At 63.7% G+C, this 224,971-nt stretch carries 204 protein-coding genes, 1 tRNA gene, 1 other RNA gene and 1 pseudogene (1 of these 207 cut by a window edge); 95 read left to right on the top strand and 112 right to left on the bottom strand.

The window, feature by feature from the left end:
• Positions 1-1,314 carry the 3' portion of a lysine--tRNA ligase gene (locus AB4Z43_RS20385; protein WP_038652069.1) on the top strand. It extends 333 nt beyond the left edge of the window, so the window shows 1,314 of its 1,647 coding nt (coding positions 334-1,647); the start codon falls outside the window, past its left edge; it ends in the stop codon at positions 1,312-1,314.
• Here the strand turns inward: AB4Z43_RS20385 and AB4Z43_RS20380 are convergent.
• The 8 genes from AB4Z43_RS20380 to AB4Z43_RS20345 all read right to left on the bottom strand — a co-directional run bounded on the left by AB4Z43_RS20380 (position 1,280) and on the right by AB4Z43_RS20345 (position 10,775).
• Complete coding sequence (locus AB4Z43_RS20380) at positions 1,280-2,140, bottom strand: thermonuclease family protein (protein ID WP_441938813.1); 861 nt, start codon at positions 2,138-2,140, stop codon at positions 1,280-1,282. The genes AB4Z43_RS20385 and AB4Z43_RS20380 overlap by 35 nt on opposite strands.
• Positions 2,141-2,149: 9 nt before the next feature.
• Positions 2,150-2,788 carry a S24 family peptidase gene (locus AB4Z43_RS20375; protein ID WP_019863126.1) on the bottom strand — a complete coding sequence of 213 codons (639 nt, stop codon included), beginning with the start codon at positions 2,786-2,788 and terminating at the stop codon, positions 2,150-2,152.
• Between the two features lie 137 nt (positions 2,789-2,925).
• A complete protein-coding gene (locus tag AB4Z43_RS20370) occupies positions 2,926-3,471 on the bottom strand; it encodes a thioesterase family protein (protein WP_038644439.1) in 546 nt (181 codons plus the stop codon).
• Between the two features lie 9 nt (positions 3,472-3,480).
• Positions 3,481-5,700, bottom strand: coding sequence for a 3-hydroxyacyl-CoA dehydrogenase NAD-binding domain-containing protein (locus AB4Z43_RS20365; RefSeq protein WP_019863124.1), 2,220 nt, complete (start codon positions 5,698-5,700; stop codon positions 3,481-3,483).
• Between the two features lie 13 nt (positions 5,701-5,713).
• Positions 5,714-6,922: an acetyl-CoA C-acetyltransferase gene (locus AB4Z43_RS20360; protein WP_019863123.1), complete on the bottom strand. Its 1,209-nt coding sequence runs from the start codon at positions 6,920-6,922 to the stop codon at positions 5,714-5,716.
• 33 nt (positions 6,923-6,955) lie between these two features.
• On the bottom strand, positions 6,956-8,125 hold the full coding sequence (locus tag AB4Z43_RS20355; protein ID WP_441938812.1) for an acyl-CoA dehydrogenase family protein: 1,170 nt from the start codon (positions 8,123-8,125) through the stop codon (positions 6,956-6,958).
• 103 nt (positions 8,126-8,228) lie between these two features.
• Positions 8,229-10,019, bottom strand: coding sequence for an acyl-CoA dehydrogenase (locus AB4Z43_RS20350; RefSeq protein WP_038644433.1), 1,791 nt, complete (start codon positions 10,017-10,019; stop codon positions 8,229-8,231).
• A 294-nt stretch (positions 10,020-10,313) separates the two neighbouring features.
• On the bottom strand, positions 10,314-10,775 hold the full coding sequence (locus AB4Z43_RS20345) for a MerR family transcriptional regulator (RefSeq protein ID WP_081296132.1): 462 nt from the start codon (positions 10,773-10,775) through the stop codon (positions 10,314-10,316).
• A 453-nt stretch (positions 10,776-11,228) separates the two neighbouring features.
• Between AB4Z43_RS20345 and AB4Z43_RS20340 the strand changes: the two genes are divergently transcribed.
• The 4 genes from AB4Z43_RS20340 (at position 11,229) to AB4Z43_RS20325 (ending at position 18,634) form a co-directional block, all read left to right on the top strand.
• Entirely contained in the window at positions 11,229-15,296 is a 4,068-nt protein-coding gene (locus tag AB4Z43_RS20340; protein WP_441938811.1) for a peptidoglycan-binding protein, read from the top strand.
• Between the two features lie 191 nt (positions 15,297-15,487).
• Positions 15,488-16,411: a sulfite exporter TauE/SafE family protein gene (locus AB4Z43_RS20335; RefSeq protein ID WP_019863118.1), complete on the top strand. Its 924-nt coding sequence runs from the start codon at positions 15,488-15,490 to the stop codon at positions 16,409-16,411.
• Positions 16,411-17,202 carry a TIGR02186 family protein gene (locus tag AB4Z43_RS20330; RefSeq protein ID WP_019863117.1) on the top strand — a complete coding sequence of 264 codons (792 nt, stop codon included), beginning with the start codon at positions 16,411-16,413 and terminating at the stop codon, positions 17,200-17,202. The genes AB4Z43_RS20335 and AB4Z43_RS20330 overlap by 1 nt, the downstream gene beginning before the upstream one ends.
• 175 nt (positions 17,203-17,377) lie before the next feature.
• Entirely contained in the window at positions 17,378-18,634 is a 1,257-nt protein-coding gene (locus AB4Z43_RS20325) for an Hsp70 family protein (protein ID WP_019863116.1), read from the top strand.
• Here AB4Z43_RS20325 and AB4Z43_RS20320 read toward each other — a convergent pair whose 3' ends face one another.
• Entirely contained in the window at positions 18,635-19,534 is a 900-nt protein-coding gene (locus AB4Z43_RS20320; RefSeq protein WP_069090953.1) for a LysR family transcriptional regulator, read from the bottom strand.
• A gap of 278 nt (positions 19,535-19,812) precedes the next feature.
• Here AB4Z43_RS20320 and AB4Z43_RS20315 point away from each other — a divergent pair, with 278 nt between their 5' ends.
• The 3 genes from AB4Z43_RS20315 to AB4Z43_RS20305 are packed head-to-tail and all read left to right on the top strand — an operon-like array spanning position 19,813 to position 24,412.
• Positions 19,813-22,743 carry a molybdopterin oxidoreductase family protein gene (locus AB4Z43_RS20315; RefSeq protein WP_069090952.1) on the top strand — a complete coding sequence of 977 codons (2,931 nt, stop codon included), beginning with the start codon at positions 19,813-19,815 and terminating at the stop codon, positions 22,741-22,743.
• Complete coding sequence (locus tag AB4Z43_RS20310) at positions 22,740-23,474, top strand: 4Fe-4S dicluster domain-containing protein (protein WP_441938810.1); 735 nt, start codon at positions 22,740-22,742, stop codon at positions 23,472-23,474. Before AB4Z43_RS20315 ends, AB4Z43_RS20310 begins: the two co-directional genes overlap by 4 nt.
• Positions 23,475-23,476: 2 nt before the next feature.
• Positions 23,477-24,412, top strand: coding sequence for a dimethyl sulfoxide reductase anchor subunit family protein (locus AB4Z43_RS20305; protein WP_441938809.1), 936 nt, complete (start codon positions 23,477-23,479; stop codon positions 24,410-24,412).
• Between the two features lie 5 nt (positions 24,413-24,417).
• Here AB4Z43_RS20305 and pdeM read toward each other — a convergent pair whose 3' ends face one another.
• The 5 genes from pdeM to AB4Z43_RS20280 form a co-directional block, all read right to left on the bottom strand.
• Complete coding sequence (gene pdeM, locus AB4Z43_RS20300; RefSeq protein ID WP_069090949.1) at positions 24,418-25,134, bottom strand: ligase-associated DNA damage response endonuclease PdeM; 717 nt, start codon at positions 25,132-25,134, stop codon at positions 24,418-24,420.
• The gene (locus AB4Z43_RS20295) at positions 25,131-27,665 is read right to left on the bottom strand and encodes a ligase-associated DNA damage response DEXH box helicase (protein WP_441938808.1); all 2,535 of its coding nucleotides are present in this window, start codon (positions 27,663-27,665) and stop codon (positions 25,131-25,133) included. The genes pdeM and AB4Z43_RS20295 overlap by 4 nt, the downstream gene beginning before the upstream one ends.
• 107 nt (positions 27,666-27,772) lie before the next feature.
• Positions 27,773-28,633, bottom strand: a complete 861-nt coding sequence (locus AB4Z43_RS20290) for a C40 family peptidase (protein ID WP_441938807.1) — start codon at positions 28,631-28,633, stop codon at positions 27,773-27,775.
• Between the two features lie 31 nt (positions 28,634-28,664).
• On the bottom strand, positions 28,665-29,015 hold the full coding sequence (locus AB4Z43_RS20285) for a MarR family winged helix-turn-helix transcriptional regulator (RefSeq protein WP_010913361.1): 351 nt from the start codon (positions 29,013-29,015) through the stop codon (positions 28,665-28,667).
• A gap of 72 nt (positions 29,016-29,087) precedes the next feature.
• The gene (locus AB4Z43_RS20280; protein WP_083246535.1) at positions 29,088-30,452 is read right to left on the bottom strand and encodes a leucyl aminopeptidase family protein; all 1,365 of its coding nucleotides are present in this window, start codon (positions 30,450-30,452) and stop codon (positions 29,088-29,090) included.
• Positions 30,453-30,583: 131 nt separating this feature from the next.
• Between AB4Z43_RS20280 and AB4Z43_RS20275 the strand changes: the two genes are divergently transcribed.
• The gene (locus tag AB4Z43_RS20275; protein WP_038644404.1) at positions 30,584-31,405 is read left to right on the top strand and encodes a tetratricopeptide repeat protein; all 822 of its coding nucleotides are present in this window, start codon (positions 30,584-30,586) and stop codon (positions 31,403-31,405) included.
• Between the two features lie 88 nt (positions 31,406-31,493).
• Here AB4Z43_RS20275 and AB4Z43_RS20270 read toward each other — a convergent pair whose 3' ends face one another.
• From AB4Z43_RS20270 to AB4Z43_RS20230, 9 genes are all read right to left on the bottom strand, one after another.
• The gene (locus AB4Z43_RS20270) at positions 31,494-32,513 is read right to left on the bottom strand and encodes a type II secretion system F family protein (RefSeq protein ID WP_019863105.1); all 1,020 of its coding nucleotides are present in this window, start codon (positions 32,511-32,513) and stop codon (positions 31,494-31,496) included.
• Positions 32,514-32,522: 9 nt separating this feature from the next.
• Entirely contained in the window at positions 32,523-33,536 is a 1,014-nt protein-coding gene (locus AB4Z43_RS20265; RefSeq protein ID WP_019863104.1) for a type II secretion system F family protein, read from the bottom strand.
• Between the two features lie 23 nt (positions 33,537-33,559).
• Positions 33,560-35,062 (bottom strand): CpaF family protein, encoded by a 1,503-nt coding sequence (locus AB4Z43_RS20260; RefSeq protein ID WP_441938806.1) that lies wholly within the window; start codon positions 35,060-35,062, stop codon positions 33,560-33,562.
• A 24-nt stretch (positions 35,063-35,086) separates the two neighbouring features.
• Entirely contained in the window at positions 35,087-36,370 is a 1,284-nt protein-coding gene (locus tag AB4Z43_RS20255) for an AAA family ATPase (RefSeq protein ID WP_441938828.1), read from the bottom strand.
• A gap of 58 nt (positions 36,371-36,428) precedes the next feature.
• The gene (locus tag AB4Z43_RS20250) at positions 36,429-37,166 is read right to left on the bottom strand and encodes a CpaD family pilus assembly protein (protein ID WP_027047729.1); all 738 of its coding nucleotides are present in this window, start codon (positions 37,164-37,166) and stop codon (positions 36,429-36,431) included.
• 14 nt (positions 37,167-37,180) lie between these two features.
• On the bottom strand, positions 37,181-38,707 hold the full coding sequence (locus AB4Z43_RS20245; RefSeq protein WP_027047728.1) for a type II and III secretion system protein family protein: 1,527 nt from the start codon (positions 38,705-38,707) through the stop codon (positions 37,181-37,183).
• A complete protein-coding gene (cpaB, locus tag AB4Z43_RS20240) occupies positions 38,704-39,519 on the bottom strand; it encodes a Flp pilus assembly protein CpaB (protein WP_010913352.1) in 816 nt (271 codons plus the stop codon). The genes AB4Z43_RS20245 and cpaB overlap by 4 nt, the downstream gene beginning before the upstream one ends.
• Before the next feature lie 215 nt (positions 39,520-39,734).
• A complete protein-coding gene (locus tag AB4Z43_RS20235; RefSeq protein ID WP_027047727.1) occupies positions 39,735-40,253 on the bottom strand; it encodes an A24 family peptidase in 519 nt (172 codons plus the stop codon).
• 177 nt (positions 40,254-40,430) lie between these two features.
• On the bottom strand, positions 40,431-40,607 hold the full coding sequence (locus tag AB4Z43_RS20230; RefSeq protein ID WP_019863098.1) for a Flp family type IVb pilin: 177 nt from the start codon (positions 40,605-40,607) through the stop codon (positions 40,431-40,433).
• Positions 40,608-40,963: 356 nt separating this feature from the next.
• Here AB4Z43_RS20230 and AB4Z43_RS20225 point away from each other — a divergent pair, with 356 nt between their 5' ends.
• From AB4Z43_RS20225 to AB4Z43_RS20215, 3 genes are all read left to right on the top strand, one after another.
• Positions 40,964-41,386, top strand: a complete 423-nt coding sequence (locus tag AB4Z43_RS20225; protein WP_019863097.1) for a pilus assembly protein N-terminal domain-containing protein — start codon at positions 40,964-40,966, stop codon at positions 41,384-41,386.
• Positions 41,387-41,525: 139 nt separating this feature from the next.
• The gene (locus AB4Z43_RS20220) at positions 41,526-42,116 is read left to right on the top strand and encodes a TadE/TadG family type IV pilus assembly protein (protein ID WP_019863096.1); all 591 of its coding nucleotides are present in this window, start codon (positions 41,526-41,528) and stop codon (positions 42,114-42,116) included.
• Between the two features lie 34 nt (positions 42,117-42,150).
• Positions 42,151-42,774: a TadE/TadG family type IV pilus assembly protein gene (locus AB4Z43_RS20215; RefSeq protein WP_038644392.1), complete on the top strand. Its 624-nt coding sequence runs from the start codon at positions 42,151-42,153 to the stop codon at positions 42,772-42,774.
• A gap of 6 nt (positions 42,775-42,780) precedes the next feature.
• Here the strand turns inward: AB4Z43_RS20215 and AB4Z43_RS20210 are convergent, their stop codons facing one another.
• Positions 42,781-43,704, bottom strand: coding sequence for a phosphate/phosphite/phosphonate ABC transporter substrate-binding protein (locus AB4Z43_RS20210; RefSeq protein ID WP_441938827.1), 924 nt, complete (start codon positions 43,702-43,704; stop codon positions 42,781-42,783).
• A 277-nt stretch (positions 43,705-43,981) separates the two neighbouring features.
• Between AB4Z43_RS20210 and AB4Z43_RS20205 the strand changes: the two genes are divergently transcribed.
• The 9 genes from AB4Z43_RS20205 to AB4Z43_RS20165 all read left to right on the top strand — a co-directional run bounded on the left by AB4Z43_RS20205 (position 43,982) and on the right by AB4Z43_RS20165 (position 53,657).
• Complete coding sequence (locus AB4Z43_RS20205) at positions 43,982-45,223, top strand: phosphopentomutase (RefSeq protein WP_064984634.1); 1,242 nt, start codon at positions 43,982-43,984, stop codon at positions 45,221-45,223.
• Positions 45,216-46,106: a bifunctional DNA-formamidopyrimidine glycosylase/DNA-(apurinic or apyrimidinic site) lyase gene (mutM, locus tag AB4Z43_RS20200; protein ID WP_019863092.1), complete on the top strand. Its 891-nt coding sequence runs from the start codon at positions 45,216-45,218 to the stop codon at positions 46,104-46,106. Before AB4Z43_RS20205 ends, mutM begins: the two co-directional genes overlap by 8 nt.
• A 31-nt stretch (positions 46,107-46,137) precedes the next feature.
• Positions 46,138-46,911, top strand: coding sequence for an enoyl-CoA hydratase (locus AB4Z43_RS20195; protein ID WP_019863091.1), 774 nt, complete (start codon positions 46,138-46,140; stop codon positions 46,909-46,911).
• Positions 46,912-47,092: 181 nt separating this feature from the next.
• Positions 47,093-47,359: a 30S ribosomal protein S20 gene (gene rpsT / locus AB4Z43_RS20190; protein ID WP_019863090.1), complete on the top strand. Its 267-nt coding sequence runs from the start codon at positions 47,093-47,095 to the stop codon at positions 47,357-47,359.
• Positions 47,360-48,215: 856 nt separating this feature from the next.
• Positions 48,216-49,760: a chromosomal replication initiator protein DnaA gene (gene dnaA, locus AB4Z43_RS20185; RefSeq protein WP_064984633.1), complete on the top strand. Its 1,545-nt coding sequence runs from the start codon at positions 48,216-48,218 to the stop codon at positions 49,758-49,760.
• Positions 49,761-50,064: 304 nt separating this feature from the next.
• Complete coding sequence (gene dnaN / locus AB4Z43_RS20180; protein WP_441938805.1) at positions 50,065-51,183, top strand: DNA polymerase III subunit beta; 1,119 nt, start codon at positions 50,065-50,067, stop codon at positions 51,181-51,183.
• A gap of 59 nt (positions 51,184-51,242) precedes the next feature.
• Complete coding sequence (gene recF / locus AB4Z43_RS20175; RefSeq protein ID WP_038652060.1) at positions 51,243-52,382, top strand: DNA replication/repair protein RecF; 1,140 nt, start codon at positions 51,243-51,245, stop codon at positions 52,380-52,382.
• A gap of 31 nt (positions 52,383-52,413) precedes the next feature.
• Entirely contained in the window at positions 52,414-53,166 is a 753-nt protein-coding gene (locus tag AB4Z43_RS20170; protein ID WP_019863087.1) for a molybdopterin-synthase adenylyltransferase MoeB, read from the top strand.
• Positions 53,167-53,180: 14 nt separating this feature from the next.
• Entirely contained in the window at positions 53,181-53,657 is a 477-nt protein-coding gene (locus tag AB4Z43_RS20165) for a GNAT family N-acetyltransferase (protein ID WP_441938804.1), read from the top strand.
• 51 nt (positions 53,658-53,708) lie between these two features.
• Here the strand turns inward: AB4Z43_RS20165 and AB4Z43_RS20160 are convergent, their stop codons facing one another.
• Positions 53,709-54,710 (bottom strand): 2-hydroxyacid dehydrogenase, encoded by a 1,002-nt coding sequence (locus AB4Z43_RS20160; RefSeq protein ID WP_019863085.1) that lies wholly within the window; start codon positions 54,708-54,710, stop codon positions 53,709-53,711.
• Positions 54,711-54,858: 148 nt separating this feature from the next.
• Here AB4Z43_RS20160 and AB4Z43_RS20155 point away from each other — a divergent pair, with 148 nt between their 5' ends.
• Positions 54,859-55,419, top strand: coding sequence for an SH3 domain-containing protein (locus tag AB4Z43_RS20155; RefSeq protein WP_441938803.1), 561 nt, complete (start codon positions 54,859-54,861; stop codon positions 55,417-55,419).
• On the opposite strand, the gene AB4Z43_RS20150 is transcribed toward AB4Z43_RS20155, so the two are convergent.
• Positions 55,409-55,858 (bottom strand): DUF4260 domain-containing protein, encoded by a 450-nt coding sequence (locus AB4Z43_RS20150; RefSeq protein ID WP_441938802.1) that lies wholly within the window; start codon positions 55,856-55,858, stop codon positions 55,409-55,411. The genes AB4Z43_RS20155 and AB4Z43_RS20150 overlap by 11 nt on opposite strands.
• Complete coding sequence (irrA, locus tag AB4Z43_RS20145; protein ID WP_010913333.1) at positions 55,855-56,286, bottom strand: iron response transcriptional regulator IrrA; 432 nt, start codon at positions 56,284-56,286, stop codon at positions 55,855-55,857. Before irrA ends, AB4Z43_RS20150 begins: the two co-directional genes overlap by 4 nt.
• Positions 56,287-56,528: 242 nt before the next feature.
• Here irrA and fabA point away from each other — a divergent pair, with 242 nt between their 5' ends.
• The 4 genes from fabA to AB4Z43_RS20125 all read left to right on the top strand — a co-directional run bounded on the left by fabA (position 56,529) and on the right by AB4Z43_RS20125 (position 60,857).
• Positions 56,529-57,044: a 3-hydroxyacyl-[acyl-carrier-protein] dehydratase FabA gene (gene fabA / locus AB4Z43_RS20140; protein WP_010913332.1), complete on the top strand. Its 516-nt coding sequence runs from the start codon at positions 56,529-56,531 to the stop codon at positions 57,042-57,044.
• 49 nt (positions 57,045-57,093) lie between these two features.
• Entirely contained in the window at positions 57,094-58,314 is a 1,221-nt protein-coding gene (fabB, locus tag AB4Z43_RS20135; RefSeq protein WP_010913331.1) for a beta-ketoacyl-ACP synthase I, read from the top strand.
• Between the two features lie 31 nt (positions 58,315-58,345).
• Positions 58,346-59,149 (top strand): enoyl-ACP reductase FabI, encoded by an 804-nt coding sequence (gene fabI / locus AB4Z43_RS20130; protein ID WP_019863081.1) that lies wholly within the window; start codon positions 58,346-58,348, stop codon positions 59,147-59,149.
• A 163-nt stretch (positions 59,150-59,312) separates the two neighbouring features.
• Positions 59,313-60,857, top strand: a complete 1,545-nt coding sequence (locus AB4Z43_RS20125; RefSeq protein WP_038652050.1) for a putative bifunctional diguanylate cyclase/phosphodiesterase — start codon at positions 59,313-59,315, stop codon at positions 60,855-60,857.
• Between the two features lie 5 nt (positions 60,858-60,862).
• On the opposite strand, the gene AB4Z43_RS20120 is transcribed toward AB4Z43_RS20125, so the two are convergent.
• From AB4Z43_RS20120 to rimP, 10 genes are all read right to left on the bottom strand, one after another.
• Complete coding sequence (locus tag AB4Z43_RS20120; protein ID WP_441938801.1) at positions 60,863-61,873, bottom strand: class I SAM-dependent methyltransferase; 1,011 nt, start codon at positions 61,871-61,873, stop codon at positions 60,863-60,865.
• A gap of 123 nt (positions 61,874-61,996) precedes the next feature.
• Positions 61,997-64,144, bottom strand: a complete 2,148-nt coding sequence (gene pnp / locus AB4Z43_RS20115; RefSeq protein ID WP_038652046.1) for a polyribonucleotide nucleotidyltransferase — start codon at positions 64,142-64,144, stop codon at positions 61,997-61,999.
• Positions 64,145-64,544: 400 nt separating this feature from the next.
• Positions 64,545-64,919 carry a 30S ribosomal protein S15 gene (gene rpsO / locus AB4Z43_RS20110; protein ID WP_269465810.1) on the bottom strand — a complete coding sequence of 125 codons (375 nt, stop codon included), beginning with the start codon at positions 64,917-64,919 and terminating at the stop codon, positions 64,545-64,547.
• A 78-nt stretch (positions 64,920-64,997) separates the two neighbouring features.
• Positions 64,998-66,092 carry a magnesium/cobalt transporter CorA gene (gene corA / locus AB4Z43_RS20105; protein ID WP_441938800.1) on the bottom strand — a complete coding sequence of 365 codons (1,095 nt, stop codon included), beginning with the start codon at positions 66,090-66,092 and terminating at the stop codon, positions 64,998-65,000.
• Positions 66,093-66,136: 44 nt separating this feature from the next.
• A complete protein-coding gene (gene truB / locus AB4Z43_RS20100) occupies positions 66,137-67,114 on the bottom strand; it encodes a tRNA pseudouridine(55) synthase TruB (RefSeq protein WP_441938799.1) in 978 nt (325 codons plus the stop codon).
• Positions 67,114-67,554, bottom strand: a complete 441-nt coding sequence (rbfA, locus tag AB4Z43_RS20095) for a 30S ribosome-binding factor RbfA (protein WP_441938798.1) — start codon at positions 67,552-67,554, stop codon at positions 67,114-67,116. The genes truB and rbfA overlap by 1 nt, the downstream gene beginning before the upstream one ends.
• Positions 67,555-67,728: 174 nt before the next feature.
• Positions 67,729-70,311 (bottom strand): translation initiation factor IF-2, encoded by a 2,583-nt coding sequence (gene infB, locus AB4Z43_RS20090; protein WP_064984621.1) that lies wholly within the window; start codon positions 70,309-70,311, stop codon positions 67,729-67,731.
• Positions 70,308-70,958 (bottom strand): RNA-binding protein, encoded by a 651-nt coding sequence (locus tag AB4Z43_RS20085; RefSeq protein ID WP_441938797.1) that lies wholly within the window; start codon positions 70,956-70,958, stop codon positions 70,308-70,310. The genes infB and AB4Z43_RS20085 overlap by 4 nt, the downstream gene beginning before the upstream one ends.
• 38 nt (positions 70,959-70,996) lie before the next feature.
• The gene (gene nusA / locus AB4Z43_RS20080; RefSeq protein WP_019863071.1) at positions 70,997-72,592 is read right to left on the bottom strand and encodes a transcription termination factor NusA; all 1,596 of its coding nucleotides are present in this window, start codon (positions 72,590-72,592) and stop codon (positions 70,997-70,999) included.
• A gap of 49 nt (positions 72,593-72,641) precedes the next feature.
• A complete protein-coding gene (gene rimP, locus AB4Z43_RS20075; protein WP_064984619.1) occupies positions 72,642-73,289 on the bottom strand; it encodes a ribosome maturation factor RimP in 648 nt (215 codons plus the stop codon).
• Between the two features lie 286 nt (positions 73,290-73,575).
• On the opposite strand from rimP, the gene AB4Z43_RS20070 reads away from it, so the two are divergent.
• Positions 73,576-73,740, top strand: a complete 165-nt coding sequence (locus tag AB4Z43_RS20070; protein WP_019863068.1) for a hypothetical protein — start codon at positions 73,576-73,578, stop codon at positions 73,738-73,740.
• 23 nt (positions 73,741-73,763) lie between these two features.
• Here AB4Z43_RS20070 and trmB read toward each other — a convergent pair whose 3' ends face one another.
• The 18 genes from trmB to AB4Z43_RS19980 form a co-directional block, all read right to left on the bottom strand.
• Complete coding sequence (trmB, locus tag AB4Z43_RS20065) at positions 73,764-74,465, bottom strand: tRNA (guanine(46)-N(7))-methyltransferase TrmB (RefSeq protein ID WP_441938796.1); 702 nt, start codon at positions 74,463-74,465, stop codon at positions 73,764-73,766.
• Positions 74,466-74,491: 26 nt separating this feature from the next.
• Entirely contained in the window at positions 74,492-75,757 is a 1,266-nt protein-coding gene (gene metK, locus AB4Z43_RS20060; RefSeq protein WP_441938795.1) for a methionine adenosyltransferase, read from the bottom strand.
• A gap of 168 nt (positions 75,758-75,925) precedes the next feature.
• The gene (locus tag AB4Z43_RS20055; protein WP_027047724.1) at positions 75,926-76,345 is read right to left on the bottom strand and encodes a helix-turn-helix domain-containing protein; all 420 of its coding nucleotides are present in this window, start codon (positions 76,343-76,345) and stop codon (positions 75,926-75,928) included.
• Positions 76,346-76,483: 138 nt separating this feature from the next.
• The gene (gene lnt / locus AB4Z43_RS20050) at positions 76,484-78,076 is read right to left on the bottom strand and encodes an apolipoprotein N-acyltransferase (protein WP_441938794.1); all 1,593 of its coding nucleotides are present in this window, start codon (positions 78,074-78,076) and stop codon (positions 76,484-76,486) included.
• 99 nt (positions 78,077-78,175) lie between these two features.
• Positions 78,176-78,646, bottom strand: coding sequence for a VOC family protein (locus AB4Z43_RS20045; protein WP_441938793.1), 471 nt, complete (start codon positions 78,644-78,646; stop codon positions 78,176-78,178).
• Between the two features lie 13 nt (positions 78,647-78,659).
• Entirely contained in the window at positions 78,660-79,754 is a 1,095-nt protein-coding gene (locus tag AB4Z43_RS20040; RefSeq protein WP_441938792.1) for a hemolysin family protein, read from the bottom strand.
• A gap of 27 nt (positions 79,755-79,781) precedes the next feature.
• Entirely contained in the window at positions 79,782-80,282 is a 501-nt protein-coding gene (gene ybeY / locus AB4Z43_RS20035) for an rRNA maturation RNase YbeY (RefSeq protein ID WP_019863064.1), read from the bottom strand.
• A gap of 19 nt (positions 80,283-80,301) precedes the next feature.
• Positions 80,302-81,294: a PhoH family protein gene (locus tag AB4Z43_RS20030; RefSeq protein ID WP_019863063.1), complete on the bottom strand. Its 993-nt coding sequence runs from the start codon at positions 81,292-81,294 to the stop codon at positions 80,302-80,304.
• Between the two features lie 83 nt (positions 81,295-81,377).
• Positions 81,378-82,787 carry a tRNA (N6-isopentenyl adenosine(37)-C2)-methylthiotransferase MiaB gene (miaB, locus tag AB4Z43_RS20025; RefSeq protein WP_441938791.1) on the bottom strand — a complete coding sequence of 470 codons (1,410 nt, stop codon included), beginning with the start codon at positions 82,785-82,787 and terminating at the stop codon, positions 81,378-81,380.
• A gap of 75 nt (positions 82,788-82,862) precedes the next feature.
• Positions 82,863-83,663, bottom strand: coding sequence for a lysophospholipid acyltransferase family protein (locus AB4Z43_RS20020; protein ID WP_038652022.1), 801 nt, complete (start codon positions 83,661-83,663; stop codon positions 82,863-82,865).
• A 130-nt stretch (positions 83,664-83,793) separates the two neighbouring features.
• A complete protein-coding gene (gene rimI, locus AB4Z43_RS20015; RefSeq protein WP_019863060.1) occupies positions 83,794-84,288 on the bottom strand; it encodes a ribosomal protein S18-alanine N-acetyltransferase in 495 nt (164 codons plus the stop codon).
• Positions 84,288-84,965, bottom strand: coding sequence for a tRNA (adenosine(37)-N6)-threonylcarbamoyltransferase complex dimerization subunit type 1 TsaB (gene tsaB / locus AB4Z43_RS20010; protein WP_038652020.1), 678 nt, complete (start codon positions 84,963-84,965; stop codon positions 84,288-84,290). Before tsaB ends, rimI begins: the two co-directional genes overlap by 1 nt.
• A gap of 94 nt (positions 84,966-85,059) precedes the next feature.
• Positions 85,060-86,163 (bottom strand): DUF1513 domain-containing protein, encoded by a 1,104-nt coding sequence (locus AB4Z43_RS20005; RefSeq protein WP_038652018.1) that lies wholly within the window; start codon positions 86,161-86,163, stop codon positions 85,060-85,062.
• Positions 86,164-86,165: 2 nt separating this feature from the next.
• A complete protein-coding gene (locus AB4Z43_RS20000) occupies positions 86,166-87,245 on the bottom strand; it encodes an imelysin family protein (protein WP_240564597.1) in 1,080 nt (359 codons plus the stop codon).
• Entirely contained in the window at positions 87,245-88,846 is a 1,602-nt protein-coding gene (locus AB4Z43_RS19995) for a di-heme oxidoreductase family protein (protein ID WP_441938790.1), read from the bottom strand. Before AB4Z43_RS19995 ends, AB4Z43_RS20000 begins: the two co-directional genes overlap by 1 nt.
• Positions 88,847-88,858: 12 nt before the next feature.
• A complete protein-coding gene (gene bfr, locus AB4Z43_RS19990; protein WP_019863056.1) occupies positions 88,859-89,344 on the bottom strand; it encodes a bacterioferritin in 486 nt (161 codons plus the stop codon).
• A complete protein-coding gene (locus AB4Z43_RS19985) occupies positions 89,310-89,621 on the bottom strand; it encodes a (2Fe-2S)-binding protein (protein ID WP_038652007.1) in 312 nt (103 codons plus the stop codon). The genes bfr and AB4Z43_RS19985 overlap by 35 nt, the downstream gene beginning before the upstream one ends.
• Positions 89,622-89,733: 112 nt before the next feature.
• Positions 89,734-91,023, bottom strand: a complete 1,290-nt coding sequence (locus AB4Z43_RS19980) for an imelysin family protein (protein ID WP_202360923.1) — start codon at positions 91,021-91,023, stop codon at positions 89,734-89,736.
• A 434-nt stretch (positions 91,024-91,457) separates the two neighbouring features.
• Here AB4Z43_RS19980 and AB4Z43_RS19975 point away from each other — a divergent pair, with 434 nt between their 5' ends.
• Positions 91,458-92,711 (top strand): NAD(P)/FAD-dependent oxidoreductase, encoded by a 1,254-nt coding sequence (locus AB4Z43_RS19975; RefSeq protein WP_441938789.1) that lies wholly within the window; start codon positions 91,458-91,460, stop codon positions 92,709-92,711.
• A 111-nt stretch (positions 92,712-92,822) separates the two neighbouring features.
• On the opposite strand, the gene AB4Z43_RS19970 is transcribed toward AB4Z43_RS19975, so the two are convergent.
• Positions 92,823-94,100, bottom strand: a complete 1,278-nt coding sequence (locus AB4Z43_RS19970; RefSeq protein WP_027047720.1) for a 4-aminobutyrate--2-oxoglutarate transaminase — start codon at positions 94,098-94,100, stop codon at positions 92,823-92,825.
• A gap of 226 nt (positions 94,101-94,326) precedes the next feature.
• Here AB4Z43_RS19970 and AB4Z43_RS19965 point away from each other — a divergent pair, with 226 nt between their 5' ends.
• The 3 genes from AB4Z43_RS19965 to AB4Z43_RS19955 are packed head-to-tail and all read left to right on the top strand — an operon-like array spanning position 94,327 to position 99,628.
• Positions 94,327-95,466 (top strand): efflux RND transporter periplasmic adaptor subunit, encoded by a 1,140-nt coding sequence (locus AB4Z43_RS19965; RefSeq protein WP_064984603.1) that lies wholly within the window; start codon positions 94,327-94,329, stop codon positions 95,464-95,466.
• Positions 95,463-96,533, top strand: a complete 1,071-nt coding sequence (locus AB4Z43_RS19960) for an efflux RND transporter periplasmic adaptor subunit (protein ID WP_441938788.1) — start codon at positions 95,463-95,465, stop codon at positions 96,531-96,533. Before AB4Z43_RS19965 ends, AB4Z43_RS19960 begins: the two co-directional genes overlap by 4 nt.
• Complete coding sequence (locus AB4Z43_RS19955; RefSeq protein ID WP_441938787.1) at positions 96,533-99,628, top strand: efflux RND transporter permease subunit; 3,096 nt, start codon at positions 96,533-96,535, stop codon at positions 99,626-99,628. The genes AB4Z43_RS19960 and AB4Z43_RS19955 overlap by 1 nt, the downstream gene beginning before the upstream one ends.
• 39 nt (positions 99,629-99,667) lie before the next feature.
• Here the strand turns inward: AB4Z43_RS19955 and AB4Z43_RS19950 are convergent, their stop codons facing one another.
• The 12 genes from AB4Z43_RS19950 to ffs all read right to left on the bottom strand — a co-directional run bounded on the left by AB4Z43_RS19950 (position 99,668) and on the right by ffs (position 111,307).
• A complete protein-coding gene (locus tag AB4Z43_RS19950; protein ID WP_027047718.1) occupies positions 99,668-100,414 on the bottom strand; it encodes an ABC transporter ATP-binding protein in 747 nt (248 codons plus the stop codon).
• Complete coding sequence (locus AB4Z43_RS19945) at positions 100,411-101,247, bottom strand: ABC transporter ATP-binding protein (protein ID WP_064984599.1); 837 nt, start codon at positions 101,245-101,247, stop codon at positions 100,411-100,413. The genes AB4Z43_RS19950 and AB4Z43_RS19945 overlap by 4 nt, the downstream gene beginning before the upstream one ends.
• Positions 101,244-102,164: a nickel transporter permease gene (gene nikC / locus AB4Z43_RS19940; protein WP_019863045.1), complete on the bottom strand. Its 921-nt coding sequence runs from the start codon at positions 102,162-102,164 to the stop codon at positions 101,244-101,246. Before nikC ends, AB4Z43_RS19945 begins: the two co-directional genes overlap by 4 nt.
• Positions 102,161-103,222: an ABC transporter permease gene (locus tag AB4Z43_RS19935; RefSeq protein ID WP_019863044.1), complete on the bottom strand. Its 1,062-nt coding sequence runs from the start codon at positions 103,220-103,222 to the stop codon at positions 102,161-102,163. The genes nikC and AB4Z43_RS19935 overlap by 4 nt, the downstream gene beginning before the upstream one ends.
• An 18-nt stretch (positions 103,223-103,240) precedes the next feature.
• A complete protein-coding gene (locus tag AB4Z43_RS19930) occupies positions 103,241-104,884 on the bottom strand; it encodes an ABC transporter substrate-binding protein (RefSeq protein WP_441938786.1) in 1,644 nt (547 codons plus the stop codon).
• 260 nt (positions 104,885-105,144) lie between these two features.
• The gene (locus tag AB4Z43_RS19925; protein WP_019863043.1) at positions 105,145-106,437 is read right to left on the bottom strand and encodes a lytic murein transglycosylase; all 1,293 of its coding nucleotides are present in this window, start codon (positions 106,435-106,437) and stop codon (positions 105,145-105,147) included.
• A 26-nt stretch (positions 106,438-106,463) separates the two neighbouring features.
• Complete coding sequence (gene recR, locus AB4Z43_RS19920; RefSeq protein ID WP_019863042.1) at positions 106,464-107,069, bottom strand: recombination mediator RecR; 606 nt, start codon at positions 107,067-107,069, stop codon at positions 106,464-106,466.
• Between the two features lie 167 nt (positions 107,070-107,236).
• Positions 107,237-108,229 carry a cell wall hydrolase gene (locus AB4Z43_RS19915; RefSeq protein WP_064984597.1) on the bottom strand — a complete coding sequence of 331 codons (993 nt, stop codon included), beginning with the start codon at positions 108,227-108,229 and terminating at the stop codon, positions 107,237-107,239.
• A gap of 229 nt (positions 108,230-108,458) precedes the next feature.
• Positions 108,459-108,866 carry a hypothetical protein gene (locus AB4Z43_RS19910; RefSeq protein ID WP_027047715.1) on the bottom strand — a complete coding sequence of 136 codons (408 nt, stop codon included), beginning with the start codon at positions 108,864-108,866 and terminating at the stop codon, positions 108,459-108,461.
• A gap of 76 nt (positions 108,867-108,942) precedes the next feature.
• Positions 108,943-109,266: a YbaB/EbfC family nucleoid-associated protein gene (locus tag AB4Z43_RS19905; RefSeq protein WP_019863040.1), complete on the bottom strand. Its 324-nt coding sequence runs from the start codon at positions 109,264-109,266 to the stop codon at positions 108,943-108,945.
• Between the two features lie 23 nt (positions 109,267-109,289).
• A complete protein-coding gene (locus tag AB4Z43_RS19900) occupies positions 109,290-111,107 on the bottom strand; it encodes a DNA polymerase III subunit gamma/tau (RefSeq protein WP_038651993.1) in 1,818 nt (605 codons plus the stop codon).
• A gap of 103 nt (positions 111,108-111,210) precedes the next feature.
• Positions 111,211-111,307: signal recognition particle sRNA small type (gene ffs / locus AB4Z43_RS19895), an RNA gene on the bottom strand.
• A 144-nt stretch (positions 111,308-111,451) separates the two neighbouring features.
• On the opposite strand from ffs, the gene AB4Z43_RS19890 reads away from it, so the two are divergent.
• The 3 genes from AB4Z43_RS19890 to AB4Z43_RS19880 all read left to right on the top strand — a co-directional run bounded on the left by AB4Z43_RS19890 (position 111,452) and on the right by AB4Z43_RS19880 (position 113,216).
• The gene (locus AB4Z43_RS19890; protein ID WP_019863038.1) at positions 111,452-111,871 is read left to right on the top strand and encodes an HIT domain-containing protein; all 420 of its coding nucleotides are present in this window, start codon (positions 111,452-111,454) and stop codon (positions 111,869-111,871) included.
• A 70-nt stretch (positions 111,872-111,941) separates the two neighbouring features.
• Entirely contained in the window at positions 111,942-112,889 is a 948-nt protein-coding gene (nudC, locus tag AB4Z43_RS19885) for an NAD(+) diphosphatase (protein WP_441938785.1), read from the top strand.
• Between the two features lie 21 nt (positions 112,890-112,910).
• Positions 112,911-113,216: a Dabb family protein gene (locus tag AB4Z43_RS19880; RefSeq protein ID WP_019863036.1), complete on the top strand. Its 306-nt coding sequence runs from the start codon at positions 112,911-112,913 to the stop codon at positions 113,214-113,216.
• Positions 113,217-113,290: 74 nt separating this feature from the next.
• Here AB4Z43_RS19880 and AB4Z43_RS19875 read toward each other — a convergent pair whose 3' ends face one another.
• The gene (locus AB4Z43_RS19875) at positions 113,291-114,154 is read right to left on the bottom strand and encodes a prephenate dehydratase (RefSeq protein ID WP_441938784.1); all 864 of its coding nucleotides are present in this window, start codon (positions 114,152-114,154) and stop codon (positions 113,291-113,293) included.
• Positions 114,155-114,191: 37 nt separating this feature from the next.
• A complete protein-coding gene (locus AB4Z43_RS19870) occupies positions 114,192-114,920 on the bottom strand; it encodes a 3-deoxy-manno-octulosonate cytidylyltransferase (RefSeq protein WP_441938783.1) in 729 nt (242 codons plus the stop codon).
• 193 nt (positions 114,921-115,113) lie between these two features.
• Here AB4Z43_RS19870 and AB4Z43_RS19865 point away from each other — a divergent pair, with 193 nt between their 5' ends.
• The 7 genes from AB4Z43_RS19865 (at position 115,114) to AB4Z43_RS19835 (ending at position 124,573) form a co-directional block, all read left to right on the top strand.
• Entirely contained in the window at positions 115,114-115,788 is a 675-nt protein-coding gene (locus AB4Z43_RS19865) for a c-type cytochrome (RefSeq protein ID WP_019863032.1), read from the top strand.
• Positions 115,789-115,958: 170 nt separating this feature from the next.
• On the top strand, positions 115,959-117,836 hold the full coding sequence (locus AB4Z43_RS19860; protein ID WP_069090924.1) for an extracellular solute-binding protein: 1,878 nt from the start codon (positions 115,959-115,961) through the stop codon (positions 117,834-117,836).
• Positions 117,836-119,704 carry an extracellular solute-binding protein gene (locus AB4Z43_RS19855; protein ID WP_441938782.1) on the top strand — a complete coding sequence of 623 codons (1,869 nt, stop codon included), beginning with the start codon at positions 117,836-117,838 and terminating at the stop codon, positions 119,702-119,704. The genes AB4Z43_RS19860 and AB4Z43_RS19855 overlap by 1 nt, the downstream gene beginning before the upstream one ends.
• A 30-nt stretch (positions 119,705-119,734) precedes the next feature.
• Positions 119,735-120,829: a microcin C ABC transporter permease YejB gene (locus AB4Z43_RS19850; RefSeq protein ID WP_240564595.1), complete on the top strand. Its 1,095-nt coding sequence runs from the start codon at positions 119,735-119,737 to the stop codon at positions 120,827-120,829.
• The gene (locus AB4Z43_RS19845) at positions 120,829-121,974 is read left to right on the top strand and encodes an ABC transporter permease (RefSeq protein ID WP_038651982.1); all 1,146 of its coding nucleotides are present in this window, start codon (positions 120,829-120,831) and stop codon (positions 121,972-121,974) included. Before AB4Z43_RS19850 ends, AB4Z43_RS19845 begins: the two co-directional genes overlap by 1 nt.
• Complete coding sequence (locus AB4Z43_RS19840; RefSeq protein WP_441938781.1) at positions 121,971-123,602, top strand: ABC transporter ATP-binding protein; 1,632 nt, start codon at positions 121,971-121,973, stop codon at positions 123,600-123,602. The genes AB4Z43_RS19845 and AB4Z43_RS19840 overlap by 4 nt, the downstream gene beginning before the upstream one ends.
• 29 nt (positions 123,603-123,631) lie before the next feature.
• Entirely contained in the window at positions 123,632-124,573 is a 942-nt protein-coding gene (locus AB4Z43_RS19835; RefSeq protein ID WP_441938780.1) for a 2-hydroxyacid dehydrogenase, read from the top strand.
• A gap of 8 nt (positions 124,574-124,581) precedes the next feature.
• Here the strand turns inward: AB4Z43_RS19835 and AB4Z43_RS19830 are convergent, their stop codons facing one another.
• The 3 genes from AB4Z43_RS19830 to AB4Z43_RS19820 form a co-directional block, all read right to left on the bottom strand.
• A complete protein-coding gene (locus AB4Z43_RS19830; RefSeq protein ID WP_038651980.1) occupies positions 124,582-125,109 on the bottom strand; it encodes an ATPase AAA in 528 nt (175 codons plus the stop codon).
• A gap of 68 nt (positions 125,110-125,177) precedes the next feature.
• Positions 125,178-125,540: a hypothetical protein gene (locus AB4Z43_RS19825; RefSeq protein WP_064984586.1), complete on the bottom strand. Its 363-nt coding sequence runs from the start codon at positions 125,538-125,540 to the stop codon at positions 125,178-125,180.
• A 108-nt stretch (positions 125,541-125,648) separates the two neighbouring features.
• A complete protein-coding gene (locus AB4Z43_RS19820) occupies positions 125,649-126,566 on the bottom strand; it encodes a methyltransferase domain-containing protein (protein ID WP_441938779.1) in 918 nt (305 codons plus the stop codon).
• A gap of 150 nt (positions 126,567-126,716) precedes the next feature.
• On the opposite strand from AB4Z43_RS19820, the gene AB4Z43_RS19815 reads away from it, so the two are divergent.
• Both AB4Z43_RS19815 and AB4Z43_RS19810 read left to right on the top strand, forming a co-directional pair.
• Positions 126,717-127,724: a ligase-associated DNA damage response exonuclease gene (locus AB4Z43_RS19815; RefSeq protein ID WP_441938778.1), complete on the top strand. Its 1,008-nt coding sequence runs from the start codon at positions 126,717-126,719 to the stop codon at positions 127,722-127,724.
• Positions 127,725-127,728: 4 nt separating this feature from the next.
• Entirely contained in the window at positions 127,729-129,330 is a 1,602-nt protein-coding gene (locus AB4Z43_RS19810; protein ID WP_441938777.1) for a cisplatin damage response ATP-dependent DNA ligase, read from the top strand.
• A 3-nt stretch (positions 129,331-129,333) separates the two neighbouring features.
• Here the strand turns inward: AB4Z43_RS19810 and AB4Z43_RS19805 are convergent, their stop codons facing one another.
• Complete coding sequence (locus AB4Z43_RS19805; protein WP_064984580.1) at positions 129,334-130,479, bottom strand: hypothetical protein; 1,146 nt, start codon at positions 130,477-130,479, stop codon at positions 129,334-129,336.
• A gap of 289 nt (positions 130,480-130,768) precedes the next feature.
• Here AB4Z43_RS19805 and AB4Z43_RS19800 point away from each other — a divergent pair.
• The 9 genes from AB4Z43_RS19800 (at position 130,769) to AB4Z43_RS19760 (ending at position 136,700) form a co-directional block, all read left to right on the top strand.
• A tRNA-Thr gene (locus tag AB4Z43_RS19800) sits at positions 130,769-130,844 on the top strand.
• A gap of 137 nt (positions 130,845-130,981) precedes the next feature.
• The gene (locus AB4Z43_RS19795; protein WP_038651973.1) at positions 130,982-131,170 is read left to right on the top strand and encodes a YodC family protein; all 189 of its coding nucleotides are present in this window, start codon (positions 130,982-130,984) and stop codon (positions 131,168-131,170) included.
• A 216-nt stretch (positions 131,171-131,386) separates the two neighbouring features.
• Complete coding sequence (locus AB4Z43_RS19790) at positions 131,387-131,824, top strand: EF-hand domain-containing protein (protein ID WP_441938776.1); 438 nt, start codon at positions 131,387-131,389, stop codon at positions 131,822-131,824.
• Positions 131,825-131,869: 45 nt separating this feature from the next.
• Complete coding sequence (locus tag AB4Z43_RS19785) at positions 131,870-132,406, top strand: RNA polymerase sigma factor (protein WP_083246532.1); 537 nt, start codon at positions 131,870-131,872, stop codon at positions 132,404-132,406.
• A 119-nt stretch (positions 132,407-132,525) separates the two neighbouring features.
• On the top strand, positions 132,526-132,972 hold the full coding sequence (locus tag AB4Z43_RS19780; RefSeq protein ID WP_038651971.1) for a hypothetical protein: 447 nt from the start codon (positions 132,526-132,528) through the stop codon (positions 132,970-132,972).
• Positions 132,969-133,424, top strand: coding sequence for a periplasmic heavy metal sensor (locus AB4Z43_RS19775; RefSeq protein WP_010913241.1), 456 nt, complete (start codon positions 132,969-132,971; stop codon positions 133,422-133,424). The genes AB4Z43_RS19780 and AB4Z43_RS19775 overlap by 4 nt, the downstream gene beginning before the upstream one ends.
• 110 nt (positions 133,425-133,534) lie before the next feature.
• Positions 133,535-133,810, top strand: coding sequence for a GCG_CRPN prefix-to-repeats domain-containing protein (locus AB4Z43_RS19770; protein WP_032921488.1), 276 nt, complete (start codon positions 133,535-133,537; stop codon positions 133,808-133,810).
• Positions 133,811-133,925: 115 nt separating this feature from the next.
• A complete protein-coding gene (locus AB4Z43_RS19765) occupies positions 133,926-135,401 on the top strand; it encodes a DUF1800 domain-containing protein (RefSeq protein WP_069090916.1) in 1,476 nt (491 codons plus the stop codon).
• A gap of 39 nt (positions 135,402-135,440) precedes the next feature.
• Positions 135,441-136,700, top strand: a complete 1,260-nt coding sequence (locus AB4Z43_RS19760) for a DUF1501 domain-containing protein (RefSeq protein ID WP_441938775.1) — start codon at positions 135,441-135,443, stop codon at positions 136,698-136,700.
• Between the two features lie 86 nt (positions 136,701-136,786).
• Here AB4Z43_RS19760 and AB4Z43_RS19755 read toward each other — a convergent pair whose 3' ends face one another.
• The 7 genes from AB4Z43_RS19755 to AB4Z43_RS19725 form a co-directional block, all read right to left on the bottom strand.
• Positions 136,787-137,029 (bottom strand): GCG_CRPN prefix-to-repeats domain-containing protein, encoded by a 243-nt coding sequence (locus AB4Z43_RS19755; RefSeq protein WP_084791738.1) that lies wholly within the window; start codon positions 137,027-137,029, stop codon positions 136,787-136,789.
• Positions 137,030-137,187: 158 nt separating this feature from the next.
• Positions 137,188-140,595: an acyl-[ACP]--phospholipid O-acyltransferase gene (locus AB4Z43_RS19750; protein WP_441938774.1), complete on the bottom strand. Its 3,408-nt coding sequence runs from the start codon at positions 140,593-140,595 to the stop codon at positions 137,188-137,190.
• Positions 140,596-140,863: 268 nt separating this feature from the next.
• Positions 140,864-142,447 carry an indolepyruvate oxidoreductase subunit beta family protein gene (locus AB4Z43_RS19745; protein WP_441938773.1) on the bottom strand — a complete coding sequence of 528 codons (1,584 nt, stop codon included), beginning with the start codon at positions 142,445-142,447 and terminating at the stop codon, positions 140,864-140,866.
• Positions 142,440-144,593, bottom strand: coding sequence for a thiamine pyrophosphate-dependent enzyme (locus AB4Z43_RS19740; RefSeq protein ID WP_441938772.1), 2,154 nt, complete (start codon positions 144,591-144,593; stop codon positions 142,440-142,442). Before AB4Z43_RS19740 ends, AB4Z43_RS19745 begins: the two co-directional genes overlap by 8 nt.
• A 44-nt stretch (positions 144,594-144,637) precedes the next feature.
• Positions 144,638-145,120: a MarR family winged helix-turn-helix transcriptional regulator gene (locus AB4Z43_RS19735; protein ID WP_441938771.1), complete on the bottom strand. Its 483-nt coding sequence runs from the start codon at positions 145,118-145,120 to the stop codon at positions 144,638-144,640.
• Entirely contained in the window at positions 145,120-146,691 is a 1,572-nt protein-coding gene (locus tag AB4Z43_RS19730) for a phytoene desaturase family protein (protein WP_441938770.1), read from the bottom strand. The genes AB4Z43_RS19735 and AB4Z43_RS19730 overlap by 1 nt, the downstream gene beginning before the upstream one ends.
• Positions 146,692-146,747: 56 nt before the next feature.
• Positions 146,748-147,539 carry a cyclase family protein gene (locus AB4Z43_RS19725; protein WP_010913233.1) on the bottom strand — a complete coding sequence of 264 codons (792 nt, stop codon included), beginning with the start codon at positions 147,537-147,539 and terminating at the stop codon, positions 146,748-146,750.
• Between the two features lie 119 nt (positions 147,540-147,658).
• On the opposite strand from AB4Z43_RS19725, the gene AB4Z43_RS19720 reads away from it, so the two are divergent.
• The 13 genes from AB4Z43_RS19720 (at position 147,659) to AB4Z43_RS19660 (ending at position 161,507) form a co-directional block, all read left to right on the top strand.
• Positions 147,659-149,233, top strand: a complete 1,575-nt coding sequence (locus tag AB4Z43_RS19720) for a phytoene desaturase family protein (protein WP_441938769.1) — start codon at positions 147,659-147,661, stop codon at positions 149,231-149,233.
• A gap of 111 nt (positions 149,234-149,344) precedes the next feature.
• Positions 149,345-150,874, top strand: coding sequence for an ABC transporter substrate-binding protein (locus tag AB4Z43_RS19715; RefSeq protein WP_019863002.1), 1,530 nt, complete (start codon positions 149,345-149,347; stop codon positions 150,872-150,874).
• Positions 150,875-150,965: 91 nt separating this feature from the next.
• Positions 150,966-151,973 (top strand): ABC transporter permease, encoded by a 1,008-nt coding sequence (locus AB4Z43_RS19710; RefSeq protein ID WP_019863001.1) that lies wholly within the window; start codon positions 150,966-150,968, stop codon positions 151,971-151,973.
• Positions 151,939-152,808, top strand: a complete 870-nt coding sequence (locus AB4Z43_RS19705; RefSeq protein WP_171903239.1) for an ABC transporter permease — start codon at positions 151,939-151,941, stop codon at positions 152,806-152,808. The genes AB4Z43_RS19710 and AB4Z43_RS19705 overlap by 35 nt, the downstream gene beginning before the upstream one ends.
• The gene (locus AB4Z43_RS19700; RefSeq protein WP_202360945.1) at positions 152,805-153,683 is read left to right on the top strand and encodes an ABC transporter ATP-binding protein; all 879 of its coding nucleotides are present in this window, start codon (positions 152,805-152,807) and stop codon (positions 153,681-153,683) included. Before AB4Z43_RS19705 ends, AB4Z43_RS19700 begins: the two co-directional genes overlap by 4 nt.
• Positions 153,676-154,512 carry an ATP-binding cassette domain-containing protein gene (locus tag AB4Z43_RS19695; RefSeq protein ID WP_202360946.1) on the top strand — a complete coding sequence of 279 codons (837 nt, stop codon included), beginning with the start codon at positions 153,676-153,678 and terminating at the stop codon, positions 154,510-154,512. Before AB4Z43_RS19700 ends, AB4Z43_RS19695 begins: the two co-directional genes overlap by 8 nt.
• Before the next feature lie 77 nt (positions 154,513-154,589).
• The gene (locus AB4Z43_RS19690) at positions 154,590-155,189 is read left to right on the top strand and encodes a VOC family protein (RefSeq protein ID WP_027047708.1); all 600 of its coding nucleotides are present in this window, start codon (positions 154,590-154,592) and stop codon (positions 155,187-155,189) included.
• Between the two features lie 143 nt (positions 155,190-155,332).
• On the top strand, positions 155,333-157,627 hold the full coding sequence (locus AB4Z43_RS19685; protein ID WP_202360947.1) for a bifunctional salicylyl-CoA 5-hydroxylase/oxidoreductase: 2,295 nt from the start codon (positions 155,333-155,335) through the stop codon (positions 157,625-157,627).
• Positions 157,624-158,397, top strand: coding sequence for an SDR family NAD(P)-dependent oxidoreductase (locus tag AB4Z43_RS19680; RefSeq protein WP_441938768.1), 774 nt, complete (start codon positions 157,624-157,626; stop codon positions 158,395-158,397). Before AB4Z43_RS19685 ends, AB4Z43_RS19680 begins: the two co-directional genes overlap by 4 nt.
• Positions 158,391-158,861 carry a MarR family winged helix-turn-helix transcriptional regulator gene (locus AB4Z43_RS19675; protein ID WP_010913223.1) on the top strand — a complete coding sequence of 157 codons (471 nt, stop codon included), beginning with the start codon at positions 158,391-158,393 and terminating at the stop codon, positions 158,859-158,861. The genes AB4Z43_RS19680 and AB4Z43_RS19675 overlap by 7 nt, the downstream gene beginning before the upstream one ends.
• A complete protein-coding gene (locus AB4Z43_RS19670; protein WP_441938767.1) occupies positions 158,858-159,670 on the top strand; it encodes an enoyl-CoA hydratase family protein in 813 nt (270 codons plus the stop codon). The genes AB4Z43_RS19675 and AB4Z43_RS19670 overlap by 4 nt, the downstream gene beginning before the upstream one ends.
• A gap of 210 nt (positions 159,671-159,880) precedes the next feature.
• The gene (locus AB4Z43_RS19665) at positions 159,881-161,029 is read left to right on the top strand and encodes an acyl-CoA dehydrogenase family protein (RefSeq protein ID WP_441938766.1); all 1,149 of its coding nucleotides are present in this window, start codon (positions 159,881-159,883) and stop codon (positions 161,027-161,029) included.
• A gap of 64 nt (positions 161,030-161,093) precedes the next feature.
• Positions 161,094-161,507 carry a RidA family protein gene (locus tag AB4Z43_RS19660; RefSeq protein ID WP_019862992.1) on the top strand — a complete coding sequence of 138 codons (414 nt, stop codon included), beginning with the start codon at positions 161,094-161,096 and terminating at the stop codon, positions 161,505-161,507.
• Here AB4Z43_RS19660 and AB4Z43_RS19655 read toward each other — a convergent pair.
• Positions 161,504-162,598, bottom strand: coding sequence for an LLM class flavin-dependent oxidoreductase (locus AB4Z43_RS19655; RefSeq protein ID WP_064984550.1), 1,095 nt, complete (start codon positions 162,596-162,598; stop codon positions 161,504-161,506). The genes AB4Z43_RS19660 and AB4Z43_RS19655 overlap by 4 nt on opposite strands.
• 123 nt (positions 162,599-162,721) lie before the next feature.
• On the opposite strand from AB4Z43_RS19655, the gene AB4Z43_RS19650 reads away from it, so the two are divergent.
• The 4 genes from AB4Z43_RS19650 (at position 162,722) to AB4Z43_RS19635 (ending at position 166,840) form a co-directional block, all read left to right on the top strand.
• Positions 162,722-163,483: an HpcH/HpaI aldolase family protein gene (locus tag AB4Z43_RS19650; RefSeq protein ID WP_080644013.1), complete on the top strand. Its 762-nt coding sequence runs from the start codon at positions 162,722-162,724 to the stop codon at positions 163,481-163,483.
• A gap of 395 nt (positions 163,484-163,878) precedes the next feature.
• Positions 163,879-164,676 (top strand): ABC transporter substrate-binding protein, encoded by a 798-nt coding sequence (locus tag AB4Z43_RS19645; protein WP_019862988.1) that lies wholly within the window; start codon positions 163,879-163,881, stop codon positions 164,674-164,676.
• 150 nt (positions 164,677-164,826) lie between these two features.
• Complete coding sequence (locus AB4Z43_RS19640; RefSeq protein WP_019862987.1) at positions 164,827-165,501, top strand: amino acid ABC transporter permease; 675 nt, start codon at positions 164,827-164,829, stop codon at positions 165,499-165,501.
• Positions 165,502-165,550: 49 nt separating this feature from the next.
• A complete protein-coding gene (locus tag AB4Z43_RS19635) occupies positions 165,551-166,840 on the top strand; it encodes a cysteine desulfurase-like protein (RefSeq protein ID WP_019862986.1) in 1,290 nt (429 codons plus the stop codon).
• A 36-nt stretch (positions 166,841-166,876) separates the two neighbouring features.
• On the opposite strand, the gene AB4Z43_RS19630 is transcribed toward AB4Z43_RS19635, so the two are convergent.
• The 6 genes from AB4Z43_RS19630 to AB4Z43_RS19605 form a co-directional block, all read right to left on the bottom strand.
• On the bottom strand, positions 166,877-167,710 hold the full coding sequence (locus AB4Z43_RS19630; RefSeq protein WP_019862985.1) for a dipeptide ABC transporter ATP-binding protein: 834 nt from the start codon (positions 167,708-167,710) through the stop codon (positions 166,877-166,879).
• A complete protein-coding gene (locus AB4Z43_RS19625) occupies positions 167,707-168,558 on the bottom strand; it encodes an ABC transporter ATP-binding protein (RefSeq protein WP_019862984.1) in 852 nt (283 codons plus the stop codon). Before AB4Z43_RS19625 ends, AB4Z43_RS19630 begins: the two co-directional genes overlap by 4 nt.
• A complete protein-coding gene (locus tag AB4Z43_RS19620) occupies positions 168,558-169,469 on the bottom strand; it encodes an ABC transporter permease subunit (RefSeq protein ID WP_019862982.1) in 912 nt (303 codons plus the stop codon). The genes AB4Z43_RS19625 and AB4Z43_RS19620 overlap by 1 nt, the downstream gene beginning before the upstream one ends.
• A complete protein-coding gene (locus AB4Z43_RS19615; RefSeq protein ID WP_038651941.1) occupies positions 169,469-170,476 on the bottom strand; it encodes an ABC transporter permease subunit in 1,008 nt (335 codons plus the stop codon). Before AB4Z43_RS19615 ends, AB4Z43_RS19620 begins: the two co-directional genes overlap by 1 nt.
• 45 nt (positions 170,477-170,521) lie before the next feature.
• Positions 170,522-172,120, bottom strand: coding sequence for an ABC transporter substrate-binding protein (locus AB4Z43_RS19610; RefSeq protein ID WP_038651939.1), 1,599 nt, complete (start codon positions 172,118-172,120; stop codon positions 170,522-170,524).
• A 538-nt stretch (positions 172,121-172,658) separates the two neighbouring features.
• A complete protein-coding gene (locus AB4Z43_RS19605) occupies positions 172,659-172,928 on the bottom strand; it encodes a hypothetical protein (RefSeq protein WP_441938765.1) in 270 nt (89 codons plus the stop codon).
• On the opposite strand from AB4Z43_RS19605, the gene AB4Z43_RS19600 reads away from it, so the two are divergent.
• Positions 172,912-174,615 carry a long-chain fatty acid--CoA ligase gene (locus AB4Z43_RS19600; protein ID WP_441938764.1) on the top strand — a complete coding sequence of 568 codons (1,704 nt, stop codon included), beginning with the start codon at positions 172,912-172,914 and terminating at the stop codon, positions 174,613-174,615. The genes AB4Z43_RS19605 and AB4Z43_RS19600 overlap by 17 nt on opposite strands.
• Positions 174,616-174,631: 16 nt before the next feature.
• A complete protein-coding gene (locus AB4Z43_RS19595; RefSeq protein ID WP_441938763.1) occupies positions 174,632-175,453 on the top strand; it encodes a class I SAM-dependent methyltransferase in 822 nt (273 codons plus the stop codon).
• Here the strand turns inward: AB4Z43_RS19595 and AB4Z43_RS19590 are convergent.
• Together AB4Z43_RS19590 and pgi are read right to left on the bottom strand one after the other, a co-directional pair.
• Entirely contained in the window at positions 175,437-176,159 is a 723-nt protein-coding gene (locus AB4Z43_RS19590; protein ID WP_027047706.1) for an HAD family hydrolase, read from the bottom strand. The two genes, AB4Z43_RS19595 and AB4Z43_RS19590, sit on opposite strands and share 17 nt — an antisense overlap.
• A gap of 5 nt (positions 176,160-176,164) precedes the next feature.
• Positions 176,165-177,808: a glucose-6-phosphate isomerase gene (gene pgi / locus AB4Z43_RS19585; protein WP_038651932.1), complete on the bottom strand. Its 1,644-nt coding sequence runs from the start codon at positions 177,806-177,808 to the stop codon at positions 176,165-176,167.
• Positions 177,809-178,111: 303 nt separating this feature from the next.
• Here pgi and pdxR point away from each other — a divergent pair, with 303 nt between their 5' ends.
• Both pdxR and AB4Z43_RS19575 read left to right on the top strand, forming a co-directional pair.
• Positions 178,112-179,605, top strand: coding sequence for a MocR-like pyridoxine biosynthesis transcription factor PdxR (pdxR, locus tag AB4Z43_RS19580; RefSeq protein WP_010913204.1), 1,494 nt, complete (start codon positions 178,112-178,114; stop codon positions 179,603-179,605).
• Positions 179,606-179,798: 193 nt separating this feature from the next.
• Entirely contained in the window at positions 179,799-181,388 is a 1,590-nt protein-coding gene (locus AB4Z43_RS19575; RefSeq protein WP_441938762.1) for a trimethylamine methyltransferase family protein, read from the top strand.
• Between the two features lie 42 nt (positions 181,389-181,430).
• Here AB4Z43_RS19575 and AB4Z43_RS19570 read toward each other — a convergent pair whose 3' ends face one another.
• The 4 genes from AB4Z43_RS19570 to AB4Z43_RS19555 form a co-directional block, all read right to left on the bottom strand.
• The gene (locus AB4Z43_RS19570) at positions 181,431-181,829 is read right to left on the bottom strand and encodes a hypothetical protein (RefSeq protein ID WP_027047704.1); all 399 of its coding nucleotides are present in this window, start codon (positions 181,827-181,829) and stop codon (positions 181,431-181,433) included.
• Positions 181,830-181,893: 64 nt separating this feature from the next.
• Positions 181,894-183,285, bottom strand: coding sequence for a chromate efflux transporter (gene chrA / locus AB4Z43_RS19565; protein WP_019862972.1), 1,392 nt, complete (start codon positions 183,283-183,285; stop codon positions 181,894-181,896).
• Positions 183,282-184,100, bottom strand: coding sequence for a chromate resistance protein ChrB domain-containing protein (locus AB4Z43_RS19560; protein ID WP_027047703.1), 819 nt, complete (start codon positions 184,098-184,100; stop codon positions 183,282-183,284). Before AB4Z43_RS19560 ends, chrA begins: the two co-directional genes overlap by 4 nt.
• A gap of 269 nt (positions 184,101-184,369) precedes the next feature.
• On the bottom strand, positions 184,370-186,175 hold the full coding sequence (locus tag AB4Z43_RS19555) for an IlvD/Edd family dehydratase (RefSeq protein ID WP_019862970.1): 1,806 nt from the start codon (positions 186,173-186,175) through the stop codon (positions 184,370-184,372).
• A 149-nt stretch (positions 186,176-186,324) separates the two neighbouring features.
• On the opposite strand from AB4Z43_RS19555, the gene AB4Z43_RS19550 reads away from it, so the two are divergent.
• Positions 186,325-186,774 (top strand): SRPBCC family protein, encoded by a 450-nt coding sequence (locus tag AB4Z43_RS19550; RefSeq protein ID WP_019862969.1) that lies wholly within the window; start codon positions 186,325-186,327, stop codon positions 186,772-186,774.
• A 16-nt stretch (positions 186,775-186,790) separates the two neighbouring features.
• On the opposite strand, the gene AB4Z43_RS19545 is transcribed toward AB4Z43_RS19550, so the two are convergent.
• Complete coding sequence (locus AB4Z43_RS19545; protein ID WP_441938761.1) at positions 186,791-187,960, bottom strand: Mrp/NBP35 family ATP-binding protein; 1,170 nt, start codon at positions 187,958-187,960, stop codon at positions 186,791-186,793.
• A gap of 207 nt (positions 187,961-188,167) precedes the next feature.
• On the opposite strand from AB4Z43_RS19545, the gene AB4Z43_RS19540 reads away from it, so the two are divergent.
• Positions 188,168-188,545: a VOC family protein gene (locus AB4Z43_RS19540; protein WP_441938760.1), complete on the top strand. Its 378-nt coding sequence runs from the start codon at positions 188,168-188,170 to the stop codon at positions 188,543-188,545.
• 16 nt (positions 188,546-188,561) lie between these two features.
• On the opposite strand, the gene AB4Z43_RS19535 is transcribed toward AB4Z43_RS19540, so the two are convergent.
• Together AB4Z43_RS19535 and AB4Z43_RS19530 are read right to left on the bottom strand one after the other, a co-directional pair.
• Positions 188,562-189,566 carry an inorganic phosphate transporter gene (locus AB4Z43_RS19535; RefSeq protein ID WP_038651914.1) on the bottom strand — a complete coding sequence of 335 codons (1,005 nt, stop codon included), beginning with the start codon at positions 189,564-189,566 and terminating at the stop codon, positions 188,562-188,564.
• A gap of 3 nt (positions 189,567-189,569) precedes the next feature.
• Positions 189,570-190,211, bottom strand: a complete 642-nt coding sequence (locus tag AB4Z43_RS19530) for a DUF47 domain-containing protein (RefSeq protein WP_027047702.1) — start codon at positions 190,209-190,211, stop codon at positions 189,570-189,572.
• A 169-nt stretch (positions 190,212-190,380) separates the two neighbouring features.
• Between AB4Z43_RS19530 and AB4Z43_RS19525 the strand changes: the two genes are divergently transcribed.
• From AB4Z43_RS19525 to AB4Z43_RS19475, 11 genes are all read left to right on the top strand, one after another.
• Complete coding sequence (locus tag AB4Z43_RS19525; RefSeq protein WP_038653788.1) at positions 190,381-191,280, top strand: LysR family transcriptional regulator; 900 nt, start codon at positions 190,381-190,383, stop codon at positions 191,278-191,280.
• A 135-nt stretch (positions 191,281-191,415) separates the two neighbouring features.
• Positions 191,416-191,895 carry a formate dehydrogenase subunit gamma gene (locus AB4Z43_RS19520; protein WP_019862961.1) on the top strand — a complete coding sequence of 160 codons (480 nt, stop codon included), beginning with the start codon at positions 191,416-191,418 and terminating at the stop codon, positions 191,893-191,895.
• Positions 191,892-193,448: a formate dehydrogenase beta subunit gene (locus AB4Z43_RS19515; RefSeq protein WP_441938759.1), complete on the top strand. Its 1,557-nt coding sequence runs from the start codon at positions 191,892-191,894 to the stop codon at positions 193,446-193,448. Before AB4Z43_RS19520 ends, AB4Z43_RS19515 begins: the two co-directional genes overlap by 4 nt.
• 10 nt (positions 193,449-193,458) lie before the next feature.
• Entirely contained in the window at positions 193,459-196,374 is a 2,916-nt protein-coding gene (gene fdhF, locus AB4Z43_RS19510; RefSeq protein ID WP_019862959.1) for a formate dehydrogenase subunit alpha, read from the top strand.
• Positions 196,375-196,405: 31 nt separating this feature from the next.
• Positions 196,406-196,630 carry a hypothetical protein gene (locus tag AB4Z43_RS19505; protein WP_019862958.1) on the top strand — a complete coding sequence of 75 codons (225 nt, stop codon included), beginning with the start codon at positions 196,406-196,408 and terminating at the stop codon, positions 196,628-196,630.
• Positions 196,630-197,457 carry a formate dehydrogenase accessory sulfurtransferase FdhD gene (gene fdhD, locus AB4Z43_RS19500; RefSeq protein ID WP_064984532.1) on the top strand — a complete coding sequence of 276 codons (828 nt, stop codon included), beginning with the start codon at positions 196,630-196,632 and terminating at the stop codon, positions 197,455-197,457. Before AB4Z43_RS19505 ends, fdhD begins: the two co-directional genes overlap by 1 nt.
• Entirely contained in the window at positions 197,447-197,755 is a 309-nt protein-coding gene (locus tag AB4Z43_RS19495; protein WP_019862956.1) for a formate dehydrogenase subunit delta, read from the top strand. The genes fdhD and AB4Z43_RS19495 overlap by 11 nt, the downstream gene beginning before the upstream one ends.
• A gap of 115 nt (positions 197,756-197,870) precedes the next feature.
• Positions 197,871-199,424 carry an alpha/beta fold hydrolase gene (locus AB4Z43_RS19490; protein WP_027047700.1) on the top strand — a complete coding sequence of 518 codons (1,554 nt, stop codon included), beginning with the start codon at positions 197,871-197,873 and terminating at the stop codon, positions 199,422-199,424.
• Between the two features lie 108 nt (positions 199,425-199,532).
• Positions 199,533-200,012 (top strand): carboxymuconolactone decarboxylase family protein, encoded by a 480-nt coding sequence (locus AB4Z43_RS19485; RefSeq protein WP_019862954.1) that lies wholly within the window; start codon positions 199,533-199,535, stop codon positions 200,010-200,012.
• 84 nt (positions 200,013-200,096) lie between these two features.
• On the top strand, positions 200,097-200,459 hold the full coding sequence (locus tag AB4Z43_RS19480) for a nuclear transport factor 2 family protein (protein WP_027047699.1): 363 nt from the start codon (positions 200,097-200,099) through the stop codon (positions 200,457-200,459).
• A 37-nt stretch (positions 200,460-200,496) separates the two neighbouring features.
• A complete protein-coding gene (locus AB4Z43_RS19475) occupies positions 200,497-200,811 on the top strand; it encodes a hypothetical protein (RefSeq protein WP_010913185.1) in 315 nt (104 codons plus the stop codon).
• Between the two features lie 61 nt (positions 200,812-200,872).
• Here the strand turns inward: AB4Z43_RS19475 and AB4Z43_RS19470 are convergent, their stop codons facing one another.
• The 6 genes from AB4Z43_RS19470 to AB4Z43_RS19445 all read right to left on the bottom strand — a co-directional run bounded on the left by AB4Z43_RS19470 (position 200,873) and on the right by AB4Z43_RS19445 (position 207,548).
• Positions 200,873-202,300 carry a gamma-aminobutyraldehyde dehydrogenase gene (locus AB4Z43_RS19470; protein ID WP_019862951.1) on the bottom strand — a complete coding sequence of 476 codons (1,428 nt, stop codon included), beginning with the start codon at positions 202,298-202,300 and terminating at the stop codon, positions 200,873-200,875.
• Positions 202,301-202,326: 26 nt separating this feature from the next.
• Positions 202,327-203,142: an ABC transporter permease gene (locus tag AB4Z43_RS19465; protein ID WP_019862950.1), complete on the bottom strand. Its 816-nt coding sequence runs from the start codon at positions 203,140-203,142 to the stop codon at positions 202,327-202,329.
• Positions 203,132-204,082, bottom strand: coding sequence for an ABC transporter permease (locus AB4Z43_RS19460; protein ID WP_441938826.1), 951 nt, complete (start codon positions 204,080-204,082; stop codon positions 203,132-203,134). The genes AB4Z43_RS19465 and AB4Z43_RS19460 overlap by 11 nt, the downstream gene beginning before the upstream one ends.
• A 14-nt stretch (positions 204,083-204,096) precedes the next feature.
• Positions 204,097-205,095, bottom strand: coding sequence for an ABC transporter ATP-binding protein (locus AB4Z43_RS19455; protein WP_441938758.1), 999 nt, complete (start codon positions 205,093-205,095; stop codon positions 204,097-204,099).
• Positions 205,096-205,288: 193 nt separating this feature from the next.
• Positions 205,289-206,443, bottom strand: coding sequence for an ABC transporter substrate-binding protein (locus tag AB4Z43_RS19450; RefSeq protein WP_027047698.1), 1,155 nt, complete (start codon positions 206,441-206,443; stop codon positions 205,289-205,291).
• 214 nt (positions 206,444-206,657) lie between these two features.
• Positions 206,658-207,548, bottom strand: a complete 891-nt coding sequence (locus AB4Z43_RS19445) for a class I SAM-dependent methyltransferase (protein ID WP_441938757.1) — start codon at positions 207,546-207,548, stop codon at positions 206,658-206,660.
• Positions 207,549-207,579: 31 nt separating this feature from the next.
• Here AB4Z43_RS19445 and AB4Z43_RS19440 point away from each other — a divergent pair, with 31 nt between their 5' ends.
• On the top strand, positions 207,580-208,062 hold the full coding sequence (locus tag AB4Z43_RS19440) for a helix-turn-helix domain-containing protein (protein ID WP_441938756.1): 483 nt from the start codon (positions 207,580-207,582) through the stop codon (positions 208,060-208,062).
• A gap of 6 nt (positions 208,063-208,068) precedes the next feature.
• On the opposite strand, the gene AB4Z43_RS19435 is transcribed toward AB4Z43_RS19440, so the two are convergent.
• Together AB4Z43_RS19435 and AB4Z43_RS19430 are read right to left on the bottom strand one after the other, a co-directional pair.
• Entirely contained in the window at positions 208,069-208,974 is a 906-nt protein-coding gene (locus AB4Z43_RS19435; RefSeq protein WP_441938755.1) for a LysR family transcriptional regulator, read from the bottom strand.
• Positions 208,975-209,044: 70 nt separating this feature from the next.
• Positions 209,045-209,302, bottom strand: a complete 258-nt coding sequence (locus tag AB4Z43_RS19430; protein ID WP_441938754.1) for a hypothetical protein — start codon at positions 209,300-209,302, stop codon at positions 209,045-209,047.
• A 68-nt stretch (positions 209,303-209,370) separates the two neighbouring features.
• Here AB4Z43_RS19430 and AB4Z43_RS19425 point away from each other — a divergent pair, with 68 nt between their 5' ends.
• Positions 209,371-209,943, top strand: coding sequence for a hypothetical protein (locus AB4Z43_RS19425; protein WP_441938753.1), 573 nt, complete (start codon positions 209,371-209,373; stop codon positions 209,941-209,943).
• Here AB4Z43_RS19425 and AB4Z43_RS19420 read toward each other — a convergent pair.
• Positions 209,940-210,716, bottom strand: a complete 777-nt coding sequence (locus tag AB4Z43_RS19420; RefSeq protein ID WP_019862936.1) for a DeoR/GlpR family DNA-binding transcription regulator — start codon at positions 210,714-210,716, stop codon at positions 209,940-209,942. The genes AB4Z43_RS19425 and AB4Z43_RS19420 overlap by 4 nt on opposite strands.
• A 425-nt stretch (positions 210,717-211,141) precedes the next feature.
• Here AB4Z43_RS19420 and AB4Z43_RS19415 point away from each other — a divergent pair, with 425 nt between their 5' ends.
• Both AB4Z43_RS19415 and AB4Z43_RS19410 read left to right on the top strand, forming a co-directional pair.
• On the top strand, positions 211,142-212,029 hold the full coding sequence (locus AB4Z43_RS19415; RefSeq protein ID WP_019862935.1) for a phosphotransferase family protein: 888 nt from the start codon (positions 211,142-211,144) through the stop codon (positions 212,027-212,029).
• Positions 212,026-214,479 (top strand): GcvT family protein, encoded by a 2,454-nt coding sequence (locus tag AB4Z43_RS19410; protein WP_069090887.1) that lies wholly within the window; start codon positions 212,026-212,028, stop codon positions 214,477-214,479. Before AB4Z43_RS19415 ends, AB4Z43_RS19410 begins: the two co-directional genes overlap by 4 nt.
• On the opposite strand, the gene AB4Z43_RS19405 is transcribed toward AB4Z43_RS19410, so the two are convergent.
• Entirely contained in the window at positions 214,476-215,108 is a 633-nt protein-coding gene (locus AB4Z43_RS19405; protein ID WP_019862933.1) for a class I SAM-dependent DNA methyltransferase, read from the bottom strand. The genes AB4Z43_RS19410 and AB4Z43_RS19405 overlap by 4 nt on opposite strands.
• 103 nt (positions 215,109-215,211) lie before the next feature.
• Between AB4Z43_RS19405 and AB4Z43_RS19400 the strand changes: the two genes are divergently transcribed.
• On the top strand, positions 215,212-216,114 hold the full coding sequence (locus AB4Z43_RS19400) for a phosphotransferase family protein (protein ID WP_019862932.1): 903 nt from the start codon (positions 215,212-215,214) through the stop codon (positions 216,112-216,114).
• Positions 216,115-216,142: 28 nt separating this feature from the next.
• On the opposite strand, the gene AB4Z43_RS19395 is transcribed toward AB4Z43_RS19400, so the two are convergent.
• From AB4Z43_RS19395 to AB4Z43_RS19385, 3 genes are all read right to left on the bottom strand, one after another.
• The gene (locus tag AB4Z43_RS19395) at positions 216,143-216,616 is read right to left on the bottom strand and encodes a DUF805 domain-containing protein (protein ID WP_441938825.1); all 474 of its coding nucleotides are present in this window, start codon (positions 216,614-216,616) and stop codon (positions 216,143-216,145) included.
• A 267-nt stretch (positions 216,617-216,883) separates the two neighbouring features.
• The gene (locus AB4Z43_RS19390) at positions 216,884-217,807 is read right to left on the bottom strand and encodes a DMT family transporter (protein WP_441938752.1); all 924 of its coding nucleotides are present in this window, start codon (positions 217,805-217,807) and stop codon (positions 216,884-216,886) included.
• A 107-nt stretch (positions 217,808-217,914) separates the two neighbouring features.
• Complete coding sequence (locus tag AB4Z43_RS19385) at positions 217,915-219,195, bottom strand: amidohydrolase family protein (RefSeq protein ID WP_441938751.1); 1,281 nt, start codon at positions 219,193-219,195, stop codon at positions 217,915-217,917.
• A gap of 152 nt (positions 219,196-219,347) precedes the next feature.
• Here AB4Z43_RS19385 and AB4Z43_RS19380 point away from each other — a divergent pair, with 152 nt between their 5' ends.
• The gene (locus AB4Z43_RS19380) at positions 219,348-221,102 is read left to right on the top strand and encodes an ABC transporter ATP-binding protein (protein WP_038651860.1); all 1,755 of its coding nucleotides are present in this window, start codon (positions 219,348-219,350) and stop codon (positions 221,100-221,102) included.
• Between the two features lie 165 nt (positions 221,103-221,267).
• Here AB4Z43_RS19380 and ilvD read toward each other — a convergent pair whose 3' ends face one another.
• Positions 221,268-223,112 (bottom strand): dihydroxy-acid dehydratase, encoded by a 1,845-nt coding sequence (gene ilvD / locus AB4Z43_RS19375; protein ID WP_069090883.1) that lies wholly within the window; start codon positions 223,110-223,112, stop codon positions 221,268-221,270.
• A 195-nt stretch (positions 223,113-223,307) separates the two neighbouring features.
• Between ilvD and AB4Z43_RS19370 the strand changes: the two genes are divergently transcribed.
• The 3 genes from AB4Z43_RS19370 to AB4Z43_RS19360 all read left to right on the top strand — a co-directional run bounded on the left by AB4Z43_RS19370 (position 223,308) and on the right by AB4Z43_RS19360 (position 224,770).
• Positions 223,308-223,652 (top strand): ArsR/SmtB family transcription factor, encoded by a 345-nt coding sequence (locus tag AB4Z43_RS19370; protein ID WP_184877243.1) that lies wholly within the window; start codon positions 223,308-223,310, stop codon positions 223,650-223,652.
• 73 nt (positions 223,653-223,725) lie between these two features.
• A complete protein-coding gene (locus tag AB4Z43_RS19365; protein WP_441938750.1) occupies positions 223,726-224,253 on the top strand; it encodes an SRPBCC family protein in 528 nt (175 codons plus the stop codon).
• 46 nt (positions 224,254-224,299) lie between these two features.
• On the top strand, positions 224,300-224,770 hold the full coding sequence (locus tag AB4Z43_RS19360) for a VOC family protein (protein WP_441938749.1): 471 nt from the start codon (positions 224,300-224,302) through the stop codon (positions 224,768-224,770).
• An 85-nt stretch (positions 224,771-224,855) separates the two neighbouring features.
• Here the strand turns inward: AB4Z43_RS19360 and AB4Z43_RS19355 are convergent.
• Positions 224,856-224,971, bottom strand: a pseudogene (locus AB4Z43_RS19355) (IS110 family transposase); the annotation flags it as partial.

The following is a 224,971-nucleotide window of genomic DNA, read 5'->3' as shown; positions in this document are numbered from 1 at the left end:
CATCTGCACAAGCCGCTGTCTTCGGTCCCCAATCCGTTCGGCGGCGACTATGCGAGCTTCGCCGACCACAACAATGCGATGCTCTGCCGCTTCCTCGACACGTTCGGCTTCGACTACGAATTCGCCAGCGCGACGCAGTACTACAAGTCAGGCCGTTTCGACGCGATGCTGCTGCGCGCCGCCGAACGCTACGACAAGATCATGGCGGTGATGCTGCCGACGCTCGGGCCGGAGCGGCAGGCGACCTACAGCCCGTTCCTGCCGATTTCCCCAAAGAGCGGCCGCGTGCTTTACGTGCCGATGAAGCATGTCGACGCCAAGGCCGGCACCATCACCTTCGACGACGAAGGCACCGAGACCACGCTTTCGATCACCGGCGGCCGGGTGAAGCTGCAGTGGAAGCCGGATTTCGGCATGCGCTGGGCAGCGCTTGGCGTCGATTTCGAGATGTTCGGCAAGGACCACCAGACCAACGCGGTGGTCTATGACCGCATCTGCAACATTCTGGGCGGGCGCGCGCCGGAGCATTTCGTCTACGAGCTGTTTCTCGACGAAAACGGCCAGAAGATCTCGAAGTCGAAGGGCAACGGCCTGACGATCGACGAGTGGCTGACCTATGCGCCGACCGAAAGTCTCGGGCTCTACATGTACCAGCGGCCGCGGCAGGCCAAGAAGCTCTATTTCGACGTCATTCCGAGGGCGGTGGACGAGTATTACACCTTCCTGGGCGCCTACCCCAGGCAGGACTGGAAGGAGCGGCTGGGCAATCCTGTCTGGCACATGCATGACGGCAACCCGCCAGCAATCGACATGCCGGTGCCGTTCTCGCTGCTGCTCAACCTGGTCAGCGCCTCCAATGCGCAGAACAAGGACGTGCTGTGGGGCTTCATCTCGCGCCATACGCAGGGCGTGACGCCAAAGACGCATCCCGAGCTCGACCAATTGGTCGGCCACGCGATCCGCTATTTCGACGATTTCGTGCGGCCGACGAAGACCTTCCGTGCGGCCGACGAGGTTGAGCGCGAGGCGCTTGAGGCCCTGGACGGGGCACTTGGTGCATTGCCGGCGGATGCCGGCGGCGAAGCGATCCAGAACGCTTCGCTCAACGTGGCGCGCAAGATCGAGCGCTATCAGGATCATTCCAAGCAGAGCCCGGAGGGTGGCCCGGGCGTTTCGGGCGCCTTTTTCCAGATGATCTATCAGGTGCTTATCGGCCAGGAACGCGGCCCGCGCTTCGGCTCGTTCGCCGCGCTCTACGGCGTCGCCGAGACCCGCGCGCTCATTCAGCAGGCGCTGGCTGGTCAGCTGGCTTGAGGGCGCCGTCGACCTCTTCCAGGATCGAACCCGGCGCCTGAGGCGCCGGGGCTGGCGCGGGCGGCACCGCCGAGACGCCGGCCAGGTTCGGCGCCGATCCGAAAATGCCCTTCTTTGCGCTTTGCGCCTTTTCACCGGCCTCGACATAGGGTCCGCCCTTGGCGGCACGCGCCCAGCCATTGTCGACCAGCCATTGGCCGACGTCCTGCTTGCCGATCCGGCATTCCGCCGCGATGCGGTCGCGTCCGCCTTCGGGCGGCACCGTGCAGACCACGGCGCGGCCGCGCAGGAAGGAGCGGAACGCCGTGCGCGCACGGATACCGCACGGCCATGACTTGCCGTCGGTGGTGCAGGTCTCGTCCTGCCCGACGACATCGATGCCGGAGATCGCGACCGAATAGCCTTTCGCCTCGATCAGGCCGGCGGCGGTCGCGACCGGCTGGAACAGCTTCGTGCCATTCCAGTCATCGGGCATCTTCGGCTTGGGCGGCATGGCCAGCGCCAGCTTGCTCAGAGGCTCGCGCGGCTCGACCCGCTCGAGTTCCCCGGTGGGCAGTTCCGGCGGCGCGACGACATCCGGATCGATCGCCCGCGAACGCGCCGCCGGCTTTGGCGGCGGCGGAGCGGCGGGCGCGGGAATGGCTGAGGTGGCTGGTTCGTCAGACCCGGCATCGGTGCCGGCCTGAGAGATCGTGTCCACGCCGGGATCGATCTGATCCACCGCGCCGGTGCTTTGGCTTCCTTTCAGCGTGCGGCCGCCGGCGACAACCAGGGCCGCCATCACCGGGACCATCAGAACCGCCAGAATGAGATGAGGAAACCGCACCAGCCCGACCTACTGGCTTGCCCAGACAATCCGCGCCACCCATTCGACCTCGCGCATGGGAATGTCGCGGTCGGGATGATCGGGATTGAGTGAGACCAGCGCGATCGACTTGACGGTCTGGCGCTCGAGTACCTTGGCCATCACCTCGCCCGATGTGGTCTTGACGACGACGCGATCGCCCTTGCGGGTGATAGCGCCCGGCTCGACGATGAGGACGTCGCCATTGCGATAGAGCGGCAGCATGGAATCGCCCTGCACCTGCAGCGCATAGGAGCTCTCGGTCGATTGCGCCGGCAGTTCGACCAGATCCCAGCCCTGCCCGGCCGGAAAGCCGGCATCGTCGAAGAAGCCGCCGGCGCCGGCCTGGGCAAAGCCGAGCAGCGGCACGGAACGCCTGTGGGCGGGCGCGGCGGCCATGCGGCCTTCGATCAGCCCGGTGAATTCGTCGAGCGAGGCACCCGTCGCCTCGATGATCTTGGCCAGTGATTCGGTCGAGGGCCAGCGCGGCCGGCCATCCGAGGACAGACGTTTCGACTTGTTGAAGGCGGTCGAATCGAGGCCCGCGCGCCTTGCCAGACCTGACGCCGAAAGCGAATAGCGCTCGGCAAGAGCATCGATGGCGGCCCAAACGCGGTCGTGCGAGAGCATGTCGTGCTCTCCTTCCAGACAGGAAAAAATGCCTCTCCTGTCTAACTCGCAACCGCCGGCATGTCCACCGCGCAGGCGACGGATCACGAACAAAACTGTGCCGCAACGACAGTGCCGCACACTCTCCGGACGCGGCTTCAGGCGGGTCCTTTGGCCTGGCGGCGCAGGGCTTGGTGAGATTCGATGAACAGCCGCTCCGCCTCGGTCGGCGGACGCGGGTTCACCGAGCGACCAAGCGCGGCGACGACCTCGTCGATATCGAGAAAGCGGCGCGCCTTGCGATCGTAGACGCCTGCGGTCGTCAGGATCAAGGCAGCCGTCTCGCCATTGTCGAAGACGAAACGGTGCTTGCCGATGACTTGGCTGCCTTCCCAGGTTTCGATGGAAGACACCACTTCGAAGCGGCGCCACAGCCTGATCTCGCGTGCGTAGACCGCCTGCAGCCCGCCCATCATAGGCGCCCAGCCATTCTTGCGCGCCAGCGTGATCAGGCCGGCACGGACGAACAGGTCGATCCGGCCGAGATCGGCCAGCATCATGTAGCGCGCATTGTTGAGGTGGACGTTGAAATCGATGTCGGTCGGCAGGCAGCGAAAGGCCAGGCGGCTTTCACCGCCCATCATATAGGGGCCACGGCTTCGCGCCGTGGCCAGCATGCGCGCCATGCGCGCCCAGACATACATGACCTGCCGTCAGGCGGCCTGTTTCACGTCGCCCTTGGCGTAGGGATCGAAGCGCTGGTAGAAGGTTTCGCCCTTTTCGGCCATGTCGAGTAGCAGCTTGGGCGCCTTGAACTCGGCGCCGTATTTCTTCTGCAATCCCTTGGCGATCTTGACGAATTCCTTGGCGCCGATGCCGTCGATATAGGACAGCGCGCCGCCTGTGTAGGGCGCGAAGCCGAAGGCCAGGATCGAGCCGACATCGGCCTCGCGCGGATCGGTGACGATGCCTTCCTCCATCACCCGCGCCGCTTCCAGCGCGATGGTGACCAGCAGCCGCTGCTGCAACTCCTCGTAATCGACCTTCTCGGGCGAAAGCTGCGGATAGAGGTCCTTCAGTCCCGGCCACAGCTTCTTCTTGGCGGGTTTGGCGGGATAGTCATAAAAACCCTTGCCGTTCTTGCGGCCGAAGCGGCCATGGTCGTCGACCATGGTGTTGATCAGCGCCATCTGCTTGGGATCGACGGCCTTGTCGCCGAGATCCCTGATGGTCTGCTTCATGATCTTCTGGGCGAGGTCGATCGCCGTCTCGTCGGTCAGCGCCAGGGGACCGACCGGCATGCCGGCGGCCTTCGCCGCATTCTCGATCATCGGCGCGGGCACGCCCTCGATCAGCATCTTGTAGGCTTCCGACATGTAGCGCAGCACGCAGCGGTTGACGTAGAAGCCGCGCGTGTCGTTGACGACGATCGGCGTCTTCTTGATGGCGCGGACGAAATCGATCGCGGTCGCCAGCGCCTTGTCGCCGGTCTTCTTGCCCAAAATGATCTCGACCAGCATCATCTTGTCGACCGGCGAGAAGAAGTGGATGCCGACGAAATTCTTCGGCCGGGCCGAATTCTTCGCCAGCGACGTGATCGGAATGGTCGAGGTGTTCGATGCGAAGATCGCGGACGACTTCAGCGCGGCTTCCGCCTGTTCGGTGGCTGCCTTCTTGACGGCCGAATCCTCGAACACCGCCTCGACCACCAAGTCGCAGCCGGCAAGATCGGCATAGTCGGCTGTCGGCGTGATGAGCGACAGGAGCTTGTCCTTCTCCTCCGGCTTGGCGCGGCCCTTCTTGACCTGATCCGAGACCAGGCTGTCTGAATGCGCCTTGCCCTTTTCGGCCGACTCCATGTCGCGGTCGAGCAGCACCACCGGGATGCCGGCCTTGGCCGTGACATAGGCGATACCGGCGCCCATGAAGCCGGCGCCGAGAATGCCGATCTTCTTGAATTTGGTTTCCGGCACGCCGGCCGGGCGGCGGGCGCCCTTGTTCAGTTCCTGCAGCGAGACAAACAGCGAGCGGATCATCGCCGCCGCTTCCCTGGTCTGCATGATCTCGGTGAAATAGCGCTGTTCGATCCTGAGCGCGGTGTCGAACGGCACCAGCAGGCCCTCATAGACGCATTTCAGGATAGCGGCGGCGGCCGGATAATTGCCATAGGTCTCGCGACGCAGGATGGCGATAGCCGGCGGCCAGAGATTGAAGCCGGCCGGCGAATAGATCTGACCGCCAGGCAGCTTGAAACCCTTCTCGTCCCAAGGCTGGACGGCTTTCAGTCCGTTCCTGATCATGGCCTTTGCCGTCTCGACCAGCTTGGCCGGCTCGGCGATCTCATGGATCAGGCCCATGGCCTTCGCCTTCTGCGGCGACAGATTCTGGCCGGAGGTCAGCATCTGCAGCGCCTGCTGCTGATCGGTCAGCCGCGGCACGCGCTGGGTGCCGCCGGCGCCGGGGAAGATGCCGACCTTGACTTCCGGCAAGGCCATCTTGACCTTGTCTGAATCAGCGGCGACGCGACCGTGGCAGGCCAGCGACAATTCGAAGGCGCCACCCATGCAGGTGCCGTTGATCGCCGATACCCAGGGTTTGCCTGATGTTTCGAGCTTGCGCCACAGGCCGCCCATACGGCCGGCATTGTCGAACAGCAGCTTTGCCGCCTTCTGCGGGTCCTTGGTCTTTTCCCTGGCGAACACGGCAAGCATCTTCTGCAGCATGGTGAGATCAGCGCCGCCGGAGAAGCTGTCCTTGCCCGAGGTGATCACCGCACCCTTGATGCCGGCGTCGGCCACCACCTGGTCGATGATCTTGTCGAGTTCGCCCATCACCTCCTCGGTGAACACGTTCATCGAGCGATCCGGCATGTTCCAGGTGACGAGCGCAATGCCGTCGGCGTCGGTGTCGAGGGTGAAATTGATGTAGCTCATTGTTCTCTCCCCGTCAGACGCGTTCGATGATCGTAGCGGTGCCCATGCCGGCGCCGATGCACAGCGTGACCAGCGCGGTGTTCAGATCGCGGCGCTCGAGTTCGTCCAGCACCGTGCCGAAGATCATCGCGCCGGTGGCGCCGAGCGGATGGCCCATGGCGATGGCGCCGCCATTGACGTTGATCTTGTCGTGCGGGATGTCGAAGGCCTGCATGTAGCGCAGCACGACCGAGGCGAAGGCCTCGTTGAGCTCGAACAGGTCGATGTCCGACAGCTTCATCTTGGCGCGCTTCAGGAGCTTCTCGGTAACGTCGACCGGGCCGGTGAGCATCAGCACCGGCTCGGAGCCGATATTGGCGAAGGTGCGGATGCGGGCGCGGGGCTTGAGACCCATCGCCTTGCCGGCCTTCTTCGAGCCGAGCAGGACGGCTGCCGCGCCATCGACGATGCCGGACGAATTGCCGGCGTGATGGACGTGGTTGACCTCTTCCACCTCGGGGTGCTTCTGCACCGCGACCGCGTCGAAGCCGCCCATTTCGCCGGGCATGACGAAGGATGGGTTGAGCGATGCCAGCGACTGCATGTCGGTCGAAGGCCGCATGTGCTCGTCATGGTCGAGTATGGTCAGGCCGTTCTGATCCCTGATCGGAATGACCGAATTCTTGAAGCGGCCATCGGCCCAGGATTTGGCGGCGCGCTTCTGGCTCTCGACCGCATAGGCGTCGACGTCGTCGCGTGAGAAACCGTATTTGGTGGCGATCAGGTCGGCCGAAATGCCTTGCGGCACGAACCAGCCAGGCAGGCCGACCGAAGGGTCCATGAACCAGGCACCGCCGGAGGCACCCATGCCGACGCGCGACATTGATTCGACGCCACCGGCGATGACGATCTCGTCGGCGCCCTGCGCGATCTTGGCGGCGCCGAAATTGATGGCGTCGAGACCCGAGGCGCAGAAGCGCGAGATCTGCATTCCGGGCGCCTTGGTGTCGTAGCCGGCCTCGAAGGCGGCGGCGCGTGGAATGACCGAACCCGCTTCGCCGACCGGATCGACGCAGCCGAAGATGATGTCGTCGACTGTGCCGGTGTCCAGCCCGTTGCGGTCGCGCAGCGCTTCCAGCGTCTTTGCGGCAAGCCGCACCGCCGGCACTTCATGCAGCGATCCATCCTTCTTGCCCTTGCCGCGCGGCGTGCGCACGGCGTCATAGACGTAAGCCTCAGCCATTTTCGTGCTCCTTGGGTTTGCCGGTCGCCGCTCTCAGAGCGAGCGGCCGATCAGCAATTTCATGATCTCGTTGGTGCCGCCGTAGATGCGCTGGACGCGAGCGTCGCGGAACATGCGGGCGATCGGGTATTCATTCATGTAGCCATAGCCGCCATGCAGTTGAAGGCATTCGTCGACGACTTTTCCCTGCAGGTCGGAGAGCCAGTATTTCGCCATCGAGGCCGTCACCGGGTCGAGGCCGCCATTGATGTGGCGCGTGACGCAGTCATTGTAGAAGACGCGGCCGATGGTCGCCTCGGTCTTAAGCTCGGCCAATTTGAACTGGGTGTTCTGGAAGTCGATGATCGCCTTGCCGAAGGCCTTGCGTTCCTTGACGTACTCGATGGTCAGCGCCAGCGCGCGCTCGATCATGGCGATGGCGCCGGTGCCGATCTGCAGCCGCTCCTGCGGCAATTGCTGCATCAGCTGGATGAAGCCCTGCCCTTCCTCGTGGCCGAGCAAATTGGAGGTCGGGACGCGCACGTCGTTGAAGAACAGTTCCGACGTATCGTTGGCCTTCAGGCCAATCTTGTCGAGGTTGCGGCCGCGCTCAAAACCTTCGACCTCGTCGGTCTCGACGATAATCAGCGAGGTGCCCTTGGCGCCCTTTTCCGGATCGGTCTTGGTGACGACGATGATGAAGTTGGCCAGTTGGCCGTTGGTGATGAAGGTCTTGGACCCATTGATCCTGTACTGGTTGCCGTCCTTCTCGGCCCGCGTCTTGACGCCTTGCAGGTCGGAACCGGCGCCCGGTTCGGTCATGGCGATGGCGCCGATGAGCTCGCCGGTGGCGAGCTTCGGCAGCCACTTCTTCTTCTGCTCTTGCGAACCGTAGTGAAGGATGTAAGGCGCGACGATCGAATTGTGCAGGCCGATGCCAAAACCGTCGACACCGACATGGCCGATGGCCTCGATGATGGCGCTCTCATGCGCGAAGGTGCCGCCGGAGCCGCCATATTCCTCCGGCATCGAGGCGCAGAGCAGCCCGGCGGCGCCGGCCTTCAGCCAGCTTTCGCGGTCGACCATCTCGTTCTTCTCGAACTCGTCGTAGCGCGGCGCGATCTCCTCCGACATGAAGCGGGTTGCCATGTCGTAGAGCATGCCGACCTCGTCCGCCGCCCAGGCGGGCTTGGGAAGGCCAAGTATTTCGGCGGGGCTGGTCATTTGGATATGGTACTCCTCCCAGAGCGCATCGTCAGCGTTAAGGCCGGCGCACGTCACGCTGGCCTCAACCGACCCTCCCCCCGAGGGAGGAGGGCAACTATCTTTAGAACGCTTCCGCGGGCAGGGCCATCAGCGTGTCCGCACCACTCGAAATACGGGCGAGATGGGCCGACGTCTCCGGCATGATCCGCTCCATGAAGAAGCGCGCCGTCACCACCTTGTTGTCGTAGAAGGACTGGGTGCCGTTGGCGCCGGTCTTGCCCTGAGCCGCCTTGGCCATCTGCGCCCACATGTAGCCCAGTGCGACAAGGCCGAAGAGATGCATGTAGTCGGTCGAGGCCGCGCCGGCATTGTCGGGCTTGGCCATGCCGTTCTGCACCAGCCACATAGTCGCCGCCTGCAGATCATTGAGGCCCTTCTTCAACCCCTTGGTGAAGGGCGCCATCTTCTCGTCGGCGCGGTTTTCCTCGCAGAATTCGCCGACCTCCTTGAAGAAGGCCTGGATGGCGCGGCCGCCATTCAGGCCGAGCTTGCGGCCGACGAGGTCGAGCGCCTGGATGCCGTTGGCGCCCTCATAGATCATGGCGATGCGGGCATCGCGCACGAACTGGCTCATGCCGTGCTCTTCGATATAGCCGTGACCGCCGAATACCTGCTGGGCCATGACGGCGTGGTCAAAACCCTTGTCGGTGAGCACGCCCTTGACCACCGGCGTCATCAGGCCGGTGTAGTCGTCGGCCGCTTGGCGGTCCTTGTCGTCTGCGGAGCGATGCGCGATGTCGGACTTGATCGCCGTCCACAGCGCCAGCGCGCGACCGGCCTCGTTGAAGGCCTTCATGGTCATCAAAGAGCGACGGATGTCGGGATGGACGATGATCGGGTCGGCCTTCTTGTCCGGCGCCTTGGCGCCCGACAGCGAACGGCCCTGCAAGCGGTCCTTGGCGTAGGCGACGGCGTTCTGGTAGGCGATCTCCGACAGCGAAAGCCCTTGCAGGCCGACGCCGAGGCGGGCCTCGTTCATCATCGTGAACATCGCCTTGAGGCCGCCATTCTCCTCACCGAGCAGCGTGCCTTCGGCCTCGTCATAGTTCATGACGCAGGTCGAATTGCCGTGGATGCCCATCTTCTCCTCGATCGAGCCACAGGAGAGCGTGTTGCGTTCGCCCGGATTGCCCGAAGCATCGAGCTTGAGCTTCGGCACGATGAACAGCGAAATGCCCTTGACGCCTTCCGGCGCGCCCTCGATGCGGGCCAGCACGAGATGGACGATGTTGTCCGACATGTCGTGTTCGCCGGCCGAGATGAAAATCTTCTGGCCCGAGATCTTGTAGGTGCCGTCGCCGTTCGGCACCGCCTTGGTGCGCAGCAGGCCGAGATCGGTGCCGCAATGCGGTTCGGTCAGGTTCATGGTGCCGGTCCAGGAGCCCTCGACCATCTTCGGCAGCCATTTGGCCTTCTGCTCGTCGGTGCCGTGGGTGATGATCGCCGCGATGGCGCCCTGGGTCAGGCCCGGATACATCATCAGCGACATGTTGGCCGAGACCATATATTCAGCGACGGCGGTGTGCACGGCATAGGGCAGGCCCTGGCCGCCGAACTCGACCGGCGCCGCCAGCCCCATCCAGCCGCCTTCGCGATACTGGTCGAAGGCCTCCTTGAAGCCTTTGGGCGTGGTCACCGAGCCGTCGTCGTGACGCACACAGCCTTCCATGTCGCCGACACGGTTGAGCGGATGCATGATGTTTTCGGCGAGCTTGGCGCCTTCAGCCAGAATCGCTTCCAGCACGTCCGGCGTCGCGTCGGCAAATCCGGGAAGGTTCGAATAGCGCTGATAGCCCAGCACATCATTGAGTACGAACAGCGTATCCTGGACCGGAGCCCTGTATGTCGGCATGCTTTTTCTCCACCCTGCGGACCTGGTCCGAAAGCCCCCGAATTCATGTCAGGGCAGCATGCGGACCCGTGTTGAAGCCGGGATAGCAAAAATTGACGTTTGCGTAAACGTCAATTTTTTCGATGCGACAAGATTTCCCGCCCAGCCCAGCTTGGTTAAGCTGGCGGCGCGACGCCATGCAGGCCAGCGCCGAGGGAACCAGTTGGGCAGACGCAGGCAACGAAAAAGCCGCGCGGCAGAGCCACGCGGCTTTGATGGTCGAGACTCCGACGGGGTCGGAACCGGTAGATTGCTTTAGCTCGCGACGCTCGCCTGCGGCGCCGTGCGCTCGGCCAACATTTGGCGCACCGCCGACATCGAGCCGGAGAGCTCGTTGATGGCGTCGTCGATCAGCGCCCGCTGCTTCTGCAGGCGGGCGAGCTGCTTCTCCGACTTGTCCAGCGCCAGCCGCAGCTGCTTGGTGTTGGAACCGGTCGGATCATAGAGATCCATCATCTGCTTGACGTCGCGCAGCGAGAACCCGACCTTGCGGCCGAGCAGGATCAGCTTCAGCCGGGCCTTGTCGCGGCGCGTGTAGAGACGGGTGGAGCCGTCGCGCTGCGGGTTGAGCAGGCCCTTGTCTTCGTAGAAACGCAGCGTGCGCAGCGTCACGCCGTATTTCTTGGCCATTTCGCCGATGCGGGCGAGGTCCTCGCCGGCTTCGACAGATACATTATTGGTATTGGCCGCGGTCTCGCCGGCCGAGATAAGCTTCATGGTCACTGGCTTTCCCCGTCTGGTGGCGTCGCGGTCCTGGACCATGCGTCGCCTGACTGGAAGCGGGGGCGTGCTTCCGGCCGTGGTTTCGACAAACAAAATCGCAAACAGCACACTCAAATGCGCCTTTTACGTTTACGTCAATTCTATACCGATAGCCGCCTCATGACGCAAGGGGCGTTCTGTGAAGGTGCTTTATGCCGCACCGTGGAAGCGAGAGCGAACTTCCTTCCAACTTCTTAAGCTTGGTTAACGCGTTGTTTACCACGTTGGGGGAAATGTGGGCGCGTCGGCTACCCGTGTTTATCCTGTATCGAATTTTTCACGGTTTTTCGGAGCGCGGGTGAAACCCCGGGAAGCTTGTCTTCCACCGTGGAAGCGCGGTCGCCTTCGTTCCGGCAGGGACTTGGGGAGCTGGTCGAAAGCCGGCCAATCTGAAAGACGGACGCACCGATGAACAGCAAGCGGTCCTATCTCGATACACTCAACGCCGGCAGGCAGCGCAAGCCGCAGACCACGCTCGAGCAACTGAACCGCTCGCTGGAGACGCTGGAACAGCGGCTGGGTCAGACCCGCGAGGAGGTGACGGCCCGGCCCGCTCCGCACCAATACGGCACCGACCCGCGCTATCCAGCCACCGAGCCGCGCTATCCTGCGGTCGACCCGCGTTATCCCGCCGCCCAGCCAACCGCTCAGCAGCGCTGGTATGAGGATCCGCGGCCAGCGGCGCGCCCGCAGACCCCGGCACCGGCCCCCAGCTTCGACCAGAACTACCAGGCCATCGCCCGTGACATCGACCGCGTGCGCGGCCAGGAAGACAGCGTCGCCATGGTCGGCAAGATCGCCGGTGAGTTGCGCGGCATGCGAGAGGAACTGCGCCACCAGATGACGGCGGGTCTGCAACGCGAATTCGATGCGCTGCGCAAGGATATCGACCGCGCCTTCCAGGCCAGCGCCAGGCCCGGCATTGCTGGCAAAGGCAGCGCCGAACTCGGCGTCGAATTCGAACGGCTTTCCGGCGCCATCAAGTCGCTGTCGGAGAAGAGCGACGACAGAAGCGTCAACATGCTGCGCCTGGAGCTCGAGCAGGTGAAGGCTGCGCTCGACACGCTGGCGCGCGAGGAGAGCGTGCAGAAGGTCGACCGCCGCTGGGACGATTTCGACCGCCGCTGGACGGCTTTCGAGGACCGTGTCGACGCCGATCAGCGCAAACGTTCCGACGATCCCGCCCTTGCGGCGCTGACCGACCGGCTGGAGCAGATCAGCAACGCCGTCAACAATCTGCCGGAATCGCTGTCGCTGCGCTCGCTCGAGGAAAAGGTGCGCACGCTGGCCGGCGCCGTCGAACACTTCGCGGGCCAGCAGGACAATCGCGGCAGCGACACGCTTGCCATGATCGACGAGCGGCTGGACGAGATTTCCCGCGCCATCGTTGCCTCGACCGTTGCGGCACAGGCCAATTCGGTCGATCACGAAGCCTTCGATCGTATCGAGAAGCGCATCGACTCGCTCGCCCGTCAGATCGAGGAAGTGGCGCAGGATCGCCCCGGCAACGCGGTCATGGATCGCCTGAGCACGCTGTCGAGCCGCGTTGACGAACTCGCCGGCCGCGCCAATTTGCCCGAGCAGGCGATGGAGCGGCTGGCCAAGCAGATCACCCTCATTGCCGACAAGATCGACCAGGCGCCGGCCATGCCCGACGCCGACTACATCTTCCACGGGCTCGAGCAGCGCTTCGATGTTCTGTCCGGCATGATGGAACGCCGCCAGGGCGATGCCATCGAACAGGGCAACATGCTGTTTCGCGATCTCGAGCGCCGTCTCGACGAGGTCGCCGACCGGCTCGACCAGCGCATCGCACCACAGATCGACAGCGCCGGCATCATGGAAGCCATCGACGCCCGCTTCACCGCACTCGCCACGCGCATGGAGACACGTGCCGCCGATCCCGCCGGCGAAGCGGCGATCCGTGGACTGGAAAGCCGGCTCGAGGACATTTCCAGCCGGCTCGACGCATCTGCGGCCCAGGTGGCCGGCATCGATCCGGCGCTGATCCGCAGCCTGGAGGCGCAAGTCGCCGGCCTGTCCGCGCATCTGTCCAGGCCCAGCACGCCGCTGCCGGAATTCGAGGACATCAGCCCGCGCCTCGACGAAATCGAAAAGGCGCTGGCCGGGACCCGCGATTCCATCCTCGGCGCGGCACGGGACGCGGCCGAGAACGCGGTGCGTTCGCTGGCCGGGTCGGACGCCAACGCGTCGGCGGTTTCCGGACTCGCCCAGGATCTGAAGACGCTGGAAACGCTGACGCGGCGCTCCGACGAGCGCAATTCGCGAACGTTCGAGGCCATCCACGACACGCTGCTCAAGATCGTCGACCGGCTGGGTTCGCTGGAAACCGACGAGCCGTCCGAAGCGGTGAGCGAGCTTCTGGCCACGCGCCAGGACGAGGCGGCCGGCAAACGCCGCACACGGACCACCAAGATGGCTGTCGAAGCGCCGTCGATGGATATCGACGAGCCGATGCCGCTGACCGGCGACATGGCCGATCTCGATGGCCGCGCCGCCGCCATAATGCGCAACGAGGGTGCGCGTGGCGACATGGGTGCGCGTGGCGACCTGGGCACGCGCACGCCGGCGGAAGCAGCAGCAGCCGCCGCCATGGCCGCACTCGGTTCCGATACCATCGCCGAAAAGGACCAGCCGGCAGGCCGCAAATCGATGTTCGGCGGGCTGGCCCGCGCCTTCAAGGGCAAGAAGGCGGCGGCGGACGTCCCGCCGCTGGCCGGTTCGCCGCCGAGCAGCGATATTCCGACTGTCGATCTTGACGAGCCGCTCGACCCGAAAGTGGCCAACCGCCCGCTGGAACCAGGCTCCGGCGCGCCCGACCTCAATGCCATCATGAAGCGGGTTCGCGACGAACGTGGCCAGCCGGCAAAGCTTGGCGAAAGCGACGCCGCGAAATCGGATTTCATCGCGGCCGCGCGGCGCGCGGCGCAGGCCGCCGCCGCCGAGGCCGACGCCCTGAAGCGACAGTCGACGGTGAAAGGCCCGGTGAAAGCGCTCAGGATCGGCGACCTGCTCAAGGCCCGACGCAAGCCGATCCTGATGGCGGCGGCGGCGATCATGCTGGCGCTTGCCGGCCTGCAGCTCGGCAAGGCGTTCCTCTCGGATCCGGTTCAGGTGGCAAACAACGACGCCGCACCGATCGTTGCCGCGCAGCCAGCGCAGACGGCATCCGTCGACACGGCGAGCCAGCCGAAGGCGCAAGCCCAGCCGGCGGCGACGGACAACGCGCCGGCCCGTGCCGTCAGGCAGGCCGAACAATCCGCGCCCATGACCAAGGACGACATGGTGGCGCAGACCGCCATGGCGATGCCGTCGGACACGGACGCAATGGCGAATACGGCGCCGGTCGCAGAGCCCGCCGCGCCTGCTGCTTCCACCGCCTCTTCCGGCCCCACGGCTTCGGCCGCCCCAGCACCAGTTGCGCCTATTGCCACGACCCCGATGGATACGACGGCTTCAGAGCCGGCAGCTGCTACCGGCGGTGCGCAAGCGACGGATACCGATACCCAGCCGGTCGCAGCCCCAACGGCGGCCAACGACGCCATCGCCAAGGACACGACCGGCGCCGTCGCGCCGGCAGGTGCAGCAGTCGCGAACAAGTACGACATTCCGGCCGATGCCGGCCCGGCCGCGCTACGCGATGCCGCCGCGGGTGGCGACGCCAAGGCGCTGTTCGAGATCGGCTCGCGCTACGCGGAATCGCGCGGCGTCAAGGAAGACATGGCCGCGGCCGCCAAATGGTACGAGAAATCGGCGGAACTCGGTTTCGCGCCGGCCGAATACCGCATCGGCAATTTCTATGAGAAGGGCATCGGCGTCGCCCGCGACATCAAGAAGTCGAAGACCTGGTACCAGATGGCCGCCGAGCAGGGCAATGCCAGCGCCATGCACAATCTGGCCGTGCTGTTCGCCATGGCCGCCGATGGCGTGACCGACAATGAATCGGCCGCGCACTGGTTCCAGGAGGCCGCCGATCTCGGCGTCAAGGACAGCCAGTTCAATCTCGGCATCCTCGCCGCCAAGGGCGTCGGCATGAAGCAGAACTTGGAGGAATCCTACAAATGGTTCGCTCTCGTCGCCAAGACCGGCGACAAGGACGCGGCCGCCAAGCGCGACGAGATCGCCAATGCGCTGCGGCCCGAGCAGCTCGAGCGGGCGCGCGCCGCGACCGAATTGTGGAAGGCCAAGCCGCTCAATGCGGCGACCAATTCGGCCGACATTCCCGAATCCTGGCAGGAAGGCACGCCGCAGACGACCGCCGGCATCGACATGAAGAAGGCGGTCAAGAACATCCAGCTCATCCTCAACAAGAACGGCTATGATGCCGGCGGCGCCGACGGCGTCATGGGCGAGAAGACCAAGAACGCGATCATCGCCTTCCAGACCGACAACAAGCTGCCGGCGACCGGCGCCGTCGATGAAAAACTGGTCCGGGCGCTGCTGGCGCGCAAATAACAGCGAAGCGTCGTTTCCACGACGCTCTTGCCACACATTTGCCTGTTAACTGATTGAGATATTTTTTGTTTCGGCGCGGCGACGGGGTTTGACCCCGCCGCCGCGTCGGTGCAAGGAAAAATTGGCTTTTCGGTGCGAGACTGCCCGGAACGGCTGCATTCGCCGACAGGCAAACTGATCGAGACTGACGGGTGGGCATCTATCTCCCGATTGCGGAAATTTCCGTCAACGTCTTCGTGCTGCTGGCCATGGGCGCTGCGGTGGGCTTCCTGTCGGGCATGTTCGGCGTCGGCGGCGGGTTCCTCATCACGCCGCTCCTGATCTTCTACAACATCCCCCCGGCGATCGCGGTCGCCACCGGCGCCAACCAGGTCATCGCCTCTTCCGTCTCCGGCGTGCTTTCGCACATGAAGCGGGGCACGCTCGACTTCAAGCTCGGCGGCGTGCTCCTGGCCGGCGGCATCATCGGCTCCACCGCCGGTATCTACGTGTTCGCCTTCCTGCGCCGGCTCGGCCAGCTCGACCTGTTCATCTCGCTGCTTTATGTCGTGCTGCTCGGCACGGTCGGTGGGCTGATGCTGGTCGAAAGCATCAATGCGCTGCGCGCCACACGCAGTGGTGCGGCGCCGGTGCTGAAGAAATCCGGCCAGCACAACTGGATCCACCGGCTGCCGCTGAAGATGCGCTTCAGGGCGTCGAAACTGTTCGTCAGCGTCATCCCGGTGCTCGGCCTTGGCGCCGGCATCGGCTTCCTGTCGTCGATCATGGGTGTCGGCGGCGGCTTTATCATGGTGCCGGCGCTGATCTATCTGCTGAAAGTGCCGACCAATGTCGTTATCGGCACCTCGCTGTTCCAGATCATCTTCACGTCCGCCTACACCACGCTGGTCCACGCCACCACGAACCAGACGGTCGATGTCGTGCTGGCCTTCCTGTTGATGGCGGGCGGCGTCGCCGGCGCGCAATATGGCGCCAAGGCCGGCCAGAGGCTGCGCGGCGAGCAGCTCAGGGCGCTGCTGGCCTTGCTGGTGCTGGCTGTGGCGATCCGGCTCGCCATCGATCTCTTCGTCACCCCGCCCAATCTCTATTCGCTGTCCGCCGCGGGCCTCAACTGATGGAAGGCCCGAAAACATTCGCAGCCGCCATCCTCCTGTCACTGTTTGCCGCCGGCGCACCGGCGAAGGCACAGACGCCGCTGACGGAAGGCATCCAGATCGGTCTCTCCACCGACAATGTCTCGATCACCGCCGGTTTTTCCGGCGCCGACCTGACCATCTTCGGCTCGCTGGAAAATCCCGATCCGCTGGTCGCCCGCCAGGGTCGCTACGACGTCATCGTCGTACTCGAAGGGCCACCCAAGCCGGTCGTGGTGCGCCGCAAGGACCGGGTGCTCGGCGTCTGGGTCAATCTGGACTCCGAAACCTTCGAGAACGTGCCGGTCTCCTATTCGGTGGCGACGACGCGGCCGCTGCAGGACATCACAGAACCGAACAGCTACAAGCAGCTGTCGCTCGGCGCCTCCAATCTCTACATGCAGCCCGCCGACGCCGGCGACAGCCCGGCGACGATCGAGGAATTCACCGCGGCGTTGCGCGAGCGCAAGGGAGCGGCAGGCCTCTACAGCGAGAATGTCGGCGGCGTGCAGTTCCTGTCGCAGAACCTGTTCCGCGCCACCGTCAGGCTGGCACCGAATGTTCCGGTCGGCACCCACAAAGCCCGCGCGTTCCTGTTCAAGAGCGGCCTGTTCATCAAGGAGAGCTCTGCCCAGCTCGAAATCCGCAAGTCCGGCTTCGAGCAGTCTATCTTCCGGGTCGCCCATGACTACTCCTTCCTCTATGGCGTCTTCGCCATATCGCTGGCCATGCTGACGGGCTGGCTCGGCAGGCTGATCTTCCGCAAGGACTGAGACGTCCAAAAGGGGGTTTCCCTTTCCCGCGCCATGCTATAGACCGCACCTCCCCGCCCAACGGGCAAGCACGCACAATTCAATTCGGCAGAGCGGTCCGGTCGCCCGGAACCACAGCGCACGCTTCTCCCGCGAGCGCCGATCCGCTGTCTGCCGCCAATGACAGGAGGCTGCTTTGCGACCAGCATTCGCCGGTATCGATTTCGGCACTTCGAACTCCACGGTCGGCGTGGTCCGCAACGGGCAACCGCACCTCGTCGCGCTTGAAGGCGGCCAGGTCACGCTGCCCAGCGCGGTGTTCTTCAATTTCGAGGATGGCCGCATCTGTTTTGGCCGCCAGGCCATCGCCAACTACACCGACAGCGTGGAAGGCCGGCTGATGCGCTCGCTGAAGAGCGTGCTGGGCAGCTCGCTGGCGCATGAGAAGACGCGCATCAAGGCGCGCTCGATCGGCTTCATGGAGATCATCGGCCTGTTCCTCGGCCATCTGAGGAAGAAGCTTGAAGAAGATGGCGGCGATCTGGTCGAGACCGTGGTGCTCGGCCGTCCGGTACAATTCGTCGATGACGACCCACAGGCCGACGCGAACGCCCAGAGCGACCTGGAAAAGGCCGCGCATGCGCAAGGCTTCAAGCACATCGCCTTCCAGTTCGAGCCGATCGCCGCCGCACTCGATTACGAGCAGAGGGTGACGCGCGAAGAGCTGGCGCTGATCATCGACATGGGCGGCGGCACGTCTGACTTTTCAGTCGTGCGCGTCTCGCCGGAGCGTGCCCGATTGCCGGACCGCAAGGACGATATCCTGGCCAGCCGGGGTGTCCATATCGGCGGTACGGATTTCGACCGGCTGCTCAGCATTGCCCATGTCATGCCGCAGCTCGGCTATTTGACCCCGACCAAGGACGGCAAGCGCAATCTGCCGGCCAGCTACTTCATCGATCTGGCGACATGGCAGCGCATCAACCTGGTCTACACCGCCAAGGCGATGACGCATCTGCGCCAGATCCGCTACGAGGCCGCGCGCGCCGACCTGGTCGACCGCTTCATCCACATCGTCGAGCACCGCTATGGGCACGCTTTGGCGGCATTGGTCGAAAAGGCCAAGATAGAGTTGACCGACCTGTCATCGGCCGAAGTCGCGGTGAGGCTATCCGACGTGGAGTTCGCCGCCGAAATCACGCGTGATGGACTGGACGCCACCATCGCCCGGGACATCGAGCGGGTCACCGCGACGGTGGCTGAGACCATGCGCGATGCTGCGGTCAAGCCGTCCGACATCACCGCGGTGTTCCTGACCGGCGGCTCGACCGCGATTCCGCTGGCAAGACGGGAAATCCTGTCGCTGGTGCCGCAGGCTTCGGTCATCGACGGCGACATGTTCGGCTCGGTCGGGCTTGGCCTGGCTTTGGATGCCCAGCGCAAGTTCGGCTGACTAAAGGTCGCTCCCCTTAGTGTCTGCGCCGAGATGCGCCTTCAGCGCCATTTGGGCCAGGCTTGCCTGGCGGTCGCGGTGGGTGATCATGGCGAAGTCGCGTTTCGGCAGTTCGAGCGGCACGGACCGCAGGCTGCCTTCGGCAACGGCGCGTCCGACGACGAGCTCCGAAATGATGGTGGCGCCGGCACCCGCCTCGACCGCCTGGCGAACCGCCTCGTTGCTTGGCAGCACCAGGAACACCTGCAAATCGGCTAGCGAAATTCCCTCGCGCCTCGCCAGATCCTCCAGCACCTCGCGCGTGCCCGACCCACCCTCGCGGATGATCCAGCGCAGGCCCTTGATGTCGGGACGGCCCGGCGCGGTTTCGACGATTTCGGGATGTGACGCGGCAACCACCAGCATCAACCGGTCGGTGTCGACCTTGGCGCGGCGCAATATGTCGGATTCGGTGCGCCCCTCGACCAGGCCGAGATCGGCTGTTCCATCCAGCACGCTGGCCTCGACCTGTCTCGTGTTGCCGATGCTGACGCTCAGCCGCACCGCGGGGTAGGCCTCGTGGAAGGAGGCCAGCCTTCGCGGCAGCCAGTAGCTGGCGATGGTCAGGCTGGCGGCGATAGAGAGGCTGCCGGCGACCGTCTGCGAGACATGTTCCAGCACATTGCGGGCGGCGGCGGCCCGCTCCAGCACGGCCTTGGCTTCCGGCAGGAACCGGTGGCCGGTCTGGGCAAGCTCTATGTTGCGGCCGACGCGGTTGAACAGATGGACGCCGTGCTGCTCTTCAAGCGCGCGGATGGCAGCCGACGCCGCCGACTGGGAGATACCCAAAAGCTCCGCCGCCTTGGTCATGTGGCCGCGCTCGGCGACGGCGACGAAAATGCGCAACTGATCCAGGGTCATGTCAGCATTAAGAACCAATATCGATCGAATTTACAAGAACAACTGATTAGACGGATCGATAGCTTCATTCTACATTTTCACGCGAAGTTAGAAAAAATTCGCCAGCGGATGGCAGAGACTAAAATGATCGGGCGGTTCAAGTCCCTTCTCGCACATTGGACCCGCGGCATCCGCAGACGGCTGACCGGCGATCGCTACCATCCGGAAGAGCATTACATGCGCGGCCCCGGGCCGAAGACTCGAGCCAAATCCGCCGGCCGCGCGGGCACATCCGGATCATGAGGCATTCACCGCCGCGCGGCGCGAATTCGGCACCATCGCAACGCCCGCTTGCCGACACGCGCGCGCCCGATGAAGGCGACGGCGTCGACACCTCGCCTGGCATTTCCGACAGCGTTGCCAAGACCACCTGCTACATGTGCGCCTGCCGCTGCGGCATCGACGTCCATATCAAGGACGGCAAGGTCCGCTACATCAACGGCAACAAGGACCATCCGGTCAATCGCGGCGTGATCTGCGGCAAGGGCAGTTCCGGCATCATGCAGCATTACAGCCCGGCCCGGCTGAAGAAGCCGCTGCTGCGTTCCGGGCCGCGCGGCTCGGGCGTGTTCCGCGAGATCGAGTGGGAAGAAGCGTTCTCGATCGCGACGGAGCGTCTCTCGGCAGTTCGTCGTACCGATCCGAAAAAACTCGCTTTCTTCACCGGCCGCGACCAGTCGCAATCCTTGACCGGTTGGTGGGCGAGTCAGTTCGGCACACCGAATTTCGCCGCCCATGGCGGCTTCTGCTCGGTCAACATGGCGGCCGGCGGGCTCTATTCGATCGGCGGCTCGTTCTGGGAGTTCGGCGAGCCTGACTGGGATAACACACGATATTTCATGCTGTTCGGCGTCGCCGAAGACCATGATTCCAACCCGATCAAGATCGGGCTGGGCAAGCTCAAGGCGCGCGGCGCCAAGGTGGTGTCGATTAATCCGTGCCGCACCGGCTACAATGCGATTGCCGACGACTGGATCGGCATCCGGCCCGGAACGGACGGCCTGTTCGTCTTCGCCCTCATCCACGAATTGCTGAAGGCCGGCCGCGTCGATCTCGACTATCTGCTCCGCTACACCAACGCCCATGTCCTCGTCGTGCAGGAGCCTGGCGCCTCCGACGACGGGCTGTTCGTCCGCGACGCCGACGGCAATCCGCTGGCCTGGGACAGGGTGGCGAAGACCGCCGTCAAGGCAACCGACACGGAAGCGAAGCCGGCGCTGACCGGCAGCTTCGAAGTCGGCGGCCGCCGCTGTACGCCGGTGTTCCAGTTGATCGCCGACCGCTATCTCGATGACAGCTACGCGCCGGATGCGGTCGCCGAGCGCTGCGGCATTGCCGCCGATAGGATCCGCCGGATCGCCGCCGAACTCGCCCATGTCGCCTTCGAACAGGCAATCGAACTGCCGGTGGCTTGGACCGACTGGGCCGGGCGCCGGCACGAGACGATCAAGGGCCGACCGGTTTCGATGCATGCCATGCGCGGTATATCAGCCCATTCGAACGGTTTTCACTCTTGCCGCGCCATCCATCTGCTGCAGGTGCTGCTCGGCACAGTGGATGTTCCCGGCGGCTTCCGCTTCAAGCCGCCCTACCCCAGATCGGCGCCGCCGGGCCCGAAACCCGCGGGCAAGACGGTCAAGCCGATGACGCCGCTGGACGGCATGCCGCTTGGCTTCGTCTGCGGACCGGACGACCTGCTGGTCGACGAAGACGGCACGCCGACCCGCATCGACAAGGCCTATTCCTGGGACGCGCCGCTGGCTGCGCACGGGCTGATGCACACCGTCATCCGCAATGCCTGGGCGGGCGATCCCTACAAGATCGACACGCTGATGATGTACATGTCGAACATGGCCTGGAATTCCTCGATGAACACCGTCGAGACGATTGCCATGCTGACCGACCATGACGAGGCGGGCAACTACAAGATCCCCTTCATCATCTATTCCGACGCCTATTATTCCGAGACGGTGCCGTTCGCCGACCTCGTGCTGCCGGATACGACCTATCTCGAGCGGCATGACTGCATCAGCCTGCTCGACCGGCCGATCAGCCATGCCGACGGGCCGGGCGATGCCATCCGCCATCCCGTCGTCGAGCCGGACCGCGACGTCAGGCCGTTCCAGTCGGTGCTGATCGAACTGGGCGCCCGGCTGCGCCTGCCCGGTTTCGTCGACGAGGACGGATCGGCGAAGTATGCCGACTATGCCGACTATATCGTCAGTCATGAACGCACACCGGGCATCGGCCCGCTGGCCGGCTGGCGCGGCAAGGATGGAACGTCGATCGGCAAGGGCGAGGCCAATCCGGACCAGTTGCAGCGCTACATCGACAATGGGGGCTTCTGGCATCACGACTTCGCTCAGGACCAGCGCTACTACAAGATGGCCAACCGCTCCTATCTCGATTTCGCGGTGCAGATGGGTTTCATCCCGAAGGCGGAGCCGATCATCTTCCAGCTCTATTCCGAGCCGTTGCAGCGGTTTCGGCTCGCCGCACGCGGCCATGGCCGTGTTCAGCCGCCGGAGGCCGAGCGCCAGCGCATCGAGACCTACATGGATCCGCTGCCGTTCTGGTACATGCCGTTCGAGGAAGCGGTGGTCGACCTCGAAAAATACCCACTGCACGCGCTGACGCAGCGGCCGATGCACATGTATCATTCCTGGGGCTCGCAGAATGCGTGGCTGCGGCAGATCACCAGCCAGAACCGGCTGTTCGTGCACCACCGCACTGGTGCCGGTCTAGGCCTCGTCGACGACGACTGGGTGTGGATAGAAAGCATCAACGGCAGAGTGAAGGGGCAAATCAAGCTGGTCGACGGGGTGAACGAAAGCACGGTCTGGACCTGGAACGCGATCGGCAAAAGGCGCGGCAGCTGGGGACTGAAAGATGATGCCGCCGAGAGCAATCGCGGCTTCCTGCTCAACCATATCATCGGCGACCAGACCTCGGCCGACGCACAGGGCAAACGCTATTCGAACTCCGATCCTGTCACCGGCCAGGCCGCGTGGTTCGATCTGCGCGTGCGCATCGTCAAATGCGCTGATGAGGAAGCCGGCTTCACCGAGCCGCAATTCGAGCGTTTCAGCCAACCGCCGCATTTCGAGCCGTCGCTCGACAGATTGAGCTTCGGCGCCGAATTCCGCCGGGCAAGAGAGGCCGCCGAATGACCTGCCTTCCCGCCCAAACCGACAAGAAACTTGGTCTCGTCATCGACCTCGACACGTGCGTCGGCTGCCAGGCTTGCGTCACCGCCTGCAAGGAATGGAACACCGGCGGCCACATGGCGCCGTTGACCGACATCGACCCCTATGGCGGCCATGTCGACGGCGTCTGGTTCAACCGCGTGCACAGCTATGAGCACACGACAGAGATGGGCGGGCGCACGGTCAACTTCCCGCGCTCCTGCCTGCATTGCGAGACGCCGGCCTGCGTCACCGTCTGCCCGACCGGCGCCTCTTACAAGCGAGCCTCGGACGGCATCGTGCTGATCGACGAGGACAAGTGCATAGGCTGCAAATTGTGCAGCTGGGCCTGCCCCTATGGCGCGCGCGAATTCGACACCGATGTCGGCGTGATGAAGAAATGCACGCTCTGCATCGACCGCATCTACAACGACAATCTGGCTGAAGAAGACCGCGTGCCGGCCTGTGTGGCCGCTTGCCCGACGAGCGCCCGGCATTTCGGTGATCTCGGCGATCCTCACTCCGCCGTCTCGCAACTGGTGGCGGAGCGCGGCGGCGTCGACCTGATGCCGGAACTGGGCTATCACCCGACCAACAAATATCTGCCGCCGCGCGCCCATACAAAGCGCGCCGCATCGGTGCCGGCGAAGGCGCTGGAGCCGGTGCGGGCCGAAGGCGGCTTCCTCGGCTGGGTCGACCGCATGCTTTCGAACTGACCATGCATCCAGCCTTTTCCGTCGTCTTCTTCACCACCGCCACGGGCGCCGGCTACGGCCTGCTGGCAGTGCTTGGCGTGCTGGGCGGGTTGCAGATCGTCCCCGCCCAATTTTGGCTCGGCCTCGTCGGCCTGGGGCTGGCGCTCGGCCTGATAGCGGCGGGACTGCTGTCGTCGACCGGCCATCTCGGCAGGCCGGAACGCGCCTGGCGGGCGTTCTCGCAATGGCGCAGCTCCTGGCTGTCGCGCGAAGGCGTGGCCTCGGTCATCACCTTCATCCCGGCGGGACTGTTCGGGGTCGGCTGGGCGTTCCTAGGCCGCACTGGCGGCTGGGTGGCCATTGCCGGATTGCTGGCTGCCATCGATTCGGTCATCACCGTCTGCACAACAGGGATGATCTACGCGTCGCTGAAACCGATCGCCCAATGGCACAGCCGCTATACTTTGCCGGCCTACCTGATCTTCGCCGCCATGACCGGCAGCGTTCTGTTGAACGCGCTGCTGCAGGGCTTCGGCATCGGTTCCACGGGCGTGCTGGTATTGTCGCTGCTTGCCACTCTTGCCGGCTGGGGCTGGAAGCTCGCGACCTGGCGGCACAATGACCGTCTCGAGATCCCGACCACCGCCAACACCGCGACCGGTTTGGCTGGCGGCACGGTGCGCTCGCTGGAATGGCCGCATACCGAGGAAAACTACCTGCTCAAGGAAATGGGTTTTCGCATCGCACGCAAGCACAGTGCGAAGCTGCGCATGCTCGCACAGGCATTGGCCTTCGCCCTGCCCGTCCTGCTGATCGCCGCCACCTTCGCCTTGCCCTGGCCCTATGCGGCGGTGCCGTCGGTGCTCGCCGCGATCGTCCAGTTCGCCGGCATGCTGGTCGAGCGCTGGCTGTTCTTCGCCGAGGCAAAGCACACCGTCACTCTGTATTACGGCAGATAGGCTGCTCAGCCCGGCCGCAGCATCGAGCGGGAGATGGCGAAGATGCGGTCGGCGCCAAGCATATAGGCCATCAGCGATTCCAGCCGGAACAGCCCGGCATAAGCGCGATCGAGCACGTTAAGCGAGCCGGTATAGGCGCCGAAGGCCGGCATGATCATGCGGCCGCCATCGCCGGCAAAGCAGCGCCGACGCACCGAACGGCCGCGCTGGACGATGCGCGCGCAGGGATGCAGATGGCCCGCGATCTCGCCCTCGACGCGCACTTTCGACGGCTCATGCCGGAACAGCAGCGAGCCTATGGCCAGTTCCCGGACCGTTTCACCGGGCAGATCGGCCGGCGCTTCCGGATCATGGTTGCCGGCGACCCAGAACCAGTCGCGGCCTGCCATCAGCGCTTCCAGCCGCTCGCGAAAACTCGCATGCATGCGCTCGGCGCCGCCGCCATCGTGAAAGGAATCGCCCAGGCTGATGACGATCGACGGCTGGTAGTCGGATATGACGGCCTGCAGTCTGAGCAAGGTCGCTCCGGTGTCATAGGGCGGGATCAGCGCGCCGCGCCTTGCCAGCGACGAGCCTTTTTCCAGATGCAGGTCGGAGACCGTCATCAGCCTGAGCTCGGGAAAATAGAGCACGCCGCGCGGATCGCAGACCGCACGCTCGCCGGCGATGCCTATCATGTCGGCCTCGGCAATCAGCGACGTGCGCGCCAGCGAAAAATTCATCCCTCACTCATTTCCGGCCCCATGGCCTCTTCGACCAAAGTCGCCGCATCCATCAGCAGTGTTTCATCGGCTTCGCCGTTCACCGGCATCTTGCCGATCTCGAGCATGATCGGCACGGCTAGTGGCGAAATCTGCTCGAGATTCTTATGCATGATTCTACCCTGGACGCGCGAGAGCATGTCGGCAAGTCTGCTGACATCGAGCAGACCGGCCGCCGCATCGGAGCGTGTCGCCTGCAGCAGGATATGGTCCGGCTCATGGCTGCGCAGCACATCGTAGATCAGGTCGGTCGACACGGTGACCTGACGGCCGCTCTTCTCCTGGCCCGGATGGCGTTTCTCGATCAGTCCCGAAATCAGCGCGCAATTGCGGAAGGTGCGCTTGAGAAGCCAGCTGTCGGCCAGCCAGGCTTCGAGGTCGTCGCCCAGCATGTCCTCGTCGAACAATGCGCCGAGAGACGGTTTCCTGGCTTTGAACATCGCGCCCATATCGCCCAGCGACCATATGGCAAGGGCGTAATCGGTGGCGACAAAGCCAAGCGGCCTGGCGCCTGCCCTGTCGAGGCGCCGGGTAAGCAACATGCCGAGCGTCTGGTGGGCCAGCCTGCCCTCAAAGGGATAAGCGACCAGATAGTAGCGGTTGCCGCGTGGAAAGGTCTCGATCAGCAGGTCATCGCGTTTGGGCAGAACCGATTTGTCGGCCTGGAATCGCAGCCAGTCGGCCACCTGCTCCGGCAGCTTCTTCCAGCGCTGCGGATCGTCCAGCATCATGCGGACCTGCTCGGCAAGGTAGGTCGAAAGCGGGAACTTGCCGCCGCCATAGTAGGGCACCTTGGCGTCGCTGCCGGGCGCGTTCGACACGAAGCATTCATTCTCGCGAATGCCTTCGAAGCGCAGCACCTTGCCGGCGAACATGAAGGTGTCGCCATGCGTCAGCGTTTCGAGGAAGGCCTCCTCGATCTTGCCGAGAACGGCCCCGCCGCGTGTAGCCGAGCCTTTGCTGCCTGCTTTGACGTAACGCACGTTGAGCGCCGGCACTTCGATGATGGTGCCGACATTCAGCCGATATTGCTGAGCCACGCGCGGGTTGGAGACGCGCCACAACCCGTCCTTGTTCAGGCGGATACGAGCATAGCGCTCGTAATTCTTCAGCGCATAGCCGCCGGTGGCGACAAAATCGATGACGCGGTCGAAGGTAATCCTATCGAGGCTGGTGTAGGGTGCCGCCGCTCGCACTTCCTCGTAAAGATCGTCGGCACGGAACGGTGCGCCGCAGGCGCAGCCGAGTACGTGTTGCGCCAGCACATCGAGGCCGCCATCGACCAGCGGCGGCGTGTCCTGCGCGCCAAGATAGTTGGCATCGAGGGCAGCCCGGCATTCGAGCACCTCGAAACGGTTGGCAGGGATCAAGATCGCCTTGGACGGTTCGTCCATCCGGTGGTTGGCACGGCCGATGCGCTGCGCCAGCCGGCTCGCCCCCTTCGGCGCGCCGACATGCACGACCAGATCGACATCGCCCCAGTCGATGCCGAGATCGAGCGTCGATGTCGCGACAATGGCACGCAGCGCGTTCTCGCCCATCGCCTTCTCGACACGCCGCCGCTGGCCGACATCGAGAGAGCCGTGATGAAGCGCGATCGGCAAGGTGTCCTCGTTGACCCGCCACAATTCCTGGAAAAGCAGTTCCGCCTGGCTGCGGGTGTTGACGAACAGCAGGGTCGTCTTGTGGCGCTTGATCTCGCGGTAGATCTCCGGCGTGGCATAGCGCGCCGAATGCCCCGCCCACGGTACACGCTCTTCGGAATCGAGAATGGAGATTTCGGGTTTAGCTCCCCCTGTGACCACAATCAGTTCGGACATGTCTCCTAGTGGATTCTGGCTGACCAGCCAGCGCCGCAACTCGTCCGGCTCGGCCACCGTCGCCGACAGGCCGATGGTCTGCAGGCCGGGCACGTAGTTGCGCAGCCGCGCCAGGCCGAGCGCCAAGAGATGGCCGCGTTTCGAGGTTACAAGCGAATGCAACTCGTCGAGCACGACATAGCGCAGATCCTCGAAGAAGCGTCGGGCGTCGCCTGCAGCAATCAGAAGCGCAAGTTGCTCGGGCGTGGTCAGCAATATATCCGGCGGCACCAGCTTCTGGCGCTGGCGCTTGTGGGAAGGCGTGTCGCCGGTGCGCGTCTCGATACTGATCGGCAGACCGATCTCCTCGACCGGCTTGCCGAGATTGCGCTCGATGTCGACGGCCAGCGCCTTGAGCGGCGAGATGTAGAGCGTGTGGATGCCGCGCTGTCCCTGCCCCGGCTTTCGCCTCGGCCTGACCGCCAGTTCCGTCAGCGAAGGCAGGAAGCCGGCCAGCGTCTTGCCGGCTCCGGTCGGCGCGATCAGCAGCACCGATTGGCCGCTTTGAGCCTTCGCCAGCAATTCGACCTGATGTGCGCGCGGCGACCAGCCTTTCTCGCCGAACCATCGGAGGAATGGCTCGGGCAGGGCAATGGCGGCATTCTGCTCGGCAAGGCGCGGCTCAACTGTCACGCGCCAGAGGTAGCGCGGCTACGGGCGATCGCCAAGGAAAATCGGAACAAAAGGGGATCGTGAAAGCTCTTCCCTTCTCCCCCTGTGGAGAAGGACAGGCGCTTGTGCTACGGCCTGCGAAACCCGGTCGGGCCGCCATAGAGGTAGCCGATGCGGGCGATGGCGTCCTTCAACCCTTCGCGCGAGACCAGCATGGTGTGCCCGTTGGCGTGGATCATGGTCTCAGCGTCGGTCATGGCAGCGACATGGCCTTTCCAGAAGACGAGATCGCCCCTGCGCAACCCGGCATAGTCCGGACCCGGCTCGAGCGGCTCGCCGATGCTTGCCGCCTGCATGTCGGAATCGCGCAGCACGTTTTTGCCCGCCATGCGCATCGCCAGCTGCACCAGGCCGGAACAATCGATGCCGAAGCCGGATGTGCCGCCCCACAGATAGGGTGTGCCAAGAAACGTCTCGGCAACCGCGACATAGTCGGCGGCAATTTCGCCGATTGGCCTGAGGTGACCCGCGATGATCGCTTCGCCCGATGGCAGGACAGCATAATGTGTGCCGCGCGTCTCGGCGGCGCCCGTCACCGTCACCGTCGACCCCATCGACAGCTGTCCCGCGATCGGAAAGCGCAGATCCGGACCGGGATAGAGAAAGGTGCGGGGCACCGAGACGATATGGGTGGGCGCATGGTCGCGCCCGCCCAGCATGGTGTTGGCGACATAGCCGACATAGCCGTCGCGTTCGGCCTGGATCCAGGCCCAGCCTTCGGCATCCTCGAAAACCAGCACATCGTCGCCGAACAGAGCTTGCGTGTTGACGCCGGCATCCGCACGCGGCGCCTTGCGGATGTCTGCCACCGAGGCCGAAATCCGCGCCGGCCGGCCGGCGACAAAACGGTCGGCAGAAACCTCGCCTTTCAGCCTTGCGTCGGCAAGGTCGGAACGGAAGGCGTGGAGACGGGCATCGTGAGCAGTCAAAATCGGTAACCCTGCTGTATGGGCAAAACGGTCAGATGGGCAGTTCGTGAGCCCTGGCGATGATACCATCGCCGAAGCGCTCGACAAAGAGCGCGCCCTCGACCGTGCGCTTGATCAGCACGTTGCGCTTGTCGAGTTCGTCGCGATGGCGCGACACCAGCTTCAGCGCGCCCATGGTGTCGAGCGCGCGCGTGATCACCGGCTTGGTGACATTGAGGCGGGCGGCCAGCCCGCGCACCGTGTGCGGCGGCGGATCGAGATAGATGGTGAACAGGATCGCCGTCTGGCGCATGGTCAGGTCGGGCGCATCGTCGCGCACCTGCGACAGCATGACTTGCTGCCACAGTCGCAAGGCCTGGCTCGGGCGCATCGCAATCGACATCGCGCCAGCATGACGGCAAATTGTTTCGGTTCCGTTTCAGTTTCAGCGATTTGCCGGCTCTGCTTCCCGCCTTCAGCCAAAGCGTGTCGAGATGATCCGCTCCAAGGCGCGAATGCCTTGTGCCTCGCCGCCGGCAGGCCCATGCGCACGGTCGGCGGGGTTCCAGGCAAAGATGTCGAAATGCGCCCAGCTCGCCGTCTTCTCGACAAAGCGCTTGAGGAACAGTGCCGCCGTGATCGAACCGGCGAAACCGTCCGTGGTGACATTGTTGATGTCGGCGATCTTCGACGACAGTTTCGCATCGTAGGGCCGCCACAGCGGCAAGCGCCACAGCGGATCCTCGACCGCCAGCGATGCCTCGGCGAGGTCCGAGGCCAGCGCCTCGTCGCCGGTATAGAAAGGCGGCAGATCGGGGCCAAGCGCGACACGGGCCGCTCCGGTCAGCGTCGCCATGTCGACCAGCAGCTGCGGTTCCTCGTCATCGGCCAGCGCCAGCGCGTCGCCGAGCACGAGCCTGCCTTCGGCGTCGGTATTGCCGATCTCGACAGTGATGCCCTTGCGGCTCGCCAGCACGTCGCCGGGTCGAAAAGCGTTGCCGGCGATCGAGTTCTCGACCGCGGGTATCAGCACGCGCAGCCGCACGTTCAACCCGGCGGCCATGATCATCGAGGCCAGGCCAAGCACATTGGCGGCGCCGCCCATGTCCTTCTTCATCAAGAGCATGCCGGATGACGGCTTGATGTCGAGACCGCCTGTGTCGAAGCAGACGCCCTTGCCGACCAGCGTAACCTTCGGCGCGCCCGGTTGCCCCCAGATCATGTCGATCAGACGCGGCGCGCCGGTCGAAGCACGGCCGACGGCGTGGATCATCGGGAAGTTCTGAGTCAGCAGCTCGTCGCCCTTGATGACGGAGACTTCGGCCTTGTGAGCCGCGGCCAGGGTGCGCACCGCCTTCTCCAGATCATCCGGTCCCATGTCGCTGGTCGGTGTGTTGACCAGATCGCGGGCCAGGAAGACGCCATCGGCGATGCGGCGAACGCGCGCCGCGTCGACGCCGGCCGGCACGTCGAAACGCAGCGCCTTGCCCGGCTTCTTGCCGTAACGGGTAAAGACATAGCCGCCGAGCGCCAGCGCGATTGCCGCGAGTTCCGGCTCGGCAGGAATGGAGGCGAAATGCCAATCCCCTTCCGGCAGGGTTTTCGACAGTGCACCGAGCGCGAGTGCGCCTTCCCCGTCGCCTGTGCCGAACAGGGCGCCGGCAAGTGCGCCGTTTTCGCCGGGCACGGCGAGCGTCCTGCCTGCCTCGCCGGAAAAGCCGTTGGCCTTGGCCCAGGCGACAGCAAATGGCGCAAGGCCCGCGGCCTCCAGGCCGTCACGGGCCACCAGATGCACCGGCAGCGCACCTTGCAATTTCGTCTCGACGAGTTCGACAGGCATTCGATGTTCTCTCCTGCCGACCCTTCGCGAGTCGGCGTTTCTTAACTCTCCGTTAGGGTTAACAGAATATTTCTGCGGGAGGGAAGATGGCCACGCTATGGCCGCGCGCATGAATGGAGGCTTAGGTGTCGATGCCGACCAACCGCACAGTGAATGCCAGAGGAAAACGGCTCGCCACCACCGCCCTCATGCTGGCGCTCGCCGCGGGCGTCGCCGGATGCGGAACCAGCAGGATGACTACCGGCTCGATCGAACGTACCAGCGGCAAGCCGCTGGAGAGCATGTCGGCGGGAGAAGTGCACAATGCCACGGCCGCTCTCGGCCAATCCTACTCAAAGAATCCCAACGACAAGCGAATCGCAACCAACTTCGCGGCCGCGCTGCAGATGGACGGCGATGCCGACCAGTCGCTGGCCGTGATGCGCAAACTGGCGATCGCCTATCCCAAGGACCGCGACGTGCTCGCCGCCTATGGCAAGGCGCTGGCCGCCAATGGCCAGCTCGAGGCAGCGCTCGACGCCGTGCGCCGCGCACAGACGCCGGAATATCCCGACTGGAAGCTGGTGTCGGCGGAAGCGGCCATCCTTGACCAGCTCGGCCAGAAGGACGATGCACGCCAGCTCTACCGCAAGGCGCTCGAACTCAAGCCGAACGACCCCTCGGTTCTCTCCAATCTGGGCATGTCCTATGTGCTGGAAGGGGATCTGCGCACCGCGGAAACCTATATGCGTTCGGCCGCCCAGCAGCCCAACGCCGACAGCCGCGTGCGCCAGAACCTGGCGCTGGTCGTCGGCCTGCAGGGCCGCTTCGACGAAGCCGAGAAGATCGCCTCGCAGGAGCTCTCGCCCGAGCAGGCACAGGCCAATGTCGCCTATCTCAGGCAGATGCTTGCGCAACAGAATGCCTGGGGACAGCTCAAGGATCAGGACAAGGCGAAGCCTGCAACCAACTGAGGGCGACGATCTGCAAAGGTCCCAATTGAACGAAGAAGCCGCGCTGAGCTCAGCGCGGCTTCTTCGTTTATCTCCGCGTGCCCCGCGGCTACTTGGCCGATGATGACGGATGATCGGTGCCGAAGATGCCGCGCTGGCTGACCTGGATGCCGGCAGGGCCCAGGATGATGGCGAAAAGCACAGGCAGGAAGAACAGGATCATCGGCACGGTGAGCTTGGGCGGCAGGGCTGCGGCCTTCTTTTCGGCGGCGTTCATGCGCTGGTCCCGGCTTTCGGCGGCAAGCACGCGCAATGCGTGCGCCACCGGCGTGCCGTAGCGTTCGGCCTGGACGAGCGCCTGCGACACCGATTTGACCGATTCCAGACCGGTACGGTTCGCAAGATTCTCATAGGCCTGCTTGCGTTCCTGCAGATAGGAGAGCTCGGCGTTGGTCAGGATGAATTCTTCCGCCAGAGCCACCGACTGCGCGCCGATCTCGTCGGCGACTTTGCGGAGCGCGGCTTCCACCGACATGCCCGACTCCACGCAGATCAGCATCAGGTCCAACGCATCCGGCCACGCCATCTGGATCGACTGCTTGCGCTTGGTGGCGCGGTTGTTGACATAGACGACCGGCGCGTAGAAGCCGCCATAGGCGACCAGGATGCATACGAACAGCCGGATGACCAGGGGTTTGTCGGGCAATCCTCCGAGCACGAATATGTAGACCAGCCCCAGCGCGAAGCCGACAAAAGGCAGAACGAGGCGAAAGAAGAGGAAACGCGTCAGCGGGTTCTGTCCGCGAAAGCCGGCGACCTTGAGCTTCTGCAAGGTGCTCTCGTCGGCCAGCGCGCGCCGCAGGTCGAGCCGATCGACGATGTTGCGCATGCCGACCGACTGTTGCTCGCGCAGGCCCTTGCGGCGGCGATCGGCCTCGCTCGCAAGCCGCGCGCGCTGCTTGGCGCGAAGCTCGTCGCGCTCCAGCGCGACCGACTTCATGCGCGACTTGAGCTGGTTTCCGCCGAATGCCGGCAGCAATGTAAAGACCGTCGCGAACACGGCGATGGCGACCAGCAGCGCGATCAGCAGGCTGGGGTCCGTCAGTGATTTGATGACTTGTTCGGTCATGCCGCGGCCCTAGACTTCAAAGTTCATCATCTTGCGCATGACCAGGATGCCGATCGACATCCAGACAGCGGCACAACCCAGTATCAGATTGCCAACGCTGGTGTTGAACAGCGGCATCAGATAGTCGGGGCTGGAAAGATAGACGAGAAAAGCAACGATGAAGGGCAGCGCGCCGATGATGGCAGCGGACGCCTTCGCCTCCATGGACAGCGCCTGCACCTTGGCTTTCATCTTCTTGCGATCACGAAGCACGCGTGAAAGGTTGCCCAGCGCCTCGGACAGATTGCCGCCGGCCTGCGACTGGATCTGGATGACGATGCCGAAGAAACTCGCCTCTGTGCACGGCATGGTTTCGGGCATACGCAAGGTCGCATCGGGGATCGAAATGCCCATCTGCTGCGAATCAACGATGCGGCGAAACTCCGCCTTCACCGGCTCGGGGGATTCGTTGGCGATGAGGCGCACGGCATCGTTCAGCGGCAGGCCGGACTTGACCGCGCGCACGATGATGTCGAGTGCGTTTGGAAATTCGTTGAGGAATGCCTTGACCCGGCGCGCGCGGCGAAACGATACGAACCAGCGCGGCAGGCCGAGCGCGCCGGCCAACAGCACGCCGGGCAAGACAAGCATCGGCGCGCCGGCCACGAATGCGACCACCGTCAGCGCGAGACCGCATATGGCGGAATAAATGTAGAAACGCTCGATTGGGACCTTCATCCCGGCCTGCCGGAGTTGCGCCTTCAGCGGCGGCTTCTTGATGGCGCTGTCCTTGGTCTTCTGCTTCTCGTCGAGTTCCTTCAGCGAATCCTGCACGGATTTCCGACGCTTGGCCGCATCCGTCGCGCGGTCGCGGGAGGCCTTGACAACCGACCGGTCCGTCTCCGCGGCCTTGATCGTCTCCAGCCGCTTGCCAGCCTGCTTCTCATTGCTGATCTGGTTGAACAGGAATGCATAGGCGACCGCGCCGGCGCTGAAGCCGGCGAGCACGACAAACGCCAATACGGTGCCGTCAATTCCAAACATCGACCAGAACCCTCAACGCCGCGTCAGTCAGCGCGTTTCTCCATTGCCTCGAGCGCAACGGCGAGGCGCTGCTCCTCGCCGTAGTAGCGAGCCCTGTCCCAGAAATGCGGGCGGCCGATGCCGGTCGAGACATGCTCGCCCAGCAGCCTGCCGTTGGCGTCCTCGCCCTTGATGTTGTAGAGGACGATGTCCTGCGTGATGATGACGTCGCCTTCCATCCCGATCACCTCGGTGATGTGAGTGATGCGGCGCGATCCGTCGCGCAGACGCGCCGCCTGGATGATCACGTCGATGGAGCCGACGACGATTTCACGCACGGTTTTCTGCGGCAGCGAATAACCGCCCATGGCGATCATGGATTCGATACGATTCAGGCATTCGCGCGGGCTGTTCGAGTGGATCGTTCCCATCGAGCCGTCATGGCCGGTGTTCATCGCCTGCAGAAGATCGAACACTTCGGGTCCGCGCACCTCGCCAACGATGATGCGCTCGGGCCGCATACGCAGGCAGTTCTTGACCAGGTCGCGCATCGTTACCTCGCCTTCACCTTCGAGGTTGGGCGGGCGGGTTTCCAGACGTACGACATGCGGCTGCTGCAGTTGCAGTTCGGCCGAGTCCTCGCAGGTGATGACGCGCTCGTCGCGGTCGATGTAGTTGGTGAGGCAGTTGAGCAGAGTCGTCTTGCCGGAGCCGGTGCCGCCCGAGATGACGATGTTGCAGCGAACACGACCGATGATCTTGAGGACTTCGGCGCCCTGCGGCGAGATGGCACCGAACTTGACCAGCTGATCGAGCGTCAGCTTGTCCTTCTTGAATTTGCGGATGGTGAGTGCGGTGCCGTCGATGGCGAGCGGCGGAGCGATGACGTTGACGCGAGAGCCGTCGGGAAGGCGGGCGTCGCAGATCGGGCTGGATTCATCGACGCGGCGACCGACCTGACTGACAATGCGCTGGCAGATGTTGAGAAGCTGCTGGTTGTCACGAAAGCGAATGCCGGTCTGCTCGACCTTGCCATTGACTTCGATGTAGACGTTCTTGGAGCCGTTGACCATGATGTCGGCGATGTCGTCGCGGGCGAGCAATGGCTCGAGCGGCCCGTAACCAAGCACGTCGTTACAGATGTCCTCGAGCAATTCCTCCTGCTCGGCGATCGACATTGCGAAATTCTTGATCGCGATGATGTCGTTGACGATGTCGCGGATTTCCTCGCGCGCTGTCTCCGGGTCGAGCTTGGCCAGCTGCGACAGGTCGATCGTGTCGATGAGCGCCGAGAAAACCTGGCTCTTGGTGTCGTAATAGGTTTCGCTCTTTTCGCGCTGGGGCCGCTTCGCCTCCGGCGCGATCGGCGGCGCCTCGACGGCGCGGCGAGCCGGCGGCGCCACAGGCGCGCTTGGCTGCAGCGGTGCCGCGGGCCGGGCAAGAACCGCCGTATCCGTCGAACCCGCGGGCGGCGGCGCGGCCGGTGCCGGCTGGCGGAATTCCGGCGTGAACCGGTTGCCGTCGTCGTTGCCTCTTTTACCGAACATGATCGACTACCGGTTCCAAAAACGTCACTTCCTGTTGCGCGAGAGCTTGCCGAGCAGACTGCCCAGGCCAGCCTTCTTTTTCGTGCGGATTTCGCTTCGCCCGGTCAGCACGTGCGCAATCTCGTTGATGATCGCGACAACCGGGTTCTTGGCGTCCATCTCGCCGAGCATCCGCCCGTTGTTGGCGGCATTGCCGAACAGCAATGGATCGAAGCCGATGACCGACATCGGCGTCAGGCCGAGCGGCTCGGCGAAATCGGACGGCGAAATTTCCGGCCGCTTGGGAACGCCGGCCTGGTTGATGATCAGCTTCGGCGGCGGGTCGTTGGGGCGAAGCCGCTTGAGCATGTCGACCATGTTCTTGGTGTTGCGCAGATTGGCCAGTTCCGGGGTCGCCGTGATGACGATCTCGTCGGCCTTGACCAGCGTGTTCTTGGCCCAGCCCGTCCAGACATGGGGGACGTCCAGGACCAGAAGCGGCACGCTGCGCTGCGCGGTATCGACAAGCTGCGCAAAGGCATCGGGATCGAAGTCGTAGACGCGTTCCAGCGTCGAGGGCGCGGCGAGCAACGACAAATGCTCGGCGCACTGCGTCAGCAGCCGGTCGAGATAGACTTCGTCGACGCGTTCGGGTGAGAACACCGCTTCGGCAATGCCCTGGGCCGGATCCTGGTCGAAATTGATGTTGGCCGTGCCGAAGGCGAGATCGAGGTCGGCGACGACGACCTCGGATTTGAACAGGGAGGACATTGCCCAGGCGACATTGTGGGCGATGGTCGAAGAGCCCACACCGCCCTTGGCGCCGACAAAGGCGATCGAACGGCCGATCGGTTCAGCCTCCGGATCGACGAAAATCGACGACACGACACTGACGATGTCGGCCATCGAAACGGGCGCGATGACATATTCGGAGATGCCGGAGCGGATGAGTTCGCGATAGAGACCGACATCATTGTAATGGCCGATCACCACCACTTTCGAGGATGGATCGCAGTATTCAGAGAGCTGGGCGAGTTGCTCCAGCAATTGCTTGGGTTCGCTGCGTGACTCCAGCAGGATCAGGTTAGGGGTCGGCGCCGACTGGTAGAACTCGATCGCCGTGGGAATGCCGCCCATATGGACCTTGAGATGGGCCTTGGTCATACGGCGGTCCTCGCCGGCGCGCTCGACCGGATTGGCAACGCCCTCGGTCTCGCAGAATGCCTGGATCGAGATGCGCGGAACCGGCCGCAACGCCTGCATCGCGGCGATGTCCTGCGGCGATGTATCACCGCCGTCCACGGTGGCGTCATAGGCAAGATTGCTCATGGTCATGCTCTTTTCCGTGGCCTTTTTCTTTCCGTGGCGTCTCTTTCCCGAAGGTGGCTTAGTAGGTCACTTCTGAATTGCCCAGGAATTCACCCGAAATGCCCCTGGCGCGGTAGACATCGATCACCGCGCCGCGATTTTCCGCGTCGATGGTGCTCTGTTTGCGCGGCCCGAGCAGATCACCCGGGTTGGCCATCTGGGCAGCGAGATTGTTCTGATAGGAGCAGCCGAAGTCGGCATAATGCTTGTTTTCCGACGTCTCGAGCAGATCATCGGGCCAGCGCCCGCATTTGTCGGTCTGCGCCCTCACTGCGATATAGGAGACGCGAACCGGAGCCGATGCCTCACTCGATCCGGCCTGGTAGGAGGTGACGACGATGCGGTTGCGTTTGATACCGCTGGCGACCGCGAGCCTGGCGAAATCACGGCCGGCCGCCGTCGCGGCAACCTCGTTGGCCGATCCGCTCGGAATCTGGATGGTCAATGACGGAGCGGCACTCTTGTCATAGCCGTCAAGGAAACCCAGCAGCGTGTCGCGCTGCGAACCGGTCATGCCGCGGTCGCCGGCGCCGACAGGCAGGTCGATCTTCTGGTTCTTCTCCGCGATGACGATCGGATGGTTGGTGCGATAGTCGTCCGGAATGGCGCCGACGGTGATGCTGTCGCGCTGGGCGCACCCGGCCAGCAGGGCGGTCATCGCTGCCGCCAGAACCGGCAGCACCCGCAGGCCGGTCCGCGAATGGCTGGCGCGCATCGTCGTGGCGATGGTCCTTGTCTTCAACGCTGACTGAGACATGTCGGCTTCCCCATTCACTTGTAGATGTAGCCGACAACGCCGTGGTAACGGCCGTTGGGCTTATCGGTCTGCATGGTGCCGTAGACGCGATTGACCTTGCCAAGGAAGTTGGCGGCGCCGTCGCTGGCAGGGTTGAAATTGTCGTCCGGCTTGGCGAGATCGTTGCGTGCCACCGGCTTCGCCAGATAGGGCGTGATGAAAATCACCAGCTCGCTTTCGTTGCGCACGAAGTCCCGGCTGCGGAACAGGGTGCCAAGGACCGGGATCTTGGCGAGACCTGGCAGTCCGGAGACCGCTTGTCGCACGTCGTCTCGGACCAGACCCGCAATCATCATGGAGCCGCCGGAAGGCAACTCGACCGTTGTGTCTGCCAGGCGCTTGCGGATCGACAACAATGTGGTTCCAGGCAAGTTGCCCGCGCCTTCGACGGTGGTGGCGCCTTCCGTCGTTGGCTCCGACACCGAGGTCCTGACCTTGAGGCTGATCCGGCCGGCCGACAGCACGACTGGCTGGAACTCGAGGCCAATGCCGTATTCGATCTGCTGGTTGGTGTACGTAATCTGACCTGTCTGGTTCTGCTGTGAAACGTTCTGTGAGCGCTGGGTAATGATGTTGAACTCACCGCCGACCTTGAATGTCGCCTTCTCACCCGAGACCGCCGTCAGCGTCGGTTCAGCCAGGGTTTTCATGACTCCCGACTGTTCCATCGCATTTATGTAGGCCTGAAAGGGCGAGCCTGGGTTGCCGAGGCCAAAGCCTGAGTACTGCGATAGCGGTTTGCCCAAGCCGTAATTCTGCGAGCCCAGCGCATTCCAGCTGATACCGTTGCTGTTGCCGCTGGCGATCATGTTGACGCCGAGCTGCTTCATCACGGAGCGGCTGACTTCAGCGACGGTCACCTTGAGCGTGACCTGGTCGTCGCCGATGATCTGCAGAAGATTGACGATCTTCGAGACGCGTCGTTCCTGGTCGGGGTTGTTGATGTCGACGCCGCCCTGGGCCGAGCCGCCGGCCGCGGTCTGCGAATACTGTCCGGTCGTTGCTTCACCGCCGGAGACGAAGATCGTCGCCAGGTCGACCGCCCGCTTCGCGTCCAACGGTGTATCGACCATTCCGGTCAAGACGACGTTGTCGTTCAGCAGTTCCACCTTGACGTCCGAGGTCGGAAGGAAACGCTTGATATAGTCCTCCAGGCCGGCGACGTCGCGTTCGACTGCCAGGTCCAGGCTGGCGATCTGTTCGCCGTTCGGACCGAAGACGAAAATGTTGGTCTCGCCGACCGATTTGCCGAACAGATAGATACGCCTTGCGGTGCGGGTCACCGCATCGGCAACGGTCGGGTTGGCGACGAGAATGTCGTAGGCATCGCTCGGCAGGTCGATGACCACCGATTTGTTGAGGCCGAGCTTGACGCGCTGCGTGGCTGTCGTGGCCGATACCTGCGTGCTCTTCGCCTCGACGACGCCCTGCACATTCGTTCCGACGAGCAGCAGGCCCAATGCCGCGGCTGCGATTGCCGGCAGTTTACCGCTTAGCCTCATTTCCTTGCCCCTACTTCGGAGACTTCGCCCGACTTGATCAGTCTCACCGTTCCCTTGCGGCCATTGCCGGAAACGAGATAGTCGGCCTCGCCCACATTCTTTTCCTGGGTGTCCGCGACCGCGCGCAAGGCCAGCGTCAGGCGATCCGCCATCTGCTGGGCGACGGTGATGATCTCCGCCTGCTTGGGCGTCAGCTCCAGCGTGGCGGTCTGGCCCACCCTGGTCTTCTTGCCCTCCTCGTCTTCCTGGATCGTCTGGTCGATTGCCAGGACGCGGATGTTCTTGAGGATGGTTTCGGTGTTGAAGCCGGTGCTGCCGCTGTTGGCATCCGCCCTGCGGGTCATGATGACGTCGACGAAATCGTTGGGAAGGATGAAGCCGCCGGCCGAAGTGTCGGCCGAGATGGTCGTAGCGACCGCCCGCATCCCGGAGGGCAGGATGGACGACATGAAGCTCTGCCCCTCGCCGATCAGCTTGGAACGCCGCACCGGCTCACCGGCATACATCGGCACACGGGCGATCGATCCCTTCAATTTCTCCAGGGCGTCGGGAGCATTGGCCTTGGTGATGAAATTCGCGTTGACGCCGTCGGCCGGCCAGGATTGCCAGGAAATGTTGTTCTGAAGCGCGTTGCCCATCGCGACATCGCCCGAGAGCACAAGCACGTCCTGCAGGGGCACGGCGGGAGCTTGGGGGCCGGAATCGACCACGATCTGTGGCGGCGGCGCTGCGACCATGTTCTTCGCGACATAGCCAGCGCCACCCGCCGCGGCCACCGCCACGCTCAGAATAATAAGTCGGGATGCTGGCATCTGTCCGAACCTCGCCCTTGGCAAACCACGTAGCCAAGCCGGACTTTGCAGCGGCAATCGTCAAAACAAGGTTAATGTAATGCTTACGATCGTGATTAATTTAAGGTTTACATAAATTAGCTGGATCGTGCCGCCACGGATTCAAGGGGCCTGGCCAAGGCTCATTTCAAAGCCGGCCTGGCAATGCGGTCGGGGAAATGGAAAACAGATCGCGTTTAGCTTGCAAGCCTGGCCAGCGCCCACACCATCAAAGGCGAATCCGGATAGGTCAGCAGCCCGCCAAGGCCGAGCGCGATCCCGTAGGGAATCCCGACCGACTCTTCCGCGAAATGGCGCAGGAAGGGATTGCGGCCCGTCATAACCGCCAGCGGCGACTTCCGGTACAGCAGGATGGCGATCGTCAGCAGGCCGCCGATGAGTGTCGAGACCACAAGGTATTGGACGAGCTGGATGTTCAACCCCATCCACACGGCCGTTGCGGCCAGCAGCTTGGCGTCGCCGCCTCCCATGCCACCCATCGCGAACAGGCCGAACGTCACGGCAAGGACCAAGGCGCCGGCGGCGAAATGCCAGCCATAGGCTGCCCATTCCATACCCGTCAGCGGCGCGACCAGCGCGAACACGACGACAAGCAGCACCGACACGCGATTGGCAATTGTCATCGACAGCATGTCGGAGATCGCTGCAAACAGCATGCAGAACGGAAAGACGACGAAGATCAGGGCTTCAAGCATCGGCGCCATGCCTATTGTTCACGGGCTCAATCTAGAATGGATCGATTAACGATTGATGAGGTCTGGATGAACACGCGGCTCTGTCGGCCGCGACTTCGACAAGCAACAATAAACAGGGGCCGCCCATATGGGCGGCCCCTGTCAGAAAGACAATCTGAACGTTCAGCAATAAGCGGATTAGCTGCCGCTGGAGTTCAGGGTGTTGCCGATGTTGGAGAACTTGGCATTGATTGCATTGCCGAGGGCGCCGGCGCCGGTGATGATGGCGAGCGCGATGAGGGCGGCGATCAGACCATATTCGATAGCGGTCGCGCCGGATTCGTCCTTCACGAAACGTGCAAAAAGGTTAGACATTCGAGAGCTCCTACTCCACGTGTTACAGCACTTCCGTCAACTTCTGTGATGGTTGATCGGATGCTGCCAATCTAGGGAGAAGCTCTTTCGATCGGCTTAATAAACAGCCTTACCGATTCCTTTCCTGGCTCGAACGGAGCGCGTGGTTAACCCGACGCTAAGCGCTGGCTAATGTACTGTTTCCCAAGCCAATGCCGCAAAAGGCAAGGGCTTTGGCAAAGCTTGCGACCGGCGCGGATCCGGCCATGTGAACAGCCACGCCGATCGTCACATCCGGCGTCGGCAAGCGGACTTAACCGTTGGTTCACCAATCTCGTTCATGTTCCGTTGAACAGTTTGCTTGCGGGAGCGCATCGATGGCCGTGCAGAGATCCTCAATCCTGATTGCCGTGCTTCTTGCCGCCACGAGCTTGATCACGCCAGCCATGGCCGCCGCCGATATCGAAGTGACGATGAATCAGGCCAAGATCGTGAAGTTGTCGCGTCCCGCCGACACGATCGTCGTCGGCAACCCGGCCATCGCCGATGCCTCCGTCCAGGACGCCTCCACGATCGTGCTCACCGGCAAGGGTTTCGGTGTCACCAATCTCGTCGTTCTCGACCAGGAGGGCAGCCCGATCGTCGACGCGCAGGTTACCGTCGTGCGGCAGGCGGCCTCGTCGGTTCGCATTTACCGGCGTGCCGAGGTCCAGACCATGTCGTGCACGCCCTATTGCGAAAGCTCCTACAAGAGCGAGGCTGAAAAATCCTCCGAGGCCGAGATGAGCGCAAGCAAGTAGGCTGCGCGCCCCACCAGCCTGTCCAGGTTACCGGCCGGTTAAGGCGCCCGCGCCGACTTTAACGATCATTCAAACCGGGCCTCAATTGGTTTGCGCTAATACACCTGTCGGAACCGTCCAGGGGTGGCAGGAACAGGACATGGGCAACGAATTCAGCTCGACAGATCAGCACAAGGCGGAGCGCGCCGGGTTTCTGACGCGCTTCGTTCGCAATCGCCGTGGCAGCACGGCCATCGAATTCTCGATACTTGCATTGCCGTTCGCCCTCCTCGTATTCGCCATCCTTGAAAGCTGCATCTCGTTCGCCGGCCAGGAAGTGATGGCCAACATCACCGACGATGTCGCGCGTCAGTTGCGCACGGGCCAGCTGCGGCCGGCCGATGTCGCCGGGAGCAAATTGACGACCCTGATCTGCGGCAGGCTGCAGATCATCGTCTCCACGGATTGCCCGCAACAGCTGCTGGTGGACCTTCGCGAGTATCCGACCTTCGCGGACGCGGCCACCGCGACCTTCAAGATTCAGAACGGCGATGTCGTGCTGATGCAAGGCACGAACTCACAGACTTTCGCAAACACGCCTGGCCTGGCGGAATCGAAGAACATGCTGCGGGTCTTCTATAAATGGCCTGTCATGACCGATCTGATGGCCAAGTCGATGGCCAATCTGAGTGGTGGCAGGACGCTGCATTTTGCGTCGGTGACCTGGCAGAACGAGCCGTTCGACAATTGAGTTCGGAACTACCAACAAGAAAAAGGCAAATGCCATGATGCGTGCGGGGGCACATCTGAAAATTGCGGAGTCCTGGAGCAGGGCGATCGGATTCTGGTCTAACCGCAAGGGCATCGCGGCGGTCGAGTTCGCTCTTATCGTTCCGATTCTGCTGGTCATGTATTTCATGACCATGGAGGCTTCGCAGGCCATCGAGACCAGCAAGAAGGTCAGCCGCATCGGCAGCATGGTTGCCGATCTCGTCACGCAGCAGCCGACCATCGTCAAGGCGGATCTCGACGCCATCATGAAAATCGGCACCTCGACCATTCAGCCCTACAACCGCTCGACCCCGAACATCACCATCACGGCAATACAGGTCACCACCGATACACCGCCCAAGGTCCTGGTCGTGTGGTCGCGCAAGGTTGACACTGGCGTCTATAGTGCCGCGGCCGCCGCGGGCACGGCCACAACGGTTCCGGCAACGCTCAAGGTGGCCGGCACCTTTCTCATCCGCGTGGACAGCAATCTGAGCTATACGCCGATCATAGGCTGGACGACGGACACCCAACAAAAGCTTGGGCTGACCAAATCCCTCACCACCACGATCCCGATGGGCGAGACCTACTATCTGCGTCCGCGCAGAAGCCTGACCATCCCCTGCGGCGATTGCTGAAGCCTTTTACTGCCGGCCACCATCGGCCGACACCAGGCGCACGATGGCCTCGGCCGTCGCATAATCCTTTCGGGCCACGGTCAGAAAGCCGCCGGAGTGCTTCGATTCCAGGAGATCGTAGACATCCGGCGTCGTCGATTTGAGGTTGGTGAGAAACACGGTCAGCCGGCGCCTGGCTTCCGGGTCGAGATCGCTGCGCACGGCATGGGGACCGTATCTCAGCAGGCTCGACATCCACACGACCTGGAGGGCCGATGGCGAAAGGCCGGCCGCTTCGAGCCTGGCCTGCGTGCCACCGGATAGCAGCGGCTGGCCGTCGGCCGCGGCCCTCACCCAGCCGAACGTGGCGTCGGCCCGGCCGTCGACAAGCATGGTTTCCGCCGCGGACGCCGTATCGGTATGGATGAGAAACGGGGCATCGTCCGCAATCTCAGCGTGTTCGGCGGCCAGCTCTGTCAGCGGCAAAAGCGAGCCCCCGACACTGTCCGGCGGCGGCATGGCGATCCGGTGCGTCTCCATCGCCGCCAGGCCGGACAGCTTGCCGTCCCGGGTCAACAGCACGGAGCGGATGCCGGCCGCACCATCGGAATCGACCGGAGCCACAAGCGGTTCGACACATCCGCAACGCTGCAGCGCCGTCGCGTAGGCCGTCGTCGAATAGATGGCATACTCGATCCGGGCGTTGGCCTGCGCCTCGATCAGTGCCGCGTAATCGCGCGCAACGACGAACTCCACCTTCATGCCAAGGGCGTTGGTAAAGGATTGCGTCAGCAGCGCCAGTCCCGGAACGGTGTTGCCGGCGCCGGGCTCGGCGACGATGCCAATGCGGAATGTGCCGATATCGTCGCGCCAGTCGGCCCGCGCCGGACCACAGCAGAGCGCGCCGTGCATAACCACAAGGGCAGCACATGTCTTCAGCGCGGCGTTCATGACAAGACCGTCCTGCATTTCCTTCGATCCATGCCCAAGCCCGTGCGTCGTGACGCTTTACATGTCGGATTGGGCCTGCCGTCGTTGCCCCAAACCTGCGCGCACTTATGGGCGACATGCTCTCTTGGTTTGTCCATGTCGTTGACCCAAAACCGCTGCGCACTTTCGGGCGACATGGACAGGACTATCGCGCCAAGCCGTTGCCGTTTGGTTTCCGAATTGCCAATGCCGCCTTGGAACCCTATGTCTGGGCGTCCAAACTGGCAACAATGACCCGATGGCGCGCGCTTTCCTCTTCGTCCTGGACTCTTTCGGCATCGGCGGTGCGGCCGACGCCGAACGCTATGGCGACGCCGGCGCCAACACGCTTGCGCATATCGCCGAAGCTTGCGCCGAAGGGCGCGCGGATCGCGAGCGGCTTCGGCAAGGGCCGCTGTTCGTCCCGCATATGGCGTCGCTCGGGCTTGGCAAGGCAGCGGAGACGGCGACAGGGTTGGGTTTTGCCCATTTCGGGACGGATCTGGTCGCCAACGCCTTCCATGGCGCGGCACAGGAAGTTTCGAGCGGCAAGGACACGCCCTCCGGCCACTGGGAGATCGCCGGGCTGCCGGTGCGTTTCGACTGGGGTTACTTTCCGGATACGGTTCCCGCCTTTCCGGCAGATCTGACCGCGGCGATGATCCGCGAGGGCGAGGTGCCAGGCATTCTCGGCAACTGCCATGCGCCGGGCACCGAGATCATCGAACGGTTCGGCGAGGAACACATCCGTACCGGCAAGCCGATCTGCTACACCTCCGTCGACTCGGTCCTGCAGATCGCCGCGCATGAAGTTCATTTCGGGTTGGATCGGCTTTATGAATTCTGTCAGGTGGTGCGCCGGCTGGTTGATCCGCTCAGAATCGGACGCGTGATCGCACGGCCGTTCGTCGGCGAGACCGCCGCCACCTTCCAGCGGACCTACAACCGCCATGACTATGCCGTGCCACCGCCGGAGCCGACCTTGCTTGACCGGCTGACGGCGCGGGGAAGCCGCGTCATCGCCGTCGGCAAGATCGGCGACATCTTCGCCCATCGCGGGATTTCGGAAGTGCGCAAGGCTGCCGGCAACATGGCCATGTTCGACAAGGCGCTCGGTGCGATGGACGATGCCGGCGACGGCGATCTCGTTTTCGCCAATTTCGTCGATTTCGACACCGAATTCGGCCATCGCCGCGACGTCGCCGGCTATGCCGCCGCGCTCGAGGCCTTCGACCGACGGCTGCCGGAAGCATTCGCCAAGCTGCGGCAGGGCGACCTGCTCATCCTGACGGCCGACCACGGCAATGATCCGACCTGGCGAGGGACCGATCACACGCGTGAACGCATCCCGGTGATCGGCATGGGACCGGGTCTGGCAGGTGGCGACATCGGACTGAGAACGACCTTCGCCGATATCGGCGAAACCGTCGCCGAACACCTCGGGCTGGCGCCTGGCCGCCACGGCACTTCTTTCCATGCGATGATTGGCGGCCATGCCTGAATTGCCCGAAGTCGAAACGGTCCGGCGTGGCCTGCAGCCGGTCCTGGAAGGTGCCCGTCTGACCAGGGTCGAGGCGCGTCGGCCAGACCTGCGGTTTCCCTTTCCCGAACGGTTTTCGGAAAGGCTGACCGGCAGGACCATCACTGCACTCGGCCGCCGGGCCAAATATCTGACCATGCATGTGCAGGACGGCCCGGTGCTGATCTGCCATCTCGGCATGTCGGGCTCCTTTCGCATCGAGACCGGCGACGACGGCGAGACACCCGGCGTGTTCCACCACGAGCGCTCGAAAAGCACGGCACACGACCATGTCGTGTTCGATGTGGTCGGTGCCGACGGCGCCCGGTCACGCGTGATCTTCAACGACCCGCGCCGCTTCGGTTTCATGCTGTTTGCGGAAGGATCGCCGGAGACGCACCCGATGCTGGCCGGACTGGGCGTCGAGCCAACGGGCAATACGCTGGACGGCGCGCTGCTCGCCTCGTTGCTGCAAGGCCGCGGATCGCCGCTGAAGGCAGCACTTCTTGACCAGAAGCTGATCGCGGGACTAGGCAATATTTATGTCTCGGAGGCGCTTTGGCGCGCCGGCCTGTCGCCCTTGCGCGAGGCGGGCACCATCGCCAAGCCGGGCAAGAAGGCCAGACAACAAAGCGAACGCCTGGCCGAGGCGATCCGCTCTGTCATATCGGACGCCATCGCCGCCGGCGGGTCTTCGCTGCGCGACTACATGCACACCGATGGATCGCTGGGCTATTTCCAGCATTCCTTCGCCGTCTACGACCGTGAGGGCGAGCCCTGCCCGAAGCCCGGCTGCGGCGGCCATATCGAGCGCGTCGTGCAGAGCGGACGCTCGACCTTCTATTGCCGGACGTGTCAGAGCTAGTTAGACCGGGGTCGAGCGAGGAGAAGCAGCCATGGCCTATGAAACGATCATCACCGAGACGCGCGGCAAGGTCGGACTGGTCACTCTGAACCGGCCAAAGGCGCTCAATGCGCTGAACCTTCAGCTACTCGCCGAACTGGTCGCAGCCGTGAAAGACTTCGATGCCGACGCCGGCATCGGCGCCGTGGTCATTACAGGTTCCGACAAGGCCTTTGCCGCCGGCGCCGACATCAAGGAAATGCAGGCAATCTCCTTTGCAGATGCGTATCTGCAGGACCTGTTCGTCGGCTGGGAAGAGCTGACGCGGGTGCGGAAACCCGTTATCGCCGCGGTGGCCGGCTACGCGCTCGGCGGCGGATGCGAGTTGGCAATGATGTGCGACTTCATCATTGCCGCCGACACGGCCAAATTCGGCCAGCCCGAAATCACCCTCGGCGTCATTCCCGGCATGGGCGGGTCGCAACGCCTGACCCGGTTTGTCGGCAAGTCGAAGGCGATGGACATGTGCCTGACCGGACGGATGATGGATGCGGCGGAAGCCGAGCGCTCAGGCCTGGTGTCGCGGGTCGTGCCCGCCGCCGAGCTTGTCGAGGAGGTGGTCAAGGCGGCGGCCAAGATCGCCGACTTCTCGCTTCCGTCGGTGATGATGGCGAAGGAAGCCGTCAACCGTTCCTATGAGACGACGCTGGCCGAGGGATTGCGGTTCGAACGTCGTCTGTTCCACTCGCTTTTCGCGCTCGAAGACCAGAAGGAAGGCATGGCGGCCTTCGCCGAAAAGCGGAAGCCGAATTTCGCCAACCGGTAGAGCCGTGCCCGCCCGCGATCGAAACCCTGTGGCGTCGGCCAAAAAGAACGCCAGGCAGCGTTGACGCGCCGGAAAAGCTGAACTATAAGCCGCACCAACCGAGGCGGCCCTGTGGCTGCCCGTTTGTTTTTTGCGCCCTGCGGCATGCCGCGTGCGCCGACCAGATCAGAAGAGAGGCATCATGGCCAACACATCCTCGGCCAAAAAGGCAACGCGCAAGATCGCCCGCCGCGCAGCGATCAACAAGAACCGCCGCTCGCGCGTGCGCACCTATGTCCGCCAGGTCGAGGAGGCGCTCGCCTCCGGTGACAAGACTGCCGCGCAGGCCGCCTTCAAGGCCGCCGAGCCGGAATTGATGCGTGCCGCAACCAAAGGCGTCATCCACAAGAACACAGCGTCCCGCAAGGTCTCGCGTCTGGCTGCACGACTCAAGGTGCTGTCGGCCTAACATCGCCTATACAGACTAGCTTGTCTAAAACCCGGCCGATTGTGCCGGGTTTTTTTCGTTTGCCGGCAAGTACTTAAAAAGAATGCTCGGAGACGTCGCCCAAGGCGGATTCCAAGCTTCGAAATGCTTTGCCGGCACATACATGCCCGCTGATGGTTGATATGCTTAAAAAGTGCCGCTCTAGAAATTCTCGATTATCATAAATAAGCAATATTTTTCAGATAGTTACTCACGGTCATCCACAGCCTGTCCACAGCACCCCAAAGGGACGGGAGGACAACTGCCTGTCAAGCGAATTATTTCAGAATATTTCGTATCGCCCCGGCTTTTTCATATTCGCCGGAAAAGGGTTTGAATCACAATGGCTTTGTCAAAATACGCAGCTGCGGTATGGCGCCCGAAGGCGCCGGAGGTAACCAGATTCCTTAAAAATCCGTTAGACGTGGCCTTGCCCTATCCACAGCGATTTCGGTAATGTCCATCCATCGAAGGGGACGGGCCTCTGGCCCTTAACCCAGCCTGACGCGGCCAGCTTAAATTGGCGGGATTTGCGACGCGGATCAAGTCCGCGGACGGCTTTGGTTTGCTCTTTTCGATACGGTAGGGGACTGGCGTAACGAGACATGGCAGGTTGACAGCGCGCCGGCGTTTTTCGCCGGACGATGTTGTATTGCCCGGACATACCCAACGCGGACTGGCTTCCATGGGCCGGCACCGGTTCCCTTCGATACTGGGCGACGTTCATTGCCGGCGGCGGCAACGGGCATCGTAGCGAAGACACAGTCGCTGGAAACAAGGATGCAGGAGGCGCATCCCCGGCGAAAAAACAGGTACTAGAAAGACAAGGAACTCGATCATGCAGAGCGGCATCGAAAGGGAGCTTACGGGCGACCTCCCATTTCCTGGAACTTTGATCGGAGCAAACGAGATGGCGGTCTCCAGCGACGCGGAACAGAAGTTCGACCGGGTCAAGGCCCAGTTGAAGGCGCGTCTGGGAGCTGAAGTCTATTCGAGCTGGTTCGGCCGCATGAAGGTCGCGGAAGCGTCCAAGGGCATTGTCCGCATCTCGGTCCCCACCGCGTTCCTGCGCTCGTGGATCAATGGCCATTATCTCGACCTGATCTCCGACCTGTGGAAGCAGGAGGATGCCGATCTCCTCAAGATCGAGATCGTGGTGCGCACGGCCACCCGTCAGGGGCGCAGCCATGTCGAACCGGAATTGGCGCCGGCGCGCAAGATGACACGACAGACGCAGACGGCGCTGGCCGCCGGCACCGTAAGCCCCGGCAGGGTGGAACGCCCCCCCGTGCCGCGCCCGGGTGCGGCGGTCGAGAGCGAGTTCCGCCACAATGTGCTGGGGTCGCCGCTTGATCCGCGCTACACGTTCGGCTCCTTCATCGAGGGGCCGTCGAACCGGGTGGCCTTCGCCGCCGCCAAGGCCGTGGCGGAATCGCAGTCGAGCGCCGTGCGCTTCAATCCGCTATTCCTGCATGCGACCGTCGGGCTCGGCAAGACCCACCTGCTGCAGGCCATCGCGGCGGAATCGCTGAAGCAGAACCCGAAGTCCCGCGTCGTCTATCTCACCGCGGAATATTTCATGTGGCGCTTCGCCACGGCGATCCGCGACAACAACGCGCTGACGCTCAAGGAGCAGCTGCGCGACATCGACCTCCTGATCATCGACGACATGCAGTTCCTGCAGGGCAAGTCGATCCAGCATGAATTCTGCCATTTGATCAACATGCTGCTCGACAGCGCCAAGCAGGTCGTTGTCGCTGCCGACCGGCCGCCGTCGGAGCTGGAATCGCTGGAGCCGCGCGTCCGCTCGCGCCTCAATGGCGGCGTCGCGCTTGAAATGTCGGCGCCCGATTTCGCCATGCGCCTCGGCATGCTCAAACTGCGCCTGGCCACGGCCAGGATCGACGACGCATCGCTCGACATTTCCGAAGAGATCCTCAATCACGTCGCCCGCACCGTGACCGGCAGCGGACGCGAACTGGAGGGCGCGTTCAATCAACTGCTGTTCCGGCAGTCGTTCGAGCCGCAGATCACCATCGACCGCATCGATGAGATCCTCGGGCACATCTATCGCACCGGCGAGCCGAAGCGGGTTCGCATCGAGGATATCCAGCGCATCGTGGCGCGCCACTACAATGTGTCGAAGACCGAATTGCTGTCCAATAGGCGCACGCGCACCATCGTCAAGCCGCGGCAGGTCGCGATGTACCTGTCGAAGGTGATGACACCGCGTTCCCTGCCCGAGATCGGACGGCGCTTCGGCGGCCGCGACCACACCACGGTGCTGCACGCCGTGCGCAAGATCGAGGACCTTTCCGGCAACGACAACACGCTGGCACAGGAACTCGAGCTGTTGCGACGGCTGATCAACGACCAGGCCTGACCGTTCCGGACAGGCAAGCCGGAACTGCGCTGGAATTCAACAGCTTACCTGCCCGGCGGTGAGCCCGGAATGGGCTCGCGGCATCGGCTGGCGACGATCCGGATTCCGGATTCAGCACACCGACTGACGGTCTTCGCGGTGTTTATCCCCAGAAAGCCCGCGCAGCCGGCCCGAACCGGTGTCGCGGGCTTGCGTTTGCTGGCTTTTTCCTGTCAGTTTACGCAGATTCTGAGCCTGTTCAGACCTTTCGCGGGGCGCCGCCAGCCGGAGACCCGCTCATCCTTTCAAGCGAGCCTGTTTCGTCATGCGTGTTATCCTGGAACGGTCAAATCTCCTGAAGTCGCTCAACCACGTCCACCGTGTGGTCGAACGGCGCAACACGATACCGATCCTGTCCAATGTGCTGCTCAGCGCCGAAGGCGCCAGCCTGGAAATGAAGGCCACCGACCTCGACCTGGAGGTGACGGAAGCAACCCCAGCCAAGGTGGAGCGTGGCGGGGCGACGACGGTTCCCGCGCATCTGCTCTACGACATCGTGCGCAAGCTCTCGGACGGCGCCGAGGTGATGCTGAAGACGGACGAGGACGGCAACGCCATGACGGTGACGTCGGGCCGCTCGAGCTTCCGCCTGCAGTGCCTGCCGCAATCCGATTTCCCCGAACTTTCGGCCGGATCCTTCTCGCATATCTTCCGGCTCGACTCGGTTGGCCTGAAGGGGCTGATCGAGAAGACGCAGTTCGCCATTTCCACCGAGGAGACGCGCTATTATCTCAACGGCATCTACCTGCACACGCATGAAGTCGGCGGCAAGCTGAAGCTGCGCTCGGTGGCGACCGACGGCCACCGCCTGGCGCGCGCCGAAATCGACGCGCCGGCGGGTTCCGAAGGCATGCCGGGCATCATCATTCCGCGCAAGACGGTGAGCGAGCTGCAGAAACTGGTCGACGATCCGGATGTCGCCGTGACCACCGAACTGTCCGATACCAAGATCCGCTTCACCATCGGCAGCGTGGTCCTGACCTCGAAGCTGATCGACGGCACCTTCCCCGATTATCAGCGGGTCATTCCGACGGGCAACGACAAGAAGCTGATCCTCGACCGCCAGAGCTTTGCCGCCGCGGTCGATCGCGTCTCGACCATTTCCTCCGAACGCGGCCGCGCGGTGAAGCTTTCGATCAGCGAAGGCCAGGTGACGCTTGCGGTCAACAACCCGGATTCCGGCAGCGCCACCGAGGAACTGGCGGCCGATTACTCGTCCGACCCGATCGAGATCGGCTTCAACGCCAAATATCTGCTCGATGTCGCCGCGCAGTTGACCGGCACGGAAGCCAAATTCATGCTGGCCGATGCCGGTTCGCCGACCCTGATCCACGACATGGCCGACGAGACCGCGCTTTACGTGCTGATGCCGATGCGGGTGTAGCCTGCGGGTCATCGATCCGACTCAGCAATGGTTGCGGCACTTCTATAGGCGGATAGCGGTTGCCGGCACAGACGCATATAAGTAAGCTTACACTTACTAATTTCCGCAACTATGCGGCGCTGGCGATCGATCTCGCCCCGGGCGCCGTTGTGTTTTCCGGCGACAATGGTGCCGGCAAAACCAACCTGCTCGAAGCGATTTCCTTTCTGACGCCCGGGCGTGGCCTGCGCCGTGCCCCTTACGCCGATGTCGCGCGCGAAGGCGGCGACGGCGGCTTTGCGCTGCATGCCCGGCTCGACGGGCCCGACGGCCAGGTCGAGATCGGCACGGGCATTTCGGTTGGCGAAGGCGAGGGTGGCAGGCGGGTTCGCATCAACGGCGCGACCGCCCGATCGGCCGAAGACATGCTGGAATGGCTGCGCGTGGTGTGGCTGACGCCGGCCATGGATGCGCTGTTCACCGGCCCGGCCGCGGATCGCCGGCGCTTTCTCGACCGGCTGGTGCTGGCGATCGATCCCGGCCACGGCCAGCGTGCGCTCGACTACGAAAAGGCGATGCGGAGCCGTAATCGCCTACTTACGGACGGATCTCGGGATGATCGCTGGTTCGAGGCGATCGAGACGCAGATGGCCGAAACGGGCGTCGCTATTGCGGCGGCGCGCGCCGAACTGGTGCGCTTGCTCGCCGCCATGATCGACAGGCTGCCCGACACAGGGCCTTTCCCTCAGGCCGACATCAGCCTTTCAGGCGATCTGGAAGCCGAGGTTTCCAGCGCACCGGCGGTCGATGTCGAGGAGCGGTTCCGCCGGGCGCTCGCCGGCGGACGTGATCGCGATCGTGCCGCGGGACGAACGCTGGAAGGCCCGCACCGTTCCGATCTTCTGGTGCGGCACCGGCCCAAGGCGATGCCGGCCGAGCTCTGTTCGACCGGCGAGCAGAAGGCCTTGCTGGTCGGCATCGTGCTCTCGCACGCACGGCTAACCGGCGAGATGTCCGGTATGACGCCGATTCTGCTGCTGGATGAGATCGCAGCACACCTCGACGGCGGGCGGCGGGCGGCACTGTTCTCGATCCTCGAGGAGTTGAACTGCCAGGCCTTCATGACGGGAACCGATGCCGCGCTGTTTTCCAGCCTCAAGGGGCGCGCACAGTTCCTGACGGTCGACCATGGCACGGTTGGGCCAACCGAAGACGCCTGACAAGGTTTTTCGGCCGCTGTATTGTCCTGACATGACCACCACGCTCACCGCCGACGAGATCGAACGCTATGCCCGCCACATCGTGCTGCCGGAGGTCGGCGGTGCGGGCCAACAGAAGCTCAAGCAGGCGCGCGTATTGGTGATAGGCGCCGGCGGGCTGGGCGCGCCGGTGCTCGAATACCTTGCGGCGGCCGGCGTCGGCACGCTCGGCATTGTCGACGACGACACCGTGTCGCTCTCCAATTTGCAGCGTCAGGTCATCCACGACACCGATACGGTCGGCAAGCTGAAAACCGACAGCGCCAGGGCGGCAATCGCCCGCATCAATCCCAACACCGCGGTCGAGACGCACACGTTCCGGCTGAGCGCGGACAACGCCCCTGCCCTCGTTGCCCGATATGACATAGTGGTCGACGGTTCCGACAATTTCGAGACCCGTTATACGGTGGCCGACGCCTGTGCGAGCGCGCGTAAACCCCTGGTGCATGCCGCCGTTGGCCGCTTCGACGGCTCGGTGACGGTGCTGAAGCCTTTCGGGGTCGGCAAGGATGGCAAGCCTAACCCGGGCTATCGCGATCTCTTTCCCGAAGCGCCACCGCCCGGCCTGGTGCCCTCCTGCGCCGAGGCCGGGGTGCTTGGTGCGCTGACCGGCGTCGTCGGCACGCTGCAGGCGATGGAGGCCATCAAGCTGATCACCGGCATTGGCGAGCCGCTGGTCGGCCGGCTGCTGCTCTACGATGCGCTCGCCGCGCGCTTTGAGACGATCCGCTACGGCAGACGCTGATCTTGGAGCGGACCATGCCCCTGACAATCGACCGCATTCCGGCCGATTTCGGCCGCTGGGACGAGGTGCTTGCCTTGATCATGCATGCCTTCGCCTTCATGGACGGCGTCATCGACCCGCCGTCCTCGGCTCACCTGCTCACCGTCGATACACTGCGCGACAATGCCTTGCGCGAGACCGGTTTCGTGGCTCTCGATGACGACAGGATCGTCGGCTGCGTCTTTGCTCAGGAAAGGGCTGACGATCTTTATGTCGGCAAGCTCGCCGTCGCCCCGGACTGCCAGAGGCGAGGCATCGGCCGGCGGCTGATGCAGGCGGTCGAACGTCTCGCGCTCGACGGCGGCAAGGCGGCGCTGGAACTGCAGACGCGCATCGAACTCACCGCCAATCACGCCGCCTTTGCCCGCCTCGGCTTTCACGAGACCGGGCGGACGGCGCATGAGGGCTACGCCAGGCCGACCTCTATCACCATGCGCAAGGCTCTTTCGTAAGCCTTGGCTTCCATTTGAAGAACGAACCAGGAGCGCGCCGCCGCGATACCGTCAGGTTCTGAGCGGCAGCACGCGGTCCGGCGGGCGGTGACCGTCAACGAAGGCGCGGATGTTGATGATGACCTTCTCGCCCATGTCGATGCGGCCCTCGAGCGTCGCCGAACCCATATGCGGCAAAAGCACGACCTTGTGCCGGGCGGCGAGCTTGAGCAGCTTGGCATTGAGCGCCGGCTCGTGCTCGTAGACGTCGAGGCCGGCGCCGGCGATCTTGCCGTCCTGAATCAGCTTGACCAGCGCTTCCTCGTCGATGATGTCGCCACGCGCGGTGTTGACGACATAGGCCGTGGGCTGCAGCAGCGCCAGGCGCCGTGCCGACAAAAGATGGAAGGTCGCGGGCGTCGACGGACAATTGACGGAGATGATGTCCATGCGGGCCAGCATCTGGTCAAGGCTCTCCCAATAGGTCGCCTCCAGCCCGTCCTCGACCGCCGGCAAAACGCGATGGCGGTTGTGATAGTGGATGGAAAGGCCGAAAGCCTTGGCCCGGCGCGCGACGGCCGTGCCGATGCGGCCCATGCCGACAATGCCCAGCCGCTTGCCCCAGATGCGCCGGCCAAGCATCCAGGTCGGCGACCAGCCGGCCCATTTCTTGTCGCCGGTGAGCACATTGGCGCCCTCCGCGAGCCGGCGCGGCACCGCCAGCATCAGCGCCATTGTCATGTCGGCGGTATCTTCGGTCAGCACATTGGGCGTGTTGGTGACGGTGATGCCCCTCTTGGCGGCCGCAGCCACGTCGATCTTGTCGACGCCGTTGCCGAAATTGGCAATCAGCTTGAGGTTGTCGCCGGCCTGGGCGATCAGCGCCGCGTCAATCTGGTCGGTCACCGTCGGCACCAGCACGTCGGCTTCCTTGACCGCGGCGACCAGCTCCGGCTGCGTCATCGGCCTGTCCTCGACATTCAGCCTGGCGTCGAACAGCTCGCGCATGCGGGTCTCGACCGGGTCGGGCAGCTTTCGCGTGATGACCACGAGAGGCTTCTTTTTGCCTACCATTGTTTCCCTCGTTGAGACCTCTTTAACCAAGACCGGCGAAACTGAAAGCCGGTCGCGGTAGCCGATTTACCCATGTAACAAGCGGTGCCGCCGAAGACAAAGAAAAAGGGGCGCCAAGGCCACCAGGCCGGCGCCGAAAGGAACGAAAGTGTCTGGTTTCGCGTCGCTTCGCCTGGCCCTCAGCGCAGCATTTCTCGGCGCTCTCTTCTATCCCCCGCTTGCCGCGGCGCAGAGCGCGGCCGCGCCCGCCCAGAGCGCCGTCACGCTCGGGCCGAGCGGCTTGCCGCTGCCGCGATTCGTCAGCCTGAAGTCCGGCCGCGTCAATTCGCGCGTCGGCCCCGGCGCCAACTACTCGGTCGACTGGATGTATATGAAGGCCGGCCTGCCGATGGAGGTCGTCCAGGAATTCGACACGTGGCGCCGCGTGCGCGATGCGGATGGCTCGGAGGGCTGGATCAATCAGTCGCTGCTGTCAGGCCGGCGCACGGCGATCATCGCGCCCTGGCAGCGCGGCAAAGGCGCCCAGATCAACCTTATGAAAAGCCCCGACAAGGATGCCCGTGTGGTGGCGATCGTCGAGCCGGGCGTCATGGGCACGATTAAGTCCTGCGACGGCCAGTGGTGCGAAATGACGCTCGACGGCCACACCGGCTGGCTCGCCCAGGCGGCGGTCTGGGGCGCCTATCCCGGCGAGCGGGTCAAGGACTGAGGCCGTCCCGCTTGCGCCCGATGGGGCCAAGGTGGGTGTCCTGAAAACCGGTTAACAGTTTCAGGCCGTAGCCCAGTGCACGGTCGATGGCGATGTGGGCGATCCAGATCAGTGCGACCGCGCTCGCGACCGCATGACCGGACAGGGACCCGACGAGCAGCAGCAGCACCGGTACGATGAGGATGTGCAAGGCGTTGTAGGCGATGGCGCCGATGCGCGGCCCGCCGAGATAGCCGAACATTGACAGGTCCGGCGCCAGGATGAGCAATCCGAAGAGCCACCAGGAAACGCCTGACCAAGCGTAGAAGACGATCGCAACGGCCGCCACGACAGCCCATTCGAGCCGGATTATCAGCTCGAGGGGTCTCATCCCGGACAGATTATTCTGGCCGGACAGATCATTCCCGGCCGGGCCGATCGTTCTGGCCTCACCGGTCATTCCTGGCGCTTGGGGCGCAGCCTCACCACGATGTCGACATTGGCGATTTCCATGCCCTCGGGCGGATCCGGCAGGTTGGTGACCGTCACCGGACCATTGGCGATGTCGAAAATCCGGTTTTCGCCTTCGATGTAGAAATGATGGTGGTCGGAGGTGTTGGTGTCGAAATAGGTCTTGGCGCCCTCGACGGCGAGGATGCGCAGCAGACCCGCCTGGGTGAACTGGTGGAGCGCGTTGTAGACCGTGGCCAGCGACACCGGCACGCCGGCGGCCAGCGCCTCCTCGTGCAGTTCCTCGGCCGAGAGATGGCGATCGCCCTTGGCGAAAAGCAGGTCGGCCAGCGCAATGCGCTGCCGCGTCGGCCTCAGGCCGGCTTCACGTACCCGCTTGTCCACAGCGACATTTTCCTTCCGGCAGCCCCGGTCCATCTGGTCTTCCAAGCCAACAGTCCCGCTTCAAGACACGCCCAGAATGGCAAAAAAATGAATGTCTGCCGAAACCGGACCCCTGTTGACATATATTCTGTCGTCCGAATGCGATCAATAGCGCGCATTGACCCGAGCAGACTGGCGGGTTAAGCGCAAACGCCGGTTTCCGGCCTGAAACAGATTGTGTTAGGACACCAACGACAAGGGCGCGCTACCGCCCGGACGATATGGGGACGAGATTGATGGCGGGTAAATCCAGCTACGACTACGAAGAATTGCTGGCCTGCGCCCGCGGCGAGCTGTTCGGAGAGGGCAATGCCCAGCTGCCCTACCCGCCGATGCTGATGTTCGATCGTATCACCGAGATCAGCGAGACCGGCGGTGCCTTCGACAAGGGCTTCATCCGTGCGGAGTTCGACATCAAACCGGACCTGTGGTTCTTCGCCTGCCATTTCATCGGCAATCCGATCATGCCAGGATGCCTCGGCCTGGACGCCTTGTGGCAGTTGACCGGCTTCTATCTTGGCTGGCTCGGCGAACCCGGCAAGGGAATGGCGCTGTCGACCGGTGAGGTCAAGTTCAAGGGCATGGTCACGCCATCGGTCAAGAAGGTCGAGTATGGCGTGGATTTCAAGCGTGTCATGCGCGGCCGGTTGGTGCTGGGCATCGCCGATGGCTGGATGAAGGCGGATGGCGAGCCCATATATGCGGCGACGGACCTGAAGGTCGGTCTGTCCAAGCAGTCGGCGGTCGCTTGACCGCACCCTTGGCCGACCCACTGGCCAGCATCCCTGGAAGGAGTTGCGAATGAGACGTGTCGTAGTCACAGGCCTCGGCATCGTGTCGTCGATCGGCAACAATGCCAACGAGGTGCAGACCTCGCTGCATGACGCCAGATCCGGCATCAGCTTTTCCGATTCCTTTGCCGAGCACGGCTTCCGCTGCCAGGTCTGGGGCGCACCGACACTCGACCCCTCGGCCATGATCGATCGCCGCGCGATGCGCTTCCTGAGCCAAGGTGCTGCCTGGAACCACGTCGCCATGGACCAGGCGATCGCCGATGCGGGCCTCGGCGAAAGCGACATCACCAATGAGCGCACCGGCATCGTCATGGGCTCGGGCGGCCCCTCCACCCGCACCATCGTCGAGGCGGCCGAAACCACGCTGAAGAACGGCAGCCCCAAGCGCATCGGCCCCTTCGCGGTGCCCAAGGCGATGTCGTCGACCGCGTCGGCAACGCTGGCCACCTGGTTCAAAATCCACGGCGTCAACTATTCGATCTCGTCGGCCTGCTCGACCTCGGCGCATTGCATCGGCAATGGCTACGAGCTGATCCAATGGGGCAAGCAGGACATGGTCTTTGCCGGCGGCCACGAGGATCTCGACTGGACGATGTCGGACCTGTTCGACGCCATGGGCGCCATGTCGTCCAAGTTCAACGACAGGGCCTCGGCCGCGTCCCGCGCCTATGACGTCAATCGCGACGGCTTCGTCATCGCCGGCGGCGCCGGCGTGCTGGTGCTTGAGGAGCTTGAGCATGCCAAGGCGCGCGGCGCCAAGATCTACGCCGAGATCGTCGGCTACGGCGCGACCTCGGACGGCTACGACATGGTGGCCCCCTCCGGCGAAGGCGCGGTCCGCTGCATGCGCCAGGCGCTGGCGACGGTCTCCACGCCCGTCGACTACATCAACACCCACGGCACCTCGACGCCGGTGGGAGATTCCAAGGAAATGGGCGCCATCCGCGAAGTCTTCGGCGAAAAGATGCCGTTCATCACCTCGACAAAGTCGCTGACCGGCCATTCGCTGGGCGCGGCCGGCGTTCAGGAGTCCATCTATTCGATCCTGATGATGCAAGGCGGCTTCATCGGCGAAAGCGCCCATATCGAAACCCTCGACCCCGAATTCGAGGGCATGCCGATCGTGCGCAAGCGCATCGACAACGCCAAGATCGACACCGTCCTGTCAAATTCCTTCGGTTTCGGTGGCACCAACGCAACGCTCGTTTTCCAGCGCTATTCCGCATAAGGCCAGCGGTTTTCTAAGGGGATTGCCTGCCATGGACGGATTGATGAAGGGCAAGCGCGGGCTTGTCATGGGTGTTGCCAACGATCATTCGATCGCCTGGGGCATCGCCAAGAAATTGTCCGAACATGGGGCGGAGCTCGCCTTCACCTACCAGGGCGAGGCCTTCGGCCGCCGGGTCAAGCCGCTCGCCGACAAGCTCGGCGCCTCACTGGTCGTTCCCTGCGATGTCGAGGACAGCGCTTCGGTCGCCGCCACGTTCGAAACGCTCGGCAAGGAATGGGGCGGACTGGACTTCGTCGTCCACGCCATCGGCTTTTCCGACAAGAATGAGTTGAAGGGGCTCTACGCCGACACCAGCCGGGACAATTTCGTCCGCACCATGGTGATTTCCTGCTACTCCTTCACCGAAGTGGCCCGCAACGCGGCGGCACTGATGACCGAAGGCGGCTCGATGATCACGCTGACCTATGCCGGTTCGGTCCGCGTCATGCCGAACTACAATGTCATGGGCGTCGCCAAGGCCGGCCTCGAGGCCAGCGTGCGCTACCTTGCCAACGACTACGGTCCGCGTGGCATCCGGGTGAACGGCATCTCGGCGGGCCCGGTGCGCACGCTCGCCGGCGCCGGCATTTCGGACGCCCGTCACATGTTCTCCTACCAGCAGCGCAACTCGCCGTTGCGCCGCACGGTGACCATAGACGAGGTCGGCGGCTCCGCGCTTTATTTGCTGTCCGACCTCGCATCGGGCGTCACCGGCGAAATCCACTATGTCGATTCCGGCTATCACATCGTCTCGATGCCGACGCTCGACGAGTTGAAGCAGACGGATGGCTAACTGGCCGTTAAGAATCAAGGCGCCAAGCTATGGGCAACCGTTTTGGAAAAATGGCTCTTTTCCAGTAAAGAAAATAATCTTCTCCAGTAAAATTGGATACATTCGCGGAAACTCATTTTAAGTAGATTTCCGCTATAGAGTCCCGCAATCTGGGGACCTTTGAATGACTGCCGTCAGCAACCCGAAGCGAACACCGGTGTTCCGACTGCTCACGATAGCGAGTTCGGGCATTGGCAGTTTTGTCCTCGGCATCTGGGGCTTGAAGCACGGCCTCGGCGACGGGTTTGCCGGCATATCGATGGACATGATGGTCGCGATCATGGCTGCGCTCTGCGCGCTGGCGGCGTCGGTGGCGGCCATGTCGTTCTTCGCCGGCGTCGATGAATCGGCCGATTTCGTCTTCAACGAAACCCATTTCGACAAGCTGACCGGACTGCTGGCGCGCCCGGCGATGGTCGGCAAGATCGCCGAGGCGGCATGCGCGACAAGCCGGACCGGAGAACCGGTGTTCCTGATCGACATCGACATCGACCGGTTCAAGCAGATCAACGACGCGATCGGCTATACGCAGGGCGACGAGTTGATCCGCGCCTTCACCAAGCGGCTGCAGGCCTGCGTGCCCGCACGCGCCCTGGTCGGGCGTATCGGCGCCGGCGAGTTCGCGGTGCTGCTTGCGGATCATCAGATCCAGGGAACGATGGAAAGCATGGTCGAAAGGCTCATCGACGAAATGATGGAGCCCTATGAGCTGAGCACCCATCAGCAGTCGGTGAGCCTGTCGGTGGGTATCGTGGCCATGCCCAAGGATGGCGTCGATCCGGTCCTTATCCTGCGCCGCTCCAACCTGGCGCTGCAGAATGCGCGCGCCGGCGGGGTCGGCAACTGGTCGGTGTTCGACAGCGAGATGGGGCGTGTCGCCGATCATCGTCAATGGGTCGAATCCGAACTGCACACCGCTTTCGAGCGCGGAGACTTCGACCTCCACTATCAGCCGCAGCTCGACCTGCCGACCGGCCGCATCATCGGCTACGAGGCGCTGATCCGCTGGAACCATCCCGAACGTGGCATGATCCCGCCCATGGAGTTCATCCAAATCGCCGAGGAAACCGGGATGATCAACCCGATCGGCGAATGGGTTCTGCGCAAGGCCTGCAGCGACGCCCGCCATCTGCCGGACGACTGTTTCGTCGCCGTGAACATCTCGCCGGTTCAGTTCATGACCAAGGACTTCGTCGGCATCGTGCGTGACACCATGCGGGCCACCGGCATCAAGCCGTCGCGGCTTGAGCTGGAAGTCACCGAGACGGCGATGATGCAGGACCGCGACCGCGCGGCCGCCATCCTGAAAGAGCTTGCCGAAATGGGCATCTCGGTTGCCGTCGACGATTTCGGCACCGGCTATTCCAACCTCAGCTACCTCATCGACTTCTCATTCGGCAAGCTAAAGATCGACCGTTCCTTCGTCAGCCGCATCGATACCGATTCCAGCTCCGGCGCTGTCGTCTCGACCATCGTCGGGCTTTCGCGCGCGCTCGGCGTCAGCATCATCGCCGAAGGCGTCGAGACCGAGAGCCAGGCGACGCTGTTGCGGGCCGCCGGCTGCGAGGTGGTGCAGGGTTACCTGTTCGGCCGTCCGGCGCCACTCAAGTTCAGGCTTGGCGACGAGCACGCCACCGACGAGGTCCGGCGCGTCGCCAACCTGCATTAAGCAAGTCAGCGCCGGGCGGAAAACACCTTGAACATGCCATCGCGGGCAAGCTCCGCGTGACTGGCAAAGGCAGCCGACAGCACGGGCTCGTAGGGAAGCTGGCGGTTGGCGACCATGAACAGCCTGCCACCGGGCTTCAACGCCTTGGCCGCCGCGCGGATCATGCCGGCACCGATCTCCGGCTCGGCCGCACGGCTGCGGTGGAAGGGCGGGTTCATGGCGATGACGTCATACCGGCGCTCGACAGGCTCGGCGAGCAGATCGGTCCAGAAGAAGCCCTGCGCCACTGTGTTGGCGAGGTTGCCCTTGGCCACCTCCAGCGCATCGAAATCGGCCTCATAGAGATCGAGGCCCGACAGGCCTGACGAGCGGGCAGCCATCTCAGCCGCGACATACCCCCAGCCGGCGCAGAAATCGGCCGCATTGCCGCGCAGGTCACCGGGCAAATTGTCGACCAGCAGTTTCGAACCCGCATCGACGCGATCGAAAGAGAACATACCGGGTGCGGTGTGGAACCGCTCCTCGATCAGCAAAGCGGGATTGGCGGCGCGAAGCGTGGCTGCGGCCTGCATATCCACCGGGCGGCGCAGCCAGAAGGCGATGCCGTGATATTTCGGCATATGGCCGTGGAGCGGCACGAGCTCGTCGACGCGCTTGCGCAGGCTGGCAATGCCGTCGTCCTTGCCGCCGGCGACGACGACAAGTCCGCCTGGCACCACGCGCTCGAGGGCATCGGCGACACGCAATTCGTTCTGGCCGCGGTGACGGCCCGCGAGCACCAGCGCGGCATCAAACCCGTCCCCCTCGGTTTGCGGCGTGACGGCAAAGCCGGCCGGCTGCAATGCACGGAAATACGGCCGGAAGCCCTGCACGAGATGCAGCGTGGCCTCGAAACCTGACGGCACGCGCAGGCCGGGCTCGGCGCCGAGGAAGAGGATGCGTTCGCCCTTTCGCGGCAAGGAGAGAGCCTCGGCCTCGAACGGATGGAAAAGCGTCTTCAGAGCTTCAGCGGCCATAGAAGTGCTCCCAGAGTCTTGCGCAATTCCCAAGGGAAAGCGCCTCATACTTTCCTGAAACTGCTCCAAACGAAAACGGGCGCGACATAAGCCGCGCCCGCTTCGATTTTTCTGTCAGAGCGCTCAGGCGGCGTCTTCTTCGCCTTCGGCCTTCTTGTCGCGCACGATTTCCTTGCCTGTGGCCTGGTCGACGACCTTCATGGACAGGCGGACCTTGCCGCGTTCGTCGAAGCCCATCAGCTTGACCCAGACCTTGTCGCCTTCCTTGACGACGTCCGAGGTCTTGGCGACCCGCTCATTGGCGAGCTGCGAGATGTGGACGAGGCCGTCACGCGGACCGAAGAAGTTGACGAAGGCGCCGAAGTCGGCGGTCTTGACGACCGTGCCTTCGTAGATCTCGCCGACTTCCGGCTCGGCGACGATGGTGTGGATCCACTTCTTCGCCGCCTCGATCTCCTTGGCGTTCGAGGAAGCGATCTTCACCGTGCCGTCGTCCTCGATGTTGATCTTAGCGCCGGTCTTCTCGACGATCTCGCGGATGACCTTGCCGCCCGAACCGATGACGTCGCGGATCTTGTCGGTCGGGATATGCATGACCTCGATGCGCGGCGCGAACTCGCCGAGTTCGGGGCGGGCGCCGGTCAGGGCATGCGCCATTTCGCCGAGGATATGCTGGCGGCCGTCCTTGGCCTGATCCAGCGCGATCTTCATGATCTCCTCGGTGATGCCCTCGATCTTGATGTCCATCTGCAGCGAGGTGATGCCGTTGGCGGTGCCGGCGACCTTGAAGTCCATATCGCCGAGGTGATCCTCGTCGCCCAGGATGTCGGAGAGCACGGCGAAGCGCTCACCTTCCTTGATCAGGCCCATGGCGATACCGGCAACGGGCTTGGCCAGCGGCACGCCGGCATCCATCAGCGCCAGCGAGGTGCCGCAGACGGTGGCCATCGAGGACGAGCCGTTGGACTCGGTGATCTCCGAGACGACGCGCAGCGTGTAGGGGAACTGGTCAGCGCTCGGCAGCATCGGACGGATGGCGCGCCAGGCGAGCTTGCCGTGGCCAATTTCGCGGCGGCCCGGCGAACCCATGCGGCCGGTCTCACCGACGGAATAGGGAGGGAAGTTGTAGTGAAGGAGGAACTTCTCCTTGTACATGCCGGTCAGCGAATCGACATACTGCTCGTCTTCGCCGGTGCCGAGCGTGGCAACGACCAGCGCCTGGGTCTCGCCGCGCGTGAACAGGGCCGAACCATGGGTGCGCGGCAGGACGCCGACTTCCGAAACGATCTTGCGGACCGTCTTCAAGTCGCGGCCGTCGATGCGCGAGCCGGTGTCGAGGATGTTCCAGCGCACGACCTTGGCCTGGAGTTCCTTGAACACCGAGCCGATCTGCTCGGAGGTGTACTTGGCCTCTTCGCCTTCGGCCGGAGCAAAGGCTGCCTTGACCTTCGCCTTGACAGCGTCGACGGCGGCATAGCGCTGCTGCTTGTCGGTGATCTTGTAGGCATTGCTGAGCTCGTCGCCGACGATCTTCAGCATCTCGCCTTCAAGCGCGGAATAGTCCGGCGCGGTGAAGTCGCGCGGCTCCTTGGCGGCGACTTCGGCCAGCTTGATGATGGCGTCGATGACCGGCTGGAAGCCCTTGTGGCCGAACATGACAGCGCCGAGCATCAGCTCTTCGCCAAGTTCCTTGGCTTCCGACTCAACCATCAGCACGGCGTCGGCGGTGCCGGCGACGACGAGGTCGAGCTTGGATTCCTGCATTTCGTCGATGTGCGGGTTCAGGACGTATTCGCCGTTGATGTAGCCGACGCGCGCGCCGCCGACCGGGCCCATGAAGGGAACGCCCGACAGGGTCAGGGCGGCCGAGGTGGCGACGATCGACAGGATGTCCGGATCATTTTCGAGATCGTGCTGGACGACGGTGACGACGATCTGCGTGTCGTTCTTGTAGCCGTCGGCGAAGAGCGGACGGATCGGGCGGTCGATGAGGCGCGAAACCAGCGTTTCCTTTTCGCTCGGACGGCCTTCCCGCTTGAAATAGCCGCCCGGGATCTTGCCGGCGGCATAGGTCTTTTCCTGGTAGTTGACGGTCAGCGGAAAGAAATCGAGGCCGGGCTTGGGCTCCTTCATCGAAACGACGGTGGCCAGAACCTTGGTCTCGCCGTAGGTGGCGAGCACGGCGCCGTCAGCCTGACGGGCGATCTTGCCGGTTTCGAGGATGAGCGGGCGACCGCCCCATTCGATTTCCACTTTGTGCTGATTGAACATGTCTTGTCCTTTGTATGAGGAAGGGCCGCGCCGTTTCAGCGTGCGCCGGTGCCCTTTCCCCTGGCTTCCTTTCTCGGGCAGCCACGGGCAAGACAACGGGAGGCTCGGGTCTGTCGGCACGGTGGCCATACGAGCGTCCTGCAATCCTGCCCCATGACCGTCCATGGGTGGCTCCGAGTGGCCCTCTGCGCGCTCGAAGCCGGATATGGCCAATCGATCGACCGGCCCGCGCACGACCCCGGTTTACGGAACACGTCATGCGCAATTCAGCTTTTCGGAGCGTCCGTCCGGCATCCCGATGGGGTGCGCGGCGCTCCAGTCCTGCATTCGAGATCGGATTGGCCCCGGTGCTCGAATGCGCGACCGGCGGACTCCTTGAGGGAGCCCGCCGGTCAATTCGTCAACGGCGCAGACCGAGCTTCTCGATCAGTGTCTGATAGCGCGCGTCGTCCTTGCGCTTGAGGTAATCAAGCAGGCTGCGACGCTGGGACACGAGAGCGAGCAGACCACGGCGGGAATGGTTATCCTTCTTGTGGTCCTTGAAATGGTCGGTCAGGTTCTTGATGCGCTCGGAAAGGATGGCCACCTGGACTTCCGGAGACCCGGTATCGCCCTTGGCGGTCGCGAATTCACCCATCAATTCCTTTTTGCGCTCGGCAGTAATCGACATCGTGTTTTTCCTTATCTGTTTGAGGAAACGGGTCGCCCTCAGCCGGGATGTCGTCCAGCAGGGGCCGGTGCAGGCAAAGCGTCGTGGCGCTATGCTGCGGCGCATATAGTGCAATTCCCGGCAAAACACCAGCCCAATTCACCAAGCCGGCTTTTCAGCTCAAAATGGCAAGTTTTGTCGGCTTTAAAGCCATTTCTTCCATTTGAAGAAGGCAATCAGGCCGACCGCGACAAGCAGCATGAAGATGAGTGCCGCCGGATAACCATAGTAAGACCGCAGCTCCGGCATGTTCCATGGCGAGGTATCGGGACTGAAATTCATGCCCCAGACGCCGACCAGGAAGGTGAGCGGCATAAAGATGACCGAGACGATGGTGAGATAGCTGATGACGTCGTTGGTGCGCGCCTGGCTCAGCGACAGGTGCATCTCGATCAGCCCGGTCAGCATGTCGCGCTGGGTCTCGACCAGTTCGATCAGCCTGAGTGAGTGGTCGAGCGTGTCATTGAGGAAGACCTTGGTCTCGGCTCTGACATAGGGCACGTCGTTGCGGATCAGCGTCGCCAGCGCATCGCGCATCGGCCACAGCACGCCCTTCAGCACATTGGCGTCGCGCCGCAATTCGTGCAGCTGCCGCATCTGATGCTTGTGCGTGGAATGCAGCATCTCATCCTCGATGCCGTCGACCAGGTCGCCGGCCGCCTCGATCGGCGGGAAATAGCTGTCGACGATGGCGTCGATCAGCGCGTAGGCCAGATAGTCGGCGCCGCGTGTGCGCAAGCGGTTGGGCGCCGAACTCTCGATGCGCTTGCGCACCGGGTCGAACGGATCGCCCTCACGCTCTTGGAAAGTGACGACGAAGTTCTCGCCGACGAAGAGGGCGATCTGTTCGTAGCGATGGGCTGTGACATCGTCGATCATGCGCACGACGACGAAGGCATGATCCTCGAAGAAATCGACCTTGGGCCGCTGGCCGGTGTTGACGACATCCTCCAGCGCCAGCGGATGCAGGCTGAAGATGCGGCCGATCTCCTCGATCAGCGGGATGTTGGCGAGGCCGGTGCAGTCGAGCCAGATCACCGGCCATTTGTGGCAATTGGCCTCGACATCGTCGATGCTGGCATTGTCGATAGTCTTGAACTTCTGCGGCGAGATCAGGGTCAGCCGCAATTCGGAGCGTCGCGCCGCCGGATCGGCGATCAGCGTGCCCGGCGAAGCGCCGACGGGCGGCCGCCGCGTCTTCACCGGCGCCCGCTTCTTCACCGCATCGGCCTTTGCCATCTGCCCCTCGATCGTAGAATCGACGTGAAGTTAGACGAGAGCCGTCACCCGGCAAAGACCCGCTTGGGCTTGAACATGCCTTGTTCGATCGCGCCGATGGCCACCAGCTTGCCGCGAGCCGTCGCACAGGCTTCCTCGGCCTCGACAGGCGCATCGCGGCCGCGAATGATGACCGGATTGCCGAGGCGGATCTTGGTCGCCGCATCGTCGCTGATGGCGATCTGCGGCAGGCAGTCGAGAGCCGCTGACGTGTCGACCAGAAGCGCGTCGATCGCGCCGAAGTCTACCGGCACGTCAATCGCATCGGCGTCGTCGGCAGGCTCCGGCTTGTCCTCGCCTTGCGCACCGAAACGGGCCGCTTCCAGTTCGGCGATGGTGACGAAATCCTCGGATGTGAACGGCTCGACCTCGACTCGGCGCAAATCGCTGATATGGCCGAAGCAGCCAAGGTCGCGGCCCATGTCACGGGCCAGTGAGCGCACATAGGTGCCCTTGCCGCATTCGACCTCGAAAACGGTGTGGTCCGCGTGGTGTTCGATGACGTCGAGGCGGCCGATCTCGATCTCGCGCGCGGGGATGTCGACAGTCTCGCCTTCGCGGGCGAGGTCGTAGGCGCGTTCGCCTGCGATCTTGATGGCCGAGAATTGCGGCGGCGTCTGCATGATGACGCCGGTGTATTTCGGCAGCAGCGCCTTGACCTCTACTTCCGCCGGACGGAGGTCTGAACTCTTCGTCACCGGCCCTTCAAGATCATCGGTCGAGCGCTCCTGCCCCCAGGCGACGGTGAAGCGGTAAATCTTGGCGCCGTCCTGCACGTAGGGAACGGTCTTGGTGGCCTCACCGAGCGCGATCGGCAGCATGCCGGAAGCCAGCGGATCGAGCGTGCCGGCATGGCCGGCCTTTTCCGCCTGGAACAGCCATTTGATCTTCGACACGGCCTCGGTCGAGCCCATGCCTACCGGCTTGTCCAGCACCACCCAGCCGGAGACCGGCCGGCCCTTCTTCTTGCCGCGGCGCCCCATTATTCGCTGTCCCTGTCGTCTTTGGCCCTGTCGTCTTTGGCCTTGTCGTCGTCCGCATCGAGATCGCGTGCCACTTCAGGCGACTTCAGCAGATCATTGATCCTGGCGAAATTGTCGAAGGAAGTGTCGAGCTTAAAGCGGAACTCCGGCATGAACTTCATCTGCCGCAGAGCGCCGGAGACACGGCCACGGACGAATTTCGCATGCTTGTTCAACGCCTCGACAACAGCGTCGGTGTCCTTGGCGCCAAGCGGCGAAACGAAGGCGGTGGCAACCCTCAGGTCGGGCGACATGCGCACTTCCGAGACCGACACAACGGTATTTTCGATCAGCGGATCGATGATCTCGCCGCGCTGCAACGTTTCGGAGAGCGCGTGGCGCACCTGTTCGGCAACGCGCAGCATACGCTGGGACGGGCTGGATGTGGTTGGACGGGGCATTTTTTCTCAATCCTGAAAGCGTGAGGCACGGGATGGGACCGTGCCGCATGTCTCACATGTCAACGCATCAGCCCGAAATCGAATTCGGTTTCGAAAAGCACGATGCGCAATTTCACAATAAACTCCGGGCGGCGGTCTTTCGACCACCGCCCGGCATGGACAAGTCACGCGAACTCAGAGCGTCCGGGTCACCATCTCGACGCGGAAGCACTCGATGACGTCGCCGACGCGCATGTCCTCGTAGTTCTGGAAGGCCATGCCGCACTCCTGGCCGCCGGGGACTTCCGAAACCTCGTCCTTGAAGCGCTTGAGCGTCTTCAGCGTGCCTTCGTGGATGACAACGTTGTCGCGGATCAGGCGCACGCCCGCGCCTCGCTCGACCTTGCCTTCGGTGACACGGCAGCCGGCGATCTTGCCGACCTTGGTGATGTCGAAGATCTCGAGGATCTCGGCATTGCCGATGAAGGTCTCGCGACGCTCCGGCGACAGCAGGCCCGACAAAGCCGCCTTCACATCATCCACGAGGTTGTAGATGATCGAGTAGTAGCGGATTTCGATGCCCGCGGCGGCTGCCGCGGCACGTGCCTGTACGTTGGCACGGACGTTGAAGCCGATGATTGCCGCACCAGACGTTTCCGCCAGCGAGACGTCGCTTTCGGTGATGGCGCCGGCTCCGGCATGGACGATGCGCGCACGCACCTCGTCGGTGCCGAGCTTGTCCAACGCGGCGTTGATCGCCTCGATCGAGCCCTGCACGTCGCCCTTGATGACCAACGGGAATTCCTTCAACCCGCTCGTCTGCAACTGCGACATCATCTGTTCGAGCGAGCCGCGCTGGCCGGCATGCTTGGCCACCGCCTTCTCACGCGCCAGGCGCTGGCGATACTCGGTGATCTCGCGGGCGCGGGCCTCATTGTTGACCACGGCGAAGCGGTCGCCGGCCAACGGAGTACCCTGAAGGCCGAGCACCTCGACCGGCATCGCCGGCGGCGCCTCCTTGATCTGCTCGCCGCGATCGTTGACCAAAGCGCGTACGCGGCCCCATTCGTTGCCGGCGACGAGGATGTCGCCCGGCATCAAGGTGCCGGTCTGCACCAGCACGGTGGCGACGGGGCCACGGCCCTTGTCGAGCTGCGCTTCGATGACGACACCCTCGGCGGTACGGTCCGGATTGGCCTTCAGGTCGAGGATTTCGGCTTGCAGCAGGATCGCCTCGAGCAGCTTGTCGAGATTGGTGCCCTTGGTCGCCGACACTTCGACGTCAAGCACTTCACCGCCCATCGATTCGACGAAGACCTCATGGCGCAGCAGTTCGGAGCGCACCTTCTGCGGATCGGCGTCATGCTTGTCGATCTTGTTGATGGCCACGATGATCGGAACGCCGGCCGCCTTGGCGTGACTGATCGATTCGATCGTCTGCGGCATGACGCTGTCGTCGGCCGCCACCACCAGGATAGCGATGTCGGTGGCCTGGGCGCCGCGAGCACGCATCGCCGTGAAGGCGGCGTGGCCGGGCGTATCGATGAAGGTGATCTTCTGACCGTTCTTCTCGACCTGATAGGCCCCGATATGCTGGGTGATGCCGCCGGCCTCGCCGGAGACGACATTGGCGTTGCGGATGGCATCGAGCAGCGAGGTCTTGCCGTGGTCGACGTGGCCCATGATGGTCACGACCGGCGGACGCGACACCAGATCCTCGGCGTTGTCGGCGATGTTGAACAGGCCTTCCTCGATGTCGGATTCGGCAACGCGGCGGACCGTGTGGCCGAATTCGGTGGCGACCAACTCGGCCGTGTCGGCGTCGATGACGTCGCCCGGCTTCAGGATCTGGCCCTGCTTCATGAAGAACTTGACCACATCGACCGCACGTTCGGACATGCGCTGCGCCAGTTCCTGGATGGTGATGGTCTCGGGCAGGATCACTTCGCGCATGACTTTCTCGCGCGGCTCATTGTGCATCGCGCGCTTGAACTTCTCCTGGCGGCGACGCATCGACGACAGCGAACGGGCCCGCGCATCCTCATCGGAAAGCGCGGAATTCAGAGTCAGCTTGCCACGGCGACGGTCTTCCTCGCCCTTGGTCGGCTTGGCCGGACGCGCCACTTCGGGCGTGACCAGGCGACGCACCGGGGCGCCGGCGCCAGCCCGCTTCGGCTTGACCTCTTCCTCTTCGTCGGCCGTTGCCAGCTCCGCGGCCAGCGGCGCGCGGCGGCGGGCCTCTTCTTCTGCGCGGCGGCGCGATTCGGCCTCGGCCTGCAGCCGTGCCTCTTCCTCGGCCTGGCGGCGCGCGGATTCCTCGCGCTCGCGCTTGCGGCGCTCTTCGTCCTCGGCCCGGCGCTTGGCTTCCTCGGCGGCGCGCTGACGGTCTTCGACCTCGCGGACCTTGGACCCTTCCAGCGCTCTGCGGCGGGCTTCCATTTCGCTGCGCGACAGTTCGTTCAGCACCATGCCGCTGCGCTCGACCGGAGCCGGCGGGGGAGCCGGAGGCGCAGCCTTCGGCGCTTCCTGCACGACAGGGGCCGCGGCGACGGGCGGCTTCGGCGTGAAGACGGGCACAGGGGCAGCGGCAACCGGCTCCGGCTTGTCGCCGGGCAGGGAGAATTTGCGCTTCTTGGTCTCGACCACGACCGACTTGGTACGGCCATGCGAGAAGTTCTGGCGCACGGTGCCCTGTTCCATGCCGGGGCGCTTCAGCGTCAAGGTCTTCTTAGGTGTAACACTCAACGTCTTGTCGTCGCCCGATTTCGTATCGCTCATTCCATATCCTCTGCGGCCTCATCTTCGTCAGCAACGGCCGCAAGCATTGCCAGATCGTCCGGGGTACCGCCCCGATACCGGTCGAGCGCAACCATGCGCTTCTGGACCGCCTTACCCGCGTCTCCCGCGAGAACGGCAGCATGTATCACATTTGTACCCCCCAATGCCAAGCTCAACTCGGCCTCGGAGAAAAGTTTGTAGGCAAGTATGGAAGGGCCGCCAATATGGACGGTCGCCCGCCGCGCCTGGCTGATCTTGCGTACGCCATCGTCCGATGCTTCGGTCGCGTGGAGCACGAAAAGCGCCAGCCCGCCGCGCACGGCACTCTCAACCTTGGTGGCGCCAAGAGAAATCGCGCCTGCCTTGCGGGCGAGACCCAGCATGCCCAGAGCGGATCTGGAAAGCAGCCCATCGACCATGCCGCCAAGATCCGGCGGCACAACCACCTGTGCCTTGAAGGCGCGGGCAAAAAGGTTCTTGGCCGCCGCCTTCTCGATATGTAGGCGGTCGGCGCTCACCCAGCAACCGCGGCCGGGCAGATTTCTCTTGAGATCGGGAACGACGGCCGAATCCGGGCCGACGACGAACCGGATCAGTTCATCCGGTTCGGCCTGCCTGCGGGTAACGATGCAGGTGCGATCGTTCATCTCGTCCAAGGGCGGGTTGTGTGCGATGCGGTTTCACCTCACGCACCAACGGCTTCGTCAGCCGATGCTTCTTCGGCCACAAGCTCGTCTTCGGAAATCCAGCCGGCCTTGAGACGGGCATTGAGCACCATCTGTTCGGCATCGGCGCGCGAAACACCGTGATTGGCCAGCACGCCCGGATAGACCTTGGTCTCGCCGTCCTTGCGTTCCTTCCAACCGGTCAGGTCGTCGGCGGCATAGCCGGCGAAATCCTCGATCGTCTTCACGCCATCCTCGCCGAGCGTCACCATCATGGCGGTGGTGATGCCGGGAATTTCGCGCAGTTCGTCCTTGACGCCCAGCGCCTTGCGCTTCTCGTCATGCTCGGCCTCGATCTTTTCGAGGTACTCGCGGGCACGGGTCTGGATTTCGGAAGCGGTGTCGTCGTCGAAGCCGTCGATCGAGGCGATTTCGCCGGCGTCGACATAGGCGACTTCCTCGACGCTGGTGAAGCCTTCGGAGGCCAGCACCTGGCCGACCATCTCGTCGACATCGAGGGCTTCCATGAACAGCGCCGAGCGCTCGACGAATTCCTTCTGGCGGCGCTCGGATTCCTCGGCTTCCGTCAGGATGTCGATATCCCAGCCGGTGAGTTGCGAGGCGAGACGCACGTTCTGGCCGCGACGGCCGATGGCCAGCGACAGCTGATCGTCGGGAACCACCACCTCGATGCGCTCGGCGTCCTCGTCGAGCACGACCTTGGCGACTTCCGCCGGCTGCAGCGCATTGACGATGAAGGAGGCGGCCGAGGGCGACCACGGAATGATGTCGATCTTCTCGCCCTGCAATTCGCCGACGACGGCCTGGACGCGGCTGCCGCGCATACCGACGCAGGCGCCGACCGGATCGATCGAACTGTCACGCGAGATGACGGCGATCTTGGCGCGCGAGCCCGGGTCGCGGGCGACCGACTTGATCTCGATGATGCCGTCATAGATTTCCGGCACTTCCATGGTGAACAGCTTGGCCATGAACTGCGGATGCGTACGCGACAGGAAGATCTGCGGGCCGCGCTGCTCGCGGCGCACGTCGTAGACATAGGCGCGGACGCGGTCGCCATATTTGTAGTTTTCGCGCGGAATCAGCTCATCGCGGCGGATGATCGCCTCGCCACGGCCGAGATCGACGATGACATTGCCATATTCGACACGCTTGACGGTGCCGTTGACGATCTCGCCGATGCGGTCCTTGTATTCGTCATACTGGCGGTCGCGCTCGGCCTCGCGCACTTTCTGGACGATGACCTGCTTGGCCGACTGCGCGGCGATGCGGCCGAAATCCATTGGCGGCAGCTGTTCGGCGATGAAGTCGCCGAGCTGCGCGTCGGGATTGCGCTCGCGAGCCGAGGAAATGGCGATCTGGGTGGCGTAGTCGTCGACCTTTTCGACCACTTCCATCAGCCGCTGCAGCTTCATCTCGCCGGTGTTCGGGTTGATGTCGGCGCGGATGTTGGTCTCCTGGCCGTAACGCGAACGCGCCGCCTTCTGGATCGCATCGGCCATGGCGGCGATGACGATCGACTTGTCGATCGACTTTTCACGCGCGACCGCATCGGCAATCTGCAGCAGTTCAAGTCTGTTGGCGCTTACTACCATGTTTTTTCTCCCGAGCCTGTTTGCCGGACCTTTGGGGCCGGCAGCTCAATCAACTTTCCTGTTCGTGTTCTTCCGTGGCGTCCGTCTCAGCACCCTCGGGCACGTCGTCATCCGGTTCGCCGCGGCGTTTCTTGGCTTCCTTGCGCGCCCTGTTGTCCTTCGACAACGCATCGCGAATGAGGTCGTCGGTCAGGATCAGCCGGGTTTCGGCAATGGCGTCGTAAGGCACGCGCACTGTCGGTTCCTCGCCATAGGCCGCCTTGTCGCGCTCGATCAGCACGTCGTTCTCACCGGCCTCGGCGATCTTGCCCTTGAATCGCTTGCGATCCGCGACGATGACCGATGTTTCCATCTTCACCAGATGACCGGTCCAGGTCACGAAATCCGATTTGCGCACCAACGGCCGGTCGATGCCGGGCGAAGAGACTTCGAGATGATAGGCCTTTTCGATCGGATCATCGACATCGAGCGCCGGTGACACCGCGCGGCTGACCTCTTCGCAATCCTCGACGGTCATGGTGCCGTCCTCGCGTTCGGCCATGATCTGCAGCGTCAGCCCGTTCTGGCCGGACAGATGCACCCGCACGAGGCGAAAGCCGATGCCGCGCAGCACCGGCTGGACGATCAGCGCAATGCGCGCATCGATGCCGCTTTCGCGGATGATGCGGTCGTCACCTTCGCTTGCCGTTGCAGTCATCAAGTACCTGTCGTTTCGAACCTATCGGCAGGTAATAAAAAAGAGCGGGACCGGGTGGACCCACTCTTCGTCATACCGACCAAGAATTTGACGCTGATATAAACGAACATGGCCGGTGTTTCAAGCCCGCCGTGCCGAACCGGCAAAAGGGTCGACAGCGTCAGCATTGCTCCAGGCGCATGGCCACCATGCGCCAATCCCCCTGTGACATCCGGAGGGGCGCTCTTATTTATTAGCCACGACACGAACAGAAGCGGCGCGCGGTGGCGCACGAAAGGACAAGATCATGAGCAATCGCAGACTATTTTCCGCCCTGGGCGACCTCTTCACCGCATTTGGCGGCGCGGTTGCCGCGTCGCGCGCCGTGGAAGCCGGCCGCAAGCCGCGCGCCGACGACTTGCGCAAGCTCGGCATGGATCCGGCCATCTTCAACAGAATCGGCCGTTTCTGAAAATCTGGCGAGGGGGCGCGCGCCTATTTCCTGACAAAGGTCAGATAGGCAGGCCGCCGGCCTTCGCGAACGGCCTTCGCCTCGTAACGCGTGCCAGGCCAGCCCTCATAGGGACGATGCCAGTCGGCGGCTTCGGCCGCCTGCCATGCGAAGGCGCCATGCGCCCGGCAATGCAGCAAGGTCCAGTTTACATAGGTATCGATATCGGACGCGAAGCGGAATTTTGAGCCCGGTTTCAAGACGCACGCGAAACGCTCGAGATTGACCGGACTGACGAAACGCCGCTTCCAGTGCTTCTTCTTCGGCCATGGATCGGGATAGAGAAGATCGATGCCGTCGAGCGAGGCCGGCGGCAGCCAGTCGAGCAGCCGGGTGGCGTCATCGTCATGGACCCGCAAATTGGCCAGCGGCCTTGCCCGCACCGCCATCATCATCTTGGCCATGCCGTTGACGAAGGGCTCGATGCCGATGAAGCCCGTTGTCGGCGCCTCGATGGCGCGGTGCAGAAGATGCTCGCCGCCGCCAAAGCCGATCTCGAGCCGGACGGCCGAAACTTCAGTTTCAAACAGAGTGCGCAGATCCGACGGCGCATCAGCCGTCAGATCGAGCCGATAGGCATCAAGCCCGCTTTCCAGGGCCGCCGCCTGCTGCGGACGAACGGGCTTGCCGCGCCGACGACCGAAAAAGGCTTCGGTCGTACGGCTTGGCCTGTCTTGCGGGCTCATCTGGCGGTGCTGGGTCTGTCGCAGCTTCAGGCCGCGACAGCATCCTTGAGCGCCTTGGCGAGATCGGTCTTTTCCCAGGAAAAAGATCCGTCGCGGCCGGCCTTGCGGCCGAAATGGCCGTAGGACGACGTCTTGGCATAGATCGGCTTGTTAAGGTCGAGGTGACGGCGGATGCCCGACGGCGACAGGTCCATCACGGTGCGCAGCGCGTCCTCGAGCTTTGCCTCGTCGACCTTGCCGGTGCCGTGCAGGTCGACATAGACCGACAGAGGCTGGGCGACGCCGATGGCGTAGGAAAGCTGGATGGTGCAACGGTCGGCAAGCTTCGCCGCCACGACATTCTTGGCCAGATAGCGCGCCGCATAGGCTGCCGACCGGTCGACCTTGGTGGTGTCCTTGCCCGAGAAGGCGCCGCCGCCATGTGGTGCCGCGCCGCCATAAGTGTCGACGATGATCTTGCGGCCGGTGAGGCCGGCGTCACCGTCCGGGCCGCCGATGACGAACTTGCCGGTCGGGTTGATGTACCACATGCAATCGTCGGCGATCTTGAGATCACCAAGCGCCTCGCGGATGTAGGGTTCGACGACCTTGCGGACCTTCTTGGAGTCCCATGTCGCGTCGAGATGCTGGGTCGACAGCACGATCTGGGTTGCCTCGGCGGCCTTGCCGTCGACGTAGCGGACGGTGACCTGACTCTTGGCGTCCGGGCCGAGCTTGCCGGCATCGCCGTTGTTTTGGTGGCGGGCGGCGGCCAGCAGTTCGAGGATCTTATGGCTGTAGTAGATCGGCGCCGGCATCAGGTCCGGCGTCTCGCGGCAGGCATAGCCGAACATGATGCCCTGATCGCCCGCACCTTCCTCGCCCTGGCGGTCGGCGGCGTTGTCGACGCCCTGGCCGATGTCTGGCGACTGGCCATGCAGGAGAACCTCGATCTTGGCCGTCTTCCAGTGGAAGCCGGCCTGCTCGTAGCCGATCTCGCGGATCGCCTTGCGGGCGACTGATTTGAATTTTGCCGGATTCACCACCGGGTGGCCCGCGGCGTCCTTGAGGATGTTGCCAGCCTTGTCCTTTTTCAGCAGCGTTTCGGGGACGCGCACTTCGCCGGCGATGACGACGCGGTTGGTGGTGGCGAGCGTCTCGCAGGCGACACGGACCTTCCATGGGTCCATGCCGGTCTTCTTGGCCTCACGGTAGACCAGATCGACAATCTCGTCGGAGATCCGGTCGCAGACTTTGTCGGGATGGCCCTCGGCAACGGATTCCGAGGTAAAGAAGTAGTTCTGCCGCGTCACGGGTGTCCCCTCTTGAAAAACGATCGGCAGGCTGCCGATTTTGGCGCGCCACGTGTTAGCGGGGCAAAGCGCCGCTCGTCAAGCGTTGCCGCCATTCTGGCACGACTGTCGATGTCGATATCTTGTGCCACCGGCGGCGAATGCCGCCGGTTCGAGGCGTATCGAGGGTCAGTCGAGATCGTCGGCGGCGAGCGACTTCACCAGGTCGATGATCCTGCGGCGCACCTTGACGTCGGCGATCTTGACGAAGGCCCGGTTGAGCTGAAGGCCTTCGGGACTGCCGCAGAATTCGACGGCGAAAGCCATCGACGCATCCTCGGAAAAGCCGCGGCCGGCCACCGCTTCCTGGCCCGGCGCATCCTCGAAGAAGAAGGCGACGGGCACGCCGAGTATCGAGGCTATCGCCTGTAGCCGGCTGGCGCCGACGCGGTTGGTGCCCTTTTCATATTTCTGGATCTGTTGAAATGTGATGCCGAGATTCTCGCCCAGCTTTTCCTGGCTCATTCCGAGCATGTTGCGGCGAAGCCGGATGCGGCTTCCAACGTGAATGTCTATGGGATTGGGTTTCTTCTTGTTTTCTTCTGTCATTTTTTCCTCGCCGAATTTTTTCGGCTTTGTGATTTTTTCCCGCCCAAAAAAAGCCGGGGGCGACTGCCCCAACAGACCGATCCACCGACTTCGAGAAATTTTCAGGCGATACAGTATGAGTTTCTAATGTGTCGACTGTCAATTCACCCGTAGCCTTTGCCTTACGCTCAATAGCGCTCCTCCGAGCGCAAACAGCAACATGATCAGGATTCCGTTAATGCGCCGCTGGCCCGAGGAAATGACCGTCTGTCCGGCAATCGGCACCTTCACATCGATGGCTCCGCGCGCGTCGATGGCCAGTGCATCGACGATGCGTCCGTGTGGGTCGACGACGGCCGAGATGCCGTTGTTGGCAGCACGCAGCAAGGGCAATCCGTTCTCCACCGCGCGAATCTGGGCCTGCCTGAAATGCTGATACGGTCCCGGTGTGTCCCCGAACCAGGCATCATTGGTAACGTTCACAATAAGCTGCGCTGACGTAGCGTCAACTGCCACCAGATCGGGAAAGATCACCTCGTAACAGATAAAAGGCAGGGCACGGATGCCGCCCGGCAGTGTGATGGTGTGGCGCTCGTTGCCGGCGGTGAACGTCACCGGTCCGGCGACAAGCTGCGCGATGCCGAAACGGTTGAGCAGGTCGGCAAAAGGCAGGTACTCGCCGAACGGCACCAGATGGACCTTGTCGACGGCATCGACGATCTCGCCTCTGTCGTTGATCGCCACCACGGAATTGTAATAGCGGCTGTCGGTGCTGGCCGCCGAGCCGCCTTCCTCGCGAACGACGCCGGCGATCAGCATCTGGCCATCGGCCAGCATGTCGCCCAGCGCCGTCAACGCGTCGGGGCGCTCGGTGAAGAGGAACGGAACCGAGGTTTCCGGCCAAAGAATGAGTTGCGGCTTGCCGTGACCAGGGTCCGGCGCCTTGGCGGAAAGGCCGAGCAAGGTGGCGAAGATGCGGTCGCGCACCGAGGCGTCCCATTTTTCACTGAGGTCGACGGAAGGCTGAACGATGCGGACATCGAGACTGCGCTCCGCCGGTTTTTCAGGAGCGGTAAGCCTGATGTAGCCGAAACCGACATGGGCTGACGCAAGCAGGATGAACAGTGCCGCACCCAGGCGCAGATGCCGGCGCGCCGCCAGCAGCGCCGGTAATGAAAAGAGGAACACGGCAAGCACGTTCATGCCGATCATGCCGGTCACCGACACGCTCTGCATGAGGAGAGGCACCGGCATTGCCGCGTAGCCTATGGCATTCCAGGGAAAACCGGTGAACAGGAAGCCGCGCAGCCACTCCGTCAGCCCGAAGCCGAAGGCAAGGGCGGCGATGCGGCCGATATCGCTGCTCCACAGAAGCCGGGCGACCATCGTCGCGAAGCCGTAGAAAAAGGCGAGTGCAAAGGGAATGCCGACCACGGCGAAGGGAAGCGCCCAGGCAAACTCATCGGCCTCGACCAGCAGCGCCGAGCCGATCCACCAGAGACCGGCGAGGAAATAGCCGAAGCCGAACCACCAGCCGACGGCGAAGGCCGGCCGCAAGCGTCTGAAAAGGCTGCCTGAAGCTTCGCCGGTCGCGCCGTCGAGCAGCCAGACCAGCAGCGGAAACGAGATGAAGCAGGCGGCGAAGAAATCGTAGGGCGCCTGGCCGAGCACAGCCAGCGCCCCGGCAAGAAAGGCCACGAGCGCACGCCGCCAACCCCAAAGCAGAATTATCCGGCCGGCCAGGCGCTCCATGCATACTTCCGAGTCGCGCGAATCAGGACGCAAGATTTATCAGGCCGCGGCCCGCGCTCCAAACGCCGGCTGATCAGCCGCAATGACCCAGCCACAGCTCTACCGGTGCCAGCCGTCGATGCTGAGACCGCTCAGCCGCTCGGCCTCTTCGCGGGAAACGCAACGGATGGGCTGGGTGAAGGTCCAGACATGGCCCTCGGGATCGCGAGCCCGATACTGGCGTTCGCCGTAGAATTGGTCCATCGGCTCCTGGATTATGTCGGCGCCGGCTGCCCGCGCCTGCTCGCAACGCGCATCCAGGCCATCCTTCAGCCTGACATAGACCGACTGCGTGTTCTTGCCCGAGACCGAAGCCGGGCTCGCGACATAATCGCTCCATTCGGAATCGACGATGATAGTGCAGTCGCCGAACCGCATCTCGGCGTGGACGAGGTTTCCATCGGCATCGCTCACCACCATTCTGCGCTCGAAGCCGAAAGCCGCTTCGAGCCACGCCAGCGCGGCACGCGGATCCCTGTAGAAGACACCGGAACCCAGACTTGAATGCTTGAACGGGTCGTCAACCGTCATCGGCAGCGGAAACTCAGGCCTGTTCGGTGCGGGCCGTGGCGCGGCGACGGCGCTCGCCCTTCTGGCTTTGCACGATTCGCACGCGCTTGACGCGGCGCGGATCGGCATCGAGGACATGGAACTCGAAGCCCGGAATGGCCTGCACCACCTCGCCGCGCGCCGGCACGCGGCCAAGCGTGTTGAAGATCATGCCGCCGATCGTGTCGACGTACTCGCCATGTTCGCCGGCGGCAAAATCCTCGCCGATCATCTTGGCGACCTCGTCGATCTCGGCCTTGCCGTCGACGATGAAGACGCCGTCGCCGGCCTGGGTTATCATCGGCTCGTCGTCGTCATGCTCGTCCTCGATGTCGCCGACGACCATTTCGACAATGTCCTCGAGCGAGACAAGGCCATCCGTGCCGCCATACTCGTCGATGACCAGCGCCATCTGCGTGCGCGTCGCCTGCATGCGGCCCATCAGGTCGGAAGCAAGCATCGAGGGCGGCACGAACAGGACCTGGCGGATTAGATTGAGCTCGCCGATGGTGCGCGCGAGGTCGACCTGGGCGAGATCGAGCTGCGTGGCGACGGGCGTCTTCCTGGTCGTGCGCCCCTTCTTGACGCGCGCGAGCTTGGTGATGTGGGCCAGCACGTCGCGGATATGGACCATGCCACGTGGATCGTCGAGCGTCTCGGAATAGACCGGCATGCGGGAATGGCCGGATTGTTCAAAGGTGCCCAGGAGATCGCCGAGCGTCGTGGTGATCTCGACCGCCTCGATATCGGCGCGCGGCACCATGACATCCTCGACGCGCACTTCGCGCAGCCGCAGGATGTTGTTGAGCATGGCGCGCTCGCCAGGCGAGAAGGATTCGGCATCGCTCGCCGTCTCGGCCAGAGCGTCAGCGATTTCCTCGCGCAGGCTGGTGCCGTTGCGCTGCCGAAACAGGCCCAAAACACGATCGAACAGGGAGGGTCCGGCAGGCGAAGGCTCGCTGGCTGCGCCGCCGGTGTTGGCAACACCAGTGGTAACGGTACTCGGACTTGATCCCTCTTCCGACGTATCGGAAGCCTTGGGCGCACTGCCGGCGTCGGGGCGGGCGGCAGTCTCTGGTTTGTCGTTCATCGTCGTCCGGTCAATTGTCAGATGTAGTTACGCGTAGGGATCGGGAATGGCAAGCCTTGCGAGCGCTGCGCGTTCGATGGCCTCCATCTCCTCGGCCTCGGCGTCGGTCTCGTGATCATGGCCCAGCAAATGCAGCAGGCCGTGGATCACAAGATGGGTGATATGGTTCTGCACTGGCTTGTCTTCCAGTGCCGCCTCGCGAGAAACCGTCTCGGCGGCGAGCACGATATCGCCCAGCATCGGCGGCAGTGGGCCGCCTTGCACAAACGGAAAAGCCGGGAAAGACAAGACGTTGGTAGGTTTGTCCTTACCCCGCCATTCGGCATTGAGCATACGTATATGGGCGTCGTCGGAAAAAACGACGCTGAGTTCGGAACGGCCCATCACACCGGTCTCGGTGAAAGCAGCACCAACCGCCCGATCGACTAGCCGTGTCAGGCTTGCCTCATCGGGCCAATCACCCGCTTCGACCGATATATCGATGTCGACGGGAGGCTCCCCGTCGCCGGATGAATTGTCCTCAGGCATGAAGCCGCATCGTCAAAAATCAATTCTCGGCGCCGAGGCCGCGCGCCAGCTTGGCGTCGCGGTCATAGGCCCTGACGATTTCCGCCACCAGCGGATGGCGAACGACGTCGACATCGTTGAAACGCACAGTGACCGCGCCGGCCACGCCATCGAGGACACGCAAGGCTTCGACCAGGCCCGATTTGGTGCTCGGGGGAAGGTCGATCTGCGTCGGATCGCCGGTGACGATCATGCGCGAATTCTCGCCGAGACGGGTCAGGAACATCTTCATCTGCATCGGCGTGGTGTTCTGCGCCTCGTCGAGGATGACCGCGGCATGCGCCAACGTACGGCCGCGCATGAAGGCGAGCGGCGCGATTTCAATGACTTCGGCGGCAATAGCGCGCTCGACCTTGTCGGCCGGCATCATGTCGTAGAGCGCATCGTAGAGCGGCCGCAGATAGGGATCGACCTTTTCCTTCATGTCGCCGGGCAGGAAGCCCAGCCGTTCGCCGGCTTCGACGGCCGGCCGCGACAGGATGATGCGCTCGACCATGCCGCGCTCGAGCAGCATCGCCGCGTGCGCCACCGCCAGATAGGTCTTGCCGGTGCCCGCCGGACCGATGCCGAACACGAGTTCCGACCGTTCCAGCGCCCGCATATAGGCGTCCTGGTTCAGCGAACGGGCATAGATGGTCTTCTTGCGGGTGGCGATCTGGGCCGCGGAGACCTTGCCCTTGCGCTCCAGCGTCGGCAGCGTCAGCTGATCGTCGGCGGCGACCGCCATGCGCACGGCGCCGTCAACGTCGGACTGGCCGATATCGACGCCCTTCTGCAGAATGCCGTAGAGATTGTCCAAGGCACGGCGCGCCTGTTCGGCGGCCGAAGCCGACCCCTTGATGGTCAGCTGGTTGCCGCGCGAGCGGATGTCGACGCCGAGCTTCTGCTCGAGCCGGGCGAGGTTCTCGTCGAACTGACCGTAAAGGGCGCTGGCAAGCTTGTTGTTGTCGAAAGTCAGAACGATGTGCGCCATGTCAGAAGCCCCAGATGCCGGTACCGGGGGCAGGTTCTTCAGCTCTGCTGCGCTCAACCGTCTCTCCTCATCTGCCGAGACCATCAGGCCAATTCGGCGAACAGGCTATTGTAGCCCGTCTTCGTGATTCGCACCTGGATAATGTCACCGATTTCGCCGGCCTTTTCATCAACAATAACCGGCTGCAGCCAAGGTGAGCGGCCGACCTTTTGGCCGGCCTGCCGGCCGGGCTTCTCGATCAGCGTGTCGATGGTGCTGCCGACCAGGCTCGAACCGAAGTCCTGCTGCTGCTTCAACAGCAATGCCTGCAGCCGCTGCAGTCTCTCGTCCTTGACCGTTTCCGGGACATGATCGGCCATTTCGGCGCCCGGCGTGCCGGGACGCGGCGAATATTTGAACGAAAAGGCCGAGGCGTATTTCACCTGGCGCACCAATTCCATGGTCGCCTCGAAATCGGCCTCTGTCTCGCCGGGGAAGCCGACGATGAAATCGCTGGACAAAGCGATATCGGGTCGGGCAGCGCGGATGCGGTCGAGCAGCGCCAGATAATCCCTGGCCGTATGCCTGCGGTTCATCGCCTTCAAGATGCGGTCGGAGCCCGATTGCACCGGCAGATGCAGATAGGGCATCAGCGACGGCAGGTCGCGGTGGGCTGATATCAGTTCGTCATCCATGTCGCGCGGGTGGCTGGTGGTGTAGCGCAGCCGCGCCAGGCCGGAAATTTCGGCCAGCCGGAACAGCAGGCGGCCAAGGCCCCATTCCTCGCCGTTCTCGCCCTGGCCGTGCCAGGCATTGACGTTCTGGCCAAGCAGCGTCACCTCGCGCACGCCGGCCTCGGCCAGGCGCTCGGCCTCGGCGACGATCTGCGCCACCGGCCGCGACACTTCCGAGCCCCTTGTATAAGGCACGACGCAGAAGGTGCAGAACTTGTCGCAGCCTTCCTGCACGGTGAGGAAGGCGGTTACTCCGCGCTTGATGACCTCGGCGCGCTTCGGTTGCGGCAGATGGTCGAACTTGTCTTCGATGGCGTAGTCGGTCTCGACGATCTTCTCGCCGCCGCGCACCCGCGCCAGCACGTCGGGCAGACGGTGATAGGTCTGCGGTCCGATGACCAGGTCGACGGCCGGCGAGCGCCGGATGATCTCGGCACCCTCGGCCTGCGCCACGCAGCCGGCGACGCCGATTAGCAGTTCGCGGCCGGCAAGGGCGCGCTGCGCCTTCATGTCACGGATGCGGCCGAGCTCGGAATAGACCTTTTCGGCCGCCTTCTCCCTGATATGGCAGGTGTTGAGCAGCACCAGATCGGCCTCGTCGATGGCATCGGTCGCGGTGTAGCCGTCGGCGGCCAGCGCATCACCCATGCGCTGTGAATCATAGACGTTCATCTGGCAGCCATAGGTCTTGATGAAGACCTTTTTCGCTGCCGTGGCGCGCTTTGCCGACTGTCCGGCCACCGTGCCAATGTCGTCGCTTTCAATCGTGTTCAAGTCCATCCGGCGGCTTCTAACGCCTTTCCGTGACAAAAAACAGACGATTCTCGGTGTGCATGCGCAGGCGCAGGGTCCGGGCTAGCGGCTCGGGCGCGGATCGGCGAGTGCCGCCTGCATCATCTCGCGCACCTGGCTTTCCATCAGCCTGGCCGTTTCCTTGCGATTCGAGCCCTTGGCAAAGGCGACCGGCTGGCCGAAATGCACTTCGACGTCGAGCGCGCCCTCCGCCATCAGCACCTTGAGATGCGGCATCAGGTCCTCGTCGCCGATCCAGGCCGAGATCGGCCGGTGGCGACGGCCGAGCGGCACGCCGTGCAGGCGCGTATAGGCGATCGCCACGGGCTGGATGAACACCTGCTCGGCCGCGCCCTCCGAAAGCGCCATCGAGGCGGCGCCGAAGAGCGTGCTCTTGAACGGCAGGACGGCATTGCCGTCACCGGTCGATCCCTCCGCGAACAGCACCATGGCATCGCCCTTGGCCATGCGATTGGCGATCTCGCTTGCCTGGTCGCCGGAAGAACGCTTGCGTTCGCGCTCGATGAAGACAGTGCGCTGCAGTTTCGACAGCATGCCGATCAGCGGCCAACCTTCCATATCGGCCCTGGCGATGAACTTCACATCGGCAAAGGACCCAAGCACCATGATGTCGGTCCAGGAGATGTGGTTGGAGGCAACCAGCAAGGGGCGCTTGTCGGATAGCGTTCCCTTGACATGGACGCGCATGCCGAGCGCCCTGAGGATCAGCCTGTGCCAGATCTTGAGAATGACGGTTTCCGGCCACCAGCCGGTCTTCATCGACAGGATCTGCAAAGGCACCAGGACCAGCGAACCGGCGACGACAAGGCCCAGGGCCAGGAAAATCCTGATTTTTCCGATCATACTGTCCTGGCCCTGCCATTACAGCGCCGCGCGTCCTCTTGGACGCGCAAAGGACGCTGTAACACCCTAATTGTGGCGCATGATCCTTTCCGAAAATCGGAACCGATTGTCGGGGTCATGCGGCGTCTCGCTAGCGAAGATCGCGGCGCATGACAAGCGCGCCGGTCGGTCCGCGATCGGGCGACTTGTAGTAGTCCGGGCGCTTGCCGACTTCGCGGAAGCCCAAGCGACGGTAGAGGGCGATCGCGGCGACATTGGTCTCGTCGACCTCGAGGAACAGCGCTTCGGCGCGCTGGGCGTGCAGTTCGCGCAGCACCGCATCCATCAGCTGCCAGCCCAGTCCCTGGCGGCGGTGCGAGCGCGCCACCGCGACCGTCAGGATCTCGCCCTCGCCAGCGGCCAGACGGGCCAGCACGAAGCCGACAGGCGGCTTGCCGCCCTGTCCGGTCTCGCGTGCGGCGTAACCGAACACGGTGTCCTGTTCGAGCAGGGCGGCGAACTCGCCATCGGTCCAGGGACGGACAAAATCCTCACGATGCAGCACCGAGACCGCGGGGCTGTCGGTGATCCTGAGCGGCTCGAGCGCATAGTCCCGGCGGCGTGGTTGGAGAAAGGGTATGCGCATTAATTTTGTTGCCTCGAAAGAATAAATCCGGCTTGCGGCTTTGCATCCGCGCCGCGCAGGTAAAGTGGTTTCGGCCTTTCGCCCTCGCCCTTGGCGGCGGCCAGACGGGCGTAGGTGAGAATATCAGCGGTCGCCGTCTGTGGCCCGATATCGAAACCACGGCCGTCCAAGCCCGCGACCTGTGCCGCTGCGGTACCTGCCAGCACAGCAGAGTTGTCCATCGCCAAGGCAGTGGCTTCAGGCAGCGTGGTCACTGCTGGACCGTAAGTCAAAACTAACGCTTTGTCATACAACGCTGCGTGGATCTCCTCGCGGCCGGCATCGAGCGCCGCCAGCACCACGCGGCCGGGAAACGCAGTTGCGGCTTCGGCGGCGAGCGCTTCGAGCGTCGTCACGCCGATCGCCGGAATCTTTAATGCCAGTGCCAAGCCACGCGCGGTCGACACGCCGACGCGCAGACCGGTGAAGGAGCCGGGGCCGACGGAAACGGCAATGGCGCCAAGGCCGGGATAGTCGGTTGCGGCGGCGTTCAGCGCCTCGGCGATGACGGCCATCAGGTGCTCGGCATGGCCCTTGCCGAGATCGAGCACCGCGCGGCCAAGCTCCCGCCCGGCCGCCGCGTCGTAGACGCAGGCGGCGCAGAGGCTGGCGGCACAGTCGATGGCAAGCACTTTCATGAAACGACCGGTTCCGAGAAACACTTCCCTGTGCCCGCCAGGGCGCGCCACCGCAAGCATAATTTGTTAAGCGGCTTCGGTTCCGCCGGCGCTGTCAGACCGGTTCGATGCGCAGCATGTGGTTGTCCCAGACATAGCCCGGCTCTGACCGTGTCGCGCCGCTGCCCTCGATAATCTCGCCGGCGCCCGTGGTGGCCATGAAGCCCGATCCGTCCGGCGCCAGGCCGCAGACCTCGACCAGCGCGCTGGACGATACGATCCGGCCGCTGGCCGCATCGATCACGACAAGCGAATTGCCTTCCGGCGACGAGACGGCAATGGTGCCGGCAGCCGAATTTGCGGCAACCGAGCCGATATAGTTGCGGAAGCCGGACAGCACGTCCCGCGGCATGTCGAGAAGCCGCAACTCCTTGCCGCGCACGGCGCGGCCGACCAGCAGCGGACGATCCGTACCCGGCCCCCGGTACTGGCAGCCAAACCAGACGGTGCCAGATGGGTCGGTGTCCATGTGGCGGATCGACAGCTGGTGCAGGGAAGCCGGCAATTCATGCTTTTCGATCAGGTCACCGGTGAGGCGGTCGATGAGCACATAGGACGGCTTCATGGTGGCGATGTTGAGCTCGGCACGGCCATAATCGGGATGGGTCTCGATGCCGCCATTGGCGACCGCGATCGTCCGGCCGTCGCCGATGAGCAGGAGTTCGTGCGGGCCTACGCCATAGGTCGGGAATTCGCCGATGCGAGTGAATTTCGCCCGCGCATCGTAGACGCCGACGACGCCGGCCGCATTGTCGAAATCGTTCTCGGTAGCATAGAGCAGCGCGCCGTCGGGCGAGAACACGCCATGGCCGAAGAAATGCCGGCCGGCGATGCTGGCGATGGTCTGCGGCGCGTCACGGCCCGAATGATCGAAAACGACGGCGAAGGTGCCGGGCTGGCGGGCGAAGACCACCGAACGCTTCGATACGGGATCAAAGGTGACGTCATGGCCGCGATCGGGCAGGTCGATCGCATGCAGCACCTTGCCGGCCTCGGACAGCACGGCGGCACCAAAACTGCCGTCGCGCTTGACGAAAGCGGTGGCGAAAACGGCGTCGGCGGCAAGCGTCTTCGCCCAGGCCGACGGCGCCATCGCGGCAATGAAGCCGACACCCCCGGCCTTGAGGAAATCCCGTCGATCGATAAGCGGCGTACGCATGCTCAGTCCCCATCCAGCGAGGAAAACCCGGCCGTCAGGCCGAATTCTGCGGTCAGCCGGGTCCCGATCAGGGTCGACAGGCTGGAGGTGATCAGCGCGAAATGCTCGAGTTTTTCGCGCAGCGCCGGATCGGCGAGCGTCTTGTCGATCGGACCCTGAATGGATTTTGCGGTGGCGACGCCGTTGACCAGCTGGATATGGACGGACTCCGCCAGCCAGCGTGCATCGGGCGGCAGAGCATCGCCAAGTTTCGAGGCCTGGAACAGCGCGTCGACGCCGGCGAGATTCCCGGCCAGCGCATTGGCGGTGTTTTGCGACCGCCAGTAGATCGCCTGTTTCGGTTTGTCGGCATCCGGCTTGCCGCCAAGGAACCCCTTCAGGCGGACATCCCTCATCATTTCCAGCTCGTTGATGAAAACACCGACCAGTTCGGTGACCGCTTCGTTGCCGTCGCGGTAGAGCGCGTTCTGCGGTCCCGGATTGGCCCAAAGCGCCGCAAAGCCGTCCGGCTTGTTCCAGGCCGCGCTGACGTCACCGGCCATGGTTTCGATATTGCCGGCAACCGCCGCGCCATAGGCGCAGCGATAGGGATCGTCCTTGCCCGCCAGCGCGTCGGCACCGTCGCCGAAAAGCACGAATTCCAGCGCGCCCAGCCCCTGCATGGCGACGCTCTTGCCGGCCAGTTGTTTCGGATCGGTGGCGGTCGGATCCTTGTCCGCCAGCGCCGCCTGCACCTGTTTGAGGCCAATGCTCTTGCGATCCGGCCAGTAGAGCGTGCGCTCCAGCCGGTTGTTCTCCTTGATCGGTCCGAAACCGATGATTTCGGCCGACGACCAGGCATAGACCGTGGCGGAAAATTCGGCCCGCACCGCATCGAGTTCCCCCTGCGAGGGCGCTTCGCAGAGCCTGTGCATCGCTTGCGTCAACGCTTCGGCATGCTGGTGCAAGCCGGCATAGGCCGGACGGACAAAGCCGTCGATCGCCCGCTGGATGATGTCGGAGGCTTTCACCGCCGCCGAGGCGGGGAAAACACCGAGCAGAGCCAGCGGAAGGACGAGAACCAGTGCAGAGCGCTTCAACATCACAGTGACTCCAGGAATTTGACCAGCACATCGCGCTCGGCCGCGTTGGCGGTGGCAAAGCGGTCGCGCACCTTCTGCGCCTCGCCACCATGCCACAGGATCGCCTCGGTCAGGCTGCGCGCGCGGCCATCATGCAGAAAGAAGGAATTGCCGTTGACGGTTTCGGTGAGGCCGATGCCCCACAGCGGCGGGGTGCGCCATTCGCTGCCCGTCGCATCGCCCACCGCCTGGCCGTCGGCCAGGTCAGGCCCCATGTCGTGCAGCAGGAAGTCGGAATAAGGCCAGATCAACTGGAAGGCCTGCGCCTTTTTGGGCGCGTCGCGGCGGGTGACGAATTTCGGCGTGTGGCAGGAAACGCAGCCGATCTCGTAAAAGAGCTTCTTGCCGGCGAGCACATCAGGCGCAGCGAGGTCGCGGCGTGCCGGCACGGCCAGGTTCTGCGAATAGAAGGTGACGAGATCCATCACCGGCGGCGGCGCCTCGACCGGACCGAGGCGGGCCTGCACGCCATTCGGCATGGCCAGGCATTTTGCCTCAGCGGCGGTGCAATCGCCCCAGTGCTTTGGTTCTTCCGGCGTCGAGATGCCGATGTCGCCGGCGAAGGCGTCCGCCGCCTGCTGGCGGATCGTCGCGGTCTGTGCTTTCCAGCCGAAACGGCCAAGCGTCAGGTTGCCACTCAGCCCGTCACGCACAATGTTCGGCTTGCCGGAGATGCCGTCATTATCGCGGTCTTCCGGATCGGCGTGAACAAGAATATCGGCCGGTGCGATCTGCTCGATCAGGCCAAGGCCGATCATCGGCGGCGTCAGACGCGGCGACAGCGTGGTGCGCGGATCAAGCGGCCCATAGGCGAGATCGGTGACGGAATAGCTGGGCTTGCGCAGGGAAACCGCCGTGCCGTCCGCCAGCGTCACCTGCCGTTCCTGATAATCGACGCGCATCCGGCCTTCGCCGCGCAAGCCGGGCACAGCCAGCTCCTGCAATTGCGTTCCATAGACCGGGTCGGGGAAATTGGTCAGCTCGCGGTCGGCAAGGGCTGCCTTTTCCTCGGCGTTGCTGGCATCGCGCGCCAGCCGCAGGAACATCGAGGTGGTGCCGGTATCGCCTTGCGGCGGGCGACCGCGGCCGTCCTTCAGATGGCAGTTCTGGCAGGCGCGTTCGTTGAACAGCGGACCCAGCCCGTCCGACGCCTGCGTCGAAGATGGCGACGACACCCAGTTCTTGCGGAAGAGGGCGTTGCCGAGCTTGAAAGCGCCCTCTTCCTCGAAGGTGATGTTGGCTGAGGATTGGGAGAAGGAATCGCGGCTGACGTCCTTCCGTGATGTGCCGGCGCCACCTTGCATCAGTTCGAACGGCTCGGGCTTGGAGAAATCCGTGGTCGGCCTGGTGACGGCGGCGACGCGCGCCTGATCCTTGGCATTGAGGTCGCTGCGCGTGGTGGCGAGCCCGGCCGGCTGAAGCTCGCCGGCAAGCGCGGACGATGTCAGCGCCAACACGAGAATGGCGCAGCGTCGACGAGCCAGTCCGGCTGGTCTGTTCAGGCGGAACGGCGAGCCGTCGGCCCGCCGCAAGCGGCGCGGGAATTCTAGCAGGCGCCGCATTCCCGCATGCCTTTACTCCGCCTCGTTGGCCGAGTCGGCGTTGAGCTGGCCATATTTCTCCTCGCCGATCGAGGCGAGCAGGTCGAGCTGCGTCTCGAGGAAATCGATGTGACCTTCCTCGTCAGCCAGCAGATCCTCAAACAGTTTCATCGTCACGTAGTCGCCCACCTCATGGCAGATTTCGCGCGAACGCTTGTAGGCCGTGCGCGCGTCATATTCGCCGGCAAGGTCGGATTCGAGCACTTCCTTGACGTTCTGCCCGATGCGCAGCGGCGCCACGGACTGCAGGTTCGGATGGCCTTCAAGGAAGATGATCCGGGCGATGAGCCTGTCGGCGTGGTGCATCTCCTCAATCGATTCCGCCCGCTCCTTCTTGGCCAGCTTCGTGTACCCCCAATCCTCCAGCAGACGGAAATGCACCCAATATTGATTGACAGCTCCAAGCTCCAGGAAAAGAGCCTCGTTAAGCCGCTCGATGATCAGACTTTCGCCTTTCATGGGTTCTGCTCCCGTATTGGACGCGCAGGCCTCTGACGCGATCCAGGTGTGAAACGACATCGACGCCGCTCGCCTCGGAGCGGGCGTGGTAACTTTCGGTAACCCGAATGATCGTTTCGACCACATTTGGGAAACAGCCGCAACAGCGGCCACGCTTTTGCATCGCGTGATAGACCTTGGCCGGCACGATGAGTTGCCAGGGGTCCAGGTCCAGCAGCCCGATGATCGTCTGTTCGATCTCCTTCTCGGTGATGATGTTGCAATGGCAGATCAGCATTTACAGTGCTCGGATGGCTGACGGCGCCTCCCGCGCCGTGTGGCTTGTTCAGGTCCCGGAGCCCATTCCGAAGCCGATTATCAGCTTCCGGCCAGGCTCCAGGTTTCGGCGCTTACTTGAACACCTTGTCGGGTGCGTCGAGGCTGTCGGATCCTTCGAAGGCGATGGCGTTGAGGTTTAGCGAGCCGACCGCACGTTCGATCGATTTGGTCTGGTCGATCAGCGCGTCGATCGCCGCCTGCACGGTGGCGTTGCCCGCCGCGTTACCCTCGGCGATCTGTTGGTCATAGGCCTCGCCGGCCTCGGCCCGCGCCTTGATCGCCTCCATCTTGGCGACGGTGACGTCGAGCTTGTCGGACAGTTCCTTGTCGATCGCCGGATCGGCCGCCTTGACCATGTCATGCACCGAAGGTCCGGAAACGACAGTGCCGTCGAGGCGCGTGTAGCTGGCCAGGTAGGCGGCGCGGATACCGATCGCATCATAGAGGTGCGAATTGTAGGTGTTGTCGGAGAAGCAGTCTTGCTCCTCCTCCGGATCATGCAGCATCAAGCCGAGTTTCATGCGTTCACCGGCCAGTTCGCCGTAGGACAGCGAGCCCATGCCGGTGAAGATGACCGAGATCGCCGTGTTCGGCTCGCCATCGACCAGGTTCTTGCGTGCGGCCCCGTCTGCCTTCCAGTCGTTAACCATCTTCTGCAGGTCCGAAACCAGAAGGGTGGTGACGGACTTCAGATATTCGGCACGGCGGTCACAATTGCCGCCGGTGCAGTTCTTGAGGTCGTAGTCGGTGTAAGGGCGCTCGCCGGCGCCCGGGCCGGTGCCGTGCAGGTCCTGGCCCCAGAGCAGGAATTCGATGGCGTGATAGCCGGTGGCGACATTGGCCTCGACGCCGCCGGCTTGCTGCAACGTGCCGGAGAGGAATTCCGGCGAAAGCTTCGAGGCATCGACCTTCTTGCCGTTGATCTCGATTTCCTTGTTGGCGATCACATTGGCGGTATAGAGCGAATTCGTGTCCGATTCCGTGCCGTAGCTCTTGGCGACATAGTCGATCAGGCCTTCGTCCAGCGGCCAGGAATTCACCTCACCTTCCCAATCGTCGACGATCTTGTTGCCGAAGCGGTAGACCTCGGTCTGCTGGTAGGGCACGCGCGATGCCTTCCAGGCGTCGCGGGCGGCATTGAGCGTTTCCACCGAGGGGTTGGCCAGCAGCGCATCGACGGCCTTGTCGAGAGCCTGCGCCGTGGTCAGTGAATCCTCATATTTGGCAAGCGCGATATCGGAATAAGTCTTGATGACCGCTTTCGCGTCGGTTTCCGCCTTGGCAGGCAGCACGAACACCGCCGCCGTCAGCAGCGCCGTGGCACCAATCGCCGCCAGCCTGCCGCCATACCGTGCTGTCATTATCACTCTCCAGTTTCTCGGAAATTCCGTAAGCGGCGCGCGCGGCGACCGGCGCGGGGCCACGTCGTTGCCAAAAGCGCCAAGACTTGCCGCGCCATTGCGCGGTTCGGGGAAAAAAGACACCAAAACGCCTCCAATCGAACGGGTTCAAGGCCCAGACATCAAAGGGATGCGCCAATACGCAGGCTCCCATAAAGCTTCGGCGCCGATGGAAGTCAACGAAAATCTACGGGAAAAGCCAATTGAAACAATAGTTTAGAATTATTCTAAACTACAGAAGTCAACTTTACACCTCGGCTGCGCCGGCTTCGCTGTCGAACTGTACGATTGACAGCCGCCGTTCCGGGTGCGACCCGCAAACGCTCTCTTGCGGCGGCGCCAGACAATTGCCACCTGCCGAGAGATCCTAGGATCGAAACAGGATTTGGGACGCGATGAAGAACGGCGTGGTCATTGTCGGTGCGGGTCATGCGGGCGTGCAAGCGGCCGCCAGTTTGCGCGAGGACGGCTATGACGGGCCGGTGATCCTCATCAGTGACGAGAACGAACTGCCCTACCATAAGCCACCGCTGTCGAAGACCTTCATCAAGGATGCCGACGCCAAACCGCAACCGCTTCGGGGTGAGGCCTTCTATACCGGCAACGCCATCGACTACCGGCCGGGCGTGCGGATCGAACGCATCGATGCCGGCGGCCGCAGCCTGGAGATATCAGGCGGCGGCGTGCTTGCCTTCGACCATCTGATCCTGGCGACCGGGTCGCGCCCGCGCCTCCTGCCGCTGCCTGGCTCGGATCTGTCCGGCGTCCTGTCGCTGCGTTCGCTGGCCGATGCCCGGCGGATCCGCGACTTGAGCGCACGGAGCGAAGATGTCGTCATCCTCGGTGGCGGCTTTATCGGGCTGGAGATCGCCGCGACGCTGCGTGCGGCCGGCCGCACGGTGACGGTGGTGGAAGCGGTCGACCGGCTGCTCGGCCGCGCCGTGGCGCCGGTGGTGGCAAGCCATGTCCGCCAAAGGCTGGAAGCGGCCGGCGTGCGCATCCTCACCGGCACCTCGATTTCAAGGCTCGAAGGCGAAAACGGTCATGTCGTCGCCGCCATGACCTCGTCGGGTGAAAAATTGCCGGCGCGCATGGTTATCGTCGGCATCGGCGCCGTGGCCAATGTCGAACTGGCGCAGGACGCCGGCCTTGCCATCGCCAACGGCATCCGTGTCGATCACCAGATGCGCAGTTCGGTGCCGGAAATCCTCGCCATCGGCGACGTTGCCTCCTACCGACACTGGTTCACCGGCGGCGATGTGCGGCTGGAATCGGTGCAGAACGCCACCGACCAGGCCCGCCTCGCGGCGCGCACGATCACCGGTCACGCGGATGCCTATTCGGCGGTGCCATGGTTCTGGTCCGATATTGGCGACATGAAGCTGCAGATGGTCGGGCTGACCGCCGGCGGCGACAGCCATGTCGTGCTGGGCGACCTGCCCGACAACAAGTTCTCGATCTACCACTATGCCGGCGACCGGTTGCTCGGCATCGAGTCCGTCAACCGCCCCGGCGACCACATGCTTGGCCGCAAGATGCTGGGCGCCGGCTTCTCGCCGACGCCGGAGACGGTGGCAATGGGTCCCGAGGGGTTGAAGGCGGCTCTGGCTGCCTTTCAGCAGGATGAGCCGGCAAGAGCTGCGGGATAGCCGCCTTGCCCTCCCTCTTGTGGGGAGGGTCGCTGCGAAGCAGCGGGGTGGGCGCCAAGCCCCCCACACGGACCTCAGTCCGACCTCCCCACGAGGGGGAGGTAAAGCGGTTCAGGCGGCGCAGACTTCGCGGATCGAGCTTTCCAGAATGTCGAGCGCCTCGTTCATGACCTCGTCCTGGATGGTGATTGGCGCAAGGAAGCGGATGACGTTGCCGTAGACGCCGCAGGTCAGCAGGATCAGGCCCTTGTCGAGCGCTTTCAGCCGGATGGCGTTGGCGATCTCGGCCGACGGCAGGCCCTTCTTGACGTCGTTGAACTCGACCGCGTTCATGAAGCCGAGGCCCCTGATATCGACGATCTCGGGCACGTCGTCGCGGATCGACTGCAGGCGCTGCTTCAGCCGCGCGCCCAGGGTGTTGGCGCGGTCGCAAAGCTTTTCGTCCTCGATCACGTCGAGAACCGCGTGTGCCGCGGCAACCCCGATCGGGCTGCCGCCATAGGTGCCGCCGAGGCCGCCGGGGCCGGGCGCATCCATGATTTCGGCGCGGCCGGTGACGGCCGACAGCGGGAAGCCGCCGGCCAGGCTCTTGGCCATGGTGGTGATGTCGGCCGCGACTTCATGGTGATCCATCGCGAACATCTTGCCGGTGCGGGCAAAGCCGGTCTGCACCTCGTCGGCGATCAAAAGCATGCCGTGCTGGTCGCAGAGCTTGCGCAGCGCGGTCAAGAATTCGCGCGGCGCCTCGTAGAAGCCGCCCTCGCCCTGAACCGGCTCGACAATGATGGCGGCGACGCGGGCCGGATCGACATCGGCCTTGAACAACCGGTCGAGTGCGGCCAGCGAATCGGCAACCGACACACCATGCAGCGGCACCGGGAACGGCGCGTGATAGACGTCGCCCGGCATGGCGCCGAAGCCGACCTTGTAGGGCACGACCTTGCCGGTCAGCGCCATGCCCATGAAGGTGCGGCCATGGAAGCCGCCGGCGAAGGCGATGACGGCCGGGCGTCCGGTGGCATTGCGGGCGATCTTGATGGCGTTCTCGACCGCCTCGGCGCCGGTGGTGACGAAGATCGTCTTCTTCTCGAACTTGCCGGGCAGCATGGCATTCAGCCGTTCGGCCAGCCTGACGTAGCTCTCATAGGGCACGACCTGGTGGCAGGTGTGGGTGAAACGGTCGAGCTGCGCCTTGACCGCTTCGATCACCCTGGGGTGGCGGTGGCCGGTGTTGACGACGGCGATGCCCGAGGAAAAGTCGATGTAGCGACGGCCTTCGACATCCCAGATTTCCGAATTTTCGGCCCGGTCGGCATAGATTTGCGTGGTCATGCCGACGCCGCGCGAGATCGACTGGTTTTTGCGTTCGGAAATGGCTGAATTCTTCATGATATCCCTCATCGGGCCGGCGCCCGTCCTCGTTGATCAGATGTCTTCTGACCTTATTTCATGTTTTCCTCAAGTCGGCACCACCGGCGGGCGATTGGGCCTGCGACGAGAAGATCCGGGCCTTAACCAGTCGGGCGATACCCGTACGAGGCCGGTTTCCTTTTTCCGGGGATCGATTATCCTCCTGACATCCGCGAGGATCAGCAACCCGCGGCTTGGGGAGCCCATGAGCAGGAACGCGACATCGTTCGTCTCGCCGCCATCCGTCAGAACCTCCAGTCTTTTGTCATTTCCAATCGCCTCGGCAATGTGCGTCTGCGCAGCCGCATTGCTTCTGGCCGGCTGCCAGAAGCAGGAAGCGGCGGACAAGAAACTGCCGATCATGGTGCGCACCGAAACAGTGGCGATGGCCGACTATGCGCCGAGAACCTCGCTGACCGGGGTCATCGCGGCGCGCACGCTGAACAATCTGTCGTTCCGCGTCGGCGGCCGCATTGCCGAGCGGCTTGTTGATGTCGGCCAGCATGTCGACCAGGGCGCGGTGCTTGCCCGCATCGATCCGCAGGAGCAGCAATCCGATCTGCGCTCCGCACAGGCCGATCTTGACGCAGCACAAGCGCAGCTGACCCAGTCCGCCGCCGCCTTCGAGCGGCAGAAGACGCTGCTTGCCCAGGGCTTCACCACAAGGCGCGACTATGATGCCGCCGACCAGGCGCTGAAGGTGGCGCAAGGCAGCGTCGATGCCGCGCAGAGCGCATTCGCCAACGCCCAGCAGAACCTGTCCTTCACCGAGCTCAAGGCGGGTGCCGCCGGTGTGATCACCGCCCGCCAGGTCGAAACCGGCCAGGTGGTGCAGGCGGCACAAACCGTCTTCACGGTCGCCGAGGACGGTGACCGCGATGCGGTGTTCAACGTGCAAGAGACGCTGGTCGCCAAGACGCCGGCCTCGCCGGCGGTGACGATCACATTGTTGTCCGACCCGCAGGTCCGGGCGACAGGCAAGGTGCGCGAGATCTCGCCGGCGGTCGACCAGGCTTCCGGTTCGATCCGGGTCAAGGTCGGCATTGCCGACACGCCCGCCGGCATGCCGCTCGGGGCGGCCGTCATCGGGTCGGTCAGCGCCAAGCCGGCGAAGGCGATCCTGCTGCCCTGGCAGGCGCTGACATCCAGCGCGGGCAAACCGGCGGTCTGGATCGTCGACCCCTCGACCAAGGCGGTGGCGCCGACGCCGGTCGAGGTGCTGGCTTTCGATTCGGGCACGGTCGTCATCGCCAGCGGACTGAACGAGGGCCAAAGCGTCGTGACCGCGGGCGGGCAGTTGCTCAGTCCCGGCCAGACGGTCGAGATATCGGGGGCGGGCCAATGAACCGGTCCATCATGCTTGGCCTGTTCGCGCTTGGCGCGCTCGCCGCCTGCTCGAAATCGGAGGAAAAGCCACCGGAGGTCATCCGGCCGGTGCTGTCGATGGTGGTCGAGCCGCGCACGACGCAGACCTTCGGCTTTGCCGGCTCGGTCGAGCCGCAGATCAGCGCCGACCTTGCCTTCCGCCTGCTTGGCCGGGTCGTCTCGCGCGACGTCAAGGTCGGCGACATCGTCAGCAAGGGCACGACGATCGCCGCGCTCGATCCGACCGCGCTGGAGCTGGCGGTGCAAGCAGCCAAGGCCGAGCTCTCCAATGCCGAGGCACAGTTCGCCAATGCTGCCGCCAGCGAGGAGCGCCAGCGCCAGCTGCTTGCCGCGGCCAACGCCTCGCAGGCCGTCTTCGATGCCGCGCAGCAGGCACGCAAGGCCGCGGAGGCCAATGTCGAGCGGGCCAAGGCTTCGCTGGCCAAATCGCAGGAGCAGCTCGGCTACGCCAGGTTGTTCTCGGATTTCGACGGCGTCGTCACCGCCGTCGGCGCCGAGGTCGGACAGACCGTCTCGGCCGGCCAGACGGTCGTCACCGTGGCGCGCTCGGATCTGCGCGAAGCCGTGGTAGATATCCCCGATCAGTTGACCGGCGATCTCACCACCGGCACGCCGTTCCAGGTGATCCTGCAATCGCTGCCGACGATCGAGACCCAGGCCAAGCTGCGCGAGATCGCGCCGCAGGCCGAAGGCTCGACCCGCACCCGGCGCGTCAAGCTGACACTCACCGATCCGCCACAGGCCTTTCGGCTCGGCTCGACGGTGACGGCGACCCGCGTGACCAAGGTGGCGCCGACGATCGAACTGCCCATCTCGGCGCTGCTGGAAAAGAACGGCGCCGACAAGGTGTGGATCGTCGACCCGCAGACATCGAGCGTGAGCACGCGCGACATCAAGGTCGCGTCGAAGAATGGCGGCGCCTTCAAAGTGGCTGAAGGGCTCAACGCCGGCATGCGCGTCGTCACCGCCGGCGTCCACAGCCTGAGCGAAGGCCAGAAGGTCAAAGTGCTGGAGGGCGGCGTCTGATGAAGGGCTTCAATCTCTCCGACTGGGCGCTCAGCCACCGCTCCATGGTGTGGTATTTCATGCTGGTCTTCGTCGTGGCCGGCATCTTCTCCTACCTCAATCTCGGTCGTGAGGAAGACCCCAACTTCACCATCAAGACGATGATCATCCAGGCCAACTGGCCGGGCGCATCGGTCAAGGAGACCGTGCAGCAGGTAACCGATCGCATCGAGAAGAAGCTCGAGGAACTCGACAGCCTCGACTATACCAAGTCCGTCACCACCGCCGGCCAGACCGTCATCTTCGTCAACCTGAAGGACACCACCAAGGCGCGCGATGTCGTGCCGAACTGGCTTCAGGTGCGCAACATGGTCAACGACATCAAGGCGCAGTTTCCGCAAGGCGTGCAGGGACCGTTCTTCAACGACCGCTTCGGCGATGTCTACGGCAACATCTACGCCTTCACTTCTGACGGGCTGACGCCGCGCCAATTGCGCGACTATGTCGAGGATGTCCGCACCAAGATCCTGACCGTGCCCAATGCCGGCAAGGTCGATCTCGTCGGCGCGCAGGACGAAGCGATCTATCTCGAATTCTCGACCCGCCAGATCGCCGCCCTCGGCCTCAACCAGCAGGCGATCGTGGCAAGCCTGCAGGCGCAGAACGCGATCACGCCGTCCGGCGTCATCCAGTCCGGACCGGAGCGCATCAGCGTACGCGTCGGCGGCCAGTTCACCTCCGAGGACAGCCTTCGCGCCATCAACCTACGCGTCAACGACCGCTTCTTCCGGCTGAGCGACGTGGCGACGATCACGCGCGGCTATGCCGATCCGCCAACGGCGCTTTTCCGCTTCAACGGCCAGGACGCGATCGGGCTCGCCATCGGCATGAAGCCCAATGCCAATCTGCTGCAGTTCGGCGAGGCGCTGCACGAGGAGATGAACAAGGTGCTGGCCGACCTGCCGGTCGGTGTCGGCGTGCACCTGGTCGCCGACCAGCCGGTCATCGTCGAGGAGGCCGTCTCGGGCTTCACCCGCGCCCTGTTCGAGGCGGTGGCCATCGTGCTTGCGGTGTCGTTCATCAGCCTCGGCATGCGCGCCGGCTTCGTCGTGGCGCTGTCGATCCCGCTGGTGCTGGCCATCACCTTCACGGTCATGGCCTATCTCGGCATTTCGCTGCAGCGCATTTCACTCGGCGCGCTGATCATCGCGCTCGGCCTTTTGGTCGACGACGCCATGATCGCCGTCGAGATGATGGTGGCGCGGCTGGAGGTCGGCGACAATCTGCGCAAGGCAGCGACCTATGTCTACACATCGACCGCCTTCCCGATGCTGACCGGCACGCTGGTGACGGTCGCCGGCTTCATCCCGATCGGGCTCAATTCGAGTGCAGCCGGCGAATACACTTTCACGCTGTTCGTCGTCATCGCCGTGTCGCTGCTGGTGTCGTGGATCGTGGCGGTGCTGTTCGCGCCGCTGCTCGGCGTCACTATCCTGCCGGCGACGATGACGACGAAACACCACGACCAGCCGGGACGCTTCACCTCGCTGTTCCGGCGCGTGCTAGTCGGCTCGGTGCGCCACCACTGGCTGACCATCATCGCCACAGTGCTGTTGTTTGCCGCCTCGATCGCCGGCTTCGGTCTCGTCCAGCAGCAATTCTTCCCGCCCTCCGACCGGCCCGAGCTGATCGTCGACTGGAACCTGCCGCAGAATTCCTCTATCGCCGAGACGCGCGACCAGATGGAGCGCTTCGAGCAGCGGGCGCTGGTCGGCAATCCCGACATCGACCATTTCTCGTCCTATATCGGCCAGGGCGCGGTGCGCTTCGTGCTGGCCTACGACGTGCAGCCGGCCAACCCCTATTTCGGCCAGACCGTGATCGTCACCAAGAGCATCGAGTCCCGCAACCGGGTCAAGCCGGCGCTGGAAAAGCTGCTGCGCGAGGAATTTGTCGGCACCGACGCCTTCGTCAAGCTGCTCGAGCTCGGCCCGCCTGTCGGCCGTCCGGTGCAATACCGCGTCGGCGGTCCCGACATCCAGGCGGTGCGCGAGCTGGCGCAACAATTCGCCGGTGTGATCTCGGCCAATTCGAAACTGGCGGCCCCCACCTTCGACTGGAACGAGCCGCAACGCGTGCTGAGGGTCGACGTGCTGCAGGACAAGGCGCGCCAGCTCGGCATCACCTCTTCCGATATCGCCAGCGCGCTCAACAGCACGGTCGGCGGCGCCACCATCACGCAGGTGCGCGACGCCACCTATCTCATCAATGTCGTGGCGCGCTCACGCGATGCCGAACGCGGCTCGATCGGGACGCTGCAGAACATGCAGTTGCCGACCAGCACCGGCGAGGCGATCCCGCTCGCGGCGGTGGCCAATTTCCGCTACGAGCTCGAGCAGCCAACGGTTTGGCGGCGCGACCGCATTCCGACGATCACCGTGCGCGCCGGACTGGTCGGCGACGTGCTGCCTGCCACCGTGGTCAACGAGCTGAAGCCATCGGTCGATGCCTTCATCGCCAAGCTGCCGCCGGGCTATTCGGTCGAGACCGCCGGCTCGGTCGAGGAAAGCGCCAAGAGCCAGGGGCCGATCGCGGCCGTGGTGCCGCTGATGCTTTTCGTCATGGCCACGATCCTGATGATCCAGTTGCAGAGCTTCCAGCGCCTGTTCCTGGTGGTGGCGGTGGCGCCGCTCGGGCTGATCGGCGTGGTCGCGGCCCTGGTGCCGAGCGGCGCGCCGCTCGGCTTCGTCGCCATCCTGGGCGTGCTGGCGCTGATTGGCATCCTGATCCGCAACTCGGTCATCCTGATCGTGCAGATCGAGGACCTCGTCGCCGAAGGGAAGGACCGCTGGGCGGCCGTCATCGAGGCGACGGAACACCGGATGCGGCCGATCGCGCTGACCGCGGCCGCCGCCAGCCTGGCGCTGATCCCAATCGCGCGCGAAGTGTTCTGGGGACCGATGGCCTACGCGATGATGGGCGGCATCATCGCGGGTACGGCGATCACGCTGCTGTTCCTGCCGGCGCTTTATGTGACGTGGTTCCGGATCAAGGAGCCGAAGCAATCGAGCCAAGCTGGACACAGCGGAGCCTTGCCTGAGGGCGGAGCCGCCTGACGCTCGCGTGGCGCCAAGGAAGTCGATTTAAAAGCTTGGCTACGCCCTCACAAACCCCTCGCTGGCCCTGAGCAGATTGCGCGTATAATCCTCTGTCACGCGGTGCGCGACAAGTTGGGCCGCCGTGAGATTCTCGACCGCCTCGCCGCTTTGCATCACCATCAGCCGCTCGCACATATGGGTGATGATGGCGAGGTCGTGGCTGACCATCAGGAAGGTCAGCTTGCGCCGTCGGCGGACCTCTTCCAAAAGGTTGAGCACTTCCGCCTGCACCGAGGCATCCAGCGCCGAGGTCGGCTCGTCGAGCAGCAGGATCGAGGGTTCGAGGATGAGCGCACGTGCGATCGCCACGCGCTGGCGCTGGCCGCCCGACAACTGATGCGCGTAGCGGAAGCGAAAGCCGTTGCCGAGGCCGACCTCGTCGAGCGCGCGTTCGATGCGCTTCTCGCCATCGGCAAAGCCGTGGATGGCAAGCGGTTCCTGCAGCAGGCGGTCGACGGTCTGGCGCGGGTGCAGCGAGCCATAGGGATCCTGGAAGACCATCTGCACTTCGCGATAAAAGGCCTTGTCGCGGCGCGTGCCGAGCGTCTTGCCGTTGACGGTGATGCTGCCCGATGCGACCGGCGCGAGGCCGGCGATCGCCCTGAGCAGCGTCGACTTGCCGGAACCACTCTCGCCGACCAGGCCGAAGGATTCGCCTGACCTGACTTCGAGGCTGACGCCTTTCAGCGCGCGAAACCGGTCGAAGATCACTTCCAGCCCGTCGACGGTGATCGCAGCTGTCATGCCGCCCACTCCGGCTTGCGGTCGAGCACCGGCAGCGGGTGGCGCTCGAAGCCGATCCTGGGCATGCAGTTGAGCAGGCCGCGTGTGTAGGGATGCTGGGCCTGGCCGAGTTCGGAGGCCTTTAGCTGCTCGACCACCTTGCCGGCATACATGACGATGACGCGGTCGCAGAAGGACGAGACCAGGCGCAGATCGTGCGAAATGAAGATCAGCCCCATGCCGCGATCGCTGACCAATTTATCGAGGATGCCGAGCACGTCGAGTTGCACGGTGACGTCGAGCGCCGAGGTCGGCTCGTCGGCAATCATCATTTCCGGCCCGGCGATCAGCATCATGGCGATCATGGCGCGCTGGCCCATGCCGCCTGAGACCTCATGCGGATGCAGGTCGAAGACGCGTTTGGGATCGCGGATCTGGACCGCTTCCAGCATGGCCAGCGCGCGCTCGCGCGCTTCGGCCTTGCTGACTTTTTCGTGGGTGCGCAGCGTCTCGACGATCTGGCGGCCGATGCTCATCACCGGGTCGAGCGAGTATTTCGGATCCTGGAGGATCATGGCGATGCGGTTGCCCCGCAATGCCCGGCGCTGGCGCGGCGAGATGCCGAGCAGGTCAATGCCGTCGAAGGCCAGTTTCCTGGCCGATATCCTGGCCTGCGGCGGCGTCAGGCCCATGATGGCGCGGCCGGTCTGCGATTTTCCCGAGCCGCTTTCGCCGACAATGCCGAGCCGCTCGCGGCCGAGCGTGAAGGACACACCGCGCACGGCCTGGACCAGGCCGGTTCGGGTCGGAAAATCGACCCGAAGGTCGTCGACTTCAAGCAGTGTGCCGCTCATTGGTCACCGCTCCGGGGATCGAGGGCATCGCGCAGGCCGTCGCCGAGCAGGTTGAAGCCGAGGCTGACGATGAGAATGGCGAAGCCCGGCGCGCCGGCCACCCACCATTGATCGAGGATGAAGCGGCGGCCCGACGCGATCATCGTGCCCCACTCAGGCAGCGGCGGCTGCGCGCCGAGGCCGAGGAAGCCGAGGCCAGCGGCGGTGAGGATGATGCCGGCCATGTCGAGCGTCACCCGGACGATCAGCGAGGAGATGCAGAGCGGCATGATGTGGCGCAGCACGATGCGGAAGGGCGACGCGCCCATCAGCTGCACAGCCTTGATGTAATCGGAATTGCGCACCGTCAGCGTTTCCGCGCGAGCAATTCGAGCGTAAGGAGGCCATGAGGTGATGGCTATCGCCAGCACCGCGTTTTCGATGCCGGGGCCGAGGGCAGCGACAAAGGCCAGCGCCAGAACCAGCTTGGGGAAGGCGAGGAAGATGTCGGTGATGCGCATCAGGATGGCATCGGTCCAGCCGCCGGCGTAACCGGCGACGGTGCCCACCAGCAGGCCGATGGGGGCGGCGATGATGGCGACCAGGATGACGACATAGAGCGTCCAGCGCGAACCGTAGAGGATGCGCGAAAGGATATCGCGGCCGAGGTCGTCCGTGCCGAACCAGTGCTCGGCGCTGGGCGCCAGCAGCCGGGAATTCTTGAGATCACCGAAGGTCGGCGAATAGGGCGCCAGCACGCCGGCAAGGGCTGCGATGACCAGCAAGGCGATGATGATCAGCAGGCCGACAAAAGCCAGCCGGTTGGCCGAGAAACGCCGCCACGCGACATAGGCGCGTCCGAGCCTAGCCTGCATGCGCGAGGCCGGCCGCTCGCTGAGCAGCCAGTCGCGACGGCTCTGGATGGTGTCTGCGCTCATCCTGTCTTCGTCCTCGGGTCCAGCACGCGGTAGAGAAGATCCGACAGAAGGTTGATGGCGATGAACACCGAACCGATGACGATGGTGCCGCCAAGGACGGCATTCATATCGGCGTTCTGCAGCGAGTTGGTAATGTAGAGGCCGATGCCCGGCCAGGAGAAGACAGTCTCGGTCAGCACCGAGCCTTCGAGCAACCCAGCATAGGAGAGCGCGATCACCGTCACCATCGGCACCGCGGCATTGCGTAGCGCGTGGCCCCAGATGATGCGGGTTTCCGACAGGCCCTTGGCGCGGGCGGCGACGATGTATTCCTGCGCAAGTTCGTTGAGCATGAACGAGCGCGTCATGCGGCTGATATAGGCGAGCGAGAAATAGCCGAGCAGCGAGGCCGGCAAGATGATGTGGCGGAAGGCATCCCAGAAGACATCCCACTGACCCTGCATCGCCGAATCGAGAAGGTAGAAACCGGTGATCGGCGTGAAGGTGTATTCGTAGACGACATCGAGCCGAGCCGGAAAAGCCACCCATTGCAATTTGGCGTAGAACAGGACGAGGCCAAGCAGGCCGAGCCAGAAGATCGGCACGGAATAGCCGATCAGGCCAATGACGCGCACGATCTGATCGATGATGCTGCCGCGCCTGACCGCGGCCAGCACGCCGAGCGGCACGCCGAACAGCGCACCGATCAGTGTCCCCAGCGTCGCCAGTTCCGTCGTTGCTGGAAGGGCGCGGCGAATGTCAGTCATGACCGGGTTGGTGGTCAGCACCGATGTGCCGAAATCACCGTTCAGGGCATTTTTCACATAGATGTAGAACTGTTCGATCAGCGGCAGGTCGAGGCCCATCTCGCGGCGCGTGCGCTCCACGACATTGAGAGGCGCCCGATCGCCGAGCACCGCCAGCACCGGATCGATCGGGATGACACGGCCGATGAAGAAGGTCACCGCGAGAAGACCAAGATAGGTCGTGACCGCGATGACCAGGAAACGGCCGATCGCCGAGGCAATGGCGACCGCGCGGGCACTGCCGCGCCCGCTCTCGTTTTCAATCGCGCTCATGCGGCGCGTCCGTCGGCTTTATTCTTTCGAGACCGGGCCGACGAAGTTGCTGTCGAAGCTCGGACCAAGCGCGAAGCCCTTGAGGTTCTTGCGCAGCCCGGCCACTTCCAATTGCTGATGGATGATGACGAAGGGGCTGGTGTCGAGGATCTTCTGCTGCAAATCCTTGTACATATCAGCCCGCTTGCCTGCATCCTTCTCCAGCAGTGCCGCTTCGGTTTCCTTGGTCAGGTCCGAAATGTCCCAGGAATTGCGCCAGGCGAGCGTGTGCGACTTGCCGGCATCCGAATTGTCGGGGTTGGAGGCGAAGGTCTGGGCGTTGGAGTTCGGATCGAAATAATCCTGGCCCCAATTGCCGATATAGATGTCATGGTTGCGGGCGCGGTACTTGGTCAGCGTCTGCTTGCCGTCACCTGGAATGATCTCCAGCTTGATGCCGGCCTGGCCGAGCGTCTGCTGGATCGATTCGGCCATTCCGGTCGTCGGCTGGCCGGTGCGTACGTCCATGGTGACGCTGAAGCCGTCGGCCAGGCCGGCCTTGGCCAGCAATTCCTTGGCTTTGGCAACGTCGAGCTTGAAGGGATTGGTGTCGATGGCCCCGAGATCGCCCTTGGGCAGGAATGACTGGTGGATTTCGCCGATACCCTTGAGGATGGTCGAGCTCAGCGCATCGTAGTCGACCAGGTATTTGAAGGCCTGGCGAACCTCGGGCTTGGCGAGGTTCGGGTTCTTCTGGTTCAGGCTGATGTAATAGACCGTGCCCTTCGGCGCGCTGGTGGTGGTGAGATCGGCGTTCTTGGCGATGGCKTCGAGGTCGTTCGGCTCGAGGTTGCGGGCAACGTCGATGTCGCCGGCTTCGAGCGCCAGGCGCTGGGCCGAGCTTTCCTTCATGTTGCGGTAGATGACGCGGGCGAGCTTGGCCTTTTCACCGTGATAATTGTCGTTGCGCTCCATGACGACGGCTTCGTTGGCGCGCCATTCGCGCAGCTTGTAGGCGCCGGAGCCGGCATAGCCGGTCTTCAGCCAGGCATTGCCGAAGTCATTGTCCCATTTGTAGTCGGCGCTCGGCGTCACCGCGGCGACATGCTCCTTGACCAGCTTGGCGTCGACAACGGAAGCGACCGTGGCCGACAGGCAGTTCAGCACGAAGCTCGGCGCATAGGCCTTGTCGACGGTGAACTGGAAGGTGGTGTCGTCGATTGCCTTGGCCTTTTCGGTGACGTTGTCGCCGCTGATGCCGAACTGGTCGATGATGAAGGCCGGGCTCTTGTCCAGCTTGACGGCGCGCTCGAACGAATAGGCGACGTCGGCCGCGGTGATCGGATTGCCCGAGGCGAATTTGAGGCCTGGCTTGAGCTTGAACGTATAGGTCAGGCCATCGTCGGAGACGGTCCAGCTCTCTGCGAGATCTGGCTTGACCTTGGAGGTGTCGCTGAGGTCGAGACGGACCAGCAGGTCATAGGTGTTGCCGGTGACTTCGGCGGTCGACAGTTCGAACGCTTCGCCCGGATCCATGGAGATGATGTCGTCGATGGCGAAGCCCTCGACCAGCGTGTCGGCGGGTGTGACGGCGAAGGCGGGTGCTGCGCCAATAAGCAGCGCGGACACCGCCGCGCCCGCTAGCAAGGCACGCGAGCGAAGAGCAAACTTTTCCATCATCATGGTGATTGTTCCCTGTTTTGTTGGTTGTTGACCTGAGTTCCCGGCTCAGGATTGTAGAATTCTTGTCGGGGCCAAAGGACGGCCTCTAACCCCTTACCGTCGTGGTTTTTGTCCAATTGGTCAACAGCATATCCGGCCACTTTGTGACGGGCAACGAGCATTTGCAGAACGGCCTATTGAAGGCGAATGGCGGATGGCGCGTCGACGCATACGCCGACCGATCGAGGCAGCCGAACGAGAAAGATCTGCCAATTTTTGAGTTATTTCAGCGCGGTGACCAGGCCCGCATCGGGAAAGCAGGTCGCGGCCTGGCCATTCTTGGCCTGCCACTTGCCGATCGAACGGCGGGTCTTGAAGCCCGGCAGGCCGTCGGCGCTGCCGACATCATAGCCCTTGGCCTCCAGCGCCCGCTGCAGGGCGGCGATGTCGGAGCGATGGAGATCGCCGACCGGACCCCAGCTGCCGGAAAAATTCTGGTCGCCATGCGCAATGCGGTCGGCGCCGTGGCCGATGAACAGCGCATAGAGGTCGCTGGTGTTGTATTCCTTCAGCACATAGAAATTGGGGGTGGCGATGAAAGCCGGCCCGCTGCGGCCGGCCGGCATGAGCAGGAAGCCCTGCGCCTTCAACTCGCTCGCCGCAAACGGCTTGCCGCCGACTCGCTTGATGCCCATACCAGCCCACTCAGAGATCTTCTTGCCCTGATCGGGACCTTCCAGCGAGCAGGAGACGCTCTCGGGTACGGTCACCTCGAAACCCCAGCCGCGTCCCCTCACCCAGCCATAATGGACGAGATAATTGGCGATCGAGGCGAGCACGTCGGGCGTCGAATTCCAGATGTCGACACGTCCATCGCCGTCGAAATCCACGGCATGCTTGAGAAAGGAGGTCGGCATGAATTGCGGCTGGCCAAGCGCACCGGCCCAGGACGATTTCATCGCGCCGACCGGGGCCAGTCCGCGTTGGACGATTTCCAGCGCGGCCAAAAGCTCGGTGCGGAAGAAATCCTGCTTCGTCGACATGAATGCCTTGGTGCCGAGAACCTCGAAGGCGTCGTAAGGCATCTTTGCCGCGCCGAAGCCGGTCTCACGGCCCCAGATCGCCAGGAGGATCTCGCCGGGCACGCCATAGCGCTTTTCAATCGCGGCAAGCGTCCTGGCGTTGGCGGCTTCGCGCGCGCGGCCGCCTGACGTCACCGCACGAACCGTCTTCTCGGCGAAATAGGCGCCGGGCGAGCCGAACTCGGCCTGATGCTGCTTCTGCGGCGTCTTCGGCTTCTCGCCGGGCATGACAAGGTCGGGTAGCTTCAGATTGGGCTTTATGCCATCGAAGGCGGCATCGAATGTCTGCTTGGAAATGCCTTTGGCCTTGGCCTCGGGCCAGAGGTCGTTCTGCAGCCAGGCGCGGAATTGGTCGTCGATCTTGGCGGCCGAGGCGGGGGCAGAAAAGACGAGGAAGGCAAGCGCAGCCAGGAAAAATGCCAGACAGAGCTGGCGAAGTCCGCGTTCAGTATCGGTGCTTGGCACCAGCCTCGAAGGGCGCGCAACAATCATGATCCGCACCCTTCCCGCTAATTGCGTCAAAACGCCGTCCGTGAGCGCAGCGCGGCGGCGAGCGTGCCCTCGTCGAGATAGTCGAGTTCACCGCCGACCGGTACGCCATGCGCCAGCCTCGTCACCTTGATGTCGAAGCCGGACAGCTGGTCGGTGAGGTAGTGCGCGGTGGTCTGGCCCTCGACCGTTGCGTTGACGGCGAGGATGATCTCCTTGACCTCGCCGCCGGCGACGCGGTCGATCAACGAGCGGATGTTGAGCTGGTCGGGGCCGATGCCGTCGAGCGGCGACAGCGTGCCGCCGAGCACATGGTAGCGCACGTTCATGGCGGCTGCCCGCTCCAACGCCCAGAGATCCGAGACGTCCTCGACGACGATGAGGGTGGCGGCGTCGCGGCGCGGATCAGTGCAGATCATGCAAGGGTCCGATGTGTCGACATTGCCGCAAGTTGAACAGATGCGCACCTTGTCGGCCGCCTCGCCCATGGCGGCGGCGAGCGGCGACAGCAGCTGTTCCTTCTTCTTGATCAGATGCAGGGCAGCGCGCCTGGCCGAACGGGGCCCGAGCCCCGGCACCTTGGCCAGGAGCTGGATCAGGCGTTCGATCTCGGGACCGGCGATTCGCTTGGACATTGCTCTGATCTAGAGCAATTTCAGGAAAAGTGCGAAGCGGTTTTCCCGGGAAAAGCGCAAAGCGCTTTCCCATGGGAATTGCGTCAAAACAAATATTGGAGCGCTTTGGAACATCCCGCGTTCGCGCATGGTCGCCATGCTGCCACGCGAAGCCGTGGCGGTACGAATCAGTTGACCTCGAGCGGTCGAGACTGGCTGACGATCATCGCACCGATGGCGTCGGTGTTCTCAGGCGTCGACTGGAATCCCATCGCCGCCTCTTGCGGCGCACCCTGAACCGAGGAAATGACGCGGGTGTTCAAGGTTCCGCCGAAACGGGCGGCATCCGGTTCTTCCATCGGCTCCTGCATCGCGACCATTGTCGGCTTCACGGCCACGCGCGCCGACTTCGCCGCGGGCGCCGCAGCCGCGGTCATAAAGGTCTCTTGAGCCGGGGCGGTCTTGGTCTTGAGCTGGCGAGCCGGTTCCGCGGCGGCGGTCATGAAGACCTGCTGCGCCGGAGCGGTCCGGGACGTTTTGGCGGGGCGCGCCGGCTCGGCCGAGGCAACCATCGTCACCGGCGCGGCCGGTTTCACGATCTCGGACCCGGCCGAGGCAACCGCCACCATTGGTTCATCCGGCAGCGGCTGCCAGTTGCGGCCGCGCTTCTCGTAGAAAGCATTGCCGCCGGCAACCATGGTGTAGTGCATGTTCTTGTAGGGGAAGCGCAGACCCGCCGTGTGGAAATACATCGTGTTCTTCAGCTTGGCCTTGCGCTCGCCCTTGAGCACTGCATCGGCCGCTTCCTCGACATCGGGCATGGCGCGCGAATTCATCGGCCTGGTCATGACGCCCGGCGCGAATTGCCCCGGCTCGCCGACCACCTGGCAGATGGTGCTGCCGTGGTTGCCGGAGCGCAACCGGTTCATGACCACGGTGCCGACAGCGATCATGCCATCGCGGCTCGAGCGGTTGGATTCGAAGAACATCGCCCTTTCCAGGCACTCCCTGTCCTTCGGCGAGTGGCTGGAGGCGCGCGACGTCAGGAAGCTCGGCGTGATGGCATCTGTCAGGCCTGCAACAGACATGCCGTGCGAAGTGGTCTGGCTGCAGGCAGCCAAAAACAGGGGAGACGTGATGACGCCGAGCAACAGCGGCGTCTTCCATCGCGTAACGATCAACAGGTTACCCTCTCACTTCGATGCCCGCCCCCAGGCTGCGGCAAGAATGAGACACTTTCGGGCAAAATGATGGCCAAAACGTTATTAACAACGTACTGTTGCCGAAAAGGCACAATTTTGAGCCTTTCCAGATAGATCGAGCCGTCATTTCACGAAAGCGATGACCGCTCTCTCTTGGTTTCGCCGCAATTGCCGAGGGCAAACTGCGTCCCGTTTGTCCGGGGAATCGCTACCGCCCGGCCGCAATCGCAGCCGGCTGACCAGGCTCGAGCTCCTCGAATTTCTCTGAAAACAGGCCGCGCCTGAGAAACAGCGCCCGCGCGTCCCTGGCCGCCGGCGCGATCTTGCCCGGCCAGTCGCTGTCGATGAATTCGGCTTTGGTGAAATCGGGATTTGTTTCGGAGGCCGCCTCGAGGAATTCGGCGATCTCCAGCACGACAGCGCGCTCGTCCTTCGAAAGCGCCGACGTGCCGGCCTCGATCGACGGCCGGTGCACGAAATCCTCGAACAGGTAGAAGTAGCCCTTGATGCCGACAATATCGACGCCGGCATCGCAATCGGCCAGAATTTCCAGAATCTCGTAGATCCTGTTGCGGATACGTTGCTCGATCAGTCTTTCGGACGGCTCTTCGGTCATGGGCGCATCGCCGCTGAGTTAAACTTTCATGCATGCCGTTGCCCCAAAACCGCTGCACGGTCTTGGGCGAGACGCATCAGAACGGCAGTTTCATTCCCGGCGGGATCGGCAGGCCAGCAGTCAGCGCCTTGGTCTTTTCCTGCATGATCTGCTCGACCTTGGCCTTGGCGTCGTTGTGGGCGGCCAGAATCAGATCCTCGAGGATCTCGACCTCGTCCTCCTTGAACAAAGACGGGTCGATCTTCAGCGACTTCATCTCGAACTTACCACTCAAGGTGACGCTGACCAGGCCACCGCCGGCCTGGCCGACGGATTCGACCGTAGCGATCTCATCCTGCATGGCCTGGAACTTGGCCTGCATTTCCTTCGCCTTACCCATCAGGCCGAGAAGATCTTTCATGGTCCGATCCTTGTCTTGGTTTATCAGGTCTCGTCATCATCCGCCGGCGGCTCGACCGGCACTTCGGCTTCGGTCGCGTCTGCCTCCGGCGCGTCGGGAATGCGCACGTCGATGATCTTGGCGCCGGGAAAGCGCGCCAGGATGGCGGCGACAGTCGGATCGCTCTTGGCATCGAGGAAGGCATTTTCGCGCTTGGTCGATTCCATTTCGGCTAGTGTCTGGCCGCCCTCTTCCTTCGACAGCGACACCAGCCAGTTGCGGCCGGTCCAGGCGCGCAGTTTCGTCGTCAGGTCGTTGAGCAGCAGCTTGGGCGCATCGTCGGTCAGGCTGACGTCGATGCGGCCAGGCTCGAAGCGGACGGGACGGATGCAACGCTTGACCAGCACCTTGAAGGCTATGTCCCGCTGCGCGTCGGCAAGCGCAACGATGTCGGCCAGCGACCTGACCGGCACCTGCTGTGGCTCGGAAACCGGCGCGGGCGGTGCGACGAAGGCGGCCGGCGCCGGCGAGGCCTCGACCAGCCGCATGGTCTGCGCGCCACCGGAACCGGATGGCATGCGCGCCTGCGCCACCGCGCTGGCCGCGCCGCCATTGCCAGGACCGGCAGGGGCGCCATTCGGGCGCGGTGCGCCATTCTGAGCTGTTGCTGCCCCGTCCAGTGATCGCAACGCCTCGTCCAGAGTCGGCAGGTCGGCGGCGTGCGCCAGCCGGATCAACACCATTTCGGCGGCACTGACCGGCCGGTTGGAGGACTGCACCTCGGGAATGCCCTTGAGCAACATCTGCCAGGTCCGCGACAGCACGCGGACCGACAGCGCCCTGGCGAAATCAGCGCCGCGCTGGCGCTCGTCCTGCGACAGCGATGCATCGTCCATGGCGGTCGGCACGAAACGCAACCGGGTGACGAGATGGTTGAATTCGGCAAGATCGGTCAGCACGGCAGCCGGATCGGCGCCGGTGTCGTATTGCGTGCGGAATTCGGCGAGTGCCGCCGCCACGTCGCCCTTCATCACATGTTCGAACAAGTCGACGATGCGGGCGCGGTCGGCCAGGCCCAGCATGGCCCGCACCGCTTCGGCGCTGACGGCGCCGGCTCCGTGCGCGATCGCCTGGTCGAGGATGGAGAGCGAATCGCGAGCCGAGCCTTCGGCCGCGCGCGCGATCATCGCCAGCGCGTCGTCGTCGACCGAAATGCCTTCCTTGTCGGCGATCGAGGAGAGATGCGCGACCAGCGCGCCGGCGTCGATGCGCCTGAGGTCAAAGCGCTGGCAGCGCGACAGGACGGTGATCGGAACCTTGCGGATTTCGGTGGTGGCGAAAATGAATTTGACGTGCGGCGGCGGCTCTTCCAGCGTTTTCAGCAGGCCGTTGAAGGCCTGCGTCGACAGCATGTGCACTTCGTCGATGATGTAGACCTTGTAGCGGGCCGCGACCGGCGCATAGCGCACGCGCTCGATGATGTCCCTGATGTCGTCGATGCCGGTGTGCGAGGCGGCGTCCATCTCGATGACGTCGACATGGCGGCCTTCCATGATCGCCTGGCAATGCTCGCCGAGCACGGCGAGGTCGACGGAAGGCTGGTCGACGGTCGCGGTCTTGTAGTTCAGCGCCCGTGCCAGGATACGCGCCGTGGTGGTCTTGCCGACACCGCGCACGCCGGTCAGCATCCAGGCCTGGGCTATGCGGCCCGTGGCAAAGGCGTTGGTGAGGGTGCGAACCATCGGTTCTTGGCCGACCAGCTCGGAAAAATTCGAAGGACGGTATTTGCGCGCCAGCACGCGGTAGGCGGCGGCCTTTCCATTCTCCGGGCTTTTTGGCCCCGAATTTCCGGCTTCGCTCATTCGCCCGTTAAGCTCCAAAAGGCCGCGCCCCAAGGCGCCGTTCCTGCGCATAGTCTCGCCCGCGCTGCAATGCGTCGTCAATGTCGCGAGGAGGGCCGATGAGGTGGGAGGCTGGAACAATGACCCGTTCCGGGCTCGTTAGGGCTGCTTCCTTCCGGACCTGACCCGGTTGGCGAGTGGATCGTCCACCACCAACCTCCCGCTGTCCATATCGGCAATTGCGCGACGAAATGCAAGTGCGCAGGCAAATCGGCGCGATCACACAAGAGATTTGCTTGCAGCCCCGATGCAGCCGCTCTAGCGTTCATGGTTTGAAGAAACCAAGAAAAGCAAGGGAAACGCCGATGTTGCCGGGCCTGAAGGCCGGATTCACGCTGGATGCCCGGCTGGAGGCGGACAGCGAGCAGTTGATGTGGCTTGGGCTGTGCGAATTGCGGGTGATGAACGATCGCCGCTGGCCATGGCTGGTCTTGGTGCCGCAGCGGCCGGGCGCGGAAGAAATCCACGACATGACGCCGCTCGACCAGGCGATGCTGACCTTCGAGACCAATATGGTGGCGCAGGCGCTGAAGAAAGTCAGCGGCTGCACCAAGATCAACACCGGCGCGCTCGGCAATATAGTGCGCCAACTGCATATCCATATCGTCGCTCGGTCAGAAGGCGATCCCGGCTGGCCCGGCCCGGTGTGGGGGTATGGCCTGCGCGAGCCCTATCAGCGTTCCGACCTGCGCCGGTTTGCCGAAACCATAAGGGCGGCGCTATAAGCCTTCCCCAGTGTTTATTCCAAGACACGTTCATTCCCAGACATGTCCATCCCAAAGCATCAGAGACCGCATGAGCTTCCGCCTGTTTGACGCGCCTTTGCGCGAGCCGAGCCAGTTCGTCGGCTTTGCCGGCAATACGATCGACCGGCAATCCGAGAATCGAGCCGACGATTCGGTCGACAAGGCGCTGGCGGATCCAACGACGCGGCTTTTGCTGATGAATGGCGGCCGGCTCCACCTGAAGCTTGGTAATAGCGGCAGTCTCGATCCCTGGTTCGACGCCGCAGGGAGCGAACCCTTCAAGCCGTCCTTCGCCGGGGCTGTGCTGCTCGGCTTTTCCGAACAGGGGCCGGTGCTGGCGATGCCTGTCGCAATCGAGGCCGAACAGCTGCCCGGGACCGTCAAGGCGATCGACTATCGGTCGGTCTACATGCAAGGGCTGATCGACGAAGCGGCGGCGGGGGCGATGGCGCAAGGGGCGGCCCTGCTCGCCTGGCATGCCAGCCATCGTTTCTGCAGCAAATGTGGCACGCAATCGCAAATGCGGGCCGGCGGCTACAAACGCCATTGCCCGAATTGCGGCACCGAGCATTTTCCGCGCACCGACCCGGTGGCGATCATGCTGACGGCGACGCGGGAAAAATGCCTGCTCGGGCGCGGCCGGCATTTCGCGCCGGGCATGTATTCGGCGCTTGCCGGCTTCATCGAACCGGGCGAGACGATCGAGGCCGCGGTGCGCCGCGAAACGCTGGAGGAAGCCGGCATCCGGCTCGGCCGCGTCGTCTACCATGCCAGCCAGCCCTGGCCGTTTCCCTATTCGCTGATGATCGGCTGCTTCGGCGAGCCGCTCAACGAGGACATCCAGGCCGACCTCAACGAGTTGGAAGACTGCCGCTGGTTCGGCCGCGACGAGGTGCGTCTGATGCTGGCCCGGGAGCATGCCGACAATCTGGTCACGCCGCCGAAAGGGGCGATCGCGCATCACCTCATCCGCGCCTGGGTCGACAGCGAATACTGAAAGTCATTGCAGGAGAGACAAATGATCCGTCACACCGTCGTCTTCACGTTGAAGCACCCACCGCACTCGCTCGAGGAAAAGCGGTTCCTCGTCGACGCCAAGAAAATCCTGACGGCGATCCGGGGCGTCACGCATTTCGAGCAATTGCGGCAGATCAGCCCCAAGAACGACTATCGATTCGGCTTCTCGATGGAGTTCGCCGACCAGGCAGCCTACACCAGATACAACGACCATCCCGACCATGTCGCCTTCGTGCGCGACCGCTGGGTGCCTGAGGTCGAGAAATTTCTCGAGATCGACTATGTGCCGCTGGGCGCTGTGATTTAGATGATCTTGTAAAGTGGGAACCGGTTTTCTCGGACAAACGGTTTCCGTTTGTCCAGCGATCACGCTCAAGGCAATCAGTCAGCCACTTTCCACTGTTCACGCGACTCGCTGGCCGGGTAGACGCCCAGGATCCGCACTTCGCGGGAGAAGAAGCGAAGCTCGTCCAGCGCCAGCTTGACCAGCGGATCGTCGGGATGGCCCTCGATGTCGGCGTAGAACAGCGTCGCGGTGAAGGCGCCGAGCTGGTAGCTCTCCAGCTTGGTCATGTTGATGCCGTTGGTGGCGAAACCGCCCATGGCCTTATAGAGGGCCGCCGGCACGTTGCGGACGCGGAAGATGAAAGTCGTCATCATCTTGGTGTCGGCTGACGGCCGCTCGGCCCATTGCTTGCTCTTGGTCAGGACGACAAAACGGGTGACGTTGGAGTCCGTGTCCTCGACATTTTTCTCGATGATATCGAGCCCGTAGAGCGTCGCGGCCAGCGCCGGCGACAGCGCGGCCATGGTGCGGTCCTTGACCTCGGAGATCATCTTGGCGGCACCGGCCGTATCGCCGGCGACGACCGCCTTCCAGCCGTTCTTGCGGATGTATTTGCGGCACTGGCCAAGCGCGTGGATGTGGCTGTGCACGGTCTTGATCTCGTCGCGTTTGACGCCGGGCAGCACCATCAGCTGGAAATGGATCGGCAGGAAATATTCGCCGACGATGTGCATCCGCGATTCCGGCAGCAGATGGTGGATGTCGGCGACGCGTCCGGCGATGGTGTTCTCGATCGGGATCATGGCGAGGTCGGCCTTGCCGGTCTCGACCGCGTTGAACGCATCCTCGAAGGTCGGGCACGGCAACGGCTCCATCGAGGGATAGACGTTGCGGCAGGCGGTGTCGGAATTGGCGCCCGGCTCGCCCTGGAAGGATATTCTGTTGGTCTTTTCAGGCATGGGCCAGGTCTCGATTCACGGGTGTCGAAGGGATTTCTCAGTTTGAAAGGATGGTTCGGGCGCGCTCAAGGTCTTGCGGCGTGTCGACGCCGAGCGGCAGCGACCGGACGATCTCGGCGTCGATGCGCATGCCGGCTTCCAGCGCCCGCAACTGCTCCAGCCGCTCGCGGCGCTCCAGCGGCGACGGTTTCAGCGCGACGAAGCGTTCGAGCGCGGCACGCCGATAGGCGTAGAGGCCGACATGGTGATAGAGCGGCCCCTCACCCCAAGGTGCTGTGGCGCGGGTGAAATAGAGCGCCCTCAGCCGTGTGCCGGAGAGCGGCGAACCGACGATCTTGACGACGTTCGGGTTGGTCTTTTCCTCGTCGCGGACAATCTCGACGCAAAGCGTGGCAATATCCACCGCCGCGTTCTCGAACGGCCTGAGCGAGGCGGCGATGATGCCGGGATCGATGGTCGGCAGGTCGCCCTGCACATTGACGATCGTTTCGACCTTGCGTCCGGGATCGAGCGCGGCCAGCGCCTCGTGGATGCGGTCGGAGCCGGATTCATGGTCGATGCGCGTCATCACCGCCTCGAAACCATGCGCGCGCACCGCTTCGGCGACGCTTTGCGTGTCGGTCGCCACCACCACCCGGCCGAGGCCGGCTTCGGCCGCGCGGCGGGCGACATGGACGATCATGGGCGCGCCGGATATGTCGGCCAGCGGCTTGCCCGGCAGGCGGGTGGAGGCCATGCGGGCCGGTATCAGGATCAAGGTGGACATCGCTGTGGCAAGGCGTTCGAAAAGAGGAGGGGAAAAGTGGCAAAAAGTCTCACTGGCAGCGCCCTTATAGGTGTTGCAACGCCGGAGCAAAAGACCTAGTTTCCGCCCGATTTGACCGGCTCTGGAGGGCAGGTCTCGATACCGACGGACGGAGTGGACGGTTCGGTCCGCCGGAAAAGGGAGCAAGGGGCGTATGGATTCCAACGAAGTCAACAAACTGCTCGCCGGATTGCTCGGAACCGTTTTCGTCGTTTTCTCGGTCGGCCTGGTATCTGACGCGCTGTTTGCCTCGCCGGCTCCTGAAAAGCCCGGTTTCGCCATCGAGGCAGCCGAGCCCGCCGAAGGCGGCGCAGCAGCGCCGGCCGCCGCAGCCAAGCCGATCGCCGATCTGCTGCAGACTGCCAATGTCGAGGCGGGTGCTGCCGTCTTCAAGAAATGCCAGGCTTGCCATTCCGGTGAAAAGGGCGGACCCAACAAGGTCGGCCCCGATCTGTGGGACCTCGTCGACCGTCCTGTCGCCGAACATGAAGGCTTCGCCTATTCGGCCGGCATGAAGGAATTTTCCAAGGGCGGCACCGAGAAGTGGACCTACGACAACATCAACCACTTCATCACCTCGCCGAAGAAATTCGTGAAGGGCACGGCCATGGGCTTCGCCGGCCTGCCCAAGGACGAGGACCGCGCCAACGTCATTGCCTATCTGCGCACGCTGTCGGACAATCCCAAGCCGCTGCCGGCACCGGGTGCCGCCGCCGACGCCAGCGCGCCCGCCAAGCCGGCCGATGGCGCCGCTCCGGCGAAGCCGGCTGATGGCGCTGCACCGGCCAAACCTGCCGCTCCCGCGGCTCCGGCGGCACCGGCCAAATAACCGAATTGTCATCAAAGCGTTCATAGAAAAGCCGGGTTCTGCCCGGCTTTTTGTTAGGAAAAACGCATATGCGGCGACAAAGCCGCGCATGGCGGTTTTCACGAGCGCCAAATCATCTAGATTGCCCTTTCTGGATGGTCCGGAGAAACGCATCGCGAAGAGGATAGTGCATGACGGTTGGCCGAACGCTTCTCAGGTCGTTGCTGGCAGCGGCCCTTCTGGCGGCGGGACTGCAGGCGACCCTGGCCGACGAGTGGCGGACCACCTCATCGCTGATCGGCGATTCCAAGTACGGCGACAATTTTCAGCACTACGACTACGTGAACCCGAACGCGCCCAAGGGCGGCACGTTGAATTCGGTGCTGCTCGGCACTTATGACAGCTTCAACCCCTACATTGTTCAGGGATCGCCGGCGGCGGGGCTCGTCGGCTTCGGCGGCGGCCTGCTCTACGACACGCTGATGGAGCAAGCGACCGACGAGGGCAGCACCAGCCACCCGCTGATCGCCGACGCTTACAAATATCCGGCTGACTATTCCTCGGCGACCTACCGGCTCGACCCGCGCGCGAAATGGCATGACGGCCAGCCGATCACCGTCGACGACGTGATCTGGTCGTTCCAGGTGTTGAAAGCGAACAGCCCACAATACAGCCGCTATTTCGAGAACGTCACCGACGCGGTGGCGATCTCCGACCGCGAGGTCGAGTTCCATTTCAACCAGAAGGGTAACCGAGAACTGCCGAAGATCATCGGCGACCTCGCCGTGCTGCCGAAGCACTGGTGGGAAGGCACCGACGCCAATGGCAAGAAGCGCGACGTCACCAAGCCAACGCTGGAGATTCCGCTGGGATCGGCGGCCTACAAGATCGCCAGCTTCAAGCCGGGCTCGGAAATCGTCTGGCAGCGCGTGCCGGACTATTGGGCCGCCAAGCTGCCGGTGAAGATCGGCCGCGAGAATTTCGACACGCGCCGATATACCTACATCCTCGACGACAATGCCGCCTGGCTGGCTTTCACCAAGGGCGGATTGGAAGACATCAATCGCGAATACAGCTCCCGCAAATGGGCGACCGCCTATAATTTCCCAGCCATCCAGGCCGGTGACGTCATCAAGAAGGACTTCCAAACCCAATCGCCGCAGCCGATGCAGGGCTTTGTCCTCAACCAGCGAAGGCCGCTGTTCCAGGACCGGCTTGTCCGCGAGGCACTGACCATCCCGTTCGATTTCGAGAGCATGAATCGCACACTGTTCTTCGGCTTCAACACCCGCATGTCGAGCTATTTCCAGGGTACCGAATTGGCGTCGAGCGGGCTGCCACAAGGCAAGGAATTGGATATCCTCGAGAAATATCGCGACAAGCTGCCACCCGAACTCTTCACGCAGCAATTCAAGCTGCCGGTCTACGATTCGCCGCAGGCAGAACGGAAGTACCTGAAGCAGGCGGTCGATCTCTTCGCCAAGGCAGGCTGGGTGATCAAGGGCGGCAAGATGGTCAACGCCAAGACAGGCGCTCCGTTCAAGTTCGAGATCCTCGGTTGGAACGACACCGACCAGGTGATCGCCAGTCCCTATATCGCCAACCTGCGCAAGATCGGCGTAGACGCTTCCCTGCGCATCATCGATCAGACGCAGTACATCAACCGGGTCAACCATTTCGATTTCGACGTCGTCACGGGTCTGTTCGGCCAATCGGATTCACCAGGAAATGAACAGCGGGACTTCTGGAGCTCGAAGGCCGCCGACACGCCAGGCTCGCGCAATCTGATGGGAATCAAGGATCCGACCGTCGACGCCCTGGTCGACCGCATCATCTTCGCCACGGACCGCGAGGATCTTGTCGCCGCCACACATGCGCTCGACAGGGTGCTGCTGTGGAACTTCTACGTCGTGCCGCAATATTATCGATCGGCGGTCTGGCTGGCCTATTGGAACAAGTTCAAATTCCCCGACAAGCAGCCTGCCTATGTCGGTGCCGATATCGACTCCTGGTGGATCGACCTCGACAAGGAGAAGGCGCTGGCCGCCAAATACAAGGGCGGCAATTGATGACGATGCTGCCGCGCCGCGATTTCCTGGCATTGAGCGGGGCCGCCGCTGCCGCGGCCCTGTTGCCGGGCAGAGCCTTCGCCGATATCGCGACCGGCGTGAAATTGCATGGGCTCTCCGCCTTCGGCGACCTCAAATACAGACCGGATTTTGCGCATTTCGACTATGTCAATCCGGACGCGCCGGCTGGGGGTATCTTCAATTTCTCGCCGCCGAACTGGGGCTACAACCAGGATACTCAGACCTTCAACACGCTGAACTCCTTCACCGACAAGGGCGATGCGCCGCCGCGCATGGAGATGTGTTTCGACGGGCTGATGGTGCGCGCGCTCGACGAGCCCGACGCCGTATACGGCCAGATCGCCGACGGCGTAACGCTGTCGGACGACCGGAACTCCTTCACCTTCTCGCTTCGTCCCGAAGCGCGCTTCCATGACGGGTCACCGCTGACGGCACAGGATGCGGAATTCACCTTCTCGCTCTACAAGGACAAGGGCCACCCAGACCTGTCGCTGTCGCTGACACACATGGTCGAGGCCGTTGCCGTTGACGACCACACATTGCGGCTTACCTTTTCCGGCAAGCAATCGGCTCGCACCGTGCTCAACGTCGTGGAATTCCCCATCCTGTCGAAGGCTTTCTACACGGCCAATCCGTTCGACTCCTCGCAGTTGAACCCGCCGCTCGGCTCCGGCGCTTACAAGGTCGGCCGCTTCTCGGCCGGCGCCTGGATCGAATACGATCGGGTCGCGGATTATTGGGGCCGCCAACTCCCGGTCAATCGGGGACAAAACAATTTCGATCGTATCCGCATCGAATTCTACCAGAACCGCACCGCCGCCTTCGAGGCATTCAAGAAGGGCGAGATCACCTACCGCGAGGAATTCACCTCACGCGTCTGGGCGACCGCCTACGACTTTCCGGCACTGACCGCAGGCAAGGTGGTCAAGCACGAATTCCCGGCCGAGAAGCGACCGACGATGCAGGGAACGGCGGTCAATCAGCGGCGCGAACAGTTTCGCGATGCGCGGGTGCGCCAGGCAATTGCGCTTTGCTTCGATTTCGAGTGGACACGACGGAACTTCTTCTATGGCTCTTACGAGCGCTCGCAGTCCTGCTTCGAGAAATCGGATTTTCGCGCCGAGGGTGTACCATCCCTGCAAGAGCTGGCGCTGCTGGAGCCGCTGCGCGGCCAGCTCCCGGCAGAAGCGTTCGGCACGGCGGTAAGCCAGCCCACATCGGACGGCACCGGCCGTGATCGCAAGCTGCTTGGCCAGGCGGCAAAACTTCTGGCCGCGGCGGGTTGGAAACGGTCCGGCGATTTCGTCGTCAACGACAAGGGCGGCCGGCTTTCGGCCGAGTTCATGGTCGACGACGATACCTTCGTTCAGGTCTATTCGCCCTGGGTCGCCAATATGAAGGCGATCGGTATCGACGCCACGATCCGGCTGGTGGACTCGGCCCAATACCAGGCCAGACAGGCCACATTCGATTTCGATCTGCTGTCTGCCGCCTTCTCCTTTAGCGCGACACCGACGCGCGACGATCTCGAAGGTTTCTTCCATTCCAGATCTGCCAATCTCTCCGGCTCGCGCAACCTGCCGGGTGTCGCAAACTCGGCTATCGACACGCTGATCGACGCGGTGGGGGCCGCAAAGGACCGCGAAAGCCTGACCGTGGCAATGCGGGCGCTCGACCGGGTCTTGCGCGCGCGGTGCGATTGGATTCCTAGTTGGTTCCTGGCGAATCACCGAAGCGCCTATTGGGACATGTTCGGCTTTCCCGAGCAAAAACCCGATTTCGGCTTTCCGGTCGAGGCGCTGTGGTGGTTCGATAAGGGCAAGGCGGCAAAAATTGGCAAAGGCTGAGATCTCAGTCCAAAAAGGGCAGGAAGCCTGATGGGCGCCTATATACTGCGCCGCATCCTTTTGATGATCCCGACCCTGTTCGGCATCATGGCGATCTCCTTCGCCGTCATCCAGTTCGCGCCGGGCGGCCCGGTCGAGCAAGTCATCGCCAAGCTGACCAATCAGGGCGGCAGCGACCGCCTCGGCGGTGGCGGCGGCGATGCCGGCGGCTCCAATTTCGACGTGGCCGGCGACGTCAGCTCGAAATATCGCGGCGCGCAGGGGCTCGATCCGGAATTTATCAAGAAGCTGGAGAAGCAGTTCGGTTTCGACAAGCCGCCGCTCGAGCGCTTCGGCATGATGCTGTGGAACTATATCCGCTTCGATTTCGGCAACAGCTACTTCCGCGATATCTCGGTGCTCGACCTGATCCTCGAGAAGATGCCGGTGTCGATTTCGATCGGGCTTTGGATCACGCTCTTGTCCTATCTGATCTCCATTCCGCTCGGCATCCGCAAGGCGGTGAAGGACGGTAGCCCGTTCGATGTCTGGACCAGCGGCGTCGTCATCGTCGGCTATGCCATTCCCGGCTTCCTGTTCGGCATCATGTTGATGGTGCTGTTCGCCGGCGGCTCGTTCTGGGACTGGTTCCCGTTGCGCGGCATCGTCTCGGACAATTGGGACCAGTTGTCCTGGCCGGCCAAGATCGCCGACTATGCCTGGCACATGACCCTGCCGCTGACGGCGCTGGTGCTCTCGGCCTTCGCAACGACGACGCTTTTGACTAAGAACTCGTTCCTGGAGGAAATCCGCAAGCAATATGTGGTGACGGCGCGGGCCAAGGGCCTGTCGGAGCGGCAGGTGCTCTATGGCCATGTCTTCCGCAATGCCATGCTGATCGTCATTGCCGGCTTTCCCGGCGCCTTCATCTCGGCCTTCTTCACCGGTTCGCTGCTGATCGAGAACATCTTCTCGCTCGATGGCCTCGGCCTGCTCGGCTTCCGATCGGTGGTCGAGCGCGACTATCCCGTGGTGTTCGCAAACCTCTACATCTTCTCGCTTCTCGGCCTGTTCGTCGGATTGCTGTCCGACCTGATGTACACCTGGGTCGATCCGCGCATCGATTTCGAGCGGAGAGACGTCTGATGTCGGAGGCGAGCGTCACCGCCGGCGTGGTGCCGGAGCGGATGCCACGGCCGTTCCTGTCGCCGATCAACAAGCGCCGCCTGCAGAATTTCAAGGCGAACAGGCGCGGCTACTGGTCGTTGTGGATTTTCCTTGTCCTGTTCGTGCTGTCGCTGTTTGCCGAATTCATCGCCAACGACAAGCCGATCATCGCTTCCTACAAGGGCGAGATCCTGTTTCCGGTGCTGGTCGCCTACCCGGAGGAAAAGTTCGGCGGCTTCTATGCCGTCACCGACTATCGCGATCCGGTGATCCAGGACGAGATCAACGCCAATGGCTGGATGATCTGGCCGCCGATCCGCTATTCCTACCAGACCGTCAACAATGCCATTCCGGAAGCCGCACCGGCCAAGCCGTCCTGGCAGTATGACGCCGCCAAGCGCTGCAACCAGTATCCGCAAGGGGCTGCCGACCCCGCCTGCATCGTCGGCAACTGGAACTGGCTCGGCACCGACGACCAGGCTCGCGACGTCTTGGCGCGCGTCATCTACGGCTTCCGTATCTCGGTGCTGTTCGGGCTGATCCTGACCGCCGGCTCTGCCCTGATCGGCGTCGGCGCCGGCGCCCTGCAGGGCTATTTCGGCGGCTGGACGGACCTGCTGTTCCAGCGCTTCATCGAAATCTGGTCGGCAATTCCGGTGCTCTATCTCTTGCTCATCGTCGCCGCCATCCTGCCGCCGGGCTTCTTCATCCTGCTCGGGCTGATGCTGTTGTTCTCCTGGGTGGCTCTGGTCGGCGTCGTGCGGGCCGAGTTCCTGCGCGCCCGCAACTTCGAGTACGTCAACGCCGCCCGCGCGCTCGGCGTGCCCAACCGCACCATCATGTTCCGGCATCTGTTGCCCAACGCCATGGTGGCGACATTGACCTTCATGCCCTTCCTGCTCTCGGGCTCGATCTCGACACTGACCTCGCTCGACTATCTCGGCTTCGGCCTGCCGCCGGGGTCCGCCTCGCTCGGTGAGTTGCTGAAGCAGGCGCAGCGCAACCTCAATGCGCCGTGGCTCGGCATTTCCGGCTTCGTCGTCATCTCGCTGATGCTGTCGCTGCTGGTCTTTGTCGGCGAGGCGACTCGCGACGCCTTCGATCCGCGCAAGACGTTCAAATGAGCGAAGCGCCTCTGCTCAGCGTACAGGACCTCAGCGTGGCCTTCAGCCAGGGCGGCGGCCAGTCTGTCGCCGTCGACCATATCTCCTTCGACATCGCCAAGGGCGAGACGATCGCGCTGGTGGGCGAGTCCGGCTCCGGCAAGTCGGTCTCGGCGCTGTCGGTGCTGAAACTGCTGCCCTACCCCAGCGCCAGCCATCCCTCGGGGAAAATCCTGTTCGAGGGCGCCGACCTGCTAACCATGAACGAGAAGCAGTTGCGGCAAGTGCGCGGCAACAAGATCACCATGATCTTCCAGGAGCCGATGACCTCGCTCAATCCGCTGCACACGATCGAGCATCAGATCGTCGAGATCCTGAAACTGCATCAGGGCATGGCCGACCGCCCGGCCAAGGCGCGCACGCTGGAACTGCTCAACGAGGTCGGCATCCGCGATCCGCAGAAGCGGCTTGACGCCTATCCGCACCAGCTGTCCGGCGGCCAGCGCCAGCGCGTCATGATCGCCATGGCACTTGCCAACGAACCGGAACTGCTGATCGCCGACGAGCCGACGACGGCGCTCGACGTCACGGTGCAGGCGCAGATCCTCGAACTGCTCGCGGGCCTCAAAAGCCGCAAAGGCATGTCGATGCTGTTCATCACCCACGATCTCGGTATCGTGCGCAAGATCGCCGACCGGGTCTGCGTGATGACCAAGGGCAAGATCGTCGAGACCGGACCGACCAAGGAGATCTTCGCCAACCCGCAGCACCCCTATACGCGCCACCTGCTGGCAGCCGAGCCGAAGGGCAAGCCACCGGCCGCCAACGCCGACGCCAAGCCGGTGATGGCCGGCAAGGACATAAAAGTCTGGTTTCCGATCAAGCAGGGCTTCTTCCGCAGCACGGTCGACCATGTGAAGGCTGTCGACGGCATCGATGTCACCGTGCGCGCCGGCCAGACGCTGGGCGTGGTCGGCGAGTCCGGCTCCGGCAAGACGACGCTCGGCCTGGCCCTGGCACGCATGATCTCGTCGACGGGAACCATCCGGTTCAACGGCCGCGACATCAACCAGCTCACCTTCAACGCCATGCGGCCGCTCAGGCGCGAATTGCAGATCGTGTTCCAGGATCCGTTCGGCTCGCTCAGCCCGCGCATGTCGATCGCCGAGATCATCGACGAGGGCCTGAAGATCCACGAGCCGAAACTGTCGCCCGATGAACGCGACGACAAGGTTGCGGACGTGCTGAAGGAGGTCGGGCTCGATCCGGCGACCCGCAACCGCTATCCGCACGAGTTTTCCGGCGGCCAGCGCCAGCGTGTCGCGATCGCGCGCGCCATGGTGCTCAACCCGCGCTTCGTCATGCTGGACGAGCCCACATCGGCGCTCGACATGAGCGTGCAGGCGCAGGTCGTCGACCTCCTGCGCAATCTGCAGGCCAAGCACGACCTCGCCTATCTCTTCATCAGCCACGATCTCAAAGTCATCCGGGCGCTTGCCAACGACGTCATCGTCATGCGCAATGGCCAGATCGTCGAAGCCGGCCCTTCCCAGCAGATTTTTGAAAATCCGCAAACCGACTATACTCGGGCACTGATCTCGGCCGCCTTCAAGATAGAGACGGCGCCGGTCGGCATCGTCAGCGAGTAATTTGCGTAAAGAGGACTAGACGAATCGCGATGGAAAAAGGCCGCATTCTGCTTGCCGTCACCGGCTTTCACCCGCAGCGCTGGCGCGAGCTTCTGTCGGCCGAGCGCGAGGTGGTGCTGGAGCCGGGCGGCGCCAAGGATCCGTCGATCACCTATGCGGTGGTGTGGAAGCAGAAGCCCAATTTGTTGTCTTCGCTGCCCAATCTGCGCGCCATCTTCTCCATCGGCGCCGGCGTCGACCACATCTTCGCCGATCCCGGCCTGCCCGACGTGCCGATCGTCAAGGTCGTCGCCGACAACCTCACGCAATACATGACCGAATATGTCGTCTGGCGGGTGCTCGATCATCATCGCCAGGGCCTGCTCTACCGGCAGCAGCAGCAAAAGAAGATCTGGCACGAGCCGCCGCAGCGGCCGGCCGGCGACATATCCGTCGGCATTATGGGGCTCGGCAATCTCGGCCGTGCCGCGGCCTCGGTGCTGCTGTCGCTCGGCTTCGCGGTCAATGGCTGGTCGCGCACCGAGCGGCCGATGCAAGGGGTGGCGACCTATTCCGGCGAGGCCGGGTTGATCCCCTTCCTCAACGCGACCGATATCCTTGTCGTGCTTTTGCCGCTGACGCCGGACACGCAAGGCATCATCAATTACGGCGTGCTGAAGGAATTGCGCAAACGCAACGGCCTCGGCGGTTCGGTGCTGATCAATGCCGGACGCGGCCGCCTGCAGAAGGATGCCGACATCGTGCGGGCGCTGGATGACGGCACGCTGAAGGAGGCGAGCCTCGACGTGTTCGAGGTCGAACCGCTGCCGAAGACCAGCCCGTTGTGGAACCATCCGAAAGTGTTCGTGACGCCGCACGCCGCGGCGACCTCCGATCCGATGCACCTGGCGCCGACCATGCTGCGCCAGATGGACGCCTTCGAGCGTGGCGAAAAGCTCGAGAATCTGGTGGATCGCAAGGCGGGATATTAGCCAGGGTCTTACATCGCCAGATCCCAGTCCCTGAAGCACTGCTTGATTGCTCTCACGGAGGACAGCTGCAGCTTCGGCAGGTCGAGCTCCTCGAACATCGCCTGGTATCTCCGGCGGTTTTTCGGCGTGGTCACGGCAATATGGTGGATCATGTCCCATTTGACGCTGTCGCGTCCGCCTTCCAGGGCACCGCGCCGGTTCTTCTCAAACCAGCTTCGCCTGAAATAACGCAGCAGGCTTGCCGGCGTGGAGATATCCAGCAGGATCACTCCCGTCGCCCGCCGGAAACGTTGCGGCATGCAGATCGAGTAATTTCCGTCCATCACCCAACGCTCGCTGGCGATCGCGCCGTCATGCAAGGCAATGAATTCGGCCTTTGGACGCGGCTCCCAGTCGGTGTTGGGCAGATGATGAAGCAGATCGAGGTGAACGGGCTCCAGGCCACGCTTGCGGGCAATCGCATCGGCCAGGGTCGACTTGCCGCTGTTGGACGGCCCCAGAATGCAGATGCGGTCGCCAAGGTCCGAGAGTTTCATCGATCGTCCCCTACGCGGACGCGAGCATGCTGCCGGCGATCACTCTCGTCGGACAGCTGCTGCTATTTTCAGCTCGGCAGGGCGAACTTCTTCTTCTGATTGTCCGGCTTGCCGCAGTCGCGGCGCTCGATCGACCGGTTCATGGCATCGATCTCGCCTGACGCCTTGTCGCTGTCGCGCTTGGCCTTGGAACGCATGTCGGGCGTGAACGGACCGAAACCCATCGCGGGATTGGAGAAGGTCGGCTTCGCGGTCACAGGCAGGTTGTATTGCTGCGCCAGGCCATTGCGTTGCGCCAGCAATTGATCGCACGGCACGGTGTCGTACTGCAGGGAGGATTCTACGTCGGCGTCCTGCCGCTCGGACATCGAATTGCCGACGCAGCCGGCCGTTGCCAGGCAAGATGCCAAGATCATCATGTTCCAGCGCATCCGATATGCTCCTCCTGATATCCCGCCCTGACGCGACCAGATCGCAAATATCAGTCGCGCACGCAAATCGGACTTTTTCGCAGCAGCGGGATGGTGTTCATGCACGCTTCAAACGGCGTGAGGCTTCCACGCCACAACGCCCAGCCCTTTGACGGGCTCGCGGCGATCCTGCCGGATGGTGGTTGGCTCCAGCGCCAGGATCGCAAGCCCGTTGGCCTCCAGTGTCCGCCTGACATAGGGCTGCGAATGGGCGTAGCGCCGCGAGGGCTGCAGCGCGAAATCGCCGTCGTCTGCCAGTGTCTCGACGGAGAAGGCAAACAGGCCGCCTTCGGCGAGCAGACCGGCAACGGTGCCCACCAGACCATCGAGCGCGCCGATGTAGATCAGGACATCGGCCGATGTCACCAGATCGGGCCTTTCGCCTGAATGGGAAAATCCCTGCAGATCCGCTTTTGTCAGCGTGTGGTAGATGCCTTTCGCCCGCGCCTTCTTCAGCATCCTGGCCGATATATCGACCCCTTCCAGCCGGTCGACGATCGGCCTCAGCCTCTCGCCCATCAGTCCCGTTCCGCAACCAAGGTCGAGCGCCACGCGGAAGCGACCCGGCCTTGCCTTGCGAATCATCTGCCCGAGAAATTCGGGCAAGCGGTAGTCGAGCTTGCCGACCAGCATCTCCTCGAATGTCTCGGCATAGTGGTCGAACAGCGCCTCGACAAAAGCACTGGGCGGCGCGGCGGCGAGCGGAGCCTTGCCGATCAGCTGCAGTTTGAGGGCCGCGCCCTGGCGGTCGGCCGGGTCCAGTTTCAGCGACATCGTCCAGCCCTGCGCCGCCAGGTCGAGCCTGCCCGATGTCTCCTGCATCTCGCCGAGGCGGAACCAGCCCATTGCCCATTGCGGCGCCAGCTCCAATGCGCCGAGCAGCAGCTCGGCCGCCGCCGTGCGATCGCCGGAGGCAAATAGCATCTCGGCATAGTCGGCACGGCGATCGGCGTTCAAATCGCCGGAGGATGTCTGAAGCGGTTTCATGATGATGGTTCCGCCGGTGGAGGCCGGCCGCCACCTCTTTAGAGCAAAGGATGCGGAAGCTGAACCGAATTGAGCGCCCTTTGCCCAGGAGAGTCAGCAGTCTCCGACATCAGGCTTCCCGCAGCGGAATTATATCCTATCTTGGGGACCATGCGCGCCAGCGACCTGCTTCATCCCCGGCCCGAAGGCCTTTACTGCCCCCCGGGCGATTTTTTTATCGACCCGGTGCGGCCGGTGGACCGGGCGCTGATCACGCACGGCCATTCCGACCACGCACGCTCCGGCCACCGCTCGGTGCTGGCGACGCAGCAGACGCTCGACATTATGGCCCTGCGCTACGGTGAGGACTTTGCCGGAACGACCCAAGCCGCACCGCTCGGCGAGACGATCGCTCTGAACGATGTCAGCGTCAGCTTCCATCCGGCCGGCCATGTGCTGGGTTCGGCGCAGATATCGGTCGAGCATCAGGGCACGCGCATCGTCGCCTCTGGCGACTACAAGCGGCAAAAGGATGCAACCTGCGCGCCGTTCGAGCCGATCCGTTGCGACATCTTCATCACCGAGGCGACTTTCGGCCTGCCGGTCTTTCGCCATCCACCGGACACGGAAGAGATCGCCCGCCTGCTGAAATCGGCGGCGCAGTTTCCCGAACACTCGCATCTGGTCGGCGCCTATGCGCTGGGCAAGGCGCAGCGGGTGATGCGGCTGTTGCGCGACGCCGGCTATGACAGGCCGCTTTACATCCATGGCGCACTTGCCAGGCTCAGCGAATACTATCAGAGCCAGGGCATCGACCTGGGTGTCCTCGAGCCGGCAACGGTCGAGGGCGGCAAGGATGACTTTGCCGGCGCCATCGTCGTCGGCCCGCCATCGGCCTTCGCCGATCGTTGGGCGCGGCGCTTTCCCGATCCGATCTCGTGCTTTGCGTCGGGCTGGATGCGCATCCGCCAGCGCGCCAAGCAAGGCGGCGTCGAACTGCCGCTGATCATCTCGGACCATGCCGATTGGGACGAACTCACCGCCACCATCAAGGAGACCGGCGCCGAGGAGATCTGGGTGACGCATGGCCGCGAGGAAGCGCTGGTTCGCTGGTGCGAGCTCGAAGGCATCGCCGCCCGGCCGCTGCATCTGGTGGGCTATGAGGACGAGGGCGATTGAAGCCATGAACCGCTTCGCCGAACTTCTCGACCGCCTTGTGCTGACGCCGTCGCGCAACGGCAAGCTGACGCTGCTGGTCGACTATTTCCGAACCGTCGAGGATCCGGATCGCGGGCTGGCGCTGGCGGCCATCACCGGTGACCTCACAATAGCCGCGGTCAAGCCGGCCATGCTGCGCATGCTGGTCACAGAACGGATGGATCCCGTGCTGTTCGGCTACTCCTACGACTATGTCGGCGATCTCGCCGAAACGGTGTCGCTGGTCTGGACGCGGACGCCGGGCAAGATCCCCAACCGCGAGCCGACGCTCGGCGAGGTCGTGGCCAAACTGCAGGCGGCAAGCCGCTCGGACGGACCGAAAGTGCTGGCCAGCCTGCTCGACAGCGCCGGCATTTCGGCGCGGTTCGCCATCATCAAGCTGGTCACCGGCGGCCTGCGCATCGGCGTCTCGGCGCGGCTCGCCAAACAGGCGCTGGCGGATTTCGGCAAGGTCGACGTCGCCGAGATCGAGGAGCTCTGGCACGGTCTGTCGCCGCCCTATACGGCGCTGTTCGCCTGGCTGGAAGGCAAGGCCGAAAAACCCCGCAACACGGCGATGGCGTTGTTCCGCCCGGTGATGCTGTCGAACCCGGTCGGCGACGGCGATCTCGAAAAGCTCGACCCGGCGGATTACGCCGCCGAATGGAAATGGGACGGCATCCGCGTCCAGGCGGTGGCGGAAGGCGGCATCCGCCGGCTCTATTCGCGCACCGGCGACGATGTCTCCGGCGCCTTTCCCGACCTCGCAGACGCCATGCACTTTTCCGCGACGCTGGACGGCGAGTTGCTGGTCGGCGATCCGCGTGAGGCGACGGGGACCTTCTCGGATTTGCAGCAGCGGCTGAACCGCAAGACGGTGACGCCGAAGATGCAGCAGCAATATCCGGCCTTCATGCGTTGCTACGACCTGCTTCAGCTCGGCGACGAAGACCTTCGCGCATTGCCGTTCCGGGAACGGCGTGGCCGCCTCGAAACCTTCGTGAAAACGCTCGACCCCGGCCGTTTCGACCTGTCGCCTTTCGTCGCCTTCACGGACTGGCAGGCGCTGGAGAACCTGCGCCGCGCGCCGCCGCACCCGATCATCGAAGGCGTGATGCTGAAGCGCTGGGATTCGCCCTATGTCGCCGGCCGGCCGAAAGGCCCGTGGTTCAAGTGGAAGCGCGATCCGCACACGGTGGACGCGGTGCTGATGTATGCCCAGCGCGGCCATGGCAAGCGCTCGAGTTTCTACTCCGACTACACGTTCGGCGTCTGGTCCGGAGCCGAGGGCGAGGAGGAACTGGTGCCGGTCGGCAAAGCCTATTTCGGCTTCACCGACGAAGAACTGAAGCAGATCGACAAATATGTTCGGGACAATACGGTCGAGCGCTTCGGACCGGTGCGTTCGGTGCGGGCGGACCGCGACAACGGCCTGGTGCTGGAAGTCGCCTTCGAGGGGCTCAACCGCTCCACCCGGCACAAATCCGGCGTCGCCATGCGCTTTCCCCGCATTTCACGGCTGCGCTGGGACAAGCCGGCCAACGAAGCCGACCGCATCGAGACGCTGCAGGCGCTGCTCGACCGCTGAACCCTACGGCTCGATCGAGACCCGGATCTCGTAGATGTCGACCGCCTTGCCCTGCTTGTCGAAATCGGAATTGACGGCGATGGTTCCGGCCGAGCCGGGATGCTTGTTGGGGAACTGCACGTCGAACAGATATTCGTTGCGCTGCTGGCCGACCGCGTAGCGCTTGCGGCCGCAATCGCCGAGCTCGCCGAAATTGCAGTCGACGGAGATCTGCGTGTCCTTGCCGTCCTCGGCACGCGCGATGATATCGAACACGGCGTGCTTGCCGGCGAGCTTCTCCAGCACGCCCTGCCCGACATCGAAGGCGATCGCCGAACCTGAGGGGCCGGACTGGATGCGCAGGAACGGACCGGTGTCGTCCTTCATCACCGAGGCCTTGGCGTCCGACGGGGCGGCGACATGCGTCGGATCGGTCGGCGAGAACACATTGATCCAGTTGCGCGACTGGTCCGCGGCGCCAGGCTTGGCCGGCGCGTTGGCGCCGTCGGCCGGGGTGAAATCGTCGTCCTCGACGGTTGGTGGCGCCTCGGGCGGCGCCGTATCGAGCTGCGCCGCCGTCTTGAACACGCCGGTCTGCATGGCAAAGAACACGCCGATGCCGATCGCCGCAAGCAGGGTCACGCTGAAGAAGATGGCGGTCAGCGGCAGGCGGCGTCCGCGAATGCGCCGTTCATCGCGATCGGGCGCCACTTCCGTCGCGGTACCCGAAGCGCTAGGAGCGGACATGTCGATGGCCGGCACGCCGGGAAGCGTCGCGTCCGGCATGATGTCGGGAACGACCGGCAGCACGCGCGAAAGCGGCGCATCGGATGCCGGCTGCGCGGGGCTGTCGACGGTGACGGCGGGCGATGGCGCCTTGTCTCCGATCTCGATGGCGGGCGCCGCGGCGGCCGCGGGCTCGGCCGCCGGGGCGTCGACCTCCAGGCCCACATCCGGCACCGCCGGCAGGAACTCGGATTCGATTTCGGTGATCGTCGCCTGGATCGCCTTGCGGCGCTTGATGGCAACCTCCACGGTCACGCCGGGATTGGCCTGGAGCGCACGGTCAAGCGCGGCAAAGGCCGACCGATAGACCTTCTCGCGGAACGCGCGGTCCTCGGCATTGCCCTTCTCCAAGGCGTTCCGGATCGCTTTTTCGATCGCGTCCAAGCGGGATCCCTCTGCAAATTGCCCCAATCTTCCCTGATGGTTAGCCGTAGGCGACCAATCAATCAACGGGCGGGCGGCCGCATTCTGCCTCGACGGGCCGTCCAAAGTCCATCTTGGCGATATTCCGGCAAACAAAATCGGAACATGTCGGCGATTCTCATGCGCAGCGAGGTGCGAACCCCTGGTTTCGACCGGGCGGGCGCTCTTGCATGATTTGCCACGTGGCATCTTGAATTCGCGGCCGGTTGAGTCTATCACCCAGCCCATCTTGGAGGCTTTGGCCTCCCGGGCCGCTTTAGCTCAGTTGGTAGAGCACATCATTCGTAATGATGGGGTCAGGTGTTCGAGTCACCTAAGCGGCACCAGTTCCTTGTCCCCCCTGTGCCGAAATCGGTACTCTACCGCTGCCTGTGCGGTGGATCGCGCAATGGCTCCCATATCCGCGATTGTCGCGACTCAGCTTTGGTGGGAAACTCACGGACCTCAGCATGGGAGGTCCAAAATGGCCAACACTTTCAAGACCGGAGACGTCGTCAAGCTGAAGTCGGGAGGGCCGAAGATGACGGTCAGCGACGGTGCCGCTTCCGGCATGTATCTGTGCCACTGGTTCAACCGCGAGGGCGATGTCTGGATCCCGCAACATGCGGGTTTCAAACCGGACCAGCTGGTGGCCGCCGACCCATCGGCGTAGCCCGTTCGCCACGGGCGGTGGCTAACCCGGCGTGAATTTCGATGACGCCGGATGCGGTGTCGCGTCGTTCTCGATACCAATACCCGAGTCGGCATCCCCGACAATCGAAGGTATCGGCGCAGGCGACCGACGGATTTCGCCAGTCGCGGCGTTTAACGGTTGAAGCGAGACCACGGCATGGGCCGTGGCCGACGCGCCAACCGGAGACGCCGAAGCATGATAAGCCGTTCGATCCTTGCCGCTGCCTTGAGCCTGCTGACCGTTGCGGCCCTCGCCCAGACAGCGACGCAGCCCCCTGCTTCTCCTGGCGCCACGCCGCCAGCCGCAGCCCCAGCCGCACCAAGAGCCAAGTCGGACATCACCCTGGCCAAATTCCAGAAGCGGCGGGAGAAGGCGATCATGGCCGCAGACACGGATGGCGACGGCAAGATCAGCCTGCTGGAGTGGGAGGCCTTCCAGGCCAAGCGCAACATCAAGGGCGATGCCGCCAAATCCTTCGCGCGCATCGATTCGAACCATGACGGCTTCATCGACCGCGCCGAACTCGATGCGTTCTTTGCCAAGCGCTTTGCCAAGCTGGACAAGAATGGCGACGGCGTTCTGACGGCCGACGAGATGCCAGGCCACAAATCCGCTCCCAAGCCGGAGCAATGACCAAGAGGCCATGACGCGTGATGGATATCGGGAGTGCGCCAGCCGATGAGCGCCGATCCGGACGAGGAGTTGGTTCGCCGGGTCGGCGCCGGCGACCCGGCGGCCGTGCAGACGCTCGTCGCGCGCAAATTGCCGCGCATCCTTTCGCTCGCCGTGCGCATTCTGGGCGATGCGGCGGAGGCCGAGGATGTCGCACAGGAGACCTTCGTGCGCATCTGGCGCCACGCCTCGAGCTGGCGGCGCGGAAATGCACGCTTCGACAGCTGGATCCACCGGGTGACGCTCAACCTCTGCTACGACCGGCTGCGCCGGCGCCGCGAACTGGTGACCGACGATTTGCCGGACATGGCCGACCCTGCCCCGCTTCCCGACGCCCGCGAAGAGCCGCATCGGGTCGAGCAGGCCTTGCAGGCCATCGCGCCACGCCAGCGCGAGGCGATCATCCTGGTCTACTATCAGGAGATGTCCAACATAGAGGCAGCCGCGACCCTGGAGATCAGCGTCGATGCGCTGGAGAGCCTGCTCTCGCGCGGCCGGCGGGCCTTGCAGATGATCCTGGCCAGGGATGGCGTCCATGACTGAGAAGAGCGCGACCATGAATGGCGGACATTTACCGCGCTTTGTGGGCGTCCGGCGGGGGCCGGTCGGCCTCGTTTCCAACCCGCATGGGCATGCGGCAACAAGTGGCAAGGGGAAGACAGATGGCTGAAGACATCGAGGACGGCCCGGCAATGGACGCCAGGCGTTTCGCGGCGCTCTCCGAAGCCTATGGCGGCGATCTGCGGCGCTGGCCACAAGCGGAGCGCGGCGCCGCCGCCGCCTTTGCTTCAAGCGAGACAGGCCAGGCGATTTCGCGACGGGCCCACACGCTTGACACCCTGCTCGACAGTTATCACGTCCCGCACCCCGGCAAGGCGCTGCACGACACGATCCTACGGACCGCCGACCGGTACATCGTCCGGCGCCGGCGCCAGCGCTTCTGGCGGCTGGGGCTGGCGCTTGCCGGAATAGGGCTGGCCGGCGCCATTGCCGGACTGGCCCTGGTGACTGTCGTCACGCCCGAAGTTCAGCCCGACCATTATGTGCTCGACGCCAATGCGACGGCGTTCGGCGATGCCGGGCCCGACACGATCGAGGAAGACCTATGAGCACCGGCCGAAACCTCCTCATCGCATCGGTGGTGCTGAATGTCTTCCTGGCGGGCGCGCTTGCCGGCGGGGCCGTCTGGATAAAACGCGGCAAGCCGGCCCAGGGCTATTCGCTGGAGGCGGCAGGCGGCCGGCTTCCCGATCAGCAGCGCACGCTGTTTCGCAAGGCGCTGCGCGAAGTCCGCCAAGAGTCTCGCGAAATCATTCGCGACGGCCAGCAGGCCAGGCGCGAGGCGGCAGATCTGCTGCGGCAGCCCGTCCTCGACACGGCGGCCCTGGCGGCCGCCCTGGAGCGGGCTCGCAATGCCGACGTCACCGTGCGCACGCGGCTGGAGCAGCGCATCATCGCGTTCGCGGCGGCCGGTTCCGCCGAGGATCGCAGCCTGCTGGCTGAAGGACTCTCAAGGCGCGCCGGGCCGCAGCCGTCGACACCGCCAAAAAAATCGCCGTGACGACCGACGGAAAATGCCGATGGCGCCCGTTTAACGAAATGAAGGGCAGGACCTGCCGGGCCATCTGGCGCCGACAGGTTTTCAACCTCGGACAACTTCGGAGTATGGTCATGAACTATCTGACAAAATACGCGGCCACCGCCGCTCTCGCGGTGACCGGAACGGTGGCTACTGTCGCGGCATCCTCGGCGATGCCGCTGGCGCCGCTTGCCGCCCCGGCGCTGGTCGAGCACGTCGCCTGGGGTTGCGGACCTGGCTGGCATCCCAATCCCTGGGGGCGCTGCGTCCCCAATCGCGTGGTCGTCTACCCCGGTTACTATTGGCATCGCCCGGCCTTCTATGGGTGGCATCCGCACCGTCACTGGCACCGCTGGCATCGCTGGTAGGGGGCTCGGGGGCCGACGACTTCGCCGGCCCCACGACCTCAATTGAACAGGCACGAAACGGCTCGAACGGGCTTCCGGCGCCGTGCGCGGGGAGCCCAAGCAATGGAGAGCTGACTTGGCTATCCCCGCCGCAAATTCCCCGCCAGATCCAGTGCTCGTTGCTTTCAACCGCTTCGGGCTCGGGGCAAGGCCCGGCGACCGCGACAGGGCGGCCCACGACCCGCGCGGCTATCTGAAGGCGGAACTGCGGCAGCCCGACATCGCCCTGATCTCGCTCGACGATCCGACCTATGCGAGCCTGCCGGGCAGCACACCGGCCATCCAGGCCAGCATGGCGGCAAACTTCCAACGCAAGCTTGAGCGCATGGCCGCAGCCACGGCGCAGCCCGCAATGGCGAGCGCCCAGGCCACGCCGGAACGGGTCGCGCCTGCCCAACCTGTTCCGCCGCCCACGGCCCCGGCCAAACCCGCGCCGCCAATCGAGGCCACGCTGTTTCGCGCCGAAGCCCAGGCGCGCCTCGACAAGGCTTTTCGCGCCGAGGCAGGCTTTGTCGAACGCCTGGTGTATTTCTGGTCGAACCATTTCTGCGTCTCCGTGGCGAAGGACAACATCGTGCGGGCGAGCGCCGGCGCCTTCGAGCGGGAAGCCATCCGCCCCTTCGTGCTCGGCCGTTTCGCCGACATGCTGATGACGGTGGAGCGGCATCCGGCGATGCTGTTCTATCTCGACAACCAGCAGTCGATCGGCCCTGACTCCCGCGCCGGCAAGAACCGCCGGCGCGGCCTCAACGAGAACCTCGCCCGCGAGATCATGGAACTGCACACGCTGGGCGTCGGCAGCGGCTATACCCAGGCCGATGTCACCAGCTTCGCGCGCATCCTGACCGGCTGGACGATGGCGGGGCGCGAAGGTCGACTTGGCGAGCCCGGCAGTTCCGTCTTCAACGCCAATGCACATGAGCCGGGCGATGCGGTGCTGCTCGGCAAGACCTATCCGGCCGCCGGCATGGGCCAGGCCGAGGCAGCACTCAACGACATCGCCAGCCATCCGGCGACGGCGCAGCACATCGCCACGGAACTTGCTCGTCATTTCATAGCCGACGACCCGCCGCCGGCGGCAGTCGCGCGCCTGGCCAAGGTTTTCGCCAAGAGCGACGGCAATCTCAGGGCTTTGGCAGCGACCCTCATCGACATGCCGGAGGCATGGTCGACGCCGCTTGCCAAGATGCGCTCGCCCTTCGACTACATCGCCGCCATCCGCCGGGCGGCCGGTCCGGGTCCGGCGAACGATCCCGGCCAGTCGCTCAACTGGCTCAATGCGCTGGGCGAGCCGCTCTGGCAGCCGCCAGGGCCGAACGGCTTTTCCGACCACGCGGACAGCTGGGCCTCGGCCGAAGGCATGAAGATCCGCCTCGACATCGCCTGGCAGGCGGCCCGCCAGGTCAAGGACGTCGGCAATCCCAACGATATGCTCGACGCCGTCATCGGTCCTTCCGCCTCGCCGGAAACACGGCAAGCGGTCGCCCGCGCCGAGTCCAAGCAGCAGGGCCTGGCGCTGCTGCTGATGGCGCCCGAATTCCAGAGACGATAGCGCGAGCGACAGGTCCGGCGCCGACATGGAGACCAAGTCATGAGCCTGCTGTGTAAAACCCCTCACCCTTCCCGCCGCGCCGTGCTGATGACCGGCGGCGCGCTGTTTGCCTGGGCCTATCTGCCGCGCTTCGCCCGCGCCGCCGACAATCGCGATCCGCGGCTGATCGTCATCGTGCTGCGCGGCGCGCTCGACGGCCTGTCGGCGGTCGGTCCGATCGGCGACCCCGACTATGCCGGCCTGCATGGCGACATCGCTTTGTCGCTCGCCGGCCCGCACGCGGCGCTGCCGCTCGATGGCTTCTTCGCGGTCAATCCGGCGATGCCGGTCTTCGCGCGGCTGTTCAAAGACAAGCAGGCCGCGGTGGTGCACGCGGCCGCGACCGGCTATCGCGAGCGCTCGCATTTCGACGGCCAGGACGTGCTGGAAAGCGGTTTCGCCGGGCCGGGCCACGTCGCCACCGGATGGCTCAACCGGGCGCTGGAGAGCCTGCCGGCGGGCGACCGCGTGGCGACGCTCGGCGGCTTGGCCGTCGGACCGTCGACGCCGCTGGTGATCCGAGGCGCCGCCCCCGTGCTCGGCTGGGCGCCGCAATCGCTGCCGCCGCCGGCCGGCGACCTGGCGGAGCGGGTTCTCGATCTCTACCAGCATCGCGACCCGGTGCTGGCGGTGGCCCTGCAAAAGGGCCTCGATGCCGACCGCATGGCGCTCGACGACCAGATCGGCGGCAATACGACAAAGCCGAAGAGTGGGGCGATAAGGCCAAAGGGCGGCCTCGGCAGCGCCGCCGGCATGCGGCAGGCAGCGCAAGGTGCGGCCAAGCTGATCGCGGCCGATGACGGGCCGCGTGTTGCCGCGCTTGCCTTCGACGGCTGGGACACGCATGTCAACGAAGGCGGCGCCACGGGCCGGCTCGCCACCTTGCTCGGCGGCCTCGACGGCGCCTTCGAGGAATTCGAGAAGGGTCTCGGCGAGCGCTGGAAGGACACGGCGATCGTCGCCATCACCGAATTCGGGCGCACGGCGCAGATCAATGGCTCGGTCGGCACCGATCACGGCACCGGCACGGTGGTGTTGCTCGCCGGCGGCGCGATCAAGGGCGGTCGTGTCATCGCCGACTGGCCGGGCTTGAAGCCGGCCCAACTCTACGAGCAACGCGACCTGGCGCCGACCAGCGATGTCAGGGCGGTGCTGAAGGGCCTGCTCGCCGACCAGTTCGGCCTGTCCGCCGCCGTGCTCGCCGACAAGGTGTTTCCGGAGTCGGCGGCGGTGAAGCCGATGCCGAATCTTATCGCTTGAAGAAGCCCGGTGGCGTCACGGGGCGCCATCTTTGGGGGAGCGCCCACGCCACTTCGCAGCCGCCGCCGTGTCGATCCGCCCCGTGATCACCAGCGATGGTGCCAGCGGTGGTGCCAATGATGTATCGGCCGGATTATCACGCGACGATGATTGGGCACGCAATTTCCCCATCGGTTCAGGTGCCAGCCAGGGCCGCATCTCCAGCCGACGCTTTCTATCGGCAGCGGAGCGGCATTGGGCTTGGCCATGGGCAGTGCCTGCGAGCCGACACTCGACAGCATCAATGCGCCTGCGGCGGCGGCAATCGGCAGAATGTATCTGGTGAGCATGGATCGTGTCCTCCATGGTTGACATTCCCGAGGACAACATACCACTCACCCGGCCGAATGCCGGGTGAGTGGTCCGATCACATATCCGTTAGCGGGCAGACTGCTTGCCAAGCGACGCCGCGACTTTCAGCGCGGCGTCGTCGAGCATGTCGCCTCGATCAGGCGGCCTCGACCTTGGCGGCCGGCGCATCCTGCCCCCGCACCAGTTTGGTCACGCCGGCGAAGTCGAGCTTGCCGGAGCCGAGCACCGGTACTTTCGGGACGACGCGCACTTCGGCGGGCACCATCAGGTCCATGGCGCCATTGGCCTTGGCGAAGGCCAGGAATTCGGCGCGTGTGGCGCCGGAAGCCTCGGTGATGAGAATGAGCTTCTCGCCCTTGCGCGCATCCGGCACGGAAGCGACGGCCGACAACGAGCCTTTCCACACTTCACCCGCCAGCGCCTCGACGGCGGCAAGCGAAATCATCTCGCCGCCGATCTTGGCGAAACGCTTGGCGCGGCCGCGAATGGTGATGAAGCCGCCCTCGTCGACCGAGACGACATCGCCGGTGTCATGCCAGCCGTCCTCCAGCGGTTCCAGCACACCCGGCTTCTCGGCGCGCAGATAGCCCGACATGACATTTGGGCCGCGCACGTAGAGACGCCCGCCTTCATCGACGCCGGGTACCGGATCCAGGCGGTATTCCATGCCGGGCATGATTTTACCGACGCTGCCGGACTTGTTGTACATCGGCGTGTTGATGGCGATCACCGGCGCCGCTTCGGTCACGCCGTAGCCCTCGAGGATACGCACCCCGAACTTCTCCATGTAGGTCATGCGCGTGGCTGCCTTGACCGGTTCGGCGCCGGCAAAGCAATAGCGTATCGAACGGAAGTCGTAGGGATGCGCGGTGCGGGCATAGCCGCTGAGGAACGTATCCGTGCCGAAGATGATCGTCGCGTTGGATGCGTAGATCAGTTCCGGCACGATGCGGTAGTGCAGCGGCGACGGGTAGAAATAGACCGGCACGCCCGAGATCAGCGGCAGCACCGTGCCAGCCGTCATGCCGAAGGAATGGAAGATCGGCAAAACGTTGAACACCTTGTCGCCCGAGTGGAAGTCGATGCGCGAGGCCGCCTGCGCGGCATTGGCCAGGATGTTGCGATGGGTGAGCACGACGCCCTTCGGCGTGCCTTCCGAGCCGGAGGTGAACAGGATCACCGCCGGGTCGTCAGGCTTGCGCGGTGCGCGCGGCGTCGACTTGCGCAACAGGCCAAGCAGCTTGTCCTTGAGACCGATGGTTGCACGCAGATCGTCGAGCCAGACGATGTCGACCGACCGGCCGATCTCCTCGACCACCGCGCCAAGCTTGGCCTGTTCGACAAACGCGCGGGACGTGAGCACGGTCTTCACTTCAGCGGCCTTGCAGGCGGAAAGGATGTTGGCGGCACCTGCAGTGAAGTTGATCATCGCCGGCACCTTTCCGGACGACATCACGCCAAGCAGCGTGGCACATGAGCCGTTGGCGTTGGGCAGCATGATACCGAGCGTCTGCTGATCGGCATAAAGGTTCTGGAATTTCTCGCCCAGCACGGCGGCCGCCGTCAGCAGCTTGCCATAGCTCAGCGAGCCGGTGACCGGATCCTGCACGGCGAGCCGTTTCATGCCGCGTTCATTCGCCGTCAGGATGATCTTCTCCAGCACCGTCCTGTCGATGTCCTGGGTGCGGAAGACGAGATCCGACATGACCTGATAGAGGGCCGAACCCGCCGCGGCGCGGCGCTTGCGGCCCTTCAGTTCCGGCGGCACTTGCAGCTTGACCGGCTCCAGAATGGTCACCTTGACCTTCGGGAACAGGCGGCGGCGCACATGCTGCGACGTCAGCCGGGAAAACGGGCTTTTCTCCAGCCCGTCGATGCGGATCGGCACGACCATCGAGCCGGTCTTGTCCGCCACCATGGCGGCGCCGTCATAGACCTTCATCAGCCCGCCGGTGACGGTGATGCGGCCTTCGGGGAAGATGACCAGCGGATCGCCGGCCTGCACGATCTTGATCAGCGTGCGGGTCGACATCGGCTTGGCCGGATTGAGCGGCAAAGCACGGGCGAGCTTCATGAACGGCTTCATCCACCAGGCCTGCGCGATGGCGTAGTCGATGGCGAAGACCGGCTCCTCGTCGGTCAGCGTCAGCGCCAGCGGGCCGTCGAGGAAGCTGACATGGTTGAGCGCCAGGATCGGTGCCTTGCCGGCTGCCTTGAGGTTCTCCATGCCCTCGACTTCCAGGCGCAGGAAGGCGCGGAACAGGATGGACACGAAATCGCGGAAGGCGTTGGTCGGCAGGAATTTCAGCATCAGCCAGGCGGCGACGGCATTGGCCGCGGCCAGGCCGAACAGGATGCCGCCGGTGGAGACTTTCGTCTGGATCGCGGCGACAAGGATGCCGCCGACCGTCATGAAGCCGGCATTGACGATGCTGACCGCGGCGACGACGCGGGCGCGACGCGCCTCGGGCGACCAGGCCTGCACGGCGGCGAAGGTCGGCACCACGAGGAAAGCGCTGGCGATGGCCATGCCGGCGAGGTCGATCGCGACACGGATCGTGTTTTGGCCAGCGAAGAACAGGGCGAGGCTTTCCGCCTTCGGCGAAGGCTGCATGCTCCAGATGGTCCAGGCCAGATGCAGGCCGAACAGCGCCAGCAGCGCCGTGCCGACCGGTGCGGGCAGAAGCACGATGCGCCCCTGCGACATCCATGCGGCAATCGCCGAGCCGATGGCGATCGAGACGGCGAACACGGCGAGATAGACGGTGACGGCGATCTCGTCGCCGCCGAGCGAATCCTTGATCAAGGTCGGCAGGATCGAAAGCACGATGGCGCCGATCAGCCAGAACCACGACGTCATCAGGCCGGCGCGCCAGATCCGCGTGTCGGTCCGCAACTCGCTGACCTGGCGCCAGGTCGAGCGGAAGATGTTCCTGTCGATGACGAGGTCAGGTGCCGCCGAACCCGTTGGCGGGATGTAGCGGCTGACGAACCAGCAACCGACGGCCAAGGCCATCATGATCGGCCCGAAGACCGTGACGCCTATGCCGTCGGCCGAGACGACGCCGCCGGCGATGGTGCCGCCGAGGATGGCGGCGAAGGTCGCCGACTCGATCCAGGCGTTGGCCTTGGGCAGTTCCTTGCGCTCGAGGTGATCGGGCAGGATGCCGTATTTGATCGGCCCGAACAGCGCCGAGATGATGCCGAACATCAGCAGCGCCGTCATCAGCACCGGGATCGACGACAGCGCTATGCCGGCGACAGACACACCCGCGGCGGCAATCTCGGCAAATTTCAGCCGCCGGGCGATGAGGGCCTTGTCGAAGCGGTCGGCGATCTCACCGCCAAGCGCGGACAAGAGCAGAAAGGGGGCCATGAAGACGGCCCCGGCGAGCGTGACCAGCGAAGCCGCCTGACCGGCGGCCAGCGTAAAGAGGATCAGGAACACCAGCGTGTTCTTGAGGAAATTGTCGTTGAAGGCGGACAGGAACTGCGTCCAGAACAGAGGCGCAAAGCGCCGGGACAACATCAGATGCGTGTTCATGGCGGTTTCCATTTGGCGGAACCCTGCGGCTATTCGCCGGAGGCCCTGCGGGTTGCAGGCGCTGTTTCAAGCTCAGTGATAGTCATGAGCTGGTTAAACTTCCTTACAGTGCCCGATGTCCATATCGTGGCTTCCGGTCTGCCAGAAATGAACATCGTTCATAAGCGCACTCTATCACGTCTTGAACATTGTTCAAGCAAAAAATGAACGACGTTCATCGTATCTGGAAACGGAGCCCGGGACCGGTGACGTCTCTGGTATCTCGAAGTTAGGGCGCCAAGGTTGCCGGACCTGGCCCGAGCGTCGCCACTGTCTTCAGCGCGCCGTCGAGCATGTCGCCTTTTTCGTCCTTCAAGGCCGCCTCGCGCAGGCGGCGGATCCATTCGGCGGCATCGTCGCGGCCCTTGAGCATGGCAAGCGCGGAGAGCACGCGATCGAATTTCGACTGCGCCCGGAGATGGGTGTCGCTGTAGCCCTTGATCAGCCGGCGGCAGTTGAGGATTTCGACGGCGAGCGCATAGTCCTCCGGCACATGGGCGAGCGCCAGCGCGTACCAGCGATCGAGATGGGTCATCTCGACCTTGTGGCGCAGCAGGCTGCGGCGCCAGCGGCGCAGGCCGCCGATGAACCAGAGCGCGGCGAAGCCGGCGAAGCTGTCCGTGCGGATGCGGCGGCCATGGTTGATGCGGCGGTCGAGGAAGGCGGCGAGCTTCGGCCGGGTCTCGATATAGCTGCCCAGCCCCGCCGGCATCGTGCCGCAGAACTCCTCGATGCGGGGATGGAAATATTCGGTGACCTGCAGGATCGAACCGTCCTTGACGCCGACTTCCTTGCGCACGCGCCGGTCGCGCGTCGAACGTGTTTTCAGATCGGCGACGCGGATCATGTCGTCATAGCAAAGGGCGTTGGCGATATGCTTGGCGGCGGCGATGGACAGCGCATAGGAATGGTCGGCGCCATCCAGCGCGAGAGCCCGGTCGAGCCGGTCAAGATACTCGCCGCCATAGGCGATGTCCTGATAGTCGACGACCTTTCTCAGGCCCCGCAGCGCCATATCGCGGATGGCGACGGGCATCAGGTCGACGCGGGTGGCGAGCGCCTGCCAGCCCTGCAGGAGGCCTTGCGGGCCGCTGACGCGCCCCAGGGCGGATTCGACAATCGCCGGCTCTGCCAGCTTTGACGCAGGTGCGGCCGTGCCGCGCGCGCGGTCATACGCGGCGCCAAAGGCGGCGAGGCTGGCCTTGACGCCCCGGCCACCGGCACCGATCGCCTGCTCATAGCTCTCGCGGGTGAATGGCAGTGCGTCCGAGCCCGCCAGCGCGCCAAGCAGGCTGGCCGAGATCATCGAACCATTGTCGGCGGCGATCTTTTCCATGTCGAAAGCGATGAAGCGCTTCGACGCGGCTTCGGCCGTCGCATGCACCTTGGAAGACGAGGCCCGGCCGTCGCCCGGCTCGATCTTTTCCGACACGGCGGCGATGCGGTGCGACGAAGCGATCAGCGTGGTGCGTTCGGGCGTGACGAAACCGCGGATGATGGCGCGGCCGGCCTCCATCAGCTCCGCGGCGATCAGTATGTCGACATCGCCTTGCGAGGGCGACAGCGCGAAGACCGGCAGCCGGCCGGTGTCGCGGGCCATTTCGACATAGTAGATGGTGGCGCCGGTGCGTTGCGCCACGCCGGCGACCGAGGTCGATTGCGCGACATAGCCATTGCGCTCGGCGACATCGGTGATCCAGTCGGCCAGCACGCCGCCGCCCTGGCCGCCGACCGCCAGCACGGCGAGCTTGATGACGCGCTCGTCGTCCTGGGCGCCGGCCTTGGCGCGGAATGGCGGGACAGCGTCAAGCATCGGCGAAGGTCAGGCGCCGGCTTTCGCGGCGGCGCTGCAGCAGGCTGATCACCGCGCGACGCGCGCTTTCCAGGAAGCGGTCCCAGCGGCTCGGATTGTGCACGACATCGGCGCGGTAGAAGGACGGGCAGAGCACAGCGGCATCGGCGACCTCACCGCAATTGCCGCAGCCGACGCAGTTCTGGTCGATCGATGCCACCGGATCGTCGCGCAGCGGATCGTCAAGCGATTTCACCGACAGCGACGGGCAGCCCGACAACCGCATGCAGGCGTGGTCGCCGGTGCAGATGTCCTCGTCGACACCGAATTTCGGTTTGACGACACGCGCCCCCCCCTTGATCGCCTTGTCGACCAGCGGCTTTTCGCGGCGCTGCCGGTTGAGCATGCATTCGGACGAGGCGACGATGACCTTCGGCCCCTTCTCCTCCGTCGTCAGCGCCTCGCGCAACGTGTCCTGCATTTTGCCGACATCGTAGGTGCGGTCGACATGGCGCAGCCATTTGACGCCCATGCCTTTCACCGCTTCGGTGATCGGATGTTTTGTCGACTTGGTCTTGTTGCCCGCGCGCGACGACAGGATGTCCTGCCCGCCGGTGGCGGCCGAATAGAAATTGTCGACGATGACGATGACGCCGTCATTCTTGTTGAACACGGCATTGCCGATCGAGGAGGTCAGGCCGTTGTGCCAGAAGCCGCCATCGCCGACGAAGGAGATCGAGCGGCGCTTGGCGTCGGGCGAATTGAACGCCGAGGCAGAGGCCGGCCCCAGCCCATAGCCCATGGTTGTCGCGCCGAGCTCGAAGGGCGGCATGATCGAGAACAGGTGGCAGCCAATGTCGGACGCGATGTGGTGCTTGCCGAGTTCCTGCTCGACCAGCTTTGTCGCGGCGAAGATCGGCCGCTCCGGACAGCCGATGCAGAAGCCCGGCGGCCTGCCCGGCACGACATTGATCAGGTCCGCGATGTCGACGCCGTCGCCGACCTTGTTGGGCGCGCGCACTTCACCCGGAAGCAGATGCGGCGCCTCGGCGCGCAGGAAGGCACCGATGCCGTCGAGCATGACCTGGCCGGTATATTCTCCGGCCATCGGCAGATATTCCTTGCCGACCAGCCTGGAGCCACGCCCGGCCTTGTGCAGCATCGCCGCGAAGGCCTGCTCGATGTAATTGGGCTGGCCCTCCTCGACGACCAGCACCGCTTGCTTGCCCTCGCAGAAGGACAGGAACTCGTCGTCGATCAAGGGATAGACGGCGTTGAGCACGTAGAGCGGCACGTCCGTCTCGCCATAGGTGTCGGCAAGGCCGAGACGCTGCAAGGCGCGGATGACGGAATTGTACATGCCGCCCTGCATGACGATACCGACCGAGCCGTGATCCGAACCGAAGAATTCGTTGATCTTGTTCTTGGCGATGAAATCGACGGCGGCCGGCCAGCGCTTCGCCACCTTCTCCTTCTCATGCAGGAAGGAGGCCGGCGGCAGCACGATGCGGCCGGTGTCGCGGCGCGGCGCTTCCAGCGCATCGGCGACCGTCATGGGCGGGCGCTTGTTGTCCTTGGCAATGAAATGGCCGTGGACGTGGCAGCAGCGGATGCGCACCTGCAGCATGACCGGCGTGTTGGAGATTTCGGACAGTTCGAAGCCGTCCTCCACCGCCTTGACGATCGACGGCAGATTCGGGCGCGGGTCGAGCAGCCAGACCTGGCTCTTCATGGCGAAGGCATGGCTACGCTCCTGCATGATCGAGGAGCCTTCGCCGTAATCCTCGCCGACGATGATCAGCGCGCCGCCGGTGACGCCGCCGGAGGCAAGATTGGCGAGCGCGTCGGAAGCGACATTGGTACCGACGGTCGATTTGAAGGTCGCGGCACCACGGATCGGGTAATGCACCGAGGCGGCCAGCATGGCGGTGGCGGTGGCTTCCGAGGCGCTCGCCTCGAAATGCACGCCCAGTTCGCCCAGAATGTCCTGCGCGTCGGCCAGCACATCCATCAGATGGCTGATCGGCGCGCCCTGATAGCCGCCGACATAGCCGACGCCGCATTGCAGCAACGCCTTGGTGATGGCGAGGATGCCCTCGCCGGCAAATTCCTCGCCGGCGCCAAGCCTGAGTTTTTCAACTTCCTTGGCAAAAGACCGTTCGGCCATCTCCGCCTCCTTCCCTTGCCGCAGCGAGCCGGCGGCGCGTACGTCTAGATGTCGTGCTTGCGAATGTTCTTGAGCATCTTCAAAAGCGTTGCGATGAGTGCCGCATATTCAGCATCGTCGATATCGTCGAACATCGCCTCGAACGCGTCATGCATGGCCGGCCAAGCGCGCGCGAACTCGGCGCGGCCCTCGTTGGTAAGGAAGACATGGCGGATGCGGCTGTCGGTGATGCCCTGCTCGCGCCGCACGAAGCCTTGCCCCTCCAGCGTGTCCAGCGTGCGGCTCAAGGTTGACTGCTCGATCACCGTATAGACAGAGAGGTCGTTGACGGTGACGCCATCGGTGACCGACAGCACGGCCAGCGTGCGCACCTGCGGAATGGTCAGGCCCTGCTTGCGGAAATCGTCGCGCAAGGTGGCGTTGTAGCGGCCCATGATGCGGTTCATCAGATAGGGCGCGAATTGCTGCAGGCCGATCTGGCCGAGCGTCGAAATGCGCTGGCGCTTTTCTGCTACCTTCTGCTCCATCACAGCCTCCCCGCCAGGAGAAAGCCGGAACCGCCGCCGAGACCCGCGCCCGGGTGGGTCGAGGCGCCGATATGATAAAGCCCCTCTATGCCGGTCTGGTGGTTGCGGCTGGTCTTGAACGGCCGCCACAGGAAGGACTGGTCTATGGTCGAGGAACCGCCATAGGGATCGCCGCCGACCAGATTGATGTTCATCGCTTCGAGGTCGGCAGGCGAATAGGCACGGCGGGCAATGACATTGTCCTTGAAGCCATCGATATGGCTGGCGAGGATCGCTTCAGCGCGGTCGGCATAGGCCTCGCGCAGCGCGTCGGTCCATTGCCCGTCAGCCGGGGCCTGCAGCTTACCGGCGGCATCGCCTTTGATGTGGCGAGGCGCCTCTGGCAGTTGCAGCCACAGGATTGCCTTGCCCTCCGGACAGCGCGACGGGTCGAGCGCATGCGGCTGGCCGACGCAGATGGTCGGCACTTCCGGCAGCAAGCCGCGCACCGCCTCGTTGCAGGCTTTCGACACGCCATCCAGGCCCGGCGTCAGATGCAGCAGCGCCACCTTGTCCAGTCCTTCGCCGCGCCATGCCGGCGGCTTGTCCAGGGCGTAGTGGATCTGGAAGTTGCCTTTGCCATAGCGGTATTTCCGCGTTGCCTCGACGTCGGCTTTGGGAGCCTCATTGCCGAGCAGCCGGCCATAAAGCTGCGTCGGCGTCACCGAGCAGATGACGCTCTTCTTCGCATGGACCGTTTCGCCCGAGGCCAGCCGCACACCGGTGGCGCGACCACCAGCCAGGATGATGGAGGCGACGTCGGCTTCGGTGGAGATGACACCGCCGCGCTCGATGATCAATGCCTCGAAGGCCGACAGCAGGTTCTTTGCCCCGCCCTTGACGATCGGGGCGCCCGCGGCTTCGAGCGCGAAAGCGATCACCTTGGCGATCTGGCCGGAGAAGGCATCTTCCGGTCCCAGCCCGGCATGCAGCACCCAGGGCGCCCACAGCGCCTTTACGGTCTCGGACTGGTAGGTGCTTTCCAGCCAGCCGCGCGCCGGCGCCAGCGCCTCGCCGAGAAAGCCGGCAAGGCCGCGCGGGCCGCGCCGCCAGGCATCGCCGGCCAAAAGCTTGGCCGTCGGATAGGACCACAGGCTGCCGCCGAGCAGGCCGAACAGCAGGCCGGCATTGCGTTCGATGCCGCCGACATCGTCGGCGTGCCGGTCGCCATCACCCGCCGCGATCGCATTGAGGGCGGCGACATTGGCGGCGCGGTCGGTGCTGAGCACGGCATGGCTGCCGTCCGGCCGCAGCACGCCGGTCGGCCTGCCGGTGTGGCAGAACTCCAACCCATGCCGGGCGAGGTCGCCGCCCAATGCCGCAAAGGCCGGCGAGGTGATGAACAGCACGAAGGTCGTCGCCATCACATCGTGGATGAAGCCGGGCGCGGTGATCTCCTCGGTGCGCATGCAGCCGCCGATGCGGTCGTTGCGTTCGAGGACGAGCACCTTGGCACCCTTGCCGCCAAGCATCGCCGCGCAGACCAGCGCGTTGATGCCGCTGCCGACGACGATGTGATCGGGCGCTTTCATTGACAGTTGCTCTCGACCGTCGGGCGCATGATCTTCTCCCGAAGACCCACCTCGCTCTATTTTCCCGACACCAGCGCCAGCGCGCGGATCGGGCTGCCGGTGCCGTGCTCGATCTTGAGCGGTGCGGCGATCAGGATGGCGCCTTTCGGCGGCAGTTGGTCGAGGTTGCACAGGCTGGCGAGGCCGTAGCGGTTGGCCTTGTGCATCAGCGTGTGTGCAGGGAATGGCGGCTCCATGCCGCCCGCCTTGCCGGCATCGGTGCCGATCGTCTCCGAGCCCCAGCCCTTGATGTCCTTGGCTATCAGATACTGGATGGCCTCGGCCGTCGGGCCGGGCGTGTGCGGGCCGGTCTCGTTGGCGTTGAGGAACTCGGCTTCCGAGCCGTTGCGCTTGTACCAATCGGTGCGCATCACCACCCACTCACCGGCGTTGATGGCGCCGTGCTTGGCTTCCCACGCCTTGATGTGGTCGACGGTGAGCAGGAAATCGTGATCGGCTGCGGCTTCCTTGGAGCAGTCGATGACATTGACCGGGCCGACGAAGTTCTGCGCCGGAATGGTGTCGGTGGCGCCGTCAGGATAGTCCTTGCCGGTGATCCAGTGCTGCGGCGCATCGAAATGCGTGCCCGAATGTTCGCCGAGCTTCAGCCAGTTCCACGCCCACCACGGACCGTTCTTGTCATAGCGGGAGATCGAATGGATCTCGACCTTCGGCGTGTCGACGGCGAGTTCCGGCGGCAGCTTGATCAGCGGTGTGTCAGGCCCGAGCTGCGCCGAGAGGTCTACCACCTTGATGGCGCCTGACAGCAACTGGCCGGCGACTTCGCCGAGGAGTTTTTGGGTGTCCATGGTCTTCTGTTCCCTCTTTTCGATGATGATCAAGGCTCGTCTCGGCCCTTAATATCCTACTAGACGAAAACATATGCATCTGCAATTATCTTTAAGCATAAAGGAAATGGGAACGGGGCGTGAGCGAGTTCGACGCCATCTTTGTCGGGGCGGGCCACAACAGTCTGGCATGCGCCGCGCATCTGGCGCTCAAAGGCTGGAAAATCGGGATTTTCGAGCGCAGCGCAACAATCGGCGGCGCCGTCCAGACCCGCGAATTCACCCTTCCCGGCTTCCGCCATGATTTCGGCGCGATGAATCTGAGCCTGTTTGCCGGCTCCGCCCTTCACCGGAAATATGCAAATGAATTGAAAGCGCAGGGCCTGGAATTCGCCCCGGTCGCCGACTGTTTCGCCAGCGCCTTTCCGGATGGGCGCTGGTTCGGCGTCAGCAACGACCTGGAAAAGACAGCCACGCGCATGGCTGCTTTCTCCGCCGCCGATGCCGCGACATGGCGCAGACTGGTTGCCGCCTTCCCAGCGGAGGCCGAGCATCTGTTCCGCTTGCTGGGCTCGCCGATGAGCGCCCGCGCGCTGGCCGGCTCGGCGTGGAACCTGTGGCGCAAGAAAGGCATGTCCGGCGCGCTCGACACCGGCCGACTGCTGCTGTCGTCGCCACGAGCCTGGCTGGAGGAGACGTTCGAGTCGCCGCATGTACGGGCAACGCTCGCCACTTGGGGCATGCATCTCGACTTCGCCCCCGATATCGCCGGGGGCGCGGTGTTCCCCTATCTGGAATCGATGGCCAACCAGAGTTTCGGCATGGTGCTGGGCAAGGGCGGCGCCGACACCATCATCCGGGCGCTGGCCGGCATGGTGACGTCCGCCGGCGGCCAGATCGTCACCGGCGCCGAAGTGGCGGAGATCACGGTTTCCAACGGCAAGGCGACCGGGGTGCGGCTGGCTTCAGGAGAAACGCATACCGCGACCAAAGCGGTTATCGCAGGCGTCGCGCCCAAAGCGCTGACCGGCAAGCTGCTGCCCGGCGGTTCCGGCAATGCCGGGTTCGACACGGCGATGAAGAAATTTCGGTACGCGCCGGGTACGATGATGATCCACCTGGCGCTGGACGAGCTGCCGGACTGGCGTGCCGGCGCCGAGTTGCGGCGGTTCGCCTATGTGCATCTGTCGCCCTCGCTCGACGCAATGTCGCGCACCTATCAGCAGGCAATGGCCGGCATGCTGCCGGACGAACCGGTGCTGGTCGTCGGCCAGCCGACCGCGATCGATCCGTCACGCGCGCCACAAGGCAAGCATGTGTTGTGGGTACAGGTGCGCATGCTGCCTCCCGAGATAACAGGCGACGCGGGAGGGCAGATCGCGCCCGCGCATTGGGATCAGGTCAAGGACGCCTACGCCGAGCGCGTGTTCGACATCATCGAGACCTATGCGCCCGGCCTGCGGAGCAAAATCCTTGGCCGTTCGGTCTTTTCGCCCATCGATCTCGAGCGCGAGAACCCGAACCTTGTCGGTGGCGACCAGGTCTGCGGCAGCCATCATCTGGCGCAGAACTTTTTGTTTCGCCCGGCGCGCGGCTATGCCGGCTGGAACACGCCGGTCGGCAATCTGCATCTGACGGGAGCCGCGACATGGCCGGGCGCCGGCACCGGTGCGGCCTCGGGCTTCATGCTCGCGCAACAGCTTGGCGGGAGGTAGGCTCCGACGATTTTATCGAGGCGACGAGGGGCAAGGCGCTGCTGCCCACGAAGCCTGAACCCATGAACGGATAGTGCCGCGCAAAGACAATAACCAAGAAGGGGAACGACCATGAAAATCAACAGACGCGAATTGCTGGGATACAGTGCCGCGGCACTCGGCGTGGCCGCGGTTGGCCTGCCGAAAATAGCCAAGGCGGCGGCCGGCGAACTGACCATCGCATACAATGTCAACCTGCCGTCTTGGGATCCGACAACCGGACCTTCGGCTGTCAATCCGACGATCCAGGGCCTCTACCAGTCGGTGTTCGACCAGATCATCCCGCAAAAGCCCGACCTGTCCTTCGCGCCCGGCCTGCTCACCGAGTGGGGCTGGAACGACGACCGCACCAAGGTGATGATGACAGTGCGCGAAGGCGTGAAATGGCATGACGGCTCGCCCTTCACGCCCGAGGACGTCGTCTGGTCGCTGCAGCGCGCGGGCGACGAAAAGACCGGCAACCCGATCCAGTTCGTCTGGAAGAACGTCAACAATTTCAAGATCGACGGCAACAAGATCACCGGCGACGTGGTGCAGTTCGACCCGGTCTATTTCAAATGGATGTCGTTCCTGACCGGCTACATCCTGCCGAAGGCCTATTACGAGAAGGTCGGCGCCGAAGGTTTCGAGAAGGCGCCGATCGGCACCGGCCCGTACATGGTGGAAAAATTCGAGCGCAACGCCTTCCTGCGGCTGAAGGCCAATCCGAACTATTGGGGCGGTAAGCCGGCTTTCGAGAATGTGACGATCAAGTTCGTCACCGATGCGGCGAGCCGCGTCGCCGAGATCGAATCCGGCTCCTCGCAGGTGACGCTCGAAATCCCTTACGAAGAATACGACCGGCTGATCGCCAAGGACGGACTCGCCGGCTCGATCAAGAATGTCTCCGACATCGGCATGATCTTCTTCAACAACAAGGACGCCATGCTCGACAAGAATGTCCGCCAGGCGGCCGTCATGGCGGTGGACAAGGAGCTTCTGGTCAAGCGGCTGCTGCGCGGCTACGGCCAGCCGATCGACACGCTGGAGACGCCGGAATACGCCGCCTACGATCCGTCGATCAAGGTCGAGCACAATCCGGAAAAGGCCAAGGAATTGCTCGCCGCCTCCGGCTATTCGACCAAGAAGCCGGCGAAGTTCACTATACAGACCACCAAGGGCTTCAAGCCCAAGGACTACGAAATGGTGCAGGCGATCGTCGGCATGTGGCGCAAGGTGGGCATCGAGGCCGAGATCGAGGTCTACGAGATCGCCAAGCACTATGAACTGCGCGCCGCGCACAAGCTGGCGCCGGCGGCCTTCTACAACTGGGGCAATTCCATCGGCGATCCGACCACCTCGACCGGTTTCGCCATGTTCGGACCCTCGCCGCACTCGTCCTGGAAGACCGACGACCTCGACGCCAAGATCGGCCCGCTCTGGGGCGAGAAGGACGAGGCCAAGCGCATCGCCGGCTGGAAAGCGGTCGACAAGTACATTGCCGAAGAGGCCTATGTGCTGCCGCTCATCCAGTACGCGCAGCCGATCGTGCACTCGAAGAAGGTCAATGTCGTGCAGCACATTTCCGGTGCGCTGCTGCCGGCCCTGATGACCCCGGCCTGATATCGGCCTGGAATTGCCGCGCGCCGTCCATAGCGACGGCGCGCATTTTTCTATCAGGCATACGAGCCATCGGGCTCCTGCAAAGATTTACATGCTCCTGCAACGATTCCTGATTCGTCTTCTGACGATGCTGATCACGCTGTTCGGCGTGGCCGTCGTCGTCTTCGTCGTGATCCGCGTCGCGCCCGGCGATCCGATCGCCATGATGCTGCCGCCCGGCGCGACGGATGACGACATCGCCCGGCTGCGGGCACTCTACGGGCTCGACAAGACCATCGTGCAGCAATTCTTCATCTGGCTGTCCGGCGTTATCCGCGGCGATTTCGGCACCTCGATTTCGCTGCGGCAGGATGTGCTCGGCCTCGTCTTCAACCGGCTGCCGGCCACGCTGGAACTGGCCATCGTCGCGCTGATCATGGCAGTGGCGCTCGGCGGTACGACGGCCGTTCTCGGCGCGCGCGAACGCGGCACGGCGGTGGAAGCCGGTATCGACATCGCCAGCGGGGCGGCACTCTCCATTCCCGATTTCCTCTGGGGCCTGGTGCTGATCCTGTTGTTCGGCGTGCTGGTGCCGATCTTCGACATTTCCGGCCGGGTGTCGCCGCAGCTCGACCTGCCCTTCGCCACCCAGTTCTATTTCTTCGAAAGCCTGCTGCGGCTGCGCTTCGACCTGACCTGGGACCTTTTGAAACACATGCTGATGCCGGCGGTGGCGCTGGCGCTGCCGCTGGCGGCGATCATCTCGCAACTGCTGAAACAGTCGCTGAAGGAAGTGCTCGACCTCGACTATGTCGTGCTGGCGCGGGTGAAGGGGTTTTCGGAAACGCAGGTCATCCTGCGCGAGGCCCTGAAGAACGCGGCTTTGCCGACGCTGACCCTTGTCGGCGTACAGTTCACCTTCCTCATCGGCGGCACCGTCATCGTCGAGCGGCTGTTTTCCTACGAAGGCCTAGGCAACATGGCGATCGATGCCGTCATCAACCGCGACCTGCCGCTGATCCAGGGCATCGTGCTGGTCTTCGCGCTGCTGTTCGTGCTGATCAATCTCGTGGTCGACATGATGTATGCGCTGCTCAATCCGAGGCTGCGTCATGGATAGGGCCTCAAGACGCGGACTGAGCCCCAGGCTGTGGCTCGCCGGCGGCTGGCTGCTGCTGGCGCTGCTGGCGGCGATCTTCGCGCCGCTGGTCGCGCCGCAAGACCCCCTGGCGCAGGATCTGATGCTGGAGCGGCTGCCGCCCTTCTGGCTCGATGGCGCCGAGCCCGGCTATTGGCTGGGCACCGACAGCCTCGGCCGCGATCTGTTGTCCAGGTTGATCTTCGGCGGCCGTATCGCCTTCATCGTCGCTTTTGCCGCGGCCATCGCCGCCTGCCTCGTCGGCTCGACGCTCGGGCTGATCGCAGGCTATTTCGGCGGCTGGGCGGACCGCATCATTTCGCGCATCGTCGATATCTGGATGGCGTTTCCGCCGGTGCTGTTCGCCATCCTGCTGGTGGCGGTGCTGGGCACGGGCCTCAGCTCCGTCATCCTGGCGATTGCGATCATCGACTGGACGCGCTTCTGCCGGGTGATCCGCGCCGAGGCGATGGGCCAGTCGCGCATGGATTATGTCGAGAATGCCCGCATCGCCGGCTATGGCCGCATCGGCATCATGCTGCGCGAAGTGCTGCCCAATGTGGTGCCGTCGATCGTGGCGCTGCTGTCCTTGGAGATGGGCATCGCCGTCATCGTCGAGGCGATCCTGTCCTTCGTCAATCTGTCGATCTCGACCGACGATCCGACCTGGGGCGGCATCATTGCGGAAGGCCGTCTATCGATCCACCAGGCCTGGTGGGTGCTGGTGTTTCCTTTGATCACGCTGATCCTCACCGTGCTGTCGTTCAGCCAGTTCGGCGAAGCGCTGAAGGCGCGTTTCGACCCGGTGCTGCGATGAGCGCCTGTCTCGACATCGCCAATCTCAGCGCCGTGCTGCCGAACGGCCGGCGCGTGCTGCGCTCGGTGTCGCTCGCCGTGCAGCCCGGCGAGGTCCGCGCGCTGGTCGGCGAGAGCGGCGCCGGCAAAACGATGATCGGCAAGGCGGTGCTCGGGGTGTTGCCGTCGAGCGTGCGCATCGTCGAGGGCGACATGCTGCTCGAAGGCGAAGACCTCGGCAAGCTTCAGCCCAAGGCAAGGCGCACGCTGGTTGGCGCCCGCACGGCGCTGATCCCGCAGGATCCACTAACCGCGCTCAACCCGTCGCGCCGCATCGGCCCGCAGATGACCGACCGGCTGGTGCGCATCCTTGGCTGGAGCGGCGAGAAGGCCGACACGCGCATCCGGCAGTTGCTGGACGAGGTGCAGATCCGCGACCCCGAGCGCGTGCTGAAAAGCTACCCGCATGAGCTCTCCGGCGGCATGCGCCAACGCGTGCTGATCGCGGCCGCCTTCGCCGCCGAACCCCGGCTGATCGTCGCCGATGAGCCGACCACGGCGCTCGACGTCACCGTGCAGAAGCAGATCCTGCGCCTGATCGCCGCCTTGCAGCGCGAGCACGGCACCGCGATCCTGTTCGTCACCCATGATCTCGGCGTCGTCGCCAAGATCAGCCAGAAGGTCTCGGTGCTTTATGCAGGCAAGGTGGTTGAAGAGGCCGACACGGCAGCGCTCTTCGCCGCCCCGCAGCACCCCTATACGCGGGCGCTGATGGCGGCGACGCCGCGCTACACCGACCCTTTCGCCTCGCTGAGACCCGTGGACGAAGCGGTGCTGGCCGGGCTTGCCGCGGAGATCGCGGCAGCGGACCTGGCGTGGAGGCGGCCGCATGGTTGAGCCGCTGTTTTCCGTGCGCGGGCTGAAGGTCGCCTTGCCCGACATGACGCGCAAGCCGCTGATCGGCCGTGCGCCGTTGGCCGAAATCCTGAAAGGGCTCGACTTCGACCTGCCGAGGGGCTCGGTGACCGGCATCGTCGGCGAGTCCGGGTCCGGCAAGTCGACGCTTGGCCGCGCTTTGGTTCGTCTCCTGGAGCCGAGCGCGGGCAGCGTCAGCTTCGAGGGCCGCGACATCACCCATCTGCCGGAGGCGGAGCTGCGGCGTTTACGCCGCGACCTGCAGATGATCTTCCAGGATCCGATGTCGTCGCTCAACCCGCGCCGCACCATCGCCAGCATCATCGCCGCGCCGCTCAAGCAGAACGGGCTTGGCGACAGGCTCAAGGAACGCGTCGCCGAGGCGCTGCAGCGGGTCGGCCTGCCGCAGAGCTTTGCCAGCCGCTACCGCCACGAGCTGTCGGGCGGCCAGCGCCAGCGGGTCGGCATTGCCCGTGCGCTGGCGCTGTCGCCGAAATTCGTGCTGGCCGACGAGATCGTCTCCGGTCTCGACGTCTCGACGCAGGCGCAGATCTTGACCCTGCTGGAGAAGCTGGCAGCGGAGATGGGCCTGACCGTCGCCTTCATCAGCCACGACCTGTCGGTCATCCGGCGGCTGTGCCGGCAAGTCATCGTCATGCGCGAAGGCGTGATCGTCGAGGCCAGCGCCACCGACGCATTGTTCGACAACCCCAGCCAAGTCTACACGCGCGACCTCATCGCGGCCATTCCGCTGCCCGAGATCGACGCCGGCTGGCTGGACATTCCGGCCGCCGCCAAAGCCCCGACATGAATGCATTCGCATGCCGAAAAGCGGGTTTCGGACATGCGACCGCAAAGACCCAGGTCCCGCCAATGGAGAGGACTGACATGAAGACGATACTTCGAAATGCAACGCTTGCCGCCGCTGTCCTTGGCGGCGCCGGCATGGCCTCGGCGGATTCGATCCCCGGCATGCGCGGCCACGATCACACCGGCATCACCGTCCCCGACATGAAGCAGGCGGTCGACTTCTTCACCGAGGTGGTCGGCTGCAAGAAGGCGATGTCGTTCGGCCCGTTCGCCGACGACAAGGGCACCTTCATGCAGGACCTTCTGGGCGTCGATCCCAAGGCCGTCATCGAGCAGGTCACCATGGTGCGTTGCGGCTATGGCTCGAACATCGAGCTGTTCAAATACACCGCGCCCGACCAGAAGGATCTGACGCCGAAGAACAGCGACATTGGCGGCTTCCACATCGCCCTCTATGTCGACGACGTCGCCGCCGCCAAGGCCTATCTCGACGGCAAGGGCGTCAAGACGCGCATGGGACCTCTGCCGGTCAAGGAAGGCCCCGCCGCCGGCCAGACCATTCTCTATTTCCAGGCGCCCTGGGGATTGCAGCTGGAAGCGATCAGCTACCCCGACGGCATGGCCTATGAGAAAGGTGCCGAGACGGTGCTGTGGAGCCCGAAGAACCCGGAAAAGTGATCCTTCGGCGCGCGCTTGCGGGACGACACGCAAGCGCGCCGCCCGGTATCAGGACAATGATTTCGACATAAAACTTTAAGCTTGAAATATTTTGCCGCTGGCGCGATACTCACAAGGCAGCAAGCGAAGAGGAGATCGCACAGATGAAGGTTGCGGTTCTCGGCGGCGGTCCAGCCGGCCTCTACTTTGCCATATCGATGAAGCTCAGGGATGCCGCGCACGATGTGACGGTGTTCGAGCGCAACCGCGCCGACGACACGTTCGGCTGGGGCGTGGTGCTGTCGGCCGAAACGCTTGATAACCTCGCCAAAAACGATCCGGTCAGCGCCGTCTGGATCAAGAAGCATTTTGCCTATTGGGACGACATTGCCGTCATCCATGACGGCGTGCGCACGGTCTCGTCAGGCCATGGTTTTTGCGGCATCGGCCGCAAGCGGCTGCTGATCCTATTGCAGCGCCGCGCCCGCGAGCTCGGCGTCAAGCTGATGTTCGAGACCGATATCGCCGATCCCAAGCCTTACATGGAGACTCATGACCTGGTCGTCGCCGCCGACGGGCTGAATTCCAGGGCGCGCAACACTTTCGTCGACATCTTCAAGCCCGACATCGACACCCGCAAATGCAAATTCGTCTGGCTCGGCACCCACCAGAAATTCGACGACGCCTTCACCTTCATCTTCGAGAAGACCGAGCATGGCTGGGTGTGGGCGCACGCCTACCAGTTCGACAGCGAGACGGCGACCTTCATCGTCGAATGCAGCGAACAGACCTGGGCTGCCTTCGGCTTCGGCGCGATGACGCAGCAGGAATCAATCGCGGTGTGCGAGCGCATCTTCGCCAAGCATCTCGGCGACCATGCGCTGATGACCAATGCCAACCACATCAGGGGCTCGGCCTGGATCAATTTCCCGCGCGTGCTGTGCGAACGCTGGTCGTATAAGAACCTGGCGCTGATGGGCGACGCGGCGGCCTCGGCGCATTTCTCGATCGGCTCCGGCACCAAACTCGCCTTGGAAAGCGCGGTGGCGCTGGCCGAGTATGTGGAAACCGAGCCGGACCTCGATGCCGCCTTCCGCAAATATGAGGATGCGCGCCGCACCGAAGTGCTGAAGCTGCAATCGGCGGCGCGTAATTCGCTCGAATGGTTCGAGGAGGTCGAACGCTATCTCGGCCTCGATCCGGTGCAGTTCAACTATTCGCTGCTGACCCGCTCGCAGCGCATAAGCCACGAGAATTTGCGGCTGCGCGATGCCGAATGGCTGGGCGGCGCGGAAGAATGGTTCCAGCGCCAGGCGGGTGCCGGCCGCAACAGGCTGCGCCGCGCGCCGATGTTTGCGCCGTTCAAGCTGCGCGACATGAAGCTGCAGAACCGCGTCGTCGTCTCGCCGATGGCGCAGTACAAGGCCGTCGACGGCTGCCCGACCGACTGGCATTTCACCCACTATGCCGAGCGTGCCAAGGGCGGCGCCGGGCTCGTCTATATCGAGATGACCTGTGTCAGCCCGGAAGGCCGCATCACGCCCGGCTGTCCCGGCTTCTACGCGCCCGAACACGAAGTGGCGTGGAAGCGGCTGGTCGATTTCGTCCATTCCGAGACCGAGGCCAAGATTTGCGCCCAGATCGGCCATTCCGGCGCCAAGGGTTCGACCCGACTCGGCTGGGAAGGCACCGACGTGCCGTTGGCGTCGGGCAACTGGCCTGTCATGGCGGCATCGGCTGTCGCATGGTCGCCTGAGAACCAGGTGCCGAAGGCGATGGACAGCGCCGACATGGACCTGGTGCGCAACCAATTCGTGGCTTCGGCCGAGATGGCTGACCGTTGCGGCTTCGACATGCTGGAGATCCATGCCGCGCATGGTTATCTCCTGTCGTCCTTCATCACGCCTGTCACCAACCGGCGCACGGATGAATATGGCGGCTCACTGGAAAACCGCATGCGCTATCCCCTCGAAATCTTCCACGCGGTGCGCGCCGCCTGGCCGACGGAGAAGCCGATCTCGATGCGCATTTCGGCCAATGACTGGGTCGGCATCGAAGGCGTGACGCCGGCCGACGCGGTCGAGATCGCGCGGCTGCTGCACGAAGCCGGCGTCGACATATGCGACGTCTCGGCCGGGCAGACATCGGCACTGGCCAAGCCGGTCTACGGCCGCATGTTCCAGACGCCGTTTTCCGACCGAATCCGCAACGAGGTCGGCATGGCGACGATGGCGGTCGGCAACATCTATGAGCCGGACCATGTCAATTCGATCCTGATGGCCGGCCGCGCCGATCTGGTGGCGCTGGCAAGGCCGCATCTGGCCGATCCCTACTGGACGCTGCATGCGGCGGTGACGCTCGGCGACCGTGGCGTCAAATGGCCGGATCCCTACCTGCCCGGCCGCGACCAGATCTACCGGCTGGCCGAGCGCGATGCGGCCGCGGGGCTCAAAGTATGACGGCGGCACCAGCGATCTCCGCCAAGCATGCGCTGGTCACTGGTGGTGGCTCCGGTGTCGGCCGGGCCATAGCGCTGGCGCTGGCGGAAGCGGGCATCAATGTGACCATCTGTGGCCGCCGCGAAGCGGAGCTTGCCAAGGTGGCCGTCGAAAGCGGCCGTATCTTCGGTATTGCCGCCGATGTCACCAATGAGGCGTCGATGGCCTCGCTCTACCACGCGGCGGAAGCCGCGCGCGGGCCGTTCGACATCGTCATTGCCAATGCCGGCATGGCCGGCAGCACACCAGCGAACAAGACCACGCTGGCCGATTGGCAGAAGACGCTCGACGTCAATTTGACTGGCGCCTTCCTGACGGTGAAACCTGCGCTGGCCGGGATGGCTGCGCGCAAGACAGGACGGATCATCTTCATTGCCTCAACGGCAGGGTTGAAGGGCTACGCTTACGTGGCACCTTACGTGGCGGCCAAGCATGGCGTCGTTGGGCTGATGCGCGCACTGGCGGCGGAAACCGCGAAATCCGGCGTCACCGTCAACGCGGTTTGCCCGGGTTTCGTCGAGACCGACATGCTGGAAGAGTCCATCCAGCGCATCATCGAAAAGACCGGCCGCTCTGCCGGCGAGGCGCGGGCGAGCCTTGTCTCGACCAATCCGCAAGGCCGCTTCATCCAGCCGCAGGAAGTCGCCGCCGCCGTGCTGTGGCTGTGTGGCGATGCGGCGTCATCGATCACCGGACAGGCAATTTCCATCTCAGGAGGCGAAACATGGTAGCCGGCCCCCTGCCCGCACCGTCGGGACCCGGCAAGGACCGTCTGCGTCTGTGGATCAGGCTGCTGCGCGCCTCGCGCACGATCGAGGCCGAGTTGCGCGAGCGCCTGAAGAAGGAATTCGACACGACGCTGCCGCGCTTCGACGTGATGGCGGCGCTGTACCGCGTGCCGGAAGGCATGCTGATGAGCGACCTGTCGCGCTTCCTGCTGGTCTCCAACGGCAATGTCACCGGCATTGTCGACCGGCTTGTTTCGGAAGGGCTGGTCGCTCGCGCCCGCCGCAATGGCGACCGCCGCACCTCCATGGTGCGGCTGACCGAGGAAGGCACCAAATCCTTTGCCACGATCGCTGCCGCCCATGAGGGCTGGATCGGCGAATTGCTGGGCAAGGTCAGCGAGGAGGACGCCCGCCGGCTGACCGGCATGCTGACCTCGTTCCGCAGCAACTGGGAGGGACGCGAATGACCGGGATGGCCGGGCTGAAGCCGAAGCATTTCCTCTGGGAGGTCGAGGGCAGGATCGCCAAGGTCCGGCTCGACCGGCCGGAGCGCAAGAACCCGCTGACCTTCGACAGCTATGCCGAGTTGCGCGATGCGTTCCGCGACCTCGTTTATGCCGACGATGTCGACGCCGTGGTGTTCCTCTCCAATGGCGGCAATTTCTGCTCCGGCGGCGATGTCCACGACATTATCGGTCCGCTGGTCAAGATGGATATGAAGCAGCTCCTCGCCTTCACCCGCATGACCGGCGATTTCGTCAAGGCGATGCTGAATTGCGGCAAGCCGATCATCTCCGCCGTCGACGGCGTGGCGGTCGGCGCCGGCGCCATCATCGCCATGAGCTCCGACATCCGCATCGCCACGCCGGAGGCCAAGACCGCGTTCCTGTTCACTCGCGTCGGCCTAGCCGGCTGCGACATGGGCGCCTGCGCGATCCTGCCGCGCATCATCGGCCAGGGCCGTGCCGCGGAACTGCTCTATACGGGCCGCACCATGACGGCCGCCGAGGGTGAGCGCTGGGGGTTTTATAACAGGCTGGTCGATGCGGCCTCCCTCGAGGCGGATGCACTCGACATGGCAGCGCACATCGTCTCAGGCCCGACCTTCGCCCACGGCATCACCAAGACGCAGCTCAACCAGGAATGGTCGATGGGTCTCGACCAGGCGATCGAGGCCGAAGCGCAGGCACAAGCGATCTGCATGCAGACGCGCGATTTCGAGCGCGCCTACAAGGCGTTCGTGGCCAAGCAAAAGCCAGTGTTCGAGGGGAATTGAGGATGATCGGTTTTCGCCCAGGCCCCCCCCTCTGGCCTGCCGGCCATCTCCCCCGCAAGGGGGGAGATCAGCTGTACGTCCTGTTTTCGCCAATCTCCAACGTCGCCAGGTCGAAGCCGTCGGCAAAGCTGCCAATCTCCCCCCTTGCGGGGGAGATGTCCGGCAGGACAGAGAGGGGTGCCTCGCAACGACACGCGGAAGGTTACCTCCATGCCTGACCGATCCTTTCTCAACTGGCCGTTCTTCGAGAACCGCCATCGCGAACTTGCCGAAAGCCTGGAAGCATGGTGCGCGAAAAACCTTCCCGTCGATCATCACGACGTCGATGCCGCCTGTCGCGCGTTGGTGGCGAAGCTTGGCCGTGACGGCTGGCTGAAGCCGACAGCTGTCGACACCGACAATTCCGGCCCGCTCGACGTGCGGACACTATGCATCACGCGCGAGACGCTCGCGCGCCATGACGGGCTCGCCGATTTCGCCTTTGCCATGCAAGGGCTGGGCACCGGCGCGCTCAGCCTGTTCGGCACGGCGGACCAACAGCAATGGCTGGCGAAGACGCGGGCCGGCAAGGTAATCTCGGCCTTCGCCCTGTCGGAGCCGCGCTCGGGATCGGATGTCGCCAACACCGAGATGACGGCGACCCGCGACGGCGACAGCTATGTTCTGTCAGGCGAAAAGACCTGGATCTCCAATGGCGGCATCGCCGATCTCTACATCGTCTTTGCCCGCACCGGCGAGGCGCCGGGTGCCAAGGGGCTTTCGGCCTTTATCGTACCGGGCAACGCCAAGGGCCTTGGCATCGCTGAGCGCCTCGAAGTGATCGCGCCACATCCGCTGGCGCGGCTGTCCTTCGACAAAGTCCGCCTGCCGGCATCGGCGCTGATCGGCAAGTCCGGCGATGGCTTCCGCATCGCCATGTCTGTGCTCGACGTGTTCCGCTCGACCGTCGGCGCTGCGGCGCTCGGCTTTGCCCGCCGGGCGCTGGACGAAAGCATCAGCAGAGTGGCCGAACGCAACCTGTTCGGCGCCCCGATGGCCGAATTGCAGATGGTGCAAGGCCACATCGCCGACATGGCGCTCGACGTCGACGCGGCGGCACTTCTCGTCTATCGCGCCGCCTGGACCAAGGACATGGGCGCCGCGCGGGTAACTCGCGAGGCGGCGATGGCAAAACTGTTCGCCACCGACAAGGCGCAAGAGGTAATCGACAGAGCGGTACAGTTGCATGGCGGCGATGGTGTGCGCAAAGGCCACATCGTCGAAAGCCTGTATCGCGAGATCCGCGCGCTTCGCATCTATGAGGGTGCCTCCGACGTGCAGAAAGTGGTCATCGCGCGGCAAGTGATGGGCGCGGCCTGACGGCATGAAATTGACGGGCATTCGATTTCGAGACTTGGTTTTCAGGAATACCGGGAGGCTTCAAATGCATGAGATTCTGCAGCCGGAAGGCTGGGCCAAACCGGTCGGCTACGCCAACGGCGTCGCGGCGCGTGGACGGCTCATCTTCGTCGGCGGACAGGTCGGCTGGAACGGGCAGTGCCAGTTCGAAACCGACGACTTCGTCGGCCAGGTGCGGCAGACGCTGCAAAACATCGTCGCTGTGCTGGCCGAGGCCGGCGCTGAACCACAGCACATCACCTCGATGACCTGGTATTTCACCGACAAGGCCGAGTATCTCGCCAATCTCAGGGGGCTCGGCGAAGCCTATCGCGAGGTCATCGGCCGGCATTTCCCGGCGATGGCCGCCATGCAGGTGATGGCGCTGGTCGAGGATCGCGCCAAGGTGGAGATCCAGGCCACCGCTGTGATACCGGACGAACTCGTTCGTCTGGACTAAGTTACCCGCAGGCCTGCCTTCCTCAAAATCGGCAACACGTGGTCGCAGAAATAGGGCAGTTCCTGCGTGTAATTGACGAATGACAGCGCGATGCCCTGGTAACCCTGCCCGGCAATGGCGGCCATGTCGGCGGCGATCGTTTCGGGCGTGCCAATCAGCGGATAGGTGCCGGCGCCGCCGGCGAAACGCTGCCGGTAGCGGTCATAGGCATGCGGGTCGTGCGATTGCGAGAATTCCTTCTTGCCGGCCATGTGGGCATCGACCGCGTCGTGGTCGGCCATATCAACGGCATAGCGCGTGTAATAGGCCTGCGCCTCTTCCATCGTCGGGCGGCAGACGACATGCGCCACCGTGTAGACGCCGACATCGCGGCCCACCTTGTCGGCGCGTTCGCGAATGTCGGCGACATGCTTGCCGGCATCGCTCATCTCGGAAAAGGTCGTGAACAGGTAGTCGCACCGGGCGGCGGCGAAATCGCGGCCCGGCCCGCCGAACGCGGCGTTCATCGTCACCGGTCGCGGAACTTGCAGGCTGGCCGGCCGGCTCACCGCTTCCTTCAGGTGATAGTAAGTGCCTTCATAGTCGAGCGGCTCGGACGACGCATAGAGCTTCTCGAGGATTTCGATCCATTCGGCCGCCTGGTCGTAGCCCTTCTCGACCAGTGGCGTACCGAACATGCCGAATTCCTTCGGGTTCCAGCCGCAGACGATGTTGAGGCCGGCGCGGCCCTGGCTGATATGGTCGACCGTCGCCAGCGCCTTGGCGGCATAGAGCGGATGCACGAGCGGCACATGCACGGTCATGAACAGGCCGATCTGTTCGGTGGCCATGCTGAGGGCCGCCGCCCAGGTGAAGGTCTCGAACGACCACTCGCGCACCTTGTTGCGGCCGCCGAAACCACGCCACCGGGCGATCGGCAGCATGAACTCCAAGCCGGCACGGTCGGCGATCTGCGCCGCCGTCAGATTGTCCTGCCAGTTCGCCGCCCAGCGTTCCGGAACATCTGATATGGCAAGGCCGCCATCGGCATTGGTCGAAAAGACGCCAAGCTTCAGTTTGTTCGGGCCGTGCAACGGATGCGTTTTCATCATGTCTCGAACTCGCGGCGGGAGATCACACGCTACGGTGGCGGCAAAATATTTCAAGCCTGAAATAGCTTCGCCTCGCCGCCGTTTGCGGATATGAGTTTGGGCCAGACGACAAAGGGGATCGGCATGAGCGAATTCCGCCAGAAATGCATCGGCAAGGCAAACCTCGTCGGTTCGTTTGCCGCCATTCCCCATCCGGTCGCTGTCGAGGTGATGGCACTGTCCGGTCTCGACTTCCTTTGCATCGACTGGGAGCATGCGCAGATCTCGCGCGACATGATCGAGACCATGGTCCGCGCGGCCGACGTGCATCGCGTGCCGGTGATGGTGCGCGTTCCCGGCCATGCACCGGAAGCCATCCAGGCGGCGCTGGACAGCGGCGCGCAAGGCGTTCTGGTGCCGCGCGTCTCGACCGCTGCCCAGGCCGAAGCAGCCGTGAAGGCCTCGCGCTATCCGCCGCTGGGCGAGCGTGGCGTCGGGCCTGGCCGGGCCGCCGGCTATGGCTATCGCATTCCCGAATATCTTGCCGGCGCCAACGACAGGACCGTCGTCGCGGTCCAGGTCGAGACCGCGGAGGGGTTGGCCAACATCGATGCGATCGCGGCCGTCGACGGCGTCGACGTGATCTTCGTCGGCCCCGGCGACCTTTCGGTGTCGATCGACGCGATCGGACCGCAAGGCGCCGACAAGCTCAATGTAGCGATCCGGACGATCATTGCTGCCACGATCGCCCATGGAAAGACATCAGGCATATTTTGCGCCAGCCCACAGACCATCGGCCGGTGGGCAGGCATCGGCGCGAGTTTCTTCGTGCTGGCCAGCGACACGATGTTTCTGGGCGCCGGCGCCGCGGCCAACGCTGCCGCGGCGCGCGACGAATTGGCATAGACAGGCGCGGCCAGACAAAAGGCGTATCGCTGGAGCAACACGCAAGCCAAGCTTTTTAAGCTTAAAACTTTCGCCTTGAAATGCGCCCCACTTTGGATAAGCATTCAAGATCGATGACGGCGGCCGTGCCACAGGGGTTACCGGCCAATCCATCGTGGTGCTTCGGGGGGTTCAGTCCTTGTCGTTCATGCTGCCCCAGTCATCATCCAGCGCACGCTGTGCTTCCGACGGCGGGCGCCGCCAGATCCGTGATCCGCAAACAGAGACCATCGCCAACCGCGCGCGCAGGTCGCTGCCATGAATTGACGCCCCGCTGGGAGGCGGGACGGCAAGAAACCGTGCGGGGCGAGCCCCGCCCGATCAACAACCAGAGGGGATACCCCAGAGGGAACACCATGAACCTGACACGTCGCAATCTCATCCTGCTCGCCGCTGCCATCGGCATTGCCGCCGGCCCCGCCACGGCTTATGCCGCCGATGTGCTCAATGTCGGCGCCTACCCGACCAATCCGCCCTTCGAGTACAAGAACGAGAGCGGCACTTTCGAGGGTTTTGAAGTCGACATCGTCAACGAAGCGGCCAAGCGCATCGGCATGACCACCGATATCGCCGATCTCGGCTTCCAGGCGCTGTTCGCGGCCACCACGTCGAAGCGCATCGACGTCGCCATCTCGTCGATCACCATCACGGCCGAGCGGCTGAAGTCGCAGTCTTTCACCCAGCCCTATTATGATTCCGACATGGGCATTGCCACCAAGACCGACAGCGCTGTTAACACCGAAGCCGACCTCAAGGGCAAGATCGTCGGCGTGCTGTCCGGCTCGACCGGCGAGACCTGGGTCAAGGCGCATCAGGAAGCCGACGGCTTCAGCGATGTGAAGGGCTATGACACACAGCAGAACCTGCTGCTCGACCTCAGCGCCGGCCGCGTCGACGCCGCCGTCAGCGACATTCCGGGCATGGAATACTCCTTCACCAAGATGAAGGATCTGAAGGTCAAGCAGCGCATCAAGACCGGCGAACAGTACGGCCTGATGATGACCAAGGACCATCCGCTGCTCGGCAAGCTCAACGACGCGCTGACCGCGATGAAGAAGGACGGCACGCTGGCCGCGATCCACAAGAAATGGTTCGGCAGCGACGCGCCGGCCGATTCCTCGACCGTCAAGGAAATGCCGCTGCCGAAGGCCTGAGCGGAGATGCACTGAAATCGTGCCGGCTTTCCAGGCCGGCACGATTCATTTCCTGCTCCGGCGCCGCTGCCGCGCGGACCGTCTCGCCATGGCGAGGTCGATTGGTCTTAACTCTGAGCACCCCTGGCTTTGGGGTTCGGGAACGCTCCCATGTCGCTGATCGACACCTTCTTCAATCCCGATGTCATCATGTCCAGCCTGCCGGCGCTGCTGCGCGGCTTCCTGAACACGCTGCTGCTTGGCATTTTGAGCATCGGCATCGGCATCCCCATCGGCCTGGTGATCAGCCTGCTGCGGCTCTATGCGCCGAAGCCGGTGCGCTGGCTGGCGGTCGGCTACACCGACATTTTTCGCGCGCTGCCGGTGCTGGTGGTGCTGATCCTGATCTATTACGCGCTGCCCTTCCTCGGCATCCGCCTGTCGTCCTGGGCGTCCGCCGTGACGGCCTTCGCCTTCATCATGTCGGCCTATTCGGCCGAAGTGTTCCGCTCCGGTATCGAAAGCATTCCGAAAGGCCAGTTTGAGGCGTCGCAGGCGCTTGGCCTGCCGTTCCTCTTGACCTTGCGCAAGGTCGTGCTGCCGCAGGCGATCCGCGTGGTCATCCCGCCGATGACCAGCAATTGCGTCTCGATGTTCAAGGACACCTCGCTCGCCTCGACCGTGGCGTTGCCGGAACTCCTGAAGGAAGCGACCAACGCCCAGTCGCTCTACGCCAACCCCTCGCCGCTGATCGGCGCCGCACTGGTCTATCTCATTTTCCTTTGGCCGATGGTGCGCCTCGTCAGCCTGCTTGAAGACCGCTTCAAGACCGAGAAGGCGCGCTGACCTCGCCAACCGATCTCCACCCGCCAAATTCTTCGCAGGAGCGTAACCCGTGAACAAGCACCAGACCGACAATGCGAACGCCTCAGCGTTCCCCGTCGACACTATCCGCGCCATGTTTCCCGCCCTGCAGCGGGCCGGCGATTTCATCTTCATGGACAATGCCGCCGGCGCGCAGATCCCGCAAAGCGTGCTCGACGCGGTGACCAACCATCTGGTTTCGCACAATGTGCAGCGTGGCGGCCGCTATGGCCGCAGCGTCACCGTCGATCAGTCCGTCGCCGACGCCCGGACAAGCGTGGCGCTGCTGATCAATGCCTATAGCCCGGCGGAAATCTGCTTCGGCATGAACGCCACCTCGTTCATCCGGCTCGTCAGCCTCGGCATCGGCCAGATGCTCGCCAAAGACATGGATGGGGGGCGAGACGAGATCATCATCACCGACATGGACCATGACGCCAACATCGCCACCTGGCTGGCGCTGGAACCCGTCGGCGCCAAGTTCAAATGGTGGCGCATGCGCGAGGACGGCAATCTGCATGTCGATGATCTGCGCCCACTGGTTTCCGAGCGCACCCGCCTCGTCGCCTGCACGGTGACGGCGCATTCGATCGGCTCGATCGTCGATGTCGCCTCGGTGGCCGAGATCGCGCATGCAGCCGGCGCGGAAGTGTTCCTCGACTGCGTGCATTACGGTCCGCACGGGCTGATCGACGTGCAGGCCTGGGATTGCGACTATCTCGTCTGCTCCGGCTACAAGAATTTCTCGCCGCATATGGGTTTTCTCTGGGGCCGCTTCGAAACGCTCAAGCGGCTGCCGACCTTCCGCGAGGATTTCATCCCCGACGAACCGCCCTACAAGGTCGAGGCGGGCACCTTCATCTACGAGAATGTCTCGGGCATGGATGCCGCCGTGCAGTATCTGGAACTGATCGGCCGCAATCTGGCTCCATCCAACAACCGCTCGCGGCGCGAAAACATCGTCGCCGGCATGGGCGCCATCCGCGACTATGAGCTGCTTCTGGCGCGCGAGATGCTTGCCGTGCTGAAAGGTTGCGGCGCGACCATCTACGGTGTTGCTGACGAAGCCCGCATCAACGAGCGCGTGCCGACCTTCTGCTTCAACATCGACAGACTGTCACCGCAGCGGATCGTCGAGGAAATGGCCGAGATGCAGATCGGCATCCGCGACGGCCACATGTATGCGCCGCGGCTGATGAAGCGCCTCAATTTGTCGATGGACAGCGGCGCCATCCGCGCCTCGCTGGTGCACTACAACACGGTCGAGGAAGTGCACAAATTCGGCGAGGCGTTGCGTGCGATTATCGCCAGGCTGTCCTGATCGATGAAGGTGGCCTGATGGCTGCGGCCAACAGTCTCAGGCCGCCGCCTTCTTCTTCGCCAATCTCGCCTTGATCGAGGCGACGTCGGCGCGCGGCGTCGCGGCGAACAGCGTCTTGGTGTAGCTGTGCTTGGGGTCGGAAAAGACCTCTTCGCGCGAGCCATATTCGACCGCTTCGCCAAAATACATCACCATCACGTCGTCGGCGATGTAGCGCACCACGGAGAGATCGTGGCTGATGAAGACATAGGTCAGCTGGAACTCGTCCTGCAGGTCGGCGAGCAGGTTGAGCACCTGCGCCTGCACAGACAGATCAAGCGCGGAGACCGGCTCGTCCAGCACCAGCAGGCTGGGGTTCAACATCAGCGCACGGGCAATGGCGATACGCTGGCGCTGGCCGCCGGAAAACATATGCGGATAGCGATTGTAGTGCTCAGGCCCGAGACCGACCTTCTTCAGCATCTTCATGGCGAGGTCGCGCCGTTCCTCGGCCGGCTTGTTGGTGTTGATGAGCAGCGGTTCTCCCAGCACGTCGCCGATCTTCTGGCGTGGGTTGAGCGAGCCGTACGGGTTCTGGAAGACGATCTGCACCTTGCGGCGCATCTCCTTGGTCAATCCGCCCCTGGCGATGTCGACCTTGTTGCCGTCGATGAACAGTTCGCCCGAAGTCGCGGGATCGATCAGCGTGATGATGCGGGCAAGCGTCGACTTGCCGCAGCCGCTTTCACCGACGATGGCCAGCGTCTTGCCCTTGTCGACACTGAAGGAAACGCCCTTGACCGCATGCACGGTGCGCTGCGCGCGAAACAGCCCGCCGCCGACATGGTAGTCGCGCACGATATTCTTGCCTTCGACGACCTTGATGCTCATGCGGCGGCTCCCGAGGGCGCCGGCTCGAACAGCATGTCGGAGACGGTCGGCAGCCGGTCGCCCACGGCATTCTCCGGCAGCGCCGACAAAAGCGCGCGGGTGTAATTGCTCATCGGCGATTCAAACAGCGACAGCACGTCGGCCTCTTCCATCTTGCGGCCCTTGTACTGGACGATGACGCGATCGGCGGTCTCGGCCACCACGCCCATATTGTGGGTGATCATGATCAGGCCCATGCCGTATTTGGCCTGCAGCGAGACCAGGAGATCGAGGATCTGCTTCTGGATGGTGACGTCGAGCGCGGTGGTCGGCTCGTCAGCGATCAAAAGCTTTGGATTGCAGGCAATGGCAATGGCGATCATGACGCGCTGGCATTGGCCGCCCGACATTTGGTGCGGGAACGAGTTCAGCCGTTCCGCCGGCTCGGCAATGCCGACCTGCGTGAGGAGTTCGATGGCGCGCTCCCGGCGCTGCGCACCGTCCATGCCCATATGGAAACGCAGCACCTCCTCGATCTGGAAGCCGACGGTGAAGCAGGGATTGAGGCTGGCCATCGGCTCCTGGAAGATCATAGACATGTCCTTGCCGACGATCTTGCGCCGCTCGGCAGGGCTCAGCTTCAGCAGATCGCGGCCATTGAAGCTCATGCGGTCGGCGGTGACCTTGGCGGTCCATGGCAAAAGGCCCATCACCGCCAGCATCGAGACCGACTTGCCGGAACCGGACTCGCCGACGATCGCCAGCACTTCGCGCTCGTCGACATGCAAGGAAACGCCATCGACCGCCCGGAACATACCTGATGCGGTCTGGAATTCGACGACGAGGTTCTGGATGTCCAGCAGCGCCATCACGACCTCCTCAATTTCGGATCGAGCGCATCGCGCAGACCGTCGCCGATCAGATTGATGGCAAGCACGGTGATCAGGATCGCCAGGCCTGGGAAGGTCACCACCCACCAGGCGCGCAGGATGAATTCACGCGCCGAGGCGAGCATCGTGCCCCATTCGGGCGTCGGCGGCTGGGCACCGAGGCCGAGGAAGCCGAGGGCGGCCGCTTCGAGGATGGCGTTGGAGAAAGACAAGGTGCCCTGGACGATCAGCGGTCCCAGGCAATTGGGCAGGATAGTGCGAAGCATCAGCCTGAGATGCCCGGCGCCGGCGACCTTCGCCGCCACGACATATTCGCGGCTCTTCTCCGCCATCACCGCGGCGCGCACAAGGCGAGCGAAATGCGGCTGCAGCACGAGCGCGATGGCCAGCATCGCATTGAACAGGCCGGGACCGAGGATGGTGACCATCACCAGCGCCAGCAACAGCGACGGGAAGGCCAGGATGAGGTCCATGACGCGCATGATCGCCACGTCGACCCAGCCGCGGAAATAGCCGGCCAGCAGGCCGAGCGTGATGCCGCCGATGAGCGCCAGCGAGACCACGACCGCGCCGATCAGCAGCGAGAAGCGCGCGCCATAGAGCAGGCGCGAAAGGATGTCGCGCCCGACCGGATCGGTGCCGAGCAGATATTGCGAGCTGCCGCCTGCCTGCCATGCAGGCGGCCGCAAGAACGCGGTCTTGTCCTGGATGTCTGGCGCGTAGGGGGCCAGCAGCGGCGCAAAGAGCGCCGCCAGCACCAAAAGGACGAAGACGAACAGGCCTATAACGGCGCCCCGGTTCACCGAGAAATAATACCAGAAGGTCCTGAGACCGGTGAGGCGATCCGGGTTGCCGGCGGCCATCGGCGCGATTTCGGTCGACTGGCTCATCACGCCGCCCTTATGCGTGGGTTGATAACGGCATAGAGCACGTCGACGATCAGATTCACGGCCATGACGATAAGCGCGATCAACAGCAGGCCAGACTGCACGACAACATAATCGCGCTTGGATATGGATTCGACCATCCACCTGCCGATGCCCGGCCACGAGAAGATCGTTTCGGTAAGGATGGCGCCGGCGAGCAGCGTGCTAACCTGCAGGCCGATGGTGGTGACCACCGGGATGAGTGCGTTGCGCAGAGCATGCACACCGATGACTCGGGCCGACGAGAGGCCTTTGGCTCGGGCAGTCCGTACATAATCCTCGCCCAGCACTTCAAGCATGGCGGAGCGCGTCTGGCGCGCTATCACAGCCAGCGGAATGGTACCGAGCACAATTGTCGGCAGCACCAGATGGCGCAATACCGAGCGGAATGCATCCCATTTGCCGTAGAGCAAGGTGTCGATGGTCATGAAACCGGTGATCGGCTTGAAGAAGTACTGCAGGTCGATGCGGCCATTGACCGGCGTCCAGCCGAGGTAACCGGAGAAGAAGATGATCAGCAGCAGGCCCCACCAGAAGATCGGCATGGAATAGCCGACGAGCGCGGTGCCCATCAGCGACTGATCGAACCAGGAGCCGCGCTTGACCGCCGCGAAGATGCCGGCCGGAATGCCCAGTACCATGGCGAAGATCATGGCAAAGAACGACAGTTCCAGCGTCGCAGGGAAGAGCGTCTTGAACTCTTCGAGCACCGGGCGCTTGGACGAAATCGAGACGCCGAAATCGCCGGTCACGACCTCACCGACATAGCGTGTGTATTGCTGCCAGATCGGCAGATTGTAGCCGAACTGCTCCTTCAGCTCTTCATAACGCGCCGGCGCCACACCGTGTTCACCGGCCATGGCAAGAATAGGATCGCCGGGCAGCAGCCTGACGAACGCAAAGGCGCAGATCGTGATGCCGACAAGCGTCGGGATCAAAAGTGCAATTCGGTGGAGGATATATTTTAGCATGATGTAGGGGGGCGGCGCTTCATTGCGCCGCCCCGCTCTATAGTCTTATTCGGCCTTGTCAACGCCGTCGAAGCGGTGAATGCCGAGCGGATCCATCTTGAAACCGCTGACATTGTTGCGCACGACCGCGTAGACTTGGCTGTGGACCAGCAGGAAGGCGGGCGCTTCCTTGGCGAAGATCACCTGCGCCTGTTCGTAGAGCTTGGTGCGCTCGGCCTGGTCGCTGGTCTTCTTGGCTTTCTGGATCAGATCCTCGAAGTCCTTGTCGCACCAGCTGGAGTAGTTCGAGACGCCGATGGCGGAGCAGGCGAACAGGGTGGCGAAGAAGTTGTCCGGATCGCCATTGTCGCCGGTCCAGCCGATCTGGAACGCACCGGGACGGTCCTTCTTCTTGCCTTCCGAGCGATACTTGGTCCACTCGTAGTTGACGATCTCCGCCTTGACACCGACCTTGGCCCAGTCGGCCTGGATCAGTTCGGCGGCGCGCTGGAAGTTCGGGTTGTACGGGCGAACGCGGTCGGATGCCCAGAGCTGGATTTCCTTCAGGCCGGCGTCGGCCAGCACCTTCTTGGCCGCTTCCGGATTGTAGGCGTCGGTCTTCACATCCTTGTTCCACGACCACATGGTCGGCGGGATCAGGTTTTCGGCAGGCGTGGCGCCTGCATCCTGGAACAGCGACTTGATCAGCGATTCCCGATCGATCGCCTGGTTGAGCGCATGGCGCACCTCAGGCTTGTCGAGCGGCGGGATGGTGGTGTTGTAGCTCATATAGCCGATGTTCAGGCCGGCCTGATCCATCAGGGTCACGTCCTTGTTGGCCTTGATGGTGGCGATGTCGGCCGGGTTCGGATAGGGCGCGATGTCGCATTCCCCGGCGAGCACCTTCTGGGTGCGGGCGGTGGCGTCAGGCGTGATGGCGAAGACGAGATCGTCGATCTTTTCCTTGCCCTTGAAATAATCCGGGTGAGCCGCGTAGCGGATGACCGAATCCAGCTGGTAGTCGACGAACTGGAACGGACCAGTGCCGATCGGCTTGGTCGAGAAATCGGCCATCTTGCCGGACTTCTCCAGCTGGTCGGCATATTCCTTCGACACGATCGAGGCGAAGTCCATGCCAAGGTTGGCCAGCATCGGCGCGTTCGGCTCGGTCAGCGTCAGCTTGACGGTAAGGTCATCGACCTTTTCCCACTTGGCGACGTATTTCGGCATGTCCATGCCCGTGTAGTAGTCCCAGGTCAGGTTCGGCAGATACTTGTCGCCGTTCCAGGGGTTCGCCTTGTTGAACTGGCGATCAAAGGAGAAAACGACGTCGTCGGCGTTGAGGTCACGCGTCGGCTTGAAATAGTCGGTGGTCTGGAACTTGACGCCCGGATGCAGGTGGAAAGTGTAGACCAAGCCGTCGTCGGAAATCTCCCACTTGTCGGCAAGGCCGGGCTCGACTTCGGTGCCGCCATGCTTGAATTCGACCAGACGCGAATAGACGGTACGCGACGAGGCATCGAAGTCGTTGCCGCCGGTCGTGGTACCCGGATCAAAATTGGCAGGCGACGCTTCCGAGCAATAGACGAGCGTCTTTGCATTGGCCATGCCGCTCAGTACGCTTGCGGCCAGCAAAGCGGCCGCAAAAGCGAGTTTCTTTTTCATTGAGCACTCCCTGATGTTCTTCCAAGCCCCTCTATCAGGCTCGCGAAGCGCGCATATAAGCACCGTTTTTCCGGCTTTGGAACACCCCGTTTGCTTACCCCTCGGGAAGCAGGAAAAAAATCTGCCATTTTGCTAAATGGCAGAAAAAATTAGCAGTTTTTTCCACTCACGAGATTATTAACGACCGCATTTTTTTATTGATCTGGCATATGGCGACATCGCCGCCGCGTCCGCCCTCATCCGATCATCGATGCGGAAAGATGCCGGTTCCAAGTGTCGCCGGCGGGAAGGATTTTCGACGGCAAATCTTTCGGCGCCCTGCCGCAAGGGCAAGACTTGCACCGCCGCCGATAGAGGCAATACATAGATGGATATGCTGGCGGCACGGAGGACGCCTCTGTCAATTCGGAGGCGGGCGCGGCATAGGCGACCGAAACGGGCGAACAGGAATAGTCGAGGAGGAACGGGTGGCAAAAGCATCAAAGGCGCCGGTGAAAGCGTCGGCAAAGGCAGTCTCGAAACCAGCCGCCGCCGACGATCAAGGTAAAGCTGGTGCCAAGGCCTCGACCGCCAGCACAGGCGCAAGACCTGCCAAGGCGGCACAGGCAGCCACCGCCAAGGCCGTTGCGAAGCCGGCGGCAAAAGCCGCCCCGGCAAAGACCTCAGCGACGAAGACTTCTCCGGCGAAGACCCCTGCAAAGGCTTCTCCCACAAAGACCGGGGCAGCGAAGGCCGCATCGCCAGCGAAGGCAGCGTCGACATCGAAACCGGCGGCAGCTGACACCAAGCGGTTGCCGAAGGCGCTCACGGAACTTGCCGCAGGCCTGCCCGAAAAGCCTTGGCTCAAGAGCTATCCGAAAAATGTTCCGGCCGAGATCGGTGCGTTGCCCTACAGTTCGATCGGCGATTTCCTGGTCGCCGCCTGCAAGCAGTTTTCCGCCCAGCCGGCCTTCACCTGCATGGACAAATCCATCAGCTATGCCGATGTCGAGCAGTTGTCGGCGGCCTTCGGTGCCTATCTGCAATCGAAGGGGCTGCAAAAGGGTGCGCGCGTCGCCATCATGATGCCTAACGTTCTGCAATATCCGGTGGCGATGATGGGCATCCTGCGCGCCGGCTATGTCGTGGTAAACATCAATCCGCTTTACACGCCGCGCGAGCTGGAGCACCAGCTCAAGGATTCCGGCGCGCAAGCCATCGTCATCCTGGAAAACTTCGCCAACACCTTGCAGGCGGTAGTCTCCAGGACCGCGGTCAAGCATGTCGTGGTGGCGGCCATGGGCGACATGCTTGGCGGCCTCAAGGGCACGATCGTCAACTTCGTCGTGCGCCGCGTGAAGAAAATGGTGCCGGCATGGTCGCTGCCCGGGCATGTCAAGTTCAACGCGGCGATGAAGGCCGGCTCCGGCCTTGGCTTCAAGCCGGCCAAGGTTGCGGCCGACGATGTCGCCTTCCTGCAATATACGGGCGGCACCACGGGCGTGTCGAAAGGCGCCACGCTGCTGCACAGCAATGTGCTCTCAAATGTCGTGCAGAACGCGCAGTGGATGGAAGACGCCTATACGATCAAGCCGAAGCCCGCACACCCGAACTTCATCTGCGCGCTGCCGCTCTATCATATCTTCGCGCTGACGGTGAACGCGCTGATGGGCATGCAGCAAGGCGCTCGCAACGTGCTCATTCCTAATCCGCGCGATATTCCGGGCTTCGTCAAGGAACTCCAGAAGTATCCGGTCCACATCTTTCCCGGCCTCAACACGCTGTTCAACGCGCTGCTCAACAATGAGGACTTCCGCAAACTCGACTTCAAGCCGCTGGTGCTGACGCTTGGCGGCGGCATGGCGGTGCAGAAGGGCGTCGCCGAGCGCTGGAAGGCTTTGACCGGTTGCCCTGTCACTGAGGGCTACGGCCTCTCGGAAACGTCACCGGTGGCGACGGCCAACAAGTTCAGTTCCGGTGACTTCACCGGCACGATCGGCCTGCCGCTGCCCTCGACGGAAATCGCCATCCGCGACGATGACGGCAACAATTTGCCGCTCGGCGAGGTCGGCGAAATCTGCATCAGGGGACCGCAGGTGATGGCGGGCTACTGGAACCGGCCTGACGAGACCGCCAAGGTGATGACCAAGGACGGCTACTTCAAGTCCGGCGACATGGGCTTCATGGACGAGCGCGGCTACACCAAGATCGTCGACCGCAAGAAGGATATGATCCTGGTCTCGGGCTTCAACGTCTATCCGAACGAACTCGAGGAGGTCGTGGCCATGCATCCAGGCGTGCTCGAAGTCGCGGCGATCGGCGTGCCGGACGAGCATTCGGGCGAAGTGCCGAAGCTGTTCATCGTCAAGAAGGATCCGGCCCTGACCGTGGAAGCCATCACCGCTTTTTGCCGCGAGAACCTGACCGGCTACAAGCGGCCCAAATATATCGAGTTCAGGACCGAATTGCCGAAGACGCCGGTCGGCAAGATCCTGCGGCGGGCATTGCGCGCCTGATGCACATCGCCCAAAAGTGACCTGGGTTTTGGGAGAACGACATGCACCAAAACAAAGAGCTGAAGCGCAGCGCGCTTTAGCGAGGGGCCACCCCTTCGGCGACGAGGGACCAAGCAAGGACTTGCCAAACCGCCCGCGCCTCGACCCGGCGGAATTCATCAAGGCGAACATGCGCCTTGTTCCTGTACCGGCGCTTCCCGAAATCCGGTTCTACACCGCCCATCCGGGCAGCGGATTGAGACGCCTCGTCGATCCTGAAGACGATATTGATGCGGACGACGATGCGCCAGAACCGCAGCCGCCCTACTGGGCCTATGCGTGGGCCGGCGGCGCGGTGCTGGCGCGCCACATCCTCGACAATCCGATGACCGTGGCGGGCCGTCGCGTGCTGGACCTGGGGGCGGGTTCGGGCATTGTCGGCATTGCCGCCGCCAAGGCCGGCGCAAGCGAGGTGATCGCCGCCGAGATCGACCGCAACGGCGTTGCCGCTATCGGCCTCAACGCGGCGGCCAACGGCGTCGAGATCACGATCGTCCACCAGGATATCACCACGGGGCCGCCGCCGGCCGTCGACCTCGTGCTTGCAGGCGACGTGTTCTACGGCCACGAGGTTGCTCTACGGGTTACCCCGTTCCTCGATCGCTGTTTGGCAGCCGGCATCGAGGTGCTGGTCGGCGATCCGCGTCGCCATGACCTGCCGCTGGCCCGGCTGCGACTGCTCGTCGAATATCAGGTGCCGGATTTCGGTGACGCGAAAGATGCCACGCTGAAGCCGAGCGGCGTCTTTCGTTTCGAGGCCGAGACCGCGCTGGCGGGAGCGATCAAACCGTCTCCTTGACCCGCGTCGACAGGAAATCCGGCAGGTCGGCGACGGAATCGAGAACGACGTCGGCAATGCCGGCCAGCGATTCGCGCGTGCCGGTGCCGGAGAGCACGCCCACCGCCAGGCCGCAGGCGCCGGCGCGCGCCATTTCGAGATCGTGGCGGTTGTCGCCCACCATGGCGATCTCCGCTGGCTTCAGGCCGGTGAGGTCGCAAAAGGCCTGGATGGTGTCGGGCGCGGGTTTGGGATTGGCCACCGCGTCATAGCCATAGGCGGCGTCGAACAGCTGGGCGACGCCCAGCGTGACCAAGGTCTTTTCCGCGCCGCTGGTGGAATCGTTGGTGGCGACGCCAAGCCGGTAGGATCTTTTGTGCAGCACCGCCAAGGTATCGACGATGCCCGGCAGCGCCACCGCCATCGCCGAGCCCTGCACCGAGGTGATCTCGTTGAAGCGGGCTACGGCCAGCATCTGGTCTTCGTCGGACAGACGCGGGAACCACAGCTCGACGACATCCATGTTGGTGCCCGAGGCAAAGATCGAATCGGGCTTGAAGCGCCGGCTGGCGAAATCGAAGCCGGCGGCCGCAAGCAGCCTGTCGGCCTTCCAGCGGTCGCCATCAGCGGCATCCATGGCCATGAAATCGGCGACGCCGAGCCAGGTCGCGTTGAAGTCGACAAGTGTCCCGTCCTTGTCGAACAATATACCCTTGATGTCTGCCAAATCAGTCACTCCGAACCGCGCAATTGGTGGATGCGTTCCACAAGGCCCCTGGTCGAGGCGTCCCGGTTTGCGGCGCTTTCCTTGCCTTCCACGACAGGCAGCAGGCCGGTCGCCAGCTCCTTGCCGAGCTCGACGCCCCACTGGTCGAAGGAATTGATGTTGAACAGCGTGCCCTCGACGAAGACGCGGTGCTCATAGAGCGCGATCAGCCGCCCGAAAGTGCGCGGGTCGAGCTTGCGATAGAGGATGGTCACCGAAGGCCGGTTGCCGGAGAAGACACGATGCGGCGCAATCTTGTCGACGTCGGCCGGCTTCATGCCCTTGGCCAGCATCTGCGCGCGCGCCTCGTCCAGCGTGCGGCCCTTCATCAGCGCTTCGGACTGCGCCAGGCAATTGGCGAGCAGCAAATCATGCTGGTGCTTGAGCTCCGGCTCATGGCCAACAGCCGCGGCGAGGAACTCGACCGGGATGAAGTCGGTGCCCTGGTGCAAGAGCTGGAAGAAGGCGTGCTGGCCATTGGTGCCCGGCTCGCCCCAGACCAGCGGCCCGGTCGGTGTCGCCACGGGCGTGCCGTCAAGGGTGACGCCCTTGCCGTTCGATTCCATGTCGAGCTGCTGCAGATAGGCCGGCAGCCGGGACAGGCGCTGGTCATAGGGGATGACCGCGCGGGCCGGATAGCCGCAGATCACGCGATGCCACCAGCCGACCAGCCCGAGAAGCGCCGGCAGGTTCCCGGCGAGCGGGGTGGTGCGGAAATGCTCGTCCATCTCGTGCGCGCCGTCGAGGAAGGCGCGAAAATTTCGCGGGCCGACGGCGATCATGACGGGCAGGCCGATCGCGCCCCAGACCGAATAACGGCCGCCGACCCAGTCCCAGAAACCGAAGACGCGGTTCTGCTCGATGCCGAACTTGGCCACCAGGTCGAGTGCCGTCGAAACAGCGGCGAAATGCTTGCCGACCGCCTGCTTGCCGAGTGCCTTCTGCACCCAGTCGCGCGCCGTCTGCGCGTTGGTCATCGTCTCGACCGTGGTGAAGGTCTTGGAGGCGATGATGAACAGCGTGGTTTCGGCCGACAGGCCCTTTAGCGTGTCGTGGATGTGGGCGCCGTCTATGTTGGAGACATAATGCGCGCGTGGCCCGTCATGATATGGCGCCAGCGCCAGCGTCGCCATAGCCGGGCCGAGGTCGGAGCCGCCAATGCCGATGTTGACGATATCGGTGATCTTCTTGCCGGTGGCGCCAAGAGCCTTGCCTGAACGGATGGCATCAGCGAAGGCGCCCATCGCGTCGAGCACGGAAATGACGTCGGCCTTGACGTCCTGGCCGTCGACCGTGACGCCCTTGCCGCTGAGATTGCGCAGCGCCGTGTGCAGCACGGCGCGGTCCTCGGTGATGTTGATCTTCTTGCCGGCGAACATGGCGGCGCGGCGACCCTCGAGATCGGCGGCGCCGGCGAGCTTCTCTAGCAAGTCCATGGTGACGGCATCGACGGCGCATTTCGACCAGTCGAGCAAAAGGTCACCATCGGTGGCGGAGAATGTCTGGAAACGCTGTGGATCGGCGGCGAAGGCCTGGCGCATGCTCGCAGGTGCCGCGGTGCGATGATCGCGCAAGGCGGCGAGCTGTTTCTGGAAGGCTGACTTATCCAATGGCGGGGAGCTCCTGGCGTTTTTCGACATACTTTATCAGACCGGATGTTTCCGGCGCGTGTCGTCGCGACAAACCTATTGAGCCGAATTCCGTGCGGTCAATACGCGGCGATGCCGCATCGCATCACGATGCGATGACACTATGTGTCACTTCGGGCGGCCGCAGAGCCCAATTTTGGCTGAAGGATCACTGGCATAAATCCCAAAGATCAGAAAAATTGATTGGCGCAACCCCTTGTGCCACCCATACACTCGACTGGTCCAGCCAAATGAAAATGGCTGGCCATCCGAGGAAGATTTCCCATGCCACAGCGCAACGACACGGCCATATGGTCCGGCCTGTTCCGGATTTCGGCCGAATCCGGCCAAACCCTGCAGGCGCAGATCCGCCAGGCCATCGTGGCCGCCATTCTCGACCGGCAGATCGCCGCTTCGATGCCGCTTCCCTCCTGCCGGATCCTGGCCGAGAAGCTGGGCGTCGCACGCGGGACGGTGGTGCTGGCCTTCCAGCAGCTCGTCGACCAGGGGTTCCTGGTGGCGCGCGAGCGGCGCGGCCATTTCGTCAACCCCGACGTGCTGGCAACACCGGCCAAGCCGCACCAGAAGGCGCCCGACCAGGCCAATGAGATCGACTGGAAGGCACGCCGGCAGATCGCCGCCAGCGACATGCCGCCGCCGGCCAAGCACGAGAACTGGATCAAGTCGTCCTACCCCTTCGTCTACGGCCAGTTCGACCCGGCGCTGTTCCCGACCGCCGAATGGCGCGAGTGCAACCGCATGGCGCTGGCCGTGCTCGAAATCCGCAACTGGGCGTCCGACATGGTCGATCGCGACGATCCGCTGCTGATCGAGCAGATCCAGGCGCGGCTCTTGCCCCGGCGCGGCATCTTCGCCAATCCCGACGAGATCATCGTCACGCTTGGCGCCCAGAACGCGCTCTACATGCTGGCTTCGCTGCTGATGACCAAGGGCTCGAAGGTGGCGATGGAGGACCCGGGCTACCCCGACGCACGCTCGATCTTCCGGCTTGCGGGCGCCGACATCCAGCCGGTGCCGGTCGACCAGTCCGGCATCGTAACCTCTTCTATCCCCAATGATTCCGGCTTCGTCTTCGTCACGCCCAGCCATCATTGCCCGACCATGGTGCCGTTGTCGGCCGAGCGGCGGCAGGACCTTCTGGCGCGTGCCAACCGGCACAACCAGATCATCATCGAGGACGGCTATGACAGCCAGCTTCTCGACGAGGCGCCGCAGCAGGCGCTGAAGAGCCTCGATCGTTCCGGCCGCGTCGTCTATGTCGGCTCGATGTCGAAGACGCTGGCCCCGGGCCTGCGGCTTGGCTACATCGTGGCCTCTGCTGGACTAATCTCGGAACTGAGGGCGCTGCGCCGCTTCATGCTGCGCCATCCGCCGGCCAACAACCAGCGTGCCGTGGCGCTCTTCCTGTCGCTCGGCCATCACGAGGCCTTGGTGCGGCGCCTGTCGAGCGCCTTCGACGAGCGGCGCAAGCGTCTGGTCCATGCGATTTCCGCTTTCCTGCCGGAATGGCGCTCGACCGACTCGGCCGGCGGCACGTCGCTCTGGCTCGAAGGCCCGCGCGGCACCGATTCCCGCGGTTTGGCCGAGGCCGCGGCCTCGCGCAGCGTCATCATCGAGCCGGGAGACCGCTTCTTCGACCGCACCGAAAAGCCTTCGCGTTTCATGCGTTTGGGCATTTCCTCGATCGCGCTGCAGCACATCGAGCCAGGCATCCGGGAACTGGCCACCGCCGCCGGGCGCAGGCCCGCCGCCGCCTGATCCACTTATCCGATCCTTTTGACCGGGGCCGCCCGATCGCGGCCCCGTTTCCTTTAGCGCTGGCATATGCAACCAGACCGGCTGGCTCATGGTCTGGGCCAATGCCGGCGGCATAGTCGTGGCACAAAGGGGAAGAAGCAGCCGATGGTGGACCAACCGCCGCCCTGTTTCCGAGAAAAGGTGGAGTGCCTCCATGTCTGTGGTTCTTGAAAAGCAGGAAGCGGCGGCGGATCAGCGCTCGCGCCGCTCCGGTGGACGCGAAGCGCGCCGTGCCATGCGGGCAGCGCCGCTCGCCGACGACATCAGGCCGGTGCGCGCCGGCCTCGAGGGCGGCAGCTACGGACCGCTGCGCGGCAACGACCAGGAGCGCATCCACGAGGCGGTGCTGACGCTGCTGGAGACGGTCGGCTTCGCCAATGCCATCCCCTCTTGCATCGAGGCGCTGACCAAGGCCGGCGCCACCTATGGCGACGATGGCCGCATCCGTTTCCCGCGCGCCCTGGTGCTCGATACGATCAAAAAAGCGGCACGCAATTTCACCTTGCACGGCCAGGATCCGAAACACGATATGATGATCCAGGGCAAGCGCGTGCACTACGGCACGGCTGGCGCCGCCGTGCATCTGGTCGATGTCGAGAAGCGCGAATACCGCGAATCGCTGCTGCAGGACATCTATGACGCCGCCCGCATCGTCGACGGGCTCGACAACATCCATTTCTTCCAGCGGCCGATGGTGCCGCGCGACATTCCCGATCCACTCGAAATGGACTTCAACACGCTCTATGCCTGCGTGATGGGTACGTCCAAGCATGTCGGCACCTCGTTCACGGTGCGCGAGAACGTGCAGCCGGCGCTGGAAATGCTCTATGCCATTGCCGGCGGGGAGGAGAATTTCCGCGCCCGGCCGTTCGTGTCGAACTCCAACTGCTTCGTCGTGCCGCCGATGAAATTCGCCGAGGATGCCTGCGGCGTGCTTGAGGCCTGCGTCGAAGGCGGCATCCCGATCCTGCTTTTGTCGGCCGGCCAGGCCGGCGCGACCGCGCCGGCGGCGATTGCCGGCGCCGTGGTGCAGGCAGTGGCCGAAGTGCTGGCCGGTCTGGTCTATGTCAACGCCATCAAGCCGGGGCATCCGGCAATCTTCGGCACATGGCCGTTCGTGTCGGACCTACGGACCGGCGCCATGTCGGGCGGCTCGGCCGAACAGGCGGTGCTGACCGCGGCCTGCGCGCAGATGGCGCAGTTCTACGATCTGCCGGGTGGCTCGGCCGCCGGCATGACGGATTCGAAACTGCCCGACATCCAGTCCGGCTACGAAAAAGGCATCACCGACGTGATGGCCGGCTTGGCCGGGCTCAACCTCGTCTATGAATCGGCCGGCATGCATGCCTCGCTGCTCGGCTTCTGCCTGGAAAGCCTGATCATCGACAATGACATGCTCGGCCATTGCCTGCGCTGCGTGCGCGGCATCGAGGTGACAGACGAAGCGCTGTCGATCGACACCATCGCCGAAGTCTGCCTGAATGGGCCTGGCCACTATCTCGGCAACGAGCAGACGCTGCGGCTGATGCAGACGGAGTATTTCTACCCGGCCGTCGGCGACCGGTTTTCGCCGAAGGAATGGAACGAGAAGGGCCGTCCCGACATATTGCAGCGCGCGATCATCGAGAAGAAGCGCATCCTTGCCGAACGCTTCCCGCGCCATGTGCCAAAACTGCTCGACGAAAAACTGCGCGCCCGCTTCGGCGACATGATCAAGCTGCCGCGCGCCAATATGGGCGGGTAGCCGGTTTGCGGACCGGCACCATCGCCTGAAAATCAACATGCCCTAGTCGGCGCCCAGACCGTAGCGCTCGACGACCTCGGCATTGATCAGCTTGGCGTGCAGAGCCATCAGCACGATCTGCGCGTCGAAACTGTCGCCGGCCTCCACCGCGGCCTCGATCCGGCGTTCGACGTCCTGCCGCTGCTGCAAACCTTGCGAGCTTTCGAAGGTTTCCGGACCGGCGATGCAATAGCTGAACAGCAGCGCTACGTCCGGATAGGCCTGTGGCGGCGGCTCGTCCGGCCAGCGATCCTTCATCAGATTGACGATTGTGAGCTTCACGCCCTCCGGCACGAGGGCGGGGTGCAGGTCGGCGCCGCGCAAGGCGGAATCGAGCTGCCTCAGATCACCCGAGCGGCCGAACATGCCGAGAAAGCCGAGGGAAGAGCGTCGTTGCGCCATGATGTTCCAATCCGTTTCCAACCACTTAAGTGGTCGGGAAGCGGAATACAAAGCAGGCTGGCATCTAGCCACTTACCGCCAGCAGCAAGACACCGGCAAGGGCCGATCCAGCGAGCGTCGGCAGCATGCCGATCTTCAGCTTCAGGATGGCGATCATCGCGGCCAAGGACAGCAGCGCCGCGCGCCAGTCGATCGACGCAAGCACCGGCACATTCATGCCGAGGCTCATTGCGTGCACCTCACGGAAGACGACGTGCAAGGCAAACCACAAAGCGAGATTCATGATGACGCCGACAACAGCGGCGGTGATCGCGCCGAGCGCCGCCGACAAGGCCCTGTTGCCGCGCAAGGCCTCGATATAGGGCGCGCCAAGGAATATCCAGAAGAAGCACGGCGTGAAGGTCACCCACAGGGTCAGCAGCGCTCCGAGCGATCCGCCAAGCAATGGGTTCAGTGACCCGGAGTGACGGAACGCGGCGATGAAGCCGACAAACTGCAGCACCAGGATGAGCGGGCCGGGCGTGGTCTCGGCAAGTCCGAGACCATCAACCATTTCACCGGGAGCCAGCCAGCCGAATGACTGGACGGCGGCCTGCGCGACATAGGCCAGCACCGCATAGGCGCCGCCGAAGGTGACGACCGCCATCAGGCTGAAGAACCGGCCTATCTCGGTCCACACACTGGCAGAGCCGGTGAACCACCAGATCAGGAGGACCGGTCCGAGCCAAATCGGCAGCCAGATTGCGACAGTGCGCGGCGCATGCCATCTGGTCGGTTTGACATGGGACAGTTCGCCGCGCTCGAACATCAGGTCGACGGCGCCCTTGATATCAGGACCATCATCCTTGCCGTGCGCCGAACCGGAGAAGAGACCCGGAGCGAGGCGGTCTCCCAGCCATCCTGTCAGGCCGGCGAGCAGGATGATCAGCGGGAACGGCACATTCAACGCGTAGATTGCGATGAAGGCCGCGACCGCGATCGACACCATGGCCGGGTTTTTCAGGGCGCGCCGTCCGATGCGGATCACCGCCTCGATGACGATGGCAAGCACCGCCGCCTTCACCCCGAGGAAAAGCGCCTCGACGAGCGGAATGTCGCCATAGAGCACGTAGAGGCTGCTCAGGATCAGCATGACGAGCGCGCCGGGCACGACGAACAGGATGCCGGCGACAAGACCGCCGATCGTCCTGTGCAGCAGCCAGCCGATATAGATGGCAAGTTGCTGGGCTTCCGGGCCAGGCAAAAGCATGCAGTAGTTCAGCGCATGCAGGAAACGCTGTTCACCGATCCAGCGCCGTTCCTCGACCAGTTCCCTGTGCATCAGGGCGATCTGCCCGGCCGGCCCGCCGAAGCTGAGCAGTCCGATCTTCGCCCAGACCTTGACGGCTTCGGCAAAGGTCGGCACAGCCGGCGCCTCGACGTTCCCCGACCCATGTGCAGGCACAACGGCGCTCATGACGGTTTACCCGCGCTGGGCCAATTGTGCGTTTCCTCGGTGGCATCGCGGCACCAGCGGAAGAACGCATCGTAGAGCAGCATGCCTGCTTCCAGTTGTTCCAGATCGTCGCGAAACATCCGCGACAGGCCAAGCGAAGCAGCCAGAAAGCCGGCGGCCTGGGGCGCCAGATCGAGCCTTGCGGTGTCGGCCGCGCGCACGATCGCGGCGAGGCGGTCGAGTGCGGTGGATTCCAGCCCGAATTCCTCGATCATCGTATCGAAGGTGCAGCGTTCACCGCGATGGCTCCAGAACACATTGTCGATGTCGAACGGCACGGCCTGAAAGCGGTCGGCGACAGCCGGCACTTCGGCTGCCTCGACAAACAGGAAGACCGCATGAGGATCGACGAAACGCCGGATCAGCCAGGGGCAAGCGATGCGGTCGACCTTCGGGCGTGCCCGTGTCACCCATACGGTATGGCCCTTTTCGTCGCGCGGTGGCAATTTGTCGGTGCTGACCAAAAGCCCGTCTGCCTCGCGCCAGGCTTCGAAACCCCCTTCAAGGGATTCGGCGGGAATCCCCTCATGACGCAGCCATGCGGCGACACCTTGCGAGAGCTTCAGGCCCTTCTGGCAGACGACCGCCACAGGCTGGCCGGCGAAATCGGGCGCCCAGGTCGGAACGGTTTTGAAATCGCGCCGGATCGAGGCCGGCAGCAGGCGTGGATCGGCGTCGAAATCCTCATCGATGCGAACATCGACGATTACCGGGGCTCCCGGCAGGCCGACCAGACGAGACAGTTGCGATACGGTGATAGCGGTTGTTGACGGCATGGCGTCCACCTCCTGATAGAGAAGCTTGGACGCGAACGTTGGGCTGACGCCTCACGGGGTCGTCGCGATGCACCCCTTGGCCACAATGGTGGATTTGTTGCGAGCGCTTGTCAAGGATCGTGACCGGCCTCGACCGGGACAAACCACACAGAACTGAAAACGGCGGCGGCGACCCGATTGACCAGGCCGCCGCCGATTCAGCGTCAGTGATTGTCCCCGGAGCAATCCGTGATTGTCCCAGGAGCAATCAGTGATTGTCCCCGGAGCAATCAGTGATTGTCCCTGGGCACGCCCCTGGTGTGCGCGACATCCTGGTATTTCACCGCCGGCTTCAACACCATGCCCTGGTCGAACTGGTCGACCATGCCGCGCTGGATTTCCTGCCACGGCGTCTGGTGCTGCGGATAGTGGTAGCCGCCATTGCCCTGCAGCGCCGCGCGCCGCTTGGCGATCTCTTCGTCGCTGACCAGGATGTTGGCGGTGCCCTTGTTCAGGTCGATGCGGACGCGATCACCTGTCTTGAGCAGCGCCAGTCCGCCGCCAATGGCAGCTTCCGGCGAGGCGTTGAGAATCGACGGCGAGCCCGACGTGCCCGACTGGCGGCCGTCGCCGATGCAGGCCAGCGCATGGATGCCCTTCTTGATGAGGTATGCCGGCGGCTGCATGTTGACGACCTCGGCGCCACCGGGATAGCCGACCGGGCCGGCGCCGCGCATGAACAGGATCGTGTGTTCGTCGATGCCTTGCGCCGGATCGTCGATGCGGGCGTGGTAATCCTCCGGCCCGTCAAAGACCATGGCGTTGCCTTCGAAAGCTTCCGGGTCCTTCGGATTGGAGAGGTAGCGCTCGCGGAATTCCGGCGAGATGCCGCTGGTTTTCATGATCGCCGAATCGAACAGGTTGCCGCTGAGGTTGATGAAGCCGGCATTGACCTTCAGCGGCTTGTCGACGCTGCGGATGACATCGGCGTTTTCGACCACCGCCGCCTTGCAATTGTCGCCGATCGACTTGCCATTGGCCGTCAGGGCATCGGGATGCGGCAACAGCCCGCCCTTCATCAGCTCGGCCACTACGGCCGGCACGCCGCCGGCGTGATGATAATCCTCACCGAGATACTCGCCCGTCGGCTGCAGATTGACGAGGAGCGGCACCTTGAGGCCGATCTCCTGCCAGTCATCATTGTCGAGCTGCACGCCGAGATGGCGGGCAATGGCGTTGAGATGGATCGGCGCGTTGGTCGAGCCGCCGATCGCCGAATTGACGACGATGGCATTCTCGAAGGCCTTGCGCGTCATGATGTCCGACGGTTTCAAATCCTCATGCACCATGTCGACGATGCGCTTGCCCGTCTCGTAGGCGATCTGCCCGCGCTCGCGGTAAGGGGCCGGGATGGCGGCCGAGCCCGGCAGCTGCATGCCGAGCGCTTCTGCCAGCGAATTCATCGTGGTGGCGGTGCCCATCGTGTTGCAGTAGCCGGTGGAGGGCGCCGAGGAGGCGACGATATCCATGAACTCGTCATAGTCGATCTCGCCGGCCGACAGGCGCTGGCGCGATTCCCAGACGATGGTGCCGGAGCCGGTGCGCTTGCCCTTGTGCCAGCCGTTGAGCATCGGGCCGACCGACAGGGCGATGGCCGGGATGTTGACGGTGGCCGCCGCCATGAGCAGCGCCGGCGTCGTCTTGTCGCAACCGATGGTCAGCACGACGCCGTCGAGCGGGTAGCCGTAGAGCACCTCGACGAGGCCTAGATAGGCAAGGTTGCGGTCAAGGGCCGCGGTCGGGCGCTTGCCGGTCTCCTGGATCGGATGGCATGGGAATTCGAAGGGAATGCCGCCCATCGAGACGATGCCTTCGCGCACGCGCTTGGCGAGCTCGATATGGTGTCGGTTGCAGGGCGACAGATCCGAGCCGGTCTGGGCGATGCCGATCAGCGGCTTGCCCGACATCAGTTCGGCGCGCGTCAGCCCGTAATTCAGGTATCGCTCAAGATAGAGCGCCGTCATGCCGGGGTTGTCAGGGTTGTCGAACCACTCCTGCGAGCGGAATTTTTTCTTCTTGGTGGGGGCGCCGGCCATCACGGTCTCCGTATTTGTATGACAAATCGATATGACAACGCGTCAATGCAAGCAAGGGGCACACGCGTTCCCAACCCGCACTTTGGTGCGATAGACACAACAGCACCTCTGCGCTAGGGCTTCAGACCATTGTTTCCGGGAGGTTCTTGATGGCTTTGGTGATCGAAGGCGAGGAACGCATTGCCGCACCCCTGCAAAAAGTCTGGGAAGCGCTGAACGATCCCGAGGTTTTGAAGGCGACCATTCCCGGTTGCCAGAGCCTCGACATGAAGTCGCCGACCGAGATGGCCGCGACGGTGGTGCTGAAGATCGGGCCTATCAAGGCCACCTTCAACGGCGAAGTGACGCTGAAAAATCTCAAGCCGCCGCATTCCTACACCATCCAGGGCGAAGGCAAGGGCGGCATTGCCGGCTTCGCCAAGGGCGGCGCCGACGTGACGCTGACCGAGGATGGGCCGGATGCCACGGTGCTCAAATACGCGGCCAAGGCCGATGTCGGCGGCAAGATTGCCCAGCTCGGCAGCCGGCTGATCGAGTCGACGTCGAAAAAACTGGCCGGGCAGTTCTTTTCGAGTTTCGGCGAGAAGGTCGGCGGCTGACCGTTTCGCTGCGAGGTCACTCGAAGACGATGCTCGGCACTGCGGCTTCGGCCGCGCCGCGTTCCTCATTGACCCTGTCCCAGACCTTGGCGGCGATGTCGCGATAGGCTTTGGCCTCCGCGCTATCGGGCTTCGAGACAACCACCGGCTGCCCGGCATCCGAGCTTTCGCGGATGCCCATTTCCAGCGGCACTTCGCCGAGGAAGGTGACGCCGAGGCGTTCGGCCTCGCGGCGCGCGCCGCCATGGCCGAAAATGTCGTAGCGCTTGCCGGTATCGGGCGCGATGAAATAGCTCATATTCTCGACGATGCCGAGCAGCGGTACGTCGACCTTCTTGAACATGTTCAGTCCCTTGCGGGCATCGATCAGCGCCAGGTCCTGCGGCGTCGAGACGATGACGGCACCGGCCAGCGGCACCTGCTGCGCCATGGTCAGCTGCGCATCGCCGGTTCCGGGCGGCATATCGACGACAAGCACGTCGAGCCGGCCCCATTCGACCTCGCGCAGCATCTGCGTCAGCGCCGACATCACCATCGGGCCCCGCCAGATCATCGGCGTCTCCTCATCGACGAGGAAGCCCATCGACATCACCTTGAGGCCGTAATTCTCCATCGGCTTCAGGATCTTGCCGTCAACCGTCTGTGGCCGGCCATGGATGTTGAGCAGCTTCGGCATGGATGGGCCGTAAATGTCGGCGTCGAGCACGCCGACCCGCAAGCCGTTGGCGGCAAGGCCAAGCGCCAGATTGACGGCGGTGGTCGACTTGCCGACGCCGCCCTTGCCGGAAGCAACGGCGATGATCGCCTCGATGCCGGGCACGCCGCGCTTGCCCGAGCTGTGTGAGGCCGGCGCCTGCGGCGCGGGACGCTGGGGGGTCGCCGGCGGTGCCGGCCTGGGTGCGGGGCGCGCGGACACCGGCGCCTCCATGCCGCCGCCCTTTCTTTCCGCCGTCAGCGCCACCACGGCACCGGCGACGCCCGGAATTGCTTTCACCACGCGCTCCGCGGCGGCGCGCAGCGGTTCCATTTCCTGCGCCCTGGCGGCGGGAACGGTGATCGAGAAGAAGACTTTCGAATCGGCGATGAAAATCTCGGAAACCATACCGAGATCGACGATGTTGCCGGTGAAGTCCGGTCCGTTGACCGTCTTCAGGCGCTCGGTGACGATTTCCTTGGTGACGGACATGATCTTTCCTCGGCGTTTGGCAATGCAGATAGTGCAGTTTCCGGCGAGAACCAAGCCGTGACGCAAAGGCTTGCCCGGCGTGCCACGGAAAACGACCGATGCTGTCGGATTCTTGCCGGATGACGCTTCCGGCCGATGGCCAAACGGGCCGCGTGCCCTATTTCGTTTGCCTGAACGAGGACACGACAATGCGGGAAGGAGACGGTCATGCTCGAGAAAAGCAACGCAACGGCCAATCTCGCCGTCAAGGACCTGGCAAAGGCAAAGGCCTTCTATCAAGGCACGCTAGGCCTCAAGCAGATCGACGACATGGGCGGCGAGCTTGTCGTCTACAAAAGCGGCGACACGCTCATCAATGTCTATCATTCCCAATTCGCAGGTACCAACAAGGCGACGGCGGTGACGTGGACGGTAGGCGATCAGATCGAGACTGTCGTCAAATCATTGAAATCGAAAGGCGTTGTCTTCGAGCATTACGAAATGCCCGGCCTGACGATCAAGGGCGACATCCATGTCGGCCAAGGCATGAAAGTCGCCTGGTTCAAGGACCCGGACGGCAACATCCTGAACCTCGTCGACAAATAGGCTTCGGCGCTCCGCGTCAGCCTGCCAGGCTTGTGACGAAATAAGTGAGAGCCGAAATCGCCGCCGTCGCCGGCAAGGTGACGATCCAGGCGATGACGATGTTGCCGGCGATGCCCCAGCGCACCGCCGAGACGCGGCGGGCGGCGCCGACGCCGATGATGGCGCCGGTAATCGTATGCGTGGTCGATACGGGAACGCCGAGCCAGGTGGCGGCGAACAGCGTGATGGCGCCGCCGGTTTCGGCGCAGAAGCCCTGCATCGGATTGAGCCGGGTGATCTTCGAACCCATTGTGTGGACGATCCGCCAGCCGCCGAGCAGCGTGCCAAGCGCCAGCGCCGACTGGCAGGTCAGGACGACCCAGAGCGGCACGTAGAATTTCTCGCCGAGCATGCCTTGCGAATAGAGCAGCACGGCGATGATGCCCATGGTCTTCTGCGCATCGTTGCCGCCATGGCCGAGCGAATAGAGCGAGGCGGAAAAGAACTGCAGGACGCGAAAGGTGTTGTCGACGGCGAACGGCGTCTGACGCACGAACAGCCAGGAAACCACCAGGATCAGGACAAGCGCCAGCGCAAAACCGGTCGCCGGCGAGAGCACGATCGCGGCGACCGTCTTGCCAAGTCCCGACCAGACGATGGCACCGATGCCGCCCTTCGCAACACCGGCACCGACCAGCCCGCCGATCAGCGCGTGCGAACTGCTCGAGGGGATGCCGGCGATCCAGGTTACGATGTTCCAGACGATGGCGCCGACGAGGGCCGAGAAGATTACCGCCGGCGTGACGATGCTGACGTCGACGATGCCCTTTCCCACGGTCTCGGCGACATGAAGGCCGAAGAACATGAAGGCGATGAAGTTGAAGAAGGCCGCCCAGAGCACTGCATATTGCGGCCTGAGCACACGTGTCGAGACGATGGTGGCGATGGAATTGGCGGCGTCGTGCAAACCATTGAGAAAATCGAAGAACAGCGCGACGGCGACGAGGCCGGCCAGCAGGGGAAAGGCGATCGCGGCATCCATCGTCTAGACGTTCTCGATGACGATGCCGCTGATCTCGTTGGCAACGTCCTCGAAACGGTCGACCACCTTTTCCAGCTGGCCATAGATCTCGCTGCCGATCAGATAGGCCATCGCATCACCGCGGCCATGGCGCCTGAACAGATCCTTCAAACCCTGCTCATGCAAGTCGTCGGCCCGGCCTTCGGCGCGCATCACCTCCTCGGCAAGGGCGTTGAGGCGTGCGCTGTTGGCACCGACCTTGGCGAGCAGCGGGATTGCTTCCGCGACCAGCCGGGCGGCGTCGACGATGACGGCGCCCATTTCCTGCATCAGCGGATCGAACTCCCTCTTCTCGAACAGCCTCACCGTCTTGACGGTCTTGTGCATCATGTCGATGGCGTCATCCATCGACTGGATCAGATCCTTGATGTCGCCGCGATCGAAAGGCGTGATGAAAGAGCGCCGCACGGCAAGCAGGACCTCCGCCGTGATATGATCGGCCTCGTCCTCGAGATCGACGATCGTCTGGCACCAGCGATCGATGTCCTTGCCCTGAAGCAGTTGCTGCAGCGCTTCCGCGCCGCCGACCACCGTGCGGGAATGCCTCTCGAACAGCTCGAAGAAACGATCTTCGCGCGGCAGCAGCTTGCGGAACCAGCCCAGCATGTCAGTCTCCCATCGCGCCCGGTTCACGACCGTTTCATTGACATAGCGCCGCATGACGCCGCGGGAAACAGTAAGCCGGCTGAAAGATGTGGATGCGGAACGATTACGCATGGCGCTTGCGGCAAAGGCGAATTTCCCCGAGCCTGCGCATGACGACCGGAAGGATGGCATGATCGACAAACTCGAATTCTTTATCTCATTGGCCAAGGAAGAGCATTTCGGCCGGGCGGCGGAAGCCTGTGGGGTCACCCAACCGACCTTGTCGGCTGGGATCAAGCAGCTGGAGGGACAACTCGGCGTCATGCTGGTCAATCGCGGGTCGCGGTTCCAGGGCCTGACGCCGGAAGGCAAGCAGGTGCTGGTCTGGGCGCGCCGCATCGTCGGCGATTCAAGGGCCATGCGAGAGGAGATGCGCGCGGCGCGCCACGGCCTTTCCGGACGCATCCGCATTGCCGCCATCCCGACCGCGCTCGCCATGGTGGCGCGGCTGACGACGCCGTTTCGCGAAAAGCACCCCGGCGTCACCTTCTCGGTGCTGTCGCGCACCTCGATCGAAGTCTTGTCGCTGCTCGGCAATTTCGACATCGATGCCGGTATCACCTATCTCGACAACGAGCCGCTCGGGCGGGTGACCAGCGTGCCGCTCTATGACGAGCGCTATCAGCTGATCACTGCGGTCGGAAACCCCTATTCCGACCGCGACAAAGTGACATGGGCCGAGATCAGCCGGTTGCCGCTGTGCCTGCTGACGCCGGACATGCAGAACCGCCGCATCATCGACCAGCATCTGGCCGAGGCCGGAGTGCAAGTGCGGCCGACGCTCGAATCCAATTCGATGATCGTGCTGTTCTCGCACATCCACACCGGCAAATGGTCGTCGATCATGCCGCTCAACCTCGCGGAAACATTCGGCTTTTCAGAGCCGATCCGGGCCATTCCGATCGTCGAGCCCGACGCCAGCCACACGGTCGGCCTGGTGGCCGCGCCGCGTGAGCCGCACACGCCGCTGGTGCAGGCGCTGCTGGACGAGGCAATGGCGCTGGCAGACGATTTCCGCGCCCATCGCTAGGGTAGAGAATGGCGGCTGAGCGGGCTTGATAGAAAATTTCTATCAAGCGACGGATCAGCTTTATTGATTTCGCTGGTTTCCTCTGTTTTTGTAACGACTTAGCGCTGGAGCGCTACCGACCAGGGAGGGCGCTGCATGACGATGCAGCCTGCAAGTACCGAGATCGCATCGCGCACGGCGGCGATTATCCAAGAACTGAAAGGCCTCGAGGGCCCGCTGCTGCCGATCCTGCACGAGATCCAGGAAGAATTCGGCCATGTGCCGCAGGCGGCACTGCCGGTCATCGCCGATGGGCTGAACCTCTCCAGGGCCGAGGTGCACGGCGTCGTCACCTTCTACCATGATTTCCGTGCCCGGCCGGCCGGGCGGCATGTTCTCAAGCTGTGCCAGGCGGAAGCCTGCCAGTCGATGGGCTCGGATGCCGTCGCCGCCAAGATCAAACAGTTGCTGGGCATCGGTTTCCACGAGACCACCCGCGACGGATCGGTTACACTCGAGCCGGTCTATTGCCTCGGGCTTTGCGCCTGTTCGCCGTCGGCGATGCTCGACGGCGAGGTGATCGGGCGGCTCGATGACGAGAAGATCGACGAGATCCTTGCCGAGGTGCGCTCATGATCCCCCGCATCTACATTCCCGGCGATTCCGGCGCGTTGGCGCTCGGCGCTGAAAAGGTCGCCAAGGCGATCGCCAAGGAACTCGCCGAGCGTGGCATCGAGGCCAAGATCGTGCGCAACGGATCGCGCGGCGCCTATTTCCTCGAACCGATGATCGAAGTGGCGACCGCCAACGGCCGCGTCGCCTACGGACCGGTCAAGCCTTCCGACGTCAAGAGCCTGTTCGACAGCGGCTTCCTCACCGGTGGCCACCACAAGCGCTGGCTCGGCGCGCCCGACAAGATCCCGTTCCTGGCCAAGCAGACCCGGCTGACCTTCGCCCGCTGCGGCATCAACGACCCGCTGTCGCTCGACGCCTACAAATCGCTTGGCGGGCTTAAGGGTTTGCAGAACGCGGTGGCCATGGCGCCGGCCGACATCGTCAAGCAGGTTACGGACTCGGGCCTGCGCGGCCGCGGCGGCGCCGGCTTCCCGACCGGCATCAAGTGGAAGACGGTGCTGGATACGACATCGGAGCGCAAATACATCGTCTGCAACGCCGATGAGGGCGACAGCGCGACTTTCGCCGACCGCATGATCATGGAGGGCGACCCCTTCGTGCTGATCGAGGGCATGACGATCGCCGGCATCGCCACAGGAGCGACCAAGGGCTTCGTCTATATCCGCTCGGAATATCCGCATGCGGTGGCGACAATGAACAAAGCCGTCGAAATCGCCCGCAAGGCCGGTGTCCTCGGCGTCAATGTGCTGGGTTCGCCCAACGCCTTCGACATGGAAATCCGCGTCGGCGCCGGCGCCTATGTCTGCGGCGAGGAAACCTCGCTGTTGAACAGCCTCGAAGGCAAGCGCGGCGTGGTGCGCGCCAAGCCGCCGCTGCCGGCCATCCAGGGCCTGTTCGGCAAGCCGACGGTGATTAACAACGTCATTAGCCTCGCCTCGGTGCCGATCATCATGGACAAGGGCGCCGCCTTCTACAAGGATTTCGGCATGGGCCGCTCGCGCGGCACCATCCCGATCCAAATCGCCGGCAATGTCAGGAATGGCGGCCTGTTCGAAACCGCCTTCGGCCTGACGCTCGGCGAGATCGTCGATGACATCGGTGGCGGCACGGCCACCGGCCGTCCGGTGAAGGCAGTACAGGTCGGCGGCCCGCTTGGCGCTTATTTCCCGCGCGCCCTGTTCGACACGCCGTTCGACTACGAGGAATTCGCCAAGCGCGACGGGCTGATCGGCCATGCCGGTATCACCGTGTTCGACGACACGGCCGATATGCTGAAGCAGGCGCGCTTCGCCATGGAGTTCTGCGCCATCGAAAGCTGCGGCAAGTGCACGCCCTGCCGCATCGGCTCGACGCGCGGCATCGAGACCATCGACAGGCTTGCCGCCGGGATCGAGCCGGAAAAGAACCTCGCGCTGGTCACCGACCTCTGCAACACGATGAAGTTCGGTTCGCTGTGCGCGCTGGGCGGCTTCACGCCCTACCCGGTGATGAGCTCGATCACGCATTTCCCCGAAGATTTCAAGCCCGCGCCGGCGCGCGTGGCTGCTGAGTAGGAGCTGGCAGATGAACATCAAGGCCGACTTCCCATCGCTCGTTGAAGAGATCGACTACGGAACCCCGGAATCGCGGGCGCAAAAGCAGGTCACGCTGAGCGTCGACGGCCGCAGCATCACGGTGCCGGAAGGCACCTCGATCATGCGCGCGGCGATGGAAGGCGGGGTCGAGATCCCGAAACTCTGCGCCACCGACATGCTGGACTCGTTCGGCTCGTGCCGCGTCTGCCTGGTCGAGATCGAAGGGCGCGGCGGCACGCCGGCCTCCTGCACGACGCCGGTCGGTGAAGGCATGGTGGTGCGCACGCAGTCCGACCGGCTCGACGCGATCCGCCGCGGCGTCATGGAGCTTTACGTCTCCGACCATCCGACCGGATGGAACGAGAAGGCCGGCACCGGCGCCAGCGAATTCGACACGGTGGCGAAGTCGGTCGGCCTGACCGAGAACCGCTACGGCGTCGAGGGCCGCAACCACGTCAAGCAGGAAGAAGACGGCGTGGCGCCCGGCCATGGCTCGCTGGCGGTCGACTACATCGCCCGCGACGAATCCAATCCTTACTTCACCTATGATCCGGCGCAGTGCATCGTCTGCTCGCGCTGCGTGCGGGCGTGCGAGGAGGTGCAGGGCACCTTCGCGCTGACCATCGAGGGCCGCGGTTTCGAATCGCGCATGGTCGCCGGCATGCATGAGGATTTCATCGCTTCCGAATGCGTGTCCTGCGGCGCCTGCGTGCAGGCCTGCCCGACCGACGCGCTGCGCGAGAAGACGGTGCTCGAGAAGGGCATGCCGGAACGCTCGGCCGTCACCACCTGCGCCTATTGCGGCGTCGGCTGCTCGTTCAAGGCCGAGGTGAAGGACGACGAAGTCATCCGCATGATGCCTTACAAGGACGGCAAGGCGAACCACGGCCATTCCTGCGTCAAAGGCCGTTTCGCCTATGGCTACGCCACGCACAAGGACCGCATCCTGTCGCCGATGATCCGCGAGAAGATCTCCGATCCGTGGCGCGAAGTGAGCTGGGAAGAGGCGATCGCCCACACGGCCAAGGAATTCCGCCGGATCCAGTATCAGTACGGCCGCACCTCGATCGGCGGCATCACCTCCTCGCGCTGCACGAATGAGGAGACCTATCTCGTCCAGAAGCTGGTGCGGCAGGGTTTCCGCAACAATAATGTCGACACCTGCGCCCGCGTCTGCCATTCGCCGACCGGCTACGGACTCGGCCAGACCTACGGCACCTCGGCCGGCACGCAGGATTTCGATTCCGTCGAATTCACCGACGTCGCCGTCGTCATCGGCGCCAATCCGGTTTCCGCCCATCCGGTGTTCGCCTCGCGTCTGAAGAAGCGGCTGCGCCAGGGCGCGAAGCTGATCGTGCTCGATCCGCGCCGCACCGAGATGGTCAAGTCGGCGCATGTCGAGGCCGACTATCACCTGCCGCTGAAGCCCGGCACCAACGTGGCGGTGCTGACGTCACTGGCGCATGTCATCGTCACCGAAGGGCTTTTCGACGAAGCCTTCATCCGCGAACGCTGCGACTGGACGGAGTTCCAGGACTGGGCCTCCTTCGTCGCCTTGCCGGAGAACAGCCCCGAGATCGTCGGCAAGCTTTCCGGCGTCGACCCGGAACTGATCCGGGGGGCCGCGCGGCTCTACGCCAAGGGCGGCAATGGCGCGATCTATTACGGCCTCGGCGTCACCGAGCACAGCCAGGGCTCGACCACGGTGATGGCCATCGCCAACCTCGCAATGGCTACCGGCAATATCGGCCGGCCGGGCGTCGGCGTGAACCCGCTGCGCGGCCAGAACAATGTGCAGGGCTCGTGCGACATGGGCTCCTTCCCGCACGAACTGCCCGGCTATCGCCACATCTCCGGCGAAGCCGTGCGCGACATCTATGAGAGCCTGTGGGGCGTAAAGCTGGACGACGAACCCGGCCTGCGCATTCCCAACATGCTGGACGCCGCCGTCGACGGCTCCTTCAAGGGCATCTACATCCAGGGCGAGGACATCCTGCAGTCCGATCCCGACACCAAGCATGTCGCGGGCGGTCTCGCGGCCATGGAATGCGTCGTCGTGCACGATCTCTTCCTCAACGAGACCGCGAACTACGCGCATGTCTTCCTGCCGGGTTCGACCTTCCTGGAAAAGGACGGCACCTTCACCAATGCCGAGCGCCGCATCAACATGGTGCGCAAGGTGCTGGAACCGAAGGCGCGCTATGCCGATTGGCAAGCGACGCAGGAGCTTGCCCGCGCCATCGGGCTCGACTGGAACTACACGCATCCGTCGCAGATCATGGACGAGATCGCCCAGACGACGCCGAGCTTCGCCAATGTCTCCTTCGAGTTGCTCGACCGCGTCGGATCGGTGCAATGGCCCTGCAACGAGAAGGCCCCGCTCGGAACGCCGATCATGCACATTGACGGTTTCGTGCGCGGCAAGGGCAAGTTCATCCGCACCGAATATGTCGCGACGGACGAGAGGACCGGGCCGCGCTTCCCGCTGCTTTTGACCACCGGCCGCATCCTCAGCCAGTACAATGTCGGCGCGCAGACGCGGCGCACCGACAACGTCATGTGGCACGCGGAAGACCGGCTGGAGATACATCCGCACGATGCCGAAAACCGCGGCCTGCGCGATGGCGACTGGGTGCGGCTGACCAGCCGCTCGGGCGAGACGACGCTGCGGGCGCTGATCACCGACCGGGTGTCTCCCGGCGTGGTCTACACCACCTTCCACCATCCCGACACGCAAGCCAACGTCATCACCACCGACTTCTCAGACTGGGCGACCAACTGTCCGGAGTACAAGGTGACGGCAGTGCAGGTCGGCGCCTCCAATGGCCCGTCGGACTGGCAGCGCGAGTACGATGAGCAGGCCAGGAACAGCCGCCGCATCGCCTCGCTGCAGGCGGCCGAGTAGTCTGGCGGCCTCGCGGTCGGAGGAAACAGGGGTGACCCAAAAGGAAGCCTACGAAAAGCTTATGCGCCTGTGTGAAAAGCAAGGCGCCGACCTGAATCAGTTTTTGTTCGATATTCAGGAGCATGCGGCCAAGGAAGACTTCGACAAGCTTCGCCGCATTGTCGGAAATATAATGGGCCTTGGACACTACAAGGCGTTCGAGATGATCGCGCACGACGTTCCAGAGTTGACGCCAAAGTGGATGAAGCAGGACTAATGCGCTCCCGCCAGCCGATCAGCCAGACTTCCCGCCTCGCGCACCGCGCCAGCGGTACGGCTGTTGCCAACCGCATGGTGCCGGAGGAGACGCCGGTGGCGTTTTCCTTTGCCGGAACCACGCATGCGGTGATGATGGCGAGCCCCGCCGACTTCGAGGATTTCGCGCTCGGCTTCTCGCTGACGGAAGGCATCATTGCCGACCCGCAAGAAATCGAGGCGATCGAGGTCGAGGATCATGGCGCCGGCATCGATATCCAGATCCGGCTCAAGGATAAGGCCAATACACGCTTCGAGGCGCGGCGGCGCAGGCTTGCCGGGCCGGTTGGCTGCGGGCTGTGCGGCATTGAATCCATCGAGGAAGCCATGCGCTCCGTCGACGCTGTTGGTGCGTCAAAACTTACGCTTGATACCGACGACATCGTCCGCTCCGTCAAGCTGTTGTCGAAGGTGCAGCCGCTGCATCAGGAAACCGGAGCCGTCCATGCCGCCGGCTTCTATATTCCCGGCAAGGGCGTCGTCATGGCGCGCGAGGATGTCGGCCGCCACAATGCGCTGGACAAGCTGGCCGGGGCGTTGGCCAAAGCCGGCATCGACGGTGCGTCGGGCGCTGTCGTGGTGACGTCGCGCGTGTCGGTCGAGATGGTGCAGAAGACGGCGGCGATCGGCTCCGCCTTCATCATCGCTGTCTCGGCGCCGACCGCGCTTGCCATCCGCACGGCCGATGAGGCCGGCATGACGCTGGTCGCCCTGGTGCGCGGCGAGGATTTCGATGTTTTCACCCACCCCGACCGGGTGGTTTTGGGAGTTGCCCAGCATGTCGCATGACGAAGACCACATCACGAGCACCAGCGAAAAGCTGGTGCGCATGGCCAACCAGATCGCGGCCTTCTTCCATTCCAAGTCACGCGAGGAAGGGGTTGCCGGCGTCGCCGAGCACATCAACAAATTCTGGGAACCGAGGATGCGGCGACAGTTCTTCGAACTGCTGGATAGCGGCGAAGGGTTCGATGAACTCGTCGTGGCTGCATCGGCCAGGATCAAGCGGCCGATCACGCCAGCCGAGGCCGATCTGAAGCTCGGACTCACCCCCTCCCCGGCAGACGTCGCCGCGTCACAAAAGTAGCCGCAGCGGGCGGTCCCGGTATACATTCACTTTCGCTAAAGTTTGAGCTGCCGCTACCGAAGCGGCTCTGCTATGGTTGACGATCAGAAATCGTCAGGCCGGGCGGAAGAAACTCGTGAGGCCGATCGAGACCCGATATGCCCTCAGCGGCGAGGCGCGGATCGCCTATCAGGTGGTCGGCCAGGGTTCGCTTGATCTCGTCTTCGTCCCGGGCTTCATTTCCAATCTCGACCTGCATTGGGAAGACGAGGGCTATACAAGGCTCTTGAGGCGGCTTTCGGCGTTCTCGCGGCTGATCCTGTTCGACAAGCGCGGCACCGGCCTTTCCGACCGTGTCGATGCGCACAACCTGCCCAGTCTTGAAACGCGCATGGACGATGTGCGCGCGGTGATGGACGCCGCCGGCAGCGGTCGTGCTGCCCTGCTTGGCGCTTCAGAAGGCGCGCCGATGGCAATGCTGTTCGCCGCCACCTATCCCGAGCGGACGCGCGCGCTGGCGCTCTATGGCGGCTATGCGCATTTCCACAAATGGGTGATGCCGCCCGAACGCCTCAACGCCTTCATCGCCACCGCCGAGACGGCCTGGGGCACCGGTGCCACCTTGCCGAATTTCGCGCCGGGCCGGGTCGACGACGCGCATTTTACCCAGTGGTGGGCGCGTTTCGAGCGGCTGTCGGCGAGCCCGACGGCAGCGGCGGCACTGGCGCGAATGAATGCGGAAATCGATGTACGTGGTGTGCTGGCGGCGATCAGCGCGCCGACGCTGCTGATCCATCGCCGCAACGATGCGCGGGTCGATCCCGACGCCAGCCGTTTCCTGGCCAAGAAAATCCCGAATGCGCGGCTGGTCGAGATTCCCGGGCGCGACCATCCGATCTGGACCGGCGATGTCGACCGGGTCGCCGACCTGATCGAGGAATTCCTGACCGGCGAGCGCGCCGTCGCCGAAGCCGACCGCGTGCTGGCGGCACTTCTGGTGACGCGCATCTACGATACGACGCGGATGGGCGACCGCGTGTGGAGCGAACGCAGCGAGCGCTTCCAGGAAACCTGGCGGTTGCTGGTCGGGCGCCATGGCGGCCGAGCGCTGGGTACGCAAGGCGAGATGATGATTTCGCGCTTCGATGGACCGGCGCGCGCCATACGCTGTGCAGCGGCGCTGCGCGAGGCAGCGCAAGGGATCGGCGTGGCCAGCGCGCAGGGCGCGCATGTCGGGGAGATCGAAATGCGCGGGCCGCCGGTGGGGCTGACGGCCCGCGTGACGATGCAGATCGCCGCGCGCGCCAGCCGGGGCGATATCCTGGCGTCGCGGCTGGTCGCTGATCTGGCAACCGGCTCAGGCCTGCATTTCGAAGACGCCAGCCGGGTCACGCTGGACGATCTGGACGAGCCCATGGCGCTGGTGCGGGCAATGTCGGAACAGCATCTGGAGCCTGACTGCCGCGCCAGGACCAAAACGACCGAACCGTCCGTGCTGACGGCGAGGGAAAGCGAGGTGGTGAGCCTGATTGCCGACGGCAAGAGCAATGCCGCGATCGCAGCCGAGCTCAGGCTGAGCGAACACACGGTCAAGCGCCACGTCGCCAACATATTGCTCAAGCTCGACCTGCCGTCGCGAGCGGCGGCGGCGGTATTCTCGGTCCGGCACACTGGCCCGGACGGGCCATGAGAGCCATGGCGCTTTCGGGCGAAGCGGCCAGGCGGATGTAAGCGCTATCAATTCCCCCATGCAGGCCAGGCGGATATCGCCGGAAGGGCACTGCGAACGGAGGATGAAATGCTCAAGTCAAAACTGAATGTCAGATCACTTGTGATCGCGGCAGGGATTGGCGCGCTGCTCACGATCTCTCCCGCGAAGGCCGAGGATGCGTCGGCGACAGCCGCCTACAAGGACATCCAGGCGACGCTCGGCTCCGTGCCGGACATGTTCAAGACACTGCCTGACGTCGCCATCGCCGGCGCCTGGGCCGAGATCAAGGGCGTCCAACTCAACCCGAAAACCGCTCTGGACGGCAAGACCAAGGAACTGATGGGCCTCGCGGTGGCCTCGCAGATACCTTGCCAGTACTGCATCTATTTCCATACCGAGGCCGCCAAGCTCAACGGCGCGAGCGACGAGGAGATCAAGGAGACGATCGCGATGGCGGCGATCGTGCGCCACTGGTCGACAATGCTCAATGGCAGCCAGGTCGATCTCGCCACGTTCAAGAAGCAGACCGACGATGTCTTCGCCGCCGTCAAGGCGAAGTCGCAGTGAAAATCCCTGCCTGGCGGCGAGCGTCGGGCAGTCCCTACTGAATATCAACCGCCCGATCGTGAAGACGGGCACATGGAGGATAAGATGCTGACCAAGACTCAAGTCGTGGATGGCGCGGCGATCAAGAAGGCGATCGAGAGCCGCGATGGTAAGATGCTGTCGAGCTTCTATGCCGACGACGCGTTGGTGCGGGTGATCGACCGCAACAACCCGCCGAGCAAGCCGCGCGAAGTCCGCGGGCGCGCGGCGATCGCCACCTTCTGGGACGACATCTGCAGCCGGGCGATGACCCACAAGGTCGACACCACGATCGCCGACGGCGACAGCCTCGCCTTCACCCAGGCCTGCGCCTATCCGGACGGCACGAAAGTGTTCGCCGCCGCGATGCTGGAGCTGAAGAACGGGCGGATCGCGCGGCAGACCGTCGTGCAAGCCTGGGACGAATAGGCAAACAGCCGCCAACTCAACCTTGGGAGGAACCAACATGTTCAGCGCCAGATGGCAGATCGACGCGAAGTTCGGGCATAAACAGACCGTGCTCGACCTGTTGAAGAAATGGGAACGCGAGATCGGCTCGCAGGTCGGCCTCGCCGAGCTGAAGTTCCAGATCATGACCGGATCGATCGGCGCACGCGAAGCGACGGTCGAGTCGCATCATCAGGTGGAAAGCCTGGCCCAGCTGGAGGCGATGTTCGCCAAGATCAGCAAGATCGACGCACACGCCAAATGGGGCAAGGAGATGGAGCCCTACGTCGTGTCAGGCACCAGCCTGTGGAACATCTATCGTATCGTCGAGTAGCGTTCTTCTCCCCGTTCACGGCAGGGGGATTCCCCTGCCGTGAACGGGGAGAAGGAATGCGTTATGCGTGCGCAACCATGACATGCCGCACGGCGGTATAGTCTTCCAGCGCGTAGAGCGACATATCCTTGCCGTAGCCGGACTGCTTCAGACCGCCATGTGGCATCTCGTTGGTCAGCATGAAATGGGTGTTGATCCACGTGCAGCCATATTGCAGACGTGCCGCCGTCGCCATGGCGCGCGAGACGTCCTTGGTCCACACCGATGACGCCAGGCCGTAGTCGCTGTCATTGGCCCAGTTAACCGCTTCGTCGACTTCCGTGAAACGGGTGATCGAGACGACCGGGCCGAACACCTCGCGGCGTACGATTTCGTCCTCCTGCAGCGCGCCGGCGACGACGGTCGGCTGATAGTAGAAGCCGGTGCCCTCGCCCGGCTTGCCGCCGGTGGTGATCTCGATGTGCTTCAATTCCGAGGCGCGTTCGACGAAGCTCGACACGCGGTCGCGCTGGCGGCGCGAGATCAGCGGGCCAATCTCGTTTTCGGTGTCGTCCGGCTGGTTGTACTTGATGGTCGAAACCGCCGAGGACAGATCGGCGACGAGCTTGTCGTAGATCTTCTTGCCGGCATAGATGCGGCAGGCAGCGGTGCAGTCCTGGCCGGCATTGTAGTAACCGAAGGCGCGCAGGCCGTTGACGACGGAACCTAGATCGGCGTCGTCGAAGACGACGACGGGCGCCTTGCCGCCGAGTTCGAGATGCGTGCGCTTGACCGATTTGGCGGCCGCCTGCAGCACCTTCTTGCCGGTGGCGACATCGCCGGTGATCGAGATCATGTTGACCTTGGGATGGTTGATCAGCGCGTTGCCGACGCTATCGCCGCGGCCGAGCACGACATTGACCACGCCTGCGGGGAGGATTTCGGCCAGGATCCTGGCCAGCTTCAGCGCCGTCAGCGGCGTCTGCTCCGACGGCTTGAAGACGACGGTGTTGCCGCCGCCGATCGCCGGCGCCAGCTTCCAGGCCATCATCATCAGCGGGTAGTTCCAGGGCGCGATCGAGGCGACGATGCCGATCGGATCGCGCCGCACCATCGAGGTGTGGCCGGGAAGATATTCGCCGGCGACGACGCCCGGCATCGAACGGACCGCGCCGGCGAAGAAGCGGTAGCAGTCGACGATGGCCGGAATCTCGTCATTGAGCACGGAATTGATCGGCTTGCCGCAGTTCAGCGCCTCGAGAGCGGCGAAGTCCTTGGCCTCGGCCTCGATGCGGTCGGCGATCTTGAGGAGATAACCAGAGCGCTGCGCCGGCGTCGTGCGCGACCACAAGACGAACGCCTGTTCGGCGGCCGCCACCGCCGCCTCGATCTGCGCCTGGCTGGCCTCGGGCAGGTTGAGAATGGTCGCCCCGGTCTTCGGATTGAGGATCGGCTCCTCAGTCTCGGCGCCGTTCTCGAATTTCGAGCCGATCAGCATCTGGGTGTCCATGGACGTCTCTCCCTTACGAACTGACGTTATTTGCCCGAACCGGCGATCTGGTCGCCGTCGCGGGTGAGGTAATAGGCAAACAGGATGGGCAGCAGCGTCACCAGCACGACGACCATGGCCACGACATTGGTGACCGGGCGCTGGCGCGGGCGGATCAGTTCCTCCAGCATCCAGATCGGCACGGTCTGCTGCTGGCCGGCGGTGAAGGTGGTGACGATGACCTCGTCGAAGGACAGCGCGAAGGCGAGCATGCCGCCGGCAAGCAGCGCGGTGGCGATGTTGGGCAGCACGACATGGCGGAAGGTCTGAAAACCGTCGGCGCCGAGATCCATAGACGCCTCGATCATCGAACCGGATGTGCGGCGGAAACGGGCGACCGCATTGTTGTAGACGACGACCACGCAGAAAGTGGCGTGGCCGAGCACGATGGTCCAGAACGAGAAAGGAATGTCGGCGAGCGAAAAGGCCGAGCGGAGCGCGATACCGGTGATGATGCCGGGCAGCGCGATCGGCAGGATGACCAGCAGCGAGATGGTCTCGCGGCCGAAGAATTTCGTCCGTGACACAGCGGCGGCGCACAGCGTGCCGAGCACCAGTGCGATCGCCGTCGAGATGGTGGCGACGCGCACCGACAGCGACAGCGCTTCCCAGACGTCAGGCCGGTTCCATGTGACGGCGAACCACTGCGTGGTCAGCCCCGGCGGCGGCCAGACGAAGCTCTTCTCCTCGGTGGTGAAGGCGTAGACGAAGATCAGCAGGATCGGCAAATGCAGGAAGAGCAGGCCGCAAGCGGCGGCGATCTTCAAGCCGAGCGGAGCCGATTGACCACGGTCAGAGCGCATCGAAAGCCCCCATGCGCTTGGCGCCCCAGAGGTAGAAACCCATGATGACGATGGGCACCACGGTGAAGGCGGCGGCGAGCGGGATGTTGCCGGCGGTGCCTTGCTGCGAATAGACGGCCTGGCCGATGAACAGGCGCGACGTGCCGATGATCTGTGGGATGATGTAATCGCCCAATGTCAGCGAGAAGGTGAAGATCGAGCCGGCGACAATGCCGGGCAGCGCCAACGGGAACAGCACGTTGCGGAAGGTCTGGCCGGGCGAAGCGCCGAGATCGGAGGAGGCTTCGACCAGATTGCCGGGCACGCGCTCGAGGGCCGCCTGTACCGGGAGGATCATGAAGGGCAGCCAGACATAGACGAAGACGATGAATGTGCCGGTGAACGACACCGACAGCGAGTTGCCGCCGACGATCGGCAACGCCAGCCAGGCCTCGAGCAGCCACAGCACATGCAACTTGGCGAAGAGCCAGGTGAGGATGCCTTCCTTGGCCAGGATAAGCTTCCAGGCATAGATCTTGACCAGATAGCTCGACCACAGCGGCAGCATGACGCCGAGATAGAACAGCGCCTTCCAGCGGCCACGGGCATAGCGCGCGGCATAGTAGGCGATCGGAAAGGCGACGATGGCCGAGGCCACGGCGACGAGAGCCGCCATCGTCACCGTGCGCAGGATGATGTCGAGATTGGCGGCCTGCAACAGGTCGCCATAGGTCTTCAGCGTGAACTGGCGGTTGATGAGGCCGGAGAACTCGTCGATGGAGAAAAAGCTCTGTGCCAGCAGCGCGAAGAGCGAGCCGATATAGACGATGCCGAGCCACAGCACCGGCGGCAAAAGCATGAGCAGCAGAAGCAGTTGCGGCCGGCGCCAGAACAGGTCCGACAGCGCGCCGCGCATGCCGCCGCTGCCTGGCAGGATGGCAGGAGCCGTGGCGCGCGGCATGGTGGCGTCGACGCTCATGCCGGCTCATCCATCAGATGCAGGTGCTCGCGGTTGAAGGTGAGCACCACCGCTTCGCCCTCGGCAGGCAGCGCCGTGCCGGCTGGCACCACGGCGTGCAGCTTCAACCCTTCGGCATCTAGCGCCAGCCTGGTGGTGGCGCCGAGATAGTTGGTCGAGATCAGGCGGGCGGCGACGCCTTCGCCGCTTGCAGCGCGGCTGACGCGAATGGATTCGGGGCGGAGGCTGCCCCAGCGATGCTGGCCGGAATAACGTTGAACGAAATCCGGCGGCAGCACGTTGGAAGAGCCGACGAAATCGGCGACGAAGCGGGTTCTCGGCCGCTGATAAATATCCTCCGGCGTGCCGATCTGCATGATCCTGCCGTCGTTGAAGACGGCGACGCGGTCGGCCATCGACAGCGCCTCACCCTGGTCGTGGGTGACGAAGACGAAGGTGATGCCGAGCGCCTTCTGCAGCGATTTCAGTTCCTCCTGCATGTTCTCGCGCAGCTTGAGGTCAAGCGCGCCGAGCGGCTCGTCGAGCAACAGCACCTTGGGCTGGTTGACCAGAGCGCGGGCGAGCGCGACGCGCTGGCGCTGGCCGCCGGAAAGCTGGCCGGGGCGGCGGGCGCCGTAGCCTGGCAGCCGCACCAGCGACAGGGCCTCCTCGGCCGCCTTGTGCCGCTCGGCCCTGCCCACGCCCTTGACCATCAGCCCATAGGCGACGTTATCAAGCACATTGAGATGCGGGAACAGCGCGTAGTCCTGGAAGACGGTGTTGACGTTGCGGCGATAGGGCGGCACGCCCTCGGCGCGCTCACCGAAGATCGAGATCGAGCCCGAAGTCGGCTGCTCGAAGCCGGCGATGAGGCGCAGGCATGTCGTCTTGCCGGACCCGGAAGGCCCGAGCATGGCGAAGAACTCGCCCGGCGCGATGTCGAGATCGACCGCGTCGACGGCGCGAACGCTGCCGAAATGGCGCGAGACTTTCTGGAAGGAGACGGCTGATGTCATGGGCTGTCCTGATCTGTCAGGCTCATCAAATTCAGGCGGCGGTGCTGCCCCTCATCCGCCTACCGGCACCTTCTCCCCGTATAGTGACGGGGAGAAGGGACTTGGCGGAAACGCTGGCGCGACACCCCTCTCCCGTTCTTCACGGGTAGAGGGAAAGGGTGAGGGGCAGCGCTATGCTCTCAGCGACGCGGAATCACCGTCCGCCGATGACGCCGATATAGTCCGACACCCAGCGGTAGTAAGGCACGCACTTGTCGTTCTGGGTGACGCATTTCGAGACCGGCGTCTTCCAGAACTTGATCTTGTCGAAATTGTCGTAGCCGTTGGTCTTGCAGCCTTCGTCGGTCAGGAGCTCGTTGCCCTTGCAGGCGGCGGGAACGACAGGGAGCGATCCGAACCAGGCCGAGACATCGCCCTGCACCTTCGGCGACAGCGAATGTTCGAGCCACATATAGGCGCAGTTTGGATGCGCCGCGTCGGCTTCCATCATGGTGGTGTCGGCCCAGCCGGTGACGCCTTCTTCCGGCACGGTCGAGGCAACCGGCTTCTTGGCGGCGACCAGCGTGTTGACCTGATACGGCCATGACCCGGAGGCGACGACGCCTTCATTCTGGAAATCGTCGACCTGGATGGCGGCGTCATGCCAGTAGCGGCCGACCAGCGTGCGCTGGACGCGCAGCAGTTCGAGCGCTGCCTTGTACTGGTCCTCGTTGAGTTCGTAGGGATCCTTGATGCCGAGTTCCGGCTTATGGAACATCAGATAGTTGGCGGCATCGGCGATGTGGATCGGCCCGTCATAGGCCTGGACGCGGCCCTTGTTAGACTTGCCGTCCGGCAGCTTCATCTCCTCGAAGACGACGTTCCAGCTCTTCGGCGCTTCCTTGAACACCTCGGTGTTGTACATCAGGATGTTCGGCCCCCACTGGTAAGGAACGCCGTAATGCACCTTGTCGACGGTGAACCAGGGGGCGTCCTTCAGCCGGTCGTCAACCGTCTTCCAGCTCGGGATGAGATCGGTGTTGATCGGCTGTACGCGCTTGCCGGCGACGAGGCGCAACGAGGCATCGCCCGAAGCCGTGACGAGGTCGAAGCCACCCTCGTTCATCAGCGAGACCATCTCGTCGGAGGTGTTGGCGGTCTTGACGTTGACCTTGCAGCCGCTCTCCTTTTCGAAGGCGGTGACCCAGTCATAGCCCTTGTCGGTCTCGCCGCGCTCGATATAGCCCGGCCAGGCAACGATGTTGACCTGGCCCTCGCCCTTGCCGAGTTCCTTGACCTGGGCGATGGCCTGACCGGAGAAGGTCAGCGCGACCGTCAGCGCCGTGCACGACTTCAGGAATGAATTCATCATCGATCTCCCATTTTGGCGCATGGCCCCGAAACCGCTCCGGTTTTCGCCAGATCACGCGCGGACTGAAAAACATATCAGTTCGTCCTGTGGACTTGATGCCGCTCTGCTGGCGGCTTTGGTCCCTGAAACCGAACGTGCTTGGAAAATTCCGGTTTCGCAAATTCATTTATCAGAACGACGATATCGGTTTTTCCGATAGACAGCCACCGCCTCAAGCATGCGCGGTCACCAGCCAGCAAGCGGCGTTAAAGCGAGCCTCACCGTCCTTAACGAAAGGCGCGAACGCAGCCGGTAACACCGTGGTGATTTTTTCGGCCGTTGCCCGGTCAACCTCGCGCAGCGCGGCGCCGAGCGGCCCTAGCCGGGTGGCATACGCCATCAGATCGCGTTGGGCGATCCGACACGGGACGTCCGCCTGTTCGACTTCGATCGAAGCCCAGCCGCTCGCTTCCAGGATCCGCTTCACCTTGGCGCCGTCGGCAAAGGCAAACTGACCCGGCGCATCGGGGTCTGGCGCCGGTGCAGGCGGCAGGAAAGGCGCAGCCGCTCGCACGGCCGTCGTCATGAAATCATTCTCGAGCGGACTGCGCCAGGCAACAAAGGCGAGTTTGCCACGGCGCCTCACGGCCTTTCTTATGTTGGTGAACGCGGCCATGGGATCATCGAAGAACATGACACCGAAGCGGGAGATTACAGCGTCGAAATGCCCGGATTCGAACGCATATGTCTGGGCATCGCCCACTTCAAAACTTGCGTTTGCTACCTCTCCCAGCTTCGTGCGCTCCGTCGCCAGGGCGACAAGCGGCTGCGAGATGTCTAGCCCCACACAATTTCCGTCGTTGCCCACGCGGCGCGCCATCGCCAGAGTCGTGGCGCCTGCACCGCAGCCGATGTCCAGGACATTGCTCCCTTCCCTGGGATAGCCGGCATCGACCACCAGCCGCTCGAACGGCGCCAGTATCTCGTCGAGGATCGGCTGCATCTCGACCCAGGCCTTTCCGCTGACATCGTTCCAGAGCGCGGCTTGGCGTGTGTTTGGCGGCGCGGATTGCGGCATAACGGACCTCGCTTTCATGTTGCTCTCACCGATCGTCGCGAGCACTCTACGAGTTCAAGCCGACTTGAGGTCAAGCATGAAAGACATGGACATTGCCGAGGTGTCGCGCCGCACCGGCGTGCCCGCCTCCACACTTCGCTACTACGAGGAGAAGGGCCTCGTCGCCTCGATCGGCCGTCGCGGCCAACGCCGCCTGTTCGACCCTGCCGTCCTGGACCGGCTCGCCTTGATCGCGCTCGGACGCGCCGGTGGATTCACACTGGACGAGATTTCCTCGATGCTGACGCCCGACGGCCTGCCGAAAATGGATCGAGGGCGCCTCGATGCCAAGGCGAACGAACTGGACCAAATCATCCAGCGCCTGAGGGCGATCCGAGAGGCTTTGCGTCACGCCGCTAAATGTCCGGCCGCCCGGCCGATGGAGTGCCCGACTTTCCGCCGCGCCGTCAGGCTTGCGGGCACCGGCCGCTTCGAGGTTGCTCCGCTCGCGCCGTTCAGGGCGGAGGCGGTTTCCGTCACAAGGCGCAAGCGCGAGACTGGCGACGTTCGCCTGGAGTAGGCCATGCTAGCGGCGGACCGTGCGCTGCGACTGGGCAAGTCCGATGAAATCGCGCGCCGCCTGCGGCAGGCTGGAGCCCCGCCGCCAAACCATGCCGACCTGCACCACCGGCAAGGAGCCGGAAATATCGCGTGATTCGATGCGGTCGCCTTCGAGCGACCATGGCCGGTAGACAAGGTCGGGCAGCAGCGCCACGCCGGCACCGGTGGCGACCAGGCTGCGCACCGCTTCCACCGAACGGGTGCGGAAGGCGACATGTGGCTTGGCGCCGATCGCCGCCAGCAGCTTTCCCGTGTTTTCCTCGATCTCGTCGACGGTGAGCATGATCAGCGTCTCGCCGGCTATGTCGCCAATGCCGATGATGTCGGCGCCGGCGAGCGGGTGGCCGAGCGGCAGCCACAGCCGATAGGCCGAGACTTCGAGGATTTCCGACTGCAGCGCCGTGCGGTCGCGCAAGTTGGACGTCACCATCACGGCGATATCCAGCTTCCCGCCGATCAAGAGATGTTCGAGGTAGTCGCCATTGTCCTCAATGGCCGAGACCTCGACGCCCGGATGGGCGCGGCGGTAGCGGGCAAGCAGATCCGACAGCACATAGCCGGCGACCAGCGAGGTGACGCCAAGCTGCAGCCGCCCTCCCGCCACCGCCTGTTCGCCGGAAAAAGAGCGGCGGGCGTCGGACACGTCAGCAAGGATCTTGGTCGCGTGGCGCAGGAACTGGTGGCCCTTATGGGTGATGTTGAGGCCGCGCGGATGGCGCTCGAACAATTCGACGCCGAGATCGCTTTCGAGCTCCTTGATCGCTTCGGTGACCGACGATTGCGAGATGGAGAGGTTTTGTGCGGCGCCCGACACCGTGCCTTGTTCGGCGACGGCGATGAAGAACTGCAGCTGGCGGATGGTGAAGGCCATGGCCGGACTAAACACCGGCGGCCGGGCGAAGGAAAGCCGATGGCGGAACTTATCCCATGACCGGTGGTGCTCAGCCGAGCGCCAGCCTGATGCGCCGCCGCCATGCGGGGCCATAGCGCAATGCAAGCATGCAGACCGTCTCCAGCGCCACGACAATGACGATGATGCGCAAGCCCACCGTGAAGGAATCCTGGCCGCTGCCGCGCAAGAGGTAGCCGGTCAGGAGGAAGCCAGCATTCCAGATTGTGGCGCCCAGCAGCGTCGCCATCGCGAAGGGCAGCGCCGGCAGACAAAGCGCGCCCGCCGCGATCGGCAGATAGTTGCGCACCGTCGGGTGGCTTTCTCGGCCAGGACGGGCGCACGCCAGGCGCCATCCTCGACGATGCAAGGCGGCAATTGCTGGCCTATCCCACAGCCAGACTTGTCGATGCCCGTGCGGACAGAGCCGTCGCCAACAGCAGCAGCGATTTCGAGATCACCACCGATGACGGCGAGACATTCGGCGCGGCGCGGCTGGTGCTGGCCACCGGCGTGCGCGACATCCTGCCGGAGGTTCACGGGCTTGCCGAGCAATGGGGCAAGACCGTGTTGCACTGCCCCTATTGCCACGGCTACGAGGTCTCCGGCGGGCAGCTTGGCGTGCTCGCGACCGGCCCGATGTCCATGCATCAGGCGCAGCTGATCGCCGATTGGGGCGACGTCACGCTGTTCGGAAACGGCCAGATCGAGCCTGACGCCGAGCAGATGCTCGCTTTGGATGGCAAGAAAGTCAGGTTCGAACCCGCGACCGTCAGCGAACTCAGGGAAGACAGCTCCGGCGGTTTGATCGTCCACCTCGACGGCGGCCGGACGGCCGGCGTCAGGGCGATGTTCACCGCGCCGCGCAACACGATGCACAACATCGCCTTCGCTGTATCGGGCGGGACTTTTGCCGGCGTATGCGCCCACCAGTCGCTGGTGTTCGGCTAAAATCCGGCTTCGCCGCCGGCGATGCTGAGCCGCGCGCCGGCCTGCGCCAGCGCCGCGGCTATGTCGTGCGGCGGCGAACGGTCGGTGGCGAGTTCGGAAAAGCCGTCGAAGCCACAGACCTGGACCAGGCCCTGGCGGCCGAACTTGGTGTGGTCGGTGATGACGAGCGAACGCTGGCCACGCGACAGCACCATGCGGGCGAATTCGGCCTCTTCCAGATCGTAGTCCATGACCCCAGTCACCGCATCGACGGCGCCGGTGGAGATGATGGCATGGCTGACGGAGAAGCGGCTGACGAACTCGATGGCCGAAGTGCCGAACGCGGCACCTGAATCGCTGCGCAATTCGCCGCCGGCCATGTAGACCTTGTTGCCGTTGATGGTGGCTAGCGTGCGGGCGATATCGGAAGAGTTGGTGACGACCGTCAGGCGCCGGTGGCCGAGCAGTTCCCGGGCCAGGAATGAGGTCGTGGTGCCGGTGTCCAGCATGACCGATTCCCCGTCGCGGATGGTGGCGGCGACCATGCGGGCAATGATGCGCTTGGCATCGGCATTCTCGCGCATGCGCCGTTCGAACGGCGCCTCGCCGACCATGGATGGCAGGCCGATGGCGCCATGCATCTTCAGAACCGACCCGTCGCTGGTGAGTGGCTTGACGTCGCGACGCACGGTTTCCAATGAAACACCCAGCCGATCGGCCAGGCTGGCGATGGTGACGGTTCCTTCTTCCTGCAGCAGACGCAGGATCTCGCCATGGCGTTTTGAATGGATCATTGGGTTTCCCAAGCTTCGCCTTTTGACCGGTTTTAAGGTAATTCAAGCACTTTTAAAGATATCGCCCCTTGGTTTCGGGCAAAACACCCAAAAAAAGTCACATCTCTTTATTGACAACCGGGCAACCCTGGCGTGAAATCCAGGGCATCAGCAGAGGTTCGGAGCTGCAACGGGAGGGCGATGGCAGAGCCGCAACTCACTGGCCAGGCGGTCTTGAACGCGTCTGGCGCAAGGAATTTTCAGATCCGCGGGGGCGGATGCCGGGATCAGAATCCTGGCCAAGGGGCTCGTCGGTGCGGTGCGGGATACCGATCCTGGCGTCCCGCACCGACGAGATTATTTGCGTTTCTCCCCGCTCTCGTCGCGCTGTCCATGGCGCCTTGTCGAAGCCCAGCAAACCAGGCCAGCAAACCAGGGATAATCCCGTGATTGCCGAAGATCGCATCCGCGCCCTGCCGTGCTGGACCGGCGCCATCGAGATCGCCCCCCTGCCCGGCGGCCTGAGCAATGCCAATTATGTGGTCAGTGACGCTGCCGGCAAACATGTCGTGCGCTTCGGCCAGGACTACCCCTTCCACCATGTCTTCCGCGAGCGCGAGGTGATGACCGCGCGGGCTGCCCATGCCGCCGGCTTCGCACCTGCCGTGCACTATTCCGAACCCGGTATCCTGGTGACGCAGTTTCTCGGCGCCAGGACCTTCCTCGCCGAAGACGTGCGCGCCAATCTCGGCCGTGTGGCGGCTCTGCTGCGATCCTTCCATCGCGAGATGCCGAACCATGTCTCCGGCGCCGGCTTCATGTTCTGGGTGTTCCACGTCATCCGCGACTATGCGCGCACGCTCGAGGAAGGCAACAGCCGCAAGCGCAGCGACTTGCCGCGCCTGCTGACGCTGGCCGACGAGTTGGAGCGGGCGCAGAAGCTGCTGCCGATCGTCTTCGGCCATAACGATCTTTTGCCGGCCAACATTCTCGACGACGGCAACAGGCTGTGGCTGATCGATTTCGAATATGCCGGCTTCAACACGGCAATGTTCGACCTTGCCGGCGTCGCCTCGAATGCCGGCATGAGCGACGAGGAATCCTTCGCCTTCCTGACCGCCTATTTCATGAAGGAACCGGACGCGGCGATCCGCCGCTCGCACGCTGCCATGCAATGCGCCTCGCTGCTGCGCGAGGCGATGTGGAGCATGGTGTCGGAACTCTATCTGGACGCGCCCGGCATCGACTACGTCGCCTACACCGAGGAAAATCTGGTGCGACTCGACGCGGCGCTGGAAAACTACCGGACAAAATACGGGATCCTGAAATCATGACCTTGCCCAGCCAGGCCGCCATCGTCGTCATCGGCGGCGGCATTATCGGCTGCTCGACGGCCTATCATCTGGCGCGCGACCATAAGGCCGACGTCGTTCTGCTCGAACAAGGCAAGCTGACCTCGGGCTCGACCTGGCACGCCGCCGGCCTGGTCGGGCAATTGCGCTCGTCCGCCTCGATCACCCGGGTGCTCAAATACTCGGTCGACCTCTATAAGGGGCTGGAGGCCGAAACCGGCCTTGCCACCGGCTGGAAAATGACCGGCTGCCTGCGGCTCGCCACCAATGCCGACCGCTGGACCGAGTACAAAAGGCTGGCGACGACGGCGAAGAGTTTCGGCATGGACATGCATCTTTTGTCCCCGGCCGAGGTCAAGGCGATGTGGCCGCTGATGGAAACCGGCGATCTGGTCGGTGCTTCCTGGCTGCCGACCGACGGCCAGGCCAGCCCCTCCGACATCACCCAATCGCTGGCCAAGGGCGCGCGCATGCATGGCGCGAAGCTGTTCGAGAATGTCCGCGTCATTGGCTTCGAGATGAAGGGCGGCCGCATCACGGCGGTGAAGACCGATCAAGGCGACATCGCCTGCGACAAGGTGGTGAACTGCGGGGGACAATGGGCGCGGCAGGTTGGCGCCATGGCCGGCATCAACGTGCCGCTGCAGCCGGTGAAGCACCAATACATCATCACCGAGAAGATCGATGGACTGGCGACGGACGCGCCGACGCTGCGCGACCCCGACCGGCGTACCTATTTCAAGGAGGAGGTCGGCGGACTGGTGATGGGTGGCTATGAGCCGAACCCGCAGGCATGGGCGACCGATCTCCCAGGGGGCGACGTGCCCAATGACTGGGAGTTCCGGCTGTTCGACGACGACTACGACCATTTCGAGCAGCATATGACACAGGCGATCGCGCGCGTGCCGGCGCTGGAAACTGTCGGCGTCAAGCAGATGATCAACGGGCCGGAAAGCTTCACGCCGGACGGCAATTTCATCCTCGGCACGGCGCCCGAATGCGCCAACATGTTCGTCGGCGCCGGCTTCAACGCCTTCGGCATCGCCTCTGGCGGCGGCGCCGGCTGGGTGCTGGCACAATGGGTGGTCGACGGCGAGGCGCCGCTCGACCTGTGGGTGGTCGACATCAGGCGCTTTTCCAACCTGCATCGCGACCGCCAATGGGTGCGCGAGCGCACGCTGGAGGCTTATGGCAAGCATTACACGATCGGCTTCCCGCATGAGGAATATGCCAGCGGCCGGCCGCGCATCGTCTCGCCGCTTTACGGCAGGCTGAAGCAGCAGCGCGCCGTGTTCGGCTCGAAGCTCGGCTGGGAGCGGCCGAACTGGTTCGCGCCGCAAGGCGTCGAGCCGCGGGACCTCTATTCCATGGGCCGGCAGAACTGGTTTTCGGCGGTCGGCGACGAGCACAGGCATGTGCGCGAGAAGGTCGGCGTCTTCGACCAGTCGTCCTTCGCCAAATACGAATTGAGCGGACCCGACGCGGCCAAGGCGCTCGACTGGATCTGTGCCAACGACGTCAGCAAGCCGGTCGGAAGGCTGACCTACACGCAGCTTCTCAACACGCGCGGCGGCATCGAGGCCGACCTGACCGTGGCGCGGCTGGCCGAGGAGAAATTCTACATCGTCACAGGCACCGGCTTCCGCACGCATGATGCCTCGTGGATCAGCGACCATATCGGTGAGGGTCACGATGCGGAGTTGACCGATGTCACCGAGGATTTCGGCACGCTGTCGCTGATGGGTCCGCGGGCGCGCGACGTGCTCGCCGCGGTGACCGATGCCGATGTGTCGAATGCTTCGTTCCCGTTCGGCCATGTGCGCGAGATCGCCATCGCCGGCCACACGATTCGGGCGCTGCGTGTCACCTATGTCGGCGAACTCGGCTGGGAACTGCATGTGCCGATCGCCGCGACAGGCGAAGTCTTCGACGCGCTGATGGCGGCCGGCAAGACGCACGGCATCCGCCCGGTCGGCTACCGGGCGCTGGAATCGCTGCGGCTGGAAAAGGGCTACCGCGCCTGGGGATCCGACATCACACCCAACGACACGCCGCAGGAAGCCGGGCTCGGCTGGGCGGTCAAACTCAGGAAGAACACCGATTTCGTCGGACGACGCGCACTGGAGAAGGTTGTCGGCGCGCCGTTGAAGAAGCGCTTTGCCGGCTTCACGGTCGACAATCCGGAGATCGTGCTGCTCGGCCGGGAGACCATCCTGCGCAATGGCGAGCCGGTCGGCTATCTGACCAGCGGCGGCTATGGCTACACGCTGGGCAAGAACATCGGCTACGGCTATGTGCGCAACGGCGACGGAGTGAGCGACGATTTCCTCGCCGCGGGCGACTACGAGCTGGTTGTCGCAATGGAGCGGACGCCCGCCAGAATCCATCTCGAGCCGATGTTCGACCCGACAGCGGGGAGGGTAAAAGCCTAGTTCACCCGCAAGGCGAGGCCGCGGCTGGGCACGGTGTCGGCTTCGCCCGGCATCGAGACGTAAGGGCGCGTTTCCTCGGCACGGGTGACGACGCCTTGTGCTTCGAGTTCGGCGATGCGTGCGGCAAAACCCTGATCCCACAGCGTGTTCTTGACCGTCAGCACGATGATCCCGCCGGGGCGGCAGATACGGATCAGCTCATCCAGCCCTTCGACGCCGACATGGCCTGAAGTGAAGACACCGGCCGAGACGATCCCGGCATAAGCATCGTCGGCAAAGGGAAGCGTGCCGCCGAGCGCGAGGCAATGCAGCGCGGAATAGACACCCTTGCGGGCGGCCTGATCCAGCATGCCTTGCGAGATGTCCAGCGCCTCGACTTCAGGATAGCCTGATATATCGAGCCATTCGCCGATGAGCCCGGTGCCCGCGCCTGCATCGAGCAACGGCGTCGCGCCGCGCGGCAGATGGCGGGTCAGCAGAGCCAGACAGATCGTCGGATGACGATAACCGGCGGCCGACATGTCGGTGTCATAGGTCTGCGACCAGCGGTCATAGAGTGCGGCCACCTCCTCCGGGCGTTTGGCTGCGTAGGCCGCGCTGAGCGCGTCCAAATGTTTACCGTCCGTCATCGCTGCTGTGTCGCCTGATCGAGTTGCCTTTGATCGGATGATAGCCAAACGACGAAAATTGTGGAACCGTTGCAGAGAGATATAACGGCGTGGGGGCGCGGGCATGGTGACAGACGAAGCGCGGGCAAAGCTGGCCGCCATTCCCATGCTTGCCGACTATACCGGGCCGCTGGAGCGACTTGGCGGCCTCACCAATCTCGTCTTCAGGGCCGGCGATCTCTGCCTGCGCATTCCAGGCAAAGGTACTGAGGAATACATCAACCGCGCCAACGAAGCGGTGGCCGCGCGCGAGGCGGCTAAAGCCGGCGTCAGCCCGCAAGTGCTGCATGCCGACGCCGATACCGGCGTGATGGTGACGCGCTTCATCGCGGGCGCGCAGACCATGTCGCCGGAGAAATTCAGGGAGAGGGCGGGCAGCCCCGCCCGGGCCGGCGAAGCCTTCCGCAAGCTGCACGCGTCCGGTGCGGTGTTCCCCTTCCGCTTCGAACTGTTTTCGATGATCGACGACTATCTCAAGGTGCTGTCGACCAAGGACGTCACCCTGCCAGCCGGCTATCACGACGTGGTGCGCGAGGCCGGCAGCGTGCGCTCGGCGCTTGCCGCCCATCCGCTCCCCCTCGTCGCTTGCCACTGCGATCCGCTGTGCGAGAACTTCCTCGATACGGGCGAGCGGATGTGGATCGTCGACTGGGAATATTCGGGGATGAACGACCCGCTCTGGGATCTCGGCGACCTCAGCGTGGAAGGCAAGTTCGATGCGGACCAGGACGAAGAGCTGATGCGCGCCTATTTCGGCGGCGAGGCGCGGCCGGCGGAGCGCGGCCGCGTCGTCATCTACAAGGCCATGTGCGATCTGCTCTGGACGCTGTGGGGGCTGATCCAGCTTGCCAACGAAAATCCCGTTGACGATTTCCGGGCCTATGCCGACGGCCGCTTCGCCCGCTGCAAGGCGTTGATGGAGACGCCGGAGTTTTCACGGCACCTGGCGGCTGTGCGTACGGGTTAAAGCAATTCCATGCGGCAGGAGCTCCAGCCTACCTAAAAACCCTCTCTATTTCAGTCAAAGTCACCGTGTCGTCAGACCTTTTGCAATACCAAATGATCAGCGCGATGGGACCGATGGGGAAAAATCCAGCAAGGAGTTGATGCCAACCGCTTCTGTTGATGTCATGCAGCCGGCGAGCGGTCATGGCAAGCGTCGGCAGAAGGATGGCAAGATTCCAGATCGATGAGATGATTTCATTCTTCACGATGGCATCGACTATGACAAGAACGATACCGACAATGAAAATGAAGAGGTAGGAATACCAGAACTCCGAGCGGCTGGCCCTGCCGGAAAAATTCACATAATTTCGAAAGAAGCTTGAAACTGCTTCACCGAAATTCATCGAAGGCGGCATTTCTCCGAATCGGTTCGCACCGGCTGGCGCTGCTCTTAGAACAAACACCAGCGGCAAGCCGATCAGGATCAAAACGATCAGCCAATGCCATATGGAAAAACTTCCCATCATCACCCCCTCTGTCGCAGTTTTCTTGAGATGTTGATTCAGCCTCTCCCAGGCAAGAATCAATCCCGTATAGCGCCCGAAAGGCAACGTACACGGCAAAGTATCGATGTAAATATCGGATTTTCTGACCGGAAACTCCAACAATTCCGGATGATAGCCTTCGGCCGCTAGATGCGGAGCTTTGAAAAGGCTGCGTGTGACGTGCCGTATGCTTTGCTTGGCTGCAATCGCGGACGGAAAGCCTTCTCGCACTTTCCTGGAACCGCTTTAATTCACGCCCTTCGGCACGTTTTCGGGCGGCACCGTGGTGTCGACCACCTTCTGGCGGTGGAAAATGAACAGGCCGGCCAGAACGATGATGCCGGAGCCGATCAGGATGCGCGGACCGGGGACGTCGCCGAAGAACACCAGCCCGAACACCACGGCCCACAGGAGCAGCGTGTAGTGCAGCGGCGCCAGCGTCGAGGCCGGGGCCAGCTTGAGCGCCCGCGTGATCATCAGATGGGCACTGCAGGAAACGATGCCGAGCAGCAGCATGGCGCCTAAATCGAGCACCGACGGCGTTTGCCAGGCGCCGATGGTCAGCACGCCGCCGACCAGCAGCGTGCCGATCGTCTGCCATGTCACCAGATTGGTGTCGCTGGTGCCGCGCAGGCGCCGGTTGAGGATGATGGCGAAAGCAAAGGCGATGCTGCCGGCGAGCGCGAAGCTCGACGACAGCGAGAACGCCGCAGAGGACGGCTTCAGCATGATCACCACGCCGCAGAAGCCGAGCAGGATCGCCACCCAGCGGCGCCAGCCGACCTTTTCGCCGAGCAACAGGTGCGAGAGCGCCGCGACATAGATCGGTCCCGCCATGTAGAAACTCATGACGTCGGCAAGCGGCAGATAGACGACCGCGGCATAGAAAAGTGCGGTGTCGAGCGTGGTCATGACGACACGCAAGATCTGCAGTTCAGGGCGTTCCATGCGAAACAGCTTGGCCGCACCCTGATGCGCAATCATCGGCCCGAGAACGAAGAAGGCGCCTATGGAGCGGATCAGCACCACCTGGCCGACGGAAAAGCTGGCGACCAGCCACTTGCCCATCGCATCGTTCAGCGCAAACAGGAAGTCGCCGGCCAGCATCAGCAGAATGCCGGCCAGAAGCACGTTCCTGATCGTGGAATTCTGCGCAACGGGTTGCGTCATGCCGATCCCGATTCCTCCCTCGCCTAAGTCGCGTCGTAGACGGAAGCGGCGGCTTTGACGAGAAGAATCCGGGAAATCGCGAGACCAGGACCGGGAATCGGCTGGGCCTACGTGGCTTTGTGCCTGCGGTTGACCAGCGCCGGCCGGCCCGAAATGGAAAGCCTTGTATCCTGCCGCGTCCGTTCCGCCACCACCTTGCCCCTGGCGATGACGCAGATGCGCTCGGCGCGCAGGCGCAGGGCCTCGATCGGATTGCCGGCGTCGAGGATGACAAGGCTGGCGCGCTTGCCGACGGCGAGGCCGAGGTGGTCGAGACCCATGATGGCGGCGTTGACGTTGGTGACCATGTCGAAGCAGCGCGCCATGTCGGCCGGGCTCGACATCTGCGCGACGTGCAGGCCCATGAAGGCGACGTCGAGCATGTCGGCGGTGCCCAGCGAATACCAGGGATCGAGCACGCAATCCTGACCCCAGCCGACACGGATGCCGATCGCCTGCATCTCCTTGACCCGGGTCAGGCCGCGGCGCTTCGGGAATGTATCGTGGCGGCCCTGCAGCATGATGTTGATCAGCGGATTGGGGATAGCCGAAACGCCGGCCTCGGCGATCAGCGGCAGCAGCTTCGAGACATAGTAATTGTCCATCGAATGCATCGAGGTGAGGTGCGAGCCGGCCACCTTGCCCTGCAGGCCAAGGCGCTGCGTTTCATAGGCCAGTTGCTCGATGTGGCGCGACAGCGGGTCGTCGGTCTCGTCGCAATGCAGGTCGACCATCAGGCCACGTTTGGCCGCGATCTCGCACAGTTCTGTCACCGAGCGCGTGCCGTCGGCCATGGTACGCTCGAAATGCGGAATGCCGCCGACGATATCGACGCCCATGTCCAGCGCACGGATTGTGTTTTCACGCGCCTTCGGCGAGCGGTAGAAACCGTCCTGCGGAAAGGCCACGAGCTGGAGGTCGATATAGGGCGCGATCGTTTTCTTGACGTCGAGCAGGGCCTCGACCGCCAGCAGCCTGTCGTCGCAGACGTCGACATGGGTGCGGATGGCCAGCACGCCCATCGACACCGCCCAGTCGCAATAGGCGAGCGCCCGGTCGCGCACCGCCTCATGCGTCAAAAGCGGCTTCAGCTCACCCCATAGCGCAATGCCTTCCAGCAGCGTGCCCGAGGCGTTGATGCGCGGAATACCATAGGACAGCGTGGCATCCATGTGGAAATGCGGATCGACAAAGGGGGGCGAGACCAGATTCCCGCTGGCATCGACCTCGGTCCGGGCGGAACCCTGCAATTCGGGCTCGATCGCCGCGATCGTCTCGTCGCTAATGCCGATATCGGCAATCCTGCCATCCGGCAGCGTGCCACCACGAACGATAAGGTCGAAATCCATCTGTCGTCATCTCGCCTGAAGAATCACTTTGCCATGGTGTCCCAAAAGACCGCATGACGCAGCGGTTTCTTTCCAGAAGCCTCCAATGGTTCCATCCGGGGACAACTCCCTCTATAAGCCGCCTTCGTCATTCCGCCACCAAGGATCGGCCTTTGTTTCGTTTCTTCCGCTCGACGGAAAACCAGCGCCTCGTCGCAAGGCTGGTCAGGGAATCGTTCCGGGAGCATATGTTCGGATATGGCGCGGCCATTCTTTCGATGCTGGTGGTGGCCGGCATGACCGCCGCCAGCGCCTGGATCCTGCGCGAAATCACCAATGAATTCGTGATCGACAAACGGGTCGACCGCGTCAACATGATTGCCGCGGCGGTCGCCGGGATCTTCATCCTCAAGGGCCTCGCCAATTTCGTCCAGGCCTATTTCATGAGCCGCGTCGGCAATGCCATCATCGCCGACCGGCAGCGCAAGATCTACGACCGCATCCTGGCGCAAGGCATCGAATTCTACCATTCGACCTCGTCATCCGATCTGATCACCCGCATGACCAACAATGCCCAGGCGGCACGCAACGTGCTCGACCTGATCGTGACCTCCTATGTGCGCGATCTGGTGACCCTGCTTGCCTTGATTGGTGTCATGGTCTGGCAGCAGCCGGTGCTGTCGCTGATCTGCTTCGTCGCCGGGCCTGTGGCCATCTATGGCGTCAACCGCATCCTGAAGCGTGTGCGCAAGTTCGCCGCCATGGAGTTCCGCTCGGTTGGCCAGATCATTCAGGTGATGCAGGAAACCGCTATCGGCGTGCGCGTAGTCAAATCCTTCAATCTCGAAAGCTTGATGCGCAAGCGCATGTACAAGGCGGTGGCAGACGTCGAGGATCGGGCCAACAACATTGCCGCGCTGGAAGCGGTGACCAGCCCGGTGATGGAGACGCTGGCCGGGCTGGCGATCGCCGGCGCCGTCATGGTCAGCGGCTTGCTGGTTCTGCAGGGCGGCCAGATGCCTGGCAACATCATGGCGTTCATCGCGGCGCTGCTGCTCGCCTATGAACCGGCAAAGCGCCTGGCGCGCGTGCGCATCTCACTGGAAAGCGGCATTGTCGGCGTGCGCATGATGTTCCAGCTCGCCGACGAGCCGCTGACACTGGCCGAGAAGCCCGATGCAAAGCCGCTTCGGACTGGACCGGGCGAGATCCGGTTCGATGCCGTCAGCTTCGCCTATCAGAACGGTCCGCCGGTGCTCGACCGGTTCGACCTGACCCTTGAAGCGGGCAAGATGACGGCGCTGGTCGGGCCTTCCGGCGGCGGCAAGTCGACGATCCTGAACCTGATCATGCGCATGTATGACCCGAACAGCGGCAAGGTCTTGCTCGACGGCCAGGACATTTCCCATGCCACGCTCGCTTCACTGCGGGAAAAGATCGCCTATGTCAGCCAGGACACGTTCCTGTTTGCCGGCACCATCATGCACAACATCCGGCTTGGGCGGCAGGACGCGACTGATGATGAGGTGATCGCCGCGGCCAAGGCCGCCAACGCGCATGACTTCATCATGGCGCAGGCGAAGGGCTACGAGACCGATGTCGGCGAGAATGGCGGCCTCTTGTCGGGCGGTCAGCGCCAACGCATCTCGATCGCGCGCGCCATGCTGCGCAATGCCAAAATACTGCTGCTGGACGAGGCGACCAGCGCGCTCGACGCCGAATCCGAAGCGCTGTTCCGCGACGCGCTGCAGCAGCTGACCCAAGGCCGCACGACGATCGTCATCGCCCACCGCCTGTCGACCGTGCACCAGGCCGACACGATCGTCGTGCTGGAGGGCGGCAAGGTGGTGGAGAGCGGGCCGCATCGTGCTCTGCTCACGCAGGGCGGGCTTTACCAGAAGCTTTATGAATATCAGCTGATGCCATAGTGCCGCCTCTTCCTTCCCCCCTTGTGGGGGAAGGTGGATCGGCGCGCAGCGCCGAGACGGATGAGGGGTGTTCCAGCGGAGTGAGGCGTTAGCGTTCCCTGGAACACCCCTCATCCGTCGCCTTCGGCGACACCTTCTCCCACAAGGGGAGAAGGAAGAACCGCGCTACTCCGGCACGTGCCGCACCGCGCCCTTGTCGGCGCTGGTGGCGAAGGCGGCGTAGGCGCGCAATGCGGTCGTCACCTTGCGCTTGCGCTTTTCCTCGGGCTTCCATGCCAGGACGCCCTTGGCTTCCATCGCCGCCCGGCGGCTGTCGAGTTCGGCGTCGCTGACGGCGAGGCGGATGGTGCGGTTGGGGATGTCGATCTCGATCGTGTCACCCTCCTGCACCAGTCCGATCGTGCCGCCTTCGGCGGCTTCCGGCGACGCATGGCCGATCGACAGGCCCGACGTGCCGCCGGAGAAACGGCCGTCGGTGACCAGTGCGCAGGCCTTGCCGAGGCCCTTCGACTTCAGATAGCTGGTCGGGTAGAGCATCTCCTGCATGCCGGGGCCGCCACGCGGGCCCTCATAGCGGATGACGACGACGTCGCCTGCCTTGATCTCGTTGGAAAGGATTGCCTTGACCGAAGCGTCCTGGCTTTCGAACACCCGCGCCGGGCCGGTGAATTTCAGGATCGACTCATCGACGCCGGCCGTCTTCACGATGCAGCCGTCGAGCGCCAGATTGCCTTTCAGCACGGCAAGGCCGCCATCCCTAGAGAACGGCGTTTCCGCCGAACGGATGACACCCTTTTCACGATCGAGATCGAGATCGTCCCAGCGGCGGTCCTGGCTGAAGGCGACCTGTGTCGGCACGCCGCCGGGCGCGGCAAGGAAGAAGTCGCGGACATTCTGGCTGGAGGTGCGGGAAATATCCCAATGGTCGAGCGCCTCGCCGAGGCTTGATGTGTGCACGGTCGGCAGGTCGCGGTTGATCAGCCCGGCATTGTCGAGCTGGCCGAGGATGGCCATGATGCCGCCGGCGCGATGAACGTCTTCCATGTGGACGTCGGACTTGGCCGGCGCGACCTTGCAGAGCACCGGAACCCGCCGCGACAGCCGGTCGATGTCCTCCATCGTGAAATCGACCTCGCCCTCATGGGCGGCCGCCAAAATGTGCAGCACGGTGTTGGTCGAGCCGCCCATGGCGATGTCGAGCGTCATGGCGTTTTCGAAGGCGCCCTTCGACGCGATGCTGCGCGGCAGTGCCGTCTCGTCATCCTGCTCGTAATAGCGCTGGGCGAGATCGACGACGAGATGGCCAGCCTCGACGAACAGCCGCTTGCGGTCGGCATGCGTGGCCAATGTCGAGCCGTTGCCCGGCAGCGACAGTCCGAGCGCCTCGGTCAGGCAGTTCATGGAATTGGCGGTGAACATGCCCGAGCAGGAGCCGCAAGTCGGACAGGCCGAGCGCTCGATGACCTTGACGTCCTCGTCGGAGATCTTGTCGTCGGCGGCCGCGACCATGGCGTCGACCAGGTCGAGCGCCTGCGTCTTGCCGGCCAGCACCACCTTGCCGGCTTCCATCGGCCCGCCGGAGACGAAGACGGTCGGAATGTTGAGGCGCAGCGACGCCATCAGCATGCCGGGGGTGATCTTGTCGCAATTGGAGATGCAGACCATGGCGTCGGCGCAGTGCGCATTGACCATGTATTCGACGGAATCGGCGATCAGCTCGCGCGACGGCAGAGAATAGAGCATGCCGTCATGGCCCATGGCGATGCCGTCATCGACCGCGATGGTGTTGAATTCCTTGGCAACGCCGCCGGCCTTCTCGATCTCGCGTGCCACCAGTTGGCCGAGGTCCTTCAAATGCACATGGCCCGGCACGAACTGGGTGAAGGAATTGACCACGGCGATAATCGGCTTGCCGAAATCGGAATCCTTCATGCCGGTGGCGCGCCAAAGGCCGCGTGCGCCGGCCATGTTGCGGCCATGGGTGGTGGTGCGGGAGCGATAGGCAGGCATGTTTTTTCCTTGGTGGCTGGCCTCGGCCCGGGAATGGCGCGGCGGAGCTGAATTCGGATCGCTGGCTTTATAGACGCGCAAGTATGGTCTGGCCACATTTTTGCAATGCGCCACGAAATCCGAATGGACGTTGACGAGCGGAGCTCGCGTGTATATAGCCAATCAGGTATATACCCTTTTGGCTATGGACATCCGATGAACCAGCTGGACGCCACTTTTGCCGCACTCGCCGATCCGACGCGCCGCGCCATCCTGGCACGGCTCATCCAGGGCGAAGCATCCGTGATGGAACTCGCCGAGCCCTTCGCGATGAGCCAGCCCTCGATTTCCAAGCATCTCAAGGTGCTGGAAAACGCCGGGCTGATTTCGCGTGGCCGCGACGCGCAGCGCCGGCCCTGCCGGTTGGAAGCAAAACCGTTGGCAGAGGCCAATGACTGGCTGGAGCGCTATCGCAAGATCTGGGAAGGCAACTTCCAGCGCCTCGACGCGTTGCTCGGCGCGATGAAGGCCGAGAAAGCCCCCGACAGTACCGACCAATAGCCAGAAAGAATCGCGGCCTGTGTCGGATCACCGGCCTGCCGCACGTCCTTTGGCAAATAGGAGGAGGACCATCATGAGCACCACAACCTTGCCGGGTTCGACCGTCGCCACGCTGACGGTGACAACGCCTAGCGACCGCGAGGTCCAGATCACCCGCATCTTCGACGCGTCGCGGCCGATGGTCTTCGACTGCTGGACGGTACCCGAGTTGCTGAAGGGCTGGCTGCACGGCCCCGATGGCTGGCGGCTGGCGGTCTGCGAAATCGATCTCAGGGTTGGCGGCGCCACGCGCTACGTCTGGCAGCACCGCGATGGCCGCAGCATGGGCATGAGCGGCGCCTATCGCGAAATCGTGCGGCCAGCCAGGATCGTCGCCACCGAACTGTTCGACGAGGACTGGACCGGTGGCGAAACCATAGGGACCGTGGTCTTCACCGAACAGGCCGGAAAAACGCTGCTGACGCAGACGGTGCTTTACGCCTCGCAAGCGGCCCGCGACGGCGCGCTCGGCACCGGCATGACTCGCGGCATGGGCGAGAGCTATGCCCAGCTCGACGCCTACCTTGCTTCCCTGCAGGACGCTGCCAAGGGCGCCGCCTGACGCTTCCTTCACCCCAAGCACCCCGAAGAGAAACGAGGAGAAACGCATGCAGAAGATCACCACCTTCCTGTGGTTCGACGGACAGGCCGAGGAGGCGATGAACCATTACATGTCCATCTTCAAGAATTCGAAGGAGCTGAGCGTGACGCGTTGGCCCAAGGGCCACGCTGATGAGGGCAAGGTGGTGGTGGCCTCGTTCGAACTCGACGGTGTCCCGTTCCTGGCGCTCAATGGCGGACCACAATACAAGTTCACCGAGGCGATCTCACTGTCGATCGACTGCAAGACGCAGGAAGAAGTCGATCATTTCTGGACCAGGCTCACGGAGGGTGGCGGCGAACCAGGACCCTGTGGCTGGCTGAAGGACAAATTCGGCGTTTCCTGGCAGGTCGTGCCGGAGCAGCTGCCGCGCCTGCTCGGGGATGCGGACCGCGCCAAGGCCGGCCGGGCGATGAATGCGATGATGCAGATGGGCAAGATCGACATCGCCAAGCTCGAAGAGGCGGCGAAGGGGTGAGAAGCGCGCGATCTTTCCTTCTCCCCCTGAGGGAGAAGGTGGATCGGCGCGCAGCGCCGAGACGGATGAGCGACTATCTGAGGTGTCAAGTTGCATTTGCGAATTCGTTACGCGCGTCGCGTGCTTTTGCATTGAGAATGACGAGCAGCTTGCGGGCGAGCGCAATGCGGATGACCATTTTCTCCTTTCCGGCAGTCTGCA

This window comes from Mesorhizobium sp. 2RAF45, from assembly GCF_052115225.1.
In the GTDB taxonomy this organism is placed as follows: domain Bacteria; phylum Pseudomonadota; class Alphaproteobacteria; order Rhizobiales; family Rhizobiaceae; genus Mesorhizobium; species Mesorhizobium jarvisii.
The sequence above is the reverse complement of the archived record's forward strand: the minus strand, read 5'-3'. Positions and strand labels throughout refer to the sequence as shown.

What these genes read in the sequence shown, in the direction of transcription:
- AB4Z43_RS20375 (WP_019863126.1), bottom strand. Translation starts at nt 2,788, where the DNA reads ATGCTCTCGCACGACCGCGTTTGGGCCGCCATCGATGCTCTTGCCGAG.
- AB4Z43_RS20370 (WP_038644439.1), bottom strand. Translation starts at nt 3,471, where the DNA reads ATGTATGTCTGGGCGCGCATGGCGCGCATGCTGGCCACGGCGCGAAGC.
- AB4Z43_RS20365 (WP_019863124.1), bottom strand. Translation starts at nt 5,700, where the DNA reads ATGAGCTACATCAATTTCACCCTCGACACCGACGCCGACGGCATTGCG.
- AB4Z43_RS20360 (WP_019863123.1), bottom strand. Translation starts at nt 6,922, where the DNA reads ATGGCTGAGGCTTACGTCTATGACGCCGTGCGCACGCCGCGCGGCAAG.
- AB4Z43_RS20355 (WP_441938812.1), bottom strand. Translation starts at nt 8,125, where the DNA reads ATGACCAGCCCCGCCGAAATACTTGGCCTTCCCAAGCCCGCCTGGGCG.
- AB4Z43_RS20350 (WP_038644433.1), bottom strand. Translation starts at nt 10,019, where the DNA reads ATGCCGACATACAGGGCTCCGGTCCAGGATACGCTGTTCGTACTCAAT.
- AB4Z43_RS20345 (WP_081296132.1), bottom strand. Translation starts at nt 10,775, where the DNA reads ATGAAGCTTATCTCGGCCGGCGAGACCGCGGCCAATACCAATAATGTA.
- AB4Z43_RS20340 (WP_441938811.1), top strand. Translation starts at nt 11,229, where the DNA reads ATGAACAGCAAGCGGTCCTATCTCGATACACTCAACGCCGGCAGGCAG.
- AB4Z43_RS20330 (WP_019863117.1), top strand. Translation starts at nt 16,411, where the DNA reads ATGGAAGGCCCGAAAACATTCGCAGCCGCCATCCTCCTGTCACTGTTT.
- AB4Z43_RS20320 (WP_069090953.1), bottom strand. Translation starts at nt 19,534, where the DNA reads ATGACCCTGGATCAGTTGCGCATTTTCGTCGCCGTCGCCGAGCGCGGC.
- AB4Z43_RS20315 (WP_069090952.1), top strand. Translation starts at nt 19,813, where the DNA reads ATGAGGCATTCACCGCCGCGCGGCGCGAATTCGGCACCATCGCAACGC.
- AB4Z43_RS20310 (WP_441938810.1), top strand. Translation starts at nt 22,740, where the DNA reads ATGACCTGCCTTCCCGCCCAAACCGACAAGAAACTTGGTCTCGTCATC.
- AB4Z43_RS20305 (WP_441938809.1), top strand. Translation starts at nt 23,477, where the DNA reads ATGCATCCAGCCTTTTCCGTCGTCTTCTTCACCACCGCCACGGGCGCC.
- pdeM (WP_069090949.1), bottom strand. Translation starts at nt 25,134, where the DNA reads ATGAATTTTTCGCTGGCGCGCACGTCGCTGATTGCCGAGGCCGACATG.
- AB4Z43_RS20285 (WP_010913361.1), bottom strand. Translation starts at nt 29,015, where the DNA reads ATGTCGATTGCGATGCGCCCGAGCCAGGCCTTGCGACTGTGGCAGCAA.
- AB4Z43_RS20280 (WP_083246535.1), bottom strand. Translation starts at nt 30,452, where the DNA reads ATGCCTGTCGAACTCGTCGAGACGAAATTGCAAGGTGCGCTGCCGGTG.
- AB4Z43_RS20275 (WP_038644404.1), top strand. Translation starts at nt 30,584, where the DNA reads ATGCCGACCAACCGCACAGTGAATGCCAGAGGAAAACGGCTCGCCACC.
- AB4Z43_RS20270 (WP_019863105.1), bottom strand. Translation starts at nt 32,513, where the DNA reads ATGACCGAACAAGTCATCAAATCACTGACGGACCCCAGCCTGCTGATC.
- AB4Z43_RS20265 (WP_019863104.1), bottom strand. Translation starts at nt 33,536, where the DNA reads ATGTTTGGAATTGACGGCACCGTATTGGCGTTTGTCGTGCTCGCCGGC.
- AB4Z43_RS20260 (WP_441938806.1), bottom strand. Translation starts at nt 35,062, where the DNA reads ATGTTCGGTAAAAGAGGCAACGACGACGGCAACCGGTTCACGCCGGAA.
- AB4Z43_RS20255 (WP_441938828.1), bottom strand. Translation starts at nt 36,370, where the DNA reads ATGAGCAATCTTGCCTATGACGCCACCGTGGACGGCGGTGATACATCG.
- AB4Z43_RS20250 (WP_027047729.1), bottom strand. Translation starts at nt 37,166, where the DNA reads ATGTCTCAGTCAGCGTTGAAGACAAGGACCATCGCCACGACGATGCGC.
- AB4Z43_RS20245 (WP_027047728.1), bottom strand. Translation starts at nt 38,707, where the DNA reads ATGAGGCTAAGCGGTAAACTGCCGGCAATCGCAGCCGCGGCATTGGGC.
- cpaB (WP_010913352.1), bottom strand. Translation starts at nt 39,519, where the DNA reads ATGCCAGCATCCCGACTTATTATTCTGAGCGTGGCGGTGGCCGCGGCG.
- AB4Z43_RS20235 (WP_027047727.1), bottom strand. Translation starts at nt 40,253, where the DNA reads ATGCTTGAAGCCCTGATCTTCGTCGTCTTTCCGTTCTGCATGCTGTTT.
- AB4Z43_RS20230 (WP_019863098.1), bottom strand. Translation starts at nt 40,607, where the DNA reads ATGTCTAACCTTTTTGCACGTTTCGTGAAGGACGAATCCGGCGCGACC.
- AB4Z43_RS20225 (WP_019863097.1), top strand. Translation starts at nt 40,964, where the DNA reads ATGGCCGTGCAGAGATCCTCAATCCTGATTGCCGTGCTTCTTGCCGCC.
- AB4Z43_RS20220 (WP_019863096.1), top strand. Translation starts at nt 41,526, where the DNA reads ATGGGCAACGAATTCAGCTCGACAGATCAGCACAAGGCGGAGCGCGCC.
- AB4Z43_RS20215 (WP_038644392.1), top strand. Translation starts at nt 42,151, where the DNA reads ATGATGCGTGCGGGGGCACATCTGAAAATTGCGGAGTCCTGGAGCAGG.
- AB4Z43_RS20210 (WP_441938827.1), bottom strand. Translation starts at nt 43,704, where the DNA reads ATGAACGCCGCGCTGAAGACATGTGCTGCCCTTGTGGTTATGCACGGC.
- AB4Z43_RS20205 (WP_064984634.1), top strand. Translation starts at nt 43,982, where the DNA reads ATGGCGCGCGCTTTCCTCTTCGTCCTGGACTCTTTCGGCATCGGCGGT.
- mutM (WP_019863092.1), top strand. Translation starts at nt 45,216, where the DNA reads ATGCCTGAATTGCCCGAAGTCGAAACGGTCCGGCGTGGCCTGCAGCCG.
- AB4Z43_RS20195 (WP_019863091.1), top strand. Translation starts at nt 46,138, where the DNA reads ATGGCCTATGAAACGATCATCACCGAGACGCGCGGCAAGGTCGGACTG.
- rpsT (WP_019863090.1), top strand. Translation starts at nt 47,093, where the DNA reads ATGGCCAACACATCCTCGGCCAAAAAGGCAACGCGCAAGATCGCCCGC.
- dnaA (WP_064984633.1), top strand. Translation starts at nt 48,216, where the DNA reads ATGCAGAGCGGCATCGAAAGGGAGCTTACGGGCGACCTCCCATTTCCT.
- dnaN (WP_441938805.1), top strand. Translation starts at nt 50,065, where the DNA reads ATGCGTGTTATCCTGGAACGGTCAAATCTCCTGAAGTCGCTCAACCAC.
- AB4Z43_RS20170 (WP_019863087.1), top strand. Translation starts at nt 52,414, where the DNA reads ATGACCACCACGCTCACCGCCGACGAGATCGAACGCTATGCCCGCCAC.
- AB4Z43_RS20165 (WP_441938804.1), top strand. Translation starts at nt 53,181, where the DNA reads ATGCCCCTGACAATCGACCGCATTCCGGCCGATTTCGGCCGCTGGGAC.
- AB4Z43_RS20160 (WP_019863085.1), bottom strand. Translation starts at nt 54,710, where the DNA reads ATGGTAGGCAAAAAGAAGCCTCTCGTGGTCATCACGCGAAAGCTGCCC.
- AB4Z43_RS20150 (WP_441938802.1), bottom strand. Translation starts at nt 55,858, where the DNA reads ATGACCGGTGAGGCCAGAACGATCGGCCCGGCCGGGAATGATCTGTCC.
- irrA (WP_010913333.1), bottom strand. Translation starts at nt 56,286, where the DNA reads ATGGACCGGGGCTGCCGGAAGGAAAATGTCGCTGTGGACAAGCGGGTA.
- fabA (WP_010913332.1), top strand. Translation starts at nt 56,529, where the DNA reads ATGGCGGGTAAATCCAGCTACGACTACGAAGAATTGCTGGCCTGCGCC.
- fabB (WP_010913331.1), top strand. Translation starts at nt 57,094, where the DNA reads ATGAGACGTGTCGTAGTCACAGGCCTCGGCATCGTGTCGTCGATCGGC.
- fabI (WP_019863081.1), top strand. Translation starts at nt 58,346, where the DNA reads ATGGACGGATTGATGAAGGGCAAGCGCGGGCTTGTCATGGGTGTTGCC.
- AB4Z43_RS20125 (WP_038652050.1), top strand. Translation starts at nt 59,313, where the DNA reads ATGACTGCCGTCAGCAACCCGAAGCGAACACCGGTGTTCCGACTGCTC.
- AB4Z43_RS20120 (WP_441938801.1), bottom strand. Translation starts at nt 61,873, where the DNA reads ATGGCCGCTGAAGCTCTGAAGACGCTTTTCCATCCGTTCGAGGCCGAG.
- pnp (WP_038652046.1), bottom strand. Translation starts at nt 64,144, where the DNA reads ATGTTCAATCAGCACAAAGTGGAAATCGAATGGGGCGGTCGCCCGCTC.
- rpsO (WP_269465810.1), bottom strand. Translation starts at nt 64,919, where the DNA reads ATGCGCCGCAGCATAGCGCCACGACGCTTTGCCTGCACCGGCCCCTGC.
- corA (WP_441938800.1), bottom strand. Translation starts at nt 66,092, where the DNA reads ATGGCAAAGGCCGATGCGGTGAAGAAGCGGGCGCCGGTGAAGACGCGG.
- truB (WP_441938799.1), bottom strand. Translation starts at nt 67,114, where the DNA reads ATGGGGCGCCGCGGCAAGAAGAAGGGCCGGCCGGTCTCCGGCTGGGTG.
- rbfA (WP_441938798.1), bottom strand. Translation starts at nt 67,554, where the DNA reads ATGCCCCGTCCAACCACATCCAGCCCGTCCCAGCGTATGCTGCGCGTT.
- infB (WP_064984621.1), bottom strand. Translation starts at nt 70,311, where the DNA reads ATGAGCGATACGAAATCGGGCGACGACAAGACGTTGAGTGTTACACCT.
- AB4Z43_RS20085 (WP_441938797.1), bottom strand. Translation starts at nt 70,958, where the DNA reads ATGAACGATCGCACCTGCATCGTTACCCGCAGGCAGGCCGAACCGGAT.
- nusA (WP_019863071.1), bottom strand. Translation starts at nt 72,592, where the DNA reads ATGGTAGTAAGCGCCAACAGACTTGAACTGCTGCAGATTGCCGATGCG.
- rimP (WP_064984619.1), bottom strand. Translation starts at nt 73,289, where the DNA reads ATGACTGCAACGGCAAGCGAAGGTGACGACCGCATCATCCGCGAAAGC.
- AB4Z43_RS20070 (WP_019863068.1), top strand. Translation starts at nt 73,576, where the DNA reads ATGAGCAATCGCAGACTATTTTCCGCCCTGGGCGACCTCTTCACCGCA.
- trmB (WP_441938796.1), bottom strand. Translation starts at nt 74,465, where the DNA reads ATGAGCCCGCAAGACAGGCCAAGCCGTACGACCGAAGCCTTTTTCGGT.
- AB4Z43_RS20055 (WP_027047724.1), bottom strand. Translation starts at nt 76,345, where the DNA reads ATGACAGAAGAAAACAAGAAGAAACCCAATCCCATAGACATTCACGTT.
- lnt (WP_441938794.1), bottom strand. Translation starts at nt 78,076, where the DNA reads ATGGAGCGCCTGGCCGGCCGGATAATTCTGCTTTGGGGTTGGCGGCGT.
- AB4Z43_RS20045 (WP_441938793.1), bottom strand. Translation starts at nt 78,646, where the DNA reads ATGACGGTTGACGACCCGTTCAAGCATTCAAGTCTGGGTTCCGGTGTC.
- AB4Z43_RS20040 (WP_441938792.1), bottom strand. Translation starts at nt 79,754, where the DNA reads ATGAACGACAAACCAGAGACTGCCGCCCGCCCCGACGCCGGCAGTGCG.
- ybeY (WP_019863064.1), bottom strand. Translation starts at nt 80,282, where the DNA reads ATGCCTGAGGACAATTCATCCGGCGACGGGGAGCCTCCCGTCGACATC.
- AB4Z43_RS20030 (WP_019863063.1), bottom strand. Translation starts at nt 81,294, where the DNA reads ATGGCGCACATCGTTCTGACTTTCGACAACAACAAGCTTGCCAGCGCC.
- miaB (WP_441938791.1), bottom strand. Translation starts at nt 82,787, where the DNA reads ATGGACTTGAACACGATTGAAAGCGACGACATTGGCACGGTGGCCGGA.
- AB4Z43_RS20020 (WP_038652022.1), bottom strand. Translation starts at nt 83,663, where the DNA reads ATGATCGGAAAAATCAGGATTTTCCTGGCCCTGGGCCTTGTCGTCGCC.
- rimI (WP_019863060.1), bottom strand. Translation starts at nt 84,288, where the DNA reads ATGCGCATACCCTTTCTCCAACCACGCCGCCGGGACTATGCGCTCGAG.
- tsaB (WP_038652020.1), bottom strand. Translation starts at nt 84,965, where the DNA reads ATGAAAGTGCTTGCCATCGACTGTGCCGCCAGCCTCTGCGCCGCCTGC.
- AB4Z43_RS20005 (WP_038652018.1), bottom strand. Translation starts at nt 86,163, where the DNA reads ATGCGTACGCCGCTTATCGATCGACGGGATTTCCTCAAGGCCGGGGGT.
- AB4Z43_RS20000 (WP_240564597.1), bottom strand. Translation starts at nt 87,245, where the DNA reads ATGTTGAAGCGCTCTGCACTGGTTCTCGTCCTTCCGCTGGCTCTGCTC.
- AB4Z43_RS19995 (WP_441938790.1), bottom strand. Translation starts at nt 88,846, where the DNA reads ATGCGGCGCCTGCTAGAATTCCCGCGCCGCTTGCGGCGGGCCGACGGC.
- bfr (WP_019863056.1), bottom strand. Translation starts at nt 89,344, where the DNA reads ATGAAAGGCGAAAGTCTGATCATCGAGCGGCTTAACGAGGCTCTTTTC.
- AB4Z43_RS19985 (WP_038652007.1), bottom strand. Translation starts at nt 89,621, where the DNA reads ATGCTGATCTGCCATTGCAACATCATCACCGAGAAGGAGATCGAACAG.
- AB4Z43_RS19980 (WP_202360923.1), bottom strand. Translation starts at nt 91,023, where the DNA reads ATGACAGCACGGTATGGCGGCAGGCTGGCGGCGATTGGTGCCACGGCG.
- AB4Z43_RS19975 (WP_441938789.1), top strand. Translation starts at nt 91,458, where the DNA reads ATGAAGAACGGCGTGGTCATTGTCGGTGCGGGTCATGCGGGCGTGCAA.
- AB4Z43_RS19970 (WP_027047720.1), bottom strand. Translation starts at nt 94,100, where the DNA reads ATGAAGAATTCAGCCATTTCCGAACGCAAAAACCAGTCGATCTCGCGC.
- AB4Z43_RS19965 (WP_064984603.1), top strand. Translation starts at nt 94,327, where the DNA reads ATGAGCAGGAACGCGACATCGTTCGTCTCGCCGCCATCCGTCAGAACC.
- AB4Z43_RS19960 (WP_441938788.1), top strand. Translation starts at nt 95,463, where the DNA reads ATGAACCGGTCCATCATGCTTGGCCTGTTCGCGCTTGGCGCGCTCGCC.
- AB4Z43_RS19955 (WP_441938787.1), top strand. Translation starts at nt 96,533, where the DNA reads ATGAAGGGCTTCAATCTCTCCGACTGGGCGCTCAGCCACCGCTCCATG.
- AB4Z43_RS19950 (WP_027047718.1), bottom strand. Translation starts at nt 100,414, where the DNA reads ATGACAGCTGCGATCACCGTCGACGGGCTGGAAGTGATCTTCGACCGG.
- AB4Z43_RS19945 (WP_064984599.1), bottom strand. Translation starts at nt 101,247, where the DNA reads ATGAGCGGCACACTGCTTGAAGTCGACGACCTTCGGGTCGATTTTCCG.
- nikC (WP_019863045.1), bottom strand. Translation starts at nt 102,164, where the DNA reads ATGAGCGCAGACACCATCCAGAGCCGTCGCGACTGGCTGCTCAGCGAG.
- AB4Z43_RS19935 (WP_019863044.1), bottom strand. Translation starts at nt 103,222, where the DNA reads ATGAGCGCGATTGAAAACGAGAGCGGGCGCGGCAGTGCCCGCGCGGTC.
- AB4Z43_RS19925 (WP_019863043.1), bottom strand. Translation starts at nt 106,437, where the DNA reads ATGATTGTTGCGCGCCCTTCGAGGCTGGTGCCAAGCACCGATACTGAA.
- recR (WP_019863042.1), bottom strand. Translation starts at nt 107,069, where the DNA reads ATGTCCAAGCGAATCGCCGGTCCCGAGATCGAACGCCTGATCCAGCTC.
- AB4Z43_RS19910 (WP_027047715.1), bottom strand. Translation starts at nt 108,866, where the DNA reads ATGACCGAAGAGCCGTCCGAAAGACTGATCGAGCAACGTATCCGCAAC.
- AB4Z43_RS19905 (WP_019863040.1), bottom strand. Translation starts at nt 109,266, where the DNA reads ATGAAAGATCTTCTCGGCCTGATGGGTAAGGCGAAGGAAATGCAGGCC.
- AB4Z43_RS19900 (WP_038651993.1), bottom strand. Translation starts at nt 111,107, where the DNA reads ATGAGCGAAGCCGGAAATTCGGGGCCAAAAAGCCCGGAGAATGGAAAG.
- AB4Z43_RS19890 (WP_019863038.1), top strand. Translation starts at nt 111,452, where the DNA reads ATGTTGCCGGGCCTGAAGGCCGGATTCACGCTGGATGCCCGGCTGGAG.
- nudC (WP_441938785.1), top strand. Translation starts at nt 111,942, where the DNA reads ATGAGCTTCCGCCTGTTTGACGCGCCTTTGCGCGAGCCGAGCCAGTTC.
- AB4Z43_RS19880 (WP_019863036.1), top strand. Translation starts at nt 112,911, where the DNA reads ATGATCCGTCACACCGTCGTCTTCACGTTGAAGCACCCACCGCACTCG.
- AB4Z43_RS19875 (WP_441938784.1), bottom strand. Translation starts at nt 114,154, where the DNA reads ATGCCTGAAAAGACCAACAGAATATCCTTCCAGGGCGAGCCGGGCGCC.
- AB4Z43_RS19870 (WP_441938783.1), bottom strand. Translation starts at nt 114,920, where the DNA reads ATGTCCACCTTGATCCTGATACCGGCCCGCATGGCCTCCACCCGCCTG.
- AB4Z43_RS19865 (WP_019863032.1), top strand. Translation starts at nt 115,114, where the DNA reads ATGGATTCCAACGAAGTCAACAAACTGCTCGCCGGATTGCTCGGAACC.
- AB4Z43_RS19860 (WP_069090924.1), top strand. Translation starts at nt 115,959, where the DNA reads ATGACGGTTGGCCGAACGCTTCTCAGGTCGTTGCTGGCAGCGGCCCTT.
- AB4Z43_RS19855 (WP_441938782.1), top strand. Translation starts at nt 117,836, where the DNA reads ATGACGATGCTGCCGCGCCGCGATTTCCTGGCATTGAGCGGGGCCGCC.
- AB4Z43_RS19850 (WP_240564595.1), top strand. Translation starts at nt 119,735, where the DNA reads ATGGGCGCCTATATACTGCGCCGCATCCTTTTGATGATCCCGACCCTG.
- AB4Z43_RS19845 (WP_038651982.1), top strand. Translation starts at nt 120,829, where the DNA reads ATGTCGGAGGCGAGCGTCACCGCCGGCGTGGTGCCGGAGCGGATGCCA.
- AB4Z43_RS19840 (WP_441938781.1), top strand. Translation starts at nt 121,971, where the DNA reads ATGAGCGAAGCGCCTCTGCTCAGCGTACAGGACCTCAGCGTGGCCTTC.
- AB4Z43_RS19835 (WP_441938780.1), top strand. Translation starts at nt 123,632, where the DNA reads ATGGAAAAAGGCCGCATTCTGCTTGCCGTCACCGGCTTTCACCCGCAG.
- AB4Z43_RS19830 (WP_038651980.1), bottom strand. Translation starts at nt 125,109, where the DNA reads ATGAAACTCTCGGACCTTGGCGACCGCATCTGCATTCTGGGGCCGTCC.
- AB4Z43_RS19825 (WP_064984586.1), bottom strand. Translation starts at nt 125,540, where the DNA reads ATGCGCTGGAACATGATGATCTTGGCATCTTGCCTGGCAACGGCCGGC.
- AB4Z43_RS19820 (WP_441938779.1), bottom strand. Translation starts at nt 126,566, where the DNA reads ATGAAACCGCTTCAGACATCCTCCGGCGATTTGAACGCCGATCGCCGT.
- AB4Z43_RS19815 (WP_441938778.1), top strand. Translation starts at nt 126,717, where the DNA reads ATGCGCGCCAGCGACCTGCTTCATCCCCGGCCCGAAGGCCTTTACTGC.
- AB4Z43_RS19810 (WP_441938777.1), top strand. Translation starts at nt 127,729, where the DNA reads ATGAACCGCTTCGCCGAACTTCTCGACCGCCTTGTGCTGACGCCGTCG.
- AB4Z43_RS19795 (WP_038651973.1), top strand. Translation starts at nt 130,982, where the DNA reads ATGGCCAACACTTTCAAGACCGGAGACGTCGTCAAGCTGAAGTCGGGA.
- AB4Z43_RS19790 (WP_441938776.1), top strand. Translation starts at nt 131,387, where the DNA reads ATGATAAGCCGTTCGATCCTTGCCGCTGCCTTGAGCCTGCTGACCGTT.
- AB4Z43_RS19785 (WP_083246532.1), top strand. Translation starts at nt 131,870, where the DNA reads ATGAGCGCCGATCCGGACGAGGAGTTGGTTCGCCGGGTCGGCGCCGGC.
- AB4Z43_RS19780 (WP_038651971.1), top strand. Translation starts at nt 132,526, where the DNA reads ATGGCTGAAGACATCGAGGACGGCCCGGCAATGGACGCCAGGCGTTTC.
- AB4Z43_RS19775 (WP_010913241.1), top strand. Translation starts at nt 132,969, where the DNA reads ATGAGCACCGGCCGAAACCTCCTCATCGCATCGGTGGTGCTGAATGTC.
- AB4Z43_RS19770 (WP_032921488.1), top strand. Translation starts at nt 133,535, where the DNA reads ATGAACTATCTGACAAAATACGCGGCCACCGCCGCTCTCGCGGTGACC.
- AB4Z43_RS19760 (WP_441938775.1), top strand. Translation starts at nt 135,441, where the DNA reads ATGAGCCTGCTGTGTAAAACCCCTCACCCTTCCCGCCGCGCCGTGCTG.
- AB4Z43_RS19755 (WP_084791738.1), bottom strand. Translation starts at nt 137,029, where the DNA reads ATGCTCACCAGATACATTCTGCCGATTGCCGCCGCCGCAGGCGCATTG.
- AB4Z43_RS19750 (WP_441938774.1), bottom strand. Translation starts at nt 140,595, where the DNA reads ATGAACACGCATCTGATGTTGTCCCGGCGCTTTGCGCCTCTGTTCTGG.
- AB4Z43_RS19745 (WP_441938773.1), bottom strand. Translation starts at nt 142,447, where the DNA reads ATGCTTGACGCTGTCCCGCCATTCCGCGCCAAGGCCGGCGCCCAGGAC.
- AB4Z43_RS19740 (WP_441938772.1), bottom strand. Translation starts at nt 144,593, where the DNA reads ATGGCCGAACGGTCTTTTGCCAAGGAAGTTGAAAAACTCAGGCTTGGC.
- AB4Z43_RS19735 (WP_441938771.1), bottom strand. Translation starts at nt 145,120, where the DNA reads ATGGAGCAGAAGGTAGCAGAAAAGCGCCAGCGCATTTCGACGCTCGGC.
- AB4Z43_RS19730 (WP_441938770.1), bottom strand. Translation starts at nt 146,691, where the DNA reads ATGAAAGCGCCCGATCACATCGTCGTCGGCAGCGGCATCAACGCGCTG.
- AB4Z43_RS19725 (WP_010913233.1), bottom strand. Translation starts at nt 147,539, where the DNA reads ATGGACACCCAAAAACTCCTCGGCGAAGTCGCCGGCCAGTTGCTGTCA.
- AB4Z43_RS19715 (WP_019863002.1), top strand. Translation starts at nt 149,345, where the DNA reads ATGAAAATCAACAGACGCGAATTGCTGGGATACAGTGCCGCGGCACTC.
- AB4Z43_RS19710 (WP_019863001.1), top strand. Translation starts at nt 150,966, where the DNA reads ATGCTCCTGCAACGATTCCTGATTCGTCTTCTGACGATGCTGATCACG.
- AB4Z43_RS19705 (WP_171903239.1), top strand. Translation starts at nt 151,939, where the DNA reads ATGCGCTGCTCAATCCGAGGCTGCGTCATGGATAGGGCCTCAAGACGC.
- AB4Z43_RS19700 (WP_202360945.1), top strand. Translation starts at nt 152,805, where the DNA reads ATGAGCGCCTGTCTCGACATCGCCAATCTCAGCGCCGTGCTGCCGAAC.
- AB4Z43_RS19695 (WP_202360946.1), top strand. Translation starts at nt 153,676, where the DNA reads ATGGTTGAGCCGCTGTTTTCCGTGCGCGGGCTGAAGGTCGCCTTGCCC.
- AB4Z43_RS19690 (WP_027047708.1), top strand. Translation starts at nt 154,590, where the DNA reads ATGAAGACGATACTTCGAAATGCAACGCTTGCCGCCGCTGTCCTTGGC.
- AB4Z43_RS19685 (WP_202360947.1), top strand. Translation starts at nt 155,333, where the DNA reads ATGAAGGTTGCGGTTCTCGGCGGCGGTCCAGCCGGCCTCTACTTTGCC.
- AB4Z43_RS19680 (WP_441938768.1), top strand. Translation starts at nt 157,624, where the DNA reads ATGACGGCGGCACCAGCGATCTCCGCCAAGCATGCGCTGGTCACTGGT.
- AB4Z43_RS19675 (WP_010913223.1), top strand. Translation starts at nt 158,391, where the DNA reads ATGGTAGCCGGCCCCCTGCCCGCACCGTCGGGACCCGGCAAGGACCGT.
- AB4Z43_RS19670 (WP_441938767.1), top strand. Translation starts at nt 158,858, where the DNA reads ATGACCGGGATGGCCGGGCTGAAGCCGAAGCATTTCCTCTGGGAGGTC.
- AB4Z43_RS19665 (WP_441938766.1), top strand. Translation starts at nt 159,881, where the DNA reads ATGCCTGACCGATCCTTTCTCAACTGGCCGTTCTTCGAGAACCGCCAT.
- AB4Z43_RS19660 (WP_019862992.1), top strand. Translation starts at nt 161,094, where the DNA reads ATGCATGAGATTCTGCAGCCGGAAGGCTGGGCCAAACCGGTCGGCTAC.
- AB4Z43_RS19655 (WP_064984550.1), bottom strand. Translation starts at nt 162,598, where the DNA reads ATGATGAAAACGCATCCGTTGCACGGCCCGAACAAACTGAAGCTTGGC.
- AB4Z43_RS19650 (WP_080644013.1), top strand. Translation starts at nt 162,722, where the DNA reads ATGAGCGAATTCCGCCAGAAATGCATCGGCAAGGCAAACCTCGTCGGT.
- AB4Z43_RS19645 (WP_019862988.1), top strand. Translation starts at nt 163,879, where the DNA reads ATGAACCTGACACGTCGCAATCTCATCCTGCTCGCCGCTGCCATCGGC.
- AB4Z43_RS19640 (WP_019862987.1), top strand. Translation starts at nt 164,827, where the DNA reads ATGTCGCTGATCGACACCTTCTTCAATCCCGATGTCATCATGTCCAGC.
- AB4Z43_RS19630 (WP_019862985.1), bottom strand. Translation starts at nt 167,710, where the DNA reads ATGAGCATCAAGGTCGTCGAAGGCAAGAATATCGTGCGCGACTACCAT.
- AB4Z43_RS19625 (WP_019862984.1), bottom strand. Translation starts at nt 168,558, where the DNA reads ATGGCGCTGCTGGACATCCAGAACCTCGTCGTCGAATTCCAGACCGCA.
- AB4Z43_RS19620 (WP_019862982.1), bottom strand. Translation starts at nt 169,469, where the DNA reads ATGAGCCAGTCGACCGAAATCGCGCCGATGGCCGCCGGCAACCCGGAT.
- AB4Z43_RS19615 (WP_038651941.1), bottom strand. Translation starts at nt 170,476, where the DNA reads ATGCTAAAATATATCCTCCACCGAATTGCACTTTTGATCCCGACGCTT.
- AB4Z43_RS19610 (WP_038651939.1), bottom strand. Translation starts at nt 172,120, where the DNA reads ATGAAAAAGAAACTCGCTTTTGCGGCCGCTTTGCTGGCCGCAAGCGTA.
- pdxR (WP_010913204.1), top strand. Translation starts at nt 178,112, where the DNA reads ATGCCACAGCGCAACGACACGGCCATATGGTCCGGCCTGTTCCGGATT.
- AB4Z43_RS19575 (WP_441938762.1), top strand. Translation starts at nt 179,799, where the DNA reads ATGTCTGTGGTTCTTGAAAAGCAGGAAGCGGCGGCGGATCAGCGCTCG.
- AB4Z43_RS19570 (WP_027047704.1), bottom strand. Translation starts at nt 181,829, where the DNA reads ATGGCGCAACGACGCTCTTCCCTCGGCTTTCTCGGCATGTTCGGCCGC.
- chrA (WP_019862972.1), bottom strand. Translation starts at nt 183,285, where the DNA reads ATGAGCGCCGTTGTGCCTGCACATGGGTCGGGGAACGTCGAGGCGCCG.
- AB4Z43_RS19560 (WP_027047703.1), bottom strand. Translation starts at nt 184,100, where the DNA reads ATGCCGTCAACAACCGCTATCACCGTATCGCAACTGTCTCGTCTGGTC.
- AB4Z43_RS19555 (WP_019862970.1), bottom strand. Translation starts at nt 186,175, where the DNA reads ATGGCCGGCGCCCCCACCAAGAAGAAAAAATTCCGCTCGCAGGAGTGG.
- AB4Z43_RS19550 (WP_019862969.1), top strand. Translation starts at nt 186,325, where the DNA reads ATGGCTTTGGTGATCGAAGGCGAGGAACGCATTGCCGCACCCCTGCAA.
- AB4Z43_RS19545 (WP_441938761.1), bottom strand. Translation starts at nt 187,960, where the DNA reads ATGTCCGTCACCAAGGAAATCGTCACCGAGCGCCTGAAGACGGTCAAC.
- AB4Z43_RS19540 (WP_441938760.1), top strand. Translation starts at nt 188,168, where the DNA reads ATGCTCGAGAAAAGCAACGCAACGGCCAATCTCGCCGTCAAGGACCTG.
- AB4Z43_RS19535 (WP_038651914.1), bottom strand. Translation starts at nt 189,566, where the DNA reads ATGGATGCCGCGATCGCCTTTCCCCTGCTGGCCGGCCTCGTCGCCGTC.
- AB4Z43_RS19530 (WP_027047702.1), bottom strand. Translation starts at nt 190,211, where the DNA reads ATGCTGGGCTGGTTCCGCAAGCTGCTGCCGCGCGAAGATCGTTTCTTC.
- AB4Z43_RS19525 (WP_038653788.1), top strand. Translation starts at nt 190,381, where the DNA reads ATGATCGACAAACTCGAATTCTTTATCTCATTGGCCAAGGAAGAGCAT.
- AB4Z43_RS19520 (WP_019862961.1), top strand. Translation starts at nt 191,416, where the DNA reads ATGACGATGCAGCCTGCAAGTACCGAGATCGCATCGCGCACGGCGGCG.
- AB4Z43_RS19515 (WP_441938759.1), top strand. Translation starts at nt 191,892, where the DNA reads ATGATCCCCCGCATCTACATTCCCGGCGATTCCGGCGCGTTGGCGCTC.
- fdhF (WP_019862959.1), top strand. Translation starts at nt 193,459, where the DNA reads ATGAACATCAAGGCCGACTTCCCATCGCTCGTTGAAGAGATCGACTAC.
- fdhD (WP_064984532.1), top strand. Translation starts at nt 196,630, where the DNA reads ATGCGCTCCCGCCAGCCGATCAGCCAGACTTCCCGCCTCGCGCACCGC.
- AB4Z43_RS19495 (WP_019862956.1), top strand. Translation starts at nt 197,447, where the DNA reads ATGTCGCATGACGAAGACCACATCACGAGCACCAGCGAAAAGCTGGTG.
- AB4Z43_RS19485 (WP_019862954.1), top strand. Translation starts at nt 199,533, where the DNA reads ATGCTCAAGTCAAAACTGAATGTCAGATCACTTGTGATCGCGGCAGGG.
- AB4Z43_RS19480 (WP_027047699.1), top strand. Translation starts at nt 200,097, where the DNA reads ATGCTGACCAAGACTCAAGTCGTGGATGGCGCGGCGATCAAGAAGGCG.
- AB4Z43_RS19475 (WP_010913185.1), top strand. Translation starts at nt 200,497, where the DNA reads ATGTTCAGCGCCAGATGGCAGATCGACGCGAAGTTCGGGCATAAACAG.
- AB4Z43_RS19470 (WP_019862951.1), bottom strand. Translation starts at nt 202,300, where the DNA reads ATGGACACCCAGATGCTGATCGGCTCGAAATTCGAGAACGGCGCCGAG.
- AB4Z43_RS19465 (WP_019862950.1), bottom strand. Translation starts at nt 203,142, where the DNA reads ATGCGCTCTGACCGTGGTCAATCGGCTCCGCTCGGCTTGAAGATCGCC.
- AB4Z43_RS19460 (WP_441938826.1), bottom strand. Translation starts at nt 204,082, where the DNA reads ATGCCGCGCGCCACGGCTCCTGCCATCCTGCCAGGCAGCGGCGGCATG.
- AB4Z43_RS19455 (WP_441938758.1), bottom strand. Translation starts at nt 205,095, where the DNA reads ATGACATCAGCCGTCTCCTTCCAGAAAGTCTCGCGCCATTTCGGCAGC.
- AB4Z43_RS19450 (WP_027047698.1), bottom strand. Translation starts at nt 206,443, where the DNA reads ATGAATTCATTCCTGAAGTCGTGCACGGCGCTGACGGTCGCGCTGACC.
- AB4Z43_RS19440 (WP_441938756.1), top strand. Translation starts at nt 207,580, where the DNA reads ATGAAAGACATGGACATTGCCGAGGTGTCGCGCCGCACCGGCGTGCCC.
- AB4Z43_RS19435 (WP_441938755.1), bottom strand. Translation starts at nt 208,974, where the DNA reads ATGGCCTTCACCATCCGCCAGCTGCAGTTCTTCATCGCCGTCGCCGAA.
- AB4Z43_RS19420 (WP_019862936.1), bottom strand. Translation starts at nt 210,716, where the DNA reads ATGATCCATTCAAAACGCCATGGCGAGATCCTGCGTCTGCTGCAGGAA.
- AB4Z43_RS19410 (WP_069090887.1), top strand. Translation starts at nt 212,026, where the DNA reads ATGACCTTGCCCAGCCAGGCCGCCATCGTCGTCATCGGCGGCGGCATT.
- AB4Z43_RS19405 (WP_019862933.1), bottom strand. Translation starts at nt 215,108, where the DNA reads ATGACGGACGGTAAACATTTGGACGCGCTCAGCGCGGCCTACGCAGCC.
- AB4Z43_RS19400 (WP_019862932.1), top strand. Translation starts at nt 215,212, where the DNA reads ATGGTGACAGACGAAGCGCGGGCAAAGCTGGCCGCCATTCCCATGCTT.
- AB4Z43_RS19395 (WP_441938825.1), bottom strand. Translation starts at nt 216,616, where the DNA reads ATGGGAAGTTTTTCCATATGGCATTGGCTGATCGTTTTGATCCTGATC.
- AB4Z43_RS19390 (WP_441938752.1), bottom strand. Translation starts at nt 217,807, where the DNA reads ATGACGCAACCCGTTGCGCAGAATTCCACGATCAGGAACGTGCTTCTG.
- AB4Z43_RS19385 (WP_441938751.1), bottom strand. Translation starts at nt 219,195, where the DNA reads ATGGATTTCGACCTTATCGTTCGTGGTGGCACGCTGCCGGATGGCAGG.
- ilvD (WP_069090883.1), bottom strand. Translation starts at nt 223,112, where the DNA reads ATGCCTGCCTATCGCTCCCGCACCACCACCCATGGCCGCAACATGGCC.
- AB4Z43_RS19370 (WP_184877243.1), top strand. Translation starts at nt 223,308, where the DNA reads ATGAACCAGCTGGACGCCACTTTTGCCGCACTCGCCGATCCGACGCGC.
- AB4Z43_RS19365 (WP_441938750.1), top strand. Translation starts at nt 223,726, where the DNA reads ATGAGCACCACAACCTTGCCGGGTTCGACCGTCGCCACGCTGACGGTG.
- AB4Z43_RS19360 (WP_441938749.1), top strand. Translation starts at nt 224,300, where the DNA reads ATGCAGAAGATCACCACCTTCCTGTGGTTCGACGGACAGGCCGAGGAG.